Source organism: Paraglaciecola sp., from assembly GCF_039942875.1.
GTDB lineage: Bacteria > Pseudomonadota > Gammaproteobacteria > Enterobacterales > Alteromonadaceae > Paraglaciecola.
The window spans coordinates 173,015-403,700 of the sequence record NZ_JBDVBQ010000026.1 but is presented as its reverse complement, the minus strand read 5'-3'; the positions used below and the strand labels follow the sequence as shown (position 1 = coordinate 403,700).

The window sequence follows — 230,686 nt, the reverse complement described above, 5'->3', positions numbered from 1 at the left end:
CAGAGATTACAATTCTACAGATATATCTGAACACAGGTTGTGGAGCCTTTATTTACCGCCTTTTAAAGCTATGTTAGATGCAGGGGTGACCACCTTTATGACAGGTTTTAATGATTTAAATGGTACACCGGTTACGGGAAATCGCTACTTACTTAAAGATGTGCTGCGAGATAAATGGGGATTCAAAGGGTTTGTTGTGACTGACTACACCGCAGTTAATGAGTTAGTGGCCCACGGTTATGCCAAAGATGAAAAACATGCCGCTCAGCTTGCCTTTAATGGTGGGGCAGATATGGATATGGTGGGGCAAACCTACCTAAAATATCTGAAACCATTAATCGAAGAGAAAAAGGTTTCTGAGGCTAGGTTAAACGATGCGGTAAGACGAGTCCTTGAAATGAAGTGGCGTTTAGGTTTATTCGCAGATCCTTACCGTTACCATGATGACAAGCGCGCTGCTAAGCGCATTCTTACAAAAGAAAACCTCGCAGCAGCCACGGATATGGCAAGACGCTCGATGGTGTTATTAAAAAATCATAATCAACCCCTGCCTATTGATACAAAAAAAATTAACAGTATTGCACTTATCGGCCCGTTAGCTGATAACCGCTATGACATGATTGGCAATTGGGCAGGAGCGGGTGACCGCGGGGCCCAACCAGTAACTGTCAAAGAGGGGCTTGAAAGTATACTCGGTGATGACGTTACCATACGTTATGCCAAAGGAGCCACTCACTCATATTTGTTATCTCATACGGGTATGTCTTCACTCATGGGCATAGATGTACCTGTTTCAGGTCAAACCAAAGAAGATTTACAGAGTGATATAGATGAAGCGTTGCAAATCGCCAAAACGTCAGATGTAGTGGTGATGGTGCTAGGTGAAGACCAAAGAATGTCTGGAGAGGCTTCAAGCCGCACAGAGTTAACGTTACCGGGGAACCAACAAGCACTCATGGAAGCTCTGCGTAGCTTGAACAAGCCTCTTATTTTAGTGGTGATGAGTGGTCGGCCCAATGATTTAAGGTGGGCTGACAGTAATGTTGATGCCATTTTACAAGCTTGGTATCCGGGAACGATGGGAGGGCAAGCCGTTGCTGATGTTTTGATGGGAAAATACAACCCTGCGGGCAAGCTACCTATGACATTTCCAAGATCCGTAGGGCAAGTTCCGCTATTTTATAACCACAAAAACACTGGGCGGCCAATAGGCTCTGCTAATCCGTCTCATACGCCTGTGGAATATACTTCCCGTTATGATGACTCTCTCAATTCACCTCTATATGCTTTTGGTCACGGGTTAAGTTATACCCAATTTGAATACGGCCCTCCAACATTAAGTAGTGAAAAGTTAACGCTTAAAGGTGAACTGACTCTTACAGTAAAAGTAACAAATGTTGGTGATAGAAAGGGGGAGGAAGTCATTCAGCTGTATACACATCAAAAAGTGGGGTCAATTACTCGTCCAGTAAAAGAGCTCAAAGGTTTCCAGAAACTTGAGTTTGCACCTGGAGAAACCAAAAATGTTAAATTTACCCTCACCCCTGCCGATTTAGCGTTTTTCAGAGCTGATATGACGTGGGGGATAGAGCCCGGAGAGTTCGATGTTATGGTTGGAGGTGCGTCCAATCAAGTTCAGGCCCTAACTTTTACTCTAACAGATTGATGAGTTAATAAAATAAGTGCGGTTTTTGTTTGCTTTTAATAAGTGTAATTTAAATAAATAGGAATATAAAAATGAGTAGGTTGCTGCTTTTAAGTTTGGTTTTTTTGAATATGAGTTTTACGGCATCTGCGAGCGAAGGCCTAATACGGCATGAAAGCCCTTATTCAGTGGATGAAACTATGTCTCGATTTAAAAACATAGTACTTGGAAAAGGTTTTACTGTGTTTTCTGTCATAGATCATCAGCAAAATGCGGCTAAGGTTGGGTTAGAACTCGAGCCAACTCAAGTCATATTATTTGGTAACCCTAAAGTGGGTACGCGCTTGATGCAATGCGCTCAAAACACTGCCATTGATTTACCCCAAAAAGTGCTGATAACAGAACATGAAAATAAGGTGTGGTTGTCTTATAACGACCCTAGCTATTTGAAAAATCGTCACTTTATAAAAGGCTGTGACTCGGTTATTAAAAAAGTGTCTGGGGCGTTAGGTTCGTTTTCGAAAGCGGCAATTGCAAAGTAAAAAGTCTAGGTATTAACCGCTATTTGTAGTTAATTTGCACATTGTTTACTTAATTACGCCTGAAATTATTTTAACTTCAGATGTCTGACCTACTGTCATTAATACTATTTAGTAGGAGCCATTTTATGAGACATAGTAAAATAATTTGCTTTATATGTTGCTTAGCGCTCACATCTTGCGCCATTAGTCCTGGTGGACGTAGAGGTGGTTCGATACATGGTCACGTGAGAGCGGGTGGCTCAGGTGCGGCGCTTATTTTAGGGGCTGGGGTGTTAATAGGCACCATTATAACGTCATTGCCAAAAAGACATGTTGCCGTCAAAGATGACCTATATTTGTCTGGTGGGGTGTTTTATAAACCTACATCTACTGGATATGTAGCCGTTGCAGCCCCAATAGGAACATGGGTGGCTACTATCCCTAAACAGCACGATCTTGTACACATTAATAATTATGAGTACTTCAGAAGTCACTCAACTTGGTATCGATATGACTTCGATAAAGAACAATATCAAGTGGTTAGTAATCCCTTTGATAATTGATACTAAGGGACAAAGGGTCTGTAATTTAGTTTTGTGTAACGCATAAGGAGCTTAGTTATAGCCTAAGCTCCATTTACGATTACACTAACGCTTTAAATGTCACTGTATATTCAGCTAAATCTTGGTAAGAAATTGTGGTTTCAACGTCAAAGGGCATGTCTAATACACCTTTGAATGAACCGGTAATTATGACCTCTCCGGCCTCAAAGCTAACGCCCCGTTTGGTCATATAATTGATTAACCATACCAAGCCATCAATGGCTCGAGGATTAGGGTGCTTGCCGTCGAATGCTTGGGGCTCGCCATTTTGAGTAATATTGAGCTGCACTGTGCTTAAGTCTATGGCAATGTTTTTGTCTACTTCTGGGCCAATAAATACCCCTTGATTTACCATGCAGTCAGCCAGGCTATCTGCAAATTCTTTACCTGCATCGTCAGCATATCGGCTTTGTATTAGCTCTAAGGCCATATGAGCTGTTCCAATGGCATCCACTATTTCAGATTCAGTATAGTCGCTAGTTTTTACTGCCAATGGCTTTGCCAGTACAAAGCCAATCTCAGGCTCTACTCTGGCCACGCCATTATCTGCAAATAAAGCTACGGTAGGGGTATCTTGTTGCAGATCAAAAATGGGAGCCACAACAATTTTACCTTCAGCTGGTGGTAATAAGCACTTCCAACCTTTTACCTTATGTAGCTTTGCCATTTCACCTTGAATAGCTAGTGCCTCGTCATTGGTTTTGGGGCGAATGTCGTCATCTAAACAAGAATACTTGGCTTCTGCTTGACGGCGGCTAAGTAGTTGTTTGGCGGCTTCTTGAAAATTATTCATATACATTCCCTATGCTTGCAATGGGTTTATTTACATAATAAAAAAGGGCCATCTAGGCCCTTTTAAAACGATTTAGGTAAGGTGTTACTTTTTCTTTTTAACGGCTTTCGCGTTAGGTAAGTCAGTAATTGAACCTTCGAAAATTTCAGCGGCTAAACCAATTGATTCGTTGAGAGTAGGGTGAGCATGAATAGTTAAACCAACATCTTCAGCGTCTGCGCCCATTTCAACAGCTAAACATACTTCGCCTAGCATTTCACCAGCGTTGATCCCAACAATTGCACCACCTAATACACGGCCGGTTTCTTTGTCGAATATCATTTTAGTTTTACCTTCAGTACGTGCAGATGCGATTGCACGACCAGATGCAGCCCATGGGAAGTTAGCCACTTCAATTTTTAAACCTTGCTCTTTTGCTTCACGCTCTGTAACGCCAACCCAAGCCATTTCTGGGTCAGTGTAAGCGATTGAAGGGATACAACGAGGGTCGAACACGTGTTTCTTACCTGAGATAACTTCAGCTGCACAGTGTGCTTCGTGTACCGCTTTATGAGCAAGCATAGGTTGACCTACAACATCACCGATAGCAAAGATATGATTAACGTTAGTACGTAACTCGTTAGTTACATTGATGAAGCCACGCTCATCTACTGCAACGCCAGCTTTATCGGCATCAATAAGTTTACCGTTTGGCTTACGGCCAACAGCAACTAGAATTTTGTCGTAACGAACTTGTCCTTCAGGTGCATTTTTACCTTCAAAAGTAACGTATAAGCCGTCATCTTTAGCATCTACAGCCACAACTTTAGTAGACAACATAATGTTGAATTTTTTCTTGTTGTAGTTGGTATAAACTTTAACTATGTCTGCATCAGCTGCAGGCACCAATTGGTCTGCAAATTCAACAACAGAAACATTAGAGCCAAGAGCGTTATATACTGTACCCATTTCTAGGCCGATAATACCGCCACCTAGTACTAACATTTCTTCTGGAACATCTTTAAGTTCTAAAGCGCCAGTTGAGTCGATAACGCGAGGGTCGTCAGTTGGGATAAATGGTAAGTCAACAACAGATGAACCTGCCGCAATAATAGCGTTGTCAAAGGTAACTTTGGTTTCTTTACCGTCGTTACCTGCTACTACAATTGTTTTATCAGAGGTAAATTTACCTAATCCATAAACAGTTGTCACTTTACGGGCTTTTGCCATACCACCTAAACCGCCAGTTAACTGACCGATTACGCTTTCTTTCCAACCACGAATTTTATCTAGGTCGATTTCTGGCTTACCAAATGTCACACCATGAGAAGACATAGCTTCTGCATCGTCAATGACTTTAGCTACATGTAACAAAGCTTTAGATGGGATACAGCCAACATTTAGACAAACACCACCTAGTGTTTCACGGCTTTCTATTAATACTACATCTAAACCTAAATCTGCTGCACGGAACGCTGCTGAATAACCACCAGGGCCTGCACCTAATACCACTACTTGGGTTTTAATTTCGCTCATTTGAACCTCAAATTATCCTGTTATGACAGTATGTCTGGTTACATTTGTAAATTGTGTAAACCATACACTGTGAATAAATTTTTTTTAACCCCAATCTTTGGGTTAATTAAAAATCGATAACAATTTAATGCTATCGATTTATATTTTTTAACGCATCTACCTTAAAGTACTAGGCGGCGTAAGTCTGTTAGGTTGTTAGCAATCTCAGTTGAGAATGCAGCACCTTCAGCGCCATCAATTACTCTATGGTCGTAAGATAGACTTAATGGCACCATTAAGCGTGGAACAAACTCTTTACCGTTCCACTTAGGTTTAAAGTCTGACTTAGATACCCCTAGGATACCTACTTCTGGTGCATTTACGATTGGTGTAAATGCTGTACCACCAATGCCACCTAAACTGGAGATAGTGAATGTGCCACCTTGCATATCGGCTGCTTTAAGCTTGCCTTCACGGGCTTTACCAGAAATAACGATTAGCTCTCTAGATAGTTCTTCTATGCCTTTTTTGTTCACGTCTTTAATAACCGGAACAACTAAGCCGCCAGGTGTTGCTACTGCAATACCTATGTTGACGAATTTCTTAAGGATTAAACTTGCACCGTCATCAGACAATGTTGAGTTCATATTAGGGAACTTCTCTAACGCACGAGCTACTGCTTTCATAACGAACACAAGAGGCGTAATTTTTAAGCCAGTCTTTTTCTTCGCATGATATGCATTTTGTTCTTTACGGAAGTCTTCGATATCTGTGATATCAGCTTCATCGAACTGAGTAACGTGTGGGATAGTTGCCCAGTTACGGTGTAAGAATGGACCAGAAATTTTCTGAATACGACCAAGAGCCACTTCTTCAATCTCACCAAACTTACTATGATCCACAGGTTTAACAGGGACGATTTGTAATACATTGTCGCCTACTATGGCACTGCCACCAGTAGCCGCTTTAGGTGCAGCAAGGGCTGCTTTTACATAGGCTTGAACGTCTTCTTTTAAGATACGTCCTTTACGGCCTGTACCTTTAACTAAGCTTAAATCAACACCAAATTCACGACCTAAACGACGGATAGCTGGAGAAGTATAAACAGGACCTGATGACTTGAAGTCACTTGGTGCAGCTGCAACAGGTGCAGGTTTTGCTTGAGGTGCAGGAGCTGCCGCCGGAGCAGGTGCCGGAGCTGCAGGAGCGGCCGCAGGAGCTGGAGCCGCTGCACCGCCTTTAGTCTCAAGTTTAATTACAACTGAGCCTTGCTTAACTTTGTCACCGGTTTTGATGAATACTTCTTTCACTGTTCCTGCGTGAGTTGAAGGGACATCCATAGTTGCTTTATCAGTTTCTAAAGTGATTAAACCGTCTTCTTCTTCGATTTCATCGCCTACAGCAACGAGTACATCAATAACATCAACTTCACCGTCTTCGCCAATATCTGGTACAGCCACTTCAAGTGTTTCACTTGCAGTTGGAGCCGCTGCTGGCGCTGCAGCTGGTGCAGGAGCTGATTCAGCTGCCGGTGCTTCAGACGCTGAGCCTGCCGTTTCAAGTTTTATAACAAGTGTACCTTGTTTAACTTTATCGCCGTTTTTGATAAATACTTCTTTAACTGTACCTGCATGTGTAGATGGCACATCCATAGTGGCTTTGTCAGTTTCTAGTGTGATTAGGCCATCTTCTTCTTCAATGACATCACCAACCGCCACAAGTACGTCGATTACATCAACTTCACCGTCTTCGCCAATATCTGGTACGGCAACTTCGATGACTTCGCTAGCGCCTGATACTGCAGGTGCTGGAGCTTCTGCTGGTGCAGGTGCCGCTTCTGGAGCTGGAGCTTCAGCTACCGGTGCTGCTGGCTCTTCAGCTGCTGGAGCATCTGCTCCGGCGGCTTTGATTTCGCCAATTACGTCACCTTCTTTAATTTTGTCTCCAACGGCAACGGCTAGACTTGCTAATTCACCTACAAACGGTGCAGGGATATCCATTGACGCTTTATCAGTTTCAACGGTAACAATCCCTTCATCAGCTTCTAGTGCATCACCCACGGCAACACAAATTTCGATGATTTCAACTTCTTCGCCACCCACATCAGGGACTAGAATTTTTTGAATATCAGACATATATAAGATTCCTTATCTAGTCGCTATTAAGCGTAAAGTGGATTAAGTTTATCTGTGTTGATATCGAAACGTTTAATGGCTTCGGTTACAACACTCTTCTCTACTTCGCCACGTTTAGCCAACTCGTACAATGAAGCTACAACAACATAAGCTGCATTGACTTCAAAGTGAGTACGTAAGTTATCACGGCTGTCACTACGTCCGAAACCGTCAGTACCTAAACAGCGGTAGTCAGTTTCGATGAAAGCACGTACTTGATCTGAATAACCTTTGACATAATCAGTGGCTGCAATTGCAGGACCTGCATCTTTAGTAATAACCTGACCAATGTGAGCGGTAAGAGGTTCTGCTTCTGGGTTAAGCATATTCCAGCGCACAACGTCTTGGCCTTCACGGGCTAATTCATTGAAAGAGGTTACTGAGTAAACATCAGAAGACACATTGTAATCAGCACTTAAGATTTGAGCAGCTTTACGTACTTCATTTAAGATAGTACCTGAGCCCATTAGCTGAACGTTAGATTTAGCCTTTTTCGCTTCAACACGCTCTAACTTATAAATACCTTTGATGATATCTGCCGCAACATCTTCACCTTCAGGCATCGCAGGATGCTGATAGTTTTCGTTCATTAGGGTTAGGTAATAGAAAACATTTTCGTTTTCACCGTACATGCGGCGTAAACCGTCTTGAACGATAACGGCTACTTCGTAGCCATAAGTTGGGTCGTAAGTTACGCAGTTAGGAATTAAGTTAGCTTGAACATGTGAATGTCCATCTTGGTGTTGTAAGCCTTCACCATTTAGGGTTGTACGGCCAGCCGTTGCGCCTAATAAGAAACCACGTGCTTGGCTATCGCCAGCAGCCCATGCTAAATCACCCACACGTTGGAAACCAAACATTGAGTAGTAAATGTAGAATGGAATAGTCGTCGCATTACAGGTTGAGTAAGACGTACCAGAAGCAACCCATGACGCCATTGCGCCTAGTTCATTAATACCTTCTTGTAATACTTGGCCTTTTTTATCTTCACGATAATAAGCCACTTGGTCTGCATCTTGAGGAATATACTTTTGACCTTCGCTAGCGTAGATACCTACTTGACGGAACAAGCCTTCCATACCAAAGGTACGAGCTTCGTCAGGAATGATAGGAACAATGCGTTTACCAATTTTCTTATCTTTTAATAAGCTGTTTAGTACACGTACGAATGTCATAGTCGATGATACTTGACGGTCACCTGAGCCTTTAAGTATCGCATCAAAAATGGATAGCTCTGGCATCTCAAGTTGTTCTTCAGCTTGCATGCGACGTTGAGGTAAAGTGCCACCTAGTGCTTCACGGCGCTCTTTCATGTATTTATATTCAACGCTGTCTTCAGCAAACTTGAAGTAAGGTAAGTCAGGAATCGCTTCGTCAGCAACAGGAATGTTAAAGCGGTCACGGAATTGCTTAATCGAATCAACGTCCATTTTCTTAACGTTGTGAGCAATATTTAATGCTTCACCTGATGCACCTAAACCAAATCCTTTAACGGTTTTAGCAAGAATAACAGTAGGGCGACCTTTGGTATCCATGGCTTTTTGGTAAGCTGCAAATACTTTAACTGGATCATGTCCACCACGATTTAAACGGAAAATATCTTCATCAGACATATTGGCAACAAGCGCTGCAGTTTCTGGGTACTTGTTGAAGAAGTTTTCGCGAGTGTATTTACCGCCTTTAGCTTTACAGTTTTGGTATTCACCATCAACCGTTTCGCTCATAAGTTGTAAAAGTTTACCTGATTTATCACGGGCGATTAATGCATCCCAGTAACTCCCCCAGATAACTTTTACTACTTCCCAGCCTGCGCCACGGAATGTACCTTCAAGTTCTTGGATAATTTTACCGTTACCACGTACAGGACCATCTAAGCGCTGCAAGTTACAGTTAATCACAAACGTTAAGTTATCTAGGCCTTCGCGAGTCGCTAAACCAATGGCACCTAATGATTCTGGCTCATCACATTCACCGTCACCCATGTAGCAATATACACGTTGACCTGAACAGTCTTTGATACCACGGTCAGTCAAATACTTTAAGAAACGAGCAGTATAAATAGCCTGCAATGGACCAAGGCCCATAGATACAGTCGGGAATTGCCAGTAGTCTTTCATCAAGTGTGGGTGAGGATAAGACGACAAGCCTTCGCCATCACATTCTTGACGGAAGTTATTTAATTGCTCCTCGGTTAAGGCGCCTTCAACGAAAGAGCGTGCATAAATACCTGGAGAAATATGACCTTGTGAGAAGATAAAGTCGCCGCTATCTTTGTCGTTTGGCGCTTTAAAGAAGTGGTTAAAGCCCACATCGTACAACATTGCAGATGAAGCAAAACTACCTATATGTCCGCCTAGCTCTAAGTCTTTCTTAGAAGCGCGTAATACAATCATTAAGGCGTTCCAACGAATTGCAGCACGTATACGGGCTTCAATCGTTTGGTCACCAGGCATTTTTGGCTCTTGTGATGGTGGAATAGTATTTACGTAAGCTGTTTTCGCATCAAATGGTAAGTGAGTACCACTGCGGCGAGCTTGATCTATTAACTTCTCTAAAAGGAAGTGAGCGCGCTCTGGACCTTCATTTTCCAAAACGGCTTCCAATGATTCAAGCCATTCTTGCGTTTCAGCTGAATCTAAATCGATGTTAGGGAGCTCAGACATAGTATTTACTTAGTCTCCAATGTTGTAGGGTAAAAATAAATAAATGACTAAAAATATTAAAATTAGCCAAGGTGTATTTTACTAGTGCACAAGTTAATTACCTATGCGTATCGTTGCATACCACTTCTTGAACGCCTTATGGCACTCTGTTCTTGTGTCTGTAACAATAGTTCTTTTTCAACAAATGTTAAGTGGGTGTGACTTTCGTTCCACGCCTTTTGTGGCTTACCACTCAATATCGCTGCTAATAATTTTTTATGATAATTACGCATTCTTTCGAACATATCAGGACTTCTCGCAAGCATAGTGATATGTCGTTCTAAGTTATCAGTGATGAGGCTTGCCATACTTCTAACTAAGTGCAAAAAGATGCTGTTTTGTGATGCCACGCAAATTGCAATAAAAAAATCAAATACGGCCTCAGCCTCTAGGCGAGGGTCGTTTTCAATTTGTGCGAGCCCGATGGCTTCAAACTTGTTCTGTATTTTTTTTAAGTCACTTGGGGTGCCACGCATTGCAGCGTAGTATGCAGCCATACCTTCAACACCTAATCTGAATTCTAATAAATCAAATTGTGTACTTGGCGTCTTCGACATTAGGTCGAATAATGGATCAGCTAAACCCTTCAATTGGTTGTCACATACAAAAGTGCCGCCCCCTTGTTTACGAATAACCAGGCCTTTAGCTTCTAATTTTTGTATGGCTTCTCGTACTGATGGTCGAGACACTTCAAATTGTTCTGTTAATGTTCTTTCTGGTGGAAGTTTTTGACCCGCTGCTAATCTACCATCGAGCATCATGGATTCTAATTGTTCCATAATGTCATCTGATATTTTTCTTGATTGCACTCGACGCATTTATTTATTCCATCTAACCCAAGGTGTAAACCTTTGGTAAATTGGTAAGACCATTTGGTGTAATAGCTTATTAAACATTTGCGCTGGGGTAAATGTTAATTTTAATTTAACTAATAGCAAGATGCAGGAAAACCCCTTCATGCTATGTAAATTAAGGGGTAAGGGGTATTTGGTTTGTGGTCAGACCTGTTAGTTAATCCAACCGGAAATTGACAAAATTGCAATAACTACCAACAAAAACATCACATTTCGTTTAGCTAAGCGCACTAAAGTACAGGGCTCTTCGGTGCAATCCTCTTCGTCAGGTTCAATTTCTTCTGCCTTTTTAGATACATCTAGCAGTAAGGTTTTTGCAGATACAGTGGGGTCGGGTAGGTAACTGAGCCAAGTTGGTAAAGCACGTGAAAAATGCCCCACCACTAAAAAACCTAATGTGGTAATCCGTACTGGAATCCAATCCATAATGGTCAATAAACGTTTGGTTTGAGCGGCGGCAATCTGGTGTTCATCATCGGCTTCTAGTTTATTGGATAATTCGCGAATCAAGACATATAAAACTGCCCCTGCCGCCCCTAATGCCGCAAACCATAAAATAACGGCTGCGTAATGACGGTAATTCTGCCAGATCAAATTTTGGCCGATTGAAAGGTCATCAGTGGCATTACTTTTTATTTGTTGTTCGTACATGCTGCATGCTTGCATATCGCCTTTGCTTGCCGCTTGCAAAAAGCATTTATAGGTTGCACGAATTACAGGGCAACCCATACATACCATCAGAATGGCTGTACTTAATATTAGTTCTATTAACCCGCCGGAGAATTTTTGTACTATTAAATAGATACATAAAACAGGGAGCACCACCACTAAAGCTAATACCCAAGATTTTGATGAGGAATTTAACCAATCTTTTGATTTGATGACTTCTAGATATTTACTGGTATATAACTCGGCTTGCCAATATTTAGATAGAGTGGTTACTCTTTCAATTAATAAAACCAGTAATAAACTGATCAGTGTCATGTAAATAGCCTTTTCGAAATTATGGGAAGTGACACAAAAATTATATCACTCTCTATTTGCATATTAATAGCTGTCTGTATCTGGTCCAATCAAATGATATACCAGGGTCGGTTTTTCGTCCTGGGGCAATGTCGTTATGGCCAACAATGCGCCCTAGAGTTATTGCAGGGTAGGTTTGTTGTAATGCAAGACTGAGGTGTTGTAGGCTTTTATATTGCTCATCTGTATAAGGAAGATGATCGGCACCCTCAAGTTCAACACCAATACTATAGTCATTACACCTATTTTGACCTTGAAAGCTAGATATACCTGCGTGCCATGCTCTTTTACTAAAAGGAACAAATTGCACTATATGCCCATCTCTTTGTATTAGGCAGTGTGCAGATACGCGCATTTGGTAAATACTGGTAAAATAGGGGTGCAATTCAGGGTTAAGCTGACCAGTAAAAAAGTACTTTATATAGTCTCCTCCAAATTCATTTGGAGGTAATGAAATATTATGAATAACCAACAAGGAAATATCTGTATTTTCTGGCCTATCGTCACAGTGTGTACTTGGGTAATATTCAGCTTGTGTTAAAATTGCTTGCTTAATCAATGTATTGGCTATTTTGATTGTTCTGTTTTCATTATCATAACAAAGTGAAAGGCAGCTATCGCGTTATTTTATTTGCTATAAATGTAGCTATGCAGCCAATCAAAATTTAGAGGTCGTTATGCAACAAAGTAAAATGGGCAAAGGCATGTTGATTGTTGCTTGGGTAATAGGCCTAGGTTTGCTTACTTTAATGTTTGATGAGCAATTAGCCGAGCAATTTAATCCAAATGCTGATCCTATCTCCTCGACTCTTAGTAACGGTGTTGAGGTTAGACTAAAACAAAATAGAGCAGGGCACTATGTAACTGGGGGAGCTATTAATGGGCAGCCTGTGGTATTTTTATTGGATACCGGTGCTACGCAGGTTTCTGTGCCTATGCATCTAGCGCAGCAACTTGGGCTGCAACTGGGTAGAGCGGCTAGGGTACAAACTGCTAACGGTAGTGTTCAGGTAGCGCAAACCAGTATTAATCGTTTGTCTATTGGCGATATCCAGTTATTTGATGTGGCTGCCCACTTAAACCCAGCAGTTAAATCTGATGAAATTTTGCTTGGGATGAGCGCCCTTAAACAATTAGAATTCACACAAAAAGGTGAATGGCTTATTTTGAAGCATCTATAAGCCGTTTACATTTCCCACTTATATAGAGACGTTATGCAAAATATTGATATTCCATTAGCCGTTAAATTGGCGTTGTCAGAAGACCTAAATGGCCAAGGTGCAGACTTGGGCGATATCACAGCCAATTTAATTCCTGCTGAGCAACATATTACTGCAGAGATTATAACCCGTGAAGCATGTGTTTTAGCGGGGGCTGCTTGGGTAACAGAAACCTTTGCACAATTAAATGAAGGTATAAAGCTACAGTGGTGTGTAAATGACGGTGAGCAACTGTCTGCTAATCAAACTATTGTAAAGATAACAGGTAATGCAAGGCATATATTAACGGGCGAACGTACAGCTCTTAACTTTTTACAGACCCTGTCAGGTACGGCAACTACTGTGGCTGATTGTGTGGCAGAGCTGACTGGTACTAATACAAAGCTATTAGATACTCGCAAAACATTACCGGGGATGCGCCTTGCCCAAAAGTACGCAGTGCGCTGTGGCGGCGGCACTAATCATCGAATTGGGTTGTATGATGCATACCTAATAAAAGAAAATCACATTTTCGCCTGTGGATCGATAGAGAACGCAGTAAAACAAGCCCGTCAAGCTAATTCTCAGTTAAATGTAGAAGTAGAAGTAGAAAATATTGAAGAGTTAAATCAGGCTATTTTAGCTAAGGCTGATATTATAATGTTGGATAATTTTGACAACCAAATGATTCAACAAGCTGTCGCAATTAATGCTGGAAAGTGTAAGTTAGAGGTGTCTGGAAATATCACTAAATCTAGGCTGAAAGCCCTTTCACAGTTAGGGGTAGACTATATTTCGTCTGGTGCCCTAACTAAAGATGTTAAGGCAATTGACCTTTCATTACGTGTAATTTGATAAGTTAGATAAGGTGCAAGTTAAAAGTAAATAGCTAGAGTTATTTAGTAACCGTTTTAAAGCCAACACTTAAGTATGTTTTTGGATACTTGCTAGAAAGGGATCCCGATCTATACTGAACAGGAATTCAAAAACAACGCTGTAAAACTGAAACGCTAAACAACTTAATTTATTTTACTTTTATATTGGAGATACACCATGAACATGACTCAAACTAACACTATGAAAAAACAAAACGGCTTCACACTTATCGAATTGATGATTGTTGTTGCTATTATCGGTATTTTGGCTGCAATCGCATTGCCGGCTTATCAGTCTTATACAGAAAAAGCTCGTTTTACTGAAGTAACGAATGCGACTGCGCCTGCAAAGACAGCTGTAGAGATTTGCGTACAAATGGGAAATGCACTTGGCGATTGTAATTCAAGTACAACGACTGTTCCAACTGACATCCCTGAAGCTGTTACAGCGGCAGCTGGAATTCCTGGTTTAAGTGTTGCTTCTGGAGTTATAACTGCTACTAAGCCTTCAGACTCAAATATTAATGGTACAGGTGCTGCTTCTTATGTCTTGACGCCAACAGTTGCGACAAATGGTGGAATTACTTGGGCAGAAACCTGTACTCCATCAACACTTTGTTAAGTTATTCATTTTGAAATGAGCCCGGAATATCCGGGCTTTTTTGATTCTACAACCTAGAGTGTGAGTGTTATGGCATCTATTACCCCAACTACTTTTACCTATCAAGGCAATAATAAAAATGGCCAAGCTGTAAAAGGTGAAATTTCGGCTTTGAATGTTCTTGAAGCTAAAAACCAGCTTCGGCGACAAGGTATTGCTGCTAAACGAGTTAAAAAATTAGCTAAACCGTTATTTGGTAAAGGTGGCGAAAAAATAACTCCGGCAGATATCGCTATGTTATCTCGGCAAATTGCTACTATGTTAACCGCCGGGGTGAGCCTAATACAAACCTTAGAGATGATAGCTACAGGGCATGCCAATATGAGCATGCGTAAACTCTTGGTTGAAATTACAGCTGAAGTCAGTGCTGGTAATCCACTATCTGACACTTTACGTAAGCATCCTAAATATTTTGATGATTTATATTGCGACCTAGTTGAAACCGGTGAACAATCTGGTGCCCTAGAAACCATTTATGACCGAATCGCTTTATATAAAGAAAAAGCTGAGGCACTTAAGTCAAAAATTAAGAAAGCTATGTTTTACCCTATTGCGGTGGTGGTAGTTGCAGTCATTGTTACTGTGATTTTACTTATTTTTGTGGTGCCACAGTTTGAAGAGATATTTTCTAGTTTTGGTGCTGAGTTGCCCGCTTTTACCCAGTTTGTTTTAGGTATATCCAGGTTTCTGCAAGACTATGGTGTATTTGTTGGGGCTGGGGTTTTTGCTGCAGGGTTTTTGTTTAAAAAAGCCCATAGTAAATCCAGGAACTTGCGAGATTCCGTTGACAAAAAAGTCTTAAAGATCCCTGTGATAGGTGAAATACTTAAAAAAGCCTCTGTGGCTCGTTTTACCCGAACCTTGTCGACGACTTTTGCAGCTGGGGTACCTTTGATTGGTGCTTTAGATTCAGCCGCTGGTGCGGCCGGTAATGCAGTATTTAGAGATGCCATTTTGTTTGTAAAAAAAGAAGTGGCAGGCGGGATTCAAATGAATGCAGCTATGCGCTCTACTGGTACCTTTCCTGAAATGGTGGTGCAGATGATAGCCATAGGTGAAGAGTCGGGCTCAGTGGATGAAATGTTAGGTAAGGTCGCAAATATTTATGAGGCTGAAGTAGATGATATGGTTGACGGCCTTACCAGTTTACTAGAGCCCATGATTATGGCCGTATTAGGTGTAGTCATAGGTGGTTTGATTGTTGCCATGTATTTACCAATTTTCGAAATGGGTAACGTTGTTTAGATACCTCTGAGTATCATGACTGCCTATTTTATATGATTTCTCTGTTCTGATAGCTTGCTTATTTAATTTCTGGCAAGCTATCCTCTAACTCTACTTATTAAGTTTTTCTATGCACTCATCATTGCAACTTATGGCGGATTACCCTGCTGTTTTTATCTCTGTAGTTTTCGTTATTAGTTTATTAGTCGGAAGTTTTTTGAATGTGGTGATTTATCGCTTACCAGTCATGATGGAAAGGGGCTGGAAAGCTGAAGTTGACGAGTATCTTTTGTCTCAAAATAACACTCATCAAGTTAATGCCTCTCAGGCACCCGATGCTAACACCAGTACCCCAGAAACCTTTAACTTAGTAAAACCTGATTCAACCTGTCCTAAATGCCAACATAAAATCAGAGCGTGGGAGAATATTCCCGTTATTAGTTGGTTAGCCCTTGGAGGTAAATGTAGTCAATGTAAATCACCTATACCTATCCGTTACCCCTTAGTTGAATTAGCAACAGGTTTGTTATCTGCCCTTGTGGCTTGGCACTTTGGTTTTGGTTTAGCTGCGGTTGCTGCTGTTATTGCCACTTGGTTATTGGTTGCCATGACATTTATTGACTTAGATACCATGTTGTTGCCCGACCAACTGACCTTGTCTTTACTTTGGTTAGGGTTATTGCTGAGTATTAATGGGCCTTTTGTTTCGCCACAAGACGCCTTAATAGGGGCGGCCGTGGGGTACTTAAGTTTATGGTCAATCTATTGGGTATTTAAGTTACTAACCGGTAAAGAAGGCATGGGGTATGGTGATTTTAAGTTGCTTGCCGCTTTAGGTGCATGGGTAGGTTGGCAACATTTACCTGTTGTTATTTTATTGTCTTCTTTTGTTGGCGCTGTTGTGGGAGTTACCTTGCTTACTGTTCAAGGAAAGGACAAAAGCCAACCTATTCCCTTTGGGCCTTACTTAGCTGCCGCTGGTTGGTTAACACTTATGTATGGAGATTGGTTGGTAGCGCAATATTGGAATTGGCTATTGCCATGAGCTGCTATGTTGTTGGGGTAAGTGGCGGAATTGGTAGTGGGAAAACTACAGTTACTGATTGTTTTAAAACATTTAATATTGACGTGATTGATGCTGATATTGTCGCTAGGCAAGTAGTTGAGCCTGGAACGCCGGGGTTACAAGCTATTATTGGTAAATTTGGTGAGAGAATTTTAGACATTAACGGTGCACTTGATAGAAGCCAGTTGCGGCAGTTAGTGTTTAGTGAACCAGAAAATAAAGAGTGGCTGAATCAATTACTACACCCTGCAATTAGAACTGAGATGATGAAGCAGGTACAACAAGCCAAATCTAACTATTGTTTGTTGAGTGTGCCCCTACTGGTAGAAAATAAATTGTATGAGATGGTCGACCGAGTATTAATTGTAGATGTGAGTGAAACCAACCAATTGAAACGTACCTTACTTAGAGACAAAACTAATGCCCAACAAATTCAAGCGATTATGGACTCTCAAGCCAGTAGAGAACAGCGCTTAGCGGTTGCAGATGATGTGATTGACAATAATGATAGCCCTGAAAAGCTGTTGATTCAGGTAGAATTACTCCATCAGACCTATCTGCAGTTAGCCAAAAATAAAATTAGGTGATGATTTTAGCCTATTGATTTGACTAAAAATTCTTTACAATGGTAAGCATTACTCAAAGTCGTGATTTACCACGTAATAAATTATAAGGTCAAAATGTCTCAAGCTATTTACGAATTTCCACTCAATGAAAAGGTACGTACTTACCTTAGACTTGAGCAGTTATTTAAGCAGCTTGAACAAGGAAAAGCTGCAGTTGAAGATTGGGAATACATCAACTTTTTAGATTGTCTTTTTACTCTTCTTGATTTAACAGAGCGTATTGATTTACGTAATGATGTGCTTAAAGATATTGAGCTTCATGAAAAAAACTTAGTGATCTGGTCTAAACACCCCAATATTGATGAAGAAGCATTGCAGTTTGCTCTTAAAAAAATATTACGTCTCAGAGAGTCTTTAAGAACCAACAAAAAAGTCGGAGCAGAATTAAAAGAAGACCGACTCTTGTCTTCTATTAGGCAAAGGTTTTCTATTCCTGGTGGCACCTGTAGTTTTGATTTACCTAATTTACATTATTGGTTGCAACAACCGTTAGCATTTAAAAAGCAACAAGTTCAAGCATGGTTAGACGAGTTAATGCCTATTCAGCAATCGATGGAAGTGACTTTGTCTTTTTTGAGAGAAAGAGGACGGTTTACAGATGTGAATGCTGAAAAAGGCTTCTATCAAGGGATTGCCGAAGACAAAAATGAATTAATACGAGTATTAGCTGCTACTGATCAAGGCTATTACCCTATGCTATCCGGTAATAAATACCGTTATGCCATTCGCTTTACTTTGTTTGTAGCTAATATGAATGGTAGTTCTGCTGTAGATTCTACAGTTAGTTTTAAATTAGCGTGTTGTTAACGTTACCCATTAAGAGCAATATTAAAAATGACGACTGAAGTTAATTGTCCAAATTGTAAAGTGAAGGTTAAGTGGACAACACTTAGTAAATTTCGTCCTTTTTGTAGTAAACAATGTCAATTAATTGATTTAGGTGAATGGGCTGATGAAGGAAAGTCGATCCCTTGTGGCGGTGGTAAAGATGCTGAAATGACAGAGCTTCCTGATATTGAAGATATCGAAGCTATGTTAAGCCAACAAGACAGTGGCTTTTTCAAAGACTAAATAGGTAATGAGTAGTCTTTAATCTATTAAATTGATGATAACTATCTATTTTAATCATTTTTAATATGCACGTCATCTCGCTATTATAATTTCACTTTGAGGCAGTCGCCCCGATTCAAACTAAACATGTAAGGATAATATATTATGTCTAACCCAAATTTTGAAAATAAAGAAGGCCAAGCAATTCCTAGTTGTACTTTTCCAGCTCGTGTTAACGATGAGTGGGTAAACTTAACGACTGATGAATTGTTTAAAGGTAAAACTGTTGTAGTTTTCTCTTTGCCTGGAGCATTCACGCCAACATGCTCTTCTACGCATTTACCTCGTTACAATGAATTAGCGAATGTATTTAAAGCTAATGGCGTAGATGAAATTGTATGTATGTCTGTAAATGACACATTTGTAATGAACGCATGGGCTGAAGAGCAAGAATCAGATAACGTTACGCTAATCCCTGACGGTAACGGTCAGTTCACTGACGGCATGGGGTTACTAGTAGACAAAGCTGATCTTGGTTTTGGGAAGCGTAGCTGGCGCTATTCAATGCTGGTTAAAGATGGCGTAGTAGATAAAATGTTCATCGAACCAGATTTGCCTGGCGACCCATTTGAAGTATCAGACGCTGACACTATGCTTGAGTATATTGCACCAGAAGCAGTTAAGCCTGAACCAGTGGCTGTGTTAACTAAGCCTGGTTGCCCATTTTGTGCAAAAGCTAAAAACTTACTAGACGAAAAAGGTTTGGCTTACGAAGAATTTGTTATGGGACGTGAGATTTCTTTCACTGGCCTTAAAGCGCTATCTGGTAATGAGTCTTGGCCTCAAGTCTTTATCGGTGGCAAGTTGATTGGTGGCTCTGATGATTTAGAAGCTTACTTTTCGTAGTCTTAGTTAACGTAAAAAATGGCGCTTAAATAGCGCCATTTTTGTATCTGGAATTTATGGTAGTTAAGGGCTAAGTAACTACTCATTTTGGCTGGAAAATTAATATTACACCTTCACAACTAGTCAAAGGTCGAGAGTTCATTCCATTAACCGTTTTTGTATCCTCATGTCTGCGACCATTCATTAAGCACTTAGGAAAAAGCTAATTATATTCATAGGTTATGGTTGAATCTATGTAGTGACAAGGATTAGTATGAGCTCAATTTAAAATAAGAAACCCTTGCTATGAAACCCTATATTTTCGTACTTTTTTTGACAGCTACTTTCACTAACTTTGTGTTTGCTCAAGGTATTGAGCCGGTTTTTGATAAATTTGATGATATTTATCAAACCGAACTTGGGTCAACCCAAGGCTGTTTAATTCCTGAGATAAACGTGTTTAGAGTGTGCTCAAGTGCGTTAAGAAATGACAAAAATGCTCCTTATATTTTGCATCACGGCGCTAAAACTGAAAAAGTTATGGTGTTGTTCCATGGATTAAGTGACTCGCCTTTTTATTTCCGCTCCATCGCTCAATCTATCCATAAACAAGGCTTCAACGTGGTAGTCGCCTTGTTACCAGGTCATGGAAAAAAGGAGCCTGATGCTGATATGGAAGATTCTGCACTTGCAGATAGGTGGCGCTCACATATTGCTGAGGTGACCAATGTTTCTGAACAACTGGGTGAAAAAGTTTATATGGGAGGTTTCTCTACAGGGGGAGCGTTAGCTTCGGAATATATTTTACAAAATCCAGAAAAAATAAGTGGCTTAGTGCTATTTTCAGGAGCGTTAGCTTTAGACTCTAACGTTGAGTCTATGGCTAAAATTTGGGGTATACAGTTACTTGCAAAATTTTTAGATGGTGATTATCAATCCGAAAATGCCAATCCTTATAAATATCCCCATGTAGCTCGTTTCGCTGCGTTTGAGTTGGTTGAAGTTATTTTTTCGATAAGAGAATTAATAGAGCAGGGCGCAAAAGTCGACTTACCTATTTTTGCGGCTCACTCTGTTGCCGATAGAACAACGCCAATTGTTGGTGTTAAAAGTTTGATAGAGCAGAACCAAGCTAATAGTGTTTTGTATGAATTACCTAAAGAGCTAGATGTTTGTCATGCCGATGTGGTTATTAATTCACAACAGGTATCTGAAATTGGTGTTGATGGATCACTACTTGAAGAGGTTATGCCTTGTGATGTACCCAAAGCGAACCCTAAACATACTGAAATGCTGGATAGTTTGACGGCCTTTTTGGCAACGAATTAATGAGTCATTTTATCGTTTTGTTAAGAGGCATAAATGTGGGTGGCAACAATCTTTTGCCGATGAAGCAGTTATCTGAACTTTTAGTGTTGATGGGGTGTAGTGGTGTTAACACCTATATTCAAAGTGGCAATGTGTCTTTGTTTCACCCGAGCCAGTCTGCTGATAACGTGGCGTCAGATATTGCTACCAATATTATGTCAAAATTTGGCTTTACCATTAGGGTGATGGCTTTTAGGTTTGAAACCTTTCATCAGCTGGCTAATGCCATTCCTTTTAAATATGCTGAGCGTGAGCCAAAAACTCTGCATCTATACTTTTTAGAAGAAACTGCCCCTTCTCCAGATTTACAAAGTTTACAAGCTGTAAAAGCTGAAAGTGAGTCTTTCGCGTTACTTGGAACTGTGCTGTATTTACATGCCCCTGATGGAATTGGTCGCTCTAAGCTGACTGCTAAAATTGAACGCTGCCTTGGGGTGGCTACCACCGCTCGAAATTGGAATACAGTAAGCAAACTATTAAGTTTTGTAGAGAACCAATAACCTTCTGTTTTTAGAAGCACCTTTAGTCAGTAAGGTGATTTATTGTTATGTATTCGTAAAATAAATGGCGTTTGTTTGAAAGGTATTTAGGCTAAAGGCGGTTTAAGCAATCGTCTTTTTAGTAAAAGTTGAGCAAATATAATGTCTAATGAATACACCCTCTATGGTGCGCCTATGTCTTTATATACAGGCAAAGCCAGAGCATATCTAAATTATAAGCAGATACCTTATCAAGAGGTTTTTTCATCTTTAAAGGTCTATAAAAATGTCATTGTACCCAATACTGGGGTGCGTTTCGTTCCTGTATTAAAAACTCCCTCAGACGAATACTTGCAGGACACCGCATATATTATCGATACACTTGAAAAGGCGCATCCGAGCCGTTCTGTTATCCCTGCTACGGCCAGGCAAAAGCTTGTATCCTATTTGTTTGAAACTTGGGGAGATGAATGGTTAGTGATCCCAGCTATGCATTATCGATGGAATAAAGATAATTTCCCGTTTATTTATGAAGAGTTTGGAAAGGTGGTTCTACCTAATATGCCAGGCTTTATTCGCGCTTTTGTTGGTAAAAAAATAGGAGCAAAGTTTAAAGGTTTTGTACCTATGTTAGGAATTACGGATAAAACTATTCCTGCTATCGAAGATTGGTATGAAAATCATGTGCTGAAGCTGCTAAATGAACATTTTGCTGAGCATGAATATTTACTTGGGAGCAAGCCTTGTATTGGTGACTTTGCATTAATGGGACCTCTTTATGCGCATTTATTCCGCGACCCAGCTCCTGGTAAAATCATGAAAGCAATTGCGCCTAATGTTGCCAAATGGGTGCTGAGAATGAACCAAAAAGATGTTCCAGAAGGAGCGTACTTAAGCAATGATGAGATACCTACAAGTTTAACCCCCCTATTAGAAAGAATGTTTAAAGAGCAATGGCCCGTGTTACAAAGCACGATTGAACACCTTGAAAAGTGGGATCAGGCTAACCCTAAAAGTACGAGCATACCTAGGACCATTGGTGAGCATAGCTTTACTATAGGTAATGCCACCGATAAACGTGCGATTGCTTCCTTTCATCAGTGGAAAGTACAGCGGGTGTTGAAATGCTATTATCAATTTAATGGATCTGAAAAACCTTCAGTAGATGATTTTTTGAAAAATATGGGCGGTTTAGAGTGTATGCAATTACATATTAAAAATTGGATAATAAGGAAAAACAATCAACTCACTTTTTCTAACACAGATATTTCATCAATAGGATTATAAATGTATTTAGTATGCTCTCATTGTTTTGCTATTAATCGTATACCAGAAGATAAAGATCACACGTTAGCTAAGTGTGGAAAGTGCAAAAATTTAGCTGTACCCACTACGAGTGTTGAATTAACAGATCTTAATTTTTATCGTTACATCGAAAAGAATGACTTACCGGTTATTGTTGATTTTTGGGCAAGCTGGTGTGGACCCTGTAAAACTATGGCTCCCGTTTTTGAACGTGTGGCTAAACAGTCGGACTCAATTTTATTTGCTAAGGTTAACACTGAATTAGCTCAACAGGTTTCTGCTGCTGCCACCATTAGAAGTATTCCAACTTTAATATTTTTTCATCATGGGAAAGAGATTGATAGGCTCTCTGGTGGCTTGAGTGAACAGCAGTTAAAAGCATGGGTTATGCAATGTTTGAAGAAGCTACCCTAAAGAATAATAGCAATAACAACTCCCTAGAATGAAAGTGGGTGTTTGTTATTGCTTCAATTATTGTTCTGTTACTAAATGAAACACTAGATGTTTTTATTCGACCCCATGCTGCACAAAGGTCACATTAGATTCGAGTATTGCTTGATGTAGAGCTTCGCTTTCTAAGGGAGTGGTTACAAAGCCATTAGCATCATTGAAATTAGCAACCGTACTTGTTTCGGCTAATGTCGTGACATCCAAGTACTTGTCCATAAAGTATTGCAAGTTTTCATCTGTAGAGTTGCCCTGCATTAACCCTATTTCTATTCGAGAAGTCGCACTAGGCTGAATGTCTAACACACTGCTTTCTAACAAAGGTTGTTGTAACGATGGTGAGCCATAAATGGTTTGGTACACAGTGTTATTGCTTGCCCCTGATAGCAATCTTATATGGGTACGTTGAAAATTAAAGTCATCAGGATCAAAGCTAGCTCCTCTATCAATGCAATAGTCGGCAGAACCGGTATCTATGGAGCAGTTCTCTATTAGCTGCATGTTTTCAATAGAATTTAGTTCAGGAATATCCAGTTCTATATTGGTGGTGTTATTTGTGATGGTCTGAAAACTGTCAAATTGCCATTGAGTGGTATTTTCTGAACCTGAGAAAAAACCTGCCCAACTACTTATGTCATTATCATTAATAGCTAAGGTCACTTGGTCAGTATCGTTGTAAATATATTGCCATAGATAGGTGTTTTCATTGAAGATAATGGTAATGGCACTGCTTGAGTTTAGTGTTATATTGTCTGATGTTTGCCAATAAAATGGTGTTAAATCAGTATTCTGTAAATTAGAAGAAATTATTTCAGCTGCTAATTCGGTATCGTAAATGTAACTGGAGTCAACGAAAGTATAATATCCCAAATCTGTATATTGATTGTTCTCACTCTCATAGAAAGCCGTCACTAAGGTGTCTTTCTCTGCAGGGATAGGTGATAACACGGGAATATTTGATGAAATAGATTTTCCGCTCACTAACTCTTCAGAGTAGCTCGTTTGGTAAAAATTAATGTTGGCTTGTTCAAGTACACTTAAGGCAGCTGAGTCAGAGATTTCGGAATTTGCACGGTAATCTTCTCCGGTGTAACAGTCACTGCCGGTTTGTGGAAGGCGAACATTCACAACTAAATCTGATAACAGCGACTTTTCAACACTAAACATATAAACATTAGGGTTATCGCTTAAGCCGCTTTCTATTTCTTCTAATGTGATGTAGCCGTTATCTGGGAGTAATGAACTGTCTATACTGACTATTCCAGTGGATGCAACGTCCTCTGCGGCTATCGTATAGTCTTCTAATAATGAGCCATTAGAATCATGGAACAAAATGTTGTAGTTGGTATTAGCTACAGAAGCGGTAATAACTTTATCGGTGTCATTTTCTGAGGTGCCAAAAATAATGCAGCCTTCTTCTATATTTTCAGCTGATGTGGTTTCTAAATGAATTACTTGCCAATTATAAGTTTGGCCAGTAAAACCTCCTGATGAGCTGCTGCCACTTCCTCCTCCTCCACATCCACTTAAAAATGCCAAAACTAAAGGGGTGGTTATTGCTACTTTTTTCACACAAACTCCAAAGTACGACACTGTTTGATATTCGGAAGCACCTGTAGGGCAAGACGTAGACAAGTTCACTACTCACCATTGTTATTACACTGGCGTATCTCTTGCTGCAAAAAGTCCCGAAATATCAACAGCCTCGTGGTAACGTCAATATTTTGATATGTGAAAAACGTAAAGCAATTTCTTTGCCTAGTATTCATATTAATGGCATACATTTTTATTCTTTAAATATATGTCTATAAAATAAGCTTAATGTGGCTATTTTTGTGCTGCTATGACTGATATTTCTACCAATAGTTCAGGTCTTGCCATCGAGGCTTGTACACAGGCTCTAGCGGGGGCGTATCCTTCTGGAACCCAGTTATCCCAAACTTGATTCATGGCGGCGAAGTCCTGCATATCTTTAATGTAGAGTGTGGCACTTAGCATATGCTCTTTATCACTTCCTGCGTCTTCTAGTAATTGCTCTACTTTATCAAGCATGGTTTGGGTTTGCTGTTCGATATCTTGGGTTGCATCTGCACAAACTTGTCCACATAAGTAAACGGTACCTTGATGAATAACGATACGACTCATTCGTTGCTTAGTTTCTTTGCGAACTATAGTGTCATTATTTTTCTCTGAACTTGGTAATGGGTTTGGTGCTTGTATTAGAGTATTAACTGAAGTTTCTACTGGCCCACAGAATAAATGCGCATAACGAGATTCTCGTTTACCCGGCTCTCGTTCTAGTTTGGTAACCAGTTGTAAATCATTTAATGCTTGTAAGGTATTAAGGGAGGTTTCAACCTCATCTACATTAGCGAATTCTGCTAATCGATTGGTGCGAGTTCTTAATTCACCAGGAGTTTGTGGACCGCGTAATAGCATCACGCATATAATGGCGAGCTGCTGACGATTAAACTTAAGACCACTAAATTCGGTATTGCAAAATCTATGTTTGTACTTAGTCACTCTGCTGCCAGAGCTAGTGTGTTCAAAAATTAACTTCTTATCACGAAGTTCATCTAAGGTGTTTTGCACCTCAGACTCAGTTAATTGCATCACGGGGTCACGGTTACTTTTTTGGTTACAGCCTAACGTTAGGCCGTTCAAAGACAAAGGGTATTGATCCGGTGTGGTGATTTCTTTTTCGAGTAACACACCAATAATCCGCGCTTGAAGAGGCGTTAATTGCATAAGCATTGTGTAATTCCTTTGGTACGACTAATTGCCTGTATTATACGGGGTAAGTAGATTTAGATTACATACGCAGACTTAAATAAATTAATAGAAGTTTGAATTATAAATAGTGAAAAACATCTAACAAATCTAGATGTAATCAAAATGATTGCATTTGTTGGTGTGGTGATTTAATCTCTAGATATCGACTCATAATGAGTCTTAGTTTAAAGGGATGAGAAATGACCGAGAGTACTGCAACGAAACAAACTTTAGCTGAGCTGCCCCATGCACAGCGTGACCGTTTAGCTTTTATCGATTTTAGTTTACAGTTTTTTGGGCATGTTGCGCGTACCGATCTTATACAACGTTTTAAAACTGGGTTAGCAGCGAGTACACGAGACTTCAGTACCTATAAAGAATTAGCCCCAGATAATCTTGTGCTGCAACATCAGACTAAAAGTTATCATCGTACTGAAACGTTCCAAGCTATTTTTAATCATGATCCCGAAGTCATACTGTCATCCTTAAGTCGTGGTTTTGGTAATGGTATATCTACAGGAGTCCAGCCCACAGAACAGTGCTTTGATGCCGTGCGTTTGATCCACCCCAGTACTCAGATCATCAGTGGTTTAATGCGCGCTATACATAATAAGAAGGCAATAAAGTGTGGTTATGTATCGGTAAGTTCTGGAGAAACAATACGAGCAATTGTTCCTCATTCATTAATTAACAATGGGCATAGATGGCATGTTCGTGCCTATGATAGAAAAAATAATAAATTTAGAGATTTTGTTTGTACACGTTTTACCTTTGTTGACTTGATGGAGGGCTCGCTGCATGTTCATGAAGCTAGCCCTTATGATGAACAATGGAACCAACTAGTAGAGCTCATACTTATTCCACACCCCAACTTGAAACAATCTAGAGCAATTGAAATGGATTATGGTATGAGTGACGGGGTCTTAAAGGTTCAGCAACGTGCTGCGGTTGCGGCTTATGTCTTGCGTCAATGGCAGGTGGATTGTTCCCAAGGTTATGCGCTGTACGGTAGTGGCTGCCAATTGGCGCTGCAGAATTTGGATGCCCTCAAGTTACTTGAAAATGTATCCTTAGTCCCCAGCTAGTTTATAAATCTATATTCATAAACAGGGTAGTGACAAGCTAATTAGCATTCCTTTTTTAACGTTCTTGAAGCTAGTACCAACTGAAGAATATCTAATAAATAAATTGGTCTAACTAATCCCATCTTTTACCTTTCTATATGCTTAGGTTTCTGTTATTTTCTCATCCAAATAGACGTCCAGATGTCTTTAATTGCAATTCTTAAGTGGGAACCCTTATGAGTAAAGTGTCATTACCTAAAGAAAAAATTAAAATCCTGTTATTGGAAGGTTTACATCAGAGCGCGGTTGATACTCTGCATGCTAACGGCTACGAAAACATTGAGTACCTAAAAACGTCGCTTCCAGAAGATGAATTAATTGAAAAAATTAAAGATGTTCATTTTATTGGTATTCGCTCTCGCACTCAGTTAACCGAAGCGGTTATTAATGCCGCTAACAAGTTAGTGGCAGTAGGCTGTTTTTGTATTGGTACCAACCAAGTAGATTTAAATGCTACACAAAAGCGTGGTATTCCTGTTTTTAATGCTCCATTTTCAAATACTCGTTCTGTGGCTGAGTTGGCTTTAGGACAAATGATCCTTTTATTGCGAGATATCCCAGCAAAGAATGCTAAAGCCCATCGCGGCGTATGGGATAAGAGCGCCGTTGGTTCTTATGAAGCCAGAGGTAAAACTCTAGGTATTATTGGTTATGGTCACATTGGCACCCAGTTAAGCATTTTGGCTGAACATTTAGGCATGCGAGTTCAATTTTTTGATATTGAAAGTAAATTGGTTTTAGGTAATTCGACTCAAGTTAAAACCTTAGAAGATTTATTAAATACCTCAGATGTGGTGAGCCTGCATGTACCGGAAACTGTGCAAACTCAAAACATGTTTAGTGCCAAAGAGTTTGCCATGATGAAAGACGGCGCTATTTTGATGAATGCTGCTAGAGGCACAATCATAGATATTGGTGCTTTGGTAGATGCGCTTGAAAATGGTAAATTAGCGGGGGCGGCAATTGATGTGTTCCCAGTGGAGCCTAAGTCTAACAATGAAGTATTTGAATCGCCATTGACCAAGTTTGAAAATGTTATTTTGACCCCCCATGTTGGCGGAAGTACACAAGAAGCTCAACAAAATATAGGTATTGAAGTGGCGGGTAAGCTTGCGAAATATAGTGATAATGGTTCTACTTTATCAGCTGTTAATTTTCCGGAAGTTTCTTTACCTGAGCATACAAACCGGTCGCGCTTATTACATATTCATAAGAATGCACCGGGTGTTTTGACACAAATCAACCAAGCGTTTGCTGAAAAAGGCTTAAATATTGCCGCACAATATTTACAAACCAATGAAAACATTGGTTATGTAGTTATTGATGTTGAAGCGGATGATGCTGGTGAGGCGTTTGAGCAGTTATTAAAAATTGATGGCACGATCAAAACCAGAATGCTCCATTAATTTTGATTATTAATGATGACAGTTCAAAGGACTGTCATCATTTTAAGTATTTTCTAATGCACCTTGAGTATATATTCTTCTCAAATTTTTATAACTTTTTATAAATCCCCATGAATTGCCTGCAGTGCTGCAATTGATGCTACAGCAGCTGTTTCTGTGCGTAATACTCTGGGACCCAATTGGACAGTTTGAAATCCATTCTGTTCCGTTTGATATATTTCTTGATCAGTAAAACCTCCCTCTGGACCTATTAGCAGCCTAACCCCAGCGGGCGGCATAGATATGTGTCTGAAAGCCTGCTCAGCTCTAGGGTGCAATGTCAGTCTTAATTGGTTGGTTGACATAGTAACCCAATCAGAAAATAGAGTAGGGGGGTTAAGTTTTGGAAGTACATTTCTGCCACTTTGTTCACATGCACCAATGACTACTTTGAGCCATTGCTCATGTTTTTTGACCCAGCGTTCTTGATTGAGCTTAACGCCGCAGCGTTCAGTTATAAGGGGAGTCATTTCTTTTATGCCCAGCTCAACAGCTTTTTGAATAACCCATTCCATTCTGTCACCACGAGATATTCCTTGGGCTAAATGAATATCTAAAGGGGATTCAATACTGAGCGATAATTTTGAATCTATATTGACGACTACTTTGCGTTTGTTGACTTGGGCAAGATGAGCACTGTATTCGTTTCCATCACCGTTAAATAATACTACGGCTTGGCCTTCTCTGGCTCTAAGTACATTACTGACATGATTGGTTGCATCGTCCGTGAGTATAATTTGACTTTCTACTGACAGCTGGTGAGGATGATAAATTCTGATGATACGCATGGGGAACACTCAATTTTTTATAAATGTTATCAAGTAGTGGCAGCGTAAAGCAAAAAAGAGTAGTAAATATATGAAGCTAGACAGGTTTTTTAACCTGCCTAGTCGTTCGCTTTAGTTTATTTCAATCGCATATTGCCTAGTGAACGATTGTTTTGGTCCTTCTTTTGAGGTTATCACTGGTGTGTTTTTTCGGGCATATTTAGTGTGTTTACCCTTATCCCTAGAGAGTGAAAAAACTAGAAGTGACATCAAACATGTAGCTAATATATAAATTAATAACATTCTCAATTCCTTTAAAAATATTAAGTGTGCATAATAAAAATGCGGCAGCAGTATAACATTATTTTTTTTGAGTGTTCAAAAATCATTCAACTTTTAAAGGCAATCTTGAGAAATTTAATGGGTTTAAATTTCACTGAGTCATCTAATTATGTTTATAAAATTAGTATATTAGTATAATAAAGCACTATTTTTCTGGCTTTTACATTGCTGAATATTTATCCTTGCGGCAGTTTTTGAGCTTGGCTTTAAACAAGCTCTGATTATTATAAAGAATGGAGAAACACATGTTTGATTTTGATGCAGAAAAGATTTCCCAGATGGTTGATACCTATATCATTCCATGGGGTATTAATATTGTTTTTGCGCTTCTTATCTATGTCATAGGTAAAATGGTAGTGGGCGTTTTAATTGGCGTTTTCGGTAAGGTTATGGCCCGCTCTAAATATGATGACATGCTTATCGATTTTATTAAGGCCATCCTAAGAGCAATATTAATGTTGTTTGTAATTGTAGCCTCATTAGATCAATTAGGTGTAGATACAACCTCATTAGTGGCTATCTTAGGTGCAGCGGGTTTAGCTATTGGTCTTTCTCTACAAGGTTCACTACAGAACTTTGCTGCAGGGGTAATGTTGCTAGTTTTCAGACCTTTCAAAGCAGGTGATTTTATTGAAGCGGGTGGTGCTGTTGGTGTCGTTAAAAGTATCAGTATCTTCACTACCGTTATGACTACTGGTGATAACAAAGAAATTATCGTTCCAAATGGTTCAATCTATGGCGGTAACATCACTAACTACTCTGCGAAAGAAACCCGTCGAGTAGATATGGTTGTTGGGATCGGCTACGACAGTGATTTAAAGAAAGCTAAAGCTATTCTTAATGAAATGGTTGCTGCTGACGATCGTATATTAAAAGATCCTGCACCAACAGTTGCTGTGGCAGAATTAGCTGATAGTAGCGTTAACTTTGTGGTTCGTCCTTGGGTTGCGTCTGGTGACTTCTGGCCTGTTAAGTTTGACTTTACTGAAGCAGTTAAATTACGTTTTGATGAGGAAGGTATTTCTATCCCGTTCCCTCAAATGGATGTACATGTACACAAAGATGACTAATTATTAGTGTAATTAAAAAAGCCGCTGTTTTGAGCGGCTTTTTTGTATCTAAGCTTTACCTGACTATTTTAACTACAATTAGGTTTAGTTGTGGCGGCATTATAAAATAGCATTGCATTATCCATGTTGTTGCTGAGGTTACTAATACGTGTAGTGGGTAATGGATGGGTTGATAAGAGTTCTGGTTGCCTGTTATCACCACTTGCTTTTGCCATATTTTCCCAAAGCGTAATTGACTCTTTAGGATCAAACCCGGCTCTGGCCATAAGTTCTAACCCTATTAAATCTGCCTCTGTTTCGTGAGTTCTACCAAAAGGTAATTGCACCCCAACTTGTACACCAAGGCCTAAGCCTGCCATGATGACATTACTACTGGCAATTTTGTTTGTCTGCAATAACTGATTTGTAACTTCTAAGCCAACACCTATTAAGGCACTGCTAGACATTCTTTCATTACCATGCTCTGCGATAACATGACCGACTTCGTGCCCTATTACAGCGGCTAGCTGATCTTGGTTTGTTGCCACGCCCATTAAACCTGTATAAACCCCTATTTTTCCACCTGGTAAAGCAAAAGCATTGACTTGTGGCTCATCAAATACGACTAGCTCCCACTCTCCTGCAAACACTGAGTTTGGTACATGCTGCGTAATGGCGTCAGCAATACATTGAACATATTGGTTAGATACGACTTTGTTTGAAACGTTTTGCTCGGATTTCATACTGTCAAAAGCTTGTTCTCCCATCCCTGCTAATTGAGAGCTAGAATAAAGTTTCAACTGATTTCGGCCCGTTGGGGACTTAGCGCAGGCAGTGCTTAAAATTAAACAAGTTAAAATACAAAGTCTGTTATAGGTGCGTAACATGACAAGGTCGCTCCTTTGATGCTTTAGATGAATAAAATAAGATCATACATTGATTTTCACTGCATGTTAGCTGTCTATTTAAAATGCTAGTGAGTACGGGAAGTCAAAGAGGTTATTTTGCTATTACTGCCTGAGGCAAAATTCTTGTTTATGATGGTTTTGAGAAAGTAATTTAAAGCCCCCAGTAAAAGCTGAGGCAAATACGGAGGCTTTAATGAGTCGCTGATTAGATACTAGCTTTAAGTTTTTCAGCCAAATCTGTTTGTTCCCAAGGAAATTCATCTCGACCAAAATGACCATATGCAGCAGTCGCTTGGTAGATAGGGCGTTCTAGGTCTAACATTTGAATAAGACCATGGGGTCTTAATTCAAAATGCTCTCGCACTAATTTAACCAGAAGGGCGTCAGATACTTTGCCGGTTCCAAATGTCTCAATATCAATAGAAGTGGGTTCTGCTACACCTATTGCATAAGAAATTTGAATTTCACACTTATCAGCTAAACCTGCCGCCACTATGTTTTTTGCAACATATCGACCTGCATAAGCTGCAGACCTGTCTACTTTAGATGGATCTTTTCCTGAAAACGCGCCGCCACCGTGCCTTGCCATACCACCATAGGTATCCACAATTATTTTACGACCTGTTAAGCCACAATCACCCATTGGTCCGCCTATCACAAACCGACCTGTAGGATTGATAAAGAATTTAGTATCTTTAGATAGCCATTTTTCAGGTAGAACAGGTTTGATTATTTCTTCCATTACCGCTTCTCTAAGATCTGCAGTACTTATACTTTCATCATGTTGAGTGGACAACACCACGGCATCAATGCCAACCGGTTGATTATCTTCATATACGAAAGTCACTTGGCTTTTAGCATCAGGGCGTAACCAAGCCAAAGTGCCATTTTTACGTACTTCTGCTTGGCGTTTCACCAAGCGGTGAGAGTAAGTAATGGGTGCCGGCATAAGTACATCTGTTTCGTTGCTTGCATAGCCGAACATCAGACCTTGGTCACCCGCACCTTGTTCTTCAGGTGAAGTGCGGTCAACCCCTTGGTTGATATCTGGAGATTGTTTACCGATTGCATTGAGAATGGCACACGAATCGGCGTCAAAACCCATATCAGAGTGTACATATCCAATCTCTTTTACTGTGTTTCTTGTTATCTCTTCTATATCTACCCAAGCCGAAGTTGTCACTTCTCCGCCCACTAATACCATTCCGGTTTTTACGAAAGTTTCGCAGGCAACCCGCGCTTTTGGATCTTGCGTTAAAATGGCATCAAGTACCGCATCGGATATCTGATCAGCAATTTTATCTGGATGGCCTTCAGATACTGATTCTGAAGTGAAAAGATGTGATGTCATATAAATGCCTCGTTCTTGACAGCTTAAGCTTTTTATTAATAGACCTAGTTTAACAATTTATTTGAGAAATACCAGTCTTTACATCTAGACGTCCAAACGTCTATGAAATTAATTCTGCTAAGGTGTAAATAAATTTCATATGCAAATCAGAAATCATCTGTGATTTGCCGTTGCAGTTAGTCGCAGCCTAATACAAAATGGATTATTAAATTCGGAGTAACCTTTAGCTTTTTTAATTATTCCTCCCTACATAAAAACGTTAGTCAGGAGACAACATGTCAACACGCCAAAATCTTGCCAATGCCATCCGTGCTTTAAGTATGGACGCAGTACAACAAGCCAACTCGGGTCACCCTGGAGCACCTCTAGGAATGGCCGACATTGCAGAAGTACTTTGGGGGGATTACTTACAACATAATCCTAGTAACCCAGATTGGGCAAATCGAGACCGTTTTGTTTTATCAAATGGTCATGGTTCAATGTTGATCTATTCTTTGTTGCACCTATCTGGCTACGCGTTACCTATAGAAGAGCTTAAAAATTTCCGTCAATTACACTCTAAAACTCCCGGTCACCCTGAGTATGGTTATGCTCCAGGTGTAGAGACTACTACGGGCCCACTTGGGCAAGGGATCAGTAATGCGGTAGGAATGGCTATTGCTGAAAAAACTTTAGCTGCTCAATTTAATAAGCCTGATTTTGATATTGTTGACCATTTCACATATTGCTTCTTAGGTGATGGATGTTTAATGGAAGGTATTTCCCATGAAGCCTGTTCATTAGCGGGTACCCTTGGTTTAGGTAAACTAGTAGCATTTTGGGATGATAACGGCATCTCTATTGATGGACACGTTGAAGGTTGGTTTACCGATAATACTCCAGCTCGTTTTGAAGCATATGGCTGGCATGTTATTGCAGGTGTTGATGGTCATGATCCAGAAGCTATCGCCGCTGCAATTGATGCTGCAAAAGCAGAAACAGCTAAACCCACCCTAATTTGTTGTAAAACTATTATTGGTTTTGGCTCACCTAATAAATCAGGTAGTCACGATTGTCATGGTGCACCACTAGGTGATGATGAAATTAAGGCTGCTCGCGAATTCTTAAATTGGCCCCATGCGCCTTTTGAAATTCCTGCTGATGTTTATGAAGGTTGGGATGCAAAAGCCTCTGGTGCAGAAAAAGAACACGCGTGGAACGAAAGCTTCAGTGCCTATGAAAGCGCTCATCCTGAATTAGCAGCAGAGTTAACGCGCCGTTTAGCCGGTGATTTGCCAGCAGATTTCGCTGAAAAAGCGGATGCTTTTATTCAAGCTTCTCAAGATAAAGCTGAAAATATCGCAAGTCGAAAGGCCTCGCAAAACTCAATCGAAGCGTTTGCTACATTACTACCAGAAGTGTTAGGTGGTTCGGCTGATTTGGCAGGGTCTAACTTAACAATTTGGTCTGGTACTAAAGGTATTTCAGCTGACGATGCCAGCGGTAATTATTTGTACTACGGTGTCCGTGAATTTGGTATGACCGGGATCATGAATGGTATTGGTTTACATGGCGGTTTCAGACCGTTTGGGGCGACATTCTTAATGTTTATGGAATATGCCAGAAATGCGGTACGGATGGCATCTTTGATGGGAATTCCTAATATCTTCGTCTATACCCATGACTCAATTGGTCAGGGGGAAGATGGACCAACTCACCAACCAATCGAACAAGTTGCCAACTTACGTTTAACGCCAAATTTAAATACGTGGCGTCCTTGTGACGGAGCTGAAACTGCCGTTGCCTGGAAATCATCACTTGAGCGTAAAGATGGTCCTTCAGCTTTAATTTTTAGCCGCCAAGGTTTGCCTGCCCAATCCCGTGATGCAGCACAAGTAGCGAATATCGCTAAAGGTGGTTATGTATTAAAAGATTGTGAAGGTACACCAGAAGTTATTTTAATCGCTACTGGTTCTGAAGTTGGCATTACTGTTGAAGCTGCGTTGCAATTAACTGCTGCAGGTACTGCAGTACGTGTTGTATCTATGCCGTCAACTAGTGTATTTGACCAGCAAGATGCTGAGTACAAAGAGTCAGTTTTACCTCGTGCCGTGACTAAACGCGTTGCAGTAGAAGCAGCTCACGTTGATTTCTGGCATAAGTATGTTGGTTTTGATGGTGCTGTTGTAGGTATGTCAACTTTCGGTGAGTCAGCACCTGGCGCTGAATTATTAAAACTATTTGGAATCACAACAGACGCTGTAGTTAAAGCTGCGCAAGAGCTTTAATATAAACGCTTGTTTTATATGCCAAGTATTTAAACATTAAGGCGCATTTATGCGCCTTTGTCGTTAGTTTAAATGATGTTTTCAAGGGTGTTATGTTACGTATAGCAATTAATGGTTTTGGGCGTATAGGTCGTAATGTGTTACGGGCGCTCTATGAAACCGAGCGTAATCAAACTATTCAGGTTGTCGCTATTAATGAAATAGCGGAGCCAGAAGGTATTGCGCATTTACTTAAATATGATACATCTCATGGTCGGTTTGGTTTTCCCGTGAGTTTAGATAGTCAAACCTTACGTGTGGCAAATGATGAGATTCAGCTCTTACAGCATCAAGATATTAATGATTTACCCTGGGAGCAATTAGAGGTTGATTTAGTACTGGAGTGCTCTGGAGTCCATAGTGACCGTGCAGATGGACAGGCGCATATAAATCAAGGGGCTCAAAAAGTTCTTTTTTCTCAGCCATGTGGTCCTGATGTGGATGCAACGGTAATATTTGGAATTAATGATGGTGAGCTAACCGACGACGACATAATAGTGTCATGTGGGTCATGTACTACTAATTGTATCGTTCCAGTCATTAAAGTATTAGATGATGCTTTTGGTGTGCAAAGTGGCACAGTTACTACCATTCATTCATCAATGCATGATCAACAAGTTATAGACGCATACCATTCTGACTTACGTAGGACTCGCGCTGCAAGCCAGTCTATTATTCCGGTTGATACTAAATTAGCTGTGGGTATTGAGCGTATCTTGCCTAAGTTTGCAGGGAAATTTGAAGCTATAGCGGTGCGAGTACCTACTATCAACGTAACCGCAATGGATTTAAGTGTAACGGTTGAAAATTGTGTAACAGTGACTGATGTCAATCGCGCTTTGAAGGAAGCGAAAAGCGATTACTTAAGTGGTATTTTAGATTATACCGAGGAACCACTCGTATCTGTTGATTTCAATCACGACCCCCATTCTTGTATAGTAGATGGAAGTCAGACTAGAGTCAGCCATAAACAGTTAGTCAAAACCCTAGTTTGGTGTGATAACGAATGGGGATTTGCGAATAGAATGATAGACACAGCAGAGGCTATGTTCAAAAAAGCTTAGGGTTTATCAGTAGATTAATTCAATTTTGTAAAGTAAAGGTAAAGTATGTCCATATTAAAAATGTCTGAGCTAGATTTAGCTGGTAAAAGAGTTCTTATTCGTCAAGATTTAAATGTGCCCATCAAAGATGGTGTAGTTACCTCTGATGCACGTATCCGTGCGTCTTTACCTACGATAAAAGCTGCGGTTGCTGCTGGTGCAAAAGTCATGGTGATGTCTCATTTAGGGCGTCCAACAGAAGGCGAATACGCCGATGAGTTTTCTTTACTTCCTGTTGTGAATTATTTGCAAACCAAGACAGATCTAAACGTGAGTTTGCAAAAAGATTACCTAAACGGTGTAGAGCTTGATGCAGGTGAAGTCGTTGTTTTAGAAAATGTGCGTTTTAATTTAGGTGAAAAGAAAGACGATGAAGCTTTAGCAAAACAATATGCGGCACTTTGTGATGTATATGTGATGGATGCATTTGGAACCGCTCACCGAGCCCAAGCTTCTACTCATGGTGTTGGATTGTATGCGCCTGTAGCATGCGCTGGGCCACTGCTCGATGGCGAGTTAACGGCACTAGGAAAAGCCTTATATAACCCAGCTAGGCCTTTGGTTGCCATAGTAGGTGGTTCAAAAGTTTCTACAAAATTGACTGTGTTAGATGCGCTTTCTAAAATAGCAGATCAACTTGTTGTTGGTGGCGGGATTTCAAATACTTTTGTTGCTGCTAGAGGTAACAATGTAGGTATGTCACTATATGAAAAAGATCTAATTCCAGAAGCAAAACGCTTGATGGACTCTTTAGATATTCCAGAGACTGTAGATGTAAGAGTAGGTAAAAACTTCTCTGATACTGAGCCTGCAGTAGTGAAAGCCGTTGATGAGGTTCAAGATGATGAAGAGATCATGGATTATGGACCACAAACAGCCGCGAATGTTGCGGCTGTATTAGCTAATGCAAAAACTATACTATGGAATGGCCCTTGTGGTGTGTTTGAATTTGATAATTTTTCAAAAGGCACAGAAGTCGTTGCTAGAGCCATAGCAGATAGTAGTGCATTTTCTATTGCTGGTGGCGGAGATACGCTTGCTGCAATAGATAAATGGGATTTGAGCGACAAAATATCGTATATTTCTACTGGTGGTGGTGCTTTCCTAGAGTTTGTTGAAGGTAAAGTATTACCAGCCGTAGCTATGTTAGAATCAAGAGCCTCTTAATAGAGGTTCTTAAATAAAGAAAAATTAGAGAAGTTATAAAACTTTCAATTTTAGGGCAAGTACGCCCAATAATATAAACCCTACATACCGACTTTTTGTTGGTCAACAGTACGTAAAGGAGTGACGCAAATGGCATCACAAGTTCAATTAGACATGCTTGCAAAAATTGACGCACAGACTGGATTTATTGCAGCTCTGGATCAAAGTGGTGGTAGTACCCCAAAAGCCTTGGCTATATATGGTGTAGAAGCATCAGAATATGAAGGTGATGAAGAGATGTTTACTAAGGTGCACGAAATGCGCACTAGAATTATTACATCAAGTGTTTTCAATGGAGACAGAGTGTTAGGTGCTATTTTATTTGAAAATACACTTGATAGAGAAATTGAAGGCCAAAGTACTGCTAGTTATTTATGGAATGTCAAACAAGTTGTCCCTTTCTTGAAGGTGGATAAAGGATTGGAAGCAGAAGTTAATGGCACGCAACTTTTAAAAGCCATGCCTGATTTGGATGCTTTATTAGCTAAGGCAAATGCTCAAAACGTATTTGGTACTAAAATGCGTTCAGTTGTTAAATTAGCTAACGAAGCAGGTGTCGAAGCGGTTATTGAACAGCAATTTGCAGTTGCTAAGCAAATATTAGCTGCTGGCCTTATGCCGATTATTGAGCCAGAAATTGATATTCATAGTCCTGAAAAATCTGAAGCAGAAGCAATGTTGAAGGCTTCTATTTTAACTCATTTAGATAAGTTAGATGCTGATCAAAAAGTAATGTTGAAGTTAACTTTACCTGAAGAAGATAATTTTTATGAAGAACTTGTTAAGCACCCTAAAGTGCTTAAAGTTGTTGCATTGTCAGGTGGTTACGCTAGAGAAGAAGCAAATAGTAAGTTGACCAATAATATTGGAATGATCGCTAGTTTTTCTCGCGCGTTATCTGAAGGCTTAAGTGCGAAGCAAACTGACGCAGACTTTGATGCAACTATGGATGCCTCTATAGAGAGTATTTATCAGGCTTCTAAAAGCTAATATACTTTTATATTGTAATTAAAACTAACAAAAGGTCGGGCTTATCCCGACCTTTTTTGTAGCTATGTACGCAGTAATTTGATAAGTTTTTGAGTAATTAAAGGATCAAATCATATGACTCTAGAACTACCTCTACCTCTGTATAAAAAGCTTACTGTTACTTTTCGAGTTGAGCCGGGATGTTTGGGTCCTGATGGTGCAGACCATATAGAAAAATTTTGTAAGTTTGCCAAGAAAGAAGTCGCAGGATTAGATTCTGATTTCGTTCGTTGGGTGATCACCCCACGTTACGACAAATCTTTACCTGAGACCGAATACAAAACTAATAACAAGCTATTGGACCATGATAAAGCTGAAAAATATTTACATGTTTTTGGTAAAGAATTGGATGACTTTGAAGAACATCTACAAGAGAAGCTCTCTATTCTTATTGATGAATTCCATGGCAGGTGAGGGCTTTTGTTCTCATGGTTTTAAGCTGATATATCCTAGTAACCCTCCCAAGTTGTCATTATTGTGCAAATAATAAGGATTGTACGTTCTGAAGGTGACTTCAATAGACCTAAGAGATAGCCTGTTTCGTTAATTTACTATTTTTAATTTATCAAATGGAGTTGGCGTAGTTATATGCGTATCCAAAATAAGCTGTTTGCAATATTTTTTGTGACAAGTGTTGTCTTGGTCACTGCTCAAGTACTCGTTATGCAATGGAGTATCGGCAAGGGTATGATTGACTACGTTAATAAGAAAGAGTTAGATGCACTTGATAGTTTAGTTATATCACTTCAAGAGTTATACCAAGAAAAAGGTTCTTGGGAATTATTAAATAGTGATCATTTTTATTTTAAGAACCTTGTAGATAAACATATTCATAGCGATGACTCTGCTATTTTTGTTCCACCAAGGGGCGACAGACCTAGCTTTGGTGAAAGGAGGCCCCCAGGTATGAGACCTGGGGGGAGTCGGCCAAACTCTTTTTCTGAGAGATTTGATTTTGACAGGCCACCGCCCCATGCAGTTACTTACGCTTTACTTGATCCAAACAAAGAATTAGTAGCGGGCATATATCGTAAGCAGTCTGAATTTGGATATCTTGATATTGTTGTAAACGATAAAGTGGTTGGATATTTAGCTGTATCGAGACATAACGAGTTGACTGCTGGCTATGAGCTGAGTTTTGTAGAACAGCAGCAAATGTATGTATTACTTATCGCGCTGGGCTTAATAATTATCGCAATATTAGTGGCTCTGCCTCTAGCTAAACACTTTGTTGATCCAATCAAGATCCTCACAACGTCTATGAGTAAACTTACCTCAGGGCAATATGAGCAACGTATAAATTTAAAACGTAAAGATGAGTTTGCTCAACTTACCCGAGATTTTAATGAGTTGGCCGTCACTTTAGAGCAAAATGAGGAGGCTCGTAAACGTTGGTTGGCCGATATTTCCCATGAATTGCGTACACCAGTCGCGGTTCTAAAAGGTGAAATGGAGTCCATGATTGATGGTGTTAGGCCTTTGTCTATGGAGAGGATTCAATCTTCACTTGAAGAAATAAACCAATTAGAACAATTGCTAAATGACCTACATGAATTGACAAGAAGTGACTTAGGGACGATGCACTATCGCAAGAGTTGGGTAGAGTTACTACCTATAATTGAAGAAGTGTCGAATCAATTTGAAACTGTGTTGTCTGACAAGGGTATTAAAGTTGAGTTAATACCACAACACACAAGTATCCCTGTTTACGCTGATGTTACTCGATTGAAGCAACTTTTTAGCAACTTGTTAAGTAATGTGGCCAAATATGCTGTCGACGGCGATTTACTTAAAATTACTATGAAGCTTCTAGAAAATGGTGGTTCAAAAGAAGCACAAATATTTTTTGAAGATAATGGACAAGGTGTGGATGAGCATGATCTTCCACAACTATTCGAGCATTTATTTAGAGTGGAAAACTCTAGAAATAGAAAGACGGGTGGAAGTGGTTTAGGGTTATCGATATGTAAAAAAATTGTCGAAGCTCATCATGGAAAAATTACAGCTTTCTCTTCAGAAGTTGGCGGTTTAGGCATTAAAATTATCTTACCCTTGGAGTGAAATAGATATGGAAACACAACCTCATGTTCTTATTGTCGAAGATGAGAAAAAGTTAGCCTCACTTTTAGCTGATTATTTAAATTTATCGAATTTTGAAACCAGTTGTTTACATGACGGGCCTTCTGTTGAGCCATGGTTAGATGAAAACAAAGCCGATGTGATTTTATTAGATCTGATGTTGCCAGGTAAAAGTGGCCTAGATATTTGTAAGTCAATTCGTACAACAAGCCAAGTCCCTATTTTAATGGTTACAGCTAAAGTTGAAGAAGTTGACCGTTTGATAGGGCTAGAGATTGGCGCAGACGACTATATATGTAAACCATTTAGCCCCAAAGAGGTAGTTGCTAGAGTCAAAGCTGTCTTAAGGCGTGCTAATCCACAAACTAAAAGTTTACTCCCATTTGAGCTTGATACTCACCGTTTAGTTATGTCTATTGGTCAGCAATCTATTGCTCTAACTGCGGTTGAGTTTGAAATGATGGTATTGCTAAGCTCAGAGCCCGGTAGGATATTTTCTCGAGAGCAACTGATGACGACGTGTTATAGCGATCATCGTATTGTGAGCGATAGAACCATAGATAGCCATATTAAAAAGCTTAGAAAGAAAATAGCTGTAATTGGGAATCAAGATTGGATCCAATCTGTCTATGGGGTGGGGTACAAGTTAGATGTGGATGCGGTGTAAGTTAAAATCAAAGTGCATAACTAATCTCTAGAGCAATTCCCCCATACTCTGTCTGATTTCTGGAATTGCTTTTAGTGTTATCTCTAAAAATGCATCCACGGTAGCGCTGCTATTTTTATAATGCAGCTCAACAGGAATTTCAGTGGTTACCGACTCTAGCTCTAAAAAGTGGCAAGCTGAACTGTAAAGTTTACTCACACAATTTGGGGCAATGGCGACCCCTAATCCAGCTGCTACTTCGGTTACTAGGGTTTGCATATGTTTAGGCTGACTAACGATATTGGGCGAAAAACCAGCTGATTTACAAATCGAAATAGTCTCGTCAAATAAGCCTAACGCTTCATCTCGGTTAAATATAATAAAATCTTCGTTAATTAATTCCGACAATTTGATAGTCTCGTGAGCTGCTAGTGCGTGTGTGTCATTAACGATTGCCACCAGTTTATCAATGTATATAACATGATATATGAACTCGTCTTGTATTGAGTTTGGTAGTGGCCTAGAAAATCCAATATCGATACGTTGATTTTTAAATGCATCTATTTGTTCTGTGGCTGTCATTTCATATAAAACAACATGTACCTGAGGATAGTGTAACTTATATGTCCGAACTAGCTTGGCCATAAAGGTTAAGCAAGCAGAGCTTAAATGGGCGATTCTAAGGGTACCTAGTTGACCTTTATGGGTACGCTGAACTTGTATTTTAGCTTGCTCTGTTAAGGCGATGATTTCCTGAGCGTCTTTTAATAATTGCTGTCCTGCTGCTGTGATAGCCACGTCCCTAGAATTTCGCTTAAACAAGCTAACACCTAGCTCATTTTCTAATGCTGATATATGTCGGCTTATAGCGGGTTGTACTGTATGTAGCTCTTTTGCTGCTTCAGAAAAGCTTTTGTGTTTAGAAACGGCAATGAAGCTTGATAGTATTTTTATATCCATGGTTCACCATTGATGCAATTATTGTATGGAATCTATCAAATAATAGCATTTTTGTTATAGGTTGGTTGTCGATATGCTGGATGCAACTTAATTACCTTGAGAAACTCATGAAAATTCATGATGTGCACAACAACTTAACCCAGCCCTTGCTGTTACTCATGACAACAGCCATCGCGGTGACCGCTGCAAATCTATACTATGTACAGCCTATTTTGCCCTTAATTGCCAGAGAATTTGACCTAGATATGTCTGAGCTGGGTATTATCCCGGCTTTAAACCAGTTCGGTTACGCCATTGCTCTGTTGTTTATCTCGCCTTTAGGTGACTCTATAGCCAGGAGACAGCTTATTGCCGTGCTGTCATTGGTGCTAGTTGTGGCAAGTTCTCTAACCGCTTTTGCGCCAAATTTTGCTGCTATCGTCACTGCTATGTTTTTTATTGGATTGGGCGCCAATATTACACAGCAACTTATTCCATTTGCCGCTTCAATTGTTAAAGCTAAAGACAAGGCAGCTACCTTAGGTACCTTAATGATGGGCCTTACTTTAGGCATATTATTGTCGAGAACTGCCAGCGGATTTGTTGCTGAGCACTTTGGCTGGCGGGGTGTTTATATTATGTCAGGGTTAGTTGCAGTCTTATTTGGTCTGTTATTGTATGTATTTTTGCCTGTAAACAAACCTCAAAGTAACTTGCGTTATTGGCCCTTATTGCAAAGTACATTGAGCCTTTTTAAACGACATAAAGCATTACAACACTTTACCTTAGCGGGGGCATTCTGGTTTGCCGCTTTTAACGTACTTTGGGCAACTCTTGCAATCTACGTAAGTAATGACCCTTTTAATTACAACGCACAACAAGCTGGCCTTTTCGGCGTAATTGCATTGGCAGGCGTAATAGGCGCAAAAGTATCAGGTAGGTGGGTTAATGTTTTAGGTTCTAAAACTCTGATTATGTTATCCCTGTTATTAATTGCCATAGGTTTTATTGTGACGGGTATATTTGCTAGCAATTTAATGGCACTAATCATTGGGATTATTCTTATCGATTTTGGCGTGTTTAGTGCCCAAGTCTCTAACCAAGTGCGAGTCTTTAATATTGATGAAACGGCACAAAGTAGAGTTAATGGTATCTATATGCTGGGTTATTACATAGGTGGAGCGCTTGGTTCAATCGCAGGAGTAAAAGCTTTTGCGTTGTATCAGTGGCATGGCGTAATTGCTGTGTCATTGGTGTTTATTAGTATGAGTGCCATATTTAATTGCCGTGCTCAACAGGCTTAAAAACCTTACATACATAACAAAAATAAACTGGGTAATGAATGAACAAACTTTCTACTTTAGGCAGCGCCACCTTACTTTGCATTGCCTCTCTCACTATTATGGTGGGCTCTATCGTCGCCCCCGGCATGATAAGTATTTCAGTACAATTAGGCGTAGCTGATAATGCTATTTTACTGATAACACTGCCTGCTTTAGGGGCGGTTATTTTTTCCCCCATAGCTGGAAAATTAATTGATAAATACGGTGCTTACCCCTCAGTGATTATAGGTATGTTTTTGTATGGATTAGTTGGGGTTGGCGCTATATTTCTATAGGGGGCCTTTTGGGTATTCACAAATAGGTTATTGCTAGGTGGTTTAACTGCACTGGTAATGGCTAGTAGCACTGTACTTATTTCTCAGTGGTTTCAGGGGCAACAAAGACTGATTATGATAGCTAAACAGGGCATGGCTATTGAGTTTGGCGGAGTAATATTCTTGTTTTTCGGTGGGATGCTAGCAGCCAAATACAGGGCTTTACCATTTCTTTTATACCTAGCTGCTTGGTTGTTTTTAATAATGTTGCTGCTTTATGTTCCTAGGCATTCTCATACCTTATTGGATACAAAAGAGACTGAAAATAACGAGAAAGTTACTTCTGATGGTTTGTCTTTAAACAGTATCTATTTGCTTTCAGTTCTATCTACGGGCACGTTTTTTACTATCTTTGTGTTGCTTCCATTGACCATGCACACACTAGGTTATGATGAACGACAAGTTGGGATTTTGCTTTCTTCTATTTCTTTTGTAGCGGTAATTGCTGCGAGCTTTATGCCGAGGTTAAGTAAAGTGTTGGGTGAGTCTAAGCTTTTATCTACGGCCTTTATAGCCTATGGCAGTGCTTATTTGTGTTTTGTACAATCCGATTTAATTCTATTAATTGTTGGTGCTATCTTTAGCGGAATAGGATTCGGTTTTAGCATTCCTTTGCTAAACCATATGACGGTTGAGCGTAGCAGTTATAAAGTTCGTGGTAAAAATCTCTCGTATTTTACTATGGCTGTGTTTTCTGGGCAGTTTTTAACATCCTTTTTAGACGTTTTATCTGAAAACCCTACCCAGGTATTTGGATCCTTTGTAGGGTTTTGCTGCGTACTTTCCTTTGTATTATTCGTAACTTCAATTCGTAAAGCAGTTCAATCAAGTTAACCTTTTAAAGCTCTAAGGCCTGTTGTTTTTCACAAATTACAGGTTTCGCTTTTTACAAAAAAGATAATGTTTGATTTTTGATCATCCATATTCATTGACTTTTAATTATCAATTAAATATATTCTCAAAATTAATTTGTTGGTCGTCCAACTTTTATTTTTGAAGGTTATATGAGTCTAGTCACTAAACAGCAAAAAATCAGAAGAACTCAAGCAGAAATTAGAGTGTTTAGAGAAAAAGCACTCTTGAGGGCAGCTTTGGTAACGGTTGCTAAATTTGATATCGAAGGAGCTACAGTGGCGCGAATTTGCGCAGAAGCCGATGCTTCTCGAGGTTTGATTACACACTACTTTGATAATAAAGAAGACCTGTTGGTGGCGGCGTTAAGTAATTTATTTAACGAAGCACAAAGTTTTAAAGACGCTATTGCTAAAGATGACAACCTAAGTGCAATAACAAGAATACACGATATTGCTAATAGTAGTTTTCAGGCACCTGTATACACCTGGGAGATGGCTGCTGCGTGGCAAGCCTATAGCAATGCCAGTCGATTTAATAAGGCGTATCAAGAACCAATTAGGCTGTCTACACAAAAGTTTATCAATACCGTTGCTCCACTTTTTAAGCTATTAGCTGCAGAGCAGCCTTTACGTCTTCAGCCTGAAGAAGCTGCTCGTGGGCTATTTATTTTTATAAACGGTTTATGGAATAGCATGGCTTCTGAAGAAAACGACATACGAGCTGAAGAAGCCATAATGCAATGTGATGTGTATATAAATGGGTGCTTAAAATGAATATGTTTTTAGCATTACTCTATTAATTTAGCTTCAAATTAACTTAAGGTAATAAATATGGCGCAGTCATTATCTTGTAAAGAGATTATCGATCAATCTAACTATCCAATCGATGAAGTCGATAACCCTAAAAGACAAGGAGTAATAGAGCAGGTTCGGGCACAATTGGCTGTGGATGGCTGTGCGGTGGTGAGAAACTTTTTCAGTGAAGAAGGACTAAATGCCTTACTTGATGAAGCAAATCAGCGTAAACCAGATGCTTATTATTCGCCTAAAAAAGACTGTAATGTCTACTTAGGAAGCCCTGATGAGAGTCAATCTAAAGAGCATCCTAGAAATATTTTTATGCCGCGAACTAACGGTTTTGTTCGCGCCGACACTTTTGATGATGAGTCAGCTTCTAGGCGACTCTATTATTGGGAGCCATTGAAGCAGTTTTTAGCAGATTGTCTTGATAAGCCTGAATTGTTTATCTATGAAGACCCAATTTCAAACATGATTGTAAACGTGGGCAAAAAAGGCCAGCAGTTTAATTGGCACTTTGACACCAACGAATTCACCATAACTATGCTACTTAAACCTGCCGCTAAAGGCGGACATTTTGAATATGTTCCTGGGTTACGTACGCCTAATGATGAATGTTATGATGAGGTTAAAAAGGTACTAGACGGAGATCGATCCAGAGTCAAAAGACTAGAGCTAAACGCGGGTGACTTGCAGTTTTTCTTGGGACGTTTTTCGCTGCATCAAGTAACAGAAAACCTCGGAGATGAAGACCGTTTGTTACTTATTATGTCTTTTACTGAGCAACCTGGAGTCATAAGCAGTATGTATAGAGTCAAAGACCTATATGGTAAAGTAACTGCCGCCCATTTAGTTAATGAAGAAAGCCGTATACGTGCTGATGGACTGCTTGATTAACTCTATTTTATAGTTGTTTAGAATTTTGAAATGGTAGCCGAACCCATGTAAATATTAGGCTGCCATTACTAATTAGCTTCAGAAAAGTTATTCGCCATAAAACTTATAGCTTTCCTAGATTTATAGTTATTTAGTTGTATTCCAAAGTAAAATTTAACTCTTTTAGGTAATTACACTCTCGTTCAAGATCGGCACTGAATACAGGTTTGTTTTGCAACCAGTTTTCAGGAAGTCTCAGCGTTACGGTTTCACCTTTGGTGGTGATACTTAACTCAGGTAAAATATTATCTTGGCGCTTAATATTTAAGAGTACTCCTAGACGTAATAAGGTCATAAGTTTATGCACTTGCTCTTGGCCTAAAATAGTAAATTCTGGAATTTCATCCACTCTAATTTTTTTACGATGAAATCTCACCAAAGAGGCTAAAAGATTTTGTTGCTCTTGACCAAATCCTGGCAACTCAATATTTTGTAAAATGTAGGCTGAGTGTCGTTGAATACCTCGGGTGTTTATTTGTAAACCCACTTCATGTAAAAGTGCCGCCCACCCTAATAAATTTTTTAATTCTTTGTTGTCTATTTTCCAAGCTTTTTTGCATTCTTGGTAGAGAGCCATGGTGGTGTTGAATACACGCTTAGCGTGCTCTACATCAACATCATACCGTGTGGCAAGGCTCTGAGCGCTGCGTTCCCGAATGTCCAAGTGTTGAAGGTGATCTTCCATTTCATACAACACACCTTCTCGTAAGGCTGCCGGGGAGAACTCCATAGCTTCAATTTTTAGACTGTTGAAAACAGCAATTAAAATAGATAATCCAGCAGCTAATACGGGTTGCCTGTCTATTGATAGCCCTTCTAATTTTAAGTTTTCACTATTACCTGCATCACAACACAGGTCCATTAAGGCGTACAAATCACTTTTAGATACGGAATTCTCAGGAGTTGTACTGTCTAAATGAGACGCTAATTCAATGATTACTTTAATTGTGCCGGAGGTACCGATACAGGTTTTCCACCCTAATTGTCGATATTGTTTATCGATCATTTCTAATTCTTGCTGGGCACTTGTTATAGCCTTCAGAAAGTTTTTAGGCTTAAGCTCCCCATTTTTAAAAAAACGATTAGTGTAACTCACACACCCCATTTGCAAACTACGGAGAATTTTAGGCTCAAAGGCTTCGCCTATTATAAATTCTGTGGATCCTCCGCCTATGTCTACAATCAAGCGTTGGCCTTGTTGATGGTTGGTATGGGCGACACCTTGATAGATTAGTCGAGCTTCTTCAACCCCTGCGATTACTTCAATTGGAAACGGAAAGACAGCCTTGGCGGCCTTCAAAAAGTCTTTAGCATTTTTGGCTTTGCGTAGTGTATAGGTTGCCACAACGCGCACGTTTTCTGGTTCAAACCCTTGTAAACTTTCAGCAATCACTTCCAGTGTTTTTAAGCCCCGCTGTATTGCTTCCTCAGATAATACTCCGTCTTTACCTAGACCATCCGCCAAACGGACTTTTTGTTTGACGCGGTGTAATATCTGTACTGAACCCGCAACGATTCGAGCTACCACCAGATGAAAGCTGTTTGAGCCAATATCTAAGGCGGCTACTTTACTACTATCGCGAACTTCGACACTGTCGAAAGCTGAGTTTACATTAGGCATTGTCACCCTTTTCTATGGCTTTTAGGTATTTGTATGTTTCTATTTGTGAGCGTAATTTTTTGCGGTTACCTCGGGCAACGTAGGGGTTCGTTTGCTTTTCATTAATCACCCGCGCTTTTAACGTGTCTCTCAACTGCAGGTTAAGTATATCGATCACTTTCGCTTTTAAATCAGTATCATAAATTGGGCAACCCACTTCAATTCTAAAATCCATGTTGCGAGTCATCCAGTCAGCTGATGAAATAAACACTTTGGGCTCCCCAGCGTTTTCAAACACTAGCACTCTAGGGTGCTCTAAAAAACGGTCTACCACACTTATAATACTAATGTTTTCACTTACGCCTTTTACGCCCGGTACTAATGAACACATACCGCGAATAATGGCTTTAATTTTTACGCCAGCTTGGCTGGCTTTATATAAATCATCAATCAGTAATCTATCATCTAAATTATTAATTTTTAAGATGATCCCTGATTTTAATCCTTCGTTAGCATTTTGGATCTCTTGACGTACTAACAATTGAATTTTTGTCCTCGCGTTAAGGGGAGACACTTGTAAATGCTGGAATTTCTGTCTTCTGTAGGGCTGTTCAATAAAGGTGAATACCGCTCTGGCCTCATTAGCCAGTTCTTGGTTACGGGTAAACAGGCTGAAATCTGTATATATTTTAGCGGTTTTTTCGTTGAAGTTACCTGTACCAAAGTGAGCGTAGTTAACTAGCTCACCCTTTTCTTCTCGGGTCACCACACATAACTTACTATGAATTTTTAAAGAAGGCATGCCAAACGCAACTTTAACGCCGGCATCTGTGAGGGTTTTAGCCCATTCTATGTTGTTCTCTTCATCGAAACGCGCGCGCAGTTCAACCACTACAGTCACTTTCTTGCCGTTATCAACAGCATCAATTAAAGAACTAATCACCCGTGACTTACTCGCAACCCGATAAATATTTAAGCGTATGTGTTTAACACTTGGGTCAAAAGCTGCTTGCCTTAAAAACTCAGTAACATGTAAAAAGCGATGGTATGGATAATAAAGCAGAATGTCTTTGGCTGTGATGGCATCAAAAACAGTATCGTATTCTGAAAAGTCTTTCGAAGTTAGTGCGGGAAGTTTTTTGTTTTCGAGATAGTCGCGGCCGATATTTGGAAAACCAATAAAGTCTTTAAAGTTACGGTAAGCACCACTAGGAATTAAACTATCATAAGAGGAGATTTTAAGGCGCTTTTTTAAATCTTTAAGCATTTCTGTAGGCATTCTTGCATCATGCACTACTCGCACAGGCTCAGCTATTAGCCTTTGTTTCATACTGTCAGACATTTTATCAACGTAACTTTCGTCAATTTCGTCATTAATAGAGTACTCAGAATCTCGAGTCATTTTAAATGAATAGGCTTCTAAGTGGTCGAACTCAATAAACCCTTTAAATATACTTTCTAGGTTTAAACGAATGATATCGTCTAATAATATAATGTATTTCTTTTTACGGCTTTTCTCTGGAGGAATGACTACAAACCGAGACATGTTTTGACTAGGAACTTCGATAACCGAATACGCAATGGCTTTATCATTTTTATGGATGCTGACATACAGGTAGGTGGCTGAGTCATTCAAACGAGAAACTAACTTTACTTTTTTGTTCAATAGTACGGGAGCGATGTGCCGAAGAATTTTATTTTTAAAGTAATTGGTAAGCCACTCTGTGTGGTAATCATTTAAATCTTCTTCACCAAGTAAAAATATGTTGTATCTGGCCAATCCTTTAACAATATCTAAATGAACTCTATCAAAGTCTTCTGTCATCCCTAATACTTTTTCTTGGATCCCTTCCATCAACTCTTTGGTTTGCTCAGCTTGCTCTGTATCACCTTCATTCATGTGAATAAAAATTTTACGTTTTACGTCAGCTACCCTAACTCGGTAGAATTCATCCATATTGTTTGAATAAATACCAAGAAACCGAATACGCTCAATAATAGGGTTTGTTTTATCTGCTGCTTCTTGAAGGACTCGTTGATTGAAAGATAACCAACTTAATTCGCGAGGATAAAAAATACTTTTACTGTCAGCCATTGTAACTCTTATTGATTGATTATTTTTATTGTATTGATCGTCTAATGAGATTGTGACAACCAGATGACAATTACCTTTAAATTTTATTCAATCTCAATATCTACCATTAAATCGTTGGCAACCGCTTCTAAGGTTTCTCGTAAACTGTCTAAATCAAATTCTTCTGCAATTGTGATGGTTGCTTGTGCTTTAAATAACGAACCTCCCCAATTAGGGGCGCTTTCTAAATTCGAATCAAACTTAACAATATTTAAATTAAACTGACTCAGAACTTGTGTTAGCTCTTGAACAATCCCAGCTTTATCATTACCCATAATTTCAATTTTAGCTGACTTTTGCTGCGAGCTTGACTCAAGATCTCCAGCTAACAAATGAATCTTCAAGTCTGGGTGCTGCGAAAAACATTCAATTAAATCTAAATGTTTGTCTTGTGGTAAATTGACTTCAACAAAACCTGCAAAATGTCCGGCCATATGAGAAAAGTTACTTCCTAACCAGTTGCCACCCATATCAAAAACAGTTTTTGCTAAATCACTTATTAATCCGGGTTTATCTTGTCCAACTAAAGTAAATATCATCGGTTTCATAAAACTGTCACATCCACGTAATAGAGTCGCTATCATTGCGCTTTAGCCTAAACCATTATGCTTGGGTTTAATAATATTTAATTATTATTCGTTGATTTTTTAGACAAACCTTTAACTTTTTATTTACGAGAGCTAAATAGTTGCTACTCGTGGGTAATACTGTCCTAGTAAAATAGGTTAGGATAGCCATATATTCAAAATGACCCATTTGGGTTCTGATTTTTTTAAGTAAAAGAGAGCTTTTATGCCAATTAATTCATTTTTAGGGGTGTTTGCAAAATCACCACTAAAACCCTTGGAAGATCATATCAATCTTGTTTACAAATGTAGCCAAGGTTTATTGCCTTTTTTTAAAGCTGTTTATGCTCAAGACTGGAAAGTTGCTGCTGACACTCAACAAGTCATTTCTAAATTAGAAAAAGATGCCGATGTTATTAAACGTGAGTTACGGGTTAGCTTACCTACTGGTATTTTCATGCCTATCCAACGTCAAGATGTTTTAGATTTACTGACGCAGCAAGACAAAATTGCTAATAAAGCTAAAGATATTTCTGGTCGTATTCTTGGGCGCCAACTAGCGGTACCCGAAGAATTACAAGTGCCATTTATGGAATATCTAGAACGTTGTTTAGATGCAACTAACCAGGCCAAGAAAGTCATAAATGAACTAGACGACTTGCTAGAGACTGGTTTTAAAGGCCGTGAGTTACGCTTGGTTGAGGATATGATCGAACGATTAGATTTGATCGAAGATGATACTGACGCTTTACAGATTAGTTTACGTAGAAATTTACTGGCACTGGAAAAAGACTTAAATCCGGTGGATGTGATGTTTTTATATAGCATTATTGAATGGGTTGGCGAGTTGGCTGACATTTCCGAGAGAGTCGGTTCAAGACTTGAATTAATGTTGGCCAACTAAGAGATTTATTGATGGATATTTTACAAACTTACGGTTTTATTTTAATCGTAACTGCCGCTGTGGTTGGGTTTTTAATGGCTTGGGGTATTGGTGCGAACGATGTGGCCAATGCGATGGGAACATCGGTTGGCTCTAAAGCGATTACCATAAAACAAGCCATTTTCATTGCCATGGTATTTGAGTTTGCTGGAGCTTATTTAGCAGGCGGAGAGGTTACCTCTACTATACGTAAAGGTATTATTGATGCTGCTTATTTTGTCGACACACCCGAATTACTCGTCTACGGCATGATTTCGGCGTTGTTTGCTGCAGGGGTGTGGCTAGCTTTTGCTTCTTATTTAGGTTGGCCAGTATCTACTACCCACTCGATTATAGGCGCTATTGTAGGCTTTGCTGCTGTTGGCGTAAGTTCTGAGGCAGTGGAATGGGGTAAAGTTACTGGTATCGTAGGGAGTTGGGTGATTACTCCAGCAATATCGGGTTTTATTGCTTACCTAATTTTTCAAAGTGCTCAAAAATTAATTTTTGATACTGAACATCCTATAGACAACGCTAAGCGTTATGTACCTTTTTATATGGCGACCGCTGGTTTTATTATGTCTTTGGTTACTATCAAAAAAGGTTTATCGCACGTTGGTTTAGAAATAGAGAGTTCAACTGGTTATTTCATTGCATTCGGCATGGCTGTCTTAGTTGGTTTTGGCGGTAAAATAGTGATCAACAACCTAAAGTTCGATAAAAACGCCAATAAAACCACCCATTACGCCAATGTTGAAAAAATCTTTGCTGTGTTAATGGTAGTGAGTGCCTGTTGTATGGCCTTCGCCCATGGCTCAAATGATGTTGCTAATGCCATTGGACCTCTAGCCGCTGTCGTCAGCATAGTAAATAGTGGCGGTGAGATTGGCTCTAGTGCGTCATTAGTTTGGTGGATTTTACCCCTTGGTGGTATTGGAATTGTGCTTGGTTTGGCTTTATTTGGCCACAAAGTTATTAAAACAATCGGTAATGGTATTACCCACTTAACGCCTAGTCGAGGCTTTGCTGCAGAACTTGCAGCGGCAACCACTGTTGTTATTGCTTCAGGCACAGGTTTACCTATATCAACTACGCAAACATTGGTTGGAGCGGTTTTAGGTGTGGGTATGGCTCGGGGTATTGCTGCTATAAACCTAGGGGTAGTGCGTAATATTGTTATCTCTTGGATAGTTACACTACCTGCTGGTGCGGCGCTTTCTATTGTGTTCTTCTTTATGATAAAGGGGATATTTGCCCCCTAATCTAATATAGGAAAGGGTAAATAGAATACCTTTTTATCGATTTGACTATACAAAATTTAAAATTATAACCACTTGTTTTCAAGTGGTTTTTTTTTGCACTATATAAATTGACCCATCATTTTTCTGATTGATAAAGTTCATAAAATAAGCTTTTTCGATACCTAATATTAAAGTTTTGTGACAATTACTTGCTGTAACAAAACTGTCATGCTGCTTCGTTACTCTGCTCCCGTTTTTTAATTCTAATAAATTTACTCTCGTTTGGAGAACACAATGAAACTAAATAATACTTTTAAAGTTAGTGCACTTGTTTTAGCAATGGCTTTAGCTGGTTGTGGTGGCGGTGATATCGTTTTAGATGCTAGCGATAATAGTACTTACACAGATAATAGTGACAATAGTGTTACTGGTGAAACTGGTGGTGGCGATACTAATGTTTGTGCGTCTTATACAGATGAGTCAGGTGTACTTCAACAAGGTACAGAAGAAGATGATAACTGCCGTTATACTTCTCAGTTTGTTAGCTCTTCAAATCCAATTCTTACTAGCGTAACGTTTTCTGCATTAGAAAATGACGGCGCTCATATCTTCAACGAAAGCTTATACATAGGTCAAAGCTACGACAGTTTAAGTGACGCCGCTGCTGCAGGTATTACCGAAGGTGGCGATGGCCCCAGTTTATTTGTTGAAGCGGGTGCAACCTTAGCGTTTCAATCTGGTACGGCTGTGGTAATTAACCGTGGCTCTCAAATTCGAGCTGAAGGTACGTCTACTGCTCCTGTGACTTTTACTTCTGAAACTGACATAGATGGTAATATCACTCCAGAAGAAACCGGTGCTTGGGGCGGTATGGTAATAAACGGTTTCGGTTTTACCAACGGTTGTGAATACGAATCTGGTTGGGCATTCGAGCCAAACTCTGCATTAGATGAAGGCAGCGCCCTTGAGTTGGTTACTGACGCAGATTGTTCAATTGCTGTAGAGGGGTTAATCGGTAATGATGAAACAACTTACGGTGGCGAATTACCTGAAGATAACTCTGGTGAACTTAGCTACGTAGTTGTTAAGCATGCTGGCTCTGCACTTTCTCCTGGTAATGAATTAAACGGTATTACCTTTGGGGCTGTTGGTAGTGAAACAACTGTTTCTAACCTAGAAATTTATTCAAACATCGATGATGGTATTGAATTCTTCGGTGGCGGTGTAAACGTTGAAAACTATGTTGCTGTTTATGTGCAAGATGATTCAATCGATATCGATGATGGTTACTATGGCACTATCACTAACGCATTAGTCATTCAAGGTGGTGGTATTGATGCTGCTATCGGAACGCGTACTGGTGCTCATTGTGTAGAGTCTGATGGTGCGTCAACTCGTGACGAAGATTCAGTATTTGACGAAGATTATTTAAGTCGTGCCACTATCACTAACTTAACCTGTATTAGCTCAGCTAAAAATGAAGATACAGCGGGTAATGGTGACCCAGGTGCTGGTATTAACTTCGAAGAAGGTCACTTACTTACTGTCACTAACTCCATTATTACTACTGCTTATGCGGGTGATGATGAAGCTGAAAACAACAACTACTGTTTCCAAGCTGAAGATGACATTGATGCTATTCAAGTTGCTGCTGGGTTATTAACTTTTTCTGAAAATATCTTTGCTTGTCCTGACATGGTTGCTGACGACTTAGATCTTGGCACGGTTGATACATCAAGCGACCAGTATACTACCGCGGTATCACGTCGTGCAGACGGAGCAGCTGGTCCATTCTCTGGAACAGTTGACGCATTCTTAGATGACACTGGAAACCTTACTTCTGAAGTAACTGTACGTGCAGATGAAGGCGTAACAACAAATATCTTAAGTGGTTTTTACTCAGTTACTCAAGCTGACATGCTGGTCGACGGCACAGCTGTTAGCTTTGCAGCAGGTTCTACATTTACTGCTGATGACCTTAGTTGGACTTATGGCTTAATTGATGGTGCTCGCGGTCAAGCACTTTGGTTCGAAGACGGTCAAACTCCTGGCGATCGTTAATACCGAAGGCGCTGATTTATTGGCGTAGCCTATGTGATGGGGCGCTTCACGGCGCCCTTTCTCGTAAAGGGCATTGTAACGATTAATTAAGAGTGAACACCGATGACAATCAATAAAACTTTTTCGAAGGCAGGATTAGCGGCATTTCCGCTTTGCCTACTTTCAACAATAATATCTACTACCGTTTCAGCCCAGGACCAGCTCGGTGCTGAAATAAATCAGCAGATAGGGCAAGAGATAGAAAGAGTCCTAGTGCGAGGTAGGTTACAAACTGCTGCTGAATCTATTGTTACCGAACGTATAGAGTCAGATAAAGTAGTAGATATTCTTGGCATAGAACAAATATCGCGAGCTGGTGATTCTAATATCGCTGATGCTTTGCGTCGTGTGCCTGGTCTAACATTAGTCGATGGTAAATTTATTTATATCCGCGGCTTAGGTGAAAGATACCAAAACGTCACCCTTAATGGCGCGGCTGTGCCTTCGCCTGATTTGACCCGTAATGTTATCCCGTTGGATATTTTCCCAACTGCTATAGTGGCAGACATTGCTGTTCAGAAAGGTTACACGGCAGATAAAAGCGCTGTATTCGGTGGTGGTGCCATAGATATAAGAACCACTGCTATTCCTGATAGTTTTATGGCTTATATTGGCGCTAGCGGCGGTATTAATAGCTTGTCTGATAGCTATTTGGATTACCCCGGTGGCAACGATTTTGGTAAAGAAGATGGCACCCGTGCATTTCCTTCAATTGTAAGTTCTACCTTAGGCAGCACGTTCATTAACGATGGTGACTTAGATATAAGTCCATCGGCAATTCAAGATACAGCCAGTCGTAATGGCTCTGCTATTACCTTTGAGCAAGCTGAAGCGTTAAATAGAGAGTTAGCACTGGGGTTTAACCGTGATCTAGACATATCTGAAAAAGACAGTTCAGTTCAAGATATGGGCTTTGAGGTTGGTATCGGGGATACCTATGATATAGGTGGTGAGTTTACGTTAGGCGGACTAGTTACCCTTAACTATGATGAATCTATTCGCACACAAGATCGTATAAGCCGCAGACTAGAAGAGCCTGAAGAAGAGTTTACCGAAACCACTAAAAGTACCCAAAACACCAGTGTAACCGTTACCGCAGCGGTCGCCCTAAAGTGGGGATATGACCACTCTATTGAATCTAAGAATTTCTTTATTCGTAATACTGATGATGAAACTTTTGTGTCTAATGAGTATAACGACACCTCTGGATTTAGCAGTGGTGGTGGCTTCCGTAACTATGAAGGTATTTTTGAGCAAAGAGAGTTAGAAATTAATCAGTTTTCTGGTAGGCATATATTAGGTGAAGATACTCGTGACCTGATTGGTTTAGACAGTACCTTTTTGGATGATTTAGAGCTTACTTGGTTTTACTCTGATTCAAATGCGACCACTGAAATTCCTAACGCATTCACGTCTGTAGCTACGTTTAGTCGTGATACTACTACTAACGAGTTTAGCAATGTTAATATCTCTTTAGGGGGGATTGTTAGTAACGGTTTGCAATTCGATAACCTAGATCTTGACGATCAGTTAGAAAGTTCTGGTTTTGAAATGAAACTTCCACTTTATGCTGGTGATTGGGCCTTTGAGTTGTCGGGGGGGACACGTATTGATAAGCGTGGCCGTATTTCTGACCAGTTAACATTAACTATAGACGGTAGTTCAATTGTAAACTCCCTTGTCACAGACTCGATATCCACTCGTTTCTCTGATGAAGCCATTTCTAATGCAGATAATGGGTTTGAGTTGGCTCTTGAGTCATCTGAATTTAGTCCAAGTTTAGCAGCGACTAAGGTTGAAGCGGTGTTCGGTCAGGTAAATATAGATTGGAACGACGAACTGACACTTGTGTTAGGAAGTCGATTTGAAGACTATCGCCAAGTGAGTGCTATATTTAATCCATTGGCTGTGTCTAGTCCTATTTTACCTAACCTTGATTCAAACAGTTTCACTGAAGGTGAACTGCCTGAAGGTATTTTCCAAGATGATGGTATTTATCCTTCTGCTTCTGCAGTGTATAAGATTTATGATTTTTGGGCTGAGACCTTCAAGCTAAACTTGATGTGGAGTGAGAACGTTATTCGCCCAGATATGCGTGAAATCGTAGATACGTCGTTCCGAGATCCTGTAACTGATTTCATTATTTCTGGTAATTCTAGTGTGACACCATCAGATATTACTAATATTGACTTACGTGCAGAATGGTTCTTTGAATCTGGAAACAACTTTACAGTTAGTTTGTTTCATAAAGATATCGAAAATCCAATAGAGCTCTTTTCACAAACCGCCACAGGTAATGAATTGCGAGCTGAAGTACTCAACGCTGGCACTGCAGAAATTAGTGGTTTAGAAGTTGAATGGATGGTAAACCTTGAGTTTCTTGGTGATATTGGGTCCTTGTTCTTTGTTCAAGGTAATATTACTAGCTTGTTCAATAACGAAATTGATGCCACTGGTGTAGAAAGTGACGTCACAAATGCAGTACGTCCATTGACTCAAGCGTCTGATTTTGTGGCCAACATTATAGTAGGCTTTGATTCAGAAGATGGTAAGCACTCAGCTGCTCTAGCGTTTAATACTTTCTCAGAACGTCTATACGTTTCTGGCGCAAGTGGTTTCGCAGATTCTTATGAGCAACCGTTTGACTCGTTAGACTTCAACTACACTTATTACATTCAAGAAGACTTATCCGTTAAGTTTAAAGCAAAGAACTTGCTAGATGCTAAAAATGAGATCACTCAAGAAAATAATGATGGCGTAGATGTTACGCGTTTTGAACAGGAAGTTGGTCAAGGCTATAGTGTGAGCGTTAGCTATAAATTCTAATGTTCTACTCAATAAAAAACCTGCTTAATGCAGGTTTTTTTTGGTTCAATTTTTAATTATTGCTTATCTGCTAAGTGCAATAAGATCAGTAATTGAAGTATCCACATCAGATTTAAAATCATAATCATACTGTAACATCAGACCTTGAACGGCTACTGCCTGAGAATTTAACTCTATAGGTTGAAAGCGAGATTTCTTTAGGGCTTTCATTGATGTATGTACAAACTGCTTAGGGCCACTGTTTTCAACTACGGCGATATTAACTGGCTCACCTTGCTTGTTTAAATCATAGGTAAGGGTGACCTTACCAGAACGCTTGTTAAGTAACTGTGCATTTGGGTAGTTTGGTACTACTTGTTCTACGGCAACAATTTGAGTATCCGAAGCAGCTAAATCAGCAGCATTTAAGGTGATAGCATTGACGTTCCAAGTAACTGACAATATGGATACTAGTGTTAATAATTTTTTCATATTTCCTCCGGAATTGTTAGAAAATACCATGGAAAAATAATAATGTAGTGACAATGTATTTCCTAGGTATATCCAAAGTATATACATTGGGAGTTTGAAGTCAACTATATTTCATAATTGTCATAAATCTGTAATAAACGTCCGGTATAAGTGATTTCTTATGTATATACAATTAAGATACATTTAATAGCGAGTTGCTATCTAAACTCCCCTACCTAAAAGCAGTTTTTTCATGACTAAATCAATAGATAAAAAAGAATCAAATAAGAAAGACCAAGAAAACAAAAAGAATAGTCAGCTGATTATTCGAATAAAAAAAGAAGAACGTGATGCGTTTGTTGAATTATGTGACGAGCTAGATACAAGTGCGGCTAGAGAGATCCGTATGTTTATTCGAGATTTTTTACGTAAGCAAAATAATTAAAATATTTGCATACGTATAAGAGGAGCCTGAAAGTAATAAAACTATACTCTGCTTAGCACGTCCTTTTATTTATCTGCAAATTAATGGCTATCATAATTTAGTGGTTTATTGTGATAGTCAAACTAAACCTCAACATAATCACATATCGCTAGTTTATCTTCTTAGTAGGTTTAATTTGTGTGTCTACTAGCTACTAGTATGAAAAGTAAGCTGGCTAGGTGTAACCTTTGTTTAAAAGGTTATGACTCTTGGTCTGGACTTTATATTTAAATTAACGGATAGGGCTTACCAAGTCTAACAACTCAGCGTTGATAAATTGATCTGGATTGTACATATCTAAAACAGAACTACTGCTATCAACTTGCTTTACTTCTAGCTCGACATTTGGGTAAGACCTTAAAGTAGAGTGGCTTATTCCATTAACGCCAATAGGTAAACGCTTTTTGTATAGAGTAAACTTATCGCCTTTTTTAATGCCGTTTTCACTTCCCATATTAATTGTCAATTGCTGTTGTTCAGTATTGATTATTTGGGCAAAGCTTCGCTCACATTGTAGTAAATTAGACACGTCTGAAACCGCATTATTAATAGTGTTTAGCACAACACGGCCATAATCACTGCGCCAAAACAGACTGTTATTGGTATCCACACTGTAATCACTACTGTATTCCCAGTTAGCTTCACTGTGGTAGGTTTCTTTATAGATGATGTTGTGTCGATAAGCATCTAACAGATACACTTGTACCGTAAAGTTACGGCGCAATGCCACATCGTCTGATAACAGCTCTTCTGTGACTTGTTCAAACAAGCTAATGTCGCGAATGAATCCAAAAAGCACAAATTGTCGACCATATTCTCTGGTCATGAAAATTGCTTTTTCAGTGATCTCTTGCAGATCGATTTTGTCATAGGAGTGCACGTCGGTGAAGGCTTTGTCTATTAATAAAACCTTGGGGCTGCTGTGCTCAACGGAGAGCTGCCGCTCAAAACGTTTACTAATTTGTTTGCCTAAATCAAAGATACCACCGTATTTAGCTTGCTGTGGTTTTAAAACTTGAAATTGCGCTACCAACATAGAGCGGTTATAACCATCATGGGCGCAATCGAACAAAGGAGTGAAATTTACTTTTACGGAGACTGTTAAAGTGTTATCGGTGACTGTTTCACTGACCACTTCAACTCGTTGAATTTGGCCTTGAGTAGTAATCACAGACTTGCTACTAACGAGTAGACCATCTAACACCACGTCTTCAGCAGCTATAAAGCTACCATTTTTAAAAGAGGCGTCGGCTACTGCATTTTTAATGGCTTGCACACGAACATCGGTTAAGTCGGCACCTTCAATGGCAACACTGGCTTCGCCTTGCTGCCAATTAGCTAAGGTAGTTTTGGAGATAGATAGAAATAGAAGGGCTATTAGCGCCCTTGATAGTGTGGAGTGCATCTTAAGCGGCCCCTTATTTGAATACAGTGAATAGTTTGTCTAACACCGAGTCCTCTTGATTCTTATGTAGTTTTCCTTTGCCACTGTATTCTATGCGTGCATTACCTACCTTGGACGAGATGATAGTGTTTGATGCATCAATATCAGTGGTTCGGACTTCTCCAGAAAAGCGCACATATTCTTCACCTGAGTTTAGGGTAATCCACTTTTCACCACCTACTATGAGGTTACGATTAGGGAGTATTTCCATAACATACACGGTAATATCGCCATTTAATGAATTTGACTGCTTTGATTCAGATGAAGAATCAAAGTCACTATCTTGGCTATGCTCGATGGCAACATCGCCTTCGTCGATGCTAATTGGGCCAGCATTAACACTTAGCGGCCCTAAATCAAAATTACTGCTTTTGTCAGATGAGTAATCAAGTGATTTTTTTGACGTTGTAGACTCAGTAAGCTGCACTAATATCATATCGCCTACGCGATAGTTTTTATGAAGTTTGTACAAACTTGAAGCGTTTTCGGCATGAAATAAAGAGCCGTTGGGCACATGAATCGAATCAACTTGTTCGGTTCGTACCGGTCGAAAACCGGGTTCATTTGGTTTGACTTCATTATCTGAGTTACTGATAGCTCTTTGGCTAACTTCTGGGTTGGTATGGATTTCTTCTACTACTTGTTGTTCAACTGATGGTGTTTGTGTGCAAGCACAAATAGCAATCATCATAAACGGCAGAACAATTTGGTTTCTCATATGGCAATTTTATCCCAAGGCTATCTTTCGATAACTACATACTTTAATTTTAGAATTGCCTCTCACAACCAAATTCTTGGGGCCAAATTACTGAAGATTTTTTTACATTACAAGTGGATTTGAGCTATCCACATTTCTTCCATATTTCTTCCATATTTCTTCCTTATTTCTTCCTTATTTCAAATGATAACTTGGTCCAAATTTCGCTTGGTAGGCTTAAACTTCGATCCTGCAATATCGACAGGTGAAATATGAGGCCTATTTGCTATGACTATTATTGATACCTTCCAAAACCTGTGGGGCACAGATACTTCTCGCCAAACAACGGAAACTGACACCTCTGAAATAAATGAAAATGACAATTTAAATCAAGGGTTTAGTGGACTTTTTACAATGTTTCAAGGAGACGGTGATAATAGTGAATCCAGTAATGCACTGCTGGATGCTGAGTCGACTATTGATAGTATTCAACAAAGCTTGATGTCAGCCATGGGACTTTCAAACGTGCTAGGAGACGGTGTATCACAACTCTCGTCATTATCTTCAATTGCCGATATGCAATCATCTTTATTGAGCAGTCTACAAGCAAGTTTATTCAGTAGCGCTACTGAGAGTGCTTCATCGCTAGTTAGCGAAGCCACCAACATAGTTGAAGGAGCTGAAGAACTTGATTCCCTTAGTCATACTTGGGGGTCTATTGATGATGTATCGAATTATTTAACCGGTGAAGATGGGCTTGCCTTTGCAGATGTATTTGATTCGGTCAATATATTGAATCATGTGCCCCTTGTTTCAGATGTTTATCAAAGCGAAGTTGAGCACGATATATCACCTTTATCAGAATTGGTGGGTGGTTACGCTTTTGGCGGGCCTATAGGTCTTGCATATTCAGCAGTCGATTTGGCCATTGAGTCATTCTCTGGAAAGTCTATTTATGAGAACATTAGTGGCTTTTTGTTTAGTGATGCAGAGCAAGAAACCATTGAAAATACAGTAACCCAAGTGACTGATACTATAGTTCAATCCAACCAAGCTTATAGCTTTGTGCAACGAGAATTTTAAAGTACCAGAGAGGCAAATTCATGCCGTATACTCAGTTTTGCGGCCAAAGTGTGTATTAAAAACCTTAGTCATAAATTAGGCTCTTTAATTGTGGGGTTTTTAATCATAGCCATTTCATTATAAAGTGATACATACTAATCGCTTTTATTGATGAAAAATGAAATGAAATGGCCCAACCTTAAACATCTCCACTATTTAGTCACGTTATATCAAGAGCAACATTTTAATCGAGCGGCAAAGCACTGCAATGTGAGCCAGTCTACCCTTAGTACTGCTATTCAAAATTTGGAAGAGCAGTTTGGCTCCCAACTTTTAGAGCGTGAGCATAAAACCTTCGTCTTTACACCTTTCGGCCTAGAGCTGGTGGGGAGAGCTAAAGTGTTATTGGCAGATGTGCACGAATTGGTGGACTTTGCGCAAAGTGCTGGTAATTGGCAGGCAGGTAATCTTAAGTTGGGTGTCATCCCCACTATAGCGCCATTTACGTTTGAAGGCATTATCGATAGTGTTAAAGAACATTTACCAGACATTAATTTACAACTCCAAGAAGACACCACCGCAAATTTATTGACACAACTTAATGAAGGGGCCTTAGATCTATTAATACTGGCTTTGCCTATGGAAACACCTGGCTGCAAACAACTTGTTTTAGGACATGACCCATTCCATTTAATTGCTCATCAAGATTTAGTTGGGTCTTTGCCAACCCCACTTGACGTTTCTAAACTCCCCAAAGAAAGCGTGTTTTTACTGCAGCAAGAACATTGTATGACAGGCCATGCAGTAAGTGCCTGTGGGTTGCAACACAAAGAGCAAGTGAGTTCATTAACTGCAAGTAGTTTGTATACCTTAGCTCAGCTTGCTAAAAGTAAGTTGGGTTTTACCTTTATGCCAGAGTTGGCCATTCAAAATAATATTTTGAACGGTTCTCCTTTAGTCTCTATGCCATCGGAAGATAAGGCTTACAGAGAAATTGGCTTAGTATGGCGAAAGGGCACTACTCGTGTCAGATTATTTAGGCATTTAGCTGGCTTAATTGCTCCTCTTACACCTGTTCCAACGTTAACGCGATAGCCGTTCTACTGTCAGATTAAGTTGACTGCAATATAGATTCAAACCTCCACTGTTTTGAATGTTTCTTTGTAAGCAATTTCTAACTTAACGGATTATTTCTTAAAAATATAAACTTTTATTCGGGTCATCTCGACTTAGTTTATGAATAGGGAATACCCCTTCACTTTAGGAACTAAAAATAGTGTTTGAAAAGAGCGACGAACAGTTAATAGCAAGGGCTTTGCAGGGTAATAAAAAAGCTTGGTTAACTTTGTTGAAGCGTTATGAAAAACAAATTTATCACTATGGTATGCGTATGACGGGTAAAAATGAAGATGCCTTGGACTTAATGCAAGAGGTGTTTGTTTCTGTATTTCGAAATTTATCAAATTATCGAAATGAAGGGAGCTTCAAGAGTTGGTTATATCGTATTGCCCATTTCAGATGTATTGAGTTTTATCGACGTAAAAAGCCAATGCAAGGCCTAGATGATGTACCAGAAGTGGAGAGTGAAGAAATCAGTGCGGCTGATGCAATACATTGTCATCAAGAAAATAGACAGCTCATTAATGCAATGCAGCAATTACCTTTGGCGCAAAAGGCTGTTGTAGAGTTGAAGTTTTTTGGACAATTTACCTTTGATGAAATTGCTGAGCAAACTGGGATTTCAGCAAATACCGCTAAGTCTCGTTTGTATGGGGCTTTGGGGAAACTAAAACAAATTATGGAGGTTGATTATGCATAAACAACACTCTGGGTTGAGTAAAGATGATTTATTTTCGCTGTGGTTAGAAGGAGACTTATCTGGCCAACAGGTACTCGACTTTGAAGCACTATGCCTGAATGATGATGAATTTTCAGAGAGAGTTTCAGGAGCTAATTCATTTATTATGGCGTCTGAACATTACCAATCTACTGAGGTTCCTAATTGGGATAGGGATTCAACCTTTGAGGAAATTCAAACCACAAAATGGTGGCAATGGCAGGGCTTGGCTAGCTTGTCTTTTGTCACCTCATGTTGCGCAATAGTTATGGTGTTAACTGGCTTACAGATACGTCTAGATGAAGGTGCTGTAACCATTAGCTTTGCAGCTAAACCCAGTAGTCAAGAAGTTGAAACTTTAGTCAACGAAAAAATGTTTGAATTTCAAAAAACTCAGCAGCTGGCATTAAATCAATACACTAAAAACTTACAGCAACAACAACTCGATGCCAGTACTCAGCTAACCCAATATTTATTAAGTGCAAGTCGTAAGGAGCGTCGAGAAGACTTTGTGGACTTGATAAAACATGTAAATGAACAAAGAGGTGACGATCAGTTGTTTTATGCCCGTCAGCTGAACAAGTTACAGCAAGATATTTATGCCATACCGATGAAGTCGGATATTGGTGAGATTAATGAGTGAGGATACGAAAATGACTTTATCTATTAAAAATACACTAGTGGCAATGGCGTTAAGTGTAGTGACTACTATGCCATTGCAGGCAGTGGGAGCATCTGGTGATAGCGCTAAGAAGCAGCTTCGCAACGAAGTAGGCATTATGTTGAATATTTTGCGGGCTTCTTTGAAACAACAAAGTAGCAATAACAACATCCGTTTTCATGCAGATTCGGTATTTTATTTGGCCGAACAAGGTGCGGTATTTGAAATTGATGGAGGCAGACACGGTGGCAACTTTTTCGGTTTCGATTTACAGGGACTAATTGATAATATCCCTATGGCACCATTAGCTCCGGGTAGTTCAGCTGAAAATCACTTTATTGATACAAGTGAGATAGAGGCCATGGTTGAAAAATTTATACAGCATGATGATGATTATGACCATGATATGCGTGATAACTTACGAGACCTGAGTGAAGAAAAACGAGAGCTTGCCTGGGAGAAAAGAGAGTACGAGCGTAACATGCGTGACCTAGAGTTTGAAAAACGTAATGCAGATGGTGAACGCAAAAAAGAGTTAGAAAAAGAGTTAGCGAAATTGGATAAAGTGTTTATCAAAGTTCAACAGAAAGCCCAAGAGTTAGAAGCCTACCGCAGTGAACTAGAAGCTGAGCATAAAAAGGAAATGGCCATTCGTAGTGCAGCTAAGAAAAAATTATATACTGAGGCCTTGGCTGTTTTTGAAGATACAATAGGTGATATGTTATGCAGTTATGGTGCAGGGCTCAAATCTTTGCCTCTTGACGAAAACATCTCATTTTTATTAACTGACTTTATACAAGCTGAAGATGATAGTGTGATTAGTGCTCACGATAAAGTGTATGTTTTCAAGCACAAAGACGTTAGGTCTTGTGTTAAAGGCAGCATAAACAAGGAACAGCTATTAACATCTGTGAATACTTACTTATTTTAACAGGTATAAATTCAGCTAGGGTAAAGTCATGACATTTAGGTAACAAACCGCTAAGCTAACAGGATCTTAGCCAACACTGGCTTGTATTGTTTTTTTGTTAGGATCTTGCATGACATCTTCAGTAGTAATTAGTGGTTCTGGTTTATGGAAACCTGCTCATAGTATTTCAAACGAAGAACTGGTTTCGGCATATAACGCCTATGCAACTCAGTTCAACGAACAAAACCAAGAAGCGATTGAAAAGGGTGAAATCACCGCAAAACCCTTTTCAAGCGCAGAATTTATCGAAAAGGCATCTGGTATTCGTAGTCGTTATGTTTATGTAAAGGATGGCGTATTAGATATAAACCGAATGCGACCTAATATTCCTGAAAGAGCTGACGAGGAACTTTCTGATCAAGCTGAAATTGCCATTTATGCCGCTAAAGATGCCTTAAAATCTGCTAATAAAAAACCTGAAGATATTGATGCCGTAATCGTTTCTTGTGCCTACACCCAACGCTCTTACCCAGCCGTTGCCATTGAAGTACAAGAAGCTTTAGGTATTAAAGGGTTTGGGTTTGATATGTTAGTCGCGTGCTCAGCAGCGACATTTGCATTACACCGTGCCTACGAAATGATTGCTGCAGGTACCGCTAAATCAGTGCTGTTGATAAACCCTGAAATGATATCGCCACAAATTAACTATTGCGACCGTGACAGCCACTTTATTTTCGGAGACGTAGCGACAGCTATGGTGGTAGAAAGTGCTGATACCGCAACTTCAGACCATGTTTATGAAATTCTAAGCACTAAAGCCGTGACTCAGTTTTCTAATAATATTCGCTCTAACTTCGGCTATATTAGTAGAGTAAATGATGCAGACCCTTTTGCGGCAGATAAGCTATTTCACCAAGAAGGGCGTAAAGTGTTCAAAGACGTCTGCCCAATGGCGGTTGAGCATATTTCTGAGCATTTACAGCGACATGACTTAAGTTCGACTCAAGTGTCAAGATGGTGGTTGCATCAGGCTAATATTAATATGAATACCTTCATAACCCGAAAATTATTAGACAGACAGCCTTCTCCAGAAGAAGCTCCAATTGTTTTGGATACCTTTGCCAACGCGGCTTCCGCCGGGTCAATAATCGCATTTCATTTACACCACCAAGACCTTCAATCTGGAGATGTGGGTTTGTTATGTTCTTTTGGGGCAGGTTATTCCATTGGTAGTCTAGTATTGCGAAAAAAGTGATGAGACAAGCTAGGGTGTTAGTGTCAGAGTTTACATAGAGTAGCTGAAAAAGAGTGAGAATTTAGATGGTAGCAACAATTGGATACGCGCTAAGTAGTGCAGGTTACGCGTTTTTATTATTGTTGTTATTAACTGTAAGAAAGTCGGGGTTGGCTAAATATTTATTGATTTTAGCGACGTTAACCACTTTTTTGTGGTCCGTAACGCCTTTTGTTATCTCCCCTATGTCTCTGGAAAGCCTTTTATTTTTTGATAACATAAAAAATATTATATGGCTGTTGTTTTTAGCTTCATGTTTAAAAGATAACTTTACCAATATAGGCGACGTTTTAGCTCGTAAAGAAACCTGGTTTATCTTAATCCTTCCTATACTCGCCTTATTCCTTCCTTATATCGGGTTAGAAAAAGCGACCTGGCAGTTTTTATTACAAACCATGATCCCTTTACAATTTTTAATATTGTTAGAGGTGATTTTTCGGCAATCTGGTGATAATGGTTGGGCGATTAAGCCATTGATATTGTATTTAGCGGTTATAAGCGTGTTTGACTTTGTTACCTTTGCTAATGCCCTTATGGTGGACCAAATACATATCAACTATATTGCTGCTCGAGGTTACATACATGTGGCTTTGATTCCATTTTTGATCTTAGCTATAAGGCGGGTTAAAAACTGGGGGGTTGAAATTTATATATCCCGTGAAGTGGTAATGCATAGTACCTTATTAATGGTTGCTGGTGGCTACCTGTTTGTAATGGCTATGATTGGTTACGTAGTTAAATATATGGGAGTTGAGTGGGGCTCTACCATACAAATAATTCTTATCGCTTTATCACTTGGATTATTAGCGACATTATTTTTATCCCTTAGATTTAAAACACGTATTAAAGTGTTTATCACCAAGCATTTTTTCGCCAATCAATTCGATTATCGACAAGAATGGTTAGAATTGACCCACTCTCTTAGCGGAGAAAGTGCCGATGGCAATATCCATGCAACGGCACTTAAAGGGTTAATTGAGGCGATCGATTATCAAAGTGGCTGTTTTATTCAAGTAAAACACGGCAATTTGAAATTACTTGCGAATATCAAGCATCCTAGTTTGACCACAGAAGAAGAGCAAGTCTTAGATATATTTTGCACGTTTTTTAAATCTAAAAATTGGATAGTAGATATAGAGGAATTAAGAACTAAACCTTTTGTATATGAAGGTCTTAGAATTAATCATGCTTTATTGAATAATGTATCTTTCCAGCTTGTAATCCCTATTTATAATGGAGATGAGTTATGGGGAATGGCGACGCTTTTAGGTTCTCAGAGCACAGCAATAAAACTCAACTGGGAGCTCAGGGACTATTTGAAAGCTGTGACCGCGCAAGTTTCAAATTACTTGTTTCATCACCAAGCGGCGGAAGAGCTGGCTGAAAATGCCCAATTTGCAGCCTTTAGCCGAATGTCGGCATTTGTCGTTCACGATTTAAAAAATGTGTTAGCGCAGATTGATTTGATTTTATGTAATGCAGAACAGCATAAAGATAACCCAGAGTTTATTGATGACACCTTTGAAACCTTGCACCATACCAAAGCCAGAATGGATAAAATGTTAAGGCAACTGACTGAGAAAAATACCCCCAAAGAAAGCGGTGAGAGTTTAATCTTTTTGTCAGAATCTATAGGTGATGTAATTGAAAAAAAATGTGCAGCCTATTTACCTACACCTTGCATAAAGGTCGATAATGAAAAACCTGTAGTGTTAGATAACGACAAATTTAGTAATGTAATGTATCACTTAATCAGTAATGCTCAGCAAGCTACCGACGATAATGGTACCGTAGAGGTGGTGATTGAAATCTCGGCAGATGAGCGCTACATGTTGATTAAAATTATTGATACTGGTTCAGGGATGAGCGAGAATTTTATTAGAACTAGGTTGTTTAAACCATTTGATACAACCAAAGGAAATGCAGGGATGGGCATTGGAGCGTTTGACGCCAAAGCTTACCTGGATAAATTAGGCGGGCAGTTACTCGTAGACAGTGAGCTAAATGTAGGCACGACATTTACGCTACGTATTCCAACGAATTAAGACAAAAAAGGGTAAGACACATGGATAAGATACTTGTGGTAGATGACGACTTAGGTATCCAAAAGCAGCTAAAATGGAGCTTTTCAGGCTATGATGTGGTGTTTGCTGAAGACCGAACCTCAGCCATTGCGCAATTAAGACGTTTTGAACCTAAGGTTGTCACATTAGATTTGGGCTTACCCCCAGACCCGAGTAATGCCAGTGAAGGATTAGCCACACTAGAAGAAATTTTAGCTTTAGCGCCGTATACAAAAGTCATCGTGGTTACCGGAAATAACGACAAAAAAAATGCCTTAAAAGCGATTAGTTTAGGGGCCTACGACTTCTATCAAAAGCCTATTGATTCTGACACGATTCAAATATTAGTAGGCCGTGCTCTAAATTTGTTTAACCTTGAAATGGAAAACAAGCACCTTGCCCAAGTCGCCCCCGCTATGGATAGAATCATAGGACAAAGTGAAGGAATTTTAGCCGCTAGCAAAAAAGCAGAACGTATTGCACAAACAGATATTAGTACCCTGTTACTGGGTGAAAGTGGTACAGGTAAAGAAGTGTTTGCTCGCAGTATTCATGAGCACAGCTTACGTAAAGATAAGCCTTTTATTGCCATTAACTGTGCCTCGATACCTGAAAACTTGCTAGAAAGTGAATTGTTTGGTTATGAAAAAGGGGCTTTTACCGGGGCAAATAAAACTACGCCTGGTAAAATTGAGTCAGCGCAAAATGGCACCTTATTTTTAGACGAAATAGGTGACATGCCCATTGGTTTGCAAGCTAAAATGTTACGTTTTTTGCAAGAGCGTGTCATTGAGCGAGTTGGTGGAAGATCAGAAATTCCAGTGAATATTCGGGTTATTTGTGCCACTCATAGAGATGTACAAACTATGGTAGCTGAAGAGACCTTTCGAGAAGATCTGTTTTACAGAATAGGTGAAATTAGCATACTTATTCCACCACTTAGAGAACGGGATAATGACGTGATCTTGTTGGCTAAAACCTTTTTAACTCAATATAACGAAGAGTTTAAAACTAAGTTGAAAGGATTCAGTGATTCAGCTATCAAAGCCATGAAACAACATAAGTGGCCAGGCAATATTCGCGAGTTACAAAATAAATTAAAGTCGTCGGTAATTATGGCTGAAGGTACGCATATTCAAGCTGATGATCTAAGTTTATTTGTTAAAGATGAAGAACCGACTATCGACTCCTTAAATTTACGAGAAGTCAGAGAGCACGCCGAAAGCCGCGCCATTAGAAATGCTTATCAAGTTGCTGAGCATAATATGTCAAAAACGGCAGAGTTGTTGGGGGTGACCCGTCCAACCTTGTATTCCCTGATTGACAAATATCATATGGAAGATATTAAAACTTCAGCTAAATAGTAAATTTGATTTTTACTGGTTGATTAAATTTGAGGGAGTGGCAGTGTTGAAGTTAACATTATCTTGTGTAGCCCTTTTATTGTCTTGGTTAGTGGGATATGGCCTAAGTTTAATTATTGCATTGCCTCCAGCATTATTAGGTTTGTTGGTGTTATTTGCTGTACTGACATTTTTAGGTCATGTACCTGAAGCTTTATTTGATTTATGTCAATTTTTACTTCGCCATTTTTCTTTGTTTTTTATCCCTCCAATTATTGCTGCTTGGGTGTATGTTAAAACCTTACAACAAGAGTTGTGGCTATTTCTTTTGGCGATTTTGCTTAGTACATTTTTAAGTATGGTAATTACGTCTTGGTTAGGTAGACGGCTTTTACCTAAAGATAAATCCCTAGATAAAGCGAATACAGATTCAGATAACAATGCTTGATAGTCAAAGTTGGCCATATTTAGAGTCTGGGATGTGGGTTTTCATCACATTCATAGCTTATATGTGTGCTTTATATATTTTTAGGTTTTCTAAAAATAACTTAATGTTTCATCCTATTGTCATCGCAGCTTTAATGGTGGCTGGGTTATGCATTGCTAGCAATACAAGCTTTGCCGACTACGCCTTGTACTCTAGCCCTATGGGGTGGCTATTAGGTCCTATTACAGTGGCATTAGCCGTCCCTGTTTATCAACAATTGCAGTACTTAATCGCAGCAGGATGGCGTGGTTTTTGGGTGGTGTTGTGTGGTGGTATATTGGCACCAGTTTTTACGATATTAATTATGAGTCTTGGAGAGTTCTCCACTGATATCAAACTTTCTAGTCTTACCAAGTCGATAACTACGCCACTAGCGATTGATACTGCTAACCTTATTGGCGGTGTACCAGAATTGGCGGCTGCCATAGTGATTATTACTGGTTTAATGGGCGTGTTGCTGAGTAGGCTGATCTTTAAACTTACTGATAACAATGACCAAAGAGCCCAAGGATTAGTACTTGGCACTATTGCCCATGCAATAGGTACCTCCCATGCTTTACAGTTAAGCCAAAAAGCTGGGGTGTATTCAAGTCTAGCTTTGTGTATAAATGGTTTAGTAACGGCAATTGTTTTACCCTTATTTTTTTACTTCTTCGGTGCTTAGTATAGGCATTTTTGAGTATCATTGGGGCTGGTATATATAGTGCATACGCAATGTTTATGAATATTTTTAGATTAATAAATGCCCCTATGAAGTCTGTTCGAAATTTTATTGTTTTGTTTTTTGGAATCGCTATTTTTCAGGGGTGTTCTGGTGGCTCAGGTGGGAGTAATTCGGCTATTGGTAGCGTCTTAGTTAACGCTGGTGCCGACCAGTCTGTAAGTGAGCAAACCGAGGTTACATTAACGGGACAAGGTTCAGGAGAAACTGACGCGCTAACATTTTCTTGGAGTGTAGCGCCTAGTTTAGATATCACACATGCTGATACTACGGTTGCAACCGCTATATTTACCGCTCCAATAACCACTGAAGTTGTTAGCTATACCTTCACATTAACTGTTACTGATGGCGAAGGTAACAGTGGCTCAGACACAGTGGAGTATCTTATAAATCCAGTTAATGTTTTACCAACTGCATATATAGAAGTGGTAACAATTGACGATTTCAACTCAAATGTATTTCCTGCGGGTTACAACATAGTGTTAGATGGGTCAGAAAGTGATGACCCAGATACAGCGGATGAATCGAACCCTATCGCGGCATACTCATGGCAACAAACTGCCGGAGAGTCTGTGCTTGATAACATAAGTACATTAGGGGATACCTTAACTTTTAACACCCCTATTTTAGCGGACGCAAATACAATTACATTTGCTTTAACTGTGACCGATGATGAAGGGGCTGAAGATACTGAAACCATTACATTAAATATTCAAAGTATACAGCAAACCCTGCCCACTGCAGATGCGGGGCTTGATCACGAGGTGTTTTCTGGAGAGTCCATTGTATTAAATGGCTTAGCAAATACCACAGTCGATTCGTCTACCCCCCTTGTTATAAATTGGGTTAGCGATACCTTAGATAGTGTGTACATAGATAGTGCAAGTAGCATACAAACGTTTGCTATTGCGCCATTAGTTACCGAAAAGCTCACCTTAACTTTTACTCTGGAAGTAGAAGATGCAGTTGCTAATTTCGTTAAAGATAGTATTACCGTAAACATCTTACCGCTGCCTATCCAGCCCCTGAACGATACGGGGGTGATTTTACAGGCGACAAGTACCACAGTCGCTACAGGACACCAAGCAGATTATCCTGGGCAAGATGGCCAAAGAGGTCAAGATATCATTAATAGTAACGATATCTCAACGAAGGCGGGGCGAGGTCAACAGGGGTTTGATTTTACAGCGTTAGATGAAATTGGTGATGAAGTAGATGATATAAGTCTAGGTTGGCGCTGTGTTAGAGATAATATCACTGGGTTAATTTGGGAAGTTAAAACTGCCGTTACCGAAACAGACTTACACAGTAGTAATCACAGTTATAACTGGTATCAAATTGAAGATGATGGCGATTATTCAGGAGAAGAATCAGTTGATGAGACCAGTTGCTCTAGTACTAATTGTAATACTACTGAATATGTAGAAGAGGTTAATGAAGCCGGCCTTTGTAATTTTAGGGATTGGCGATTACCTACCCACGATGAATTGTTATCCATCGTTCACTACGGTAAAGATGATGGACAAATGGTAGATACTGAGTATTTCCCTAACACTACAGAGTCATTAGGCACAGAGGTCTGGTATTGGACCACAGAATCGAGTGCTGATGGTATGTCTGGTACCGAAGCTCATGCCTCATGGGCTATAGATTTTGCTTCTGGAAATGATAACTTTTTACTTAAATCTACAGCTGCTCGTATTCGCCTTGTAAGAGCGGGGAGGTAAGATGAAAACCCTACTAGTATTAGTATTTCTATTCCCTTGTTTGGCTACCGCGCAAACTTGCTTAAGTGATTTTGATAGTACGGCTCAAGAGACTGAATTTACCGATAACGGTGACGGCACAGCAACAGATGAAGATTTAGGATTGATTTGGATGCGCTGCAGTATTGGACAAACCTGGGAAAACGAAACGTGCACAGGTGATGGCTTAGAGCTCACTTGGCAAGAAGCCTTATTAACAGCGCATGGATATGAATTTGCCGATACCTTAGGGTGGCGTTTACCCAATATGAAAGAGTTAGCGAGTTTGACTGAACGAAGTTGTGTACGCCCAGCCATTAATGAATTGTTTTTTCCCAATACCTATTCTGATGATTATTGGACCTCAACCCCTTCTGTGGTTGATCCTCAACGGGCTTGGGTTATTGCCTTTTTTAATAGCAGCAATGCCTTAAAAGATAAAAATTTAACTGTATTTACGCGTCTAGTACGAACTGCAGATTAACCTACGTTTTATCTGTCTTATCTTATCCTGTATTGCATTTTATTTTTTAGAAGGCAAACTGACCACGTAGTCATTTTTATTGGAATAGAATGCGTTTTCTTGTTTTTACATTACTGCTTTTTTTAAGTGTTAACTCACATGCTGGTGATAGTTGCGAGGTGTCTCTCAACTATGGAGTAGTGGTGACCGACACACAAATAAGAGTACTGGGTGAACATGGTAGAGTCATGTATCAGGTAAATGAGCCGGCACAACTTTTTGTGCGTGGTAACTGGATTGAACTCACATCTGAGCAAGAGGAAGATCTAGGCAAGCTTTCTCGTGGTATTCACAAGGTCGTACCTAAGATGATTTTGCTCGCAAATGAAGGGGTAGAGTTAGCTATAGATACCATAGAGCAAGTTTACGGTGGCTTAGTAAAAGATGATAAAAGCCAGAAAAAATTACAAAAATCTTTAGAACGTGTGCAAGTCAGCGTTAAAGAAAAGTTTATCCGCTCTAATGATACGTTTTACATGGGGCCAGGAAAGCTAGAGCAAGTAAACGATTTGGTTGATAGAGAGTTAGAAGAGCAAATAGAAAATGCCATTAGTACCTCAGTAGGGGGGATTTTATCCGCCATTGGTGGTTTGGTTGCCAGCGGTCAAACCTCTGAAGAAAAAATTGAAGAGATTGTACGCAACCTTGAAGGAATGGGGGAAGACATAGAGCAAACGGTTGGCCCTAAAGTTGAGACGTTAAAACTCAAAGCTAAATGGTTTTGTCATAAATTCAAAAAGCTAGATTACTTGGAAGATAGCTTACGGGCATCTATTCCTGAGTTACAACCCTATGATGTGTTGATTACTGGGGATGGGATTTACGACAAGTAATGGAGGTTTTTTGTAGGTACTGCATTTATAGAGCATAAGCTTCACTCACTCATATGTTTGTACTCATCGCATCTTTTCACATCAGGCATGTATTTCGTGCTCTTAGTCTATTAATTTCGTACACCACAACTTATAGCATGTTTTATAAAGAGTACTGCGTCACACGCTACGTTTTATATTAAATACGTTCATATATTTAACCCTGCTGGTCGATATTAAATTTAGGTTTGTGCATCTACTTGAAATAAAAACAACAGTAAGACTTTCTACTACAGATTCACCATTTCACTTCTCTTCAATACTGGAAATATAATATGAATTTTATCAATCGCTTGTCTGTCACAGGCAGGTTAACTGTCGGGTTTGGTTTGGTGCTATTAATGATAGTGCTGCTTACCATTATTGGTGTATTTAAAGTGCATTACATTGATACAGCTCTCGCTTCCATCAAAAATGTAGATTCTTTGAAACAGCGTTATGCCATTAATTTTAGAGGAAGTGTTCATGATAGAGCGATAGCTATCCGTGATCTTGTGCAAAGCCGAAACCAAGCTGAGTTATCAACATTTCTTAATGAAATACGTCAATTAGAATCTTTTTATCTAGAGTCAGATAAAAGTATGCAAGCTATGCTTGCTGAAGGTGTTTATTTTGGCCCTCAAGAAGAAAGTATTTTAGCTAATATTAAGCAAGCTCAAACTAAAGCAAAATATATTGTACAAGAGATTATTAATAAAAAAGGAAGTCCTCAAGAGTCTGAATTACGTGATTTAGTCTTAGATGATGCAAGGTTAGCTTTTATTGATTGGCTCGGGGCAATTAATCAGTTTATAGATTACCAAGAGACTCAAATTCAAGCTGCGACGATTATTGCTAGTGATCATGCTGATGGCTTTCAAGCGATTATGCTGGTACTGAGTGCGGTAGCAATTGTTATCGGCTTGATTGTAGGACTTGCTATCAAAAATAGCTTGTATTGTTCTCTGGGAGGAGAGCCAACTTATGCAGCTCAGGCTTTAAATACTATATCAGAGGGTGAGTTAACTAAAGCTATAGCAACATCTCACAGCACGAGTATGCTGTCGTCTATGGCTCGAATGCAGGGTAAATTAAAGACTATTGTCACAAATATAATCCAAGCGTCTGACGATCTGCATCAGCAAGCAAATTCTGTAGCGACAGGTTCAGAGCAAATATTCGAAGCTGCAAAACGACAGCAAATTTTGACTTCACGAACCACTGAAAACTTGACTGAAATGAAGTCTAATGTAGCGCAAGTGTCTGTTAGAGCAACACAAAACAAAGAGAACGCTGAAGGTATGCTTGATAGAGCGGTTAATGGTTTAGACGCAATCAACCAAAGTGCTAAAACTATGGAGAAAGTAACGATTGAGGTCAGTAAAACGGTAAAACAGATAAGTAACTTAGAAGAGTTGGCGAATCAAATTGGTGGGATCACTAGTGTGATTAATGGCGTATCCGATCAAACCAATTTACTAGCACTAAATGCTGCTATTGAAGCGGCTAGGGCAGGAGAGTCTGGTAGAGGTTTTGCAGTTGTTGCTGATGAAGTTAGACAGCTAGCACTTAGAACCAGTGAAGCCACGGCTGAAATTGCGAGTACAGTTGACCAAGTTCAAAAAGAAACGGCCCAAGCGGTTGTATCTATGCAAGATACTTTACCCCATGTAGAAGAAGGAAAAAACCGAACATTAAAAGCGATGGATTTACTCCAAGAGATTGAACAACATGCTACCCAATTACTATCCAATGCTGGTGTTAATGCCGCATCTGCAATGGAGCAAGCTGAACGAATAGTGGTTGTTGCCGATGTTGTGAGAGAGTTAGACGGAATGTCTCAAGAATCGTTGCAGTCGTTAGATAATAACAAACATGCGTTATCTTCCCTCAATGCTTTGGCAGAACAACTAAATAATAATGTTGGTTTTTTCAAAATAAACTAGTAGATACAAATGCTCTTATTTTTCTGTTTGATTACCGGTACTTGTGTCAACTCTATAACTTTAACACCTGACTTGATTATGAACATTGATGCATAGAATAAGCTCAGTCTGGCTTTAAGTCGGGATATTTACTACAGAGTTTTTTTGTTATTTTTAAAAACGCTTCAATGTCCTCAATGCTATGGCAGTGAATAGGGGATACTCTGACAGAGCCCTTTAAGCCAAACGACTCAAGCATTCTCGATGAATAAGGGCTTGATAGTAGGCGCTCAAAGGTAATAACCCCAGCGGCTTCATACATTTCTACCGCTTGTTTATCGTCTAGATTGTCAAAGCCAATGGCCATTATAAAATCTTTTTGGGTGAGGTCTTTACAGTCTAAATAGGCATGAACACCTTCCATATGCCTAATTCCTTGTACATTCGATGTTCCTTCAAGCATTGCGTGCATTAGTGCTCTTTCATGCAACTTAATTCTATTCATACCCTCAACAAAAACTGTCCTATTGTCGGTTGATGAGATGTATTGCTTACCAATCCAACAAACATAATTAAACACTTCTGTAATAGCGGCAAAATGCCCCGGGGCAGGACTGCCTAGTTGCCAGTAATCATAAGGTTTAGCAATTAACTTATCGTGTGATACTTTGGACAATCTCTCAGATACATAGCCAACGCCAAAGCCTCTGGGACCAAAAAATTTATAAGGTGCGAAGTTGATGCCGTCGACAGGTACCTTACTGACATCAATAATCCCATGGGGAGCATGCTGAACAGCATCTGCTACTATGTAGAGACTTGGCTTTATTTTTCGAGCTTGAGCAACAATTTGTTCCGCATCCAACAACGCGCCTGAGATATTAGACGCATACATAAAAGTCAGTAAACAAGTATCTTGGTCAATTAGCTTTACTATTTCGTCTACATCAACCCCCCCAGTTAACGGGTTTGTTTTAGCTACTCTTAATTCTTTACCTGTTTTCTGAGCATACGAAACCATAGCATCATAAGCTGATGGGTGTTCTAGCATAGTGGTAACCACGTTGCCCCCTGGAATGTTTTCCATGACAGCTCTAACCATATCAAACATAACCATTGACGCAGTAAGTGATGTGACGATGCTTCCTGAGTGGCTGTTCAGAATAGTTTCGATGGATTTATATCCCTCTTTTTGTTTATCCATTAGCCATTTAGCAGTACCGTTGTTGTGTTCAGGGCAATCGGGTAAGTCGTCTAATTTTTTAAAACTATGGCTCGCTGCTTTTAACCTAAAAGCGCCACCTGAATTATCGAAAAACAGCCTTCTTTTGTTGCTAATAGGGTCTATGTCCACATGATAAAATTTATCTTTGATTTCTTTTATCATGAGGTCACTAAAAAGTTCACCATGCTCTATCTTGTTGTTCATTACTCACGTCCTTACAACTGACTTTCATCTGAAAGTCAGTCTATGTATTCTTATATGATTAAATTTCTAAAGTGACATCAATACCACGGCTAAGCTGATTTACTTGGGCTTCATTGCGTTATTGGCTGTACCCTCCTCGAAAAGGTTTTCTAAGCGGGCGATACATAGTGTTGAAACCATGTCTCCTGTTACATTCAGAGTAGAGTGGCCCATATCTATAATTCTGTAGATGGCAGCAATCAAACCAATAATGTGAGCGGGTAATCCCATAGTATTGAGTAGCATAACCATCATAACGATGCCACCACCAGGAATACCTGGGGATCCAATTGAAATTAGCGTAGCCATTATGATGGTCATAAATTGTTCAAATAGTGTCATTTCAACACCATAAATTTGAGCGACAAAAATGATACCAACAGCAAAATACACTGCTGCGCCATTCATGTTGATTGTTGCACCTAAAGGAAGAGAAAAACCCGCCAATTCACTTTTAACACCAAATTTATCTTCTGCTACTTTCATGGTGACTGGCAGAGAGCCTGAGCTGCTGGTGGTACTTGCTGTGACAGCCCACACTTCTGGTATATGTTTGAAGAACTTTTTTAAGCTGACCTTGGCGATGAACTTCAACATAAAGACGTATAAAAATAAAACAACACATATCATGCCCACATAATCAGCCAAAATAAACTTCGCTAATGGTCCAAATATCTCTAAGCCATACTCTCCTACTGATGCGGCTATTAATGCGGCAACACCATAAGGGGAAAACGTCATGATAACGCCTGTGACTTTAAGCATTATCTCAGTAAGGTTATCCGCTAACTTTTTCGTTGGTTCGCTTTTTTTACCCATTAATGTCATACCCACACCAAAAAAAGCTGAAAATACAATAATCTGCATTAAGTTACCCTCAGCAAGAGCTTGTATAGGATTAACAGGTACCATGTTAAGAATTGTTTCTGAGAAGCTCGCCATTTCTTTTATTTCGACAGATTCCGTTGAAATATGGCTCATTTCAAATCCATTTCCAGGCGCTAGTAAATGTGCAACTGCTAGCCCAATCATTCCAGATAAAGCAGTGGTGACGATATAAAACAGTAATGTTTTACTACCGACTCGTTTTAACTTGCCAATATCTCCCATGTTGGAGATTCCGCTAGCGATAGAAAATGCCACTAATGGGACGACTATCATTTTAATAAGGTTTAAAAATAAGTCGCCAATGGGTTTTATAAGCATGGCTTGTTCTTTGAAAAATACGCCCGCCAAAATGCCGATGGCAAAACCAATAAAGACCTTTGTACTTAATTGCATTTTTTTCTTTATCATAGTTACACTTCTTATTAAATAATCATGCTGCCGATTTAATTCTGCTTTAGAGGCTCACCTCTCAGCTGACTTATCAATATGTATGAGTTTTAATTTATCACCATTGTTAATATATAAATAATGAATTAACCTGACCTTATATATGAATATTTTTAATATATTGGGTGGCTTAACATTATGGTGAATTTATGACTGTTGAGCAGATTGAAACCTTTTTGATGATCACTCAAACGAAGAGCCTCTCAGCTGCCGCTCAAAACCTTTGCATTTCTCAGTCTGCCGTTAGCCACAGAGTGAGAAATTTAGAAGAGAAGCTTGGCTGCGAGCTATTGATTAGAGCGCGAGGTGAGAAGTTTGTCAGCCTGACATTAAAAGGTGAGGAGTTTATTGAAATAGCGACTCGCTGGAAGGCGTTATGGAATGAAACCAAACTCTGGACCAAACAAGAGTCTAAAGTAAATTTAACACTAGCCAGTGTTGATAGCTTAAACACTTGCGTTTTTTCAGGGTTATATAAGGACCTTATCAATAGTGATAATGTCATATCGCTCAATGTTAGCTCACACTGGACCAAAACAGTGTATGACTTAATTGAACGTTATGAGGCTGATATAGGGTTCACTATGAGTTCATTAAAATCCCCCAATGCCATTGCCAAACTGCTATTTAAGTCAAGGGGGGTAGTAATATCTTCAATATCATCAAAATACCCAACGGAAGTGCATCCCCATGTTTTAAAAACCTCTGATGAAATACTATTTTCTTACATACCTGATTACGATGTTTGGCATAATAGCTGGTGGGGAAACGATCAAAACGAACACTCCAGTGTGGATACAGTATCTTTACTATTTACCATGTTTGATTTAACAGAAAAATGGGCAATAGTACCAATTTGGATTGCGCGGATATTCGAAAAACAGCACTCAGTTAAAATTTCGGAACTTTCGGTGCCAGCTCCCGAGTATGCTTGTTACCTAGTGTCAAATAGATACCCAAAATCAAGTAAGATAAAAACAATTGAAACCTTTTCGTTAGCATTGGATGCATATATGAATACAGAAATATTCTTAAGCCGTATTAGGTAACAACACTAATGACGTTCATTCATATTTTGCTATTTTTCGTTGGGATTGATTATCTTGCTTACTTAAAACTGAACGAGTAACCATTTTTAGAAAAATTTTATAAGTGATAGGTCTCCAAAAGAAGTATCGATATGCCTACCTTTTTGTTGCCATGCTCTCAGTACGAGTAATAACTTTTTATCATTTGATGTCCAAGAGATCCCAGCACCTAGTGCTTCTGTTTTTTCATCGCCCGAGTCTTTTAACCCAAGTCGTGGGTCTTCGTTGCGAATATGTCCTTTTCCTATTTTGTATTCAACAAAGCTGTGGATGTTATGTGGTAAATGAAAAGAAACCAAGGGGCCTATATTTACGCCGATAGAATTAGATTTTAGCTTTGTGGCTTTAGGTGCAGGCGATCTTAAAAACTCGGCTTGAAAAACGATGCTCTCTTCATTTTCAAGGGTTAAATGCTTAAACGACCAGCCCCCTACTAAACTTAATGACCAATCAAATTGATTACTAAGCTGAGGCTTATTTAGAAAAAAGTGTTGGAACAAGGAAGTTTTATTTTCAAAGGTATACAAGTTGTGCTGCCCAAACAGTTCGATTTTTGTGGATTTAGTTAATGAGCTAAAAAGTCCATCTGTATGGTTACCATTGAGTTCATTAGCTGTTTTTTGTAATCCTTCAAGAGTTTGATAGTTTAAGGTAATTTTTGAATGTTTAAATTTTCGATATGAAAATAATAAATCTTGTGTTTTTGTTTCAGTTGATTGGTCGAACGCATCGACTGCATAGCCAATTTCAATGCCATTAATATCAAAATACACCCCTATTCGTTCATTATGCAAAGGGGACAATGTAAAAAGGGTTTTCTGATCGTTGGTTAATAGGTCATCAAATATAAGAGAGTGACTGGTTTTAGGAATGGATAATGTGGTGCGTACCGATTTGAGGTCAAGCTCTATTCCTTTTGATGCTGAGGAGTAAACTAAAATAGTAAAAAAGATAGGTAAAATAGCACTGCATTTGAAACTCATTTAATCACACTCTACTAACTGTAATAGATGTCAGATTAACGGTTTTTATGCGTAAAAAAATCACAAATGTCTAACAATTAAGGTGTGATTTATCAAACTATGATTAAGCCGCGTTCAAAAGTCGAACACTCCAGTTATAGTAAGCCTTAAACCATAGTTTCGAGCAGGGTATTGAGATAACGCCTACCTAAAGTAGTGACCTGCCAGTGTTCTGGCGTATCTGTAAGTAACCCACTATCTATTGCTTTTTGTAGGTTATTTGCTGTTACTTTATCTAAGTTTTGCCCTGTAAAGTCTATAAAGTCTTGTTTAGGGCATGGCTCTATTAAGCGAAATCGGTTCATAAAAAATTCAAAAGGTAAGTCTTCTTTTGTGACCTCGCTCGATTCGTAGGTGTAGCTGCGGGTCAAGTCCATATAGCCTTTCGGATGTTTGACTTTTACAGTACGGATGATGTGATTGTTCTCAAGCTGAGTTATTTTACCATGAGCACCACAGCCAATACCTAGGTAATCACCAAAGCGCCAATAGTTAAGGTTGTGCTGGCATTGTTGACCAGCTTGGCTATAGGCGGATATTTCATATTGTTGAAACCCTGCTGCTTGTAACAGCGCATCCCCTTTTTCTTGAATATCCCATAGTAGCTCATCTTCCGGCAGCTTAGGGGGCTTGGAATGAAACTGAGTGTTGGGTTCAATGGTGAGTTGGTACCATGAAAGGTGTGGTGGCTTTTGTTCAATGGCGGTGCTTAGGTCGAATAAGGCGTCATCTAGAGATTGCTTGGGTAAGCCGTGCATTAAGTCTAAATTAAAGCTATTAAGCCCTACCTGTTTTGCTATTACTGCAGCATTTTGCGCTTGTTTTTCATCGTGAATTCGCCCGAGCGCTTTGAGCTTACTTGGTTGAAAGCTCTGTATACCAATGGAGATACGATTTATACCTGCAGAAACATAATCTGCAAATCGCTGGGCTTCGATGGTGCCGGGGTTGGCTTCCATTGTGACTTCAGCATCAGGGAGCAGGTTAACTCTCTCTTTCACGCCTTTGAGTAATATGCCTATTCCCTTTGCAGAAAATAAACTTGGGGTACCGCCACCGATAAAAATACTATGAATCGGACGTTCACCCACTAATACTGCATCTTCGGCTAAATCATCCAGTAAATGACTGATGTATTCAGTTTCTGGCAATACTTGCCCTTTTTGTCCATGTGAATTGAAGTCACAATAAGGGCATTTTTGCACGCACCAAGGAATATGAATATATAAAGAAAGTGGGGGGTATTTTAATACCGGTATCGAACTCAATACTCTAGCCTATTTTTTGCTGTAGCTGGGCCAATAACTGTTTTAGTGCTTTGCCTCTATGGCTAAGTGCATTTTTTTGTTCTGGGGTAAGCTGTGCAGAGGTACAGTTTTGCTCTTGTACCCAAAAAATAGGGTCATAACCAAAGCCGTTTTTACCACCTTGCTCGGTGGTGATGTGACCGCTCCATTCTCCTTGGCAAATAATCGGAGTTGGGTCATCTGCATGGCGCATAAAAACGAGTACACATAAAAATTTAGCTTGGCGTTTGTTTGCTGGCATATCAGCCATAGCTTCAAGCAATTTCAATATATTACTTTGATCTGTGGCATTGTCGCCAGAGTAACGAGCTGAATATACACCTGGTGCGCCGCCAAGTGCGTCTACCGCTAAACCAGAGTCATCTGCTATTGCAGGTAAGCCTGTTACTTTGGCTGCATGGCGCGCTTTAATTATGGCGTTTTCTACAAAAGTCGTGCCGGTTTCGGCCACGTCACCAACCGCAAATTCACTTTGAGGCAACACCTTAATATTCAAGCCAGACAACATCTTGGCTAGCTCTTTGACTTTGCCTTGGTTGCCTGTGGCAAGTACTACGTTTTCAATATCTTGATAGGCCATAATGTTAACTTTTTGGCCCTCTGCCCTTTGATTTTCTCTTTTTTCCTTTCGCTGCTCGTTTAGCTTTAAGCACAGCTTTTTTGGTTTTTGTACTCACTTTTTTCTTAGTGGGTGGTCTGGCTTCTTTATTTTGCGGTCTTAGTTCTGCAATGACTCTGCGCTTTAACTTTTGTTCTGTATAGCGCTCAATTTTAGGCACTATGGCTATATCATGTGCTTCTACTAAAGATATGGCTGTGCCTTTATTTCCGGCGCGGCCAGTACGGCCAATTCTGTGTACGTAAACATCTGCGGTACGTGGCATATCGTAATTTATGACATGGCTGATGTTGTCTACGTCTATACCTCGGGCGGCTACATCTGTGGCAACCAAAATTTTAACTTCGCCACTTCTAAATCTTTCCATGGCGGCGTTACGTTTGTCTTGTGGCATTTCACCTTGTAACCAGCAACAATCAATATCTACAGATTGCAGTTGCCCTACAAGTGTGGCTAAACGCTCTCTAGTTTTTACAAAAACAATGGCTGTTTCGACTTGATTACTTAATATGTGTGTCAGTAATGCTAATTTATGATGAGCGTTATCAGCTAGGTGGATCCATTGATGGATCACGCCTTTTTCTTTGCGGCTAGAATCGGCTTCTAATTCAACTGGGTCGTCTAGTAAATCCCCTGCAAAGCGAGCAATACCAGCGCCTTCTAACGTTGCTGAAAACAACATACTTTGTTTACGCCAGCGTGCTTCTGCAGCTATTTGATTGACGACTGCTGAGAACCCCATGTCTAACATGCGGTCAGCTTCATCTAAAATTAGGCATTCGATATCACGACAATCAAAGCTTTCTTTTTCGATGTGTTCGAATAAACGCCCTGGTGTGGCAACCAGAATATCTAAGTTCTTTTCTAATAAGTCACGGTCGGTACCATAGTTAATACCGCCGGTAATTACGCCACAGTTTATATGGGGTAGATATTTACAAATGGCTTTAGCTTGTTCAAATATTTGTAATGCCAGCTCACGGGTTGGCGTTAATATAAGAATACGGGTAGAGCCAGGATTTCGTCTCGGATAGTCTAGTAAAAATTGACAGGCAGGTAATAAAAACGCTGCAGTTTTACCTGTACCTGTTGGCGCCGATGCTAATATATCTTTGCCATTCATGGCCTCGGGTATAACTAACTTTTGGATGCTAGTGGGTTCTTTATACCCTAAATCTACCACTGCGTGGATGAGGTCATCGTCTAATTCTAATTGTTCAAACATGTATGCTTAAGCCTTGTTTTTCCGTGGGCTTGGGAATTGCTGCAGATTATAAAGGACTAGTGACATAAATGCTTATGCATTTTAAGTTTAAGATGATTAATCGTAGGGGACGTTTTGTTTTGTTGCCCTTAAAATTTATTAGATGTCATAATTGACGTTCTTGATATTTGTTTAATCTTATTACAGAGCAGGTTGTAGATATGCCCGATGAAACCCTTGAATTAGCCGCACTAATAGGAAAAACACTTTTAGACAGAGGATGGCAGATAACATGCGCTGAATCTTGTACTGGCGGGGGAGTAGGGTATGCCATCACCAGTACCCCTGGTAGCTCTGCCTGGTTCAGCAAAGGCTTCATTACCTATTCAAATGACGCTAAGCAAGAGATGTTAAATGTAAGCTCAAAAACGTTAACTGCATATGGAGCCGTGTCTGCTGAGACTGTAAAAGAAATGGCATTAGGTGCTGCAATCGCAGCTAATGCAGAGCTGGCTATAAGTGTGAGTGGTATAGCTGGGCCAGACGGAGGTTCGCCTGAAAAGCCAGTTGGTACCGTGTGGTTTGGTTTTGCTGTGTGTGGTGAGGTGGTAACCCACAAGCTAAAATTCAGTGGTGATAGGCAAACTGTTAGAATGAAAGCCGTTGAGTTTGCTTTATCTACTATTTTAAAGATGGTGACAAAATAAACAATTCTATGAGTGCTTAAAAATAAATTGTTATTTTTACTTGTAACTGTATAACCATACAGTATACTTTGCCCATAACTACTGTATAACAAATTACATTGTGAATGACTCATTGTTAAGTCATACCAATGCTGACAATTACGAAGGACATTCTGATGGATGACAATAAAAACAGAGCGTTAAGTGCTGCTCTTGGCCAGATTGAAAAACAATTTGGTAAGGGCTCTATCATGAAACTAGGTGATAACAAAACCATGGACGTTGAAACTATCTCAACGGGCTCATTAGGTTTAGATGTTGCTTTGGGTGCTGGTGGTTTACCGCTAGGTCGAATTGTTGAAATATATGGTCCGGAGTCTAGTGGTAAAACAACCTTAACACTAGAAGTCATAGCTGAAGCGCAACGTAACGGTAAGGTTTGTGCCTTTATAGATGCCGAGCATGCACTTGATCCTATTTATGCTGAAAAGCTGGGTGTAGATGTTAACGAACTTTTAGTCTCTCAGCCTGATACCGGTGAGCAAGCCTTGGAAATTTGTGACATGTTGACACGTTCTGGCGCGGTTGATGTGATTGTTGTGGATTCTGTAGCAGCCCTTACGCCTAAAGCTGAAATCGAAGGTGATATTGGTGATTCGCATATGGGGTTGGCCGCTCGAATGATGAGTCAAGCCATGCGTAAGCTAACGGGTAATCTTAAGCAGTCCAATACTATGCTGATTTTCATTAACCAAATTCGTATGAAAATTGGTGTGATGTTTGGGTCACCAGAAACCACCACTGGCGGTAACGCTTTAAAATTCTATGCATCTGTACGTTTAGATATTCGTCGTACAGGGGCTGTTAAAGTAGGTGATGAAATTGTAGGTAACGAAACGCGTGTTAAAGTCGTTAAAAACAAAATTTCTCCTCCTTTCAAACAAGCTGAATTCCAAATTACCTATGGTGAAGGGATCAACAGCCATGGTGAGCTAATCGACCTTGGTGTGGCCCATAAAATGGTTGAAAAAGCCGGTGCTTGGTATAGCTACAACGGTGAGCGTATCGGACAAGGTAAGGCTAATTCTATTACTTACTTGAAAGAGCATCCAGAAATGGCAAAAGACATAGACACTCGTTTACGTGCTTTGTTGTTATCTAAGCCTGTTCCTGCAGAAGAAGCTGAAAGCTAGTCGTATTCTTTAGCTTTTCGTAAATGTTTTTATTAAGCCCTATTTAGTAGGGCTTTTTTGTATTTGAATCACCAAAAATTGTTATACCTTTTTAGAGACCTTACCGTGCGATTTGGCCCAGCTATCAGGGAACTTACCTTGTAGAACATATGAGAATGCAATGAGTTCAGCTATGACATGATATAGTTGGTCAGGAATTTCTTGACCTAAATCTAAGGTGCCTAAAAAGTCACTAAGGTATGGATCTTCATGAACTAGCACGCCATTGTCTCGCGCTAGAGCGATTATTTCATCTGCTAAGTCTCCAAACCCTTTAGCAACCACTGTAGGTGTAGATTTAGCATTCTCTTGGTTGTATTTTAGCCCAACTGCACTTTTTTGTTTTTTGTTAGATGTAGAGGTGTCTTTCATCTTTACTACTCCATTAGGCTTGGGTTTGAAATACGTGATATGGGCGCTGCGCCAAGGTGTCAGGGATTTTTCCTAGCTGGCATTCAGATTTATTGACTTTAATCCCTAAAGAATCAAGCTTACGTTTAAGTAAAGGTAGGTAATTCATAACTTGAATTTTTACTTCGTCATTTGAAACGTAAAAATTTAAATCTATATTGTCAGGTCGTAATTTAGCTTTGGTTAGCAACTCGCCCATTTCACCTACTGATAACTTCATTGTAAGTTGCCAAGTTTTATTCTCGCTTTGTTCTTTTTCATTACCTTCTTGTTGCTCACTCTCTCTTTTAATTAATAACTCTACATCTTTCATGGTGCCTCCCATAATTGAAGGAAGGTTATAATAAAAGGTTTCTTGGCCTTGTATTGATTGTTCTGCGCTAGATAGTTTATTGGCTTGATGTACTGACATTAACCGGCCGATATCACGTATTAATTGGTGTTTTTGTTCAAGTTGAGAAAACTCTTGTAACCCTTTAGGGGTAGTAGAACCGGCTTTTCCGGAAGCGCGTATTACTTTGTTTAATGTTTCAGCTACAAATTCAGAGCGTTGGGCTTGGCCTCTCGCTAATCTAGCGCTTAAAGATATTTGTAGCATAGTAACCAAACCGCTAAACAACCCTTGGCTAGCAGCAGGGTTTGTTAATTGTGTGCTTGATAAATTTAATATTGGGGCGGTTAGTAGTTGTTTTATCTTCTGATGGTCTAGTTCTTTACCTTGGGGTAGGGCCTGCTTTACTTGGTTAAGTAGTTGTTCAAGAACTTGTTTAGTTGATGTTTCTGTTGGAGCTTTTAAGAACTCGGTATCTACCAGAGCTTTGTCTAATCCTTGTAAACTGGCTGCGGGCGCGTCAGCTTTAGCTTGTACTATTCGCAGTAAGCTTTGCAATAAATTAGCCTGTTGTGGCTTGTTGTTTAATAATTGCGGTGTAATAACACTGCTGGCAACGGGCTTTTCTTGCACTTCTTTTGCAAGGTTTAGTGCCGCATCTTTTAAAGATACCTTAATTTCTGGATTCGATTCAGTTTTGTTGGTATTGCTCACCACAGGTTTTGAATCAATCGGTTTAGTAACAACTACAGCTTCCATGTTTGTCTTGGCAATAGATGGTTCTTTATTTAATTTGGTTGGGCTAGCTGTTTCACCGCTAGTTACAATAGATTGGCTCACAGTTTTTAAGGTTGCTTCTTGTCCGGGAATTTTAAGGGGCATTATGCTTTTGGCTATTTCAGGGCTAACAGGAATAGTCACTACGGGCTTTTGGCTTTGTATGCTGAGCTTTGCATCTCCTGATGGAGTCAATTGTAAGTTTATATTTAGGATAGGTGATGTTTTAATTTTTTGAATAATCGCGAGGCTTTCAGGCTGATTAGATTTAACTAATTGCTGCAATACCTGTTTTATAGGCAAACTGACTTCAACAAGTTTGTTAGTAGTGTTGAGACTGTGTTGTTGCAAGGCTTGCTTAATGATGTCCTGTGCTTTTGATGCTGGGATAATGGTTTGTTGATTGGTTTGCTCAAGTTTAGGGGATGCTTGTAACGGTTGAGACAAATGCTGGTTTGCTGGTTGTTTTTCTAAATGCTTTAGACTTAATTGAACAGAATCATTCACACCATTACTTGTCAATTTTGCTAGGGTCACCTGCCAGTTATTCCCTTTGGGGGTAAGGGTAATCGTGACTTTTTCACCACTTTGAAATGGATTCGTTTGTTTTAGCGATAACGATATTTCGCTTTGAGTACCGTGACTACTAATTCGCAAAGGTAAAATGTTTGCTTGTTTGTTATTCGCTGTTGTTGCCACTGATCCGTTTTCAGCTGTGTTTGCCGTTTGCTGAGTATGCTTAAGTGCATCATTTAACTGCCCCTGGTTTTTAGTGGATAACACAGTGGCTTGTAATTGTAGAGAGCTAACAGCGTTTTCTATTTTATGTAAATTAAGTCCCGAGAGAAGTTGTTTTGCAGGTAACTTAAGTAAATTATTGATTTGTTGTTCAGTTAGTAAAAAACTACTTTTTGATACTTCTGGAGATGTTTTTGATTGGGTCGTATTCGCTGAGTAAAACTCAAGGGCTAAAGGGGATTTAGAAGATAATCTTAATTGGTATTTTTGCCCGTCAGCTAAAGCTGTTTTAACGTTATCGGCGGTTAGGGTGACGGTTTTGCTAAAAAAGTTGGTGTCTTTGTTGAGTGATACTAGGTTATCACCTAAATGCTTTACAAGAACCTCAACACCTTGTTTGGCTATGTCAGAACTAGCTGATAGCTGACTAAGCTGCATTAATGCTTGTGAAGCGGCCACTTGAGAGGGGAGAGGGATATCTGACATATTTACTTTATCGGCACCTAGCGTAAAGGTTTAATAAAAATGAGTTTACCGCAAATTTAGGTTTTACTAATGGTTCGTTACGTAGTTTTACAAATATTAAGACGATTGCTGCAATTTTAACGACTATTTTCTGTCGTAGTTGATATCCGCTATGATATTATTCCCAACTATTTTGTGATCTAAATGGGATAGCTTTGTCAGTACTTTCAGTTAATAATTTGTCGATAGTTAAAAGAGATAGGTTATTATTTTCTAAGGTGAAATTTAACGTTGTTGCTGGCAGTTTGACGTATTTGAGAGGCGTTAACGGTGCCGGTAAAACAAGCATGCTTAGGGTATTGGCTGGTTTAGTTGAGCCTGAGTCTGGTGAGGTTTTGTTTCAAGGTGAAAAAATTCAAGATTGTCGCAATGACTATGCTTTAAGCTTGGTCTACTTTGGGCATAAATTAGGTGTTAACCAAACCCTAACTGCCGTAGAAAATATATTGTTTTGGTGTGTTCTTCATCAGGTTATTACTACTACTGAACAGGTTTATAAGATTTTGGCACAATTAAACTTGGTTGGATTAGAAGATATCCCTGTTGCTAATTTATCCGCAGGGCAGCAGCGAAGAGTGGCGCTTGCAAGGTTTTGGTTTAAAAAAAATGCCAAACTATGGATTTTGGATGAGCCTTTTACTGCATTAGATGTACAAGGAATCGCATTACTCAATCAACAGATTATAAGTTTTTTGGAAAAAGGTGGCGCAGTTGTGATGACCTCTCATCAGTCTTTACAAATAGAATACCCTACTACTGAAGTCACTTTGGAATACAATATTTAATGCAGGCACTGGTTTCCCTTTTAAAAAGAGATTTGTCTTTAGCCTATCGGCAAAGGGCCGAATTGATGCAGCCATTATTGTTTTTTGTATTGGTTATCAGCTTGTTTCCATTAGGTGTAGGGCCAGAGCCTAAAACTCTGCAGTTAATAGGGCCTGGTGTTATTTGGGTTGCTGCAATTTTGTCATCTTTATTAGGCTTAGAAAGAATGTTTAGAGATGATTTTAGTGACGGCTCCCTAGAGCAATTGATATTGTCGGGGGCTTCTTTATCCGGTGCTGCGCTGGTAAAAGTGTTTGCCCATTGGATAACGAGTATTTTTCCACTTATTATTTTATCCCCTCTCTTGGCATTGTTTTTACATTTGACTGAACCTATGTATTGGGCATTGCTCAAAACTTTGCTGTTAGGTACTCCTCTATTGAGCCTTATTGGTGCTATTGCCGTAGGATTAACTGTAGGGCTAAATAAAGGTGGAATGTTACTTGCCCTTTTATTATTACCGGTATTTGTACCCTTGTTAATTTTTGCAACTTCTGCAGTTGAAGCAGCATCAATGGGGTTACAGTACAACGCGCAACTGGCCATTATAGGTGCCATGTTACTTTTTTCTCTTGCTTTGGCACCCTTTGCCATTGCTTACGCACTTAGAGTGAGCCAAAACTGATGTGGAAATGGTTACATCCTTACGCTAAGACCGAACGCACCTACCAACTTTGCCAACTCTTGTTGCCTTGGTTTTCTGTATTTGGCTTATTTATTATAACCTTGGCTGCAGTGTGGGGCTTAGCTTTTGCGCCAACTGATTACCAGCAGAGTGATGCTTACAGAATTATTTACGTACATGTACCAACTGCTGTCCTCTCAAAGAGTTTGTATATTGCTATGGCTGTCGCGGCTTTTGTAGGCTTGGTGTGGCAGGTGAAAACTTCTTTTATGGCTATGATGGCATTCGCGCCAGTTGGTGCTACCGTCACTTTTGTCTCGTTAGTGACAGGTGCTGCTTGGGGGAAACCTATGTGGGGTACTTGGTGGGAGTGGGATGCAAGATTGACGTCGCAGCTTATTCTGCTGTTTTTGTTTCTTGGTGTGATTTCTTTATACAAAGCCTTCGATGATAAACAACAAGCAGGCAAGGCGGCAGGGGTAATGGCTGTGGTAGGTATTATTAACTTGCCAATAATTCATTACTCCGTTGAGTGGTGGAATACCCTACATCAAGGCGCAACTATCATGAAATTAGATAAGCCTTCTATGCCTCCTGAAATGCTATGGCCTTTATTGTTAAGTATTTTAGGGTGGATATTGGTTTGTGGTGCGATATCTATTCAGCGCTTACAAAATGAAATTTTACAAAGAGATTTGAAGCGCCCTTGGGTGGTGAAATTGGCTCTGAATGAGCATGTTTGGGGTGATAAAAAATAATGTATTTTGATGATTTTCAGAGTTTTTGGGATATGGGCGGGTATGGCCTATATGTATGGTTGTCTTTTGGAGTGAGCTTTTTAAGCCTAGCTTGGTTATGGCTGGATTCTTTTTTTAGCAAAAGAGCCTTGTTTAAAAATGTACATGCAGAACAAGCTCGGTTAGCAAGAATTAAAGTCGCTTCTGAAAACTCAGAAAATAATGGGGTACAAGTATGAATCCAAGACGCCAAAAACGTTTGATGGTGGTAGCTGCCATTGTATTAGTCATTGCTGCTGCAGTTGGCTTGATGCTATATGCTCTCAATCAAAATATTGATTTGTTTTATACACCATCTGAATTGATTCAGGGAAAAGAAGGAAACATTCCAGGAGTCGGTCAACGTTTAAGAATAGGTGGCATGGTAGTCGAAGGTTCAGTGAAGCGTGATCAAGAAACCTTAGCAGTAAGTTTTGACCTGATGGATACCGGACCAATTGTGACTGTTAGTTATCAAGGTATTTTACCCGACTTATTTAGAGAGGGACAGGGCATAGTCGCTACTGGAATTTTAACCAGCCCAAATCATATTGACGCTCATGAGGTGTTAGCTAAACACGATGAAGAATATATGCCTCCTGAGCTTGCTGAAAAAATGAAAGGCATTAAGCATGTTAAACCTTCTGAAAGTACTGATTACGAAAGTGGGGCCTACTAAATATTATGCTGGCTGAACTAGGTAATTTCTCATTAATTATGGCTCTTATGGTAGCCATATTATTGTCTGTTTATCCCATGTGGGGGGCCTATAAAGGTCATCAAAAAATGATGGCCATGGCAAAGCCTCTCGCCATTGGTATGTTCTTATTTACTGCATTCTCTTATTTTTGTTTAACTTATGCGTTTGTACATGATGACTTTAGTGTGGCTTATGTTGCTAATACGTCTAATAGCACCTTGCCAATTCATTATAAATACACTGCTGTATGGGGAGGTCATGAAGGCTCTTTTTTACTATGGACTTTGATCCTTTGTGTATGGACTTTAGCCGTTGCGCTTTTTAGTAAAGCAATTCCGGTAAAAGTATTGGCGAGGGTATTAGCTATTTTAGGAATGGTTGGCATTGGTTTTTACCTGTTTATGTTACTCACTTCTAACCCCTTTGATCGCCTGCTACCATTTTACCCAATCGACGGTAAAGACTTAAACCCTTTACTGCAAGACTTTGGGATGATCATTCATCCGCCCATGTTGTACATGGGGTATGTGGGGTTTTCTGTCGCGTTTGCATTTGCTATTGCGGCTCTTATTTCTGGGCAACTCGACTCAACATGGGCTCGCTGGTCTCGCCCTTGGACATTAGCTGCCTGGTCATTTTTAACTGTTGGTGTGGCATTGGGAAGTTGGTGGGCCTACTACGAGCTTGGTTGGGGCGGGTGGTGGTTCTGGGACCCTTCAGAAAATGCTGCTTTTATGCCTTGGATCATTGGTACTGCTTTAGTGCACAGCCTTGCCGTAACTGAAAAACGCAAGGTATTTAAGTCTTGGACGGTGTTTTTAGCCATTGCTGCTTTTTCGTTAAGCTTGTTAGGGACCTTTTTAATTCGTTCTGGGGTCTTGGTATCTGTGCATTCATTTGCAAGCGACCCTAGTAGAGGCTTATTTATTCTTGGTTTATTGGTAGTGATTATTGGTGGGTCTTTGTTCTTGTATGCTCTTAGGGCATCACAAATCAAAAGTAATGGCCGTTATGGCTTAGTGTCGAGAGAAGTATTCCTAATGGGAAATAATATCTTTTTGACAGCCGCAACCTTGGTTGTCTTGCTAGGGACATTATTGCCATTGGTTCACAAAGAATTGGGGATGGGTTCTATCTCTATTGGGGCGCCATTTTTTGACCAGATGTTTACCTATTTGATTGTACCTTTTGTTTTATTACTGGGGGTTGGTCCTTTATCTAGGTGGAAAAATCAGTCTTTACAAGCTCTTTCAAAACAAATAATGATAGCTCTTGGTTTAAGTCTTTCTGCCGGCTTACTAGTTAACGCTGGTTTTGAGCAATCCACTTATATGGCAGACCTTGGATTGGTAATGAGTTTTTGGGTCATAATTACTACTGTTATGGAGGTGCGGCAGCGTATTGAGCCCCAAGTCACAGCGGGTAAATATTCCACATGGCAAAGTTTACAAAAGCTAACGGCAAGTCATTGGGGCATGGTATTAGGTCACCTAGGTTTTGCTGTAACATTAATTGGTATTACATTGGTGAGTGCTTATAACACTGAGCGTAACGTTAGAATGGCAGAAGGTGATAGCGTTAATTTGCAGGGTTATGAATTTGTGTTTAAAGGCATATCTCAATTACAGGGCCCTAATTATTCAGCTGACGTTGCTCACGTTGATGTGTACCAAAATTCACAATTGGTAAGTACGCTGAAAGCTGAAAAACGTTTTTACCCTGTGCAAAGAAATGTGATGACAGAAGCTGGAATTGATTCAGGTTTCAGTCGGGATTTGTTCGTTGCATTAGGGGAGCAGCTTAAAAATGGCGACTGGTCATTACGGATTTATGTGAAACCTTTTATTAATTGGATATGGGCTGGCGCATTTATTATGGCGATAGGTGGGGCATTCTCGATTTCTGACAAACGTTATCGAATGGGAAATCTTGCACGTACTGCTGGCTCTGCTAAAGAAAATCCTAAGAACTTGATGGAGCAAACATCATGAAAAAATTTATGATCTTTCTTTTACCTTTAGTTGTGTTTTTGGGGTTGCTGGCATTTTTATACCAGGGGTTATTTTCAGATCCTAGAGAGCACGAATCAACTTTGCTTGAACAATCAATGCCAGAGTTTGTGTTGCCTGATTTAATGGAGACACAGAAATCGTATAGTCAGGCAATTTTCGAGGGTAAGGTCACGCTTTTAAATGTTTGGGGAGTTTGGTGCGTAACTTGCGCCGTTGAATTACCTTATCTACAACAGCTAAAGCAGGATGGAAAACATATTATTGGTTTGTATTACGACCAAGATATTGATCCTGATTTTGGTATTAAAACCGTTGCAAGAGTGCAACAAGAAGTAAAAGACAAACTTGCTCAGTTGGGGAATCCCTATGCGTTTAATATTTTTGATGTAAAGCGGGATTTGTCACTTGATTTAGGGGTGACCGGAGCGCCAGAGACGTTCTTAATTGACCAGACAGGGAAGATTAGGCTACACCACATTGGGGATATCAACCCAAGGGTCTGGAATACTAAGTTTGCCCCTATTTACAACAAGTTGGTGGCTAACTAATGAAAGGTTTTAGCTTTTTACTTTTTAGTTTTTTATTTGGGCTGAGTTTGTCGGTATTTGCCACTGAAGATAAATTTTACTTTGAAGCTCCCGAACAACAAGCGTTATTTTTTGAATTAACTAAAGAGTTACGCTGTCCTAAATGTCAAAACCAAAATATTGCTGATTCGGATGCTATGATCGCTATCGATTTAAAGCGAAAGGTTTACCAGTTATTGCAGCAGGGCCAAACTAAAGAAGAAGTCATTGATTTTATGAAGCAGCGTTACGGTGACTTTGTTTATTATCAGCCCCCTGTCAACTCAATGACAATTTGGTTATGGTTATTACCGCTATTTTTTATATGTATCGCTATTGCAGGTATTGTATTGGGCCGTAAAAGACAAGTGTCTCATTTAGATGATGAAAAATTGAAGAAAGCGAAAGCCCTACTGGAGTCTGACGAGTGAGTATTTTTTATATATGGGGAGCATGTTTTATTTTCTTTGCTGCAGTGCTGTGTTGCCTTCCATGGATCAGAGAACAAAAGCCTAAAGCCAATGTCATTAATAACAAGGTATTGATTAAACAAAGATTAAACGAGCTTGATAGTGAACAAGAGCAAGGGTTGTTGGATAGTACAGATACCCAGAAGTCTAAAGAAGAGCTTACCCTTGCTATGCTTGATGAGGTATCGGCTCAGTCTCAGCCATCACCAAAAGTAACATCTATTATTTTGCTAGGTGCATTATTAAGTATTGGCGTTGGTGTGGCTGTTTATTGGCAGGCTAATCAGATTGCACAAATTGAACACTGGCAAAATGTAAAACAAAAAACAAGCGAGCTTGGGCAAAGAATGATCCAAGGGGATGCTAGTTTGCAGTTAGATGATTTGAAAGACTTTTCGTTAGGCTTGCGTACTAAGTTAATTGATAACCCCGGAGATCCAGTTGGTTGGATGTTATTAGGACGTGTTTATGGAGCTATGAACAGTATAGATAATGCTATTCAATCATTTGAACAGTCGCTAGAGCTTGACGCTACGAATACCAGCACTATGGCAAGTTACGCGCAGGCGTTGTTGATGACTGGACAAGAAGGGCAAGTGTTAAGGTCCAAACAGGTTTTATTGCATTTGTTGTCTATAGAGCCCGAGAATACTAACGCCATGGGGGTACTGGCTGTTGTGGCGACACAACTTAACGATAAACAGCTAGCTCTAGAAAACTGGCAAAGCTTGTTAGCTTTTATTCCAAATACAGATTCGAATTATAAGTTAATTGAGCAACGTATTAATCAATTGAAGTTTGAGTTGTCAGCAGTTGATGATACTCAGTCTGAGCAATTAATCCCGAGTGTGGCGATTACTGTAAACCTAAATAGTGATTTACGGTTACCAGAAAAAGGGTTTTTGTTTGTGTTTGCTCAGGAAAATAATGGTGCTATGAAAATGCCAGCAGCCGTTGTAAAAATGCCATTGGGGGATTTTCCTGTGGTAATTGAGTTATCAAATAAAAATGCTATGTTGCCTAATTACACTTTGTCACAGCTAAATGACGTAAAAATAGTGGCCCGTATATCGCCAGATGAAGACGTTACCCAGTCAACAGGGGACCTTCAGGGAGAGCGCCTTATTACCCTAAGTAGTGAAAAACAAACCAACGAAACTATTTTAATAGATAGAATTTTATGACAAACAAAAAAGTGATATTCAGTTTTTTAAGCCTTCTCTTCTTGTTAGGTGGTTGTACGTCTACTCGAGTAGTAGACGGGCAGGTTCAAGAATACAATGACCCCAAAGATCCTATTGAGCCTTTTAACCGCGTTATGTGGGACTTCAACTACGATGTATTAGATGCTTATCTTTTACGACCAGCAGCTGTTGCTTACGTTGGGGTTATGCCACAGTTTGCTCGTACTGGGCTGTTAAATATGGCAGAGAATTTGGAAGAACCTTCCAACTCACTCAATAATTTATTGCAAGGTAAGTTAGAAGGATCCTTTATAAGTTTAGGGCGCTTTTTACTCAACTCTACGGTGGGACTGCTTGGCCTAATTGATGTTGCAAGTGAACTAGGTATAGAGGCTAAAGAAGAGGAGTTTGGTGAAGTGCTTGGTAAATGGGGTGTGGGTACGGGTCCGTATCTTATGATCCCAGCATGGGGGCCCACAGATATTCGTTCGGGAGTGGGTGACGTTGTGGACTCTTCTTATTCACCATTAGATAGTCTGAATTTTTATTTTTCGTTTTTTAGAACGGGAATAAAGGTACTGGAAAGCAGAGCCGCGGTTATCTCACAAGAGCAACAACTAAACTCTTCTGCAGATCCTTATAGCTTTGTTAAAAGTGCCTATTTTCAAAACCTAGAGTACAAGGTACTAGACGGAAAAGTTTTAGTATCAGAAGAGGAAGAGGCCCTGGATGATGATATTGATGCGTTTTTGGATGACTTATAAGCGTCAATTTTGTTAAAGAGAAGCCCCGCTTATTAATAGTAAGCGGGGCTTTTTTGTTAAGGTTTTTACTCCTTACTAGTAACCTTCTGGGTTATCTGCCTGCCATTTCCATGAATCTCTGCACATATCTGCTAAACCTCTCGTTGCTTCCCAACCTAATGCGTCAAATGCGGTTTTAGGATCGGCATAGCAAGAAGCGACATCGCCACTGCGCCTCGGTACAAATTGATAAGGGATATTTTGACCGCTTTGTTTTTCAAACTCTTTAACCATGTCTAGAACGCTATACCCTTGGCCCGTTCCTAAATTATAAGTCACTATTCCTACATTAGTTTGTAGCTTTTCTAAGGCTTTTAGATGGCCTGCAGCTAAATCTTCTACATGTATATAGTCTCTTACACCTGTGCCGTCTGGTGTATCGTAGTCATTGCCATAGATAGATAATTGTTCCCGCTTGCCGGTTGCCACTTGCGCTATAAATGGCATTAGGTTGTTAGGGATCCCATTTGGATCTTCGCCAATACGTCCTGATGGGTGAGCTCCAGCTGGGTTAAAATACCGTAGCAGGGCAATATTCCAGTCGTTATCTGATTGATATAAATCTTTTAATACCAGCTCAACCATAAGCTTAGACATGCCGTAAGGGTTTGTTGGTTGACCTGTTGGCATATCTTCTCTTAGAGGTAGTTCAACTGGATCACCATAAACCGTAGCTGATGAACTAAATACTAAGCTTTTAACACCAAATTTTTTCATGGCTTCGCATAAGGTTAAGGTACCGTATACATTGTTATTATAGTAATTAAGAGGTTTTTCGACAGACTCGCCAACAGCTTTTAAGCCTGCAAAATGGATGACAGCATTAATTTTATGCTTAGAAAAAAGTAACTCTAAAATAGTATGGTCACGGATATCACCCTGAACAAATATCGTTTTTTTGCCTGTTAACTCTTCAACTCGTTTGAGTGACTCTTCTGAAGAGTTACATAAATTATCCAGCACAATAACTTGGTTTCCAGCTTCTAATAGCTGTAAGACAGTATGGCTACCAATATAACCGGCTCCACCGGTTACTAAAATTGTTTGCATTTTATTCTCCTAGAAATTTATGTGATGGAATATATTTAGCGACTAAACCATAATGAAATGGTTTTATAAATAATGGATAAAGTAAAGTTACGAGTAAAGCCCAGATTATAGCCACCCAGTTTGTTGCGGTTTGTAATATGAGAACAAATACAGGGATGACTACCAATAACTTTAAAATATTAAGTAGCAGTTTTTCAGGGCCAACTAACTTTTTCTGAGCAACTTGTACTGCCTCTAAACGCTTAGTTAAAGGCAAGTGCTGTAGCTGCGGAATGCTCTTGGTAGAGAAATATAATTTCAATTTAATACCTCTGCATGGTCTCTAATTAATAAACAATATTATCACTATAAATAGGATGAGATGAAAAATATAAACAAAAACGCCTCTAAAATACTGCAAGTTTAGAGGCGTTTATGATTAGTTTCTAAATTAGTTATTTACAAAGGTTTTAATCTTTATTGAAAGACGCTTTTTCGGCGAGCTTTTCCCACTTCCCTGATTTTATTGACAATAACCCCGCCACCAAGGCAGCAGCAATAGTAATTTGGCAAATTCCCATAAATAGGTTGGGCATATCGCTTAAGTTGTCAGGATCCAGTCCTCCAGCTAATAAACCGGCTGTAACGTTTCCAATTGAATAGGTTAAAACAAAAACCCCCATCATTTGGCCAGCAAAGCGTTTGGGAGATAACTTACTTACTGCAGCTAATGCTACAGGGCTTAAGCACAATTCACCTACAGTGTGTAAAAAGTAAGTGGCTACTAAGAAGTAGGGGGCAGCTTTTAAACCGCTAGCTGCAATTTGTGCAGCAAAAAACATAACAATAAAACCTGAGGCCATGATAACTAAGCCAATTGCGCATTTGATTCCGTAAGACGGGGTAATCATACGTTTGCCTAAGTTAACCCATAATGCGGCGAAAAAAGGAGATAGTGTAATGATGAAAAATGAGTTTGCAGATTGAAACCATGCCGGAGGTATTTCAAAGGTTCCTATCATACGTTCAGTATAATCACGGCCAAATAGGTTTAAGGAAGAGCCAGCTTGTTCGAACCCTGACCAGAAAAAGATCGACGCGAGACAAACAACGAATAACGCCCCTAGCGCTCGTTTTTCGTCAGCAGAGAGATTGCCGAAAAGGTAAACACCAGCGTAGTAGGCTAAAAATACTAGTGTAATAGCAATCGCGACATATTGAGCTAGTGTGACTGGATTTATGGTAAGTAGCCCAGTCATCATACTAAACGTAATTGCAGCTAGCCCTAGTAAAAAGGCAACTATAACTCCCCAACTTTTTTTCTGACCTGATTCTGATAGTTTTAATAATGGAACCGCTCCTACACCATTGAGCTTATGAATTGTGGCGCGATATTGAAATAAACCAATTGCCATACCTATTGCAGCGGCGCCGAATGCATAATGGTAACCCGCATTGACTTGTAGCCACCCACAAATGGTATATCCGATGAGAGAACCAATATTGATTCCCATGTAATAAATGGTATAGCCTGCATCACGGCGCTGGTCATCTGCAGCATAAAGCTGGCCCACTAGAATGCCTACATTGGGTTTAAGCAAACCAGTTCCTAAAACCACTAAGATTAACCCAATATAAAAACTCCATGATGCCGGAATCGCTAAAACAATATGGCCACACATTATGACAATGCCGCCATACCATACTGCTTTTTGACTACCAATTAAGCGGTCGGCAATCCATCCACCAGGTAAACCCATGAAATACACAGCACCAGTATATAAACCATATATAGCTGTTGCTGAAGCTACGGTAATAGCTAGTCCTTCTTCTTGGATACTTGCAGTCATAAAAAGTACTAGCAAAGCACGCATCCCGTAATAACTCATACGCTCCCACATCTCTGTGAAGAAAAGAGTCATTAAACCTTTTGGATGTCCGAAAAAGCTAGTATCTAATTGGGTACTATTAGGTTGTTCTGTCGCCATCTATTTTGCCTTTTTTGTATTTATTTGATGATTAAGTTTAGATACGCCTATTATTTATAATCTTATTGAATTCTGGCTATATCTAAACAATTCCCTGTAAATATTTTAAATGTTCAACATGGTTATACTAGAGCGCCACGTTGAAAACAATATAATCACAATGAACTTATATAAAATAACTGAATGAATACTAGAGTGGAGTTATCATGATGCACTCTAGTGGTGCTTTGAGCTTAAACAAAAGCAACGTAGAATTTAAAGAATTAAAAGTAAGTATGAAATAATTATTAGATAATAAATAAAGTTAATTCAATTACTTACAATTAAAAAAAAGCTGCCTTTACTTGTTATCATTCTGTTTACATTATGGTGTTTATTTTTAACATGATATTGCTGGTATTGCAGCAACCTAATTTGTTACTATGCACCGCAATGAGTCGTTAGCCTTCTGTATATTTTTCTTTTTGTACACTTTAAGTATATTTCAAATTACCTAGTATGGTATTTGAGTAGATTTTAAATGAGATACAAGCTAACGCTATTTTTACTTTAGGATTTAATGCAAAGAGGCTTAATTATTGCTTTGCGTTTAGATATAAAAAATAAAGGAAATTATTAATGCTGAATCACCTGGAGTTTGCGCCTTTGTTTACTGCGTTTATGGTAGCAACTATTTTGTTGGTGATTATGACACCATTAGCACATCAATTAGGCTTAGTTGATTCACCTGATGATAGAAAAACGCATATTGGCATGATACCTCTGACTGGAGGTGTATGTATATTTGGAGCGGTGTTTTTTGCCTGTTTCGCTACCGATGTGTGGTTTAAAAACGGTACCTTATTCTTTACTGCTTCAGCGTTTATCGTTCTTTTAGGTATGTTAGATGATAAATTCGATTTAAGTGCAAAAGGCCGTCTTGTTTGTCAATTTGGTGTGGCAGCCATTATGGCTTACAGCGCACAAAACTATCTCACATCGCTTGGTGACATATTTGGATTTGGAGTTGTTGATTTCGGTTTCTTTGGTTATTTCTTTACACTTATTTGTGTTGTCGGTGTTATCAATGCTTTTAATATGATTGACGGCATTGATGGGCTAGCTGGTGGCATGAGTCTAATTGTTTTAGGCAGCTTCGTTTTACTGTTGTTAATTGCTCAAAATGGTGAAGCCGCCATGGGGCCTTTAGTTGTTATCGCTGCAATTGTTCCATTTTTAGCTTTTAATCTGAGTGTTAAGGGATTTAAAGGTAATAAAATATTCATGGGCGATAGCGGCAGTATGTTTGTTGGCCTTACTATAGTCTGGTTGCTAGTTGAATATTCTCAAGGTGGTGAAGCTGCTATGAGACCGATAACCGCTGTTTGGTTAATTGGATTACCTTTGATGGATATGGCTGCAATTATGTATAGAAGAGCTAGGAAAGGTAAGTCAATGTTACAACCTGATAGACAGCATCTTCATAATATATTTATGCGTGCAGGACTATCATCAAGAAGGGCATTAGTGGCTATTTTGTTGCTTGGAAGTTCTTATGCTGCTGTTGGAGTTGTAGGTGAAGTTTTGTTGATACCAGAATATATTATGTTTTGGGCTTTTATTGTACTGTTAATTATCTATAGCTTAGTGATTCAGCATGTTTGGCGAATTCTAACTATTTTTAGAGCTGAATCTGATCCTAAGAATTAACTCAGGGTTATTTCGTTAGTAACCTTTGAATGTGTCTCATCTCGCGTTATTATTCTTTTCAATATTCCAGACCGTATAATTTATGAAAATACTGAGTAGCCTTCTTTTACTGGGCACCCTTTTCCAAGGGTGCAGTTCAATTGATCAACCTATCGCGAGCCGTGCTCTCGTTGAACATGAGTTTGGTCCCGATATCGTGCTTTTATCTTCTGAACAACAACTTGTACTTTCCAAAGATAGAAATACTCGCAAAGCACAAATAAACGGTAAGCAAGCCGAGCTAGGACAGGTATTTTTTGCTGCAAGTGGGAAAATCTGCCGTAAGGTTCAGTTTTTGGTCGATGGTCAACGGGTATATTGTAAAACCGATAAGGGGAGTTGGTATGCTGTTAGCCCTATTTTAGCCAGTTACAATGAAGCTGATGCAGGAGGCAATCAATAATGTCATTCAATTATCGTTTCTTTTCTCTTATGGTATTGAAGTTAATCATTTTTAGTACTAGCTCTTTATTGATAGTGCCATCTTATTCTCAACAAACCCCGACTGAAGAACAGTTACAACAAGCTCAGCAGGCTAGTCAAAGTCAGCAAGTTGATTTATCCCAATATATTCAATCAGGCGGCAACAGTACTGGGCGAGGGGGGAGCATTAACTTACCTTCAGAGTCAGGACCTATGCCTGCAGGTGAAGAAGGGTTGCCACCACCTTACGGCGCAAACTTGTTCAAAGGTGGGTTTGAAACTGAACGCAGTGATGGCTTGAACTCAGCTTATTTAGTTGCGCCTGGCGATAAAATTGCCATCCAAATGTGGGGGACAGTAAATAGCTCTGAGGTCGTAACTGTAGATAATCAAGGTAATATTTTCATTCCTGATGTGGGGCCAATTAAAGTTCAAGATGTTCCTGCTAGTCGCGTGAATTCGGTGGTAACACAAGGGATTAAATCCATATACACCAACAACGTGAGTGTGTATGTTAATCTTCTTACTGCCACACCTGTGAGTGTATTTGTGGCGGGGCCAGTATTGAGACCTGGACAATACGCTGGCTTGGCTTCAGACTCAGTATTGTTTTATCTCAAGCGTGCCGGTGGCATCGACCCTCATCGCGGTAGTTATCGAACCATCACAATTAAACGTCAAGGTGAAACCGTCTTAAGTTACGATTTATATGATTTTCTTAAGTTGGGTAAATTACCTGCATTCTCGTTTAAAGATGAGGACGTAATTTTTGTGGGTGAGCAGGGCGCTATGGTTAACGTAGAAGGCTCTGCGCGATATCCTTTCAGATTTGAACTTGAACCTTCAAAACGCTCTGGTACGGCATTAATGACTTACGCGCGACCTCTATCGAAAACTAGTCATGTAGCAATTACCGGCAGCCGTGCCTCTGGCCCAATTTCGGTCTACTTACCAGTAAAGGAATTTGATCAGTTCTCCATGGCCGATGGCGACACGGTATTATTTAACGATGACATTCGCCCTCAAGTTATTAGTGTGCAGATATCAGGTAGCTATGAAGGACCATCTTTTTATGCTGTTGAAAAAGATACTCGGTTGTTAGACTTGTTGAGCTACATAGAAGTTGACCCAGAACAAGCCAATTATGGTTCAATTTACATTAAGCGCGAAAGCGTCATGGATCAGCAAAAGTTGTTGATCAATGAGTCATTAGATCGCTTAGAGCGTAGTTTATTCACTGCGCCAGCTTCATCTAGTGGTGAAGCCTCGATTCGAGCTCAAGAAGCTGAATTAGTATCCCAATTTATTGCTCGTGCCAGAAGAATCGAACCTCTAGGTAAAGTGATTGTGTCTGAAAATAGCAAAGTTGCGAATATTCGTCTCGAGCAAGGAGATGAAATTGTCATCCCTGCCCAAACTGACTTGATTCAAATAGGCGGCGAAGTGTTAATGCCTCAAGCTATTGTTTATAACCCTAAAGCTACCGTATCAGATTACATCGCGTGGGCTGGTGGGTTCAGTGAACGAGCTGATGATGATCGTATCGCCATTGTTCATGCAAACGGTATAACTAGCTTTGTTTCTTCTGGTTCAAAAGACCAACAAAACGCAAAGTTAAAAGCTGGGGATCAAATTTTGATACTCCCTAAAGTAGACGCCAAAGTTATGCAATCTATCAAAGATGTCACGCAAATCATCTATCAAATTGCTATAGCCGCCAATGTCGCAACTTAATCTAATTGTACAATAGCAGTTTATGACGACAGTTATTAAACGTAACAAATGGGAGATTTGGCGCGATGTCATCTTTGCCTTATTTGCCCGGGAAATACGTACTGGGTTTAATGATAAGTTTGGTCTGAGCTGGGCGGTGGTGAACCCTGTAGTGTTTATTTTTGTGTTGTCTTTTCTACGGGGCAGATTAGCAGGAGGGGATACCCATACCATTCCTACTTTTACCTTCATGGCCATTGGAATTCTATTTATTCAAAGCTTTTTACAAACATTAGGTAGTGCAGCAAGGTCAATTAAAAAAAACAAGGCATTATTTGCGTTTCGACAAGTGCAGCCAATTAGTGCTGTATTTGCAAGTGCCTTATTTGAAGTTTTAATAAAAATATTTGTGATAATTGGTATCGTTATCATTATGTTTTTCATGAACATGGAGTTACAAATATCCGATCCACTTCTATTTATGGTGTGCTTCTTTCTTTTGTGGATACTCGCTGTTTCTTTGGGGCTGTTATTTGGTATCGCTGAGCTTTTTATTGCCGAAATTGGTAAATTAAGAGATTTACTGACCCGTCCGTTATTTTTTGTATCAGGGGTGTTTTTTTCACTACAGGATTTTCCAAAAGAGTATTGGCATTTTTTAAATTGGAATCCAATTCTACACGCAATCGAATTAACTAGATATTCAGTGCATTCTACTTATGGTCACGAAGGAGTGAGTTTAGGGTTTTTGGCCAGCATTGTGTTGATTTTTGTATTCATATCTTTAGCGGTATATCACATCTCCTGGAAGAAGGCGATAAGTCGATGATTCGCTTAGAAAATGTTACTAAATTTTATCCCTCTAGACTTGGCAATCAATATATTTTTAGAAATTTATCTTTTGAAATTCCTAGTGGACATAATATTGGTATTTTAGGCTCTAATGGTGCTGGTAAATCTACGCTCTTCAGGCTACTTGCCGGCAGTGAATACCCCAATAAAGGTCAAATCATTACTGATTTAAGTTTGTCTTGGCCTGTCGCCCTCACTACTGGTATTCATCAACAAATGACCGGGCGGGAAAATACACGATTTATTGGTAAAGTGAATGGTATTGCTGATTTAGATAAATACGAACAACGGGTAAGAGCGTTTGCTGAATTAGGTAAAAAGTTTGATTTACCCGTGCGAAGTTATTCTAGCGGTATGAAACCCAGATTAGCGTTTGCCTGCTCAATTGCTATCGATTTTGACGTTTATCTTATTGATGAAGTCACCTCGGTAGGAGATGCTAAATTTAGACGAAAAGCAAAAAAGGCGTTATTAGAGCGTAGTGAAAAAGCGAACGTCATTATGGTTAGCCATGAAATGGATGAAATAAGACAGTTCTGCGACAGTGCAATAGTGCTGCATAAGGGTGAGTTAACGTTTTATAACGATCTCGAGCAAGGGATCGAACAATATCAGGCTTTATAATCATGACTAAACAAGCACAATTAGAATTAGAACAGCGCTTTGCCGATCTTAAAGCTTCGTTATCTCATGAACAGTGGGCTGATGCTGACTTTTTAACTAGCAGAGTAGATTCGCTAGAATTAATCGACATTACCTTAGCATTTCGGCTAATGCAGCGAGTTAAAAATCTATCGCCAACGCAAGCCAACCAATTAAAATTGAAAGAATTACGAGTTAAGGCTTTAGAGCAAGAGCCTGAGCTGGCTACTTTATCTTCAAACGAGGCAACTAGTCGGAAAACAATGTTAAAAAATAATGCTGTAAGTTTAAAAGATAAAATGGTTGTTTTATCAGCTAATCCTAAATTGAAAAAATTTAAACGTCCTTTTGCACTGTGCGTCATCTTACCTTTTTTGTTATTTACTTTTTATCAAGTGATATGGGCAAGCCCAAGATACGAAAGCCAAGCGCAATTGATTGTTAAAGAGCCCGATGGAATGGCAACGTTAGATCCGGCTATGGCCATTATGTCTGGATTTGGGGTTGGCTCGGGTAGTTTAGATACAGAATTGGTAAAAGCCTTTGTGTATTCTAATGACATGTTGTCGTATTTAGAAAACACATTAGAATTTTCAACACATTACAGTAATACCAAATACGATTTTTTTAGTCGCCTAAGTGGTGAAGCAAGCAGAGAAACTGTCTTAAAGTATTATTTGGACCGGGTTTTAGTGGAGTTGGATGAGAAGTCCCAAGTTATTAGTGTTTTTGTTCAAGGTTTTGATCCTGAGTTTGCGCACTTGATGAGCAAGACTATTGTTGATAGGGCAGAGTGGTATATCAATGAAATTGGTCATAATCTAGCGAAAAAACAACTAGAGTTTGTAACCTTAGAGCACCAGTTGGTTGAGAAGAGACTACAAGAAGCCAAAACCGAATTGTTGGCTTTTCAACGTCGTCATAATTTGCTGGATCCACAAGCAGAAGGTATGGCGTTACAACAAATTACTTATCAAATAGAAGGGCAAATTGCTACGAAAAGAACGGAGCTTAACGCCCTCAGAAACAGTATGAGTGAAAATGCGCCACAAGTATTACAAGCTAAATCTCAATTGGAAAGTATGGTTCAGCAACTCCTAAATGAAAGGGCTAGACTTACAACCGATAAAACAGCTGACAGCTCTTTACCTGACGATGAAAAGAATCTGAGTGTTTCACAAGTCATGGCCAAATTTAGCGATTATAAAATTAATATGGAGCTAGCGTTGCAGGCGTATACGTCTTCACAAGTCTCTTTAGAGAAGTCGAGGATTGAAGCTTATCGCCAACTAAAATATTTGGTTACGGTGGAGTCTCCTACATTACCTCAAGACGCTAAATATCCCGAAGTCTTTTATAATCTGAGCTTGTTTTTAGCTATCACAATAATGTTATTCGGAATTGGTCGAATTGTCATTGCGACTGTGGCTGAATTAAGATAAACGGCAATGGCACTTTACTGTTAGGTTGTTAAATCAAATTAACCACTTTACAATTTTGAAGCTTAAAATTTAAAAAGGTAATGAATGTGAGAAAAGGAATAGTTTTAGCTGGAGGGTCAGGGACGCGCCTTCATCCACTAACATCAGTCATCAGTAAACAATTGATGCCGGTGTATGATAAACCCATGATTTACTATCCTATTTCCACATTAATGTTAGCTGGTATTAAAGATATTTTAATAATTTCTACCCCAGAAGAGTTACCTCGCTTTGAGTCTCTTTTAGGGACAGGGGAAGCATGGGGAGTCAACTTTAGTTATGTTGCACAGCCTTCGCCCGATGGTTTGGCACAAGCGTTCTTGTTAGGTGAAGAGTTCATTGGCGACGACCATTGTGCACTGGTACTAGGGGATAATTTGTATTATGGACATGACTTACAATTGTCTTTAACTAATGCGAATAAACAAACCTCTGGTGCCACCGTATTTGGTTATCATGTTACAGATCCTGAGAGATATGGCGTAGTGGATTTTGATGATGATTGGAAAGCATTGTCTATTGAAGAGAAACCCACTAATCCTAAATCCAATTATGCAGTTACGGGCTTGTATTTTTATGATAACCAAGTGGTTGAGTTGGCAAAGCAGGTAAAGCCATCCCATCGAGGTGAACTGGAAATTACCGATCTCAATAATCTTTATTTAGAGCAAGGTAACTTAAGAGTAGAACTAATGGGAAGGGGATCTGCTTGGTTAGACACAGGTACGATTGACAGCTTACTCGACGCATCCAATTTCATTGCCGCAATTGAAAAACGCCAGGGTTTAAAAATATGTTGCCCTGAAGAAATTGCTTACCGTAAAGGCTTTATTGATGACGAGCAGCTTAAAAAATTAGCCCAACCTCTAATAAAAAGTGGCTACGGCAAATACCTATCCAAACTGTTAACTGAGAAAGTGAAGTAGAAGTATGAAATTAGTAGAAACTAGTATTCAAGACGTGAAAATTATTGAACCTAGAGTGTTTGGTGATGAGCGTGGCTTTTTTATGGAAACATATAGAGATGACTGGTTTAAACAGCATGTAGCAAACGTAGAGTTTGTGCAAGATAATCACAGTAAATCCAAACATGGTATTTTACGTGGGATGCATTACCAATTAGAGCATACGCAAGGCAAGCTCGTACGAGTCACCAGTGGTGAAGTCTATGATGTGGCGGTAGATATGCGTAAATCGTCGCCAACATTCGGCAAATTTGTCGGTGTGCTATTATCGGCTGAAAATAAACGTCAATTATGGGTGCCTGCGGGATTTGCCCATGGTTTTTACGTCACATCAGAGTTTGCCGAATTTTGCTATCGCTGCACTGACTATTATCACCCTGAGTCGGAAGTGTCTATACGTTATGATGATCCTACAATCGGTATCGATTGGCCGTTGGTGAATGATGCAGCACCTAGCTTATCTGCAAAAGATGCAGAAGGGTTAGATTTTAAATCAGCACCTAGCTTTGATTAGTTATCGTAGAATATCGAGTAACAGATAAATGACGATTATAGTTATTGGAAAAAGTGGTCAGTTAGCACAAGAGTTAAAACTATTAGATGATAGTTTGCTTTGTTTAGGCCGCGACGATATTGATATAACCAGTGCTGAAAGTGTTAATTCAATACTGAGTAACAATAATGTCACTGGTATTATCAACGCTTCAGCGTACACCGCTGTGGATAAAGCTGAATCAGAAGAGCAACAAGCGTTTGAAATCAATGGTACGGCTGTAAAGAATCTGGCCAAGCGCGCAAATCAAAATTCAGTACCATTAGTACATGTTTCAACGGATTATGTGTTCTGTGGTGATAAAGGCTCTCCTTATCAGGTTGACGACAAACTTGAGCCTATTGGTGTATATGGCGCGAGTAAAGCGGAAGGGGAAAGAGCGCTTTTGCAATACGCCCCCAAGTACAGTTGCATTATTAGAACCAGTTGGGTTTACTCTCAATTTGGCAATAACTTTGTGAAAACCATGCTGCGGTTGATGGCCGAGAAACCCGAGCTTGGTATTATTGATGACCAAATTGGTTCACCCACATCAGCCAGTGCTTTAGCCAAAGCTTGTTTTTATGCGGTTAATCATAATGTGAATGGAGTGCATCACTTTACCGATTCAGGTGTGTGCAGTTGGTACGATTTTGCATTAGCGATCCAAGAACTAGGCGTCAAAAATGGAATATTAGATAAATCTATTCCGGTTAAGCCTATTTCAACATCAGCGTATCCTACTCCAGCAAAAAGACCGAGCTATAGTGTATTAGATAAAAGTTCACTGAAGTTGGCTTTTGACGGACTAGAACCCAAACATTGGCGAGTAGAGTTGAGTGAAGTTATTCACCAGCTAACCTCAACAAAATAAATAAAAGATATTTGAAATGACCAAAAATAAAGTGTTACTTGTTACTGGCGGTGCCGGATTTATCGGTGCTAACTTCGTATTATATTGGATTCAGAATAATCCAGAAGATACAGTCATTGTGCTCGACGCCCTTACATATGCAGGGAATCGAGAAAACTTAGCGTCTGTAGAGTCTTATGAAAAATTTGTGTTCGTAAAAGGCGATATTTGCGACACGCCATTAGTGGAATCACTATTAGCTGAATACCAAGTAGATACTATTGTGCATTTTGCCGCAGAGTCTCATGTTGACCGCTCAATTACCGGCCCAGATGCCTTTATTGAAACCAATATTATTGGTACTTATAGCCTGCTTAAAGCAGCAAAAAAAGTGTGGATTGACCTTCCTAAAGCTGAAGGGAAGGAACTTTTGCAACACCGCTTCCATCACGTCAGTACCGATGAAGTTTATGGCACACTGGAGCCAAATGATCCGGCTTTTACCGAAGACACGCCTTATGCCCCTAATTCACCTTATTCAGCCAGTAAGGCGGCCAGTGATCACCTAGTAAGAGCTTACCATCACACCTATGGCTTAGAGGTAACCACCAGTAATTGTTCAAACAATTATGGTCCTTACCATTTCCCAGAAAAGTTAATTCCGCTCATTATCACTAATATTTTGCATAATAAACCCTTACCTGTTTATGGCGATGGCCAGCAAATTCGTGATTGGCTTTATGTTGAAGACCATGCTCGCGGAATTGAGTTGGTTCTTAAAAAAGGCCGCATAGGTGAAAATTATAATATTGGTGGTCACAACGAATGGGCTAATATTGATATAGTAAAACTGGTTTGTGAAAAAATGAATCAAGCGTTTGCTACTAGCACTGAATTACAAGAAAAGTATCCAGATGCAGCGAAGGCAATTAAAGGCCGCGCAGAAAACCTGATTACTTACGTTACCGACAGAGCAGGCCATGACAGACGTTATGCTATAGATGCCACTAAAACTAATAATGAATTACAATATAAACCTGAAGAAACGTTTGAAAGCGGCATTACAAAAACTATTGATTGGTATTTAGTCAATGATAGTTGGTGGAAACCACTTTCAAATTAGAAGAATTAATCAAAGTTTACTCATCACCTAAAAATGGTCTTGAAAAATTATAAATACTAGCAAGTGGGAACTTCTATGTTAGAAAAAACAAGTGTACTGAACCAAATTCAAAAAGAGCTACAAAATCTAACTAGTAGTGAAGATAGAACAAACTATTTATTGGAAAAGTTAGCAACAATAATGGTGAGCGCAAAGCAAACTGATAAGGAGCTAAGTCAATTGAAGAGTTTGATAAATAAGTCTGAACTATTCTTTAGCCTTCCTGAAGTAACATTATTAACAAGAAGCAAGCTCCCTCATGTCTTGATCAGCGCTGGAGATGCAGTTCCTATAGGTGATAACTTTTACGAACCCGAAGCAATTGGAACGGGAAAACATATTAGATGGACAGGGCCAGATCGAATTAACACTTTTCATGTTCCTATCGATAGAACAGAAGAAAAGACCTTGCGTTTAACTTTACATGCCGCGATAAAACCAGAGATTTTTTCGTCAATTAAATTATATATAGATGGAAAGCTGGCGAAACCATCCATTGAACAAAGAGAAACAGGGGTTGAATTAATCATCAGTCTAAATAGTAGCGATAGAGTACAAGATACTGTAATTAGTATGTTTATTCCGCATTTGTACTCTCCAAAAGATATTGACCCAGCTTCTAGTGATGGAAGGAAACTGGGAGTAGCATTCAATCAGTTGGAGATCGTGTAATGACAAAAGTTGCTGCTGTAATTTGTACTTATAATCGCTACGATGTACTGAAAAAAGCGGTCGAAAGTTTGTTAATTCAAACATTACCCAAAACTGAATATGAAATTTGGATTATAGATAACACCCCTAATGCTGAAAAGGAAGAAGGAAAAGAGTTTTCAGATTTATATAAAGATATAGATAATCTTCACTATGTTTTTGAAAAAACACCAGGATTATCTAATGCCAGAAATGTTGCAATTAGAAGCACTAGTACACCCTATATTTCATACTTGGATGACGACGCAATAGCTGAGCCTCAATGGCTCGAAGAAGTAATTAAAGGTTTCGAATCATTCGAAAATGTTGGAGTCGTTGGAGGACGGATAGCTCCGATTTGGGAAATTCCTCGACCAACTTGGCTAGGGGATGAGCTTGTTGGTAATGTCTCCGTTGTTGATTGGGGGGGGGCATTAAGAGTTGCAGAAGAAGGAGAGTGGTTTGCTGGAGCCAATATCTCTTTTAGAAGAGAAGTGCTTGTTGAAAGTGGTGGGTTTTCAGTAAACCTTGGTCGAAAAGGAGGGGGGCAAATACTTCTTTCTAATGAAGAAAATGAAGTTTTAGCGTTTGTAAAAGAATCAAAATATTTGGAAATATACAATCCACTTGCCAGCGTTGATCATCTTGTTGAATCTAAAAGGTTACGTAGGGCTTGGTTTAGAAGAAGGGCTGCATGGCAAGCAGCATCAGACTTCATGTTGAAGCCAGAAGAAATGGAAACTCAATTAACTGATATGATCCAGAACTTACGAGATTACTTGAGTAGCTTGCCACCAATTCATAGGAACATACAAGGTTTATTCTATGAAACAGATGATCCAGGTATATTTCAATGGCAACTATCCGCTATTTATAGCAATACAACCTTAAACCTCGCTGGTTTTGATGGTGTTGAAAATGTCTAAAAACATATTAAGAGCATTGATTGTTGCTCCTACACCAACTTGGCCACTCAATTATGGGAACCGTAAACGAATTTATTCTGTTTGCAAATCCCTTAAAGACAGAGGCTACGAAATTCACTACATACATTATGCTAGTGAAGGAGATTGGAGGGATTATGCACCTGTAGAAAGCCGAGTTGAAATGCAAAAGCAATGGGAAATTGTAGACCATGTGTGGCCTTCAATGCCTCTTCATGATTGGCCCAAACATGGAGACGACCACCAAATCGATGAGTGGTGGGATCCTGCTTTAGAAAATCACTTGCAAAAAACTCTTGCATCTCGAACTTATGACGCTGTTATTGTCAATTATACTTGGTTAAGTAAAGCGTTGGATTTTGTGCCTAAAGGCGCATTAAAAGTGCTTGATACACATGATAAATTCAGTGGCCGCAGAGAGTTATTGGAATTAAATGGATTAGAAAAAGAATTTTTTCACACAACACATTCTGAAGAGCTTAAAGGTCTAAATCGAGCAGATTTAGTTTGGGCGATTAAAGATGAAGAAAAAGTTCTATTCGAAAAAATGAACACTACTGCCAAAGTAAATACTTTGCTGCATATAGACGATTGTAGAGAAAATTTAACTACAGTTGGTTTAGACTCAGGAGTGACGTTTGGGTTTATCGGTGCAAATAATAATGTAAATAAAACAAATCTTTTAGAATTCTTTAATGTGGCGGAGCCTATTTTTAATAAATATTGTCCTCCGTTAACTGTAAAAATAGCGGGTTCTATCTGTAAAGAACTTAAAGATTTAGGTTCAAATTATTTTGAAAGTGTGGGGTATGTTGATTCCATTGATGAATTTTATGATCAAATTCACGTTGCCATTACACCAATGGAGTTTTCAACTGGGTTAAAGATTAAAGTGGCCGAAGCATTGTCTCAAAAGAAGGCCGTTATGTCTCATGAACATGCTTTTGAAGGCTTTCCCGCGACTCATGAATTTCACCTATGTAAGAGCTTTAAAGAATTAGCGCTTAAAATGTGCGAACTAGCGTATGAACCTATTCAACTTGATGAAATCTCAAAGGCATCTTTAAAAAGTTATGCTCTCATCAAGAGTGATATAGGCATCACACTGGATAATTTCCATAAACAAGTTATTGCAAAAAAGGCCTTACTCATAATCCTTCCTAAAGAATATGGTAATGAGAAAAAAATCGCTCATTGGTTAGCAAAGGCGAGAGTTGACTTGATGTCTTGGAACGTTGAAAGCTTAACTTTAGTTAAACTCGAACAACCGGAGCCAGCACAGTCACATGATAAAGATATAAGGTTCTTATGTGAAACTGAATTAAATACCTTAATAAGAACATGCTCTTTTGATATTATCCTTAATTTATATGATGGGTTAAACGAAAATATTAATCTTCAAGCAGGCTCTATCGTTTCTGAAGTGAATCTCCCATTTATTAAAGATGAATTAGTTATTTATACTCATTACCTGCCACGAGTGAGCGAAGAGAATTGCTTACCTGCATTAGGTCATATTTTACCACCATTTTTAGATCCTTCGCTTGAAAAATTAGGGGAGTTTGCATGGGTAGTAGGAGATAATGAAACATTACTGTTATCTTCTTTTACTAATTTGTTAGTAAATACACTTGAATCAGAGATTCTAGATGTGAGTAACTTTGATGACTTAGATGTACTGTTCAAAAAATATTTAGTTTTGCCTAAAAAGCTGATAGTTATCAAGAAAGTTAAATTCCTGAACCTAGCCGAGCAAGTTCTAATAGAGATATGTACTAGGTATGACGTGAGCATCTTGTTCTCTGAAGATTTTACCTGTTTAGACTTCGAGGAAAAAGGCGTCGGTAAACAATATGAAACCAACTTTTTTAGGTATTGGGAATCTTTCGTACATAGTCTGTCAACATTGCAAAGTCGCTCGCTAATCTGATAAGGAAACGTTATGGCAAAACCTGATTTTCTAGTAATAGGTGCTCAGAAGGCAGGAACTACTTGGCTAGATAAGATGTTTAAAAGTCATCCAAATATATGGACGCCAGTTGTAAAAGAGTTACAGTTTTTTAATACTTATTATATGCCAGAAGCTTTTAAGTGGAATAAAGCGCACCGCGAGTCTCACGCTTTAAAAGCTATCAGTTATGCGATTAATGAAGAAAATCGCAATAAAATAGATTGGAACAAGATAAAGCAGGCCACACTTATCGGAGAAAAAGATAACGTTGATTACTCTTGGTATCAAAGTGTTTTCGATTATGCACCTGTTGAGGCTATCAAAGGTGAAATGACTCCTGAATACTCTCTACTAAATGAGGAGCATGTAAAAGACGTTGTTGGACATTACCCAGAAATAAAAATTATATTAGTGATGCGGGATCCATTACAAAGAGCTTTATCAGGAATAAAGATGAGATTACTTCAGCAGGGATATACAAACGAAACAAATCAGGAAGAAGTTGATAATTTCGTAATTTCTTGTGCTTCTGATTGGGACGTCATTGAGAGGGGAAATTATGAGCGAATAATGAATACATGGCTAAAGTTTATAGATAAGAAACAATTTCTACCATTATTATCTGAATCACTAAAAAAAGACGGTAAACAACAGCTTGCTAAGGTTAGTAGATTTTTGGCCTTGCCCGAATCAGAATTTATAGCTAACGCAAATGTGCTAGTTCATGTTGGCAAGAGTTACAATATTTCTCAGCACGCCATTGATGAAGTAGCTACACATCAAGAAAAAAATACAATTTGGTTTAGCGAATATATAAAAAATGTATAACGACACTAAAAACTTAAATATCCAGAATGCAGCATACTATTCGCTAACATATCTTAAGAATAATGAGAGCAGCAAAGAAAAAATAGTTGAAACACTTCTACTTTCTGGACTGTGGGAATATGCATTTTCGATTGCAATCAAAAGTAATGGCCTAGAATCGAAACAAGATATTTTTAAAGAACATAATCAATTTAATAATATTGATAGTACTACTATTACTTCTCTTCTTAGCCCTAAATGTCTCGATGGAGATATAGAAAAGTTAATTCAAATAGCGAATCCGGTGATATCAAATCGAATCTTATATTTATGTCTCAGAAATAGAAAACTCAGGCATTATTTACCTAAAATTGAACATAAGTTGAGAATTCCTTTTTATTTACCATTAATTCTTCGTAAAAACGGATATTTAAAAGCTATTTTAAAAGAAAACTTTTCGGCATCTTTTATTCGATCATGTGAACTATTTGATTCTTTTCCTTTTAAAAGTTTTAAGAAAAATAAAAAGTTAAAAGTAGCTGTTTGCCTATCAGGACAAATGCGAAACTACAAAAATGCAATGAAACGGTTAAAAAGTGCATTAGCAGACTATGAAGTTACATATTTCATTCATACTTGGGAAAAAACTGGCGGTAAGAAAGCTGGTGCAATGGATGTGCATCAGTTATCTAGAATGACTGGTAAAAATATAGCAAATAAAATTATTAATAATTCTGAAGGAAATTTGGATTTACACACACGGTTTCCTCGGTTTTTTGACGAATTATCTAAGCAAATAGATAGCAAACCTAATATAACTTATGCTGAATTAGGTGCAGAATATCCAAATTCTATATGTGTTATTGAAGATGATAGTGACTTTAAAGCTCCAAAAATCGATCTTCCTGTCAATGTAAATACATATAAAATGTTATACAAAATATATATGTGCGATAAGCTGAGAAGAGAGTATGAAAATGAACATGGAATTGATTTTGACGCTGTAATAAGGATAAGACCCGATTTGGTTGTTAGTGATAAACTTGATTTGCCATCAATCATAGCAGAGCGTACTGTAGCTACTGGGTTTATTGTAAACAGATTTATAGATGATCAAATTTATATCACTACACCTAAGACAATGACTGTACTTTGCGATTTGTGGGTCGAATTAAACCAATATGAAAATTTAGTAGGACGAGAACCGTTGATATCTACAAAGTCCCCACACAATTTAATTTGGAGTCACTTTCATATAAAAAACTTAAACTATACCATTATTCCGGTATTGTGCTGGTTAGCAACAGAAGTATTGAACCTCGAAGAGTTAGATAGAGCGCTGCAAGAGGATATTGATAGTGAGTAATTTCATAAAAGTTATAAACAAGGGATTACCAAATACTGTAGTTGTTTTTTCGAGCGTTAACGTTCCTGAAGGGAAGTTTTCAGCTATTCACGCACTAGGAAGTCTCGATGCAAATTTGATCTTTATAAATTGCCCGAATAATAATTGGTACATTAAGGAAATTCCAGGTTTAGGATTAAATATTGATGAGATTGCATTTAGTCTCATAAAACATCTTAAAAATTTAGGGAATGAAAAAGTAATTTTCTACGGGGGGTCTATGGGTGCCTATGGAGCATTACTTTATGCTGCAAAGTGCCATGCTAATTATTCACTTGTTACTGGTGTAGAGGCCAAATTAGGAAGTCCTAGAGGATATTACAATAATTTGTGTAATGACAAAGTTCCGCCAGAAGACTTCCCTAATCTGATTGAAACTATCAGTAAAAGCAACGTACAAAGTGATATTTTAGTTGGAGAAGCATGCTTTTCAGATCATGGTCTGGTGAAAGGTCTAACTAATTTAAAGAATATCACTGTTAGGACAATTAAGAATGGAGGTCATAGAATTCCTCCTTACATTGAGCAAAAAATTGGATTAGCTAAACTTCTGTCTCAGTCGATAACATCAAATGATATAAATGAAAACTTTAGTTTCACCACCAAGTTATTAACCGAGTGTGATGTCTACGACTTAATTGAAAAGTGCGTATTAAAAATGCCGTTAAGTGATGATAAATACACAGAGCTATTTAACTATGCGAATGATGAAGCTAATAGTGCGCATTATAGGAGTTACGCTTACTATGCTATATCTTTGCAGGTTAAAAATCAGTGTGACGTAGCTAAAAATCTTGAAAAAGCTATTGAATTGAACCCCGATAATTATTTATTTCATGACTCAATTACTACATGCTTATCAAATAAAAATTTGTATCAACAAGCAATTAAGTATGCACAAAAAACCTGTGAAATTATAAAGTACAGTGGTTTTGAAAGTTTTGAATATTATGCATTAAAGCTTGTAAACCTATACATTAAAGAAAAAAATATCGAAGCAGCTATGCTACTTTTATTAGAAATTAAAAAAACTATACCTGCTAAAGGGAAAATGAGAGATGAATTTAATATTTTAGAACAAAAATACCTCTTAAATTAAAATTTCAGTAATCGAGGTTTACGCTTTCATACTGGCTAACTACAAAGTAAGCATGGTGCAATGCTTACTTTGATAAGTTTGATTATATGTACTAGCTCAAATTAGGTTTGAGCTAAATTTTTATCCGCCCAAACCGGTTTCCTATCGAATAATGTTTCCATTGGCGTTTTGCCCAGCATATTTACGTATGTGAGATCGTTTATTGTTCTAGGTTTCGATCCACGCTAATAGATTTTTTTGAAGCTTCTCCATAGTCGTGTAGAGCTTAGCAAACGCGATTTTACTGAAGGTCTCCACGAACGTCTGCTGGTAGATCCTGCCTACGCCTTTAATGTTGACAACATAGAATGTAACTTGCGAACCAAAGTAGCCTAGATGCTCAGTTTCATTCTCACCATAAGCGTCGTTATCCTGCTTTTTCTTTTCAAGTACAGCGACTTGAGCGTCAATCAGAATGATCCCTTCATTGGCGACTTTTTAAGGCGTTTTTTTGTAGTTTTCGAGATTATGTCTTAACCAAATTGAACGAGTACCACTACCTGAAACAATCACGCCAACTTTATGCAATTCATTGTTGCTTCGATGCTTTCCGTAAACTTGGAATTCAATGGCAGACTCCAAAACCGCTTTTTCAGTTTGTTCGACTACACGGTTCTTTAGATTTGCAGTTCTGCGACTATGATTGTGAGTGAATCAATACCACTTTCTTCAACAAGCTCTTGATAGCGATAGAAAGTATCATGAGGTGCGCTATTACTTTACACCCTTTTGATACGTTTCCGATCTTCTCAGCTATATTAAGTAAACCCGCTTTGTGTTTAAAGATTAGATTGCTAGTATGCAACATGATAGTTACCTTGTTGTTTTGATTAAAAGATTCGACACCTTTATCAAAACGGGTAACTCTCAATTTTTCAAGAATAAATGTCAGATTAAGTCGAGATTAATTCAAAAGCGCATTCAATTATCAACATGAGTTGCAACGGAGAAAATGAAATGATGTCTGTGGATCACAAACCTGAAGCCAATACGCATGACTCACAAACAGTTTAACAATTGGTTGTTATGCTTATTACGATAAAATTCTTTTTGCTAATCACATTAGTAAAATTCAATGCTGTTCCAATCAAAACTCTCTTTTTTTTGGGGGAAACTCAGTCAAATTAAACGGTGTTTTGTTCTTAATTCAACTTTCCATTTTTGCCATAAATAATCTAAAAGCCCCATTCTTTTTTCATTATTTTGAATAGCAAACTTTAAAAAAGTATTTAAACTTTTCTACGTTGTTTTTAATTTCTTTGGAATATTTTATTGAGCAGATACTCAGTATTTCAGAGTTGATTTTTTTACTATTGTCTTCTAGTAACGTAATAGCATCAATCCAACTATTAGTATTTCCTACTTTACATGGTAATAACTAACTGTAATGTTCGACAAGTTCGCTTTCAAAATCAGATACTTTAAAATCATCGCTGGTGAATTCACTTACGAGCTTTTTCAACCCATAAACATCATTAACAATATAAATTGATGGGTGACCAGAATAAGGTAGTGAAATTAAGTTTACGCTAGTTCGTTTCTCAATAAACGTAGCATGAATGCAATCAAGAGGATGTAAGTTATCGTAAATTACAATTCTACGTCTTAATATCGTCACCTACCGTCTTTAATTTTTTTCATGAACTTGTCTTTAACCATATATTGAGATGAAATTGCAATTACAAAATCTATATTCATCAAAGATGAGAGTTTGAACGCTCCATAAGCGCCCATAGAAATTCCATAAGCAATAAATTTTTTTGGCCTGAAAGTTCAGTAGATAATGTATTGATGCTTATATTATCTAGATTTTTATACCAACAGTTGGATGTTGGGACTATGTAGACTAGATTTGCTTCTATTTTGCCTATCAGTGCATTTCCCATTCGTCTATTTACATCTTCGTCAGAGTTTGAAGCTAATTCTGCTTGCCAATTGGAAAGGCAAACTAAAGTAGTTGAGAACCCTAAATCATTGTGCTCAATATAATGGTCTTTGAAGTTAAAAGTAATCATAGATCTTTGAAATATTCAGCTTTTAGTTGTTGCCATTCATTTTCAAGTTCGTCTATTAAATCACTACTTAATGCAATTTCCGAATAGTCTGAGTTTGAAACATGTACAGGCGTAAACAAATCACTTTCTTCACATGTAATTTCAATATCTAAGAACTTTTCGAGATACTCCTTAACTTTTTGTGGTTTTTTTTCAAGCTTTTCAAATGGTAATAATAATATTTGTTCTTGAGGAAATACCGAGTACCAATTTTTAAGAATATTTAGGTATTTAGATCTGTTTTTAACACTTTCCTCAAAGGCAATTGCACCTAATAATTCTTCCGTAACTATAGGAACTCTTGATTTTAGCATACGCAATTGAGACTGAATTCGATCGACTGGATGCCGTAGCATAAAAATTATTTTTATTTTAGGGTTTAGACTATGAATTGCTTGAATTACGTTAATGGGCAACATGGCATACTCAGGAGTGATCTCGCCACAGAGCTTATTTTTTGGTGCGCGAGAGAATATATCTAGATACCATTCTAAATCGATTTGTTCTTGGCATAAATGAAACAAGAAAGATAACCAATCTCCATTTATGCTTGGGTTGTTTTTAGTTGCTAAGTGGAGTCTATTTAATGCTGAAGCTCGACGCCAACAACCTGAATATGCGCTGTTCTTTTCAAATGCTAAATTATTGAAAAAATTTAACTCTTTCAGAGGGGGGAGCCATAAATTAGATTGTTTTCTAAGTATTTTGTCTAACCATGTAGTGCCGGATTTTTGTATTCCCACACAAAGAAAATCAGGGCTTCTTGTATCAATATTCTCTACGAACTGTGTTAACTCAGTGAGGTTGTTTGTTTTGTACTGAACGGGACTAATCGCGTCCTGAATTACCGCATCTTTTTTCTGGTTGTTAAATTTGATTAATTCATCAATTGTATTGATCTTTTGCTCATCAATTGCGGTGTAACTGTATTCACTTCCATAAGTTTGAACTTTTTCTACTATACCTTTATTAAAACTTGCCCAATACAGTTTATCTTGATCTAAGTTGAAGTGGCGTTGCGTTTTTTCGCGATGTACAGCAGTCAAATATTGCAAAGGGTGAATAACGCTTAATGGTTTTTTAAGGGAATAGTTAGCACTGATTAAATCTATTTTCGTTTGCTCAACAAAAACTATTATGTTTTGACGGTACCACCAACAAACTTTTTCATTATCCCATAGCTTTAATCGTAAAAAATCTACTGCGATATATCCTTTTTTATTAAATAATCTTTCCCAATATTCTGGCCAATTTTCATTGATATGCCCGTGACCTCCTTGGTATGGTATGGCTGCAGAAAATAGTACTATAGGAGCGGTGTTTGTCACCTTTGATACAAAAGGTTCTGCTTGCTTTTCAGGTAGATGCTCCGCTACTTCAAGCGATATTGCTAAATCTGAGGTCGATACAGGAAGAACTATAGAGTTAGGTGAAGAAAGATCGTTTGGGTAAAACTCATTTTTACTTATCATCAATCTATTTCTAGGTACGTAATCACCGTCAGTTCCAACAACACTTTCTACTCCTAATTGCTTAGCGGCGGACAGCCAACTCCCGACACCACAACCAAAATCTACGATGCTTTTTATCCTAAAAGTAAGTGAGCGTTGCAGTTCAGAAATTACTTCTATGGCACTTTCGAAACTTTCTTGACTTTGCAGGTCGTAAAACTTTGTATTATATAATTCAGTCATTGCATCCCTAATAAATACTAGTTGTTTAATTTTTTTCGCAGATTAGCACAAGAAGAACTGCTTTTTTAATAAATTTACTTTAAGGGTGATTACATATTTACTCTACTTCAATCATATTCTTGTTAAATTAATATAATTAGAAAATGCAACGATTGCTGGACGTTTTTATAAAGTGCTTCGAATCCATTAAGTTTTGTAATTTACTACTGAAATCGTTGAATGTATTACATTATTACAAAACTCGACTATGTTAGGTGTTGATAGTAATATTATGTGTCAATAATTTAGTTTCATATTATTAAGAGATTGGATCAAAAAACTAACGCTTCAATAAGTCTTTATTCTCCGTATGCTTTACCCGTTTAGAGTAGAATAATTTGGCTAGAGGGAGGATGGTTTTAGGCTTTCAATCATAAAGTAAATTTTATGAAGAATTTTTAATTTAACTTTAATGTAAGTATCTGTTCATACTATTTAAAATCACCTTTGTATAAATAGATAAATCAATGTGGTACATCTATTTATCAATCTATTGAAACTGAAAAGCGGTTTAAAGTTTCTGAACGAGATAAGATATATAGAATGTCTAACATGCATAAAAGAACCTAGATATTCACTTTCACCTATAAACTAGGCAATTAACGTAATGAAAAAATTAGTAGTTGATCTTGACGGAACATTGACAATAGATTCAGACGCACCTTATTCAGATAAACCTGTAAACGAAAAGGTTTTAGAAAAATTAAGAACATACAAAGATAAGGGGTTTGAAATAATTATTTCCACTAGCAGAAATATGAGAACATATAGTAATAGTATTGGTAAGATAAATATTCATACCTTACCGGGAATTATTGAATGGTTGGATAAACATAATGTTCCGTATGATGAGATACATGTTGCTAAACCATGGTGTGGATTCGACGGTTTTTATATTGATGATAAATCAATTAGGCCATCAGAATTTGCAAGCCTTGATCATGAAGAAATAGTTGAGCTTCTAGCGAAAGAAAACCCGTTTAAGGATGGTGGAAACGCGTGATATTAATTACTTCGGCAGCATATATTACGGATGAATTTGCATCGGAAATTGGTTTAATCCCCCCATCATTCTTACCTATAGGGAATAAGCGATTATTTGAACATCAAATAGAACTACTTAAACAGCTCAAAGGTAAGATTTATTTGTCTCTACCGAAAGGATATCGGGTAGAGTCTGGAGATCGGCATATTCTTCAATATTTGAATGTTGAGCTTATTTTCGTTCCTGAAAATTTAAGCTTGGGTGAGTCGATCTTATATTGTTGGAACGCTACAGGGTACCCGCATGACACATTGAGTATTTTACACGGCGACACATTGTTTACTGATATCAATTTAGAGTCTCAGGATCATATCAGCGTGCACAAAAATAAAGGCTTTTACCAACGAGCAAGCATATCTATAGATTCATTACATTCTGAACATTTTTCTAACAAATGGGCAGGAGAAGACGAAACCGTTGTCTCAGGCTATTTTTCGTTTACAAAACCAGCAAAACTAATGAAAGGTATCGTTGAAAATAATGGAGATTTTGTTAAAGCTTTGGAGCAATATGCAACTGAAGTTAAACTTAAAGAAATTAGTTCTGGGCATTGGTTTGATTTGGGGCATTTGAATAGCTTTTTTAGATCCCGTTCTGAAATTACAACTCAGCGTGCTTTTAATGAAATGAAAATTACAACTAGAGTAGTTCAAAAAGCTAGTTCTAACGACAATAAAATGCTTGCAGAGTCCAATTGGTTTGATTCATTGCCAAACTCTTTGAGAATTCATATTCCTCAACTAATCGAACCGTTTGCAAACAACAGTGAAAGTAAAGGTAGTTATAAACTAGAATACCTTTATTTACTGCCGTTAAGTGATTTGTTTGTATATGGGGCTTTGAGTCTTGGAGCTTGGAATAGAATATGTGATTCTGTGGCTTTAGTTATGAGAGAGTTTAGCCAGTTCGAAACTAAAGACTTCGACTTAAAAGAAACTGATAAGCTTTATCTACCCAAAACGCTAGATCGATTAAGAAATTTCCAAAAGCAAAGTTCTTTTGATATCAATAAAAAACTTACCTGGAAAAAAAACTCATTGATATCAATGTCATTAACTGAAATGGCTAATTTTTCGAGCCAGTATATTAACAAAGCTAAACTAGATGATATTGCCATTGTTCACGGTGATATGTGTTTTAGTAATATTTTATTTGATTCACGAATTCAGGCGGTAAAATTAATAGACCCTAGAGGACTGAGTGCTAATGGTAATGTAACTATCTGGGGAGATAAAAGATATGATCTTGCCAAGTTCTACCATTCAGCACTAGGCCTATATGATCTCATTATTGCAAATAGATTTAAAATAGATGTTGCAAACGATATTTACAATATCGAGTTCTCGTCTGGAATCAATCAACTTGACCTAAGTAATGTAATAAAGAAATCTATTTTTGAAAAGTCTAAATACGAAGAGAGCGAAATCATCGCAATTAATGTTCAACTTTTTTTATCCATGTTACCTCTGCACTACGATAGACCTGATAGACAGCAAGCGATGATTGCTAATGCTCTAAGGTTAACATCGAAATTAGTAAAATTGGAGACCTTAAACAAATGTTTATAATACCTATGGCTGGCCTATCAAAAAGATTCACTTTAGCCGGTTATGATCAACCGAAATATATGTTAGATGCACATAACAAATCTTTATTTGAGCATGCAATGCTGAGTTTCAAGAAGTATTTTGAATCTGAATCTTTTCTTTTTATTTGTTTAGACGTGAAAGAAACGAAAAAATTCATAGAGTCTAAATGTATTACTTTAGGGATTAAAAATTTCGATGTGATTGTTTTGGAAGAGCCAACACTGGGCCAAGCAGAGACAGTTTACTTAGGCCTGATAAAGGCAAATGTGCCTGGCTCAACTCCAATCACAATATTTAATATAGATACTTTCAGACCAGGTTTTGAATTTGCAACCAACTTTGACTGGTCAAAAACTGACGGATACTTAGAGACGTTCATTGGAGAAGGAGATAATTGGAGTAATATTGTTCCAAAAAGTAAAGGTGACTTTACTGTGGAGTTAACTGCAGAAAAAAAACAGGTATCCAAATACTGCTGTACAGGTTTATATCATTGGGAAAGAGCTGAAGATTTTATCGAAATTTTTATAAACTATAGAAAGAAAGATATAAAAGATGTAGATGGCTCTGAGTACTATATAGCACCAATGTATAATGACTTGATAAGTATGGGAAAGACTGTCAATTATTCTATAGTACCAAGGACAGAAGTTATCTTTTGTGGGGTTCCACAAGAATATATCGAGTTTTTAGATAATAAAATCTAGTAGTGTGAACCTTAAATAGGAATATTGGTTTTTTGTGTATGATGTCATAGATAACCTTTAGCTTGTTTGATTCATAGAGATCGTTCCATTCTTGCGATCTCTAGATCTAGTTTGTACTTGATGTTTTGCTTTTCTGGGCGCCTCTATGTGGTCAGCTCCAATTGTACTAGTATCGCTATTCAGCGAATTGCACATCTAAGTCTTCATATTCGATATTTATAGTTGCGTAAAATATAGTTTTATCGGTTTTCTAAAAGCGCTTTATCTTACTATTTAGATGAGGTGACGTTAGTTTGTTAGGCCGGAATTTAATGCCCGAAGACCTCATTTTTTCTGAACCTTTTCAACAAAAAACTCCATTCCACGATCCGTTTGAAATCTCTGGATTGGAAACGGTATTTCTTCAATAACAGTGTCAAAGAAGCCTAATGTATTTGCAGCTTTGAGATGCTTGTAGAGCATTAAAACGCTATATCTAGTGAGTCGTCAATTGAAGTGTACTGATAAAGCCCAGGCCCTATTTTACACCTAACCATTTGTACTCTATCGCTAGGCAAAGGCCGTTCATATCGAATGTAATCTACTTTTGGTCTGAATTTTTGAACGGGGTTAACTTGATGCTCCTTTAAAACTTTATAAATTGTAGCGAGAACTAACGACGTATTATAAAGTCTGAATAATTCGCCTTGAAGCCTTTTAGCACTAGGATTTCTTGTTGCGCGTAATTCTAAAATCAGTCTCTCAACTTTTTCTGTGGTTTTAAGTTTTGGGGACGAATGAGGACGTTTACTTTGGCTTACTAAACCATCCTTGCCTAGCTCTTGATATCGTCGCCACCATTAACGAAGAGTTGACCTAGTGATTCCACATTTGAGGTAATCAACCCCCCGCATCACCTGTAGATTCATGTAGCTTTATGCAGACTAATCTTTGGAGAGTTTCATTGTTGATAACATCCAAGTATAGTGAAAGGATGTCTATGAATCACACTAATTCATATCAAATCGATTGTTGGAGTTGCAAAAATTTAATAATACTTTCTCTACTTTCAGTTTTAAAAATATCCTTAAGGCTAAACTCAAGCGCTTTTTCTAAAGACTTTTCACTTATAAAGTAACTCGTGTCAAATGACTGTTTAACTTTATTAAGAGTCTTAACTTGTAAGTTCATTTCAGACAAGTAATCAGTTAATCGTTGGTGAGGTTTTGATAGCGAATGAGTTTGTACTCTAGGTTTCGACGGTTGATCCCAGAAATTCCACAAGTTGCAATATAATTTTATAGTTTCAACTTTTCCAAATGCAAATTGGTCCCCCGACATTGGTAGAGCTCCATGGTAATCTATGAATAAGTCACAGTTTTGACTTTCAATATCATCTATCCATGAGGCAATTTTTTCTTCCGTTAAATTTAGTACTATATCTGGTCGGGTTTTCAATATATATTCAAAACTGTTATTTTTAGATGATGTTTGAAATTGTTCAAAGTTTTTAAAGTTGAGATAAACCATTTTAGCCATATTACTTGGGGAGGCGTGTGACATGCTTTCACTGTTGAGTTTACAGAGTAAATCGATCTTCTCTCTGTTTTCTAAAAGAAACTCGTTTTCATCCCAAACTCTAATGTTACCAGTTTTGTAGGCTTCAGTTAATTCGCCTTTTACAACATCTTTAAATATAAATTGTTTAAAACTAGGCGATTCTTCAGTTATGCTGGTGATATTAAGTTTAGCTTTATGCATGTTTGCAATAGTTTCACCCTTAAAAGATCGAGATAAATGGGCAAATGAGGCTGGTAACAAGGTTGGTAATCTTATACCTTTCTTATTCCAAACATCTAAAAAAATATCAAAATCAATATGCTTAGACATCTTTTCCAATTTCTCAGAGACTAATTCAACACCTCTAATTTGTCCGGACATCAATATCGCTATTCTGCTTTTTGATTTTAGTTGTTTTTGTAACTTTATAGGCACTTTAAAAAAGACTCCAAAACGTTTTTTTTGAAGCTTTAACCGGTGATTCGCATTTCCATTATTTTCTAAAGCTGAAACGTATAAATAAAAAGATTCATAAATATGATTTATTAGTTTAGTTGGTTCAAAGCAATTCGGCTTATCTGAAAAGTGGACCAGCACATCTAATGCTAGGTTTGCCATACATTCTAAGTAATTATTCTTTTCAAGATGACAATCAATGAATAACGATGATCTTCTTAAGGTCTCTGCGCAACTCCAATACTGCGAATCGTCAAAATATGTTTTTGCTAATAAGTGATATGGCCAAGAAGTATCTAAATGCTCAAGCAGATAACCTTCTAGCTTACTAATAGCTTTAGTTTGATCTTTCTCGCCTATAAGCTTTTCACACTCTTTAATAAGTGAATGCCAATTCATGACCTAATTTAACCTTTTATATTTATCTTATGCAAAAGTCTTTCTAGTCGGCTAATATCAGCGCTCGAAGTTAAGCTATTATAAGCAGGCAAAAGGTAGGACTTCGGTTTATAAACAAATTCATTTTGGTTATTGCAAACACTCCCTGCATATTTTTCATTAAATATATTGTTGCTTGAGCTGAAAATATATGAATTGTCTATTTGAAAAGAAACTTTTCTCTTATTAATTTTTTTAGATAAATATTGTAAATCCTCACAATCGGAATTACTTTTTACGTATTTAAGAAAACTATCTCTGATGTCCGCAGAGTTTTTATTTCCCAGATCACTTGCTAGCTCGTTGAGATAGCGAATAATCTCAATATGACTATAATTGATAGAAATATTTATTTTGTCACTTGAATGAATGAACGTTTTAAGAGGTAAATTTAGTAGGTTACAAAAAGTAGTAAAGATCGACACATTGTCGGCTTTGCATTTGTCGTAATCAATGATTGAAATGTTTTCCTTTCCGAACACTTCAGAAAACCTGTCTAATATAATTGTATGGTTAAGTATTTCACTAATAAATGGTCTAGTTACATGATTTAAGAAAAAATTTTCCCATGGTATTGATGAGCCATGCTTAATTTCTTCTTGCCAAGTAGAAACTAAAAGATCATCACATCTTCTTTTCACATAAATAATGTGAATTTCATAGTCATTTAAAACTCGCTTTAATAGTAAAATTTGCTTTGAATTTAAACGATCAAAGTTCTCTGAAGAAAGAACCAAATTATATTCACGGTTTATTGAACCAATTGTTTTTTCTAATTCTTTTTCTTTCTCATTTTTTGCAAATTCTGCAAGTTGATGGTGCCCCCATTGAATATTTATTCCTTCGTCTGGATATATAAAACCAGCCTGTTTTAAACTGTCTTTGTTATCGAACAATTGCTTTTGTATATAAGTAGATGCTGTTTTATGAGGTCCAATATGAATAAAGGCCTTTTTCATTTCAAATATCCTTAATTTTCGTATTCGCCAGGTTTGATTTTTTGCTACTGCAAGCTTTAAAAATTATTGCAAGGCTTTCTTTTGAAGGGAATAGCTTTTGATTTAAATATCTCTCAAATCGCTCGTATAAACCCCAACACTGGAAAATATCTCTGAAAATTTCTTCAATCCATTTTCTTGAGAATATTGCTCTTTAACTATTTGCTTTTCCCCTTGTGAGAAATCATTCCAAATTTTAGGATTATCATATAAGTCTATAATATTTTTGTTCCATTCTTCTGGTGTGTTCGCTATGTAACAGGATATGCCATTGCTCAAGCCTGTTCCTTCAGCGGCAACATCGGTTAAGACACAGGGAACTTGGTAAGCCATAGCTTCTAAAACTTTCCCTTTAATTCCTGAACCTGATAATAAAGGAGCCACAAAAACTCTGTGCTTATGGAAAACATCGTCTAAATTTTCAGCAAACCCGACCATTTCAATATTTTCACACTCATAGTCGCTGAAAGACTTCGGCATTTTACTGCCATAAACATAAAGTTTTATATCTGGGCGGCTGGATTGCAGTAAAGGCATGATTTTATCAACCAAATATTCAACCGCTTCTACATTTGGCTGGTGACCATAACCTCCAAGAAAGGCGATTCCTTCACGCTCGTCAAAACTAGGGCCGGTTTTTTTGCTTTCGAGTACCCAAGGAGTTATGTGAAAGTTACGTTGTTCCAATATATGCGATGTGATTACTGCATGTTCGGTGCTGTTGTAACATAAAATTGCATCTACTTTTTTGCAGATATCCAATTCATCTCCACGGGTTTTGAGTGCTTTTGTTAATTCTTCATCAGATTTAGCTGCTCGCAATTCTCGTAAAAAATGCAGGTCTGCATTATTGAATAATATTGGAATTGAGGGTTGAAGACTCTTGATTCTATCAACAAAACTCTGTGCTACGTAATAACGAGTGATATAGACTGCGTCCATTTCTTTTAGGCGCTTCGATAACATATAGTCGATAGAAATATAGAAGGGAGCGTATAAAACTTCCACGCCCATTTTCTGTAGTTTAATAGTTAGATCACCTAAATGAGCAAGATTATCTGTTGCAAACGTGACTTTAAAGCCCAGAGATTGCATTAATTTTATTTCTTGAATTGCAGCATAAGAACCTGCATCTCTGTTGGGATCTGGAGCTGTATAATCCAACACCAAAATACGCTTTTGAATCTTACGATCTTTTTCAATCTGTAAATTCTCTATACCTTGTTGCCCATTGTATCTTACTGTCGATGACCAACGTTGAGCAAACTTCTTGAAATTAACGACTTGGTTTTTCTTCACTCCACTATTGAGGTCTCTACCATTAGTCATACCTTCGAAATGAAATACCTCAGAGCTTGGTACATAAAGGGTTGAATATCCTGCTTCGCGCACTTTGAATGCAATATCAGTGTCTTCAAAGTATGCGGGTGCTAAATAATCGCTAAAACCTTCAACTTGCTCCCAAATATCTTTGCGAATACAAAGGGACGCGCCACTTAAATAATCGGCATGTCGAACATAGTTATATTCAGGTTTATTTGGGTTCTCGCCATTTCCTACATTCCAAGGGGTGCACGAAGCCCAAACTATACCGCCAGCTTCTTGTAGTGAACCGTCTTCGTTAAGAAGCTTACTTCCTACTAGGCCACAATTGTCATTTGAAGATATAATATCGATCAATTCATCTAGCCAACACGATGTGACTTCGGTGTCATTATTTAGGAATAGAAGATATTCTCCTTGGCAAATCTCTGCTGCTTTATTACAGTTACGAAGAAACATTAGGTTTTTTTTATTTCGTGAGACTACTAAATTTTCTATGTAGTTCTCTGCTTCTTCTGTTTCATCAGTTGAACAGTCATCTGCTAAAATCACTTCGAAAGGTGTTTTATTAAAAGCGAGTATTAATGAGGCAATACAATGGTAGGTCAACTCAAACTTGTTATAAGCCGGAATAATGATACTTACTATTGGTTTATCAAATTTAGGTAAAGTTATTTTTGGATATTCATTTCTATCACTCCAGCCTTCACATAAAACATTGTGAGCTTTGTGGATATTATTAAGTGTTGGCAAATCTAAATTTTCATCGAACCACAATTTTAAAGATTCGTATCGAAAAGAAGACTGGGCACAGTCACTTATTAATCGAGAAGTCTTGTGAGGATTTTTAAGATGCTCTCTTGGCGTAAGTATCGGGGAAAATTTAGCATGACCTTGCCACAGTGCATTAGAACTGCCTTCCAATCCAATGGTATATAGTCGCTCGATACCATCTAGTAATTCTGTAGGAATTGAAACTGAAACCTGGCTATTCCCCTCGGAGATACTAAAGGGTTGAAAGTAAACAATTTCATTTCCTGCATTAAGCTGTATACGAAGGTTCGAATATGCTTGGTCTGCATAGGTATTAAAAATTAAATTAAACGAATCTGTGAATTTTAAATCCATTTCAAATACAGGTTTTAGTCTTTCAAACACGAAACTATTACCCGCTATTTTGTCACCTGTGTCTGAACACAACCTAATCGACAACTCACCATATTGGGTGATTTTATCATCAATGAACACTCGAAATGCATGACATCCATCGGTGAAACCTGCTTCTTTTAGGTCCTGCCTGAATAAATTCGCTTCACCAGTGCCTATAACTTTGCCATTGATTTCAATTTGAAAAGAAGACGACTCAGAAGACTTGGTGTTATTGAAATACCAACCAGAGAGAAATCCCGCCGTAAAGTCTTCAATCACAAATTGTGCTGTTTCAGACATCCTTTACCTACTTAATTAATGATTTAAAAACCGACGTAATGTATCATTTCTTGAATTCATTCAGAAGAACTATCAGAGAAATTTCTTTTACTGTAATACCGTAATGTTTATCCGAAGAACCTTTTAAAATTTATAAGATTAAATAGTGGGTTAAGAGGTTTAATTAGTAACTGAAATTCAATTTTAAAAAATAGAATCGGCATGATAGTTACAGGCGGGGTTATCTACTATGTTGTACCAAGGAGTATATTAGTTTGCTAAATAGGCTTAAAAATTCGTTAAAAAGGAAGTTGTCTAAGGATGCATTGCTACATGTGGATTTTATTATAAGTCAAGGAAATATGGTTTTAATACTAGGATGGGCAGCACATAAAACTGCAGCTCTGAATGCCAATATGATAGAAGCCCATTGTGATGCTCAAAAGTTAGAACTTGATTTATTTACTTACCCTAGAAACGATGTGGTTCAACGATTCCAACTCCCCGGTGACAATAGTTGTCTTGGATTTTTAGCTGTGATCTCTGGAGTATCTGGTGATTTAGATCATATATCCATAAGCCATTCGCAAACTCTGTTTAGTATGTCAAAGTTGAACTTCAAACAAGCAAATAATGTTGCTGAGGTATTAAGCCATGTTCCCATTCGCCAAGAAGAAGCGAAAAAGTTCGTTGAAAATTACGGGATATCTCTAGCTGGATCTAATTCATCCAGTAGTCTAATTATTAGAAACCGAGACAAAGATGTTGAGAAAATAAAAAGGATTTTACAAGGTGTTGATATTGCTAAAGTGGGGGCTTTAGAGACCCTACATGCAGAGGCGCTACCTGAAATTCACCGTATCTGGAAAGCCAAACAATCTAAAAATAACAACCGTGAATTAAAAGTGTTTGGTGAGGTTATTGAAGTGCCAAAAGTGAGTGTTATTATTCCGCTTTATGGGCGCTACGACTTTATGCAGCACCAGTTAGCTAACTTCGCGGCTGATCCTTTTATGGCAGCTGTGGAAGTCATTTACGTATTAGATGACCCGGCGTTACAACGAGAAGTATTGATTACTGCCCATGGTTTATTCAAAACCTTTAGATACCCATTCAAGTTGATTTTATCTGAGCGCAATAGGGGCTTTGCGGGTGCCAATAACTTAGGTGTGGAGTTCGCCACATCAGAGCATTTATTGTTACTTAATTCCGATATTTTACCTAAACAAAATGCTTGGCTTGAAGTTTATCTAGAGCAGTTTGCATCGTTAGAAGATGCTGGGATCATGGGTGCAACGCTTATCTATGAAGATGAAACCGTTCAACATGCCGGAATGGAGTTTAGAGAGGACTCCCACTATCCAGGAATTTGGATGAATCACCATCCATTTAAGGGAGTGCCTGTGGGCTTAGTGCCATTAGATGATGTCTATCAAACGCCCATCACAACGGGCGCATGCATGCTAATGACTACAAAATTATACAGAGAGTTAGAGGGTTTTGATTCTATGTATGTGTTGGGGGACTTTGAGGATTCAGATCTTTGCTTAAAAGTCATCGACAGAGGCTATAAAGTGTATGTGTCCGGAAAAATAAAGCTCTATCATCTAGAACGTTTATCCCAAGATTTAGTTGATAGTGGAGATTGGAAGTTTAAATTGACCTTAGCTAATGGGGCATATCAGGCAAATAAGTGGCGTAATTTGATTCAGGAGTTGTCAGCATGAGTAGTTTACAAGGGAAGCGCCTATTAATTGTCTCTCATGGTCACCCGGACTTGAATAAAGGGGGGGCTGAAATGGCCGCCTACAATATGTTCAAGGAAAACTTGAATCAAGGCGTTGACGCTTATTTTCTGGCTCGGACTGACCAAACACCTCATGGTGGCGCGGCTTTTTCACAACGAAATGGCGCTCGTGAAATCTTATTTCACACTACCATGGATGATGGCTTTTTATTTTCAAACATCAAAACTCGGCATATGTGGCAAGAGTTTAGAGATCTACTATTACTTATTAAACCCGACGTAGTGCATTTACATCACTACTTTTTATTGGGTATTGAGATACTCGAAGAGATTAAACAGTCATTACCTAATGCTAAAATTATTCTAACATTGCATGAATATTTAGCCATTTGCCACAACAAAGGGTTGATGGTTAAAACCAATGGTAAACTTTGTTATAAAGCCACGTCGCGGGATTGTCATAGTTGTTTCCCTGAGAAGCAGCCTGGAGACTTCTTTTTACGTGAGCAATATATTAAACGTATTTTTCAAAACGTTGATCATTTTGTATCCCCATCTGCGTTTTTAGCCAATCGATATATAGAGTGGGGGATAAATGAAAATACGATTTCTGTCATTGAAAACGGTCAAAACAACTTTACCCCAAATACCTCACCTATAGAGGTCGGCAATGAGTTTAGACCGGTAAAATTTGCATTCTTTGGTCAAATTAACCCCTACAAGGGAATTGATGTGTTGATAGGTGCCCTAGCTGGGTTAAGCAAACATGTTAAGAAACAAGTGATGATAGAAATACATGGGGCTAATTTAGAGCATCAAACAGGAAGTTATCAACAAAAGGTGCGTAGCCTTATGGAAAAGTATGGGGCTAGAGTGCATTTTCACGGCGCCTACGAACCTCAGGAAATGCCTACAATTCTAGCCACAGTAGATTGGGCTGTTGTCCCCTCTGTTTGGTGGGAAAACTCTCCCATGGTGATTCAAGAAGCGTTTAATTGTGGTGTACCTCTTATTGTTAGCGATATTGGTGGCATGCAAGAAAAAGTTAAAAACGGCATCGATGGATTACATTTCCGGCATGGCAGCGCGTGTGATTTGGCTGATAAAATTAGTTTGTGTGTAAGTGATAGAAGTTTGCGTAACAAACTTGCAGCTAATATTACGACACCATTGAGTACTGTAGAGTGTGTTAAGAAGCATTTATTTTTATATACAAATAATGTCAATAATTAATTGTGATGACCTGTTAATTGAAATTTGTAAAAATGGTAGATTGAAAACTGTTTATAAAAAAGTATGAATAAAAGAATTTTAATCCATGTTGGACCACCAAAGAGTGGTACTTCTGCTATTCAATTAGCGCTGTTGCAACACCGAGACACCCTTAGTCAAATGGGTATTAACTATCCTACTCATGGTCTTGGGGCAAATGGCATTAGCTCTGGTAATTTAGAAGCTATTTTGTCGCTTGACTGCAATAATAAGTGGCAGGTATGTGAAGATAAAATTAGCTCATTAATAGCGGAGTTTAACAATTCTACTCAACATACATTACTATTAAGTTCAGAGTATTTTTTTTATCTAGCTAAAGAAATTGCTGTTTTAATACCTCAAGCGAAGTTTATTGCTTACGTCCGTTGCCCTATAGATACTTATGAATCTAGTTATAATCAATCTATTAAAAGACACATGAACTGCGGACCAGCTGAGTTTAGTAAAAATCTGCATACAACAACACTTAATATATTATCGGAAGCTGTTGAAGTTATTGGAAGTAAAAAGTTTATATTAAGAGCTTACCTCCCATTTTCTGAAGATGGTTTTGATATATTAAAAGATTTTTGTACTGTTTTAGATATTTCTAATTTACAAGTAACTAAGTATTCAACAAATAGTTCCTATGCATTTGAAGCGTTAGAGTTTAAACGATGGATTAATCAATTTTCTTTGTTGAATTTGGATACGTTACTAGATGAGGTTTTACAAGAGTATAGTCGTGGAAAAGAACATTTTTCATTACTTCCGCCAACACTATTTGAAAACTATCAAAAGCAAGCCTTAACATCTATTAGAGACTTTGTGAACTCTAACAGGGTTTATAATGCTAAGGAGCTAATCGCTTATATCCAAAAACGTACAAGTTTACCTCATAAGAGTCAATTGATAAGTGATACCGAATTCGAGAAAATTTGTGAATTTTTGAAAAACAGCCATCCAGTAATATTTAAGGAAATAGGTATTGCATTAAACAAAGTGCAAAACACATGTTCGTTACAAGCTCCTCATAGAATCAAAATATTTTTAACTAAATATCAACTTAAAAGAGGTTTTATTTCGAAGTTAGGGACTGCTCTAAATAGTATTAAAAGGTAAGTTTTTATACCTGACTGTTTTCAAGTGTTGCCATGTAGAGAATTAAAATTAGGCATAAGTATAATTACTTGACCAGCATAATAGCTCTCCAGTAGAATGCTTCGTGAAAATTTTGAGTTGATTTTTCGCGTTTATAAAAAATTACATCCCTTTTTATTTAATTTTCCAATCCAGTCATCGACCCGATGAAATTTAAAAAAGTTGTACAGAAATGAATTCTAAAAAAATAGCCTTTATAGGACGTCCCGGTTTTATTGACAACAGTTATCGAAAAACAGTAGATGAGTTGTTTAAAGAAGTTGGTTTAAACACTGGCAATTTGGCTTTTTGGTATGCCATGAATCAACAGCTGACAAATCATAAAGATTACTTTGGTTGGACATTTGATCCTGTATACGTACGTGAAAATTATGATGTTATTGTATTTCCTGCGGCAAACCAACTTAATCCTGATTGGGATATGGGGGGGTTGGCTGATTTAATTGATAAGGCAGATTTACCTTTATTAATATGCGGGCTAGGCGCGCAAGCTCCCGATACAAGTAAAAAGTTAAATTTTAATGCAGGCACGAAGCGTTTCTTAAAAGTAATTTCAGAAAGAGCTATTAGCATAGGTGTGAGAGGGAACTTTACCGCTCAAGTGCTCGCAGAAAATAATGTAAACAACGTTCAAGTTTTGGGATGCCCATCAAATTTTATAAATTCGTCTAAAGATTTGGGGCAGCGTTTGCAGCAACGTTTTTCCAATATAGACAATGTGGATAATCTTTCTCTTAACATTGATATTACAGAAAAGTTAGCCGAGAAAGTACGTGTGATGTTTCATTGGACATATGGAAGAAACGTTGAAATTGTCAATCAAGCACCACTTGATTTGGTTAAGGTGTCCCATCACGAATTCAATAAATTGGATTCAAACTTAATTAAACGAGTACACAATTTATTTGCTCCATCAGTATCGTTACCTTACTTTAAGAAAATGCTAAAGGCTAACTTTAAATCTTACTATAATGTAAACGAATGGATGCACCAGCTACAGCAATATGATTTATCTTTGGGCACAAGACTTCACGGTAATATGCTTGCACTTCAGTCTGGTACACCAAGTATATTCATGGCACATGATTCACGAACTCAAGAGTTAGCTGATGTCATGGCTTTGCCTACTTTCCCACTAGCTAAAATAAATAGAGCTACAACACTCGAGGATGTGGTTGGCGGTGTTGAATTCGATGGTATTAAATTTGATAAATCTAGGCAGAATTTGTGTAGTAAGTATCTCAAACTTATAAATGACACAGGTTTATCGGCCAGTGAAGGCATTGTTGAATTAAGTAAAGAGTTTGAGAAGAACTGGCTTAGTTCACTAAGAGGGTGAAAAATCGGGTTTACTTTTTAAGTAGTTGATAAGTATAGTAAAGATTTAGTCTTTTTTTTAAATAGTTATTGCTTAAGTGAGAAATGGTATAAATACAATCTTTAAGTTTGAGAGTGAAATTTCTAGAGCTATTGAATTAAGATAAATATTATAGTTACTGGTAGTGATTGAATTTACATCGGAAATTAATTAATTTAGTGGGTCGTACGTGGAAGTTAGCAATAAAGAAATTTATATTCATTTAGGTCCAGCTAAAACTGGCACATCAGCCGTCCAAAAGTGGCTCAGCAGCAATATATCTTTTCTTAATGAACAAGGTGTTTATTATCCTCCGCATAGTGTAGATATAAATGGAGTTAGTTCGGGCAACGTAAGATTGATATATGATCTTGATGCGGACAAGCAACTTTGTTTGAATGAAGACCGACTAAGTAAAATGTTAAATGATTTTTATAAAAGTGAGTATTCTACTTTATTGCTATCCTCGGAGTTTTTTTTCAAGCGCATGACAGAATTAAAAACTCATATTCCTGATGCTAAGTTTATTGGATATATTCGAAACCCATTAGAAATAAGAGAGTCTAGTTATAATCAATCAGTTAAACGCCATTTTCAAACGGAAAAAATAAATACGGGGAGAACAAAACGACTGCCATATATGGATAGTTTTGTTGAGTTTATTAAGCAGTTCAATGTCGATGACCTGCATTTAAGGGTCTATGGTGAGAAATATTTTAAAGATGGTAATATTGTTTCAGATTTGCTGTCGATATTAGGAATTAATACTCAAGCTAGCTTACCTATGGTGAATAGTTCTTACCAGTTTGAGGCTTTAGAGTTTAAACGATGGTTTAACCAGTTTCAATTGCACGAATTCCAAGCAAAGGTAGATAGGGCTCTACAGGGTTATCAAGAAGGAACTAGTGACTACTCCTTAATTCCAACTAAACAGTATATCGAAGATAGTGTCTACTATTCTTCTATTATTGAAAATAGTGCTAGAGAACTAAGCGCTAGTTGTTTAAATGTATTGATTTCTGATATGAAGTTTGCGAATCCAAAGACCTTTATTAAGCAGGAACTAAAGGTGAATGACTTTTTATCCGTTTGTCATTTTTTACAAAAAGAACTAAAGGCTGATTATTACTTATTAACAAAAGAAATACAAAATTCAGCATCTTCAGATAGTACTCACTTTCATAAAATATTTATCGACTCATGTGATTTAAAATACAAATATATGCACAAGGCTTTTAAATTGCGCCTTCAAGTCAAACGGCTTCTAAGTGCCATTAAATCAGTATTAAAATAAAGAATTGATAGCGGTTAATTTTGAAAATTGAAAAGGAGCGTAATTGAACATAATTCCGTCAAAGCAGATGATGCAAGCAGTGAAGTTTGTCGTAGGGTTATTTCCTTCAAAATTTAGAAAAAACATGCGGAGTCGGTTATGGTTATTCAATTTATACAGCAAAAGTTTACAAAAGTCAGGGTTGTTTTATGGTTTTCCGTCTCCCCAGAAATTACAAAAACTATATGTGAAGACGATCAAAAAGCAAAATGCAGACATAGCTAATAAACTCAAACATTATAGTGTTCAGAGACGAGTTAATGGTTTAGTAATGCTCACTGGAAAGTCTAAGTTTGACAAAAATAGCATTGAAGCATTGTTGGACAATCCAAGTATTTGTAAGGTTTTTGTTTCAGGGCAAACGAAGACCGTTGATTTGATGTTAGATGAGTTAAATCTGACTTCGGACAAACCGGTTTACGACCTTAGGCAGATAGAAAAAGAAGAGCTTTCAGTTCCTCTTTTTATAATAGCTGGTGGAGATTTTATCCATTCACAAGCCTTGGCTCTTATGCATACTTACCTTACTAACCCTGATGAAAGTAAAGTTCTTTATTGTGATGTTGATCATTTTGATAAGTCACAAGTGCGTTATCGTGCAGAGCTTTACCCAGACTGGAACCCTGATTTACAATTAGCTACTGGATATGTGAATACGGGGGTAATGCTCTGTGGTGCCGAAATAATTGAGCACTTTTGCCAATTTGCTGACCAAACTATTTCTTCGTCCGTAATGGCAATTTGGCTGGTGGACATTTATCTGAAAAATAACTCGGTACCTATAGTTCATATTCCTTTTAGTTTAGTGCATAAAAGTTTGAAAAATCCTGTTAACTGGGAAAGTGAACTATTAAGTTTAGATTACCCTAAATTTATTTCAAACAATCGTAAGAATAGTGAGGTTGCACAAGTTAAGTGGGATACTTCAACTACACCTATGGTTTCCCTTGTCATCCCTACTAAAAATGCCAAGGAATTAGTAAAAAACTGTATTGAGTCGATAATTTCTAAAACAAAGTATGACAATTACGAAATATTGTTAGTGGATAACAATTCAGATGATGCTGATGCATTAGCTTATTTTGAGCAACTAAATCAGAATGAAGCTAAAGTGCGAGTGTTAGCATACCCCTATGACTTTAATTACTCCGCGATTAATAACTTTGCAGTGAAACATGCTCAGGGAAGTGTAGTTGGGTTAGTGAATAATGATATTGAGGTTATCTCTGCCGACTGGCTTGATTTTATGGTTGGCCATGTTTTACGGGAAGATATTGGTTGTGTAGGGGCTAAATTGCTTTATCCCGATAATCGTATTCAGCACGCTGGCGTTGTGATGGGGTATGGAGGAGGTGCAGGCCATGCGCATAAATATTTTCCTCGTTATCACCCAGGATATTTAAATCGTTTAATTGCCTCTCATAATTTCAGTGCGGTAACCGCGGCTTGTTTATTAGTTAAAAAATCCGACTATTTAGCTGTAGGCGGACTAAATGAAATTGATTTAACCGTTGCCTTCAATGACGTTGATTTTTGTTTGCGAGTTTTGGAGTTGGGACGTAGAAATCTTTATTGTGCTGAAGCTGTCCTTTATCACCATGAATCAATATCTCGAGGACTTGATGATACCGTAGAAAAAAGAGCTCGATTTGAAAGTGAATTGGTTTATTTACAAGAGACTTGGCATGTCTACATAGAGCATGATCCCGCTTACAACCCAAATTTAACCCTCAAACGTGAAAATTTTTCACTTAAAGAGTAGGTGAAAAAGCTAAATTGAAAAAACAGAAGATATTGCCAGCACAACTCTCGCCCTCAGCAAGGCTTTGTGTATTAGAAAATGCTCAAATTGTCCCTATGGCTCCAGATAGTACTCCTGGGAAAGTAAATGGCGGTATCGTACACACAAATAAACCTGCTTTTTCAGAGCAATTTAGAGGGAAGACTATCTTTCAAAATAGCTCAGAACTTGATCTTGCAACAAACCAAGATTTTCTAGAAACATACGAAGGTAAAAGCCGTAAAAGTACGGGGCAATCTCTTTATTTAGGACCAGTATTTAACAACTTTGGACACTTCTTAGCTGAGAGTATTCATCGAGCTTGGGGGTATGAGTATGTCACTCAAGGGCTCGGGGAGTCTATCAAGCAAGTGATTTTACTTCCCCAGACTCCTGCTCAGTTTCCTTGGTTGCGTCAATTTAAATATAAATTACCGTCTATTTTTTTACAGGCCTTGGATTACTTGGGGATCCCAGAGAAAAAAATTAAATACCTGTTTACTCCCTCTATTGTTGACAAAATAGTGGTACCTGAACAGGCCAGTTTTTTCCGTTCTCAGCAATCCGTTGGTAGTGATTATCTGGCGTTTCTAAAGCGTTGTGAGCTGCGTAATAATATTCAGGGCAAGAGGACAGAATTTAAAAAAATCTACGTGAGTAGGATCCACTTTAAATTACGTGGTGCCTATGCGGCAGAGAGCTATTTAGAAAACTACTTTGCTAGCCAAGGTTACCAGATTTTTTATCCTCAGGAACATTCACTACTTGAACAGCTAGATATATACAAGAGTGCGACGGACATTGTATTCGCTGAAGGCGGAGGGTTACATATATTGGAGTTGTTAGGTGAGTTAAATGCAAACATTTATATAATTGGCCGTCGTCCAATGTGTGAGGGAGTGTATACATGCATCTTGCAACCGCGGGTAAAATCCTCTCACTTTTTTACTCAAGTTACGACATTACCTTCGCTATTTATTCCGAAAAAAAGTAACCGAGTAGCCCATGGTTCCGCTGTAAGCATGTTAGATCCTGAACACTTAGTTGAGTTTTTAGGAAATAAGGTCGGTCTCGATACCTCATCATTTAAACTGGAAAAATTTATTGAAATTGCAAAGCATGATATCGAAGAGTATCGCAATCATTACCAGAATCAGCAGACAGTAAATGAACAAGTAAAGTTAAACGCGCTAGCGTCTTTCAGTAAACACCTCAAAAAATTATTTACTGAATAGGTTTTTTAGTCTGATTGTTTATTTGTGCATCGGTTAGCACAATCACTAATGTAATGCTCAGTTTTTTTGATATACTGACGGGTTAACGATATATCCAATTATTAATATCACATGAACAGGTTGTAACCTCATTTGAATAATCAATTTACCCCTATATTCGGAATTAATTTGCTCGAGAAAATTGATTCTGTAGTAGGTATGGGCGTTTACATTGAGGATCAGCTCGATTGGGTGACGCAATCGGTAGAAAGTGTCCTTTCTCAAAGTTACCAAAATTTTCAGTTGGTATTGGTGCTAGATGGAGAGGTGAAAGAAGAAGTGTTTAATTTTCTTTCACAGCTAAGTACTGAGCGAGATAACGTGCAGTTGATTAAATCTGCAGTCAATGTGGGGTTGAGTGCCTGCATGAATTTTGTGATTGATTGGACGATTAAAAACCTACCTACTGTAGAATATTTTTTCAGAATGGATGCAGATGATATTTCCCATTCGGAGCGCTTTGAAAAACAAATTAACTTTCTAAAGACACATAAGAATACTCAGGTACTAGGCACATCTTTAATTGAAATCAATGAACATGGTAGAAAAGTAGGTAAACGTAAATTACCTAAAAATCATGGTGATATATTCCGTATTTTACCTAAACGCTGTGCCATCAATCACCCTACTGTAGTGGTTAGAATGGAGGTGTTTAAAGCTGGACATAGATACAACGACGCGTTACAAAATACCCAAGATTATTTTTTGTGGGTAGAACTGTGTGCTGCTGGATACAAATTTGCCAATTTGCCTGAGCCACTGCTGGAATTTAGACGTGTTAACGATTTTTATAAACGTCGAGGGTTAAGTAAGTCTTTAAATGAATTTAAAGCTCGGTTCTATACAATGAAGGTATTAAAACGATACAGTCTTGGGAATATCTTTTATGCTTGTGCCGTGCTCTTTTTGAGGTTAATGCCTTCGAAAGTTGTTAAGCTGGCATACAAGGTAGATAGATATTTTTTAAATAAGTCGGTAAATAACGAGTGATTGGCGCAACTATAATTTTATACAAACCAGAGTTAGAAATGGTCAAGGCCTTACTTAAGGCAACAACTGAACAAGTTGATATCGTCAGTATTATTGATAATTCTCCGAAGCCTACCGATATTTCTTTTGATAAGAAAGCATTTCATTATCATCACTTTCCTAACAACATCGGAGTAGCAGCTGCTCATAATATTGGGTTGAAAGACCTGAAGGCTGCAGGTTGTATTTACGGTTTATTATTAGATCAAGACAGTCGCTTCGATGATGATTTTGCGTTTCGATTATCCAGTCTAATGGTGGCATCCAAAGTTGAAAATCGCCCATTGGTTGCAATAGGCCCCCGTATTATTTGCTCATTCTCTGAGAAAACTGTAAAACCAAGAGTACAACGTGAAGTCGCTGTATACGACGAGCTAGTATGTGTAACTCAAATAATATCTTCTGGTATGATGATTGATCTATCGCAATTAGATAAAATTGGCTTTAAAGACGAGTCTTTATACATAGATGGCGTGGATCATGAATGGTGTTGGCGGGCTAAACAGCATAACTTATTAGTTGCAGTGGCAGATAAAGTTGAAATGGTGCATCGCTTGGGTGATTCAAGAAGTAAGTTTGCAGGCATAACGTATAAAGTAGGGTCACCTGTTAGGTTGTATTATCAATTTCGCAATATCTTTATTCTAGCTAGAAGAGGTTATGTTCCTTGGTATTGGAAGTTTAGAAATTTGGGGGTGTTGCCTATTCGTTTTTTTGCTAATGCATTGCTTCAAAAAAATAGAGTGCAGCGAGTAAAATTTATGATTTGTGGTCTTTGGGATGGCATTTGGAAGCGACAAGGTGCATTTTCTGATAATTGGTGATAAATAAACATAATTAAGGTTTATTTCAGAAATTCGTAAAATCTTAATAAAACAATAGTATTTTAAATTTGATATCTGTTTAGGGAATAAATAACAATGAAAGTAACAGTGTTTGGTATTGGGTACGTAGGTTTAGTGCAAGCTGCTGTGATGGCGGAAGTTGGACATGATGTTATGTGTATCGATGTAGACCAAAAAAAGGTAGATCGTTTAAAAGAAGGCCACATTCCTATTTATGAGCCAGGCTTAACTCCTTTGGTGACCTCAAACTATGAAGCTGGTAGGGTTGACTTTAGTACAGATGCAGCAAAGGGAATAGAGCACGGAGAAGTTATATTTATTGCAGTTGGTACGCCCCCTGATGAAGATGGCTCTGCGGATCTAAAATATGTGCTTGCTGTGGCAGAGACTATAGCAGAACATATGTCATCTCCTAAAATAGTGATTAACAAATCTACTGTTCCAGTAGGCACTGCTGATAAAGTTAGTGCTAAGATCTCTAATACTTTGGAAAAATTGTCTAAGTCAGTGACTTACGATGTTGTATCGAATCCAGAATTTTTAAAAGAAGGAGCTGCCGTAAATGATTGTATGCGACCTGACCGTATCATTTTGGGTACAAATAGTGAAACTGCAGAGAAAAAGTTGAGAGAGTTATATTCTCCCTTCAACCGTAACCATGACAAAATTATTGTGATGGATATTCGAAGTGCGGAGTTAACTAAATATGCAGCAAATTGTATGTTGGCAACTAAGATTAGCTTTATGAATGAGATGTCTAATCTTGCTGAAGTATTTGGTGCTGATATAGAAAATGTTAGACGTGGTATAGGTTCAGATCCTAGAATTGGCTATCAATTTATTTATCCTGGTTGTGGTTATGGTGGCTCTTGTTTCCCAAAAGATGTGCAAGCGCTTGCTCGTAGTGCAACAGCTGCTGGATATACTGCTAGAGTTTTAGAAGCAGTTGAAGAAGTAAACTATGCTCAAAAAGAAAAGTTATTTGAATATATCTCTCGTCACTTTTCTGGAGATTTAAAAGGTAAAACGGTCGCATTGTGGGGCTTATCTTTTAAACCAAATACTGATGATATGCGCGAAGCATCTAGCCGTGTGTTAATGGAAAATTTATGGGCAGCTGGAGCTAAAGTGAAAGCCTTTGATCCGGAAGCAATGGAAGAAACACAGCGTATTTACGGAATTAGGGAAGACCTATCGCTAATGGGAACAAAAGAAGCGGCCCTAGAAGGTTCAGACTTTTTGGTGATTTGTACCGAGTGGCAAGAATTTAGGGCTCCAGATTTTGATTTGATTAAGCAAAATCTGTCAATCCCACTACTATTCGATGGACGTAATCTCTTCGAGCCAACTCGAATGATGGAATATGGTTTGCATTATTACGCGATTGGTCGTGGTTTATCAGTAAAGGAACTTTAAAAAATGAGTCAAGTTAAAAAAGCAGTAATACCAGTAGCTGGATTGGGTACCAGAATGTTACCCGCTACTAAAGCTATTCCGAAAGAAATGTTACCAGTGGTAGATAAACCCCTTATCCAGTATGTGGTTTCTGAGTGTGTCGCTGCTGGAATTAAAGAAATAATTTTAGTGACTCACGCAAGTAAAAATAGTATCGAAAATCACTTTGATACTAGTTTCGAACTTGAAGCAACTTTAGAAAAAAGGGTGAAACGTCAGCTTTTGGAAGCAGTACAAGCAATCTGTCCAAAAGACGTAACTATTATGCATGTACGTCAAGGGGTCGCTAAAGGGTTAGGGCATGCAGTATTGTGTGCCAGACCTATGGTCGGAGATGCTCCATTTGCAGTGGTATTGCCTGATGTAATTATTGATGAGTATACAAGTAATTTGAAAAAAGATAATTTGGCAGATATGGTGGCCAAATTTAACACTAATCGTGTTAGCCAAATTATGGTTGAGCAAGTCCCCCAAGAAGAAGTTAGCAAGTACGGTGTTGTCGATTTAGAAGGGCTTGAATTAACTCAAGGTGAATCTGGAAAAATTTATGATATGGTTGAAAAGCCTGCATTAGAAGATGCGCCTTCTGATTTAGCTGTGGTAGGGCGTTATGTTCTGTCAGGAAAAATTTGGGGTTTATTAGAATTCACTCCGCCAGGAGCCGGAGATGAAGTGCAATTAACCGACGCTATTTCTTCTTTGATGGAAACTGAGCAAGTGGATGCTTATTACATGAAAGGCAGAAGCCATGATTGTGGCAGTAAACTTGGATATATGACGGCAAATGTTGAATATGCATTACGTCATCCTGAGTTGGGTGGTGAGTTTAAAGACTTCTTAACTACTCTTAAGTATTAATGGTTTGCCGCTCATTCATTTGGATGGGCGGCATTGCTAACATCTACTGGTTAATTTAGTTTTATTCTGCCTTCTAGTTTTTGTAACATTTTACTCCCAATACCTTTTACTTCTGTTAATTCATTTAACGATTTGAACTTTCCATTTTTTGTCCGATACTCAATAATAGATTGCGCCTTCTTCGCACCTATACCTGGTAACAATATTAATTCCTCTAGGTGAGCTGTGTTTATATTTACTTTTACTGTTTTTACCTGACTAGCCTCGTTCTTTACAGGTGCTGCGTGAAGAAAGCTAGGTAGAAAGAGTAGGCTTGACAAACTAAAGAGAAAAGCTACTGTGTATTTATTCATCATTAAATTCCTTGTAATTGATTAAATAGTTGGTGTGTATACATCGTTTTAACCATAGTCGAGGCTTTTAATATGGTAAAGTTTTTACCTTATATTTCCATTAATTAAAGTTTGCTAATATATAGCACGTACTTTTTCTTTTACGCTAAGGCTTCAGGCTGGCTGGGGCAGATAAATGACAGTTAATTTGCTATTTTTATACTAATTTGAGCGATAATTTCATTGGTTCTGAGTATTCTTTCTTTGCTTTTTACTAAGTCTTGCTCTGTTATTTTTAATATCCTACAGGCTTTTTTTCGATAGGCAGTTGTTGCTTCATCGGAGGCTTTGTTCAACATATATAATTCTCGGGCCAGAATTAAGCTCAAACCTAAAAGATGAGAAATTTTATTGGTTTGAATTTGATTAGAGGTACTGAGTTTAACAGCCCACATTTGCAAACAATGTATAGATTGACTGGGTTGTTGCCAGGATTTTGCGAGCAAAATAGCATCTTCATGTAGTTTTTGGTTTCCTTTCTGACAAATTAAGCTGGCTAGCTTAAAAGCTTTGTTATGCTCTATTTTCCATTGAGTCAACAATCTGAATGAGGGCATAGTATATAACCTCGATAGTGCGAAATAGACAAGTGATTTTACCATCTCAGGTGACTCTAACTTTGCTAAGACAGCTAGCTCATTTGCAATGTTTGCCATTAATTGACTGAAGTTTAAAAAGCTTTGCTGTAAAGGGAAATACTGTTGATTCAAACGAGTCATTAATGAATATTGCAGCAGTAGTTGACCACTATTTTCCAAGCCTAACATAGCAAGTGCATGTTTAATTGAGTGTACTTTTTGTTTTTGTCTGTTATTTGCTTTAGCTGATTTCAATATTTGATGAGAATAAATAATGTCATTTTCTAATGCTTTTTCGATAACGGATATATTACTATCTTTATAAGTTAACTGGTCTTGTAGTACCAACAAAGATGCAGGTGCGTGCTGGATTGGTAAAATTGTAGGGAATGCTGCAATTGTGTTTTCAGTTCTTTGGGTTTTTATCCACGTATTAAGATCATCATTCCACCATTCATTTAGTTTGTTAAAATTTGAAAGTTGTTGACTGGTATATGTATGGTTAATATCCTCAAATTTAATTTTTTCTAATTTATTTATTTGTTCGTTTGTAGGCTTTATAAGGCGAGCTATTAACGAGTCGTCAGTTATTGCCATAACAAGGCTTATGTCACCGCTTTTTTGTTTTATGTAGCAGCCAGGGGGATATAGGCTTGGGTATGTCAAAAGTGGAGCGACTAATGTATACCAAGACATAGGTATTGTTGAAACTAAGTGTTTTAACGTAGTGCCGAATGTTAGATGCTTATATCGAGTATTTGGGGTGGTATGGATCGCAATTCTATTTGCTAGATAGGTTGCTGTAATTATTAAGTTTACATTAGTTAACTTTGATGACTTTTGGCTATGGATCACTTCAGATAATTCGTAAGCACTTAACCAAGGAGCAAGGTTAACCTGCTGCAACAGAGCCTTAAACTGTGGGTTTATCTGGCCAGTGATTTCTTCTGGAGTTTTTAATAAACTGTCAGTAGTTTGGTAAAAATCATTTAGCTTGTTTTGATTTAATGCATAGAAACTAATGGAAGCGCACATTAGCTGTATTGTAAGAGTAGAGTCGAACTTATTACGGACACCTATTAAACAGGTGTAAATACACGCGTTAAATGTGATATTAACTATGTAAGGAAGTTTTTTCTTATATAAATTAGGCTGTGCAAACACCTCGTCAGACTGCACCTGAGCTAGCCCGTACAAGTTACTACAGAATACATGGGTCTTTTGTAGTAAATGTTTATCAATTGGTTTTTTTGAGTAATGGTTTAGAAGGCTAATTAAATCAATATATTGCTGTTTTATATCATTATTAGCCATATCAGTTTAAGAGCGATGCTTTATCCATCAATAAATGACTGGTAGGCATTATCACCCCATGCAATCAATTCATTATTTTCAAATAAAAGTGGAGTACATTCGTCTTCAGTTGTGATCCCATCAGCTTGCATGTGTTGAGTCCTGTAAAACATGACTTGGAACTCTTTGTCATTATTTCGCTTAGCTTCAGTAATATCTGGGCTGCCTAGTAGTTCCAATATGCTTGTTTTGTGCAAGCCTAGTTCAAGCTTGGATATCTGGACTTTGTTATATGCTTCTCTATCCTGCCAGTCCATATCCTCTGGTTTATCAGGGTAAAGATTTATTACCGCAACTACAAAAATACCATATAAAAATACACCCATTACAATTCTATTTACGATTTTTTTATTCATATTTTTCTTTCTAGTTTGTATATTTACAGAATGATATAAAATTCAGGCATCGCTTACAGCGAGTTAAACGCAAATTCTAGTTAATTTGGCCGAATAATAATACTGGTATTATTTATTTATTACATAACATGGAATATATTTGGTACCAGGGAGTTTCATTCGTTGTTGTTCCACAAATGAAGTTAGTAGTTCATCCATCATACTCATTAACTTGTTGTCGCCATTTAATTTAAATGGACCATGCTCTCGTATTAACTGTACCCCATCTGATTTTACATTTCCTGATACTATACCTGAAAATACTTTTCGTAATGCGGCTGCTAACTCTGCTTTGGGTTGCTTAAAATATAGTTTTAATGTCGACATAGTTTCATGATCGGGTATGAACGGAAGTTGAAAGTCCGATGAAATTTTCAATGACCAGTTAAAGTCGTAAGAATCACCTGTTGTTTTTCTATATTCTCTTACGCTACTTTGTTTTTGCTTCACCATAGAAGCCACTTTAGCTGCGTCGCCAACTATAATTGTGTATAGACTCTGTGCTTCACTCCCTAATGTTTTGCCTATAAAATGATCTATCGCTTCAAAGTACGCTTTGCTTTCTTCGGGGCCAGTTAAAATAATTGGGAGTATCTGTTTTGAGTTTTGAGGATCTAGCAATACGCCAATAATATAGAGTAGCTCCTCTGCAGTCCCAGCTCCCCCTGGGAAAATAACAATTGCGTGAGATAAACGTAAAAATGCCTCCAGTCTTTTTTCAATGTCAGGCATGATAACTAATTCATTTACAATAGCATTTGGTGGTTCAGCCGCAATAATTCCCGGCTCAGTTAATCCTAAATATCTTCCATTTTTATATCGTTGTTTTGCGTGAGCAATAGTTGCCCCTTTCATTGGTCCTTTCATGGCTCCAGGGCCGCACCCTGTGCAAATATTCAACTCTCTAAGCCCTAATTGATAACCTACTTCTTTGGTATATTGATATTCTACATTACCAATTGAATGGCCTCCCCAACATACAACTAAGTTTAGCTCTCCAGTGTTTTTAATCGCTTGTGCGTGGCGTAACATATCAAATACGCTATGGGTTATGAAACTCGAATCAAGGTTTTCTTTAAAGGAGTCGGCTGAATATTTTGTACCCATATGCAGCAAATCCCTAAGCACCGCAAAAATATGCTCATGTACGCCTTTAATCAATTGGCCATCAACAAAAGCGTGAGGGGGAGGGTTAACTAATTCGACTTTTACTCCACGCTCGCGAATGATCAAGTTAACGTCGAAGTCATGATGGGGTGAAAAAATATCGTCACTATTGTCAATTTCTGCACCGCTATACAAAACCGCTAAACAACAATCACGAAAAAGTTGGTAGAGCTCACTATCAGCTGATTGATTGAGCATATCTACTTCTAATTGGGACAGCTGGCTCATTGCGCCTACAGGATTCAATTGAATGCTTTTCATACACACCTTTGTATTTAATTGTTTTGAGTTATCATATTGATAATTGTTATTGCCTTGCGTTTCTTTGTTCAGGGGAAATATTCTCAAAATTACTTCTAAATGGGTTGATATCTAAACCTCCTCTTCTAGTATAGCGCGCATATACCGTGAGTTTCGATGGCTTACATTGACACATAATATCCCAGAAAATACGTTCTACACATTGTTCGTGAAATTCATTGTGCTGTCTAAATGAAACTAAATATTTTAATAGCCCTTCATGGTTAATTTGTGGCCCCATGTAATGAATATAAACACTTCCCCAATCAGGTTGATTTGTAATAAGACAATTAGATTTTAAAAGGTTACTGCAGAGCTTTTCTTCTATTACGCCACCACCGGCATATAGGGTAGAGCTGTCCATTCTATAGTTGTCAATTTCAATATCTAAGTCATCTATATTCAGTGCAGAAAAATTAGATATTGTAAGGTTAGTGAACAACTCAAGTGGCAGAACTTTAACTGTTACATCATCGCCAGCACAATTCGATAAATCTTTTTGTATTGCATCCTGCACTGATTCAAGTGATGAAAATATGCTTTGATTAAAGCTGTTGAGATACAGTTTGAAGGATTTTGATTCAATTAAGTTAGGGGTGGTAGCAGGTACTTCGCATTGTAATATAGCAACTTGTGGCTTACCTTTTGGATTCAACCAAGATAATTCATAGCCATTCCATCTATCACAGCCATGGAATGGCAAAGTACTGGGTAGGTTTAAATCATCACGATTCATGCTACGTGGGACTGATTGGAGTAAACTGGGGGTATAGGTTTCTAGGTATTCAGTCTTTTTACCTAAGCCTAGTGAAGCTAGCGTCGCTTCTTTATCAACAGATATATTCACGATTGTTCTTACTTTGGATAACTATGCTATGAAGTTTACCTTATGATACATAGCTCCTAAACCTCAATGTGTTTTTTATTCTTTAAGATGTTAAATTGTTGCTTATTTAGTAAGACCTAGGTTTATTATGAGTGGCTCTGTATCAGTAGCATTAAGTCAGTTTGTAGAAAAATATCTTAGAAAAGCATCCGTATCTTCAGAATCATTAACTATCGAATATGATCCTCAGTGGCCATCCTTGTGTTACGTATCAAAAGCTGAGGTAGGTGAGCCAGTATCATGGCAGCCTGTTAAGCGCAAATGTAAAGGTGATTTTAGTGATATTGAGAGCGCGCTAAATGTATCTATTCATACCGATTTAATTGAGTTTTACAATGAATATTGGAGTGACAACCTAAATGCTATAGCGAGTAAAGGTAGTCTACAACTTTTACAAGCTTGGAATGAGGATGACTTTGTTCGGTTACAACAGAACTTAGTGGGGCACGTTTTAATGAAGCAAAGGCTAAAACAGCCCATAACATTATTTTTTGGATTAACCGAAGATGATGATTTTATCATTACATTAGATAATCAATCTGGTGAAGTAATGCTAGAGCAAGTCGGTCTGCTCCCCAAAGAAGTTCTTGCACCGAATTTAGCTTCTTTTCTTCATAGTTTAGAGCCTAATTTTGCTCTTTAGCTCAGTCATTTCCTTAATAGTTTGTGCCAGTTGTTGCTCTAACTGACTAACCCTTTGTTCTAATGACTGAGAAGTTGGTATTTTCTGTTGGGATATTATTTTTGCAGCACTGGGTCGAGATTCAGGGTTAGCCTTCCAATATTTTATTGCTTTAATAACGTCGGGAATAGGTAAAGGCATTGAAGCAGAACTCCGAACTAATGCTACTGAAGGTGTTTTACCTTGTTGCTGCAAATCATGGCAAAGGTTAATAATATAATCAGTATTACTCATAGAGTTGGTCAAATTTCCTAATTTTTTACTTTAATCACTAAGTTAACCCTATCTAATTATCTTAATCTTATCAATATTTATATAAAAAACAAATGGTTACATATGTGGCTTTGTTTTTGAATGGCACTGTCGAATTATCGTTTTATACAAATTTAATAATTAAGGAATCGAAAATGAAAAAATTGCTACTTGCTACAACTTTGTGTACTTCACTTTTTTTGAGTGGTTGTGTTATTTCAGTGGATGGAGATGGAGATTATGGTAAATCTTCATCTTGGCACGATAGCGCAAAGATGAACCGTAAGCATTTGTCTCGGTTACAGCCTGATACCACTTATGAAAAAGTGTTGAGTACTATGGGAGTCGCTGACTTTAATGAGTTCTATAAAACAAACGGAGATCAATATCAGGTTTTATATTATCGAACCCAAAGAGTCGAGGGTGATGGGGTAACTAAGAAAGACGAGTGCACTCCTTTGGTTTTTAAAAATGGTGCCCTCGCAGGTTGGGGAGACAGCGCTTATAAAATGATAAATAATTAGAAATAGATATATGTAGTAAAATTATGTTTAAGAGTTTTAATATTTATTTGCGAATAACATTTAGTTAACAATTGACTGGCCATGATGTAGAGTGATAGAAAACGTAAATGGTTATAAATATGCGCAAGTCAATAGACAATAAAATAGAAGACGTTAGCAATATAAAGGCTATCTATTTAGCAGCCGAAGATTTAAAAATTGCAGCCTCCATTCTTTATCTTGCTTATCATGATGATCCCCTCTTTGTTGATATTTTTCAATACAACAAAGAGGGGTATGAGTCTCGTTTACGTTCTGCAATCAGAGAGGAGTTACATGCATTTTGGGTGGCTAAACAGCCTATGATAGGCCTATTCGAAGATAGTAGACTTATAGCTGTGGCTTGCTTAGTTAGTCCAAAAAATCAATTAGCACCAAGTAGATTTTGGCATTGGCGTTTGAAAATGTTACTAACTGCAGGTTACTTTGGTACTAAGCAAATGGTAGAAAAAGAGTCGCTTGTGAGGGAGCGTATTCCAGCAAATCATTTCCATATGTTGTCTTTAATTGGAGTACATCCTGATCAACAACACTTAGGTTTAGGGCATGTCTTAATGAGTGCTGTAGAAGGAATCATGTTAGATGACAAAGCTAGCGAAGGCATAGGAATGTATGTGACTTTGCCCAAATGCTTGTCTTTTTTTGAAGATGGAAACTACTCAATGATTGAAGAATTAGAGTTTGGAAATATTAAAGGGCATTTAATGTTTCGCCATAGAAAGTCCTGATCTACCCTGTAAGATTTTTGCCCACTCCTTGTAAGACATTTCGTACAAAGCTGTAAGATAAGTCGTCAATACTCCCATGTCTTTAACTTACACATTAATTAACTCATTGTTTTTTATGATAAATAAAAATACATAAATGAGTTGGGTCACTTTTTTCTCACTTTATTTGCAAATCCTTTGTAGTCAATTCTTAGGAATCCTCTATCTTTAACTGGTCACAAGGAAACACGACGAGTCAGGATGACATAAGGATAGACAGGATAACTTAAGGAATTAAGCAGATATTACACGGTAGTAATATTAAAGGATGGGAACTTAGGATGAGGGCTTTAAATGGAAATAAAGCTAAAGGAATGGAATACAGTGATGTAGATTTGCTTTGGATGGCAAGTTAAAGGAGATGGACACGCTAGGATAGCGCCCCTGAAGGAAAAAGGGATAGAAGGGACAAAGGACACACTCAGGAGGAGTGGCTCATTGGGATAAATGAGATGTAATGGAAAGGGTAAAAAAAGGATTTTTTAGGACAATATTGCTAAGGATAGCTGAGAAGGAACTTCAAAATTCTACCAAAAGGCATTTCTTGATTTTCAAGTTATGCCTTTTTCAATTTTAAACACCCAATAAAGCTACAATTAATCAATTTTATATGCGGGTGTCTCTACTTTTACCGAGCGTAGTCCAATCATTAATATTCTTCCTTGATAACTATCTTCACCATTGCCTGAAAACTCAAAATAAAACTCTGTGTGAAAGTCAAGTTTTCCTCGATAGCTTTTAATGCGAGTACTGACCCTAGCAACACTAATAAGTTGGATATTGTGTGTCTCACAGTACTGTTCCAATGATACTTTTACCTGTTCGGATATAGCTCTGAATCGCCAAAACATTGCAATAAAACATAGTATTAAAATAAGTACAATTAAGTCATACAAATTCATTAGCTATTATTGTCCAAATACTTTGCCTATTGCCTGTGTAAGGCTAGGGCTTTTATTGGTCCAACGTAACACGGCTAACATTGAAGGACGTGTTTCTGGTATCTGAACCAAGTCAGAGTACAGCCCAACAAAAGAAGCAGCATCATTTTGTGCCAAGTTTTCTATATATAATTTTAAAACTTCTGCATCCGCCAGTTGCTTCCAATGTCTGGCTGCAATCAGCATTAAAATGGTGTTATCTCTCCCCAAATGACATTTCAGTACAGAAAAAATATAATCCTTAACTTGGCTCCTAGCTTGGCTTTGGCTTAATGCTCTAATTACAGATAGAGTTGTCTCTAGATTTTTTGGCTCTTGCAAACCCCAATCAATCAATAGTTGACTAAGCTTTGAATTAAGTTGATGGTTCTCTAAAGATGCACACAAAGCTCTCTGGATTTGCGGTGCTAGATTCTCAAAACTGGTTAGCAATAAGTTCTCAAAATGCAATGTTTCAAGGGAGGCACAGAAGTCTGCAATACCTTGTAGTGAAATATTTCTCCAATCTTCATTTTGTGAGTGCTGGATGTATTTAACAGTACTTTCTAGGTGTTCAGAAAAAGGTAGTCCTAGTCTTGTTTTACATAAACTATTAAAGTCGGCCAGTTGCTGCTGTCCTGGAATAAACGTGAAAGGGTTCTCTGGAAGTTGATTGTTTGGGTTCTTCTCATTGTTAAGAGTTTCTCCCAGTGCTTCAATGACAATATGCAAAAATTGTTGTCTACCAGCTTCAATCACTAAGCCTTTTTCATCAAGTGGTAACTTTATAAACCAAATGTAATGTTCAGAACTTGCTAATTTATTAAAGAAGATAATTCCGAACCATGCATGCTGCTGCCTTGGCCTGGGCGCTGGCTTTTGTGCGCTTTCTATTTCTAGAAAGTCTTGCGAATTTACACTTATTATTCCTCTTGCCATATCAAACACGTGGCACTCAGTGCCTGCGTGTAGTAAAAATTCACTGATTGTATTAATGTGACTCATGGTATTCTTACAACTGAAATTAGAATTAGATTGTAAAGCCTTCAAGAGTTTAGTCTCTATTCAGCTTAAGCAAATATTTAAGTTATTGATCATGCCATGTAGATACAAAGAAGTCGAAGTTCTACTTAAAAAATTAGAGAAGCAGATGACTTTAGCGCTATTATGGTCGGATGCTCATCCATCTGATGTCGACTTAAATAGTCAGGCTCCTTTTGCTTGCGATAAAATACCCTTTGAGCATTGGTTACAATTTATTTTTATTCCTAAAATGACTATGGTCGTAAATTCAAGAAATAGCTTACCCTAAAATTTAGTACTGATGCCTATGGCTGAACAGAGTTTTCTGGGGAGGTCACATTTGTCGAAAGTATTGTTGGTTATTGCTGAGATTGATAGATGGTTTGAATGTTTTTCAAGAGAGTCGAGAGTATGAAGTGCAATTAGATATTATTTATCAAGATGAGTTTTTAGTAGCTATAAATAAACCGTCTGGCCTATTAGTACATCGAAGTTTAATTGATAAACATGAAACTCAGTTTGCCATGCAGTTGTTAAGAGATCAGATAGGACAACATGTATTTCCTGTGCATCGTCTTGATAGACCTACTTCTGGCGTGTTGGTGTTTGCTTTATCTTCAGAAGTGGCTAGAAAGTTAGGGGAGCAATTTTTTCAACAGAAAATAGCCAAAACATATTTGGCCATAGTTCGTGGGCACGTAGCGGATGAGGGAGAGATTGATTATGCACTTAAAGAAAAGTTAGACAAAATAGCTGATAAAATGTCGAAACAAGATAAGCCGGCTCAAGCTGCGGTAACTTTTTTTAGTAAACTGCATGCGTTTGAGTTGAGCTTTGCTGTTGGCCGATACCCAACGGCACGTTATTCATTAGTCAAGCTAACACCAAAGACAGGGCGAAAACATCAACTAAGACGTCATTTAGCTCATATCAATCATCCTATCCTAGGCGACACTACCCATGGCGATGGTAAACATAATCGTTTTGTCCGTGAGCAATACGGATTGCAGCAATTGGCTTTAACATGCAAGTCTATGCATTTTCAGCACCCAGTTAGTCTGGAGAGTTTGTCACTTCACTGCCCATTGAGTAAAGGCTTTTCTAACTTACTAGAAGCATGGCAAGTGAGCCAAGATCAATTGACTGAATTATCCAAACTATAAAATAAACTTAAAGGTTACTTTATGAAAGATGTAGGAATTTTTGTTGGATCTGTATACGGAAACTCCCAACATGTAGCTGAAGAAGTGAGTGCGGTATTAACATCAAATGGTTATGTAGCAAAAGTGTTCTTAGATCCAAATATTGCTACTTTTTCAAAAGTATCTAATGTGCTTTTTATTACATCAACCACAGGGAACGGTGATATACCGCCCAATCTTGAGTTTTTTATACATGACTTAGAAGTTCAAAAAATTGAGATGGAGCATAAGCCTTTTGCAGTAGTTGCTTTAGGTGATAGCAGTTACGGTGATAGCTTTTGTGCTGCTGGAAAGAAAATATTTAGCCTATTAACTGAGTTAAAAGGTGATGCCATTGCTGAAATATTAGAGATTGATGCTTGTGAAACACTAGAGCCGGAAATAGAAGTGGTGTCTTGGGTAAAATCCATAATGGCTAAGTTTCCATAAACACTTGAATGTATTAACTGATTCTACTGTTGACCTGTATTTTAGGCACAAAAAAAGCGCCTAAGGCGCTTAATTTAATATACGTACAAATTTCTAGCTTAACGCTTTGATTTGTGCCGCCAGACGACTCTTATGACGAGCAGCCTTGTTTTTGTGGATCAATCCTTTAGTTGCCATACGGTCAAGCAAAGGTGTTGCTGCGTTAAAAGCAGCTTGTGCTACTTCTTTATCACCAGAGGCGATAGCAGCGATTACTTTTTTCAAAGATGTACGTGTCATTGAGCGACGGCTAGCGTTGTGTTGGCGACGCTTTTCGGCCTGTATTGCACGTTTCTTAGCAGACTTGATGTTAGCCAAGTTGGAACTCCCAAAAAATTCTAGTCAAAATTCAAGGGTGCGGATTATGGAGAACAAGCTATCTAATGTCAATCATTTTTGAGCTATTTATATACAAATAGTAATGAATACTCTTTGTGGTAATTCTGGCTATTAATTTTAAGCATTATTATAGATTTTCCATGTTGATGCTTTTCGATCTAACTCTTTGTTGTAAATAATAAAAATTTTGAATGCATATATTTGAATACTGTAAATTATGGCGTTAACTTGACAGGGCGAGAATCACTATAGATTGGTTCTGTCAATTCCCGCATAATAGAACTTTTGTATATTGGAATTAAGTGATTGTCACGTAAGTTATTAAAATCTGGTGTTATTGTCAGCTTTATGACATTTATTTCGCGAATTCTAGGCTTGGTTAGGGACGCGGTTATCGCTAACTTAATGGGAGCTGGCGCGAACGCTGATGTTTTCCTATTTGCAAATAAAATACCTAACTTTTTAAGACGACTTTTTGCAGAGGGGGCTTTTGCTCAAGCTTTTATTCCAGTTTTGACTGATGTCAAAAATGAGGGCGATGAGAATCACTTAAGAGAGTTTATCGCTAAAGTGAGTGGCTCCCTTGGTGTAGTTGTAACCATAGTTACCATTATTGGGGTTGTCGCTTCACCTGTATTGGCTGCGTTATTCGGTACAGGATGGTTTATCGAGTATTGGCAGGGTGGTCCTCAAGGCGCTAAGTTTGAATTAGCATCGATGATGTTAAAAATAACCTTTCCGTATCTATTATTTGTTTCTATGACGGGCTTAGCTGGAGCCATTCTCAATACATTGAATAAATTTGCAATGGCAGCATTTACCCCTGTCTTGTTAAATGTGGCGATTATTAGTTGCGCAATATATTTGTCTCCCCATTTTGCAGAGCCTGCATTCGCCCTAGCATGGGGGGTGTTTATAGGCGGATTATTGCAGCTTATTTTTCTGATCCCTTTTTTAATAAAAGCAAACGTATTAGTAAAACCAAAGTGGGGTTGGAACGATCCTGATTTGATTAAAGTACGGACGTTAATGATCCCTGCATTATTTGGTGTATCTGTCGGGCAAATAAACCTGTTGCTAGATACCATGATTGCAAGTTTCTTAGGTACGGGAGCGATTTCATGGCTTTATTATTCAGATAGATTATTAGAATTCCCTTTAGGTCTGTTTGGTATTGCCATCGCAACGGTTATTTTACCGACACTGTCTCGAAATCATGTAAAGAAAGACAGCAAATCTTTTAATAACAATATTGACTGGGCAGTTAAGATGGTTTGCTTTTTAGGTATTCCGGCTGCTACGGGGTTGTTTATGTTGGCAGAGCCTATGTTGCTAACTATCTTTCAGCGAGGTGAGTTTACCCCTCTTGATGCAACCTATGCTTCACATAGCCTAAAGGCTTACTCATTTGGTTTGCTGAGTTTTATGTTAGTTAAAGTACTTGCCCCGGGGTTCTATTCTAGGCAAGACACTAAAACGCCTGTTAAGTTTGGTATTTGGTGTATGGCAGCCAATATGCTGTTTAATTTAGTATTAGTGTGGCCCTTTGGGTTTGTAGGTTTAGCTATGGCAACTTCACTGTCTGCTTGTATGAATGCATTATTGCTCTATGTGACATTACATAAGCAGGGGGTATACCAAGCCTCATCAAAAACTATCTGGTTATTGATAAAAATATTGGCTTCGAGTGGCCTAATGGCGCTTGTAATATTTAAAGTTAATCCTGAAATTACGACTTGGCTAGAGTTCTCATTGTTAATGAAGGTCATCGAATTAACTAAATTGGTGGTGACTGGTGGTAGTGTATTTATGATTTCATTATTGCTATTAGGTGTAAGAAAAAGAAGTTTTATCGCAGTATAAAAATTCGCTTTTTACCAATATCAGACGATGATTTTATATTCTTGGTAGGTTTATTTGATTAGTATTGCTCAAAAAACTTGATTCATGCTCCTTATCACTTTCAATCATGGCTTAGTCGGTTATAATCCGCGCTTTTAATATTTTCCCTGTAGTCATTATGGTTGACTACATTTAAATTAGAGACGTTAATTGGAACTAATCCGCGGTATTCATAACATACGTGATAAACACAAAGCTTGTGTGTTAACAATCGGCAAGTTCGATGGTGTTCACCTTGGCCATCAAGCAGTGTTAAGCCAAGTGATCATTAAAGCTCGAAGCCTTGGTTTACCAGCAACAGTTATGGTGTTTGAGCCACAACCAGAAGAGTTGTTTACACCAGAGCAAGCTCCTGCAAGGTTAAGCTTGTTGCGTGATAAATATATTCAACTTAAACGTTTGGGAGTTGATCGTTTACTGTGTGTGAATTTTAACTGTGCATTTGCTAACCTCAGCGCCCACCATTTTGTTGAAGAGCTATTAGTCAATAAGCTCAATGTGCAATATCTTGTTGTGGGGGATGACTTTCGCTTTGGTAAAGACCGAACTGGTGATTTTGCACTATTAAAACAAGAAGGTGAGCAATATCAATTTGATGTGGTCAGTACTCAAAGCTTTAAAGTTGAAGATGATCGGATTAGCTCCACAGCGATTAGAGAAGCGTTAAACCATGATGATTTTGATTTAGCCCAACAAATGTTAGCTAGGCCTTTTAGTATTGCTGGTAAAGTTTTACATGGTGATAAAAAAGGACGCACAATTGGTTTCCCTACCGCAAATGTTTTATTAAAGCGTTGTAAAGCACCTGTCAATGGTGTGTTCGCAGTTAAAGTTCAAATTGCTGATAAGTTTTATATGGGAGTCGCTAATATCGGCCATAGACCAACTGTCAATGGACAACGTTCGCAACTAGAAGTACATCTATTTGGTTTTAGTGGAAACCTATACGGAAAATTTATTTCTGTTGCTTTGGTGCACAAAATTAGACAAGAAATGAAGTTTGATTCTTTTGAGTTACTTCACAAACAGATACAAAAAGACGCATTAGAAGCCAAAGTAATACTAGGTGTTTCTTAAAAGCTTAAATTTTTAACTACATTGACCAATTTGGATTTAACCAACAATGAGTGATTACAAACATACCCTAAATTTGCCTGAAACAGACTTTCCAATGCGTGGAGGGTTAGCTCAGCGTGAGCCAAAAATGCTCAAGCAATGGACAGAAAAAAAGTTATATCAGCAAATTCGAGAAGCCAAAAAAGGAAATACTCCCTTTATATTGCATGATGGCCCTCCATACGCAAATGGTGATATTCATATTGGTCATGCGGTAAATAAAATATTGAAAGACATTATTGTCAAGTCTAAGACTTTATCTGATTTTGACGCACCTTATGTGCCTGGTTGGGATTGTCATGGTTTGCCTATTGAGTTAATGGTTGAGAAAAAAGTAGGTAAGCCAGGTAAAAAAGTGACGGCAGCCGAATTTCGACAAAAATGTCGTGACTATGCCGAAAAGCAAATAGCAGGTCAGAAAGCTGACTTCATTCGCCTTGGTGTATTGGGCGAATGGGATAAACCCTATAAAACCATGGACTTCACATCTGAAGCTAACATTATCCGTGAGCTGGGGCTTATCGTGCGTTCAGGTCATTTAGAGAAAGGCTTTAAACCTGTGCATTGGTGTACAGATTGCGGTTCAGCGCTAGCCGAAGCCGAAGTGGAGTATCAAGATAAGAACTCTCCTTCTATAGATGTAAAGTTTAAAGCAGTAGATTCAAAAGCAATAAGTGGTCTGTTTGGAAATTCAAATGGCGAAGGAAGCGTATCTCTTGTTATTTGGACAACTACTCCTTGGACTATGCCAGCTAACAGAGCAGTGTGTGTTCACCCTGAGCTAGAATATAGCTTGATTCAAGTGGTTGCTGAGAAAGGCCCTGAGCAATTAATTGTAGCTACTGATTTGGTCGCTGACTGTATGCAGCGCTTTGGTTTTGAAAAATATGAGACGCTGGGTTTATGTCAAGGAAAGGCTTTAGAGCTTCAGCAGCTTAATCATGCATTTTACGACTTTACCGTACCTGTGATTTTAGGTGACCACGTCACTACTGAATCTGGTACTGGCTGTGTCCACACCGCACCAGGCCATGGTGTTGATGACTTCAATGTTGGTAAAAATTATGACTTAGAAGTCGCTAACCCTGTTGGAGCGAACGGTGTATACCTAGAGGGGACCGAGTTGTTTGCTGGAGAGCATGTATTTAAAGCTAATGATCATGTAGTCAAAGTGTTGAAAGAGCACGGCGCGTTATTACATCATCAAGTCTACAATCATAGCTATCCTCATTGCTGGCGTCATAAAACCCCTATTATTTTCCGTGCGACCCCACAATGGTTTGTGAGCATGGATAAAAATGGCTTACGTGAAGAGTCTATTAAAGAAATACATAACACTCAGTGGATCCCTGAATGGGGAGAAAGCCGTATTGAAACTATGGTAGCTGGACGTCCTGATTGGTGTATCTCTCGTCAACGTACTTGGGGCGTACCCATTGCATTGTTTGTGCATAAAGATACTGGTGACTTACATCCTCGTACAGATGAACTAATTGAACATGTTGCAAAGTTAGTTGAGAAAAAGGGTATACAAGCTTGGTGGGATATAGACACTGAAGAGCTACTTGGAGAAGACGCTGAAACTTTCGTTAAAGTACCCGATACTCTAGATGTATGGTTTGACTCAGGTGTAACACACTACTTTGTTGTTGATGCCAGAGACGACATCCCTGCATCTGCAGATTTGTATTTAGAGGGCTCAGACCAACATAGAGGTTGGTTTATGTCTTCATTGATGACATCTGTTGCCACAAAAGGTAAGGCCCCCTATAAACAAGTGTTAACACATGGTTTTACCGTTGATGGTGACGGTAAAAAAATGTCTAAATCTCTTGGTAATACTATTGCTCCACAGCATGTTACTGGAAAATTAGGGGCTGATATTTTACGTTTGTGGGTAGCTTCGACTGATTATCGTAGTGAGATTGCTGTCTCTGATGAAATTTTGAATCGTTCTGCAGATGCTTATCGCCGTATCCGCAATACCGCTCGCTTTTTATTAGCCAACTTAAACGGCTTTGACCCTAAGAAAGATCTGGTTGCCATTGAAGATATGGTTGAGTTAGATAAGTGGGTTATGGGTAGAGTGCACGATATTCAACAAGATATTATTGGCGCTTACGAAAAGTATGACATGCTAGTCGTTACACAAAAATTAATGCAATTTTGTTCAATAGAGTTAGGTAGCTTCTATTTAGATATCATTAAAGATAGACAGTATACAGCTAAGAGTGATAGCCATGCTCGTCGTTCATGTCAGAGCGCCTTGTATCATATTATTGAAGCCCTAGTTCGCTGGATGGCTCCGATTACTAGTTTTACTGCTCAAGAGTTATGGCAAGAAATGCCTTGGCAACAGGATGAGTTTGTATTTACTGGCAAATGGTATGAAGGCTTACAACAAGTTAAGCTCGACAGTGAGTTTGATAACGCTTTTTGGCAGCAAGTCTTAATAGTTAAAAATGAAGTTAACCGTTGTATTGAGGCCACGCGTAAAGAAGGTAATATTAAAGGGTCGTTACAGGCAGAAGTTACTTTATATGTTACCAGCGATTTATTTGCTGCTCTTAGTAAGTTAGAAGATGAATTACGTTTTGTCTTAATTACCTCTGGTGCTAGTGTAGTTGAAGTGAGTGAGGCTCCTAAAGGGATAGCTGAGACTGAGTTACAAGGTCTATGGGTGAATGTAGCTGTATCTAGTGCTGAAAAGTGCAGTCGCTGTTGGCATCACAGAGAAGATGTGGGTCAAAATGCAGGCCACCCTGAGCTTTGTCTTCGTTGTGTAGATAATGTAGAAGGGGATGGTGAAAAACGCTCATATGCTTAATTTGTTTACACAAACAGGCTGGCGATTTTTATGGATTTCAGTTTTGGTAATTGGCTTAGACCAATTCACCAAAGCATTAGTATTAAAAAATATTGAGTTATATCAGGCGATTCAGATTTCCCCTTTTTTTAACTTAACTCACGTCTATAACTATGGTGCTGCTTTTAGCTTTTTGCATGATGCAAATGGCTGGCAGCGCTGGTTTTTTACAGTGATAGCTTTCACGGTCAGTGGCTTTGTTCTTTGGTGGCTAAAACAAACCACTAAGCCACACGTATTGGTACCCGTAGCTTTTAGTTTAATTATAGGTGGTGCTTTAGGGAATGCCTACGACCGTTTAGTACTGGGGTATGTGGTGGATTTTCTAGTGCTGTATTATCAGCAATGGCAGTGGCCAGCATTTAATATAGCGGATAGTGCGATATGCCTTGGAGCACTTTTATTGCTTATCGATATGTTCAAGAATAAAGAGGTAAAACATGACTGATCTAGGCAACAGTAGCATTACTCAAGGTAGCGAAGTCGTGCTACATTTTGATTTGAAGTTAGCTGATGGTTCCGCAGCAGATAGCACTAGGGTTAATGATAAACCTGCAAAGTTAGTGATGGGAGATGGGAGTTTAACAGCCAATTTTGAAGCTTGTTTGTTGGGGCTGAATACTGGCGATAAAAAATCTTTTACTTTAGAAGCAAACGACGCTTTTGGTCAGCCGAACCCAGATAATATTCATCATTTAGAGCGCAGTAAATTTAGTGCTGATACGCCTGCTGAAGAGGGAATGATTATCGCTTTTACCCAACCAGATGGAAGTGAATTGCCTGGTATTGTTAGGGAAGTAACTGGAGACTCAGTGACAGTTGATTTTAATCACCCATTAGCAGGACAAGTCATCACTTTTGATGTGGAAATATTGTCGGTTAGTTAAACGTTTTTGAGTTGATACTCACTTTTTTGATTATTTATTGAGGAATACAAATGCACATTCATTTGGCAAATCCAAGAGGATTTTGCGCTGGTGTTGATAGAGCGATAACTATAGTTGAGCGCGCCTTAGAAATGTTTCCTGCTCCTATTTTTGTGCGGCACGAAGTAGTCCACAATAAATTTGTAGTTGATGGTTTAAAAGAGCGCGGGGCCGTATTTGTTGATGAATTGTCAGAAGTGCCAGATGATTGTATTGTTATTTTTTCTGCTCATGGTGTATCTCAAGCAGTTAGGGTTGAAGCTGACTCTAGAGGCTTAAAAGTATTTGATGCAACTTGCCCTCTAGTAACAAAAGTACATATGGAAGTGATGCGAGCTAGCCAGAAAGGTATTGAATGTATCTTAATTGGTCATCACGGTCACCCAGAAGTAGAGGGTACTATGGGGCAATATGCTAATGCTGAAGGCGGGATTTACTTAGTCGAGTCTGCCGTTGATGTGGCTGATTTAACCGTTAAAAATGAGGCCGAGTTGTATTACTGTAGCCAAACCACTTTGTCTGTAGACGATACAGCTGATGTGATTGATGCTTTACGAGCGAAATTCCCAGCTATTAAGGGACCCCGTAAAGATGATATCTGTTATGCGACTCAAAATCGTCAAGATTCAGTTCGAGAGTTAGCGTCTGATTGTGATTTATTATTGGTGGTGGGCGCTCAAAATAGTTCAAATTCAAATCGCTTAAGAGAGTTAGCCGAAAAAATTGGTGCAAAAGCGCATTTGATCGCAGACGCTAACTGTATTCAGAAAGAATGGCTAGAAAATTCAATTAATATAGGTATCACTGCGGGCGCGTCAGCACCTGAAGTTTTAGTGCAAGGTGTAGTTGACAGATTAAAAGAGTGGGGAGCTACAAGTGCAACTGAAAGAGCTGGTAGAGAAGAAAATATTGAATTCGCTGTGCCAAAAGAGTTAAGAGTAAAACAAATAATTTAAAAATATAAGCGTTCTGCTAAAAGCATTCATTGGGTGTTTTTAGCATTGATTGGTCAATACTAAAATTTATACATTGGGTATCTTCAACTTGGCCGTTTATAGCTGTTGCGGTCAGTGTGTATTCTGTAGCAGATTCATTACTAACACTAAACTTGTAATACTCACTGACAGGCAAGACTAGCTCTGCTGTCGATGCGTAGCTAATATTTTCCAATCTGAATGCTTCTTGTTGAATCTTTAATTGCAACAACTGTGTAATGCCTACATCTCTCCTAGATACTAGTATTTGAGTGTTAAAAGAGGGGTAAGCTAATGTTGTTATTATGCCAATAATAACAACGACAAACATCAATTCTAATAAAGTCATCCCCTTTATTGAGCACTGTGAGGCATTTGTATTGGCCGAATTTGTTCTTAGGTAAGGTGACATTTCCGTTCCTTCGTTATGTCTTTTTCAAAAATTGCACTATTGTTGAATTAATGGAATGAATAAATTATAGGCTTATTTTTTATAAGCGCTAAGTATGGACGCTTGTTATGTACAAATATCAAGGTTTAACACTTCTCGAACTTCTAGTGACAATTTCAATACTTGCCTTATTAGTGACACTTGGGGTACCAAGTATTAATAGTGCTCAAAAGACATTGCAGTTAAAAGGTGCTGCTGAAACCTCCTATTTTGCTTTTCAGAAAGCTCGCTCGTTTGCCATTGCTAAAGGTGTAGATATCTCCATTTCATTTAGAGAAGGGGATGATTGGTGTGTCGCATTGAGTACCGCCGGAGAGTGTGATTGCCTGATCACTAAGCAGTGTATGGTTGATGATATCGACTATTCAGTCAATGCTAGTGATTATGGGTTTATTTCAATGCAGCAACTTAAGTTTGGAACATTGCAACTCACTACCTTTGATGCTGCCAGAGGCCTTTCAATGGGGCATGCGGGGTCTCTGGTTTTTTCAGATGGTCTCAATGAACTAAAACTTATCTTAAGCAATATGGGCAGAGTACGAATATGTTCTGTCAATAATGCTTGGGAAGGGTATGCCAAATGTTAAGTCAAAACTGTAAACAAAATGGTAATAGCTTAGTTGAATTAATGATCTCTATTGTTTTAGGGTTTGCATCAATGACAGCAATGTCATCTCTTGTTGGGCATGGAATTGCGTTAAATAGTCAATTAATGACCAAGTCTAGGTTGAATGCAGAAATAAATGCAGTATTGGCAGTGATAAGCCAAGATTTGGGAAGGGCTGGTTATCACGCTTTTACTAAAGAATTATTAGATGATCCAACCACATTTATTAACCCTTTCTACCAGTCAGTGGCTTTGTCTGAGTACAATAATGAGTCAGTTAATAGTTGTATTATCTTTGCCTATGACAGAAATAAAAATGGGAAATTAGATGTTGTAAATACAAACGAAAACTATGGTTACCGACTAAGAGATAATGCTATAGAAATGAGAATTGATGGCCTAGGGTGTGATAAAGGTGGCTGGCAAGATCTCACCGATTCTACACTTATTAAGGTCAATGCACTGAGTTTCGAAACAACTAAAATTGATGATAAATATATTGAACAAACTAGGGTAACCATCCAATTGGAGGCTGAGTTACTTAGTGATCCAGATCTCTCTCGTACCGCTGCAGTAAGTATCAGTATTAAAAATTATGATTAGTTGCTCAACTTCAAAAGCCTTATGTGGCTTAAGGTTGCAGCGCGGAGCAATTGTGTTATTAACCGTTACCTTGTTACTGGTCATTGTAAGCCTAGTAACACTCTATACGGGCAAGATTCAAAATTTTGAACATAAAATTCTTGTTAATGAACAAAGTCAAATATTAGCAAAAGCAAAGTCAGAGGAAGGCCTACAAAGAGTCATAGCTCTGTTCAATGCAGATAAAGGTCTTATTAAAAAAATATCAAATTCAGCAATAATTTCAGATGGGTTTATAGCTGTTTATGGAGCAGTAGAAACAATATCTAATAATAGAATATTGGTTAGTTTAACCTCCTATGGTACTTCTCCAGATGGCTTAGCTTCAGCACAAACGCAACAGCAAATTTTGATTTATCCATTAATGTTCAATGGTCTTATTTCACCACTTCTAGTGCAGGGAGGGGTAGTAAATGAAGGTGAAATTGAGATTGTAGCTAATCCGGACGGTTTAGGAGTAGGCCAGCCTCTGAGTATCTGGTCTGATCTTCCCATTGACTTTAAGTCCAGCGACCATCATTCCTGCTTAAAAAATGAATTCGATCAAGGGATATGTAGTACGTCAACTCTTTCAGATTACCTAATGCAAAATAATGATCTGGTAGAGTCTTCGATGACTTTTCCAGCTAGTTTGTCAGAGTATCTTTTTAATATCGAAACAACAGACTTGTCTGAACTAAAATCAGAAGCGAAATTTGTTTTTTCTGGGTGTGAGCAGCTTACAAATATAAGCTACGGCTTTATATGGATAGAGGGGGATTGTGAAGTAGATTTCAATATCAAAGTAGGTAGCCCTTCAGAACCTGTTGTATTGGTTGTAATGGATGGCGATATTAATTTATTGGATGATGCAATTGTATATGGCCTAGTGTGCTCTTTTCGTTCAAATTACTCAGCTCTGAGTTTATCGGTGAATATGCATTCAGGGGCATTTATAAGTGGAGGACTTGCATCTAACCATGCTCTGGGACTCCATAATACTACTATTCGTGTTGTTTATGATGATCAGGTTGCAAATACACTAGTCACTTTAGATAGTTTGCAAATGTTAGCTAAAGTCCCAGGTAGTTGGAGCAATTTTTAGAGTATCTATTATGTTCAATCAAAAGGGATTTTCTTTGGTAGAAGTACTGGTTGCGTCACTTGTGATTGTTATTGGGGTGACAGGCTATGTTACGTTACAAAGTCAATATGTGGTTGCCAACTCCAATTTAAGTTTACGAAGTATAGCGATTCGGCTAGCAGCAGATAAACTTTCTGATCTTCAATTTTTTGAGCAACTAGATGGCTCAAGTTTCAGTTATGCGATTATAGGTGACAATACCGGTGGTACCATCCCGTTTGGAGACAGAGATATTTTTTTATCAGCTAATGTGGCACAGACTCATTCCTTTACTATTAGCTGGCAGGTAAGTGAATACTTTTATATTGATAGTGACTTTGACGGCCTGTGCGATATGTGGGTGAAAAGTGGTGAACTGGGCTACCCAGATCCTGAGCCTCAGTATTCAGACATGAAATCTATCAATGTAACTATAGAGTGGACGGACTTGGGTGGGTCACAAAAAATATTCTTACTGTCTGGAGCGGTGATCCCTATTGCAATGGGAAATAGCTTTCAAGTTTTATACAGAGCTTCTAGTTCGACTTCAGTCCCATAGCTCATTAATTGAGAAAATCCCCCCTTCTTTGCTATGTTTATTACTTAGGATAAATTTTGGTTAAATCAAATTTTATACCTTTAGACGACACCTCATAACTTAAATTTAAAAATATTAGATAACATAGTTTAAGTGAGACAGGGTATGCATGCCTTTTATTTTAATTTGAGAGTGGACTGTGAAAAACAAACAAGCGACATATTCAAAACATGCTCAATATGGGCTTGGTATGATCGAAGTGCTAGTGACTTTGTTCATACTATCTGTTGGCTTGTTAGGTGTCGCATACTTGCAATTTGTTGGCTCTTTTACTAATTCAGAAGCGTTGAGCCGCTCCCAGTCTGTTTTGGTTGCACAACAATTGACAGAGAGATTGCGGGCTAATGCTACGTTTTCTGCGGTAGGAAATGGGTTGATTGTTGACAACACCTATTTCGATGAAGATATCTACAACTTTTCGACCTTGAGTTGTACCTCTGGGCTTCCCCATGAGTGTTACTGTTTAGAGCGGCCATCAGCTATTCCAAACTGCAATGATAACACTTGTTCAGAAGCTGAAGTAGCTGAGTTTGATGGCTATGAAGTTTCATGCTCTGCTGTAGCGGCTAATCCAGATTTAGAGATATCTTTAAGCTGTGAAGATAATAATAATGGTGATGCGGTCGCATGTAGTGTGGGTTCTAAACATATAGTGAAATTAACTTGGCCTGTTGAAAACTGGCAAAACATTGAACGCACGGTTAATAGTGACTGTAATGCTAACAAAAGTACCCCGCATGATTGTGTCTTGATAGAGGTGACATTGTGATGGGGAGACGAAAGCAATCGGGTTTTACTTTAATTGAGTTAATGATTGCTCTTGTTCTCGGCTTAATTATATCTTCATCTATTATTCAAGTAATGGTAAGCAACAATATGACAGAGCGTTTAAATAGGGCTATAGGCTCTGCTCAAGAGAATGGTCGTTTTATTATTTCTAGGATGCGAAATGAGTTATTGATGACGGGGCGTTATGACACGTTACAACCCAACCTCAACACTGACGTAGATACGATAGTCGAATCTGCTTTTGTGCTAAATAATCCCGTGCCTGTGGTTGGAGATTTTACAAATGCAGCAACAAAAGGTTCGATTGAAGGAGCAAATGGATCCAATGACATTCTAATGGTTGGCTTTCAAGGGTTGGAAGACTGTCATGGAAATAAGCATAGTTATCTAGCTGACGAAGAATTTTATGTTGTTAACGAATATTTTGTTGAGGACGCTACTTTAAAATGCCGGGGATACGACGGCAGAGTTTTAAGAGGCCTGAAAGGGGCTGTATCGACAAATGATCCCTATGCTATTTTAGATGACGTATACAGCTTTCAAGTACAATATGGCATCACAGATACTTTAGCCTCACAAGATAATTCAGCACGGCCTGTTAAATTTATTGACGCTGACACATTAGCAGCGGAAAAAGCCGCAGGCGCGCAAGTTGTTGCTATTCGCTTAGCCATTTTGTTGAAAGCCGACTCAGAAGTGTTAATTGACCCCGTTCCTTTCTTCAAATTATTTAATGAAGATTCAATACAACCTTCAGAGCAGAGGCTTTATAAACAATTTGAAACCACTATCACCTTGCGTAATAGCAAAAACTTTATTCGAAGTAGAAATATATGAATTATTTATCCCTTAAAAAACAGTCTGGCATGGTCATGGTTTTTGCTCTTTTAATACTAATGAGTATGACCATTTTGGGCGTTTCTTCAGTTTCAAGCAGTTTAATGCAGAGTAAAATGGCTTCATCTATGCAAAGTCGCTCTCTAGCCTTTGATGCAGCAGAATCGGCTATCGCTGGCGTTATGTTTGAGTCAGAAGATGAAGTTATTCTCAGTGATGATGATTTAAATGATCCTCTCTCAGAGGCTCGGTCTGGGGTACCTCTTGATTTAGACGTTCAAGAATTGAGTTGCTTTGAAGATGCCACATGGACTAATAGAAGCCTCACAAAAGATGGCCTAACTCAAGGTCAACAACATGTTGCTCAAGGTAATTACTCTGATTCTCCTAATGTAAATAGTTGGTCTAGGGCTGCCTTTGTAAGGGAGCAACCTTGTGTTGGCTCTAGCAATGTCATAGGTGGCAGTAACATTAGTTGCCATGTATTTATAGTCAAAGGATGCGGGCAGCTAGAAGACAGTAATTATGCAGTGGCAAATTCTGTAAACGCATCTGTTTTTGCTCCGGCAACTAACTAAGTGGAAAACAATATGACCTTTAATAAAATATTCAGAGTTGTGTTGTTAACATGCTCATTATGCTCTTTTATAACCCTAGCGGATGACTTAGAAATTTATTTAGGTACCGCCGGAAGTGAGGTTACTTACGACCCAAATGTTTTGTTTATAATGGATACGTCGGGCAGTATGACTGGTAAAGATGGAACCACCGAAACTAGGATGTTGCGGGTTCAGAATGCCCTCAAAGAAACCCTTAACTCAGTGACGAATATTAATGCTGGTTTAATGCGTTTTTCAGATTACGGCGGACCGGTTTTATATCCGGTTAGACCTATTGATGATCCTGTATCTCCAGAAATAATTACGTCAATCATACAAGGCACTGATGATGCTTATGAGTTATCTTCATATGTTGATACAAGCAATGACACCTTAAAAATGTCTGAAGGCTTAAACAAAGTTACTTTGGGTTTAAGATTTCAAGCTCTTAATATCCCTACTGGTGCAACCATTACCAATACATATATTCGATTCAACTCTGAGAATTTTGATAGTAGTGCCACTAATCTAACATTCAGTGGAGAACTGACGGGAGATTCAACGACCTTTACTACAGCAAACAATGATATCTCTGATCGTACAAAAACCAGTAGCTCAGTTTTATGGGAAAATGACAATGATTGGCCCGTTTCGGGTGAAACCATTTCAAGTCCAGACTTGAGCAGTGTGATACAGGAAATTGTAAATCAGTCTGATTGGTGCGGAGGTAACTCTTTAAATATTATTGTGGAAGGGGAGGGGCTTACTTCAAGTAGTGCAAGATTATCAACTGCTTTTGAAGAAGGAAATGGTCTAGGACCTCAGTTAGTGGTGGTCTACGACGACGACACGGCAACAGGTTGTGTAAAAGGTAGCTTAAGCTATCAAGTCGCTTCACAAGATAATAACGCTGAAGAGCGTAATGACGGTTATGAGTCAACAGGAACCGAGCTTACATTTAAATCAAGTTCCAACGCATATGCTGCAGTTCGCTTTAATAATGTAGCTCTGCCACAAGGAGCGACTATTTCGAATGCCTACCTCGAGTTTACGGCTTATCAAACTAGCTCTTCAACTACTGCAAGTTTCAATATATCCGGTGCAGATGAGGACGACCCTAGTAGCTTTAATAGCTACTCTAGGTACCTATTAAAAAATAAAAGTAAAACGGCACCGGTAGCTTGGACAAATATTTCCAAGTGGACAAAAAATTATAGTTATCAGAGCCCTTCTGTATCCTCAATTGTCGAAACTATTGTAAGTCGTTCAGGCTGGGAGTCTGGCAATGACATGGTATTTATTTTTTCTGACTTCGTTGGAACGCGAGGTGGGTATACCTACAATGGTAAACCTTCTGGCACAGTTCGTTTAATTATAGAATATGAAGGAGCTGCTACACCAGGAAGTACCTCCACTGTGCGAGAATATCTAATTAGTCAGGTAGACTCACTTGCCGCCAGTGGTTTCACTCCAATCGTCGATACCTTATATGAGGCGGCTAGTTATTACGGTGGCTTAGATGTTTATTATGGTTTAACCAGAGGCCAAAGTAGTGTTTCTACAACCGTGAGGAAAAATACTAGGGTAAGCCACCGTCTTTCATACACTGGTAGTGATTCAGTTTTACCTAATGGATGTAGTGAAGATAACCTCAGTAGTAGTGATTGTGTAAATGAATATATTCCTAGTGGCGCTCAATACATCAGCCCAGTAGTTGATAAAGTATGTCAAACTAATAATCACATTGTATTGCTGTCAGACGGTGTCGCTAACTACAATCATAGTGTGGGTGAAATTGAGTCCTTATTAGGACAGTCATGCTCTGGTAGTGGCGGTGAAGAGTGTGGAGTCGACCTTGTAAAAAACATTGGTGACGGCGATGACTCTAAAATTGAAACAAGAGTGTTCACCCATACCATTGGTTTTGCTGCTAGTAACACGGCAAATGACTTTTTGAGTGACCTAGCACTGTATGGCAATGGGGATTTTTATACAGCTGATAACACTGAAGATTTGGTCACTGTTTTTCAATCCATTTTAAAGACTGTAAAAGATGTTAATGCTACCTTCGTTTCGCCAGGTGTAGCTGTAAACCAATTAAATAGGCTAACTCATAATGACGAATTGTATTTTGCTTTGTTTAAACCGGCAGAAGGATCTTTATGGCCAGGTAATGTAAAACGTTATCGCTTAGATGGCTCAGATATACTCGATAAAAATGGCTTGAATGCTGTTGATAGTGTCACAGGCTTTTTCAACGATAGTGCACATAGTTATTGGTCACTATTGGAAGATGGTAATGATGTACGTGAAGGTGGTACGGCTGCACAAATGGACCTACCAAGAAATGTATATACCTTTGAAGATACCGGTACCATAGTTAAAACTACCAATGTGCTAGATGAAGACAATAGTGATATTACTATTGATGATTTGGCCGTAGCAACAACGGCAGATCCAGAGGAAACCCGTGAAGTATTATTGAAGTGGGCTAGGGGAGTTGATGTCAAAGACGATGACAATGACGGTAGCGCTACTGACGCTCGTCTATCTATGGGCGACCCTATTCATTCTCAGCCTGTAATTGTCAACTACTCGACTACGGATAGTGCAGTGTTAGTAGCGACTAATCATGGTTTTTTGCACTCATTTGACCCTGATACAGGCGAAGAAAATTTTGCTGTTATCCCCAAAGAACTATTAATAAATTTGTATGATCTATACCAAGACTCATCAACGTTTAGTCATATATATGGCTTAGATGGCGACATGGTATTACGTACAGAAGGTTCAAATATATATTTGTATGTTGGAATGCGTCGTGGTGGTGACAATTACTATGCGTTCGATATCACAAACAAAACCTCACCAAAGCTACTATTCAAAATTGATGGTGGGGTCGGCGACTTTGCTAATTTAGGTCAAACCTGGTCTAAACCTACAGTGACTCAAATTAAAGTTGGATCGGCCACAAAGAATGTTCTGATATTTGGTGGTGGCTACGACGAAGACCAAGACAGCAAAGCGGTCCGAAGTGCTGATTCAGTAGGTAATTCTGTATTTATAGTCGATGCTGATAGCGGTGATTTGATTTGGTCAGCAGGCAAGCAAGACGCCGACTTAATCTTAGATGATATGCAGTATAGTATCCCTGCTAGAATTTCTGTTATTGATAGAAACAACGATGGATTGGCTGATCATATGTATGTGGTCGATACCGGTGGACAGTTATTTAGACTGGATATTATGAACGGAGAGTCCGCAAGTGACTTAGTTAGTGGTAGCTTACTCGCTGACTTTGGTGGCGATACTGAAGAAGACAATAGGCGCTTCTATTATGGTCCCGATGTAGCTGAAATTAATATTAGCTCTGATTTATATTACGCGGTTACCCTAGGGTCTGGTTACCGGGCTCACCCATTGGATGATGTTATTAATGACCATTTTTACATGGTAAAAGACACAGGGATTTTTAATTTTGATGAAGATGGATATTATACTTATCCAAATGCAGCATTTGGATTAAGTGATTTATATGATGCAACAGACCACTTGCTTACCTCCTCCGACTCAGCTGCACAGCAATTGGCTACAGATGAGTTTGCGGAATTAGATGGTTGGTATATACGATTGGATACGGGGGGAGAGAAAGTACTAGCGTCTCCATTGATACTCGATTACCAAGTAATATTTACCACTTATTTACCCGCTACCGCTAGTGAAAGTTCATGTGCACCACCAACAGGTAACAGCAGAGCCTACTTGGTTGAGCTCATTAATGGTAACGCTGTAGTCGACCTCAATGATGATACGTATACAGAACATGAAGATAGGTATGCACTACTGAAGCAAACAGGTATCGCTCCAGAAACAAAAATATTAATAGAAGATATTATCAATCCCGTTATTTGTTTAGGCACTGAGTGTGCATCCACTGTGATTGAGCTAGACGAAGATGGCAATCAAGTTGAGTGTGGTTCAGATTTCGAGTGCCTAGCAGAAAATATATATAGCAACTTTGAAAGAGTGCAACAAAGCAGCTGGAAAACAGAGACAGAAAGAGAGTGATTAATAAAATGAGATTAAATAACAAACAAAAGCACAAAGGTTTTACCTTAGTAGAGCTGATGATTACAGTCGCAATTGTTGGGATCATTACCGCCATTGCGTTTCCAAGTTATCAAGGCTTTATTAAAAGTACCAACCGAGGTGCAGCGCAAGCTGATTTAATGAGTTTAGCATCAGCTCTTGAAAGGCATAAAGCAGCATCATTTACCTACAAAGCGGCGGCAGAGTCATCTGCTGATACAGGTAAGCCAGAGATTTTTCATCAACATTCACCATCTAATGAACCTTACGATGACCGTCAGTATGACTTATATATCAGTGAAGCAAGTGGCAGTGCATATGTTATTGAAGCTCGGCCTGTTACAGGTAGCCTTCAAGCATCAGATGGCAAGCTTGCGTTTTATAGTGATGGCAGGAGAGCGTGGGACGAAAACAATAATGGTAGTATTGGTAGTGATGAATATTGTTGGAATTGTTAACTGACAAAAGTACTAATTTTTAGCTGTGGATAGCTTTAACGCGACCCACAGCACCATCTTCAAGTTTGACTTTTATTCCATGGGGGTGTTGTGGTGAATTTGTTAATATTCTTGCTACATAACCTTCTGTTAACTTGCCACTGCTTTGATCTTGTTTCATAACAATAGAAACCATATCACCTATTTTTATATTTGCACGTTTATTACCTTCCATTTATATACCCCTTTAATCGTCGCTTGTTTTATCTTTAAATTCGCACAGATCTTCTATGATACAACTACCACAGCGCGGTTTACGAGCAACGCAGGCATAGCGACCGTGCAGTATAAGCCAATGGTGTACATCCACTTTAAATTCTGTAGGAACAACCTTAAGCAGTTTCTGTTCTATTAAATCTACGTTTTTGCCCATGGCGAACTTGGTTCGATTAGATATGCGATAAATATGCGTATCTACCGTAATAGTAGGCCAGCCAAAAGAAAAGAAAGATAGCTGGAAAATGGACTACCTATTGGTAATATTTAGCGATTTTCTTCAATGTTTCCAGTTTATTAACATAGTTGAATCATTCAGAGTAAACCGTGGGAATGAAATTATTTTATTCGACACTCAAGACTTGTTGTTATTTCTTTCTATTGTTTGGCTCCATTGCTTTGGAGCTTGACCGTACATTCTTTTAAAATCTCGACTAAATTGCGATGAACTAACATAGCCGACTTCCATGGCTGCGACATTAACATTTCTCCCTTCAGCAATTTTCATGGCGGCGTTGTTAAGTCTCATAGATTTAACAAATTGGATAGGTGACATATTCGTAGCTTGTTTGAATTTACGATGGAACACCGCGCGACTCATACCGACCTGGTGCGCTAGGTTTTCGATTGTTACAGACTCGTTTAGGTTAGAAGACAGCAATTCAATCGAACGAGCAATTTCGTTTCCTACTCCAAATGAGCGTCTGACCGCGTAGCCTGAATCTCCTTTTAATATTGCATAGTAAAGCTCTCGTATACGGCTACTACCAAGTATTGCTATATCTGTAGGACTTTTTTCTAACATTATTAGCCGATATAGAGCGTCAGTGAACGCCTCATCCCAATTAGCTGTGGATATGCCCTGCGGATGCACAGACTCTTTGACTTTGTATGTCACGCCAGTAGCACTTTCCAATTCAATGGTTAACTCAGTCATCACTCTAGCATTTAAAGATATGTACACACCCATAAGAGGGTTATCAGGAGAAGCTTCTGGGGTACCAGCTTCTATCGGCATAGACATAGTGCAGCAAATATATCTATTTTTATCATAGTAATGTTTATTGCCATTCCAAATGGCTTCTTTTCCACCACTGACTATTGCCGTAATAGATGGTTCGTATAGTGCGGGAGCACAGCGAATTGGCTCCGTTATTTTAAACAATTGCACGCCACTAATTCGGGTTTCTATCATGCCACTTTGGCCTACTTTTGTGTCAATGAGCTGTTTAATTAACTCTTTACTCATGTGAATTGCCTGCACTCCTATGAAATTATCTTCAAATTAACCAGATGAGCATCAAAAATCAACATGATGATACAAATAGGCAATTTTTAGAGATTATTCCGCCTATTTAGTCCTAAGCAAAGAGATTATATTAGCTTCATAAAATAATTTGAATTTTGAACCAGCAGGTGCTTTAGCTATTACTGGTTTAACTAATACTGAAGGTGATTTATGACTACTACGAATCAATTTGGTCCGAATGGTTGGACCCCAGAGCGTATCGACTCACTTACCGGCAAGACCTTTGTGATCACTGGTGCAAATACTGGAGCAGGTTTTCAAGCCACACGTATCTTGTTGTCTAAGGGCGCTATTGTGGTGATGTTAAACCGCAACCCAAGTAAATCAGAAGCTGCAATCGCAGAGCTTAAAAAGGAATTTGGTGATGCTGCCGCAGTCAGTTATATACGAATGGATTTAGCAGAGCTAGCCTCTATTAGACAAGCGTCAGAGCAAGTAATAGCGCAAGTCCCTAAAATTGATGCGCTTATGTGTAACGGCGCTATCGCACAGATCTCTACCCAGCAATTAACGGTAGATGGATTTGAAAGCCAACTAGGGGTAAATCATTACGGCCATTTCTTATTGTGCGGTTTACTTTTTGATCGCATCGAAGCATCACAGGGCAGAATTGTGGTGGTGTCGAGTGAAGGCCATAAAATGGGGATAAGAGGCATTCAGTTTGACGATATGAATTGGGATAAAAATTATCATCCAAATAAAGTGTATAGCCAAAGTAAACTTGCCCAAATGATGTTTGCTTATGAATTACAAGATAAGGTCAAAGCTGCAGGTAAAAATGTCAAAGTTTACGTTTGTCACCCTGGGGCATCTAACACCTCCCTGATCAGAGAAAGCGCCAGCTTTATGACCAGAATATCTTGGTCATTCATGGTTAAGATAGGCATTGCGCAATCTGCAGAAAAAGGCGCTTACCCAGAAGTGATGTGTGCAACCGAAGATAGCTTAAAGGAGCGTGCTTATTACGGCCCAACTGGGTTTATGAATTTCGGAGGCCCAGTAGGAGAAGGCAAACTTGAGTCATTTGTATTAAACAAAGAGCTATTAACCAAGTTATGGGCGCTATCTGAAAAAGAAACATCTATTTATTGGCCCTTCTAATTCAATCTATTATGTTTGGCAAAAATTATGAAAACATTAATCTTTATTTTGGGGATAGGTATGTTAACTCCTATAACGTCATCAGCTAATGACGAAAATAACCTTAAGAGTAGCGCACAAGACGTTAGTCAAAACGCTAACCAAAAAACAGTTCAAGATATTGACGGTAACACTTATCGCACAGTGAAAATTGGCGAGCAAATCTGGTTAGCTGAAAACTTAAGAGTCACTAAATATCAAGATGGAACTAAGATTAATACTGGTTTTATTCCCAATGATAAAGAAGAAAATCTATTAAAACATGGCCGACTCTACGGTTGGCACGATGTTGTGGATGAGCGAAACATTTGCCCAGTTGGCTGGCGAATAGCATCAGATGATGATTGGAAAGCCTTGGAAAGAAGTATTGGTATATCTGAGTCTGAACTAAATACACACGGCTGGAGAGGTGAAAATGATATTGCCATTACACTTAAAGCAGAGCAACCAGCCACAATTTTTAAACGTTTTGATCAGTCACAGGTAAACAAATATCAATTCTCAGCTAGCCCAGCGGGTGTCAAAATTGGCAATTGGTATCTGACACAAGGTATGTATACAGAATTTTGGACCGGCAGCTCTGCCACTGAAAAACAAGCCTACGCTAGAACCCTTGCTTATTCCTGCTGGAATACACACAAGGGAGAAATTCGCCGGGAAAAGCTAAACAAGAATTACATGTTTTCTGTAAGATGCGTGAAAAATTAGAGCCAATAATGAGAAAGAGCATAGTTACCAGCATTCTATTTTTTCTAAGCCTGCAATTAGCTGGCTGTGCCAGCTCTGCTGCAAGCTTACCTACCTACAAACCAGATGATGAGCTTGTAGTGCTAGCGCATGGGCTAGGGAGAAGCGACTGGGCAATGTGGCGTTTTGCACAACGATTAAAAGATGCTGGCTATAAAGTCTGTAGCTTGGATTATCAGAGTATCGGTGTAAGTGTTGCTGAGGTATTGACAGAAACAAGCACCCAAATCGACGCATGTATTTTAAACGCCCCAAAGGTGCATTTTGTGGGGCACTCCCTTGGCGGTTTGGTTATTAGAGCTTACCTACAAAATAAAACTCACAAGTTACAAAAAGCTAAAATTGGCGAAGTTGTACTCATTGGTACCCCCAATAAAGGCAGTGAGTTGGCAGATCATTTAAACGACTCATGGTTAATGGAAATTGGGGGCGGCATAAGTCGCGCATTGGTTACTGGGACTCGCAGCTTAGGCAACAACTTGAATGCCTTAGATGTGAATATCGGAGTAATTGCTGGAACAAAATCATTTGCCCTAACCAATGCAAACTTTACAGGCCCAAATGATGGATTAGTTTCGGTGGCGTCAACCAAGCTAGATACCATGAGTGATTTCATTACCATTGAAGTGAGTCATTCTATGATGCGTTATAACCAAGAAGTTGCCCAGCAAACCATTTACTTTTTGCAAAAAGGAATGTTTAAGCATTAATGAGTGATTTAATAATATTTCAGATCGGATTAGTTACATTTGTTTAGGTAAAACAACTTACTTAATATTAGAGATATTTTATCGCTTACTCTGTTTTATCTTTTAATTCACACAAGTCTTCAATAACACATGCGCCACAGCGCGGTTGACGGGCCATACAAATGTATCTGTCATCTAGTATCAACCAATCATGCACGTCCACTTTAAATTCAGCCGGTACCACTTTAAGCTGTTTCTGTTCAGCTAAATCGACGTTTTTGCCCATGGCGATCTTAATGCGGTTGGAAACACTGAATATATGTGTATCTACCACAATGGTAGGCCAGCAAAGCACAAGGAAGGTAGAGGTTATTTCTAAGCGTTTAATATGATTACATTTGAGTATTTGCAAACAATATTTTGAATGGGTTCATTCTGATACGTAGTGATATGTACTAGTTTCAAAGCTTGAGTTCTGAGAAGGCATTCCAAATTTCAGTCGCTACTGGACCAAGCATTTTTGATTTATTTTTTATCAAATAAAATGGAAATGTACTTGAACATTTTTTATCTGCGACCCTAATTTTCTGTAAGGCTCCCGAAGCTAATTGATTAGAAATGAAGTGTTCAGGCAACATTCCCCAACCTAGACTATGGGATATGAGTTTATGCTTCGCTTCAAAGCTGTGAAATTGATAATCTTGAGAGAAAATGATGAAAAAAATATTACTTTGGGTGCCGCTGGTACTACTTGGATTGGTAATGATTTTGGCTGGTGGAGCCAAATTAGCTGGTTTACCGGAGGTACACGCTAGTTTTGCAAAAATGGGGTTGCCACAGTGGTTTGGATATTTTATTGGGCTGGCTGAGTTACTCGCTGGTATTGCAATGTTTGTCCGCAAGTGGACCACACTGGCCGCGACTGGAGTCATTCCAGTAATGATTGGTGCTGTTTACTATCATATTGCTTATGAAGAACCTTCAGCAATTCCTGCTCTGATATTTATCGCTTTGGCAGTTTAGCCCTTTAAAAGCAAACGATTAACTAATCTACTTTATCTTTAAATTCACACAAATCTTCGATAATGCAAGAACCACAGCGTGGTTTACGGGCAACGCATGTATAACGCCCATGAAGAATAAGCCAATGATGAACGTCAACTTTAAACTCAGTAGGCACCACTTTCAGTAGCTTTTGTTCTACTAAATCGACGTTTTTACCCATAGCGAATTTAGTGCGGTTAGATACTCTGAATATGTGAGTGTCTACGGCAATTGTAGGCCAACCGAATGCAGTATTGAGTACTACGTTTGCAGTTTTGCGACCAACCCCAGGTAGTGCTTCCAGGGCTTCTCTATTTTCGGGTACTTCACCACCATGTAAGTCTACTAACATTTGGCAGGTTTTCATGGTGTTGACGGCTTTAGTATTAAACAAGCCTATAGTTTTGATATAGCTTTTTAGCCCTTCTAAGCCTAAATCTAATATGGCTTGTGGCGTATTGGCAACGGGATAAAGTTTGTCAGTCGCTTTATTCACCCCAACGTCCGTTGCTTGGGCTGATAACAAGACTGCTATTAGTAATTCAAAGGGGGATGAAAAGTTTAACTCTGTAGTGGGGTGAGGGTTAGCATTCCTTAATCGAGTCAAAATCTCTAAGCGTTTTTCTTTATTCATTATGTTTGGTCTTATGTTCTTTGGGCTGGTGATTTAACTTTCTGTTGTTACTCTAGCCCGCTCGACTACTTTAGTTTCTTTATTAGCTGCAAAGAGGTTTTCCATATGGCTATCAAGTACATTTTTTAAGGCGATTAACAAACCCATACCTAGGAACGCCCCTGGTGGCAAAATAGCTAATAAAAATGGACTATCTGTTTCAAACACGGTGACTTTTAAGCTGGTGGCCCAATTCCCTAAAAGTAAGTTTGCACCATCAAACAATGTACCGTAACCCAATAGTTCACGAAATCCGCCTAATAGAACTAAAACTAAGGTAAATCCCATCCCCATCATGAAACCATCAAAAGCTGATTTGCCTATGGTATTTTTAGATGCATAGGCTTCCGCTCGTCCGATAATGGCGCAGTTCGTAACGATAAGTGGGATAAATATGCCTAAAGCTTGATATAATTTAAAAGTGTATGCGTTCATTAAGAGTTGCACTATGGTTACAAATGCAGCAATTATCATCACAAAAATAGGGATCCGAATTTCGTTAGGGACCCAGTTTCGTATAATGGATACACAAGTATTTGAGCCAATTAACACTAAGGTCGTCGCAAGCCCTAAACCCAAACCATTGGTTAGCGTTGCTGTAACCGCTAGTAACGGACATAGGCCAAGTAATTGCACCAAGGCGGGGTTGTTTTTCCAAAGACCTTGCCAAGTTAACTCTTTAAGCTCATTCATCGTTAGAAACCTTTTGACTTCTCTGCTGGGTAATTGAGCAGCCATTTATTTCGCTTGAAATATCTACTTGATTAGCGAGGTAATATTCGACGCTCTTTTTAACTGCATTAACAACTGCTCTTGGGGAGATAGTTGCTCCTGTAAATTGATCAAATTGCCCACCGTCTTTTTTAACAGCCCAATTAGACAGTAAGGCGTCTGAATAGATCTTGTCATTAAAAGATAATACCCAGTCATTTATTCGTAAATCTATTTTATCACCTAAACCTGGCGTTTCTTTGTGCTTGATTACGCGAACGCCAGTTACCAAAGCTTCACCTGGGACTGATGCTGTTTTTACGCCGACCAATAACTCTATTTTTCCGCTATATCCATCAGGCGCAGTAGTCTCAATGGCTACTGCGGTAGGCTCACCTTTTAGTGTTGCTCGATAGATGTGCTTTGGTAACTTATCACCGAGTAAAGGTGCTGAACTTACAATAACGCAATCAAACTGTATCTGGTTATCATAAGAGCCTTTGTCTATTACTGCATTTAGCGTATCTAATAATTTCTTTTGTTTTTGAGCCGCTATTTGTTCTACTGTCCCAAAATAAGTAATTGATATTAATGCCGTGGTAACAAGGGCGAAGACGGCTAAAATAATGCCATTTTTCCCCATAGAATCCTTGATAGAGGTGGGTGTTTCTGGCTGTTGCTCTACTTGTTCGCTTTCATGCTCACTCATCGTTTATTCTCTGTTTATTCGTCTTAGTAGGGCTGTGACCATAGGTACGAGGTCGGGTGTAATAGTCAATAAGTGGCACAGCCATATTCATTATCAATACGGCAAAAGCGATAGCATCTGGGTATCCGCCCCAAGTGCGAATAACGTAAACCCAAAAGCCAATTGCGGCCCCAAATACCAATCTACCTTTATTGGTAGTGCAGGCTGATACCGGGTCTGTGGCAATAAAAAATGCACCAATAATGATACTGCCATTTAAAATGTGAAATATGCCAGAAGGGTAAATATCAGCATCAAAAATTGACATAATAACGGCACAAATTAAAGTTGCGGCCAACATACCCCCGGGTATATGCCAGTTAATAACTTTTTGCTTGATAAGATATAAACCGCCTAATAAATACCCTAGACTTATCCAACTAGACGCCACACCTAAACCAGGAATTAAGCTATCAAAAATTGGCAACTCTATACTTTCTGAGTAGGTTAGGTTCTGTGCTATGGCTGTTTTTGCTGTATCTAATGGCGTTGCCATGGTGACACCATCATAATTAGTTTTCAATTGCGCAATGCTAAACCCATCCACACTAAAGCCTGTAAAAATAACATATAAGGCATCATGAAAATTGTGACCATACTGTGCTAGCCCTGTAGGTGGCAGCCACTGAGTCATTTGTACAGGAAAAGAAATAAGCAACATTACGTAGCCAGCCATCGCGGGATTAAATACATTAAACCCTAAGCCTCCATATAGCTGTTTTACTATGGCAATAGCAAAAAAGCTGCCTAATACTACTACCCACCAAGGTGCAAAAGGGGGGATACTAATCGCCAACAGCACAGCTGTTAATATTGCACTATAGTCTTTAATCGCACTTTCAAAATCTTTCTTACGTAACTCCAAAATGGCTGCTTCTGTCACCACTACGGTAATAATGGCTAACATTACTTGAACTAGGGTGCCCCATCCAAAGAACCACGTTTGTAATAATACTCCGGGTAATAAGGCTAAGATAACCATTCGCATTACCTGCCCGGTGTTTCTGCGGACATGTTGGTGCGGAGAGCTGGTTAATTTAAAATTCATGATTTATCGTCTTCTGTATTCTGTGAAGCATCTTTTGCGGCCTTTTTTGCTTTTGCTTTTGCCACAGCTGCTGCAATTCTTTGCTTTTTCTGATCTAGCTCTTGTGACTCATTATTGTCTTTGTCTAAGGACTGAGGTGTATCTTGTATAGTAGTTACGTCATCCGCTAATACTTGGCTTGAATTTGCGGCAAGTTTTTTAGCTTTGGCTTTAGCCACAGCGGCGGCTACACGCTGTTTTTTCAGTGCTAAATTTTCAGCTTGGCTATTGTCTGATTGTGTCTCTTTTTCCACAGCACCATTAGCGTTATCAGAGTACTCAATGCTAGTCTGGGCTTCTTTTTCTGCTTGTTGTTGAGCTATCTTTTTAGCTTTGGCTTTAGCGATAGCAGCGGCTACCTTGGCTTTTTTATCTATTGCCGGTTTTTCTGTATTGTCTAAGGTATCGGCTACATCTGCATCTTGACGCGTTACTTTATTGTCAGCTGAATCAGTATCACTGATTTCAGCTGGTTTTAAGTTGGCGGTTGCTGACTCAGTTTGCTGTAGCGCTTTTTGTGCCGCTTCTTTTTTAGCCTTGGCTCTGGCAATGGCTGCTTGGACTCTCTCGTTAGAACTAGCTTTGGTTCCATTATTCTCGTTGGTTTGGGGGTGTTTTGCAGGCTCGTCAGCATTACTCATATCTTTAGCTGTCGCTTCTTTTTTGGCTTTGGCCCTTGCTAAAGCAGCTGCAATTTTATCTTTTGCGGTATTACCACTATCAGACATTGCTTGTTTTCGGGCTTCAGCCGCTAAGCGATGTTTTTCATCTCTCGCTTCTTGTTCTGCTATTAATCTAGCTGCTCGTTTTTCAAAGCGCTCTCTTGCTTTGTCTGCTTTGACCTTTTCGTCTTGCTCTAACTTAATCTCAGATTTAGCTACTCGATAATAATGAACAAGAGGAATATCACTTGGGCAAACATAGGCACATGCACCACATTCAATACAATCAAATAAATTGTAATCTTGAGCTTTGTCTAACTCTTTTCCTTTAGCATGCCAAAATAACTGTTGAGGGAGTAAATTTGCAGGGCAAACATCAGCGCAAGCGCCACATCTTATACAGGCTTGCTCTTTTCGTGTTTGGCTTTCTTTGGTGTCGGGTAACAGAATACAGTTTGTGGTTTTAACTACAGGTACACTTTCATTCGTGATGCTAAAACCCATCATAGGGCCACCCATGATGGCTTGAGGTTGTTTTTGAGCTTTACTATTGTAATTTGCTTCATTAAACAAATGTGAAACAGGGGTGCCAATCGGGACCCAAAAGTTTCCAGGTGTTTCGACTGCTCCACCAGTTACTGTTACCACTCTTTGCACTGAGGGCTTTCCTGAAAATATCGCATCAGAAACCGCAAAACACGTACCTACATTATGCATGATCACGCCAACATCAATAGGTAAACCCTTAGCCGGTACTTCTCTGTTGGTTAATACTTGGATCAGTTGTTTTTCGCCACCTGCAGGATATTTTGTTGGAATAGCAATTACTTGGTAGTTTGAGTTTTCCTTGCAGGCCACTTCCATGGCTTCTATCGCTTCGGGCTTATTTTTTTCAATCGCGATAACAACACACTTTGGATTTAGCAAGTGACATAATACGTCTATGCCCTGTCTAATCTGCCACGCATGTTCACGCATTATTCTATCATCAGACGTAATGTAAGGTTCGCACTCAACGCCGTTAATAATTAAAAATTCTACCTGCTTTGTTGTGCCTATTTTTATATGGGTTGGAAATCCTGCTCCTCCCATGCCGCTGATCCCCGCATTACAAATAGCACCTATTACGTCCATCTTGGACTGTTTTTGATAATCAACCATGGGAGTGAGGGGGAGCCATCTATCTTGTTGATCAGTTTCTATTTTAATCGTTAGTTCTGGTAAGCCAGAAGGGTGGGCTGAAACATGCTCGCCTATCGATAGTATTTTTCCTGAGCTCGGGGCGTGTATTGGCACCGCAAAAGGGTTGCTACTTTGAGTAAGTGGCTCGCCTTTTAATACAGCTTGTCCCTCAGAAACAATCACCTGGCCTTCTACACCTATATGTTGTTTTACCGGTACATACAAATATTGCGATAAGGGTAACTGTGCAATTAGATTTTGATTTGATAATGTTTTTTGCTCAGCAGGAAATACTCCACCGTGGAAATCCCACAGTTCGTTGTTCTTTAGCTTCTTAACAATGTCATCAAAGTTATTATCCATACTTGTGCTTACTTCACCTGTTTTATGGGTATGCTTTTATCTATATCCCAGCGCCAACTCGCAGTGCTTTGTGGTACGGGAAACATATCAATACAGTCAACAGGGCAGGGCGCCACACATAAATCGCAGCCAGTACACTCATCAGCTATGACTGTATGCATTTGTTTAGCTGCACCTAAAATAGCGTCCACAGGGCAAGCTTGAATACATTTAGTACACCCAATACATTCAGCTTCACGAATAAAGGCTACTTTTTTGACATCTTCTGTACCATGGGCCGCATCTAAGGATTTAGCTTCCACTCCCATCAAATCAGCGAGTTTTTTTATAGTTGCTTCGCCACCTGGAGGACATTTGTTAATGTCATCACCATTTGCGATAGCTTCTGCATAAGGTTTGCATCCGGGGTAACCACATTGCCCACATTGGGTTTGTGGTAGAATTTCATCTATTTGTTCAACTAAAGGGTCGCCTTGGACTTTGAATTTTACAGCGGCAAAACCCAATACCAAACCAAATATTAGGGCTAAGACCCCAATGGCGCATAATGCGGTAAATATTGCGAAACTTAATGACATTAAAATTTCACCAAGCCAGTAAAGCCCATAAATGCCAATGACATTAAACCAGCTGTAATCATACCAATAGATGCGCCTTTAAAGGGTTTTGGAACGTCAGCTATCGCTAATCTTTCACGCATAGCTGAGAATAAAATGAGAACCAGAGAAAAACCTACTGCTGCACCAAAACCATAAATAATAGATTCTACAAAGTTGTGGTCGTGATTGATATTAAGTAAGGCTACTCCGAGCACTGCGCAATTTGTAGTTATTAACGGCAAAAATATTCCAAGTAGACGATACAAGGTGGGACTGGTTTTATGAACTACCATTTCTGTAAATTGTACCACTACAGCAATAACAAGAATAAAACTTAAGGTGCGTAAATAACCTAAACCCAAAGGCAATAGAATATAATGCTCGACTAAATAGCTAGATAAAGAAGCAAGGGTGAGAACAAATGTTGTCGCCATGGACATACCAATAGCCGTTTCTAGCTTTCCTGAGACTCCCATAAATGGGCATAAACCAAGAAACTGTACTAACACAAAGTTATTGACTAAAACGGTGCCGATTAAAAGTAGTAAAAATTCACTCATCTTAAATGGTATGTGCCTGAGGTTGTTATAGGGTACTCATTATCTTTATTTCAGAGCCTATTAACAACTTGATATTCAATTGTTTACTGGGAAAAGTTGAATAGTGGAAGAAAAACGTAAAATAAAGAAGGTTGTGATTACATAATAGAAGCTTGAATTGGCTCCCCCTCCCCGACTCGAACGGGGGACCTGCGGATTAACAGTCCGTCGCTCTAACCAGCTGAGCTAAGGGGGAATTCAATTTGCGTTGAATATAAATTATAACATTCATTTTCTGTAGCGATATTGGCTCCCCCTCCCCGACTCGAACGGGGGACCTGCGGATTAACAGTCCGTCGCTCTAACCAGCTGAGCTAAGGGGGAACATCTATCGTCACTTCAAAACAGAAGATTTAGTTAATCAAGCTGCTTTTCAACGGTGGCGAATCTTAATGAGCATCCTGCTCTCTGTCAATACTCGTCGGCAAGTATTTTAATGTTTTTAATGAATTAATTTTTTATGGCAAAATCATTGTTTTATTTTTGTGCAAATCGTTCAAATTCTATGTGTTTTTACTTAAAGATCGTTTTTATGGTTTGTTATAGCTTTTTGTTATTAATAATGTGTTGGGCACTGTTTTTAATTACAGTGTTTAACGAAACTGTAACCTTTGAAGGCCTTGCAAAAGGTTAGTGGTTACCAACGTAAAGTCTGTGGGGATCTATCTTCACCCAGCGTAATATAAAGCGCCTAGGCAGTTATCCACTTAACCTGTGGATAAGGTTGTGAATTAAATTGTAACTTAATAAAATTTGAACGCGGTTTCTTTGTCAATAGGTCAAATTAAAAAGATCGGAAATATTTTAAAATTACTTTAATATCAATTGCTTATGGTTTTTTTGGTCGGTGACGTAAATAAAAAATAAATTTTATATTTTTATTTACAATTTCTTGTGTGTTGTTTTTAAAGAAAAAAATAAAAGTAGCCTCAATTTTGTTTTTTTAAATTTTAAATTAAGGGTTTATTTTCTTTATGCTTTGTACTAGACCGCTGTCACACAAATGTAATAACGGAAAAGCGTCAAAATTTAGACTAAAGTATGTCTTTTATTTGATACACTTCTAAATATTATTTTTGTTAACAATATAGCAACATTTTTAACTTGGAAAATAGCCAAAAACTCAATCAAAATCGCGTATTATTGAGCTGAATTATTATAATGCCCTGTCTTTAGACAGGTTTGAAATTTAACTAGCCATTTTTTTGTCATATGTTTGACCCAATCTTTAGTTCTATTTCCACGCAAAACTTAATCAAATATAGTGAGTATTTTTAGTCTTGAAAACAAAAGCTAAGCAGTCCCCAGATTTGTTGAATAACAATATTGCAGTGACAATTCGAAAAATGACGACTCCAATGATCATCGGTATGGTTGTTATGATGACGTTTGGTTTAGTTGATACGTTTTTTATCGGTATGCTGGGCACTCAGGAACTCGCTGCTATTAGTTTTACATTTCCGGTCACCTTTACCGTCATTAGCTTAAATATTGGGTTAGGGATTGGCACTTCTGCCGTTATTGCAAAATTATTAGGAGCAAGAAAACAAACCCAAGCAAAAGAAACGGCTACAGGTGCTTTGATGTTAACTATGTTGATGGCAGTTGTGCTCGCCGTCCTTGGTGTATTCACAATCGACCCAATTTTCAAATTGATGGGGGCAGATGAAGCATTACTGATATTTATTCGTGAGTATATGGTGATTTGGTATGGTGCTGGTGTCTTTTTGTCTATGCCTATGGTGGGTAACAGTGTATTGCGGGCTGCTGGAGATACCAAAACACCCAGCATTGTTATGGCCACAAGTGGTGTCATTAACGTTATTTTAGATCCCCTTTTAATTTTTGGCTTGGGTCCAATATCAGGGATGGGAATTCAAGGAGCCGCTCTGGCGACACTAATCGCTTGGGGACTTGCGGTTATTTACATATTCTATATTTTGGCGATACAGCGGCAGTTAATAGAGCCTAGGTTGCTTAATTGGCAAGAGTTAAAACGTAGCTCAGGTGGTATCTTAAAAATAGGTTTGCCAGCGGCTGGTGCAAATATGCTAACACCGATTTCAACGGGAATAGTTACGGCTATTATTGCAGGTTACGGGCCTTCTGCGGTGGCTGCTTGGGGAGTAGGTGGTCGGTTAGAGTCAATAGCATCCATAGTGGTGTTGTCTTTATCTATGTCATTACCTCCTTTTATTAGTCAAAACTTAGGGGCAAATAAGTTAGAGAGAGTGAGCGAAGCTTTTTCGGTTTGTGCTAAATTTGTTTTGGTTTGGCAGGGCCTTATTTTTATTATTGTTGCGTTATTGTCTAAGTTCATCGCTGGTATTTTTACGGATGAGCCTGATGTAGTAAAAATCATTGTGTTATTTTTAGTTATTGTACCAATCGGATATGGTTTCCAAGGGCTCACTATTTTAGCGAATTCATCTTTTAACGCTATGCATATGCCAATGGCAGCTTTATCTCTAAATATTATAAGGCTTTTTGTTTTTATTGTGCCTTTTGCATTTATTGGTAGTCACTACTTTGAGTTAGTGGGGCTGTTCTGGGGGGCGGTTGCAGCAAATGTAATTGTTGGATGTATTGCATTTATTTGGTTTAAAAAAGTGTTAAAAACACATTTGGCAGTTGAAAATATGAAGAAAGAGTTGGTATGAGCAGAGCATTTGAAATTTCGTCAGAGTATTCACCAGCAGGGGATCAACCCTCCGCAATAAAAGCATTAGTTGAAGGCTTAGAAGATGGACTTGCTAGGCAAATTTTACTAGGGGTAACAGGCTCTGGTAAAACGTTCACTATGGCTAATGTCATCTCTAAAGTGCAACGGCCTACTTTAATCTTGGCTCACAATAAAACCTTAGCTGCGCAATTATACGGTGAGATGAAAGAGTTTTTTCCAAACAATGCGGTGGAATACTTCGTATCTTATTACGATTACTATCAACCAGAAGCTTACGTTCCTTCTAGTGATACTTTTATAGAAAAAGATGCATCTATTAATGAACATATTGAACAAATGCGTTTGTCTGCCACAAAGTCTTTAATGGAAAGGCGAGACGTTATTATTGTATCTAGTGTATCGGCTATTTATGGTTTGGGTGATCCTGAGTCTTATATGAAAATGTTAGTGCATTTTCGTCAAGGGGATATCATGAATCAAAGGGATATTTTGAGGCGTCTGGCTGAAATCCAATATACCCGCAATGATGTGGCTTTTGAGCGTGGTACTTTTCGAGTACGAGGTGATGTGATTGATGTATTTCCAGCCGATTCTGAGCGCCATGGTATCCGCGTAGAGTTATTTGATGAAGAAATTGAACGGATCAGTATCTTTGATCCATTAACCGGGGCCGTGGAGAAAACCGTTACACGTGCCACCGTTTTCCCTAAAACCCATTACGTCACACCCAGAGAAAAGATTTTAGATGCCATTAAACATATTAAAGTTGAGCTGAAAGAGCGCCAAGAACAGTTGAAGTCAGTCAATAAGTTAGTAGAAGAACAAAGGGTTTCACAGCGTTGTCAATTTGATATAGAAATGATGCAAGAGTTAGGTTATTGCTCTGGAATTGAAAACTACTCGCGGTATTTGTCTGGTCGTAACCCCGGTGATCCGCCTCCAACATTAATCGACTATTTTCCTGCTGATGGTTTGATGTTTATTGATGAGTCTCACGTAACGGTTTCTCAAATTGGGGCTATGTATAAAGGTGATCGTTCCCGTAAAGAAACATTAGTAGAATATGGGTTTCGATTGCCATCCGCTTTAGATAACCGTCCATTAAAATTTGAAGAATTTGAACAGATTACCCCGCAAACCATTTATGTTTCAGCTACCCCTGGGAAGTTTGAGTTAGCAGCAGCTCCCGATGACATAGTAGAGCAAGTGGTTCGTCCTACAGGCTTAATTGATCCTGAAATAGAAATCCGTCCGGTTGCCACCCAAGTTGATGACTTGTTATCTGAAATTCATATCTGTGTTGCAAAGAATGAGCGTGTCTTGGTTACAACCTTAACTAAGCGTATGGCCGAAGACCTCAGTGATTACCTTGATGAACATGGCGTTAAAGTGCGTTATCTACACTCAGATATCGACACTGTTGAGCGAATTGAAATTATAAGAGACTTGCGGATTGGTAAGTTTGATGTGCTAGTGGGTATTAACTTACTTCGAGAAGGTTTAGATATGCCGGAAGTATCTTTAGTTGCCATACTTGACGCAGATAAAGAGGGTTTTTTACGGTCAGATAAATCTCTTATTCAAACAATGGGACGGGCGGCAAGGCATATAAATGGTCGAGCCATTTTATATGGTGATAGGATAACCGGCTCTATGCAACGGGCCATTGATGTCACAGATGCAAGGCGTGAAAAACAAATTGCCCATAACGTGGCAAATGGTATTACCCCCAAACAATTAAATAAACCTATTACTGACATTATGGATTTAGGGGATGGTACATCTGATAATAAAGTGAAACTTAGGCTGGTGGCCGAAAGCGCTAAGAAGTATCAAGCTCTCAGTACGCCTCAGATTTTGCAGAAAATTACTGAATTAGAAAAAGTGATGTTTAAGGCCGCAAAAGAGTTAGAATTCGAAAAAGCGGCGAATTTAAGGGATGAAATTGAAGCATATCGGGCTCAGATTGTAAAAAATTCTTAATTTTTTAAAATCTCCCCGAGCTAAGCAATTCGTGGGCTGAGTAAGATTTTGGGCGCTTAAAAATTGGTGTGATTAGATATTATGCTAAAATTTACGTTGTAATCCTCTCAGGCCTTTTTTAATATGGTTATTAGTATCAATAAACATACCTATATATGGATGCGCCATGTTAAACCGTCTTCAAGAATCGGATATCAAATTACTACGAGTTTTTTATGCTGTAGCTTCATGCAATGGCTTTACTGCAGCAGAACCAGTGCTTCGTATGCAGCGCCCTAATATTAGTGCTGCAATTAAAAAGTTAGAAGAGCGTTTAGATTTAGTTTTGTGTCACCGCGGCCGTGGTGGCTTTCAAATGACAAAAGAAGGCGAAGTCGTTTTCCAAGAAACTAAACGTATCTTCAACTCTTTTGATAACTTTGTGTTTAACTTAAAAAGTCTACATGATGATTATTCTGGTCATATTACTTTAGTGATGATGGCTGGGTTACCCTTGTCGTATCATTTAGCCGTCAGTAAGTCTGTTAAAAGCACCATGAAAAAATTTAATGATATTCATGTCAATATACAGACCCGGTTATATAACGAAGTAGAACATGTTGCCCTATCTGGTGAGTGCCACCTTGTATTATCAACTTACGATATGGTTAAACCTGAGTCTGTCACTTTCCATCCTATAGAGTTAGCATGTAAAGGACGTTTATATTGTGCGCCATCTCATCCTCTAGCCAAATACAAAGACGGTTTACCAGCTAGCATTAATATTAGCGATTATCCTGCTATAGGTATTTCTGGCTTGTCATCAGCCAATTATATTAGTGATGATATACGCATGGGCATTCAAACATTCTCTGATTCTTTTGATGCGTGTTTATCAGCCATAATGACAGGTGAGTATGTCGGCTTGTTGCCGGACTATATGTTAACTAACCAAGCGGCTGGTTTAGGACTAGTACCAGTGGGTGGTAGCATGTTTGAGTTCAGTCATGATTTGTTTGTGATGAACGGTAAAAACACCCGTTTGAATCCAGTTCTCAGGCATTTGATTAAAGAAATCTCCTACTTTATTCAACAAGTCTAATTCATTTTTACCTTTGTAAATTCAGTAGAATATCCAAGAGCATTGGTGTTCTACTGTTAATCCCTTATTAAATAATTCTATTCTTAGTTATTTTAAGCATCAAATATAAATAACTGATGTGAATCTTGACTATTTTAAGCACTACATTCCCATAATTTTCAGTATACTCATTGACTTACCTCATAACACTAAGGAACCACTGTGCGAATTAAGTCGCCTGATAATATCTTGTCGCTAGATAATATTTTACCTGAAGAACCACTACTTATGATGGGGGCGGGACCTGTGCCTATTCCTGCCAGAGTTGCGGCGGCTAATGGGATTGTTATCAATCATCTAGGCGATACTATGGCGCAAATTATCGAGCAAGTTAAATTGATGTCTCGATATGTGTTTCAAACAGAAACTGGGCATATTTTAGGGGTAGCAGGCCCAGGCTCTGCAGCAATGGAAATGGCTGTGGCTAACTTAGTGGTACCGGGTAGTAAAGTATTAAGCGTGTGTAATGGCTTTTTTAGCGGTCGTTTAGCTGAAATGGCTGAGCGTGTAGAAGCAGATGTTGTACGTTTAGTGGTAGAAGAGGGACAAAGTGCAGATCCTCAAGTCGTTGCTGAGTATATTGAAAAGCACCAGCCTCAAGTATTGACCATAGTCCAAGGTGAAACCTCGAGCACAGTATGTAATTCTCAGTTGGCAGCAATAGCCGCTACAGCAAAAGAGCACAATTGCTTAGTGATTGTTGATGCCGTGTGTACCTTAAGTACCATGGAGTTCGATATGGACGCTTGGGGAATAGACGCGGTTATTACTGGAGGGCAAAAAGGTTTGTCGTGCATACCTGGGGTGTCACTTATTGGGTTTTCAAATAAAGCGTGGGAGCATATCCAATCTCGTTCAGATCAATTACGTCATTGGTGTTTAGATGCTAAGTTGGCTGACCAGTTTTGGTACAAAAAGTCTTATCACTATACCGCACCCGTATCTGGTATTTTGGCCATTCATGAAGCGTTGCGTTTAGTTTGCACTGAGACTCTAAAAAGTAGATTTGATAGACATCAACGTAGTTCTTTAGCCCTGCAGGTGGGTATAGAAACAATGGGATTAGATTTATATGTTAAACCCGCTGCCAGACTCAACTCAGTGGTAGGGATCACTGTACCAAATGGAATAGATGCAAAACAGCTATTAAGTACTATGTCTAACCGATACAAGGTTGAAATATCAGGTTCTTTTGGTGCAAATATAGTGCGTATAGGGCAAATGGGAGAGCAGTGTAGGGCCCATAACCTGTTTCGAACCCTACACGCTTTTGGTACGAGTTTTAATGCCCTTGGTCACAAACTCGATGTGCCTGCTGGCATGGCGGCTTTAGAAAGCTCATTAGATAAAAGTGGCTTTGTGGATCACATCTGATTGTTGAGGTAGGCCACTAATTTCTGGCCTGCCTGACTAATATGTTGTTTCAGAATTTGTTGGGCTTGACCTAGTTGCTTTTTCTGTAAGGCACTTAATAATTGATAGTGTTCTTTTTGACTGTTTTTTTGATAGTTTAATTCCATATTTTGAAAGCCGATATATCTAGAACATAATTGATGTAAGTTGTTTATATTATTAAAAAGTGTGGGCCTGTTTGCAGCCTGATACAAGACCCCATGAAACTGCCAATTCAATTCGCCATGGGTTTGTATTGTGAGCCCAGGTTCTTCTAATTGCTCTAAAATGTCGGTTGCTTTGCCCATTATTTGATGATTGAGATGGGTCATTGCGTAGCCCAAAATAAGAGGCTCTAAGTGGCTGCGTATTAGATATAGGTCTTCAGCTTCAGTGGCGTTTAGTGGATTAACCATGGCCCCTCGTTTACCACTCGTAATAAGCCAACCTTCATTTTTTAATCGTTGTAATACATCCCGTATAGGAATTCGACTTACCCCATATTGATTTGATAATTGCTCTTGTTTTAGGGCAGTTCCAAGGGGCAGTTTATTGTCTCTAATATCTTGCTTCATCTGTATGTAGAGAGTCTCTGCAGGTTGTTTAGATATCATCTGACTATCCTTTTTTACTCAATGCCAAGGCGGCCAAGCCGATTAATATTCCCCAGAATGCCGATGCAACATCAAAAAAAGATACCCCAGAGGCAGTCACCAAAAATGTTATGAGTGCCGCATCTCGATATTCGGGCGCTTGAAACGTCCCATGCAAACTGGCACTGATTGTACTAAGTAATGCTAAACCGGCTAATGCAGAAATCATGGCTGCCGGAAACGCCGCAAATAGACTAACAACAGTGACACCGAAAACACCAAACAAAATATTAAATAGGCCAGCAAATACCCCAGCAATATAACGTTTTTCTGGATTGGGATGGGATTCAGAACTGGCACAAATGGCGGCCGTTATCGCCGCTAGGTTTAAAGAAAAAGCGCCAAAAGGTGCAAATACTATATTAAGTAAGCCCGTCCAACTAAGGATCGGTGATATGGGCGTTTGCTCATAATTAGCAGAGCGCAAGATAGCAACACCGGGCATATTTTGTGATGTCATAGTGACAATAAATAAAGGGATCCCAACACCTATGAGTAAGCTTAAATTGAAACTAGGCGTGGTCCAAATAGGAGTAGATAGCCCCCATTTTACTTGATTCAAATCGACTAAATTAAAAAAGTAGGCACATATAAAGCCACTGAGAAGCACCGCTAGAATCGCATATCTAGGTAACCACCTTTTAGCAATGAATAAGGTGAAGATCATTATCCCTACCATAAGCGGTTCGGCTTGCAAGGATACAAATGTATTTAGGCCAAATTGCACTAAAATACCCGCTAGCATTGCTGAAGCAAGTGGCATAGGGACACGTTTAGTCAGCGCGTCAAACCAACCAGATAGGCCAGTCAACAAGGTTAAAGCGCCAACAAAAACAAAAATACCCAATGATTCGGAGATAGTTGTTCCCGTTAAACTGCTCGCTAATAATGCCGCTCCCGGAGTAGACCACGCAATAATAATAGGGCGTTTGTAATATAAAGATAGCCCTAAGCAGGCTAGGCCCATACTGATACCCAAAGCCCATATCCAAGAATTTATCATTGCTTGGCTTGCACCGGCGGCAACCGCAGCTGTATATACAATAACCCAAGCACTTGCGTAGCCTACTAACACAGCGACAAAACCAGCAGTAATAGCTGATAAACTTATATCTGAGGTGAATTGCTTAACGTTCAATTTTTGTATTCTTTTTATAAAATGTATACAAAATTTATCATGTTTTTCATCATGCTTATAGTGAAAAAATAAGAGTTAGGGTTTTATGCAAAGTTTTGTGAAGTTATCAAGTGTTGCAACTAAAGACTTCAATCAAGGTCTTAGTGAATTGAAAAATACAACTTAGTTGTTACGCCTTGAAGCGGATTGTTGCGGCCAGTTTTATGTAGGAAAATAAAGTTATGAGAATATTAAAGACTAATACGCTAGTTAACTTGGCCTCGGCCATGATGGTATTAGGTACGCCTCTGTCAGTATGGGCCCATGCTGATGCTACTAGTATCAGTAAGGATGCATTAGTAAGCGAACCACAAATTGTAAGTTGTGAACTTGAAAATGGAGACACCAGTACCTGTACTAAGTATGTCGTTAAGTATTTACCAGACAATTTAAGCATAGGACCATTTTGCCCCAAAACGACCGAAGAAAAAGGAGGGGTGTGGCATTGGGATGGAGATGAAACCGGCCTGTACCGTATTGATGAAGCTTTCTTGAATATGCTGAGTGAGCAAGGTTATACCTTTTTTGATGAAAAAGGAGAGGTCTTCATCACTGATGTGCGTACCGAACAACCTGCTAGTGACAATACCTGTCTACAAGCCTCTTTAGATACATCAGTCGAAATGACAGTCTTGTTACCTAGAGTACCTATAAAAAGCGAAAAAGTTACCGAGCTTGGAACCGTTGCTAAAGTAGGGCTTGCCTTAGGTGGTGTGCCCATTTTTGCTGATGCTCCATCTGTTTTAGATACTGGACACATGCCTGCATTAGATACCTGTGGTGGTCATATAGACCCAGGCGGCTGGTACCATTGGCATGCAACCTCTACAGATATTAATAGTGTATTTAAACGTGATGCTGTAGATGCCGAGTGTTCCCTAGAGCAAAATGCAAGTGCCAAGTTTGCTTATGCTTTTGATGGTTTTCCTATTTATGGAAGCATTGATTACGATGGTAAAACTCCGGTGGACCTAGATACCTGCAATGGTCATCTTGGCCCAACACCAGATAGTGCTGAGCCCATTTATCACTACCATGCTTCAACCACTTTTCCTAACCTGCCAACTTGCTTGAGTGGCGTAGTAGCTAAAAATAACTTCTCAACTAATGCGGCTCAAGGTATTGGTGCAGAGGGAGGAAGAGGTCCTAGACATGGTGGCCCTAGACATAAAGGGGGAACACCTCCAGGTTTTGAACAAGCTGCAAAAAAACTGGGTATAACCGCAAATGAACTTTTTAAAGTGGTTGAGAAAAACGGGGGCAGAAAACTTAATATAAGCGCTGCGGCTAAATAGTTAGGTATCAGCGAAGCTGCATTAAAAGCGGCACTACCTCAACCACCTCGATCTCGATAAGGTTATGTACTGCTAGGTATCCAATATAGTTTGGGATTTAGCAAATAAACAAGTTTAAATACCCTTTAAATCGTGGCTAAAATAGTTATCTCAATACAAGGTAAAAAGATAAATTTAATGGCAATTCATATTTTATTTCGAGGTCCACAAGACCGTAATGACTGTTGGCGAGCAATGTTCGCAGATGCTTTACCTAATTTAGTATGGCAACACTGGCCTAAGGTAACAGACAAGGCCGCTATCGAATTGATGATTGCTTGGAAATTGCCAAGAGATTACCAACAAGATTACCCCAATCTAAAAGTCATATTTTCAGTAGGGGCAGGGGTTGACCAACTCGATTTGGCCACGGTACCTGAGCATATTCAGGTGGTGCGTATGCTTGACCCAGGGATAGCAAAAGGTATGTCTGAGTTTATTGCACTACATGTGCTCAATATTCATCGGGGAACGTTCCAATACATCAAAGCAAACTCAACTGCGACTTGGGAGCAATTGCCTACATTAGCTAATTCACAAAGGCGAATAGGGATAATGGGGTTAGGGAATTTAGGACAAGCTGCAGCTAATACCTTACACAATCTTGGCTTTAGTATTAATGGCTGGAGTCGCAGTGCTAAGCAGCTAGACGGAGTAAGGTGTTTTAGTGGCATGGAGCAACTTGAAGATTTTTTATCGCAAACTGACGTACTGGTTAGTTTGTTGCCCTTAACTAAACAAACTCAAGGTTTGCTAAATACATCCACACTTAGCCTTTTACCTAAAGGGGCAAGTGTTATTAATGTGGGGCGAGGTGAACAACTGGTATCAGAAGACCTACTTACATTACTTGACGAAGAGCATTTGAGCTTTGCGGTATTAGATGTGTTTGATACCGAGCCTTTACCTGATTCAAATAGATTGTGGCAACATCCTAATGTATTAGTTACCCCGCATATTGCTGCCATTACCCAAAATGAAACCGCAGGAAAAGCATTAGTAGATAACGTTCATCGCTACCTTACACATCAGCCTTTAATTGGTTTGGTTGATAGAAGCTTAGGCTATTAGCCTAATATTATTCGAGGCGGTGATGTATCGCCTCTATTGGCTCTGGCAGTGTTTTCTCACCTAAAATATCTAGTAAATTAATTTCTATGGTACGAGATATTGAATGCAGTGGAAGATCATTCGCTGACACCCCAAACGGTTCTGAGAGTTCTTCACTTAGGGCATCAAGACCAAAAAAGGTGTAGGCGATGATGGCGCTGAATAATGGGGTAACTAATCCCTGAGATGCAACAATCCCAAATGGCAAAATAAAACAGTATAGATAGGCGGTGCGCTGCACCAACAACATATAAGCAAAAGGTAAAGGGGTGTTTTGAATACGCTCACAAGACGCTTGTACATTTGCCATAGAGGTTACATGGTTGGTTAGGCTGGCTAAAATAATATCGGATATCAAGTTTTCACGGTGGCAATCAGCAAGCTTTTTTCCGATTAGCATCAACAAGGCGTCAGCAAGACTATGGGATTGTTTTAAAAATACTTGGTCGTCTTTTGCTATGTATTTTTCAATTTCGGGCCAAGGATCAGAATTGCGTAATTGGTGACGCAGTGCATGGCTAAAGGCGATGATCAGTTTAATGACATATGACTGTGCTTTTGCACCTAATGATGAGTTTCCATCAATGTAAGACATTACCTGTCGCGAAAGACTGCGAGATGCCACAATTAAGTGACCCCATTCTTTGCGTGCTTCCCACCATCTGTCGTAGCTGGCGTTGTTTCTAAAACCTAGAAATAGCGATAAAGCGACACCAAATAACGCTATTGGTGCAGGGGTAAAATTTGGAAATACATTAGGGTAATAATATTGTGCGGTAGCAACACCGGCCCCCAAAAAAGTAATGAGGAGTATTTTTCCATAAATAAGGGGGAGCACCGACCCCTTTAAGATAAAAAATAAACGCAAAGAGTGAGGGGTATCGCGAACAATCATAAAAAACCTCGCAGCAGAAAAAAGATCCATAACTATTATAAAGATAAAGCTCAGGTACTTCAGCAAACTTACCTATGATCATCACTGTGAAAAATTCTACTATGGATAATTTCTAGGTACACTGTAGTTACATTTTACTTTAGTCGTTATTGGTTTAAGGAGAGTTATATGTTTAGCCATGTCATGTTAGGTGCTAATGATATTCAAGAGTCTAAAAAGTTTTACGACGCAATTCTGGGTACATTAGGTTACGAAGAGGGAACAATAGATCCTAAAGGTCGTTGTTTTTATTTTACTAAAACTGGAGTGTTTGGGTTAAGCGTACCCATTAATGGTGAGCCAGCTTGTCACGGTAATGGCAGTACCCTAGGGTTTGCAATTGAAAATGAAGAGCAGGGGTTGGCATGGCACCAAGCGGGTCTAGCAAACGGTGGCACGGCCTGTGAAGATCCTCCAGGTGTTAGAGAAGGAGGCGATTTAAAATTGTATTTAGCTTACCTAAGAGACCCTGCAGGTAATAAAATTTGTGTGATGAAAAAAGTGGATTAGTCTGCTTTAAGCACAACAAAAGTAAGTTAAAGAAAGGGCCAATGGAGGCCCTTTTCGTTATAAAAATAAACGTGCTGTTTAGTGCAAATTAACAGTAGGGCATTTAATTTAATATCCGGTCTTTGAACATATTAGCGACAATTTTTACAATCTGTTTTCGAGAAAATAAACGAGGTACTAAAGAATTGAGGTAATTAGCTAACCCAGACACTTTATATATTTTCCCTTTGGAAAAGGCTGTTAATCCATCTTCGACTACTTTACTCGCCGGTGAAAATTTCATGGTCGATGTGTCGGCATTAGCCGTCGACATAGAATTAGACTCAGTGATACCTGGGCATAGTGCCATCACTTTTACTTGCGACCCTAGTAACTCACCCGTTAAAGCCTCAGAAAAATTTAAAACGAAAGCCTTAGAAGCGCCATATACCGCTTGGTAAGGTAAAGGCTGAAATGACCCTATTGAAGCTACATTGATGATGCCACCGCTATTGGTTTGTTTCATCGTGGGGAAAAACAGGTAACACAACTCCGTTAGAGCATGAATATTCAGTGTGAGCATGTTTTGATAAGTGTTAAAGCTTGCCTCTTCAAAGTGACAAAATTTACCAAAGCCCGCATTATTTATTAGGTAGTCCACAGACAGTCCCATGTCTTGTATTGCTGCGAAAAGTATTTTGGGGCTATCGGGTAAAAGTAAATCCTGAGGGGGGACTTTCACCTAAATATTATTATGACGTGTGGTAAACTGTTGCGACAGTGCGTTAAGCTCGTGCTCTGATCGTGCGGTAATGATTAAGTTTGTCCCGTTACTTGCAAATTGTGTGGCAAACTCTTTACCGACACCTGAAGAAGCACCTGTTATCAATATTGTTTTATTTGTAAAGTTCATTGTTACTCTCTCATAATGAAAGAGCGTACTGTAAACCTTGCCCCTAAGGGCAGAGTCAAGGCAAACTTTTGGGTAATTCTATTTTGAATTTTTCGAGTTGTTTAGCTTGCGCTATTAATTCCATGGCTTGGGTATTTAGAACAGAGACTTTGCTATCGATTAGTGAATTAATAAGGTCAAAGGGTAGGGTCTTATCTGCTATTTTTTGGGACACCACTTCTTTTAACTCAGCTAAACTAAACCCTAAGGTTTGTGCTTTGCGGATCATCGCAATGACTGTTACGTCATGTTCATCATAGATTCGATAACTACCACTTCGTTTAGGCGCCTTGATTAACCCAATAGATTCATAATGGAGAATGGCTTTTCTGCTGGCTCCCGTTAATTCTGATACTCGACCAATAAACATATACTCACGATTTAACCTTTAATGTTGTTCTGTGGGCCAGTATATGTAATTAACTCATTTTAGCCAGCATACTTAGAGGGGCAATTTTTGCTAAATATCTAAATAATGCCCACGGCCATGTGGGTACAAAGCTATTAGCGACCTCTTTTTCAATGTCTTTTACCATTGCTTGGCAACCTGTCTCTAAGTCGACGATAAAGGGGACTTTTTTAACTTTCTCGTTAATTTCAGTGCGAATAAAACCGGGGTGAATAGTGGTTACTTTGATAGGGGTATTCAATACATCTATGCGGATCCCTTCTGTTAAGGCACTTAGCCCCGCTTTAGTTGCGGCGTAAACGGTAATGGCACGGCGAGCCCCTCGAATTGCACTCATAGATGAGATAGTCACTAGATGCCCTGCATTTTGTTTACGAAGCACTTCCATCGCAGCCTCACACTGGGCCAGTGCTGACACAAAATTAGTTTCTGCGGTTTGTTTATTGGCATAAAAATACCCAGTACCGACTGGTGCTCCTTTTCCAATGCCTGCATTGATAATAATTCTATCGATAGATCCCATATCTTCAGCAAACCCGTGGATCACCTCAAAAACTTGCTCGTGATTATCTACGTCTAGTTGGCGTATAAATACGTTAATATCGGGGTTAATGTTTAAAAGTTCTTGTTTTAGGTTTTCTAAGTTTTCAAGACGACGGGCGCACAAGGCTAGGTTTCGGCCTTTTTTAGCGAACTCAATCGCCATGCCCTTTCCTAAACCTGAACTGGCCCCTGTGATTAAAATATTCTGTCTGGTCATGGTGTGATCACTTTTTTATCAATGTGGTTAAATGATGGTGCGCTTCATGTTACATGAAGCGCTTTTAAAGGGAGGTGTGACTTATTGGTATTTTTTAAGTTCTAACCGAGCAACCATTCCTTTATGTACTTCGTCTGGGCCGTCAGCTAAGCGTAATGCTCTTGCTCCTGCGGCAAAGCGCGCCAGTGGGAAATCATTACACATGCCAGCACCACCATGAATTTGTATGGCCATGTCTATAACCTCTTCAAGCATTTTAGGTACCGCTACCTTAATTGCAGAAATATCTACCATGGCGTTTTTTACACCTAGATTGTCTATTTTCCATGCGGCTTCAAGGGTTAATAACCGAGCTTGATTGATAGCAATGCGAGCTTCGGCGACCCGCTCTCGGTTGCCCCCTAACATCATTAACGGTTTACCAAATGCAGTACGCGACATACCTCGTTGCATGGCTAATTCTAATGCCTTTTCAGCGCCACCAATTGAACGCATACAGTGATGAATTCTGCCTGGCCCAAGGCGGCCTTGAGCAATAGCAAATCCTTTCCCCATGCCCACTAAGAGATTTTCTTTAGGGACTCGTACATTATTAAAATGCATTTCGCCATGCCCAAAAGGTGCATCATAATCCCCAAAGGCTTGTAACATACGCTTGATCTCAATACCTGGTGTATCTAAAGGTACGATAACTTGGCTATGCTGATTGTGTTTGTCATTTTCAGGATTAGATAGGGCCATAAAAATAGCGACTTTAGCGTTGGGGTGACCGAGGCCAGTAGTCCACCATTTTTTACCGTTGAGGACTAATTCATCGCCATCTACCTCAACTGTCGCTTGCATATTGGTTGCGTCAGATGAAGCAACATCAGGCTCTGTCATACCAAATACTGAGCGTATCTCTCCGGCAAGTAGCGGCTTGAGCCATGTATCTTGTTGAGCTTTATTTCCAAAGTGATAAAGCACCTCCATATTTCCTGTGTCGGGAGCACTGCAATTAAATATTTCTGAGGCAAATAACACTCGGCCCATTTCTTCAGCCAAAGGAGCATACTCTAAAGTGGTTAAGCCTTGACCTAACTCTGCATCCGGTAAGAACAAATTCCACAGACCTGCAGCTTGCGCTTTTTTCTTTAATGGCTCGATAAGCGGGTGAACTTGCCAGTTTTTCCAGTCACCGCCAGGGTTGAGAGTGTGAGTTTCTGAGTAAATTTGTTCTTCAACGGGGTAAACGTGCTCTTGCATAAAAGCTCGCACTCTATTGATGTAGTCTTGTGTTTTTTCACTATGAGAAAAATTCATTCTGGCACTCCGAATATTAGTAATTGAGTGAAGAATAGTGCCTTTATTTGGTTGAATGAAATGAAAAATGCTATATGGTTACTATGAATTTAATTCATTGGTGGTGAGTGTGGCTGATTATAATAAGATCCAGCAGTTAGATCTTAACTTATTAAAGATATTTGAAAGTATCTACCAAGAACAAAATATGTCTCGAAGCGCTGAAGTGTTACACATTACCCCTTCAGCCGTTAGCCATGCATTAAAGCGGTTAAGAGAGTGTTTAGGAGATCCTTTATTTCAACGCAGTAATAATAGGATGTTGCCCACACCCGCATGTCAGCGTATGGCGCCGCAGATTATTGATACCTTGAGCAGGCTGCGGCAAATTTTACAGCATTGGGGGGATTTTCAGCCTAAAAGTAGTCGACATCATTTTAAGTTGGGAATTCACTATGCATTAGAACCGTCTATTTTACCGAAATTAGTAAAGCGTTTAGCAGAATTAGCACCAAACACCACATTCGCAAGCATAAAGGTAAATAGAGAGAATCTGACCCGTGAATTAGGAGCGGGTCACATAGATATGGCCTTTGATGTAGCATTGCCCATTAAACCTCCTGTATTTCACACTAAAGTCATTGATGACTCTTTTAGTGTGTTGATGCGTCAAGGCCATCAACTGCAAGAAAGTTTAAGTCAAACTACCTATTTAGATTCAAAGCATGTGGGGGTCTCAAATCGCCCAAGTGGTGCAGCGGTTGAGGACTTATTGTTTCAACAGCAGGGATTGTCTCGACATATCAGTATACGTTGCCAAAATTACTATGCGGCTAAGGCTATGGTTGCTGAGTCTGACTTTTTGTTAACATTACCCACCCAGTTAGGGAGAGAGTTATTAGGCGGGGCAAATCAAACTCATGATTTAATCTTATTAACTATGCCAATAGCGCTAAGTAATATTGAAACCCACCTTTATTGGCATCAAAATACCGAGCAAGATGAAGCTTTAAGTTGGTTTCGGGAAGTGTTGGTTTCATTGGGTTAATGCTATTAATTCATATGTTTAACTAGCCTGACTATTTAAGGTTTAAGCCGCGACATGAGTAATAAGTTGACATATTTCCCATTCTTGAAGGAGGCACCGCGTTTCTCGCCTTCTATTTCAAAACCTAATTTTTTATATAACTTACAAGCCTTTTGATTATCTGTGTATACCTCAAGTTCGATGCGTAATAAGTTTAACCAGTTGTCTGCTTGATTAATGGCGGCTTCGATTAACTTTTTGCCGATACCTTTACCGTGAAAGTCAGGGTGCACCGCAATGGCTAGGCTAGCTGAGTGTTTTTCTCTTTGCTTGGTATTTAAAATTAATGTCACATGACCCAGAACTTTGCCCTCTGCTTCTGCCACTAAAATAAAGTGATTATCAGGTTTAAAAAAACTTTTGATAGTTTCAGAGTCTAAGTATAAAAGTTGTGAGGTGTGTTGGGTAACAGCTGGGTAGCGGTATATCTCAACTAAGTCATTATGGTCAGTTATTTCGGCGTGTCTGATGATAGTTTTCATTTGCTTATTGCTTTGGGCTGATAAAAGTTTGTTTATTGGTTGTTTAAAATAAGGTCCTTGATTTTTTGCGCTTTTTCAAAATGATCTAACTTGTGGGTCTGTATCCACCACGTCGCTGCTTCCATGAGTTGCTCAGGATCGTTGTTTTTATTAGCGAAAAAGGCGTAGAAAGATAAGCCTACATTGTTGCCTTTGGCGGCTATTTTCTTATCACAAACGTCTATTATTTTAGTTCTTAATTGCTCACGCATAGTTTTGTTTTGCCTTTTGGGGTGAAGGTGGCAGAGATGCAGGCTCTAACTAACACGTTAAAACGTTATCAATAAAGTTATCAAGGGTGACTTTATGATCTGCTAATTTGAAATCACTAGGGCAACTTAAATAAAGCATTTCTTTGTAGTGCATGCCTAAATATTTAGCTGTTAATTCAAATGGTTGCCAAAGACAATCTGGCGCATTGCTATCGTAACCTGTAGATATCAAAGAGCACTGCTTACCTCTAAGTTGGCGGCCTAAAGGTTTATCGATGGTGAGCAAATCCGATAACCTGTCTATAAACACTTTCATTTGAGCGCACATCGAGTACCAATACATAGGAGTCGCAAATATAATATGCTCAAACTTAACAAGCTTGGCCATTAAAGGTAAAAAGTCATCTGCGTTATTTTGATGCTCATAGTCGTAAAAAGAAATATTATGCTCTGATAGGTTAAACATTTGAATTGCGCTGTTATCAGATAAATATTTAACTATGTGAAAGGTGTCACCTGCCGCTCTAGATGAGCTAAAAAGTATAGCTGTGGTCATAGTCATTTGTCTTAGGTTGTACTAATAGTTTATACACCTGTCTATTTAACAGGTGTGTAAACTATTACTTAGCTACACGAGTATTTAAAAAATACAGTGCGCAGCGAAATCTTTACCTTCTGCTGCCGTCCAGTCTCCTTTAGGCTTTTCTTTCATATCAGCGCACCATTCTTCGCTTCCAATTTCAGGGGCACAAGCCGTTAAAGTAAGGCTAACAATAAACAGTGCCAGTATTTTTTTCATAACGTTTTATCCTTAAGTTGTGTAAATCTACTTTTAATCGGTAAACTTATCATCAAATGCTTTTGGGGTGTTAGTATTCAAAAATGTTTAACCAATAAATTAGGCTTTTATTTTCCTGACTAACAATCGGGGAATGTAACCTTTTAATGTGCAATATGTGAAGAGTGTTTCTTGCTAACTATTATTATTCCAACCCTAAATGAATCTAAGTCTGGTTATCTGCAAAAGTTATTAGATACTTATAGGCCAACGGCCGAGATAGAGATTGTGTGCGTTGATGGAGGAAGCCTTGATAATACCCTTGAGCTAATAAAAGAAGCTGGGGTCCGTTTAATCGAGACGGGTTTGGCGTCCCGCGCAGCTCGCTTAAATGTAGGTATTCAAGAAGCCAAGTATGAAATGGTACTGCTCAATCATCCAAGAAGCCTAGTAGAAATAGAAGGTATCAAGGCATTAATCACGGCCAATATGCACTTAAGTTGGGGAGCGTTTACCCATAAGTTTGATAATTCTCACCCGCTACTTCGGTTTACCTCTTGGTACTCAAATTATATGCGGGGAGATAAGCGAGGCATATATTATTTAGACCACTGTATTTTTGCTAACAAACAACTTTTACTTGAAGTTGGCTTATTACCCGATATTGATATTTTTGAAGACACTGCACTGTGTTTACGCTTGAACAAAAAAGCCAAGGGCATACGTTTGCCTTATATCAGTGAAACCTCTGCAATTCGTTTCGAAACGACAGGAGTCTATTCACAAGCCATTAAAAATCAATACCTTAAGTGGCTTTATTATTTTAACCGTTCAGATAAAAAAATGAACAGCATGTATGAAAAAGGACTAGAGCTAAATACTGAATATAAGGCAAACAAAAAACAAAAATAGGTTTGGTTTTTAAGGCTGCTGAATTGATACAAATAACATTATGTAGCTTTATATTCTTGATAGCTCAAAAGAAATATAAGCCAGTGTGGTTAATTAGTGTGTCTAATAGAAAATAGTTTGTGCGGGTTATACCGCATCTTCACCTTCTTCACCGGTTCGAATACGTATGGCTCTTTCCATGTCGTAAACAAATATTTTACCATCACCTATTTTACCACTTTGTGCTTTTTCGATGATGACTTCTATACAGCGGTCGACCTCTTTGTCGGTGATAACAATTTCAAGTTTAACTTTTGGTATAAAGTCGACTTTATATTCAGCGCCTCGATAAGTATCGATATGGCCCCTCTGTCTTCCGTATCCTTTCACTTCGGTAACGGTAAGGCCTGAAATTCCTGCTTCCAATAACGCTTCTCTTACTTCGTCTAGCTTAAATGGCTTAATTATCGCTTCAATCTTTTTCATGGGTTACTCTACTTCTCATTATTTTCAGGTAATACAAGAGCTTGTGATCTTTCTTGGCTATCTCTATTGATCCTATAGAATTGATTTATAGCATTAAATTTACAATGTGTTAACAAAACTTTTGAGAATTAAATGCATTACTAGATAGACCAAAGAGTGAATAACATGAAATAATTGTTCATTGTTCCTTAAATATCCCCAAAGAAAAGTAATCCACTATGAGTATGATAAAACGTCTGATCCTGCTAATAACTATCACCTTTGTTAGTGTTGGTATTGATCAAGGCACTAAATTGTTTGCTGCTGAAAATTTACCTAAATATGAAATGACGAGTTATCTTGCTGATACTTTGCGTATTGGTTACGTTGAGAATACGGGCGCTTTTTTAGGTTTAGGTAGTGATTTACCTGATAATGTCAGATTTTGGATATTTGTTTTTGCTGTCGGTGTCATTTTACTGGCTTTGTTAATTTATATCATCAGAACAAACACACAAACCGCTTATGCTTTGGGGTCTTTGTCACTTATTTTCTCTGGTGGGATCAGTAATTTTTACGATAGAGCTATGAATAACGGTGCAGTGATTGATTTTTTAAATATAGGGGTAGGGTCTTTAAGAACGGGAATATTTAACGTAGCTGATATGGCCATTATGTTAGGCGTTTTTTTATTATTGTTTGCTAAAGAAAAGCAGGATACACCCCCTAAAGGCGCATAATTTTGTCTGTTAAAAAAAGCGTCAAAAAGGGTGTTTATCAATCGCCCTTAAGCAAGCTCTACGCTAAGCAACAACCTAAGGTGAAAGCCAAAAAGGGCATGGCTAGACTATTGTTGATCTATGCTGAAAATGATCCTAAACGCATTGCTGCCTTGATTCAAAAATGGATGAGAGAGTGAAATGAATATCTTAAGTGATGATATCAGGTCTTGAGAGTAAGCATTTAATGCAGTTAGAGATAGGTACAGAGAATGAATGTAAACAGTGATTTTATTTTACATCCAAATAGCGAATTTGAGCGAAAAAATGAGTTACAAACATTGTTTTTAAATGATGTTAAATTATCTGCTGAAGATCAGAACGTGCTCAAAGCGTGTACAACAGAGGATCATGAATCAGTTGGTTTAATAGGCTGTTTATTAAATGATGGTACGTATGTCAATAAAGCAAGGCTCATTATCGCTAGCAACAATCAATACAATGATGAGTTAGCATATAGGGCAACCGAGCTTTTATCTTGTACAGAAAGCGAACTTCAGGCACTTATTGAGGTTTTATCTGATATTTACATTATGAAGTTTGAACAGATAAGCGTATACGAAAATAAAGTCTATGGAATACTTTTTGACGTACTAAACTAATACCCTAGCTCACATAGGGCTGGAATTTCACTAGCTGTAGCATTGTTGTCACGATAGGCTTCACACAATGCTACCTATAAAATCTGGTTAGGTTTAATATTCAATTGAGTAGAAGGTGAAAATGAATCGCTACCTTATGGCTGTAATGGTTTTAATTATGTTTGGTTTGCAATCAGCTTGCAGTACGTCAGTATCACAAGGCCCCAAGTCTACAAAAAACACAAATAGTCTTATTGTTATTGCTTGCAATGAGTTCGAATGGAACGATGTTGCAAACCTAGTTGCTCCATACCAAAGTGACATCTTACAGGTGGCTTTGTTACATCAGGCGCAATCCAGTGGTTATCGTTTATCAGCCGCTGCAGAACAAGCTTTGGCTGATGGCGAGCACATGCCCAGTATGGTTAAAGTGTTGCTACAATCTATAGTAGATGCAAAGTGTTAGTATCAAATAACTGACGCTCTAAACCTTACTTACTAGGCTAGTGGGTTTAATATTTACAGGCCACCGAGTGAGCACAACTAGATTGCAAATTTTACCTAGTCATCACACTTTTTTTTCGATTAGCTAAACGCTTTCCCAAGCCCTGCTAAGTTATCAGTTTTCTTTTCAATTTTTGCAGCTTCTTCTTCAACCATTTCTGCCTGTTTCAAATTATTTTCAGAAATATTATTTACGTTATCAATATTATTACTTATGGTTTCAGATACACCTCGTTGCTCTTCTGCAGCGACTGAAATTTGCGTAGCCAAGTCAGAAATCTCTGAAACAACGTGATAGACCTGATTAATGACATCTTTTGTTGCTGCGGTATCAGCTACACATTCGTCAGCTGCGTGTTTTCCTTCTAAAAGCTTACTTGACCAGGTTGTTAAAGTGGATTGAATCTCACCAACTGAAGATTGAATGTTTTTTGTTGCTGCATGGGTTCTGCTCGATAAAGCTCTAACTTCATCAGCCACCACAGAAAAACCTCTACCGTGCTCGCCAGCTCTTGCGGCTTCTATGGCTGCATTTAATGCTAATAAATTGGTTTGATCTGCAATACCTTGGATTTCAACCATAATACTGTCAATTTTTTCTGCTTCGGCCGCTAAGTTACTGGCGGTATTTGCTGAATCAGATACATCTTTAGCTAGGTAGGCGACTTTATCCATGGTTTGTGTCATAGCGCTTGTTGCGCGCTCACACTCTAGATGAACCTCATCGACTTTTGATGAGGTTAACGATGTATTGGTGGCAACCTCTGCATTGGTAACGACCATAGCATCTATGGATTTTGATAACTGATGTAGTTCATTGGCTTCTTGCTCAACACCCAATTTAGTTTGCTTGGATATTTGCTTGAGTAAAGTCACCCCCTCTTGCACCGCGTTGCTACTATCAATAACGCGGCCAATCACTGTTTTTAAGCGACCTTCTTGCATTTTTTTCATGAAATCCACAATACTTTTTTGGCCTGCACCAGAAAATATCACTCTTGAAACGCTGTCATAGTTGTCACGCTCTTGGCTAATATATTGCCTTAGTGAAAGTAGCTCACTTCTAAACGCTAAATAAGGTAAAGGGATCATTAATAAAGCTAAAAATGGATAATAAAACGCGCTACAAGCTAAGGCTAATGCCGCAATGATAAATACCATGTCAGAGTATCTAGGCTTTTTAAAAGTAGACGTTTGAGATTTTCCTGCATTTAGTTGCTGGTACAAGGACTGGGCTCTGCTTCTGTACTCTGGCTTCAGCTGAGTTCTAACGGATTGAAAACCTGTTAGTTTACCTTGTTCATATAAAGGAGTAACAAATGCATCAACCCAATAATATTTACCATTTTTACAAAGATTTTTTACAGCCCCTCGCCATGCTTGTTCAGATTTTAACTTCCCCCACATGTCTGCAAATGCTGCTTTAGGCATATCTGGATGTCTAACTATATTGTGGTTTTGACCAATGAGTTCTTTACGAGAAAACCCTGCCACTTTACAAAAAGGCTCATTAGCGTACTGAATAACCCCCTGTGTGTCCGTTACTGACACTAGTTCTTCATGTTCCGAGAAAAACTCTTCTTCATTTATTAAATTTGGGGAGTTTTGAATCATATCCATTCCTTTTAAAGTAGTTCAGAGTAAATGCAGAGAGATTAATTTACCCTATGATACCCTATGCAAATTCATTTTCTAAGTAGCAGAATATGGCCTTTTTTTAGATTTATTTTTGTTGTAAGGGGGCATTATCAAACGTTACTTTAGTCCATCCTGTCTTTATAAAGTTCCTTATGTTGCCATGATCACTACCATCTGGGTTTTGCAGTACATCATCACGATAGTAGCTACCAAATAACGCTAGTGTCTCAGGCTCTGTTAAGTTTTGTATTTTGGCAAAATAAAATATTTTGCAAGAGCCTTCGTTAGTACCAGCTAAATTAGTACTATCACCATTGGTAAATTGGCTAGGTGTGTAATCGTAATAGTGAGTAATAACATCCATTACTTGGGTAAACTCGATTGTTTCTGGAGAGGTTTTTATTTGGCTTAATAGGCTTTCTTTGGTCATGTATATTCCTGAGTGGGTATTTCATCACACGTCTCAATAGTGATAGTGCAATCAATGTGTTTTAGCAGTTTATTAACAAAATTAGGTATTTGGACAGAGTGATTATCGATAGAAAGGTCTACTTTAACCAGAATATCACATTGCTCTAGAGTGATTTTTTGGCGTACGAAGAAGACATTGAGATCGTCTAAATTGTCTAATGATTCAGTGATTAAGACTTCACCAATAAAATGATTGGTATTAGGTATTGGGGCATAGCTTGCCCCATTTATTTCTCGGCTTAGGGTTACCCCTTGAAATTTGTCTAATTTCAATAAGCGGAAAAATACCTCGGTTTCAATTTTATTTTTTTCGGCCACTGAATTTTTAATCCTCAGCTTTCGTACGCTAAAGGATCAGATACACCATTTTCAGCGAAGGCTTCTAATCTTTCTTGGCAAGCTCCACATTTTCCGCAGGCTTTTTCACGGCCGTTATAACATGTCCATGTTTGGTTGTAGTCTAAGTTCATTTCTAACCCAGCTGTTAAAATTGCGGTTTTACTGACGTCTAGGTAAGGCGTGACAATTTCAACTGCTTCGTAGTTTGCTATGGCACATACGTCATTCATTTTATGGACAAATTCAGGGCGACAATCAGGGTAGATAGCATGATCACCAGAATGGGCACCATAAAATACCTTGTTGGCGTTAATGGATACGGCATATCCAACAGCCATAGATAACAAAATCATGTTACGGTTGGGCACTACTGTGGTTTTCATACTGTCTTCTTCGTAGTGACCTTCTGCTACCTCTATATCAGAGGTCAGTGATGAACCTCCAATTAGTTGATTTATAGCCGAAATATCAACAATTTTGTGGTGTACACCTAAATTTGAGCAGGCTCTTGCTGCATACTCTAGTTCTTTTTTATGTCTTTGACCGTAGTCAAATGATAAGGCAAACACCTCAAAACCTTGTTTAACCGCTAGGTTTAGGACAGTAAAAGAGTCCATTCCCCCAGAAAAAATAACCACTACCTTTTGTGACATGGGCTTTGCTTCTTTATAATCTAACAATGAGTTCTATTTTAAGTGATCTGACGGTGAATTCCCACAGCGGGAGCCTGCTAGATCCAAAGGAAAGTGATTGAGTTTGTATAAAATTAATGAAGTGTTTGAGTCTTTACAAGGGGAGGGAAGTTATACAGGCCTCCCCTCAATTTTTGTGCGCCTACAAGGGTGCCCTGTTGGGTGCCCCTGGTGTGATACCAAACACACATGGGAAGTCGACCCTGACTCTATAGCCACTAGCACTAAGGTCATGGCTGAAACCAGCGAGTCAAATAGTTGGTTTGAACAAACTGCGCAACAATTGATTGAGCTTTTTGAGGGCTATGGTTACGTGGCCAAGCATGTGGTTATTACGGGCGGTGAGCCATGTATGTATGATTTAACGGAGTTAACATCTTATTTAATTGGCCTTGGATACTCAGTTCAGATTGAAACCAGTGGTACCTATGAAATACAGTGTCATAAAGATACTTGGGTAACGGTTTCGCCTAAGGTGAATATGCCAGGTGGTAGGCCCGTACTTAAAAGCGCCATGTTAAGAGCCAATGAAATTAAGCACCCAATTGCCATGCAAAAACATATTGATGAGTTGGACCAAGTATTAAGTTTATTAGAGGATGGGTCTTCGCCACAAATTTACCTGCAACCGATTAGTCAGCAGAAGAGAGCCACAGAGCTTGCAATTAAAACCTGTATCGCCCGCAATTGGCGCTTGTCTTTACAAACACATAAGTTTATTGGCATTGAGTAATTAAATATTGCAAAGTGTTAAGTCCGCCATGTGGCATGGGTTACCTATTTATGATGGTAATTATTAATTGAAGTTTATCTTTGGACTTGTTATATGAGTTTTTTTAATAAAATCAGTACGTTACAAATGTTTGCGCTTATATTGGGGCTCAGTTGCAGTGATACCAAAGGTGCATCTTGGAAAATCACTTATCCAAGTCCAGATGTCGATTCAGATATTATGACGACTTACCCTGTAGAGCTGTTAACCCTAGCACTGGATCAGACTGGTGTGAATTATGAGTTAAACCCTTCTAGTAACCAGTTAACTAAGATAAAAGCATTAAACCGTCTTGAGGATAACCGTGAAGTTAATTTAGTGTGGGGTATGACTAGTATTCAACGGGAGGAGAATTTACATCCCATACGCATTCCTCTATTCAAAGGATTAATTGGATGGCGGCTATTACTAATACGTGACGATATGTCTGAGCGTTTTAAATATATTCAAAGCCTAGAGCATTTGATTAAATTATCACCTGTCCAAGGAAGAGATTGGCCAGATACAAAAATACTAAGGTCTAACGGATTCGACGTAATAGTTAACCAAGGGCAGGGTAATCTTTTAAATATGTTAGCTACAGCGCAAGGAGATTTTTACCCCCGTTCATTAGCTGAAATTTGGCATGAACTCGAATCCCTTGAAGGAACTAAAGGGTTATCTGTTCAACCAACATTGGGGATACGTTATCCTGCCGCTGTTTATTTTTTTGTGAACAAAAATAATAGCCCTCTAGCACATTTGATTGAAGTAGGTTTAGAGAAAGCCATTAAAAATGGTAATTTTGAAGAATTGTTTTTGAAAACCTTTCAGGGTTACATTGAAAGAGCAGATTTGAAAAATAGAAATTTTTATTACTTAGAGAATACTTTTTTACCTAAAGACACACCTTTGCAGCGTGAAGAGTTGTGGTTTCAACAGGAGCACAAATGAATACTTTATTAAAACAAATGCTAAAGTTAACGTCATGCTTAATGGTGTGCTCTATAACCAGTAGTTGTACGGTATTAGGTTTTGCCGCTGATATTGGGCTGGCTAATGTGTTAGAGCCGGTTCGAGATGCGAATACCAGTGCAGCTTCAAATCAAAAGGTCGTGAACCGTTCTCGTAACCAGTTTCCACTTGTTTTCACCGTTGAGGGAATGAAACAAGACGCAAAAATTATTAGTGGTTTTTTGGGCAGCTATAAAGCAGGCGCTTCGGATACTCAAGAGAGTGAATCACAACCACAAAAAGTCACTGGCTGTAACCATGTGATTGAAGGCAAACAGCAGTGTTACCCCAGTAGTTATTATCAAGATATGTATATTAAAACTAGTAGCGGCGAGAAAGAGTTTTAGCGGTACCGCGAACCTTTTCTAGGTTCAAGGCGAGATATTAAACAATCAATTGAGTTAAGGTGGGATGAAAACATCCCAAGCGGCAGCTGCCACTTGGGAGTTATCGGTACTATTTCTTTTTAATCACTTTTACGTTCATTTCTTCGACTTTCTTATCTGATAACAGAGAAGGCGCGTTAAACAGTAAGTCTTCACTGGTCCCTGTTTTCGGGAACACCATAACTTCACGGATTGAGTTTTTCTTACCTAACAACATCATTAGACGGTCGATACCCCAAGCAATGCCGCCATGTGGTGGCGCGCCATAATGGAAGGCTTTATACAAAGTGCCGACACTTTTCAGCATGTCGTCTTTGTTGTACCCCATGTTTTTATAGGTCGCTTCTAATATTTCAGGTTTATGGGCACGGACTGAACCGCCGCCAATTTCGTAACCATTTAGCACTAAGTCGTATTGTTGGGCAATAATAGTCCCAATTTCGTCTTCTTTACCGTTCATGTGTTTTTCGATGTCGGCAATCGCTGGCATTGAGAATGGGTTGTGGGTAAAGGTCCATCTGTCAGCATCTGTTTTCTCAAACATAGGGAAATCGACTACCCAAGCTGGTCGTAGCTCTTTGGGGTCGATTAATTTGAGCATCTTACCAAGCTCTTGACGCACCACATCCAATGCCTTGTTTGCCACGGCATAACTGGCCGCCGAGAAAAATACCACATCGCCAACTTGTGCTCCGCTTGCGGCAATTATTTTTGCTGCAATGTCTTCGCCTAAAAACTTAATAATGGGCGATTGCAGGTCGTTTTCGTTGACAAATATATAGGCAAGCCCACCCAGTCCATTTTGCTGAGCAAGGGCCGTAAGGTTCTCGATTTGTCCTTTGGATAAACGCTTACCACCTTGCTCCTCGGCAGACACCTTAATGCATTTAACAATGCCACCTTGTTCAATAGGCTTACTGAATACTTGGAAGCTGGTATCTTTAACAATGTCAGTGATGTCTTGCATTTGCAGACCAAAACGTAAATCTGGACGGTCGCAACCGTACTTGTCCATGGCATCTTTGTAAGTGATGACCGCAAAGTCATGTAACTTCCATTTTTTGCCATAAATTTTTCTCACCACTGTATTAAACATTTTAGTGTTTAAGTCGATGATGTCTTGCATGCTGGCATAGGCCATTTCAATGTCTAACTGAGTAAACTCTGGCTGGCGGTCACCCCTTGAGTCTTCGTCTCTGAAACAACGGGCGACTTGGAAATACTTTTCGTAACCACTGACCATGATCATTTGTTTAAACTGCTGAGGGGCTTGTGGTAGCGTGTAAAATGCACCCGCTTCTTTACGGCTTGGTACGATAAACTCACGGGCACCTTCATCGGTTCCAGCACTTAATATAGGCGTTTCCATTTCTAAGAAGCCTTCCTCATCAAGCATATCTCTAATGAGTTTGATCACTTTATGGCGGTCGATAATGACTTTGCGGACTTCTTTGTTTCTGTGATCTAAATACTTGTGCTGAAAGCGAATGTTTTCGTTGGTTTTTGTAGCTCTGGCGATTTCAAAAGGCAAGCTTCTCGCTAGGTTTAAAATCTCTAGCTTAGAGGTTTCAAGCTCAATAGTGCCGGTTCTCAACCCTGGGTTGTAATCGTCTTCTCGGCGCTGAACCACAATACCAGTCGCAGCTATGACCGATTCTGCTTTCAAGGTAACTAGTTCATCAAAGTTAGGGAAGCTCTCGCGACTCAAGCGTACTTGGAATATTTGGTAGCTAGAGTCTCGTAAATCGATGAACATTAAATCACCGTGATCTCGGACACTGGCGACCCAACCCGACAGGGTGACTTCCTCAGAGAGCGACTGCTCGGATAACTCCGAAATCTTATGGGTGCGATAGTGATCTTTTACAATAAGTGGGGTTTCAGGCAGCACTTCTTCTGCTTGTTTCACGCTTTGCTTGTCGCTGCCTTTTACTGTGTTTTGCACATTGTCGCTAGATGCCGAGGCATCACTGCTGGCAGAGGTATTCACAGCGTTTAAAATACCTTCTCGAATGACTTTACCCGACGCGCCTTTACCAATAATGGCAATGACTTTACCTACTAAAATTCCGGCTTTACCTTGGTTACCGGCTTTTATGTCGCTGGCAATGGCGGCATTATTCTCGATAACAGTATCAATCGCGTCAGCTATTTGCTGTTCTGAAATACTGTTTTCTTGGAAGTACTTTTTATAATCAAAACTTGCGTCTTTTAAATATTCGCTAACGGCTTTTTGTACCAATACTGAGTTAACTTTGCCGTCTTTAAATTGGCTGAAAATATCCGTAAGTACTGCCGTGTCTTGGATGTTTCTGTAGTCGTCAGCTGGGATCACATTTACTAAGGTACGGGCGATAAATAACGGGTCTTTTAGGACATGGTTGATATCCATAAAGGTTTTGGCACGCACTGCTTCAGCCGTAAAAAACTTAGCATCTTGGGGCACTACGCCGCCTTCGATCAAGATAGACTCAATGGCAAAAGGTAAGGTCTCTAAATCCACTTCAATTGCGCTGACTACCTGTGAAATATCCACAAAGGGTAAGTCTGGCTCAGAGATAAAACGGTAATCCGCTTCAAACTCTTTTTTACGCATGACTTTAGTTTGTTTTAGTTCTTCATCCCATAGCACTGTGGTTTGGTCAGGGCGAAATACTTCGTGCTCAATATAATAGTTAAGCTGTTTTTCAACTTCTTCTTTTAACGATTCGACCATAAACTTAAATGAGTTTAAGTTTTTGATTTCAGTTCGCGGGTTGAGGTCGTTGGTATGTCTTTTACGCAAAGACACAGACACATCTGACTTAAACTCACCTTTTTCAAGGTTAGCCTCAGAGATACCAATACCTTGCACTATACGCTGAATATACTGAGCGTAGGTAGACGCATCTTCGATGTTGCGCATACAAGGATCGGTCACAATTTCGATAAGGGGCACACCGGCTTTATTGAAATCAACCAAAGAGATGTCTCGCTCGTGCATTAGCTTAGCGGCATCTTCTTCGATATGGACCTGAGTTAAACTTACGGTAAACTGAGAGCCATCTTTGCGGAAACACGACACTTCACCATCTGGAATAACCGGATTATGAAATTGGGTGATTTGAATATTTTTGGGATTGTCAGGATACTCGTAGTGCTTACGATCCCACGAAATCACCGGATTGCTAAAAGTAGACTTAACTGCTTTGCCGAAATAAATGGCTTTAGTAATGGCTTCTTTGTTGATGGCAGGTAGTACACCCATTTGCCCGGTACACACAGCACAGATATTGTGATTAGGCGTATCAGACTCTTCATTTGGACACGCACAAAATAACTTAGTTTTAGTGTTTAAGCGCACATGAGTTTCAAGACCAATAACCAGTTCTAGGTCGTGTTTTTCGAGTAAATCGTTTAAATAATCCAGTTCCATTATAGTGTTTCTTCTAGCAAGTGAGCGAACTGTAAAACACGCTCATCGTCGGTTTTAGCTGCTGTAATTTGAATACCTGTAGCGGTACCATGGGGGACGGTTAACGTGGGTAATTGACCTAAACTAAATCCAACCGTGAAGGCATCGGATAAATACATCGCCATTGGGTCTTTCAAACCGTCTCCGACTTTGGGTGGTAAGCCTGGCGTCACCGGTGATAACACAATATCCACATCATTAAAAAAGCCTTCGAAGTCTGCAGAAAGCTTGTCTCGAACCGCCAAACTTTTAAGATAAATGGCGTCTGAAAAACCTTGAGATAACACTTGGTTACCGCCGACTATTCTGCGTTTACTTTCTTCGGAAAAATTCTCAGAGCGGGTCACTGCATAACTTTCAATTAAGTTTTCTGCCTCAATACGATTACCGTAATTGGTGCCATCGAGTCGTGACAGGTTAGATGCGGTTTCTGCCATGGCTAAAATGTAATAGGTTGAAATTAACGCCTCTGCATCTACGAAATCGAGAGGTTTAACTTCAATTCCTTTGGCTTTTAATTTTTCAAGGGTCGCCATAAAGTCAGCTTTAATAGATGCGTCCATCGCATCGTTTTCAAGCAGGTTTTTAAAGTAACCGACTGTCTTAACACTGCCAGTATCCGCTAACCCAGCTTCACCTATTGGCGCTGACTCATAGGTCGTTTGGTCTTTAACATCTTTGCCACTTATGGTGTTAAGCACAATGCGGATATCTTCTACGCTTTTTGCTAACGGGCCCACGCAATCGGTTGAGGAGGCATAAGCCATTAAACCATAGCGAGAAATACGACCATAAGTTGGCTTTAAACCATATACCCCATTGTAACCAGCGGGTTGGCGCACTGAACCACCCGTGTCGCCACCGATTGAAAATGCCGTATAGTCCTTAGCGACATTCACCGCTGAACCACCACTTGAACCGCCTGCCACTAATGACGGATCTTTGGCATTGTTAACTGGGCCAAAAATACTATTTTCGTTAGATGAACCATGACCAAAGCTGTCACAGTTTTCTTTTACGATTGGGATTGCCCCCGCATCGATAAGCTTTTGTATCGCACTTGCGGTATAGGCTGATTTGTATTGTTTTAGAAAATCAGAACTGGCAGTGGTAAACGTGCCTTGTAGCATAAAGACATCTTTGACCCCAAAAGGTATGCCTTCCAGTAGTCCTATGTTTTCTCCATTAGCAATTTTTGTATCCACTGCTTGGGCTTGTTTTAGTGCGTTTGCATCAAGCAAAGCATTAACACTGCCGTGGGAGTTTTGTTTTAGCAAATCGAGTCGTTGCTGAACTAAATCAACACAGCTAATTTGCTTGCTGATTAATTGTTGGTGAATGTGTTTTATTTGAGATTGCATAGGTTAGGCTTCTATTACTTTTGCCACGACTAAATAGCCGTTTTTTTCTTGAGGAAAGTTTTCTACTATGAGCTGCTTTTCTAGTGCACTTGCGTGAACAACTGTATCTTCTCTGAGTTGTTCAATGGACACTGCGTTCTGATTGTTATTACCCGATGAGCCAGCGGTCGATAAATCAGAATTTTTAATCACTTCAAATAACTTGTTAATTGTCTCTGAAGGCTTTGCGCCTTTAATACTCGACAAAACATCGACAGTCATAGTTTTATTCATTGTTATTTCATTACCTTGTGGCATTTTCGTGCAATGAGCACATCTAACTAACCAAAAAAAACCTTCCGATTTGGAAGGTTTTTTGTTTTAAATATTGAGAAACCTTCCGAACCTAATAGTTAAGATTATTACCATTCCAATTATTATTTTGCGCGTTGTTTAACATGGAATTTTGCTCTATTAGTCTAGATTGGTTGAATTGCGTTCGAGTATACACTAGTTCCTACACCAAATTTACCATTTTTAATGGCTGTTTGGAGCATACCTTATGCACTTTTTATGAGGTGTTCGCTTTGTTTATTTACGCGCTGGGCGCACTGAGGATGCTCTGCGAGCACTAAGCATGTGCTGCGCATACCCGGAATCCATTGCGGGTTTCAAACCTCATCCCTGAGGCTCGACAGACTTTTTACCAACAGCCGCAAAAAGTATGCAAAAAGGGCCGCGCTCCAATAAAGCTCTTCATCCAATTTTGTACTGAATTAAGCAGGCCGCTTTTAGCCGTTCCCGATGGCCAAAAGCTCAATTGACTATCCATGCCTATTGACCTAGTTAACTGTATCTGGATAGCGATTTTAATGAGGTTAAATTACGTTGAGTGCCTAGATAATTCGAAGAAGTTCAATCGAAAAGGGATGAAAATATGAATGTAGTAGAGTCGTTGACACCAGCTGAATTGGCTGTTTTATGGCCTGCAAGTAGCACTAACGATAGTAACAACGAATCAGAAAGTTCGATTCTATTAGCATCAAGTTCGACAACTACTTTAATGATTCTCTTAGCGAATGGGATTGCTAGCAACTCACAGAGACAGCCTTAATAAAAATGGCAGAATTGTTTAACTTATACTCTAATCGGTAGTGCAATACACTATGACGATTTAAGATCGCACTTAAGTTTAAGTATCAACACACCTAATAAACTGAATGTAAAAAGTGCATATAATAAAAAGCCAGCAAAAAATGCTGGCTTAGGAACTGTCAACTTATTCTAGGACGAGACAAGTCATTACTTCTAAAAATTTCAAGTGTTAAGAGTAAGTACACTTGTCTTACTAATACGATGACGATAAATTTCTCGAAGATATTTAATCGCATTCTTCACATGATTGACATCTAAACGAATATCGTTAATTGATACAAAGTTTTGCGGGCTTTCGATCAACTCACGATATTTTTTCTCGTACATTGGTTTAATAGCATACCAATTTGTATCAAGAATTTTTGCTGGGTTTTCATAAGCCGTAAAATACTTGTCAATAATAGAATCATCAAATTCATCTTCTTGAATCATATTGATAATGGCTTGATCGATTTCGTTTGTATACCGATACTCATCACGAGCAAAACAACGCTTCATATAGGCTACCATGAGGGTTAAAAAGTCATCACTTAAGCAGGGACTCTTAGCAATAAGTGTCGTCAAAGACAAGTTTGCCGATGCGCCTATTACCAATGCATAACGCTTCAAGGTTGTATTAGGAAACAGTTTATTCAAATGCATTTTTAGTCGATTTAATGCTGTGAACGACAACTTATAGTCTCGCGGTAAAGAGATAATCGATACAATAGACGAACAGTTTTTAAAGAAGTGCAAATGATTTAGTGTACTTGCATCAAACCCACTTTTTCGATATTCCTTAATGGCGTCACGGTACTTTTCTGATTCCACAGGCAGGACACTCACCCCTTCAATCGCAGAGGTGGCAGAGTTAAAATGCGGTAACTCTATAGAGCGGCAGAACAAATCATCTATATCTACGCTATCTTGGCGAACATCCTGATTCACTACACTTTCAGCATAAGCAATAGCGACAGGGCCAGCTAAGCTCATAAATAAGTCATTGGCATCAAGACGGATTGTTTCAGAGATATCAATACCCGCTCGACGGAAATAATCCTCATCATAATCAGTTGTGACAGCTTGTGCGGTAAGAATGTTAAAAATTTGCTGAGAAATGTATTGGTTTGCATATTTCTCCATTAAATTAACATCTATGCTATCAGCGTTACCGCCATTTTCTTCTTCTGCATAACGCATTATATCGTTAGATATCAACATCATAGAGTTCCAAGGACGAATGCGCCCCATTACATCGGCTGGTAACTCGTCATTATTTCGCTCTTCATTGTAAGAAAAATTCCATTCTTCAGAGATATATTTTGTTAGAAGACGGCCTGCATTGATGTGAAGGGCTTCAGATATATCTACATTTTTTCCTGATATATTCGGTAATATACAAATACCAGACGTAAAAATAGGTTCAAATACAAAACTATGACGCTTGTCGGCAAGTTGATTTTGACCCGAATGATAATCAAATGTTTTACTGAGATAAGAAAACTGCTGTGCCAAACCAAATTCAGATGCCATACCCGAACCAGTCCCTCCGCCGGCACTAAATATATAGAAGTAAAGGCGAGATTGATTCGCTTTGATACCACACGAATCAACAAGATAAGAATGAAGTTGTCTCCATTCTTCATTTATAAAGGTTGTCGCATCTTTATTCAGAATAATTTTAGCTAAATACTGACCTAATATAGGTGCATTACCTGCACCACCAGCATGAACTTCAGAAAGGTCCATGAACTGCAACTTTTTATATTCCTCTAAAAACTGGACGCGACCTTCATCGTTAGAAAATCGAATTCGGCCTTCTATGTCTTTATCTAAGTCGCCTAATAAAACGATTGGCTCAATGAGGAAAACAGGCTTAAATCCATCTTTATTCTCCATTGGTAAGTGCTTACGAATCCAGCGTAATGGACGAAATTCTTGCTCGTTATCTGTAAGATCTTCGTTTTCCACTTCTTTCATATAATTCGCCCTTGCTTCATATACTAAAGAAGCAAGGTCTAACGCAATATTAGAACCACAGCGCCCTAAACCAATAAGACAAACAGAAGGAAAAAAACGATCTGTGACGTCTTCTTCATCTGTTATAGGAGGATGAATTTTGTTTCGGACGGCATCTAAGTTTCCTAAAATTTTTTCTAGATTTGTCTCTGTAAAATACAGGTGTTCTATTGGCGTTTTTTCTTGACTCATGCGGCATCCTTATTCAAAGCAGTTTTTAAAAGAAGCTGTGTGTATTAGTAAATTAATAACAACTAAATATGTAGGCTAAGAAGTAACCGGATATCTAATTTTATTTCTACAAACATTATCATCCTTGTATGAAAATGACACTAATATGCTCAGTTGGAATATAAAATAAATACAAATTTTGTACAATTGAGGTTGACCAGTACATCCTGCGAAAGAATAAATAGTTATCATGGGGGCCCACCAAATTTATGCAATATGCCAATAATTTGATGGGGAAATTGTAGCTGCAGTAGGTTAAAAGCATCGGCTTCGTCATTGATTAATCAAGAGTGTGAGGCAGCTAAACTGAGGTTGTAGTCGAGTGTTTGATTTGTGAGGCTCTCCCAGGCTGCGAGCCTATTGATTGAAAAGCCAAATGCAGCCTATATTTAGAGAACGCCTGATTGAAACGATTTTTATGAATATTTCTAAAACTTAGATTTAAAATAAATGGATAAATTTCTGACTTTATTACTAATAGAAAGATTATCAGTTTGATAATCAATGTTTATGATTTTGTACTCTAATCCGAACGCATCATTATCATTGTGATCATAATCTAGACTCAATGCATAATACACATTGTTATCATCTAATTGATTATTTTCATTGGACAGTGCTGTGGTATCTTTTTTTATATTCATCCTCCATGAAGAGACTCCTAAGTGGCCATATAAGGTAAAATTCTTCAGTAAATTTACCCCATACTTGATACCTATATCGAATGACTTTGTTGTTAAGTGGCTATCTTGTTCTATCGATTCTTCATCAATGTAACTACCGACAGACTCCTTGTAGTCATTTAAGGATAGTTCTAACTTTAAGTTTTCAATTAACCTATATTCAGCTCTTATCCCTAGTGAAAAATCATCTCCTTTTACTGAATCATTACCATTAAAGCTTGTACGTTGATGTGACTGGCCTAGTGATATATCTAATGAAAGATCTTTAGAGGCAAGGGCGGAAAAAGATAAAGTTGTAAAAACAACACCTAAAAATAATATTTTCATACAGTTCCATTTAGAAAAAATAATATGCAATTGTGTACTAGAAGCCTGTCAGTTTATGGCTAAATATTTTGCCACAAACCATTGGTTTAGTGAAGTATTTCAACTACATCGGGAGTCTCTTCTAAGTAGCCAAAATATAATTCCACTTTATTTGGCAAGTCGTGCAGGTATTAAAATTTGGTCGGAGCGAAACTTTTCTAGTTTTTGAAAAAAAAGAGCTTCGCCCAGCAGGCATGCTGGGCGAAAAGTCACAACGGATTACGCTGAACGAAGTGAATAATTACTTTTGTCTTTGAAACTCACTGGTTTCAGCCCAATTTGGCCAGTCATCAGAAGATAAAAGGTCATAACCGACTTCAAATAGCAACTGTGCATCTTCCTCTATACCTGATAAATCCCAGCTTTCACGGAATTGATCGCAGACTTGGTGATAACAGCCTCTAACGATGACATTGGTTCGTTTACGATATTGAGCGGTTGCTTCGTCAACAGGCACTTCACCGCCTTTCGCGTAAAGTGCAGGCACGCCTTGTTTAGCGAAGCTGAAGTGATCAGAACGATAATAGTATCCTGCTTCTGGGTGACCTTCCTCAACAAGATAACGGTTTTGGCGTTTTGCAGCTTTTGCCAGGTAGGTTTCTAGCTCAGATTTACCCATACCAATAACGGCGACATCTTTGGTTTTACCCAGCACGCTCATGGCATCCATATTGATATTTGCCACTGTTTTGTCTAGTGGAATAATAGGGTGTTCAGAGTAGTACTTTGAACCTAGTAGACCTTGCTCTTCAGCGGTTACAATCAAAAATGTGGTTGAGCGTTGCGGTTTAATATTTAAGTTTGCATAGGCTTTAGCCATGACTAAGGCAGCAGCAACGCCTGTGGCGTTGTCATGGGCGCCATTATATATTTGGTCGCCTTCTTTGGTTTCGTCTTTACCTAGGTGATCCCAATGTGCGGTAAATATTACGTGTTCATCTGGGCTATCTGCCCCAGGTAATGATGCAATAACGTTGTAACTTTCAGATGTTTTGAAACTATTTTTAACGGTTACTGAGGCTTTTAAGTTTAATGCTTTGTTGTAAGGGCCTGCTTTAGCAAGTTCTTTTTCAGCCGTAAAATCTAACCCTGCATCAGCAAATACTTTTTGTGCAGACTCTAAGGTTAACCAACCTTCAACTGCTACTCTATCGGCATTGCCATTTTTGCTGACTAACCCATACTGTGCTCCGCTCCAGCTATTGGCTACCACTGACCAACCATAAGAGGCAGGTTTGGTTTCGTGAACAATAATAGCGGCTTCTGCTCCTTGACGACTGGCTTCTTCGTATTTGTAGCTCCAGCGCCCATAATAGGTCATGGTTTTGCCTTGAAACTTACCACTTTCTGGGTTTTCAAAGCCTGGATCATTAACTAATATCACTACAGTTTTACCTTTTACATCAAGGCCTTCGTAGTCATTCCAGTTATATTCTGGGGCATTTACGCCGTAGCCAACAAAAACTAAGTCTGATTCTTTAAGTTCAACTAAGCTCTGTTCCCGTTTAGTAGAAGCAATCATGCCTTCTTTATAAACGAAGTTGTTGTCGCCGATAGTAAGGGTCATATCTGGATCTGCAGTCATTTCTATTAATTCAACGGGCTGCAAGTAACTATCACCATTACCCGGTTGGTAGCCAAGGGCTTTAAATTCAGACACTAGATAATCAAGGGTTTTTTGCTCACCAATGGTGGTGGGTAGGCGGCCTTCATATTCATCAGACGCTAAGGTTTTAATGTGCGTCTTTAAGTCTTGGGTATTAATTTGCTTGTACACTTCATCAAAATTGTCGGCTTGGGATGTTTCTGTGGTTTGACTATTTTGACAAGCAGATAATGTAAAAATTATGATTAGGCTGAATGCCCACATCATGTGGCAAGTTTTCATGAAATTGCTCTTGTAGTTTCAAAGTTAAGTGATTATAAAGCGTCTTTTATACCCATGCTATTTTATTTGTTAGGTGACATTACCCTCTATGTTTTGGTTAGATGACTTTATAAAACAACTCCCTATGTTGCCTCTGCAACAGCTTGAAGATAACTTTGAGTTGAATCAGTTTTCTGACTGGCCAAATGCAGCCGGCTTAAATCTGTTAAAAAAATATATTCCCTTTCCTTTTGCTGATATACCAGAGTTTGTATGTCAGTCTGAGCTTGTTGCTACAGACAAGTACTATGAACAAATTATTTACGAGCAAGGTGTCATTCCTACTAGGCCCAATGGCTGGCATGACTTGTTCAATGGTCTTATTTGGCTGGAGTTTCCTAAAACTAAGAAGTTACTCAATGAGCTGCATATAGCGGATATTAATCAGTATGGAGTATCGCCTAGAACCTTGAGGCGCAATAATTTAACGCACTTTGATGAATGTGGTGTGATAGTGACTTATCAAGCTAACGCTATAAATGAAGAGTTGATCGCAGCTTTGAAATCACACCAATGGCATCAGGTGTTCGTAGAAAATAGAAAAAAATGGGGGGAGGAGTTACATTGCTTTATGTTTGGCCATGCCAACTTGGAGATGCTTTTACAGCCCTTTATTGGCTTAACAGGGAAGTGGTTAGCGCTTGAAGTGGAAGCGGGGTTTCAGTTACAGCCCTACCAACAACAGCTGTTAGAAGTGGATAAAAAATTAGTTTCAATCATTGAAAACCAAAATCTATTTTCTCAAAAGAAGCCTTTGTCACCGCTACCCTTATTAGGCATCCCTAACGTATGGGATGCCAACGTAGAACCGTGTTTCTACGAAAATACAGATTACTTCAGGCCTAAGCCTAAAACGTTAAAGTAGTACCATTAGAGCCCAAGCTCCCCAGATTACTAAGTAGGGTGCGGTGGCAATAATGTAGGTTTTTTTGATGGGCAGTTGTGTCCATTGACTTAAGCCCACTGCAATCAAATACATCACCCATATAGACTCTAAGCGAACAGATTGTGCTAATGAAAACCAAGGAGAGTTCATTTCTAATCCAAAAATAAAAGCTAGTGATGTAGGCCCTAAACTGATGGGAGATAATTGAGGGTCTTGTGAAAAGCTTAAGATAATTAATGCAATTACGCTGGTGAAAATAGATGGAATACTAGTCCACCATGTAAAACCGTACCAATCGGTATACCCTTGCACACACTCTTCATCAGATTTAGTGGTGATATTTAGATATAAAGCCAAGATTGCATTGGCGATGATATTTGCAACCACCGCTCCAATTACACTGGCCCACAAAAGTTGCGGTTGGTTCATGGCTTTTGCCATATTTTCTTGTTCAAGGGGGCTTAAATCGCCAGCTGTTGATTGGATTACTAAGTCCCTATACCAATCAAAATCAATAAAGTTAAAGTATAGATAAATGGGAATGGCAGTTATTAGTGAGATAACGATAAAGGGTATCCAAGACCAATTATGTGTTTCTTTAATAGTAGCAAATACTTGATTTGGCTTAATAAAAACATCTTTCATAGCCTGAAATGGATTACTGACTGGTTGCATATAACTCCCCAAATAATGATATTGTGAAACATTTTTTATTTATCTCTTATTGTTACATAATTTTTTTACTGAACGCATGTAATAATTTTTTGATTTAGGTGACTATACGTCATGTCAGTTTTGAAATAGGAATATGGAATGATAGAAATTAAGCAGTTGGCAAAGAAGTTTGCCGTTGAAAACCCCAAAAAGTTAAGTGAACAGGAAAAAAAAGATCCTAGGTTAAAGGGGCGCTTTTTTCATTCAGTACAAGATGTCTCTTTTAGTTGCCAAAAGGGAGAGGTTTTGGGTTTGCTAGGTCCTAATGGTGCAGGGAAAACAACAACGTTACGCATGCTATCTACGGCTTTAAAACCTGATGCAGGGAGTGTAGAAATAGCAGGAGAAAACGTCTTAACTCATCCTGTTATCGCCCGTAAAAAAATAGGATTTTTATCGGGTACTACAGGACTTTATGGCCGTTTGACTGGCCGTGAAAATATTCATTACTTTGGACAACTCCATGGCATGTCAGAAGAACGTATTGCCCTTAGAATTGAAGAATTAGCTGATTTATTGGATATGCATACTTTTCTAGATAGGCGCTCTGAAAATTTCTCAACGGGTATGAAACAAAAAATAGCGATAGCTCGGGCGGTTGTACACTCTCCTGAATTAGTGATTTTAGATGAGCCTACCACTGGGTTAGATATTATGGCCACGCAAACTGTTCTTAATTTTATCAGAAGGCTGAAGGCACAGGGTACGCCCGTTATTTTCTCAACACATCACTTAGATGAAGTAGAGGAGTTGTGTGAAAAAGTCATAGTTATTGATCAAGGTAAGACCATGTTTGATGGTGATATTGATACTTTTAAAGGTTTAGCCGATGGTTCGTTGCATCAGTCATTTATGGCTGCTATCCAAACAGCAGCTAGCGAATAGGGAGACAGGAATATGTGGTTAGTTTTTTTTAAAGAGCTCAAAGAGCTACTCAGAGATCGTAAAACCTTATTTTTTATGATTGCACTACCGTTACTTATTTTCCCTGTTATTTTTGGTATTGCGGGTTTTGTTGGCAAACAAGCAATAGATAAGGCAGAAACCAAAATCCTCAACTATGGCATTGTTGGTGCCCAATACGCCCCTGATATTGTGGAAGAGCTACAGCAACCTGATAAATTTAACTTGATAAATATTGCTGCAGACGATGATTACAAAACCATTATTCGTAATGAAACTGTGGATTTTGTATTGGTGATCCCAGAGAACTATTCAAATGATGTACTTCAAAATGGACAAGCAACCATTAAATTGTACTTTAATGACGCGGGGTTAAACCTAGTTTACCGCCGCGTTAATGAAATTGTAGAGAGCCAGTCAGAGCTGTTTCAGCAAAGTGCTTTTGCTACTTTAGGGTTAGATGTAAACCAGCAAGACGCCTTAATTAAGCCTATCGAGTTAGAAAAAGTAAATACTGCGGATACCCGTGAAAATTGGGGCGAGAAGATAGGGGGCATGTTGCCTTATCTACTGTTTATTTTGTGCTTGCAGGGCGCTATGTTCCCAGCTACAGATATTGGCGCGGGTGAAAAAGAAAGAGGTACCTTAGAGACCTTGCTGATTTCACCAATCGATAGAAACAAGATAGTACTAGGAAAGTTTTTAACTATAAGTTTTGCTGGAACTATGACTGCTTTGATTACTGTGGCAAGCATGGCTATTTGGGGATTGGTGCTGAGTCAAGGCATGGCTATTCAAATTGTCGCTGATTTTATGGCGCAAATAGGTGTACTAGATTTTGTATTAATATTTTTAATGTTAGTACCTGTTGTGGCGATATTTGCCGCTGTATTACTCAGTATCTCTATTTATGCTAAAAGCTTTAAAGAAGCACAAAGCTACATAGGACCTATGATGATATTTGTCATTGTTCCTATCATGCTGTCTATTTTACCTGGAGTAGAATTAAAAGGTGGCTGGGCTTGGGTTCCCATAACTAATGTGTCATTAGCGATGAAAGAATTGGTTAAAGGCACTATGGATTATTATCAGTTGTTTGCTATTTTTGGCTCAACTGTTGTCATTGCTGGTGGCTTATTTGCATTTTGTGTCTATTGGTTTAACAAAGAAAAGGTACTATTTAGATAAATTATACAGATAGACTTGAAAGCCATGCTAAATAGCATGGCTTTTTGCCATAGAATAACTACTTATGGCAAATTTTTGCCGCAACAACACAGTTTTTACCTGCGTGTTTGGCCTTATATAAAGCTTCGTCTGCTCGCGAAAAAATACCAATTTGTGAGTCATTTTCTCGATAGGTTGCAGTGCCTATGCTGCTTGAAATTTCATGTGTTGCTAAAAATGGTTCCTCAGAAATAGCCTTCCTTATTCGTTCTGCGATTAAAGCATTTACACTTTCGTCGGCATCAGACAGCAAACAGCAAAACTCGTCGCCACCAAACCTAAAGGCAAAATCTGACTCTCTTAAACTAGATAATATAGTTTTAGCGCAAGTGACTAGTACCTTGTCACCTTCATGGTGACCATGAGTGTCGTTTACTTGTTTAAAGTTATCCATATCCATCACTAGCAGCCCGAAAGGCTCATGACGCCTGTCTGCCTGATTGGCTAGCCTAGCAATAGTCTCATTGTAGTTTGCACGGTTTCCCAACGAGGTTAAGAAATCCTTCATGGCAAACTGCTTCATTTTATGGTGTTCTAATGCGTTCTTGAATGGGTAGCTAAAATTCATATGCATTTGCTGTAAAATTTGCCAAGCGCGAATGGAAACTGGCTGGCTAAAAGTGTACTGCATAGTGGCGATGTTTATACCTAAGCGGGCACAGTTTAGCGATTTGATATAAGGTTTTTGAGGTGGCTTGCCAAAGCATACTTGATTGTCTTCAAACTGGATTTTTAACTCTGACAATTGTAGTGTGGTACTCAATTGTTCAAAGTAGAGTTCGCTAAGCTCAGTCAAATCAATGGTTGTGAGTAATGTCTGTATAAATTGGTTGAGCTGATTATGATCGAGTTTATGCCTTGACTCCTGGCCAGATGGCTCAAGGTTAAAGAATGAATCTTTAAGACTAGAGTCATATACTTGATTAAGTTGCTCCAACATATTCTCCTGCCAAAATTTTGGCGACTTGCTTGACTAAATTTATTACTTGTTGGGCATTGAGCAAATATTGTGCCTACTGCAAAGTTTTGATGTTTTCGTTTCTTTTTTAATCATGTTAGATAGGGAAAAATATCGTAATGCACGGAAATCTAGGTAATGTTCTTATTTTAATGTCAGTGGCTGTAGTGGCTGTCTGGTTATTTAAACGAATCAACCTGCCACCTATTTTGGCTTACCTTTTTTGCGGCATCTTAGCCGGGCCTGATCTACTTTCTTTGTTTGAACATCCTGAAGATATGCAAAATTTTGCTGAGCTGGGGATAGTATTTTTACTCTTTTCATTAGGGTTAGAGTTTTCGTTGCCGAAAATGTTAGCCATGCGGCATTTGGTGTTTGGTGTGGGGTTAGGGCAGATGTTACTGACCACACTTGTATTCATGGCGATCGCTTATTTAATTGGGTTTGATATAAAAGCATCTTTGGTCATTGGTGGTGTAGTGGCGCTTTCATCAACAGCTATTGTAATAAAGCAAACCAGTGACTTGGGCATTTTAAATACCCCAAGAGCGCAAATTGCGGTGAGTATTTTGTTGTTACAAGATTTGGCTGTGGTTCCGCTATTGATACTCGTGCCGTTGCTCGCTGCTGACTCTGAACAAAGCTTAAGTATTGCTATATCTATGGCGTTTCTGAAAGGAGTATTGGTAGTAGGGATTTTATTATCCATCGGAAAGTGGGTATTGCCTAAAGTATTTAGTGAGGTAGCACGAACCCGTACCGATGAGTTGTTTGTACTTACTACAATTATGGTGGCACTAATGGCTGCGGGGCTAGCCTTCTCATTTGGTTTATCTATGGCTCTTGGGGCATTTCTTGCTGGAATGATGTTAGGAGAGAGTCAATATAAACACCAGCTAGAAGCCGATATTCGGCCATTTCGCGATATATTAATGGGCTTGTTCTTTATCACCATAGGGATGCGTTTAGAGTTACATAATATACCAGGTCAAATACACTGGGCACTTACGGGTTTAGTAAGCATTGTAATATTAAAAGTATTACTTATTAGAGTGTCTGCTTGGATCTTTAAATTAGGAAGCCAAGATGCATGGGCTGCCGGGATTAAGCTTTGCCAAATGGGGGAGTTTAGTTTTGTCATTGCTGCACTTGCAGTAGATCATAATTTATTAACTTCAGAGCAAGGCTCTTTATTGTTAACTATAGGTGTTATCAGTATGGCTTTTACACCTTGGTTAGTGGATAAAAGCCCAGTTTTAGCCAAAGCGCTTAGTCCAGAACCATTGCCTGATTGCAAAGGCGCAGAGCAGCTTTCTTCTCATGATAAAGAATTAACTGATCATGTGCTCATATTTGGTTTTGGGCGAGTAGGGCAGTCAGTAAGTCGACTCTTAAAAATAGAGGCGATACCTTATATGGTGGTTGATGCCGATCCAACTCGAGTACAAGAAAGTCAAAGTGCGGGTGAGCCAGTCTATTTTGGCGATGTTAAGCAAAAAGATATCCTACGAGCGGTTGGTATAGAGCGAGCTAAACTGGTATTGATCACCTTTGATCAGCATGACAAGGCTATGGCAGTCATTCAGTTAATCTCAAGCTTATATCCTGATTTACCCGTTGTAGTGAGAACCCGTAAAGACTACCGCATGGATGAGCTCTTAAATGCTGGCGCCACTCAAGTGGTACCCGAAATTATAGAGGGTAGCTTAATGTTGGTCACCCAAGTGTTACAGATGTCTGGTGTACCCATGTCACGAATTTTGAAGCGAGTTCGTAAAGAGCGAAAAGGCCATTATGGCAATATGCACGG

At 38.8% G+C, this 230,686-nt stretch carries 217 protein-coding genes, 2 tRNA genes and 6 pseudogenes (2 of these 225 cut by a window edge); 139 read left to right on the top strand and 86 right to left on the bottom strand.

Annotated elements, in window-relative coordinates; translation table 11 throughout:
- From bglX to ABJE44_RS10195, 3 genes are all read left to right on the top strand, one after another.
- Nucleotides 1–1,666, top strand: partial view of a beta-glucosidase BglX gene (gene bglX / locus ABJE44_RS10205; protein ID WP_348111939.1) — the 3' portion only. It extends 719 nt beyond the left edge of the window; 1,666 of the gene's 2,385 nt are visible here — the last part of the coding sequence; its start codon lies beyond the left edge, outside the window; the stop codon is at nucleotides 1,664–1,666.
- A 110-nt stretch (nucleotides 1,667–1,776) separates the two neighbouring features.
- On the top strand, nucleotides 1,777–2,187 hold the full coding sequence (locus ABJE44_RS10200; RefSeq protein WP_348111938.1) for a DUF302 domain-containing protein: 411 nt from the start codon (nucleotides 1,777–1,779) through the stop codon (nucleotides 2,185–2,187).
- Nucleotides 2,188–2,312: 125 nt separating this feature from the next.
- Complete coding sequence (locus ABJE44_RS10195; RefSeq protein ID WP_348111937.1) at nucleotides 2,313–2,729, top strand: DUF6515 family protein; 417 nt, start codon at nucleotides 2,313–2,315, stop codon at nucleotides 2,727–2,729.
- Between the two features lie 79 nt (nucleotides 2,730–2,808).
- Here ABJE44_RS10195 and ABJE44_RS10190 read toward each other — a convergent pair whose 3' ends face one another.
- From ABJE44_RS10190 to ampD, 7 genes are all read right to left on the bottom strand, one after another.
- Nucleotides 2,809–3,561 carry a hydratase gene (locus tag ABJE44_RS10190; protein WP_348111936.1) on the bottom strand — a complete coding sequence of 251 codons (753 nt, stop codon included), beginning with the start codon at nucleotides 3,559–3,561 and terminating at the stop codon, nucleotides 2,809–2,811.
- Between the two features lie 84 nt (nucleotides 3,562–3,645).
- Nucleotides 3,646–5,076 carry a dihydrolipoyl dehydrogenase gene (lpdA, locus tag ABJE44_RS10185; protein ID WP_348111934.1) on the bottom strand — a complete coding sequence of 477 codons (1,431 nt, stop codon included), beginning with the start codon at nucleotides 5,074–5,076 and terminating at the stop codon, nucleotides 3,646–3,648.
- A gap of 161 nt (nucleotides 5,077–5,237) precedes the next feature.
- Nucleotides 5,238–7,190 (bottom strand): pyruvate dehydrogenase complex dihydrolipoyllysine-residue acetyltransferase, encoded by a 1,953-nt coding sequence (gene aceF / locus ABJE44_RS10180; protein WP_348111933.1) that lies wholly within the window; start codon nucleotides 7,188–7,190, stop codon nucleotides 5,238–5,240.
- Between the two features lie 26 nt (nucleotides 7,191–7,216).
- Nucleotides 7,217–9,892 (bottom strand): pyruvate dehydrogenase (acetyl-transferring), homodimeric type, encoded by a 2,676-nt coding sequence (gene aceE / locus ABJE44_RS10175; RefSeq protein WP_348111932.1) that lies wholly within the window; start codon nucleotides 9,890–9,892, stop codon nucleotides 7,217–7,219.
- 101 nt (nucleotides 9,893–9,993) lie between these two features.
- A complete protein-coding gene (locus tag ABJE44_RS10170; protein WP_348111931.1) occupies nucleotides 9,994–10,749 on the bottom strand; it encodes a GntR family transcriptional regulator in 756 nt (251 codons plus the stop codon).
- Between the two features lie 189 nt (nucleotides 10,750–10,938).
- A complete protein-coding gene (gene ampE / locus ABJE44_RS10165) occupies nucleotides 10,939–11,769 on the bottom strand; it encodes a beta-lactamase regulator AmpE (RefSeq protein ID WP_348111930.1) in 831 nt (276 codons plus the stop codon).
- Nucleotides 11,770–11,821: 52 nt separating this feature from the next.
- Nucleotides 11,822–12,367, bottom strand: coding sequence for a 1,6-anhydro-N-acetylmuramyl-L-alanine amidase AmpD (gene ampD / locus ABJE44_RS10160; protein ID WP_348111929.1), 546 nt, complete (start codon nucleotides 12,365–12,367; stop codon nucleotides 11,822–11,824).
- Nucleotides 12,368–12,485: 118 nt separating this feature from the next.
- Between ampD and ABJE44_RS10155 the strand changes: the two genes are divergently transcribed.
- From ABJE44_RS10155 to trxC, 13 genes are all read left to right on the top strand, one after another.
- Nucleotides 12,486–12,989 (top strand): TIGR02281 family clan AA aspartic protease, encoded by a 504-nt coding sequence (locus tag ABJE44_RS10155; protein ID WP_348111927.1) that lies wholly within the window; start codon nucleotides 12,486–12,488, stop codon nucleotides 12,987–12,989.
- 33 nt (nucleotides 12,990–13,022) lie between these two features.
- On the top strand, nucleotides 13,023–13,862 hold the full coding sequence (gene nadC / locus ABJE44_RS10150; protein WP_348111926.1) for a carboxylating nicotinate-nucleotide diphosphorylase: 840 nt from the start codon (nucleotides 13,023–13,025) through the stop codon (nucleotides 13,860–13,862).
- 198 nt (nucleotides 13,863–14,060) lie between these two features.
- Nucleotides 14,061–14,504 (top strand): prepilin-type N-terminal cleavage/methylation domain-containing protein, encoded by a 444-nt coding sequence (locus tag ABJE44_RS10145; protein ID WP_348111925.1) that lies wholly within the window; start codon nucleotides 14,061–14,063, stop codon nucleotides 14,502–14,504.
- 69 nt (nucleotides 14,505–14,573) lie between these two features.
- The gene (locus ABJE44_RS10140; RefSeq protein ID WP_348111924.1) at nucleotides 14,574–15,788 is read left to right on the top strand and encodes a type II secretion system F family protein; all 1,215 of its coding nucleotides are present in this window, start codon (nucleotides 14,574–14,576) and stop codon (nucleotides 15,786–15,788) included.
- Between the two features lie 109 nt (nucleotides 15,789–15,897).
- On the top strand, nucleotides 15,898–16,812 hold the full coding sequence (locus ABJE44_RS10135; protein WP_348111923.1) for an A24 family peptidase: 915 nt from the start codon (nucleotides 15,898–15,900) through the stop codon (nucleotides 16,810–16,812).
- Nucleotides 16,809–17,420 carry a dephospho-CoA kinase gene (coaE, locus tag ABJE44_RS10130; RefSeq protein WP_348111922.1) on the top strand — a complete coding sequence of 204 codons (612 nt, stop codon included), beginning with the start codon at nucleotides 16,809–16,811 and terminating at the stop codon, nucleotides 17,418–17,420. Before ABJE44_RS10135 ends, coaE begins: the two co-directional genes overlap by 4 nt.
- Nucleotides 17,421–17,513: 93 nt before the next feature.
- Nucleotides 17,514–18,266, top strand: coding sequence for a cell division protein ZapD (gene zapD / locus ABJE44_RS10125; protein WP_348111921.1), 753 nt, complete (start codon nucleotides 17,514–17,516; stop codon nucleotides 18,264–18,266).
- A 27-nt stretch (nucleotides 18,267–18,293) separates the two neighbouring features.
- Entirely contained in the window at nucleotides 18,294–18,530 is a 237-nt protein-coding gene (gene yacG, locus ABJE44_RS10120) for a DNA gyrase inhibitor YacG (protein WP_348111920.1), read from the top strand.
- Between the two features lie 144 nt (nucleotides 18,531–18,674).
- Nucleotides 18,675–19,415, top strand: a complete 741-nt coding sequence (locus ABJE44_RS10115; RefSeq protein ID WP_348111919.1) for a glutathione peroxidase — start codon at nucleotides 18,675–18,677, stop codon at nucleotides 19,413–19,415.
- 285 nt (nucleotides 19,416–19,700) lie between these two features.
- The gene (locus ABJE44_RS10110; protein ID WP_348111918.1) at nucleotides 19,701–20,723 is read left to right on the top strand and encodes an alpha/beta fold hydrolase; all 1,023 of its coding nucleotides are present in this window, start codon (nucleotides 19,701–19,703) and stop codon (nucleotides 20,721–20,723) included.
- A complete protein-coding gene (locus ABJE44_RS10105; RefSeq protein ID WP_348111917.1) occupies nucleotides 20,723–21,262 on the top strand; it encodes a DUF1697 domain-containing protein in 540 nt (179 codons plus the stop codon). The genes ABJE44_RS10110 and ABJE44_RS10105 overlap by 1 nt, the downstream gene beginning before the upstream one ends.
- Before the next feature lie 141 nt (nucleotides 21,263–21,403).
- Nucleotides 21,404–22,528 carry a glutathione S-transferase gene (locus ABJE44_RS10100; RefSeq protein ID WP_348111916.1) on the top strand — a complete coding sequence of 375 codons (1,125 nt, stop codon included), beginning with the start codon at nucleotides 21,404–21,406 and terminating at the stop codon, nucleotides 22,526–22,528.
- Entirely contained in the window at nucleotides 22,529–22,960 is a 432-nt protein-coding gene (gene trxC, locus ABJE44_RS10095) for a thioredoxin TrxC (RefSeq protein WP_348111915.1), read from the top strand.
- Nucleotides 22,961–23,053: 93 nt separating this feature from the next.
- On the opposite strand, the gene ABJE44_RS10090 is transcribed toward trxC, so the two are convergent.
- The 3 genes and pseudogenes from ABJE44_RS10090 to ABJE44_RS10080 form a co-directional block, all read right to left on the bottom strand.
- Nucleotides 23,054–24,565: a hypothetical protein gene (locus ABJE44_RS10090; protein WP_348111914.1), complete on the bottom strand. Its 1,512-nt coding sequence runs from the start codon at nucleotides 24,563–24,565 to the stop codon at nucleotides 23,054–23,056.
- A 255-nt stretch (nucleotides 24,566–24,820) separates the two neighbouring features.
- On the bottom strand, nucleotides 24,821–25,138 hold the full coding sequence (locus ABJE44_RS10085) for a RidA family protein (RefSeq protein WP_348111967.1): 318 nt from the start codon (nucleotides 25,136–25,138) through the stop codon (nucleotides 24,821–24,823).
- A 108-nt stretch (nucleotides 25,139–25,246) separates the two neighbouring features.
- Nucleotides 25,247–25,741 (bottom strand): annotated as a pseudogene (locus tag ABJE44_RS10080) (YceH family protein); the annotation flags it as partial.
- Nucleotides 25,742–25,965: 224 nt separating this feature from the next.
- Here ABJE44_RS10080 and ABJE44_RS10075 point away from each other — a divergent pair.
- Nucleotides 25,966–26,850, top strand: coding sequence for a WYL domain-containing protein (locus ABJE44_RS10075; RefSeq protein ID WP_348111913.1), 885 nt, complete (start codon nucleotides 25,966–25,968; stop codon nucleotides 26,848–26,850).
- A 215-nt stretch (nucleotides 26,851–27,065) separates the two neighbouring features.
- The gene (serA, locus tag ABJE44_RS10070; protein ID WP_348111912.1) at nucleotides 27,066–28,295 is read left to right on the top strand and encodes a phosphoglycerate dehydrogenase; all 1,230 of its coding nucleotides are present in this window, start codon (nucleotides 27,066–27,068) and stop codon (nucleotides 28,293–28,295) included.
- 98 nt (nucleotides 28,296–28,393) lie between these two features.
- Here serA and ABJE44_RS10065 read toward each other — a convergent pair whose 3' ends face one another.
- Nucleotides 28,394–29,122 (bottom strand): 16S rRNA (uracil(1498)-N(3))-methyltransferase, encoded by a 729-nt coding sequence (locus ABJE44_RS10065; RefSeq protein WP_348111911.1) that lies wholly within the window; start codon nucleotides 29,120–29,122, stop codon nucleotides 28,394–28,396.
- 566 nt (nucleotides 29,123–29,688) lie between these two features.
- On the opposite strand from ABJE44_RS10065, the gene ABJE44_RS10060 reads away from it, so the two are divergent.
- Entirely contained in the window at nucleotides 29,689–30,513 is an 825-nt protein-coding gene (locus ABJE44_RS10060) for a mechanosensitive ion channel domain-containing protein (protein ID WP_133468341.1), read from the top strand.
- A 68-nt stretch (nucleotides 30,514–30,581) separates the two neighbouring features.
- Here the strand turns inward: ABJE44_RS10060 and ABJE44_RS10055 are convergent, their stop codons facing one another.
- Nucleotides 30,582–31,379: a M48 family metallopeptidase gene (locus tag ABJE44_RS10055; RefSeq protein ID WP_348111910.1), complete on the bottom strand. Its 798-nt coding sequence runs from the start codon at nucleotides 31,377–31,379 to the stop codon at nucleotides 30,582–30,584.
- Between the two features lie 226 nt (nucleotides 31,380–31,605).
- Nucleotides 31,606–32,751, bottom strand: a complete 1,146-nt coding sequence (metK, locus tag ABJE44_RS10050) for a methionine adenosyltransferase (protein ID WP_348111909.1) — start codon at nucleotides 32,749–32,751, stop codon at nucleotides 31,606–31,608.
- 275 nt (nucleotides 32,752–33,026) lie between these two features.
- On the opposite strand from metK, the gene tkt reads away from it, so the two are divergent.
- From tkt to ABJE44_RS10015, 7 genes are all read left to right on the top strand, one after another.
- On the top strand, nucleotides 33,027–35,018 hold the full coding sequence (gene tkt, locus ABJE44_RS10045) for a transketolase (protein WP_348111908.1): 1,992 nt from the start codon (nucleotides 33,027–33,029) through the stop codon (nucleotides 35,016–35,018).
- A gap of 92 nt (nucleotides 35,019–35,110) precedes the next feature.
- Complete coding sequence (gene epd, locus ABJE44_RS10040) at nucleotides 35,111–36,121, top strand: erythrose-4-phosphate dehydrogenase (RefSeq protein ID WP_348111907.1); 1,011 nt, start codon at nucleotides 35,111–35,113, stop codon at nucleotides 36,119–36,121.
- A 45-nt stretch (nucleotides 36,122–36,166) separates the two neighbouring features.
- Nucleotides 36,167–37,327, top strand: a complete 1,161-nt coding sequence (locus ABJE44_RS10035) for a phosphoglycerate kinase (RefSeq protein WP_348111906.1) — start codon at nucleotides 36,167–36,169, stop codon at nucleotides 37,325–37,327.
- Nucleotides 37,328–37,456: 129 nt separating this feature from the next.
- Nucleotides 37,457–38,356 (top strand): fructose bisphosphate aldolase, encoded by a 900-nt coding sequence (locus tag ABJE44_RS10030; protein ID WP_348111905.1) that lies wholly within the window; start codon nucleotides 37,457–37,459, stop codon nucleotides 38,354–38,356.
- Between the two features lie 114 nt (nucleotides 38,357–38,470).
- Nucleotides 38,471–38,809 (top strand): hypothetical protein, encoded by a 339-nt coding sequence (locus tag ABJE44_RS10025; protein ID WP_348111904.1) that lies wholly within the window; start codon nucleotides 38,471–38,473, stop codon nucleotides 38,807–38,809.
- A gap of 174 nt (nucleotides 38,810–38,983) precedes the next feature.
- On the top strand, nucleotides 38,984–40,456 hold the full coding sequence (locus tag ABJE44_RS10020) for an ATP-binding protein (protein WP_348111903.1): 1,473 nt from the start codon (nucleotides 38,984–38,986) through the stop codon (nucleotides 40,454–40,456).
- A gap of 7 nt (nucleotides 40,457–40,463) precedes the next feature.
- Nucleotides 40,464–41,141, top strand: coding sequence for a response regulator (locus tag ABJE44_RS10015; protein WP_348111902.1), 678 nt, complete (start codon nucleotides 40,464–40,466; stop codon nucleotides 41,139–41,141).
- A gap of 27 nt (nucleotides 41,142–41,168) precedes the next feature.
- Here ABJE44_RS10015 and ABJE44_RS10010 read toward each other — a convergent pair whose 3' ends face one another.
- Nucleotides 41,169–42,080 (bottom strand): LysR family transcriptional regulator, encoded by a 912-nt coding sequence (locus ABJE44_RS10010; RefSeq protein ID WP_348111901.1) that lies wholly within the window; start codon nucleotides 42,078–42,080, stop codon nucleotides 41,169–41,171.
- A 107-nt stretch (nucleotides 42,081–42,187) separates the two neighbouring features.
- On the opposite strand from ABJE44_RS10010, the gene ABJE44_RS10005 reads away from it, so the two are divergent.
- From ABJE44_RS10005 to ABJE44_RS09985, 5 genes are all read left to right on the top strand, one after another.
- Nucleotides 42,188–43,363 (top strand): MFS transporter, encoded by a 1,176-nt coding sequence (locus ABJE44_RS10005; RefSeq protein WP_348111900.1) that lies wholly within the window; start codon nucleotides 42,188–42,190, stop codon nucleotides 43,361–43,363.
- Nucleotides 43,364–43,401: 38 nt separating this feature from the next.
- Nucleotides 43,402–43,677: a hypothetical protein gene (locus tag ABJE44_RS10000; protein ID WP_348111899.1), complete on the top strand. Its 276-nt coding sequence runs from the start codon at nucleotides 43,402–43,404 to the stop codon at nucleotides 43,675–43,677.
- Between the two features lie 57 nt (nucleotides 43,678–43,734).
- Nucleotides 43,735–44,550: an MFS transporter gene (locus tag ABJE44_RS09995; RefSeq protein WP_348111898.1), complete on the top strand. Its 816-nt coding sequence runs from the start codon at nucleotides 43,735–43,737 to the stop codon at nucleotides 44,548–44,550.
- Nucleotides 44,551–44,720: 170 nt separating this feature from the next.
- Nucleotides 44,721–45,344: a TetR family transcriptional regulator gene (locus ABJE44_RS09990; RefSeq protein WP_348111897.1), complete on the top strand. Its 624-nt coding sequence runs from the start codon at nucleotides 44,721–44,723 to the stop codon at nucleotides 45,342–45,344.
- Between the two features lie 57 nt (nucleotides 45,345–45,401).
- The gene (locus ABJE44_RS09985; RefSeq protein WP_348111896.1) at nucleotides 45,402–46,265 is read left to right on the top strand and encodes a hypothetical protein; all 864 of its coding nucleotides are present in this window, start codon (nucleotides 45,402–45,404) and stop codon (nucleotides 46,263–46,265) included.
- A 130-nt stretch (nucleotides 46,266–46,395) separates the two neighbouring features.
- On the opposite strand, the gene ppx is transcribed toward ABJE44_RS09985, so the two are convergent.
- From ppx to ABJE44_RS09970, 3 genes are all read right to left on the bottom strand, one after another.
- The gene (gene ppx, locus ABJE44_RS09980) at nucleotides 46,396–47,925 is read right to left on the bottom strand and encodes an exopolyphosphatase (protein ID WP_348111895.1); all 1,530 of its coding nucleotides are present in this window, start codon (nucleotides 47,923–47,925) and stop codon (nucleotides 46,396–46,398) included.
- A complete protein-coding gene (gene ppk1 / locus ABJE44_RS09975; protein WP_348111894.1) occupies nucleotides 47,918–49,999 on the bottom strand; it encodes a polyphosphate kinase 1 in 2,082 nt (693 codons plus the stop codon). Before ppk1 ends, ppx begins: the two co-directional genes overlap by 8 nt.
- Before the next feature lie 83 nt (nucleotides 50,000–50,082).
- Nucleotides 50,083–50,586: an ACT domain-containing protein gene (locus ABJE44_RS09970; RefSeq protein ID WP_348111893.1), complete on the bottom strand. Its 504-nt coding sequence runs from the start codon at nucleotides 50,584–50,586 to the stop codon at nucleotides 50,083–50,085.
- A 244-nt stretch (nucleotides 50,587–50,830) separates the two neighbouring features.
- Here ABJE44_RS09970 and ABJE44_RS09965 point away from each other — a divergent pair, with 244 nt between their 5' ends.
- The 4 genes from ABJE44_RS09965 to ABJE44_RS09950 all read left to right on the top strand — a co-directional run bounded on the left by ABJE44_RS09965 (nucleotide 50,831) and on the right by ABJE44_RS09950 (nucleotide 57,693).
- The gene (locus tag ABJE44_RS09965) at nucleotides 50,831–51,508 is read left to right on the top strand and encodes a TIGR00153 family protein (protein ID WP_348111892.1); all 678 of its coding nucleotides are present in this window, start codon (nucleotides 50,831–50,833) and stop codon (nucleotides 51,506–51,508) included.
- Between the two features lie 11 nt (nucleotides 51,509–51,519).
- Nucleotides 51,520–52,788, top strand: coding sequence for an inorganic phosphate transporter (locus tag ABJE44_RS09960; protein WP_348111891.1), 1,269 nt, complete (start codon nucleotides 51,520–51,522; stop codon nucleotides 52,786–52,788).
- 273 nt (nucleotides 52,789–53,061) lie between these two features.
- Nucleotides 53,062–54,828: a hypothetical protein gene (locus ABJE44_RS09955; RefSeq protein ID WP_348111890.1), complete on the top strand. Its 1,767-nt coding sequence runs from the start codon at nucleotides 53,062–53,064 to the stop codon at nucleotides 54,826–54,828.
- Between the two features lie 102 nt (nucleotides 54,829–54,930).
- A complete protein-coding gene (locus tag ABJE44_RS09950) occupies nucleotides 54,931–57,693 on the top strand; it encodes a TonB-dependent receptor (protein ID WP_348111889.1) in 2,763 nt (920 codons plus the stop codon).
- A 63-nt stretch (nucleotides 57,694–57,756) separates the two neighbouring features.
- Here ABJE44_RS09950 and ABJE44_RS09945 read toward each other — a convergent pair whose 3' ends face one another.
- Complete coding sequence (locus ABJE44_RS09945; RefSeq protein ID WP_348111888.1) at nucleotides 57,757–58,164, bottom strand: energy transducer TonB; 408 nt, start codon at nucleotides 58,162–58,164, stop codon at nucleotides 57,757–57,759.
- A gap of 232 nt (nucleotides 58,165–58,396) precedes the next feature.
- On the opposite strand from ABJE44_RS09945, the gene ABJE44_RS09940 reads away from it, so the two are divergent.
- A complete protein-coding gene (locus ABJE44_RS09940; RefSeq protein ID WP_348111887.1) occupies nucleotides 58,397–58,588 on the top strand; it encodes a hypothetical protein in 192 nt (63 codons plus the stop codon).
- Between the two features lie 271 nt (nucleotides 58,589–58,859).
- Here the strand turns inward: ABJE44_RS09940 and ABJE44_RS09935 are convergent, their stop codons facing one another.
- Nucleotides 58,860–60,032 (bottom strand): flagellar assembly protein T N-terminal domain-containing protein, encoded by a 1,173-nt coding sequence (locus ABJE44_RS09935; RefSeq protein ID WP_348111886.1) that lies wholly within the window; start codon nucleotides 60,030–60,032, stop codon nucleotides 58,860–58,862.
- A 13-nt stretch (nucleotides 60,033–60,045) separates the two neighbouring features.
- Nucleotides 60,046–60,789 (bottom strand): flagellar basal body L-ring protein FlgH, encoded by a 744-nt coding sequence (locus tag ABJE44_RS09930; RefSeq protein WP_348111885.1) that lies wholly within the window; start codon nucleotides 60,787–60,789, stop codon nucleotides 60,046–60,048.
- 267 nt (nucleotides 60,790–61,056) lie between these two features.
- Between ABJE44_RS09930 and ABJE44_RS09925 the strand changes: the two genes are divergently transcribed.
- From ABJE44_RS09925 to ABJE44_RS09860, 14 genes are all read left to right on the top strand, one after another.
- The gene (locus ABJE44_RS09925; RefSeq protein WP_348111884.1) at nucleotides 61,057–61,851 is read left to right on the top strand and encodes a hypothetical protein; all 795 of its coding nucleotides are present in this window, start codon (nucleotides 61,057–61,059) and stop codon (nucleotides 61,849–61,851) included.
- A gap of 162 nt (nucleotides 61,852–62,013) precedes the next feature.
- Nucleotides 62,014–62,925 carry a hydrogen peroxide-inducible genes activator gene (locus ABJE44_RS09920; protein WP_348111883.1) on the top strand — a complete coding sequence of 304 codons (912 nt, stop codon included), beginning with the start codon at nucleotides 62,014–62,016 and terminating at the stop codon, nucleotides 62,923–62,925.
- A gap of 181 nt (nucleotides 62,926–63,106) precedes the next feature.
- Nucleotides 63,107–63,649 carry a sigma-70 family RNA polymerase sigma factor gene (locus ABJE44_RS09915; protein WP_133468367.1) on the top strand — a complete coding sequence of 181 codons (543 nt, stop codon included), beginning with the start codon at nucleotides 63,107–63,109 and terminating at the stop codon, nucleotides 63,647–63,649.
- Nucleotides 63,642–64,310 carry a hypothetical protein gene (locus tag ABJE44_RS09910; protein WP_348111882.1) on the top strand — a complete coding sequence of 223 codons (669 nt, stop codon included), beginning with the start codon at nucleotides 63,642–63,644 and terminating at the stop codon, nucleotides 64,308–64,310. The genes ABJE44_RS09915 and ABJE44_RS09910 overlap by 8 nt, the downstream gene beginning before the upstream one ends.
- Nucleotides 64,303–65,259 carry a hypothetical protein gene (locus tag ABJE44_RS09905; RefSeq protein ID WP_348111881.1) on the top strand — a complete coding sequence of 319 codons (957 nt, stop codon included), beginning with the start codon at nucleotides 64,303–64,305 and terminating at the stop codon, nucleotides 65,257–65,259. The genes ABJE44_RS09910 and ABJE44_RS09905 overlap by 8 nt, the downstream gene beginning before the upstream one ends.
- Nucleotides 65,260–65,368: 109 nt before the next feature.
- Nucleotides 65,369–66,493, top strand: a complete 1,125-nt coding sequence (locus ABJE44_RS09900; protein ID WP_348111879.1) for a beta-ketoacyl-ACP synthase III — start codon at nucleotides 65,369–65,371, stop codon at nucleotides 66,491–66,493.
- Nucleotides 66,494–66,558: 65 nt separating this feature from the next.
- Nucleotides 66,559–68,577: an XrtA/PEP-CTERM system histidine kinase PrsK gene (gene prsK / locus ABJE44_RS09895; protein WP_348111878.1), complete on the top strand. Its 2,019-nt coding sequence runs from the start codon at nucleotides 66,559–66,561 to the stop codon at nucleotides 68,575–68,577.
- A 20-nt stretch (nucleotides 68,578–68,597) separates the two neighbouring features.
- On the top strand, nucleotides 68,598–69,959 hold the full coding sequence (gene prsR / locus ABJE44_RS09890; RefSeq protein ID WP_348111877.1) for a PEP-CTERM-box response regulator transcription factor: 1,362 nt from the start codon (nucleotides 68,598–68,600) through the stop codon (nucleotides 69,957–69,959).
- 43 nt (nucleotides 69,960–70,002) lie between these two features.
- Complete coding sequence (locus ABJE44_RS09885; protein ID WP_348111876.1) at nucleotides 70,003–70,386, top strand: CidA/LrgA family protein; 384 nt, start codon at nucleotides 70,003–70,005, stop codon at nucleotides 70,384–70,386.
- Nucleotides 70,379–71,089, top strand: a complete 711-nt coding sequence (locus ABJE44_RS09880) for an LrgB family protein (RefSeq protein ID WP_348111875.1) — start codon at nucleotides 70,379–70,381, stop codon at nucleotides 71,087–71,089. Before ABJE44_RS09885 ends, ABJE44_RS09880 begins: the two co-directional genes overlap by 8 nt.
- A 56-nt stretch (nucleotides 71,090–71,145) precedes the next feature.
- Nucleotides 71,146–72,873, top strand: coding sequence for a DUF1566 domain-containing protein (locus ABJE44_RS09875; protein WP_348111874.1), 1,728 nt, complete (start codon nucleotides 71,146–71,148; stop codon nucleotides 72,871–72,873).
- Nucleotide 72,874: 1 nt separating this feature from the next.
- Nucleotides 72,875–73,375, top strand: a complete 501-nt coding sequence (locus ABJE44_RS09870) for a DUF1566 domain-containing protein (protein ID WP_348111873.1) — start codon at nucleotides 72,875–72,877, stop codon at nucleotides 73,373–73,375.
- A gap of 89 nt (nucleotides 73,376–73,464) precedes the next feature.
- Nucleotides 73,465–74,247, top strand: a complete 783-nt coding sequence (locus ABJE44_RS09865) for a YggN family protein (protein WP_348111872.1) — start codon at nucleotides 73,465–73,467, stop codon at nucleotides 74,245–74,247.
- Nucleotides 74,248–74,561: 314 nt separating this feature from the next.
- Nucleotides 74,562–76,211, top strand: coding sequence for a methyl-accepting chemotaxis protein (locus ABJE44_RS09860; protein ID WP_348111871.1), 1,650 nt, complete (start codon nucleotides 74,562–74,564; stop codon nucleotides 76,209–76,211).
- A gap of 103 nt (nucleotides 76,212–76,314) precedes the next feature.
- Here the strand turns inward: ABJE44_RS09860 and ABJE44_RS09855 are convergent, their stop codons facing one another.
- Nucleotides 76,315–77,619: an aminotransferase class V-fold PLP-dependent enzyme gene (locus ABJE44_RS09855; RefSeq protein ID WP_348111870.1), complete on the bottom strand. Its 1,305-nt coding sequence runs from the start codon at nucleotides 77,617–77,619 to the stop codon at nucleotides 76,315–76,317.
- Nucleotides 77,620–77,718: 99 nt separating this feature from the next.
- Entirely contained in the window at nucleotides 77,719–78,939 is a 1,221-nt protein-coding gene (locus ABJE44_RS09850) for a dicarboxylate/amino acid:cation symporter (RefSeq protein ID WP_348111869.1), read from the bottom strand.
- 203 nt (nucleotides 78,940–79,142) lie between these two features.
- Here ABJE44_RS09850 and ABJE44_RS09845 point away from each other — a divergent pair, with 203 nt between their 5' ends.
- Nucleotides 79,143–80,042 (top strand): LysR family transcriptional regulator, encoded by a 900-nt coding sequence (locus ABJE44_RS09845; RefSeq protein ID WP_348111868.1) that lies wholly within the window; start codon nucleotides 79,143–79,145, stop codon nucleotides 80,040–80,042.
- A gap of 86 nt (nucleotides 80,043–80,128) precedes the next feature.
- On the opposite strand, the gene ABJE44_RS09840 is transcribed toward ABJE44_RS09845, so the two are convergent.
- From ABJE44_RS09840 to srmB, 4 genes are all read right to left on the bottom strand, one after another.
- Nucleotides 80,129–81,064 (bottom strand): hypothetical protein, encoded by a 936-nt coding sequence (locus ABJE44_RS09840; RefSeq protein WP_348111867.1) that lies wholly within the window; start codon nucleotides 81,062–81,064, stop codon nucleotides 80,129–80,131.
- A 146-nt stretch (nucleotides 81,065–81,210) separates the two neighbouring features.
- Nucleotides 81,211–82,371 (bottom strand): radical SAM family heme chaperone HemW, encoded by a 1,161-nt coding sequence (gene hemW, locus ABJE44_RS09835; protein WP_348111866.1) that lies wholly within the window; start codon nucleotides 82,369–82,371, stop codon nucleotides 81,211–81,213.
- Nucleotides 82,372–82,375: 4 nt separating this feature from the next.
- Nucleotides 82,376–82,990, bottom strand: coding sequence for an XTP/dITP diphosphatase (locus tag ABJE44_RS09830; RefSeq protein ID WP_348111865.1), 615 nt, complete (start codon nucleotides 82,988–82,990; stop codon nucleotides 82,376–82,378).
- Between the two features lie 4 nt (nucleotides 82,991–82,994).
- On the bottom strand, nucleotides 82,995–84,254 hold the full coding sequence (gene srmB / locus ABJE44_RS09825) for an ATP-dependent RNA helicase SrmB (RefSeq protein ID WP_348111864.1): 1,260 nt from the start codon (nucleotides 84,252–84,254) through the stop codon (nucleotides 82,995–82,997).
- Between the two features lie 200 nt (nucleotides 84,255–84,454).
- Between srmB and pncC the strand changes: the two genes are divergently transcribed.
- Together pncC and recA are read left to right on the top strand one after the other, a co-directional pair.
- Nucleotides 84,455–84,940, top strand: coding sequence for a nicotinamide-nucleotide amidase (gene pncC, locus ABJE44_RS09820; protein ID WP_348111863.1), 486 nt, complete (start codon nucleotides 84,455–84,457; stop codon nucleotides 84,938–84,940).
- Nucleotides 84,941–85,089: 149 nt separating this feature from the next.
- Complete coding sequence (gene recA, locus ABJE44_RS09815; RefSeq protein ID WP_205964483.1) at nucleotides 85,090–86,112, top strand: recombinase RecA; 1,023 nt, start codon at nucleotides 85,090–85,092, stop codon at nucleotides 86,110–86,112.
- A gap of 81 nt (nucleotides 86,113–86,193) precedes the next feature.
- Here recA and ABJE44_RS09810 read toward each other — a convergent pair whose 3' ends face one another.
- The gene (locus tag ABJE44_RS09810; RefSeq protein WP_348111862.1) at nucleotides 86,194–86,523 is read right to left on the bottom strand and encodes an EscU/YscU/HrcU family type III secretion system export apparatus switch protein; all 330 of its coding nucleotides are present in this window, start codon (nucleotides 86,521–86,523) and stop codon (nucleotides 86,194–86,196) included.
- A 13-nt stretch (nucleotides 86,524–86,536) separates the two neighbouring features.
- Nucleotides 86,537–88,894 carry a flagellar hook-length control protein FliK gene (locus ABJE44_RS09805; RefSeq protein ID WP_348111861.1) on the bottom strand — a complete coding sequence of 786 codons (2,358 nt, stop codon included), beginning with the start codon at nucleotides 88,892–88,894 and terminating at the stop codon, nucleotides 86,537–86,539.
- Between the two features lie 194 nt (nucleotides 88,895–89,088).
- Here ABJE44_RS09805 and ccmA point away from each other — a divergent pair, with 194 nt between their 5' ends.
- From ccmA to ABJE44_RS09755, 10 genes are read left to right on the top strand one after another with little or no spacing between them, the layout of a single operon-like run.
- The gene (gene ccmA / locus ABJE44_RS09800) at nucleotides 89,089–89,718 is read left to right on the top strand and encodes a cytochrome c biogenesis heme-transporting ATPase CcmA (protein WP_348111860.1); all 630 of its coding nucleotides are present in this window, start codon (nucleotides 89,089–89,091) and stop codon (nucleotides 89,716–89,718) included.
- Nucleotides 89,718–90,383, top strand: coding sequence for a heme exporter protein CcmB (gene ccmB / locus ABJE44_RS09795; RefSeq protein ID WP_348111859.1), 666 nt, complete (start codon nucleotides 89,718–89,720; stop codon nucleotides 90,381–90,383). Before ccmA ends, ccmB begins: the two co-directional genes overlap by 1 nt.
- Nucleotides 90,383–91,141, top strand: coding sequence for a heme ABC transporter permease (locus ABJE44_RS09790; protein WP_348111858.1), 759 nt, complete (start codon nucleotides 90,383–90,385; stop codon nucleotides 91,139–91,141). The genes ccmB and ABJE44_RS09790 overlap by 1 nt, the downstream gene beginning before the upstream one ends.
- A complete protein-coding gene (gene ccmD / locus ABJE44_RS09785) occupies nucleotides 91,141–91,359 on the top strand; it encodes a heme exporter protein CcmD (protein WP_348111856.1) in 219 nt (72 codons plus the stop codon). Before ABJE44_RS09790 ends, ccmD begins: the two co-directional genes overlap by 1 nt.
- On the top strand, nucleotides 91,356–91,838 hold the full coding sequence (ccmE, locus tag ABJE44_RS09780) for a cytochrome c maturation protein CcmE (RefSeq protein WP_348111855.1): 483 nt from the start codon (nucleotides 91,356–91,358) through the stop codon (nucleotides 91,836–91,838). The genes ccmD and ccmE overlap by 4 nt, the downstream gene beginning before the upstream one ends.
- Before the next feature lie 5 nt (nucleotides 91,839–91,843).
- On the top strand, nucleotides 91,844–93,850 hold the full coding sequence (locus tag ABJE44_RS09775; protein ID WP_348111854.1) for a heme lyase CcmF/NrfE family subunit: 2,007 nt from the start codon (nucleotides 91,844–91,846) through the stop codon (nucleotides 93,848–93,850).
- Nucleotides 93,847–94,419 carry a DsbE family thiol:disulfide interchange protein gene (locus ABJE44_RS09770; RefSeq protein ID WP_348111853.1) on the top strand — a complete coding sequence of 191 codons (573 nt, stop codon included), beginning with the start codon at nucleotides 93,847–93,849 and terminating at the stop codon, nucleotides 94,417–94,419. Before ABJE44_RS09775 ends, ABJE44_RS09770 begins: the two co-directional genes overlap by 4 nt.
- The gene (locus ABJE44_RS09765; protein WP_348111852.1) at nucleotides 94,419–94,868 is read left to right on the top strand and encodes a cytochrome c-type biogenesis protein; all 450 of its coding nucleotides are present in this window, start codon (nucleotides 94,419–94,421) and stop codon (nucleotides 94,866–94,868) included. The genes ABJE44_RS09770 and ABJE44_RS09765 overlap by 1 nt, the downstream gene beginning before the upstream one ends.
- Entirely contained in the window at nucleotides 94,865–96,091 is a 1,227-nt protein-coding gene (gene ccmI / locus ABJE44_RS09760) for a c-type cytochrome biogenesis protein CcmI (RefSeq protein WP_348111851.1), read from the top strand. Before ABJE44_RS09765 ends, ccmI begins: the two co-directional genes overlap by 4 nt.
- Nucleotides 96,088–96,855, top strand: coding sequence for a VacJ family lipoprotein (locus tag ABJE44_RS09755; RefSeq protein WP_348111850.1), 768 nt, complete (start codon nucleotides 96,088–96,090; stop codon nucleotides 96,853–96,855). The genes ccmI and ABJE44_RS09755 overlap by 4 nt, the downstream gene beginning before the upstream one ends.
- Before the next feature lie 75 nt (nucleotides 96,856–96,930).
- Here ABJE44_RS09755 and galE read toward each other — a convergent pair whose 3' ends face one another.
- From galE to ABJE44_RS09740, 3 genes are all read right to left on the bottom strand, one after another.
- Entirely contained in the window at nucleotides 96,931–97,944 is a 1,014-nt protein-coding gene (galE, locus tag ABJE44_RS09750) for a UDP-glucose 4-epimerase GalE (RefSeq protein WP_348111849.1), read from the bottom strand.
- Nucleotide 97,945: 1 nt separating this feature from the next.
- Nucleotides 97,946–98,245, bottom strand: a complete 300-nt coding sequence (locus ABJE44_RS09745; RefSeq protein WP_348111848.1) for a DUF6170 family protein — start codon at nucleotides 98,243–98,245, stop codon at nucleotides 97,946–97,948.
- A 148-nt stretch (nucleotides 98,246–98,393) separates the two neighbouring features.
- Nucleotides 98,394–99,911: a peptide MFS transporter gene (locus ABJE44_RS09740; RefSeq protein WP_348111847.1), complete on the bottom strand. Its 1,518-nt coding sequence runs from the start codon at nucleotides 99,909–99,911 to the stop codon at nucleotides 98,394–98,396.
- A gap of 618 nt (nucleotides 99,912–100,529) precedes the next feature.
- Here ABJE44_RS09740 and wecA point away from each other — a divergent pair.
- The 16 genes from wecA (at nucleotide 100,530) to ABJE44_RS09660 (ending at nucleotide 117,158) form a co-directional block, all read left to right on the top strand.
- A complete protein-coding gene (wecA, locus tag ABJE44_RS09735) occupies nucleotides 100,530–101,600 on the top strand; it encodes a UDP-N-acetylglucosamine--undecaprenyl-phosphate N-acetylglucosaminephosphotransferase (RefSeq protein WP_348111846.1) in 1,071 nt (356 codons plus the stop codon).
- Between the two features lie 82 nt (nucleotides 101,601–101,682).
- Nucleotides 101,683–102,042: a hypothetical protein gene (locus ABJE44_RS09730; RefSeq protein WP_348111845.1), complete on the top strand. Its 360-nt coding sequence runs from the start codon at nucleotides 101,683–101,685 to the stop codon at nucleotides 102,040–102,042.
- Nucleotides 102,042–103,796 (top strand): polysaccharide biosynthesis/export family protein, encoded by a 1,755-nt coding sequence (locus tag ABJE44_RS09725; RefSeq protein WP_348111844.1) that lies wholly within the window; start codon nucleotides 102,042–102,044, stop codon nucleotides 103,794–103,796. The genes ABJE44_RS09730 and ABJE44_RS09725 overlap by 1 nt, the downstream gene beginning before the upstream one ends.
- A 22-nt stretch (nucleotides 103,797–103,818) precedes the next feature.
- Nucleotides 103,819–104,604 (top strand): ABC transporter permease, encoded by a 786-nt coding sequence (locus tag ABJE44_RS09720; protein WP_348111843.1) that lies wholly within the window; start codon nucleotides 103,819–103,821, stop codon nucleotides 104,602–104,604.
- A complete protein-coding gene (locus ABJE44_RS09715; protein WP_348111841.1) occupies nucleotides 104,601–105,251 on the top strand; it encodes an ABC transporter ATP-binding protein in 651 nt (216 codons plus the stop codon). Before ABJE44_RS09720 ends, ABJE44_RS09715 begins: the two co-directional genes overlap by 4 nt.
- A 2-nt stretch (nucleotides 105,252–105,253) precedes the next feature.
- Nucleotides 105,254–106,711, top strand: a complete 1,458-nt coding sequence (locus tag ABJE44_RS09710; RefSeq protein ID WP_348111840.1) for a lipopolysaccharide biosynthesis protein — start codon at nucleotides 105,254–105,256, stop codon at nucleotides 106,709–106,711.
- A gap of 80 nt (nucleotides 106,712–106,791) precedes the next feature.
- Nucleotides 106,792–107,676 carry a glucose-1-phosphate thymidylyltransferase RfbA gene (gene rfbA / locus ABJE44_RS09705; protein ID WP_348111839.1) on the top strand — a complete coding sequence of 295 codons (885 nt, stop codon included), beginning with the start codon at nucleotides 106,792–106,794 and terminating at the stop codon, nucleotides 107,674–107,676.
- A gap of 4 nt (nucleotides 107,677–107,680) precedes the next feature.
- Nucleotides 107,681–108,229, top strand: coding sequence for a dTDP-4-dehydrorhamnose 3,5-epimerase (gene rfbC / locus ABJE44_RS09700; RefSeq protein WP_348111838.1), 549 nt, complete (start codon nucleotides 107,681–107,683; stop codon nucleotides 108,227–108,229).
- A gap of 28 nt (nucleotides 108,230–108,257) precedes the next feature.
- The gene (gene rfbD / locus ABJE44_RS09695) at nucleotides 108,258–109,121 is read left to right on the top strand and encodes a dTDP-4-dehydrorhamnose reductase (protein WP_348111837.1); all 864 of its coding nucleotides are present in this window, start codon (nucleotides 108,258–108,260) and stop codon (nucleotides 109,119–109,121) included.
- Between the two features lie 16 nt (nucleotides 109,122–109,137).
- Nucleotides 109,138–110,223, top strand: coding sequence for a dTDP-glucose 4,6-dehydratase (gene rfbB / locus ABJE44_RS09690; RefSeq protein WP_348111836.1), 1,086 nt, complete (start codon nucleotides 109,138–109,140; stop codon nucleotides 110,221–110,223).
- A gap of 75 nt (nucleotides 110,224–110,298) precedes the next feature.
- Entirely contained in the window at nucleotides 110,299–110,934 is a 636-nt protein-coding gene (locus ABJE44_RS09685; RefSeq protein ID WP_348111835.1) for a hypothetical protein, read from the top strand.
- A complete protein-coding gene (locus ABJE44_RS09680; RefSeq protein WP_348111834.1) occupies nucleotides 110,934–111,878 on the top strand; it encodes a glycosyltransferase family A protein in 945 nt (314 codons plus the stop codon). The genes ABJE44_RS09685 and ABJE44_RS09680 overlap by 1 nt, the downstream gene beginning before the upstream one ends.
- On the top strand, nucleotides 111,871–113,826 hold the full coding sequence (locus ABJE44_RS09675; RefSeq protein WP_348111833.1) for a glycosyltransferase: 1,956 nt from the start codon (nucleotides 111,871–111,873) through the stop codon (nucleotides 113,824–113,826). Before ABJE44_RS09680 ends, ABJE44_RS09675 begins: the two co-directional genes overlap by 8 nt.
- A gap of 12 nt (nucleotides 113,827–113,838) precedes the next feature.
- Nucleotides 113,839–114,675 carry a sulfotransferase gene (locus tag ABJE44_RS09670; RefSeq protein ID WP_348111832.1) on the top strand — a complete coding sequence of 279 codons (837 nt, stop codon included), beginning with the start codon at nucleotides 113,839–113,841 and terminating at the stop codon, nucleotides 114,673–114,675.
- Nucleotides 114,668–116,020: a hypothetical protein gene (locus ABJE44_RS09665; protein ID WP_348111831.1), complete on the top strand. Its 1,353-nt coding sequence runs from the start codon at nucleotides 114,668–114,670 to the stop codon at nucleotides 116,018–116,020. Before ABJE44_RS09670 ends, ABJE44_RS09665 begins: the two co-directional genes overlap by 8 nt.
- Complete coding sequence (locus tag ABJE44_RS09660; protein WP_348111829.1) at nucleotides 116,013–117,158, top strand: hypothetical protein; 1,146 nt, start codon at nucleotides 116,013–116,015, stop codon at nucleotides 117,156–117,158. The genes ABJE44_RS09665 and ABJE44_RS09660 overlap by 8 nt, the downstream gene beginning before the upstream one ends.
- A gap of 101 nt (nucleotides 117,159–117,259) precedes the next feature.
- Here the strand turns inward: ABJE44_RS09660 and ABJE44_RS09655 are convergent.
- From ABJE44_RS09655 to ABJE44_RS09640, 4 genes and pseudogenes are all read right to left on the bottom strand, one after another.
- A pseudogene (locus ABJE44_RS09655) lies at nucleotides 117,260–118,005 on the bottom strand (helix-turn-helix domain-containing protein).
- Nucleotides 118,006–118,575: 570 nt separating this feature from the next.
- Nucleotides 118,576–118,815 carry a hypothetical protein gene (locus tag ABJE44_RS09650; RefSeq protein WP_348111828.1) on the bottom strand — a complete coding sequence of 80 codons (240 nt, stop codon included), beginning with the start codon at nucleotides 118,813–118,815 and terminating at the stop codon, nucleotides 118,576–118,578.
- 79 nt (nucleotides 118,816–118,894) lie between these two features.
- Entirely contained in the window at nucleotides 118,895–119,212 is a 318-nt protein-coding gene (locus ABJE44_RS09645) for a hypothetical protein (protein WP_348111827.1), read from the bottom strand.
- On the bottom strand, nucleotides 119,209–120,945 hold the full coding sequence (locus ABJE44_RS09640) for a sulfotransferase (RefSeq protein ID WP_348111826.1): 1,737 nt from the start codon (nucleotides 120,943–120,945) through the stop codon (nucleotides 119,209–119,211). The genes ABJE44_RS09645 and ABJE44_RS09640 overlap by 4 nt, the downstream gene beginning before the upstream one ends.
- 646 nt (nucleotides 120,946–121,591) lie before the next feature.
- Between ABJE44_RS09640 and ABJE44_RS09635 the strand changes: the two genes are divergently transcribed.
- From ABJE44_RS09635 to ABJE44_RS09625, 3 genes are read left to right on the top strand one after another with little or no spacing between them, the layout of a single operon-like run.
- Complete coding sequence (locus ABJE44_RS09635; RefSeq protein ID WP_348111824.1) at nucleotides 121,592–121,987, top strand: HAD-IIIC family phosphatase; 396 nt, start codon at nucleotides 121,592–121,594, stop codon at nucleotides 121,985–121,987.
- On the top strand, nucleotides 121,984–123,597 hold the full coding sequence (locus ABJE44_RS09630; protein ID WP_348120737.1) for a hypothetical protein: 1,614 nt from the start codon (nucleotides 121,984–121,986) through the stop codon (nucleotides 123,595–123,597). The genes ABJE44_RS09635 and ABJE44_RS09630 overlap by 4 nt, the downstream gene beginning before the upstream one ends.
- Nucleotides 123,588–124,325: a capsular biosynthesis protein gene (locus tag ABJE44_RS09625; protein ID WP_348111821.1), complete on the top strand. Its 738-nt coding sequence runs from the start codon at nucleotides 123,588–123,590 to the stop codon at nucleotides 124,323–124,325. The genes ABJE44_RS09630 and ABJE44_RS09625 overlap by 10 nt, the downstream gene beginning before the upstream one ends.
- 461 nt (nucleotides 124,326–124,786) lie before the next feature.
- Here ABJE44_RS09625 and ABJE44_RS09620 read toward each other — a convergent pair.
- The 4 genes and pseudogenes from ABJE44_RS09620 to ABJE44_RS09605 all read right to left on the bottom strand — a co-directional run.
- Nucleotides 124,787–125,108 (bottom strand): annotated as a pseudogene (locus ABJE44_RS09620) (IS481 family transposase); the annotation flags it as partial.
- Nucleotides 125,109–125,324: 216 nt separating this feature from the next.
- Nucleotides 125,325–126,719: a hypothetical protein gene (locus tag ABJE44_RS09615; protein WP_348111820.1), complete on the bottom strand. Its 1,395-nt coding sequence runs from the start codon at nucleotides 126,717–126,719 to the stop codon at nucleotides 125,325–125,327.
- An 8-nt stretch (nucleotides 126,720–126,727) separates the two neighbouring features.
- A complete protein-coding gene (locus ABJE44_RS09610; RefSeq protein ID WP_348111819.1) occupies nucleotides 126,728–127,717 on the bottom strand; it encodes a hypothetical protein in 990 nt (329 codons plus the stop codon).
- A 102-nt stretch (nucleotides 127,718–127,819) separates the two neighbouring features.
- Entirely contained in the window at nucleotides 127,820–130,528 is a 2,709-nt protein-coding gene (locus tag ABJE44_RS09605) for a glycosyltransferase (protein WP_348111818.1), read from the bottom strand.
- A gap of 314 nt (nucleotides 130,529–130,842) precedes the next feature.
- On the opposite strand from ABJE44_RS09605, the gene ABJE44_RS09600 reads away from it, so the two are divergent.
- The 11 genes from ABJE44_RS09600 (at nucleotide 130,843) to galU (ending at nucleotide 144,597) form a co-directional block, all read left to right on the top strand.
- Nucleotides 130,843–132,234, top strand: coding sequence for a glycosyltransferase (locus ABJE44_RS09600; protein ID WP_348111817.1), 1,392 nt, complete (start codon nucleotides 130,843–130,845; stop codon nucleotides 132,232–132,234).
- Nucleotides 132,231–133,487: a glycosyltransferase family 4 protein gene (locus ABJE44_RS09595; RefSeq protein WP_348111816.1), complete on the top strand. Its 1,257-nt coding sequence runs from the start codon at nucleotides 132,231–132,233 to the stop codon at nucleotides 133,485–133,487. The genes ABJE44_RS09600 and ABJE44_RS09595 overlap by 4 nt, the downstream gene beginning before the upstream one ends.
- Before the next feature lie 63 nt (nucleotides 133,488–133,550).
- A complete protein-coding gene (locus ABJE44_RS09590) occupies nucleotides 133,551–134,627 on the top strand; it encodes a hypothetical protein (protein ID WP_348111815.1) in 1,077 nt (358 codons plus the stop codon).
- 211 nt (nucleotides 134,628–134,838) lie between these two features.
- Nucleotides 134,839–136,005, top strand: coding sequence for a polysaccharide pyruvyl transferase family protein (locus ABJE44_RS09585; protein WP_348111814.1), 1,167 nt, complete (start codon nucleotides 134,839–134,841; stop codon nucleotides 136,003–136,005).
- A 208-nt stretch (nucleotides 136,006–136,213) separates the two neighbouring features.
- Nucleotides 136,214–137,317, top strand: a complete 1,104-nt coding sequence (locus tag ABJE44_RS09580; RefSeq protein ID WP_348111813.1) for a hypothetical protein — start codon at nucleotides 136,214–136,216, stop codon at nucleotides 137,315–137,317.
- A 43-nt stretch (nucleotides 137,318–137,360) separates the two neighbouring features.
- Complete coding sequence (locus tag ABJE44_RS09575) at nucleotides 137,361–139,118, top strand: glycosyltransferase family 2 protein (RefSeq protein WP_348111812.1); 1,758 nt, start codon at nucleotides 137,361–137,363, stop codon at nucleotides 139,116–139,118.
- Nucleotides 139,119–139,132: 14 nt separating this feature from the next.
- Nucleotides 139,133–140,371, top strand: a complete 1,239-nt coding sequence (locus tag ABJE44_RS09570) for a glycosyltransferase 61 family protein (protein ID WP_348111811.1) — start codon at nucleotides 139,133–139,135, stop codon at nucleotides 140,369–140,371.
- A gap of 132 nt (nucleotides 140,372–140,503) precedes the next feature.
- Nucleotides 140,504–141,400, top strand: coding sequence for a glycosyltransferase (locus ABJE44_RS09565; RefSeq protein WP_348111810.1), 897 nt, complete (start codon nucleotides 140,504–140,506; stop codon nucleotides 141,398–141,400).
- Between the two features lie 38 nt (nucleotides 141,401–141,438).
- Nucleotides 141,439–142,263, top strand: coding sequence for a glycosyltransferase family 2 protein (locus tag ABJE44_RS09560; protein ID WP_348111809.1), 825 nt, complete (start codon nucleotides 141,439–141,441; stop codon nucleotides 142,261–142,263).
- A 96-nt stretch (nucleotides 142,264–142,359) separates the two neighbouring features.
- Nucleotides 142,360–143,700, top strand: coding sequence for a UDP-glucose/GDP-mannose dehydrogenase family protein (locus ABJE44_RS09555; protein WP_348111808.1), 1,341 nt, complete (start codon nucleotides 142,360–142,362; stop codon nucleotides 143,698–143,700).
- A gap of 3 nt (nucleotides 143,701–143,703) precedes the next feature.
- Nucleotides 143,704–144,597, top strand: coding sequence for a UTP--glucose-1-phosphate uridylyltransferase GalU (galU, locus tag ABJE44_RS09550; protein WP_348111807.1), 894 nt, complete (start codon nucleotides 143,704–143,706; stop codon nucleotides 144,595–144,597).
- A gap of 50 nt (nucleotides 144,598–144,647) precedes the next feature.
- Here the strand turns inward: galU and ABJE44_RS09545 are convergent, their stop codons facing one another.
- From ABJE44_RS09545 to queF, 5 genes are all read right to left on the bottom strand, one after another.
- Nucleotides 144,648–144,953, bottom strand: coding sequence for a helix-hairpin-helix domain-containing protein (locus tag ABJE44_RS09545; RefSeq protein ID WP_348111806.1), 306 nt, complete (start codon nucleotides 144,951–144,953; stop codon nucleotides 144,648–144,650).
- Nucleotides 144,954–145,132: 179 nt separating this feature from the next.
- Complete coding sequence (locus ABJE44_RS09540) at nucleotides 145,133–146,881, bottom strand: HDOD domain-containing protein (RefSeq protein ID WP_348111805.1); 1,749 nt, start codon at nucleotides 146,879–146,881, stop codon at nucleotides 145,133–145,135.
- Nucleotides 146,882–146,901: 20 nt separating this feature from the next.
- A complete protein-coding gene (locus ABJE44_RS09535) occupies nucleotides 146,902–147,276 on the bottom strand; it encodes a DUF3192 domain-containing protein (protein ID WP_348111804.1) in 375 nt (124 codons plus the stop codon).
- A 108-nt stretch (nucleotides 147,277–147,384) separates the two neighbouring features.
- On the bottom strand, nucleotides 147,385–148,743 hold the full coding sequence (ppnN, locus tag ABJE44_RS09530) for a nucleotide 5'-monophosphate nucleosidase PpnN (RefSeq protein ID WP_348111803.1): 1,359 nt from the start codon (nucleotides 148,741–148,743) through the stop codon (nucleotides 147,385–147,387).
- A gap of 46 nt (nucleotides 148,744–148,789) precedes the next feature.
- Nucleotides 148,790–149,629 carry an NADPH-dependent 7-cyano-7-deazaguanine reductase QueF gene (queF, locus tag ABJE44_RS09525; RefSeq protein ID WP_348111802.1) on the bottom strand — a complete coding sequence of 280 codons (840 nt, stop codon included), beginning with the start codon at nucleotides 149,627–149,629 and terminating at the stop codon, nucleotides 148,790–148,792.
- Nucleotides 149,630–149,756: 127 nt separating this feature from the next.
- Between queF and syd the strand changes: the two genes are divergently transcribed.
- Complete coding sequence (gene syd, locus ABJE44_RS09520; protein ID WP_348111801.1) at nucleotides 149,757–150,311, top strand: SecY-interacting protein; 555 nt, start codon at nucleotides 149,757–149,759, stop codon at nucleotides 150,309–150,311.
- On the opposite strand, the gene ABJE44_RS09515 is transcribed toward syd, so the two are convergent.
- On the bottom strand, nucleotides 150,288–150,584 hold the full coding sequence (locus ABJE44_RS09515; protein ID WP_348111800.1) for a hypothetical protein: 297 nt from the start codon (nucleotides 150,582–150,584) through the stop codon (nucleotides 150,288–150,290). The genes syd and ABJE44_RS09515 overlap by 24 nt on opposite strands.
- A gap of 173 nt (nucleotides 150,585–150,757) precedes the next feature.
- Between ABJE44_RS09515 and ABJE44_RS09510 the strand changes: the two genes are divergently transcribed.
- Both ABJE44_RS09510 and ABJE44_RS09505 read left to right on the top strand, forming a co-directional pair.
- Nucleotides 150,758–151,126, top strand: a complete 369-nt coding sequence (locus tag ABJE44_RS09510) for a DUF3192 domain-containing protein (protein WP_348111799.1) — start codon at nucleotides 150,758–150,760, stop codon at nucleotides 151,124–151,126.
- Between the two features lie 119 nt (nucleotides 151,127–151,245).
- Nucleotides 151,246–151,893, top strand: a complete 648-nt coding sequence (locus ABJE44_RS09505; protein ID WP_348111798.1) for a GNAT family N-acetyltransferase — start codon at nucleotides 151,246–151,248, stop codon at nucleotides 151,891–151,893.
- Between the two features lie 635 nt (nucleotides 151,894–152,528).
- Here ABJE44_RS09505 and ABJE44_RS09500 read toward each other — a convergent pair.
- Nucleotides 152,529–152,834, bottom strand: coding sequence for a DUF3301 domain-containing protein (locus ABJE44_RS09500; RefSeq protein ID WP_348111797.1), 306 nt, complete (start codon nucleotides 152,832–152,834; stop codon nucleotides 152,529–152,531).
- A gap of 6 nt (nucleotides 152,835–152,840) precedes the next feature.
- Nucleotides 152,841–153,857 carry a DUF3549 family protein gene (locus ABJE44_RS09495; protein WP_348111796.1) on the bottom strand — a complete coding sequence of 339 codons (1,017 nt, stop codon included), beginning with the start codon at nucleotides 153,855–153,857 and terminating at the stop codon, nucleotides 152,841–152,843.
- Between ABJE44_RS09495 and ABJE44_RS09490 the strand changes: the two genes are divergently transcribed.
- The 3 genes from ABJE44_RS09490 (at nucleotide 153,856) to ABJE44_RS09480 (ending at nucleotide 155,506) form a co-directional block, all read left to right on the top strand.
- Entirely contained in the window at nucleotides 153,856–154,164 is a 309-nt protein-coding gene (locus tag ABJE44_RS09490) for a YqcC family protein (RefSeq protein ID WP_348111795.1), read from the top strand. The genes ABJE44_RS09495 and ABJE44_RS09490 overlap by 2 nt on opposite strands.
- A gap of 127 nt (nucleotides 154,165–154,291) precedes the next feature.
- Complete coding sequence (gene truC / locus ABJE44_RS09485; protein ID WP_348111966.1) at nucleotides 154,292–155,038, top strand: tRNA pseudouridine(65) synthase TruC; 747 nt, start codon at nucleotides 154,292–154,294, stop codon at nucleotides 155,036–155,038.
- Between the two features lie 21 nt (nucleotides 155,039–155,059).
- The gene (locus tag ABJE44_RS09480; RefSeq protein ID WP_348111794.1) at nucleotides 155,060–155,506 is read left to right on the top strand and encodes a flavodoxin domain-containing protein; all 447 of its coding nucleotides are present in this window, start codon (nucleotides 155,060–155,062) and stop codon (nucleotides 155,504–155,506) included.
- Nucleotides 155,507–155,599: 93 nt separating this feature from the next.
- Here the strand turns inward: ABJE44_RS09480 and rpsT are convergent, their stop codons facing one another.
- The gene (gene rpsT / locus ABJE44_RS09475) at nucleotides 155,600–155,863 is read right to left on the bottom strand and encodes a 30S ribosomal protein S20 (RefSeq protein WP_348111793.1); all 264 of its coding nucleotides are present in this window, start codon (nucleotides 155,861–155,863) and stop codon (nucleotides 155,600–155,602) included.
- Nucleotides 155,864–156,190: 327 nt separating this feature from the next.
- Between rpsT and murJ the strand changes: the two genes are divergently transcribed.
- The 6 genes from murJ to ispH all read left to right on the top strand — a co-directional run bounded on the left by murJ (nucleotide 156,191) and on the right by ispH (nucleotide 163,650).
- Nucleotides 156,191–157,747, top strand: a complete 1,557-nt coding sequence (gene murJ / locus ABJE44_RS09470) for a murein biosynthesis integral membrane protein MurJ (protein ID WP_348111792.1) — start codon at nucleotides 156,191–156,193, stop codon at nucleotides 157,745–157,747.
- Nucleotides 157,748–157,936: 189 nt separating this feature from the next.
- Nucleotides 157,937–158,863 (top strand): bifunctional riboflavin kinase/FAD synthetase, encoded by a 927-nt coding sequence (gene ribF / locus ABJE44_RS09465; RefSeq protein WP_348111791.1) that lies wholly within the window; start codon nucleotides 157,937–157,939, stop codon nucleotides 158,861–158,863.
- A 46-nt stretch (nucleotides 158,864–158,909) separates the two neighbouring features.
- The gene (gene ileS / locus ABJE44_RS09460) at nucleotides 158,910–161,729 is read left to right on the top strand and encodes an isoleucine--tRNA ligase (RefSeq protein ID WP_348111790.1); all 2,820 of its coding nucleotides are present in this window, start codon (nucleotides 158,910–158,912) and stop codon (nucleotides 161,727–161,729) included.
- On the top strand, nucleotides 161,722–162,216 hold the full coding sequence (gene lspA, locus ABJE44_RS09455; RefSeq protein WP_348111789.1) for a signal peptidase II: 495 nt from the start codon (nucleotides 161,722–161,724) through the stop codon (nucleotides 162,214–162,216). The genes ileS and lspA (ABJE44_RS09455) overlap by 8 nt, the downstream gene beginning before the upstream one ends.
- A complete protein-coding gene (fkpB, locus tag ABJE44_RS09450) occupies nucleotides 162,209–162,655 on the top strand; it encodes an FKBP-type peptidyl-prolyl cis-trans isomerase (protein WP_348111788.1) in 447 nt (148 codons plus the stop codon). Before lspA (ABJE44_RS09455) ends, fkpB begins: the two co-directional genes overlap by 8 nt.
- Before the next feature lie 50 nt (nucleotides 162,656–162,705).
- Nucleotides 162,706–163,650 (top strand): 4-hydroxy-3-methylbut-2-enyl diphosphate reductase, encoded by a 945-nt coding sequence (gene ispH / locus ABJE44_RS09445; protein ID WP_348111787.1) that lies wholly within the window; start codon nucleotides 162,706–162,708, stop codon nucleotides 163,648–163,650.
- A gap of 16 nt (nucleotides 163,651–163,666) precedes the next feature.
- On the opposite strand, the gene ABJE44_RS09440 is transcribed toward ispH, so the two are convergent.
- Nucleotides 163,667–164,080, bottom strand: a complete 414-nt coding sequence (locus tag ABJE44_RS09440; RefSeq protein WP_348111786.1) for a type IV pilin protein — start codon at nucleotides 164,078–164,080, stop codon at nucleotides 163,667–163,669.
- Between the two features lie 107 nt (nucleotides 164,081–164,187).
- On the opposite strand from ABJE44_RS09440, the gene ABJE44_RS09435 reads away from it, so the two are divergent.
- The 9 genes from ABJE44_RS09435 to ABJE44_RS09395 all read left to right on the top strand — a co-directional run bounded on the left by ABJE44_RS09435 (nucleotide 164,188) and on the right by ABJE44_RS09395 (nucleotide 173,840).
- Entirely contained in the window at nucleotides 164,188–164,706 is a 519-nt protein-coding gene (locus tag ABJE44_RS09435) for a prepilin-type N-terminal cleavage/methylation domain-containing protein (RefSeq protein WP_348111785.1), read from the top strand.
- The gene (locus ABJE44_RS09430) at nucleotides 164,700–165,329 is read left to right on the top strand and encodes a prepilin peptidase dependent protein B (RefSeq protein ID WP_348111784.1); all 630 of its coding nucleotides are present in this window, start codon (nucleotides 164,700–164,702) and stop codon (nucleotides 165,327–165,329) included. Before ABJE44_RS09435 ends, ABJE44_RS09430 begins: the two co-directional genes overlap by 7 nt.
- A gap of 52 nt (nucleotides 165,330–165,381) precedes the next feature.
- Nucleotides 165,382–166,452 carry a hypothetical protein gene (locus tag ABJE44_RS09425; RefSeq protein WP_348120734.1) on the top strand — a complete coding sequence of 357 codons (1,071 nt, stop codon included), beginning with the start codon at nucleotides 165,382–165,384 and terminating at the stop codon, nucleotides 166,450–166,452.
- 10 nt (nucleotides 166,453–166,462) lie between these two features.
- Nucleotides 166,463–167,029: a prepilin-type N-terminal cleavage/methylation domain-containing protein gene (locus ABJE44_RS09420; RefSeq protein WP_348111782.1), complete on the top strand. Its 567-nt coding sequence runs from the start codon at nucleotides 166,463–166,465 to the stop codon at nucleotides 167,027–167,029.
- A gap of 178 nt (nucleotides 167,030–167,207) precedes the next feature.
- Nucleotides 167,208–167,837: a prepilin-type N-terminal cleavage/methylation domain-containing protein gene (locus ABJE44_RS09415; RefSeq protein ID WP_348111781.1), complete on the top strand. Its 630-nt coding sequence runs from the start codon at nucleotides 167,208–167,210 to the stop codon at nucleotides 167,835–167,837.
- Entirely contained in the window at nucleotides 167,837–168,694 is an 858-nt protein-coding gene (locus ABJE44_RS09410) for a PilW family protein (RefSeq protein WP_348111780.1), read from the top strand. The genes ABJE44_RS09415 and ABJE44_RS09410 overlap by 1 nt, the downstream gene beginning before the upstream one ends.
- Entirely contained in the window at nucleotides 168,691–169,272 is a 582-nt protein-coding gene (locus ABJE44_RS09405) for a PilX N-terminal domain-containing pilus assembly protein (RefSeq protein ID WP_348111779.1), read from the top strand. The genes ABJE44_RS09410 and ABJE44_RS09405 overlap by 4 nt, the downstream gene beginning before the upstream one ends.
- Before the next feature lie 12 nt (nucleotides 169,273–169,284).
- Nucleotides 169,285–173,361 (top strand): PilC/PilY family type IV pilus protein, encoded by a 4,077-nt coding sequence (locus tag ABJE44_RS09400; RefSeq protein ID WP_348111778.1) that lies wholly within the window; start codon nucleotides 169,285–169,287, stop codon nucleotides 173,359–173,361.
- A gap of 8 nt (nucleotides 173,362–173,369) precedes the next feature.
- Nucleotides 173,370–173,840, top strand: coding sequence for a type IV pilin protein (locus ABJE44_RS09395; RefSeq protein ID WP_348111777.1), 471 nt, complete (start codon nucleotides 173,370–173,372; stop codon nucleotides 173,838–173,840).
- A gap of 19 nt (nucleotides 173,841–173,859) precedes the next feature.
- Here the strand turns inward: ABJE44_RS09395 and ABJE44_RS09390 are convergent, their stop codons facing one another.
- The 3 genes and pseudogenes from ABJE44_RS09390 to ABJE44_RS09380 form a co-directional block, all read right to left on the bottom strand.
- Nucleotides 173,860–174,054 (bottom strand): YwbE family protein, encoded by a 195-nt coding sequence (locus ABJE44_RS09390; protein ID WP_348111776.1) that lies wholly within the window; start codon nucleotides 174,052–174,054, stop codon nucleotides 173,860–173,862.
- A gap of 12 nt (nucleotides 174,055–174,066) precedes the next feature.
- Nucleotides 174,067–174,321, bottom strand: a pseudogene (locus tag ABJE44_RS09385) (endonuclease III); the annotation flags it as partial.
- Between the two features lie 129 nt (nucleotides 174,322–174,450).
- Nucleotides 174,451–175,344 (bottom strand): AraC family transcriptional regulator, encoded by an 894-nt coding sequence (locus ABJE44_RS09380; RefSeq protein WP_348111775.1) that lies wholly within the window; start codon nucleotides 175,342–175,344, stop codon nucleotides 174,451–174,453.
- Between the two features lie 210 nt (nucleotides 175,345–175,554).
- Between ABJE44_RS09380 and ABJE44_RS09375 the strand changes: the two genes are divergently transcribed.
- Genes ABJE44_RS09375 through ABJE44_RS09365 form a run of 3 tightly spaced genes read left to right on the top strand, consistent with a single transcriptional unit; the run spans nucleotide 175,555 to nucleotide 178,001 of the window.
- A complete protein-coding gene (locus ABJE44_RS09375; RefSeq protein ID WP_348111774.1) occupies nucleotides 175,555–176,505 on the top strand; it encodes an SDR family oxidoreductase in 951 nt (316 codons plus the stop codon).
- A 27-nt stretch (nucleotides 176,506–176,532) separates the two neighbouring features.
- Nucleotides 176,533–177,252, top strand: coding sequence for a fibrobacter succinogenes major paralogous domain-containing protein (locus ABJE44_RS09370; RefSeq protein ID WP_348111773.1), 720 nt, complete (start codon nucleotides 176,533–176,535; stop codon nucleotides 177,250–177,252).
- Nucleotides 177,237–178,001: an alpha/beta fold hydrolase gene (locus ABJE44_RS09365; protein WP_348111772.1), complete on the top strand. Its 765-nt coding sequence runs from the start codon at nucleotides 177,237–177,239 to the stop codon at nucleotides 177,999–178,001. Before ABJE44_RS09370 ends, ABJE44_RS09365 begins: the two co-directional genes overlap by 16 nt.
- Nucleotides 178,002–178,086: 85 nt before the next feature.
- On the opposite strand, the pseudogene ABJE44_RS09360 reads toward ABJE44_RS09365, so the two are convergent.
- Nucleotides 178,087–178,326: pseudogene (locus tag ABJE44_RS09360) on the bottom strand ((Fe-S)-binding protein); the annotation flags it as partial.
- 365 nt (nucleotides 178,327–178,691) lie between these two features.
- On the opposite strand from ABJE44_RS09360, the gene ABJE44_RS09355 reads away from it, so the two are divergent.
- Nucleotides 178,692–179,003 carry a DoxX family protein gene (locus ABJE44_RS09355; RefSeq protein WP_348111771.1) on the top strand — a complete coding sequence of 104 codons (312 nt, stop codon included), beginning with the start codon at nucleotides 178,692–178,694 and terminating at the stop codon, nucleotides 179,001–179,003.
- A gap of 22 nt (nucleotides 179,004–179,025) precedes the next feature.
- Here the strand turns inward: ABJE44_RS09355 and nth are convergent, their stop codons facing one another.
- From nth to ABJE44_RS09310, 9 genes are all read right to left on the bottom strand, one after another.
- Nucleotides 179,026–179,658 carry an endonuclease III gene (gene nth / locus ABJE44_RS09350; protein ID WP_348111770.1) on the bottom strand — a complete coding sequence of 211 codons (633 nt, stop codon included), beginning with the start codon at nucleotides 179,656–179,658 and terminating at the stop codon, nucleotides 179,026–179,028.
- Between the two features lie 33 nt (nucleotides 179,659–179,691).
- Nucleotides 179,692–180,390, bottom strand: a complete 699-nt coding sequence (locus ABJE44_RS09345) for an electron transport complex subunit E (RefSeq protein WP_348111769.1) — start codon at nucleotides 180,388–180,390, stop codon at nucleotides 179,692–179,694.
- Nucleotides 180,383–181,063: an electron transport complex subunit RsxG gene (gene rsxG / locus ABJE44_RS09340; protein ID WP_348111965.1), complete on the bottom strand. Its 681-nt coding sequence runs from the start codon at nucleotides 181,061–181,063 to the stop codon at nucleotides 180,383–180,385. The genes ABJE44_RS09345 and rsxG overlap by 8 nt, the downstream gene beginning before the upstream one ends.
- A gap of 46 nt (nucleotides 181,064–181,109) precedes the next feature.
- On the bottom strand, nucleotides 181,110–182,204 hold the full coding sequence (gene rsxD, locus ABJE44_RS09335; protein WP_348111768.1) for an electron transport complex subunit RsxD: 1,095 nt from the start codon (nucleotides 182,202–182,204) through the stop codon (nucleotides 181,110–181,112).
- Nucleotides 182,201–184,450 carry an electron transport complex subunit RsxC gene (gene rsxC, locus ABJE44_RS09330; RefSeq protein ID WP_348111767.1) on the bottom strand — a complete coding sequence of 750 codons (2,250 nt, stop codon included), beginning with the start codon at nucleotides 184,448–184,450 and terminating at the stop codon, nucleotides 182,201–182,203. Before rsxC ends, rsxD begins: the two co-directional genes overlap by 4 nt.
- Before the next feature lie 8 nt (nucleotides 184,451–184,458).
- Nucleotides 184,459–185,028 (bottom strand): electron transport complex subunit RsxB, encoded by a 570-nt coding sequence (gene rsxB, locus ABJE44_RS09325; RefSeq protein ID WP_348111766.1) that lies wholly within the window; start codon nucleotides 185,026–185,028, stop codon nucleotides 184,459–184,461.
- Nucleotides 185,028–185,609: an electron transport complex subunit RsxA gene (gene rsxA, locus ABJE44_RS09320; RefSeq protein WP_348111765.1), complete on the bottom strand. Its 582-nt coding sequence runs from the start codon at nucleotides 185,607–185,609 to the stop codon at nucleotides 185,028–185,030. The genes rsxB and rsxA overlap by 1 nt, the downstream gene beginning before the upstream one ends.
- A gap of 158 nt (nucleotides 185,610–185,767) precedes the next feature.
- Nucleotides 185,768–185,844, bottom strand: a tRNA-Asn gene (locus ABJE44_RS09315).
- Between the two features lie 51 nt (nucleotides 185,845–185,895).
- Nucleotides 185,896–185,972, bottom strand: a tRNA-Asn gene (locus ABJE44_RS09310).
- 1,022 nt (nucleotides 185,973–186,994) lie between these two features.
- Between ABJE44_RS09310 and ABJE44_RS09305 the strand changes: the two genes are divergently transcribed.
- From ABJE44_RS09305 to ABJE44_RS09290, 4 genes are all read left to right on the top strand, one after another.
- The gene (locus tag ABJE44_RS09305) at nucleotides 186,995–188,308 is read left to right on the top strand and encodes an MATE family efflux transporter (RefSeq protein ID WP_348111964.1); all 1,314 of its coding nucleotides are present in this window, start codon (nucleotides 186,995–186,997) and stop codon (nucleotides 188,306–188,308) included.
- On the top strand, nucleotides 188,305–190,314 hold the full coding sequence (uvrB, locus tag ABJE44_RS09300) for an excinuclease ABC subunit UvrB (RefSeq protein ID WP_348111763.1): 2,010 nt from the start codon (nucleotides 188,305–188,307) through the stop codon (nucleotides 190,312–190,314). The genes ABJE44_RS09305 and uvrB overlap by 4 nt, the downstream gene beginning before the upstream one ends.
- A 166-nt stretch (nucleotides 190,315–190,480) precedes the next feature.
- Nucleotides 190,481–191,395, top strand: a complete 915-nt coding sequence (locus ABJE44_RS09295; protein ID WP_348111762.1) for a LysR family transcriptional regulator — start codon at nucleotides 190,481–190,483, stop codon at nucleotides 191,393–191,395.
- Nucleotides 191,396–191,596: 201 nt separating this feature from the next.
- Entirely contained in the window at nucleotides 191,597–192,808 is a 1,212-nt protein-coding gene (locus tag ABJE44_RS09290) for an aminotransferase class V-fold PLP-dependent enzyme (protein WP_348111761.1), read from the top strand.
- Here ABJE44_RS09290 and ABJE44_RS09285 read toward each other — a convergent pair.
- Together ABJE44_RS09285 and ABJE44_RS09280 are read right to left on the bottom strand one after the other, a co-directional pair.
- Entirely contained in the window at nucleotides 192,799–193,440 is a 642-nt protein-coding gene (locus ABJE44_RS09285) for a GntR family transcriptional regulator (RefSeq protein ID WP_348111760.1), read from the bottom strand. The genes ABJE44_RS09290 and ABJE44_RS09285 overlap by 10 nt on opposite strands.
- 4 nt (nucleotides 193,441–193,444) lie before the next feature.
- Nucleotides 193,445–194,617, bottom strand: coding sequence for a benzoate/H(+) symporter BenE family transporter (locus ABJE44_RS09280; protein ID WP_348111759.1), 1,173 nt, complete (start codon nucleotides 194,615–194,617; stop codon nucleotides 193,445–193,447).
- A gap of 221 nt (nucleotides 194,618–194,838) precedes the next feature.
- On the opposite strand from ABJE44_RS09280, the gene ABJE44_RS09275 reads away from it, so the two are divergent.
- The gene (locus tag ABJE44_RS09275; RefSeq protein WP_348111758.1) at nucleotides 194,839–195,951 is read left to right on the top strand and encodes a YHYH protein; all 1,113 of its coding nucleotides are present in this window, start codon (nucleotides 194,839–194,841) and stop codon (nucleotides 195,949–195,951) included.
- Nucleotides 195,952–196,128: 177 nt separating this feature from the next.
- Nucleotides 196,129–197,061, top strand: a complete 933-nt coding sequence (locus ABJE44_RS09270; RefSeq protein WP_348111757.1) for a glyoxylate/hydroxypyruvate reductase A — start codon at nucleotides 196,129–196,131, stop codon at nucleotides 197,059–197,061.
- A 7-nt stretch (nucleotides 197,062–197,068) separates the two neighbouring features.
- On the opposite strand, the gene ABJE44_RS09265 is transcribed toward ABJE44_RS09270, so the two are convergent.
- Nucleotides 197,069–197,995 carry a bestrophin family ion channel gene (locus ABJE44_RS09265; protein ID WP_348111756.1) on the bottom strand — a complete coding sequence of 309 codons (927 nt, stop codon included), beginning with the start codon at nucleotides 197,993–197,995 and terminating at the stop codon, nucleotides 197,069–197,071.
- Nucleotides 197,996–198,163: 168 nt separating this feature from the next.
- On the opposite strand from ABJE44_RS09265, the gene ABJE44_RS09260 reads away from it, so the two are divergent.
- The gene (locus tag ABJE44_RS09260; RefSeq protein WP_348111755.1) at nucleotides 198,164–198,544 is read left to right on the top strand and encodes a VOC family protein; all 381 of its coding nucleotides are present in this window, start codon (nucleotides 198,164–198,166) and stop codon (nucleotides 198,542–198,544) included.
- Between the two features lie 103 nt (nucleotides 198,545–198,647).
- Here the strand turns inward: ABJE44_RS09260 and ABJE44_RS09255 are convergent.
- The 4 genes and pseudogenes from ABJE44_RS09255 to ABJE44_RS09240 all read right to left on the bottom strand — a co-directional run bounded on the left by ABJE44_RS09255 (nucleotide 198,648) and on the right by ABJE44_RS09240 (nucleotide 201,946).
- Nucleotides 198,648–199,436, bottom strand: a pseudogene (locus tag ABJE44_RS09255) (SDR family oxidoreductase).
- 55 nt (nucleotides 199,437–199,491) lie between these two features.
- Nucleotides 199,492–199,845, bottom strand: a complete 354-nt coding sequence (locus ABJE44_RS09250) for a MerR family transcriptional regulator (RefSeq protein ID WP_348111754.1) — start codon at nucleotides 199,843–199,845, stop codon at nucleotides 199,492–199,494.
- 49 nt (nucleotides 199,846–199,894) lie between these two features.
- Entirely contained in the window at nucleotides 199,895–200,644 is a 750-nt protein-coding gene (locus tag ABJE44_RS09245) for an SDR family oxidoreductase (protein WP_348111753.1), read from the bottom strand.
- Nucleotides 200,645–200,725: 81 nt separating this feature from the next.
- Nucleotides 200,726–201,946, bottom strand: coding sequence for an acyl-CoA dehydrogenase family protein (locus tag ABJE44_RS09240; protein ID WP_348111752.1), 1,221 nt, complete (start codon nucleotides 201,944–201,946; stop codon nucleotides 200,726–200,728).
- Between the two features lie 109 nt (nucleotides 201,947–202,055).
- Here ABJE44_RS09240 and ABJE44_RS09235 point away from each other — a divergent pair, with 109 nt between their 5' ends.
- Complete coding sequence (locus tag ABJE44_RS09235; protein ID WP_348111751.1) at nucleotides 202,056–202,973, top strand: LysR family transcriptional regulator; 918 nt, start codon at nucleotides 202,056–202,058, stop codon at nucleotides 202,971–202,973.
- A 35-nt stretch (nucleotides 202,974–203,008) separates the two neighbouring features.
- Here the strand turns inward: ABJE44_RS09235 and ABJE44_RS09230 are convergent, their stop codons facing one another.
- The 4 genes from ABJE44_RS09230 to ABJE44_RS09215 all read right to left on the bottom strand — a co-directional run bounded on the left by ABJE44_RS09230 (nucleotide 203,009) and on the right by ABJE44_RS09215 (nucleotide 204,544).
- Complete coding sequence (locus ABJE44_RS09230) at nucleotides 203,009–203,494, bottom strand: GNAT family N-acetyltransferase (RefSeq protein ID WP_348111750.1); 486 nt, start codon at nucleotides 203,492–203,494, stop codon at nucleotides 203,009–203,011.
- Nucleotides 203,495–203,526: 32 nt separating this feature from the next.
- A complete protein-coding gene (locus tag ABJE44_RS09225) occupies nucleotides 203,527–203,745 on the bottom strand; it encodes a DUF6500 family protein (protein ID WP_348111749.1) in 219 nt (72 codons plus the stop codon).
- 49 nt (nucleotides 203,746–203,794) lie between these two features.
- Nucleotides 203,795–204,301, bottom strand: a complete 507-nt coding sequence (locus ABJE44_RS09220; protein WP_348111748.1) for an NAD(P)H-dependent oxidoreductase — start codon at nucleotides 204,299–204,301, stop codon at nucleotides 203,795–203,797.
- Between the two features lie 84 nt (nucleotides 204,302–204,385).
- Complete coding sequence (locus ABJE44_RS09215) at nucleotides 204,386–204,544, bottom strand: DUF3012 domain-containing protein (protein ID WP_133471969.1); 159 nt, start codon at nucleotides 204,542–204,544, stop codon at nucleotides 204,386–204,388.
- A gap of 171 nt (nucleotides 204,545–204,715) precedes the next feature.
- Here ABJE44_RS09215 and ABJE44_RS09210 point away from each other — a divergent pair, with 171 nt between their 5' ends.
- A complete protein-coding gene (locus ABJE44_RS09210; protein ID WP_348111747.1) occupies nucleotides 204,716–205,435 on the top strand; it encodes a glycosyltransferase in 720 nt (239 codons plus the stop codon).
- Nucleotides 205,436–205,561: 126 nt separating this feature from the next.
- Here the strand turns inward: ABJE44_RS09210 and ABJE44_RS09205 are convergent, their stop codons facing one another.
- Nucleotides 205,562–205,900, bottom strand: coding sequence for a P-II family nitrogen regulator (locus ABJE44_RS09205; protein ID WP_348111746.1), 339 nt, complete (start codon nucleotides 205,898–205,900; stop codon nucleotides 205,562–205,564).
- A gap of 218 nt (nucleotides 205,901–206,118) precedes the next feature.
- Between ABJE44_RS09205 and lspA (ABJE44_RS09200) the strand changes: the two genes are divergently transcribed.
- From lspA (ABJE44_RS09200) to ABJE44_RS09185, 4 genes are all read left to right on the top strand, one after another.
- On the top strand, nucleotides 206,119–206,619 hold the full coding sequence (gene lspA / locus ABJE44_RS09200) for a signal peptidase II (protein ID WP_348111745.1): 501 nt from the start codon (nucleotides 206,119–206,121) through the stop codon (nucleotides 206,617–206,619).
- A gap of 2 nt (nucleotides 206,620–206,621) precedes the next feature.
- The gene (locus ABJE44_RS09195) at nucleotides 206,622–206,798 is read left to right on the top strand and encodes a hypothetical protein (protein ID WP_348111744.1); all 177 of its coding nucleotides are present in this window, start codon (nucleotides 206,622–206,624) and stop codon (nucleotides 206,796–206,798) included.
- Nucleotides 206,799–206,870: 72 nt separating this feature from the next.
- Nucleotides 206,871–207,260: a hypothetical protein gene (locus ABJE44_RS09190; protein WP_348111743.1), complete on the top strand. Its 390-nt coding sequence runs from the start codon at nucleotides 206,871–206,873 to the stop codon at nucleotides 207,258–207,260.
- Nucleotides 207,261–207,381: 121 nt separating this feature from the next.
- Nucleotides 207,382–207,705, top strand: a complete 324-nt coding sequence (locus ABJE44_RS09185; protein WP_348111742.1) for a hypothetical protein — start codon at nucleotides 207,382–207,384, stop codon at nucleotides 207,703–207,705.
- 119 nt (nucleotides 207,706–207,824) lie between these two features.
- Here the strand turns inward: ABJE44_RS09185 and ABJE44_RS09180 are convergent, their stop codons facing one another.
- The 4 genes from ABJE44_RS09180 to queC all read right to left on the bottom strand — a co-directional run bounded on the left by ABJE44_RS09180 (nucleotide 207,825) and on the right by queC (nucleotide 210,844).
- The gene (locus ABJE44_RS09180; RefSeq protein ID WP_348111741.1) at nucleotides 207,825–209,357 is read right to left on the bottom strand and encodes a methyl-accepting chemotaxis protein; all 1,533 of its coding nucleotides are present in this window, start codon (nucleotides 209,355–209,357) and stop codon (nucleotides 207,825–207,827) included.
- 109 nt (nucleotides 209,358–209,466) lie between these two features.
- Entirely contained in the window at nucleotides 209,467–209,811 is a 345-nt protein-coding gene (locus ABJE44_RS09175) for a HopJ type III effector protein (protein WP_348111740.1), read from the bottom strand.
- Entirely contained in the window at nucleotides 209,808–210,170 is a 363-nt protein-coding gene (locus ABJE44_RS09170) for a hypothetical protein (protein WP_348111739.1), read from the bottom strand. Before ABJE44_RS09170 ends, ABJE44_RS09175 begins: the two co-directional genes overlap by 4 nt.
- A 14-nt stretch (nucleotides 210,171–210,184) precedes the next feature.
- A complete protein-coding gene (gene queC, locus ABJE44_RS09165) occupies nucleotides 210,185–210,844 on the bottom strand; it encodes a 7-cyano-7-deazaguanine synthase QueC (protein WP_348111738.1) in 660 nt (219 codons plus the stop codon).
- 97 nt (nucleotides 210,845–210,941) lie between these two features.
- Between queC and queE the strand changes: the two genes are divergently transcribed.
- The 3 genes from queE to ABJE44_RS09150 all read left to right on the top strand — a co-directional run bounded on the left by queE (nucleotide 210,942) and on the right by ABJE44_RS09150 (nucleotide 212,995).
- Nucleotides 210,942–211,616, top strand: coding sequence for a 7-carboxy-7-deazaguanine synthase QueE (gene queE, locus ABJE44_RS09160; RefSeq protein WP_348111737.1), 675 nt, complete (start codon nucleotides 210,942–210,944; stop codon nucleotides 211,614–211,616).
- Between the two features lie 93 nt (nucleotides 211,617–211,709).
- Complete coding sequence (locus tag ABJE44_RS09155) at nucleotides 211,710–212,588, top strand: amino acid ABC transporter substrate-binding protein (protein WP_348111736.1); 879 nt, start codon at nucleotides 211,710–211,712, stop codon at nucleotides 212,586–212,588.
- The gene (locus ABJE44_RS09150) at nucleotides 212,585–212,995 is read left to right on the top strand and encodes a hypothetical protein (RefSeq protein WP_348111735.1); all 411 of its coding nucleotides are present in this window, start codon (nucleotides 212,585–212,587) and stop codon (nucleotides 212,993–212,995) included. Before ABJE44_RS09155 ends, ABJE44_RS09150 begins: the two co-directional genes overlap by 4 nt.
- A 109-nt stretch (nucleotides 212,996–213,104) precedes the next feature.
- Here ABJE44_RS09150 and gatB/aspS read toward each other — a convergent pair whose 3' ends face one another.
- From gatB/aspS to ABJE44_RS09135, 3 genes are read right to left on the bottom strand one after another with little or no spacing between them, the layout of a single operon-like run.
- Nucleotides 213,105–216,449, bottom strand: a complete 3,345-nt coding sequence (gene gatB/aspS, locus ABJE44_RS09145; protein ID WP_348111734.1) for a bifunctional amidotransferase subunit GatB/aspartate--tRNA ligase AspS — start codon at nucleotides 216,447–216,449, stop codon at nucleotides 213,105–213,107.
- Nucleotides 216,449–217,849 carry an amidase family protein gene (locus ABJE44_RS09140; RefSeq protein ID WP_348111733.1) on the bottom strand — a complete coding sequence of 467 codons (1,401 nt, stop codon included), beginning with the start codon at nucleotides 217,847–217,849 and terminating at the stop codon, nucleotides 216,449–216,451. The genes gatB/aspS and ABJE44_RS09140 overlap by 1 nt, the downstream gene beginning before the upstream one ends.
- A 3-nt stretch (nucleotides 217,850–217,852) precedes the next feature.
- Nucleotides 217,853–218,122 (bottom strand): hypothetical protein, encoded by a 270-nt coding sequence (locus ABJE44_RS09135; RefSeq protein ID WP_348111732.1) that lies wholly within the window; start codon nucleotides 218,120–218,122, stop codon nucleotides 217,853–217,855.
- Nucleotides 218,123–218,765: 643 nt separating this feature from the next.
- Here ABJE44_RS09135 and ABJE44_RS09130 point away from each other — a divergent pair.
- Nucleotides 218,766–218,942 (top strand): hypothetical protein, encoded by a 177-nt coding sequence (locus tag ABJE44_RS09130; protein ID WP_348111731.1) that lies wholly within the window; start codon nucleotides 218,766–218,768, stop codon nucleotides 218,940–218,942.
- A 203-nt stretch (nucleotides 218,943–219,145) separates the two neighbouring features.
- Here the strand turns inward: ABJE44_RS09130 and ABJE44_RS09125 are convergent, their stop codons facing one another.
- The 3 genes from ABJE44_RS09125 to ABJE44_RS09115 all read right to left on the bottom strand — a co-directional run bounded on the left by ABJE44_RS09125 (nucleotide 219,146) and on the right by ABJE44_RS09115 (nucleotide 224,149).
- Nucleotides 219,146–220,942 (bottom strand): hypothetical protein, encoded by a 1,797-nt coding sequence (locus ABJE44_RS09125; protein ID WP_348111730.1) that lies wholly within the window; start codon nucleotides 220,940–220,942, stop codon nucleotides 219,146–219,148.
- A gap of 698 nt (nucleotides 220,943–221,640) precedes the next feature.
- The gene (locus ABJE44_RS09120; protein ID WP_133469056.1) at nucleotides 221,641–222,222 is read right to left on the bottom strand and encodes an outer membrane beta-barrel protein; all 582 of its coding nucleotides are present in this window, start codon (nucleotides 222,220–222,222) and stop codon (nucleotides 221,641–221,643) included.
- A gap of 280 nt (nucleotides 222,223–222,502) precedes the next feature.
- Complete coding sequence (locus tag ABJE44_RS09115; RefSeq protein WP_348111729.1) at nucleotides 222,503–224,149, bottom strand: M28 family metallopeptidase; 1,647 nt, start codon at nucleotides 224,147–224,149, stop codon at nucleotides 222,503–222,505.
- Between the two features lie 88 nt (nucleotides 224,150–224,237).
- On the opposite strand from ABJE44_RS09115, the gene ABJE44_RS09110 reads away from it, so the two are divergent.
- Complete coding sequence (locus ABJE44_RS09110) at nucleotides 224,238–225,053, top strand: DUF3025 domain-containing protein (RefSeq protein ID WP_348111728.1); 816 nt, start codon at nucleotides 224,238–224,240, stop codon at nucleotides 225,051–225,053.
- Here ABJE44_RS09110 and ABJE44_RS09105 read toward each other — a convergent pair.
- Nucleotides 225,045–225,749 carry a Yip1 family protein gene (locus ABJE44_RS09105; RefSeq protein ID WP_348111727.1) on the bottom strand — a complete coding sequence of 235 codons (705 nt, stop codon included), beginning with the start codon at nucleotides 225,747–225,749 and terminating at the stop codon, nucleotides 225,045–225,047. The two genes, ABJE44_RS09110 and ABJE44_RS09105, sit on opposite strands and share 9 nt — an antisense overlap.
- 138 nt (nucleotides 225,750–225,887) lie before the next feature.
- On the opposite strand from ABJE44_RS09105, the gene ABJE44_RS09100 reads away from it, so the two are divergent.
- Together ABJE44_RS09100 and ABJE44_RS09095 are read left to right on the top strand one after the other, a co-directional pair.
- Complete coding sequence (locus ABJE44_RS09100; protein WP_348111726.1) at nucleotides 225,888–226,673, top strand: ATP-binding cassette domain-containing protein; 786 nt, start codon at nucleotides 225,888–225,890, stop codon at nucleotides 226,671–226,673.
- Nucleotides 226,674–226,685: 12 nt separating this feature from the next.
- Nucleotides 226,686–227,879, top strand: coding sequence for an ABC transporter permease (locus tag ABJE44_RS09095; protein ID WP_348111725.1), 1,194 nt, complete (start codon nucleotides 226,686–226,688; stop codon nucleotides 227,877–227,879).
- A gap of 58 nt (nucleotides 227,880–227,937) precedes the next feature.
- On the opposite strand, the gene ABJE44_RS09090 is transcribed toward ABJE44_RS09095, so the two are convergent.
- Nucleotides 227,938–228,858 (bottom strand): GGDEF domain-containing protein, encoded by a 921-nt coding sequence (locus ABJE44_RS09090; RefSeq protein WP_348111724.1) that lies wholly within the window; start codon nucleotides 228,856–228,858, stop codon nucleotides 227,938–227,940.
- A 137-nt stretch (nucleotides 228,859–228,995) separates the two neighbouring features.
- On the opposite strand from ABJE44_RS09090, the gene ABJE44_RS09085 reads away from it, so the two are divergent.
- Nucleotides 228,996–230,686 carry the 5' portion of a cation:proton antiporter gene (locus tag ABJE44_RS09085; RefSeq protein WP_348111723.1) on the top strand. Its footprint extends 283 nt past the window's final position, so the window shows 1,691 of its 1,974 coding nt (coding positions 1–1,691); it begins with the start codon at nucleotides 228,996–228,998; its stop codon lies off the right edge, out of view.

Bases quoted from the DNA above. Each gene is read 5' to 3' on its own strand.
- ABJE44_RS10200 (WP_348111938.1), top strand. From the start codon at position 1,777: ATGAGTTTTACGGCATCTGCGAGCGAAGGCCTAATACGGCATGAAAGC.
- ABJE44_RS10195 (WP_348111937.1), top strand. From the start codon at position 2,313: ATGAGACATAGTAAAATAATTTGCTTTATATGTTGCTTAGCGCTCACA.
- ABJE44_RS10190 (WP_348111936.1), bottom strand. From the start codon at position 3,561: ATGAATAATTTTCAAGAAGCCGCCAAACAACTACTTAGCCGCCGTCAA.
- lpdA (WP_348111934.1), bottom strand. From the start codon at position 5,076: ATGAGCGAAATTAAAACCCAAGTAGTGGTATTAGGTGCAGGCCCTGGT.
- aceF (WP_348111933.1), bottom strand. From the start codon at position 7,190: ATGTCTGATATTCAAAAAATTCTAGTCCCTGATGTGGGTGGCGAAGAA.
- aceE (WP_348111932.1), bottom strand. From the start codon at position 9,892: ATGTCTGAGCTCCCTAACATCGATTTAGATTCAGCTGAAACGCAAGAA.
- ABJE44_RS10170 (WP_348111931.1), bottom strand. From the start codon at position 10,749: ATGCGTCGAGTGCAATCAAGAAAAATATCAGATGACATTATGGAACAA.
- ampE (WP_348111930.1), bottom strand. From the start codon at position 11,769: ATGACACTGATCAGTTTATTACTGGTTTTATTAATTGAAAGAGTAACC.
- ABJE44_RS10155 (WP_348111927.1), top strand. From the start codon at position 12,486: ATGCAACAAAGTAAAATGGGCAAAGGCATGTTGATTGTTGCTTGGGTA.
- nadC (WP_348111926.1), top strand. From the start codon at position 13,023: ATGCAAAATATTGATATTCCATTAGCCGTTAAATTGGCGTTGTCAGAA.
- ABJE44_RS10145 (WP_348111925.1), top strand. From the start codon at position 14,061: ATGAACATGACTCAAACTAACACTATGAAAAAACAAAACGGCTTCACA.
- ABJE44_RS10140 (WP_348111924.1), top strand. From the start codon at position 14,574: ATGGCATCTATTACCCCAACTACTTTTACCTATCAAGGCAATAATAAA.
- ABJE44_RS10135 (WP_348111923.1), top strand. From the start codon at position 15,898: ATGCACTCATCATTGCAACTTATGGCGGATTACCCTGCTGTTTTTATC.
- coaE (WP_348111922.1), top strand. From the start codon at position 16,809: ATGAGCTGCTATGTTGTTGGGGTAAGTGGCGGAATTGGTAGTGGGAAA.
- zapD (WP_348111921.1), top strand. From the start codon at position 17,514: ATGTCTCAAGCTATTTACGAATTTCCACTCAATGAAAAGGTACGTACT.
- yacG (WP_348111920.1), top strand. From the start codon at position 18,294: ATGACGACTGAAGTTAATTGTCCAAATTGTAAAGTGAAGGTTAAGTGG.
- ABJE44_RS10115 (WP_348111919.1), top strand. From the start codon at position 18,675: ATGTCTAACCCAAATTTTGAAAATAAAGAAGGCCAAGCAATTCCTAGT.
- ABJE44_RS10110 (WP_348111918.1), top strand. From the start codon at position 19,701: ATGAAACCCTATATTTTCGTACTTTTTTTGACAGCTACTTTCACTAAC.
- ABJE44_RS10105 (WP_348111917.1), top strand. From the start codon at position 20,723: ATGAGTCATTTTATCGTTTTGTTAAGAGGCATAAATGTGGGTGGCAAC.
- ABJE44_RS10100 (WP_348111916.1), top strand. From the start codon at position 21,404: ATGTCTAATGAATACACCCTCTATGGTGCGCCTATGTCTTTATATACA.
- trxC (WP_348111915.1), top strand. From the start codon at position 22,529: ATGTATTTAGTATGCTCTCATTGTTTTGCTATTAATCGTATACCAGAA.
- ABJE44_RS10085 (WP_348111967.1), bottom strand. From the start codon at position 25,138: ATGAGTCGTATCGTTATTCATCAAGGTACCGTTTACTTATGTGGACAA.
- ABJE44_RS10075 (WP_348111913.1), top strand. From the start codon at position 25,966: ATGACCGAGAGTACTGCAACGAAACAAACTTTAGCTGAGCTGCCCCAT.
- serA (WP_348111912.1), top strand. From the start codon at position 27,066: ATGAGTAAAGTGTCATTACCTAAAGAAAAAATTAAAATCCTGTTATTG.
- ABJE44_RS10065 (WP_348111911.1), bottom strand. From the start codon at position 29,122: ATGCGTATCATCAGAATTTATCATCCTCACCAGCTGTCAGTAGAAAGT.
- ABJE44_RS10060 (WP_133468341.1), top strand. From the start codon at position 29,689: ATGTTTGATTTTGATGCAGAAAAGATTTCCCAGATGGTTGATACCTAT.
- ABJE44_RS10055 (WP_348111910.1), bottom strand. From the start codon at position 31,379: ATGTTACGCACCTATAACAGACTTTGTATTTTAACTTGTTTAATTTTA.
- metK (WP_348111909.1), bottom strand. From the start codon at position 32,751: ATGACATCACATCTTTTCACTTCAGAATCAGTATCTGAAGGCCATCCA.
- tkt (WP_348111908.1), top strand. From the start codon at position 33,027: ATGTCAACACGCCAAAATCTTGCCAATGCCATCCGTGCTTTAAGTATG.
- epd (WP_348111907.1), top strand. From the start codon at position 35,111: ATGTTACGTATAGCAATTAATGGTTTTGGGCGTATAGGTCGTAATGTG.
- ABJE44_RS10035 (WP_348111906.1), top strand. From the start codon at position 36,167: ATGTCCATATTAAAAATGTCTGAGCTAGATTTAGCTGGTAAAAGAGTT.
- ABJE44_RS10030 (WP_348111905.1), top strand. From the start codon at position 37,457: ATGGCATCACAAGTTCAATTAGACATGCTTGCAAAAATTGACGCACAG.
- ABJE44_RS10025 (WP_348111904.1), top strand. From the start codon at position 38,471: ATGACTCTAGAACTACCTCTACCTCTGTATAAAAAGCTTACTGTTACT.
- ABJE44_RS10020 (WP_348111903.1), top strand. From the start codon at position 38,984: ATGCGTATCCAAAATAAGCTGTTTGCAATATTTTTTGTGACAAGTGTT.
- ABJE44_RS10015 (WP_348111902.1), top strand. From the start codon at position 40,464: ATGGAAACACAACCTCATGTTCTTATTGTCGAAGATGAGAAAAAGTTA.
- ABJE44_RS10010 (WP_348111901.1), bottom strand. From the start codon at position 42,080: ATGGATATAAAAATACTATCAAGCTTCATTGCCGTTTCTAAACACAAA.
- ABJE44_RS10005 (WP_348111900.1), top strand. From the start codon at position 42,188: ATGAAAATTCATGATGTGCACAACAACTTAACCCAGCCCTTGCTGTTA.
- ABJE44_RS10000 (WP_348111899.1), top strand. From the start codon at position 43,402: ATGAACAAACTTTCTACTTTAGGCAGCGCCACCTTACTTTGCATTGCC.
- ABJE44_RS09995 (WP_348111898.1), top strand. From the start codon at position 43,735: ATGGCTAGTAGCACTGTACTTATTTCTCAGTGGTTTCAGGGGCAACAA.
- ABJE44_RS09990 (WP_348111897.1), top strand. From the start codon at position 44,721: ATGAGTCTAGTCACTAAACAGCAAAAAATCAGAAGAACTCAAGCAGAA.
- ABJE44_RS09985 (WP_348111896.1), top strand. From the start codon at position 45,402: ATGGCGCAGTCATTATCTTGTAAAGAGATTATCGATCAATCTAACTAT.
- ppx (WP_348111895.1), bottom strand. From the start codon at position 47,925: ATGCCTAATGTAAACTCAGCTTTCGACAGTGTCGAAGTTCGCGATAGT.
- ppk1 (WP_348111894.1), bottom strand. From the start codon at position 49,999: ATGGCTGACAGTAAAAGTATTTTTTATCCTCGCGAATTAAGTTGGTTA.
- ABJE44_RS09970 (WP_348111893.1), bottom strand. From the start codon at position 50,586: ATGAAACCGATGATATTTACTTTAGTTGGACAAGATAAACCCGGATTA.
- ABJE44_RS09965 (WP_348111892.1), top strand. From the start codon at position 50,831: ATGCCAATTAATTCATTTTTAGGGGTGTTTGCAAAATCACCACTAAAA.
- ABJE44_RS09960 (WP_348111891.1), top strand. From the start codon at position 51,520: ATGGATATTTTACAAACTTACGGTTTTATTTTAATCGTAACTGCCGCT.
- ABJE44_RS09955 (WP_348111890.1), top strand. From the start codon at position 53,062: ATGAAACTAAATAATACTTTTAAAGTTAGTGCACTTGTTTTAGCAATG.
- ABJE44_RS09950 (WP_348111889.1), top strand. From the start codon at position 54,931: ATGACAATCAATAAAACTTTTTCGAAGGCAGGATTAGCGGCATTTCCG.
- ABJE44_RS09945 (WP_348111888.1), bottom strand. From the start codon at position 58,164: ATGAAAAAATTATTAACACTAGTATCCATATTGTCAGTTACTTGGAAC.
- ABJE44_RS09940 (WP_348111887.1), top strand. From the start codon at position 58,397: ATGACTAAATCAATAGATAAAAAAGAATCAAATAAGAAAGACCAAGAA.
- ABJE44_RS09935 (WP_348111886.1), bottom strand. From the start codon at position 60,032: ATGCACTCCACACTATCAAGGGCGCTAATAGCCCTTCTATTTCTATCT.
- ABJE44_RS09930 (WP_348111885.1), bottom strand. From the start codon at position 60,789: ATGAGAAACCAAATTGTTCTGCCGTTTATGATGATTGCTATTTGTGCT.
- ABJE44_RS09925 (WP_348111884.1), top strand. From the start codon at position 61,057: ATGACTATTATTGATACCTTCCAAAACCTGTGGGGCACAGATACTTCT.
- ABJE44_RS09920 (WP_348111883.1), top strand. From the start codon at position 62,014: ATGAAATGGCCCAACCTTAAACATCTCCACTATTTAGTCACGTTATAT.
- ABJE44_RS09910 (WP_348111882.1), top strand. From the start codon at position 63,642: ATGCATAAACAACACTCTGGGTTGAGTAAAGATGATTTATTTTCGCTG.
- ABJE44_RS09905 (WP_348111881.1), top strand. From the start codon at position 64,303: ATGAGTGAGGATACGAAAATGACTTTATCTATTAAAAATACACTAGTG.
- ABJE44_RS09900 (WP_348111879.1), top strand. From the start codon at position 65,369: ATGACATCTTCAGTAGTAATTAGTGGTTCTGGTTTATGGAAACCTGCT.
- prsK (WP_348111878.1), top strand. From the start codon at position 66,559: ATGGTAGCAACAATTGGATACGCGCTAAGTAGTGCAGGTTACGCGTTT.
- prsR (WP_348111877.1), top strand. From the start codon at position 68,598: ATGGATAAGATACTTGTGGTAGATGACGACTTAGGTATCCAAAAGCAG.
- ABJE44_RS09880 (WP_348111875.1), top strand. From the start codon at position 70,379: ATGCTTGATAGTCAAAGTTGGCCATATTTAGAGTCTGGGATGTGGGTT.
- ABJE44_RS09875 (WP_348111874.1), top strand. From the start codon at position 71,146: ATGAATATTTTTAGATTAATAAATGCCCCTATGAAGTCTGTTCGAAAT.
- ABJE44_RS09870 (WP_348111873.1), top strand. From the start codon at position 72,875: ATGAAAACCCTACTAGTATTAGTATTTCTATTCCCTTGTTTGGCTACC.
- ABJE44_RS09865 (WP_348111872.1), top strand. From the start codon at position 73,465: ATGCGTTTTCTTGTTTTTACATTACTGCTTTTTTTAAGTGTTAACTCA.
- ABJE44_RS09860 (WP_348111871.1), top strand. From the start codon at position 74,562: ATGAATTTTATCAATCGCTTGTCTGTCACAGGCAGGTTAACTGTCGGG.
- ABJE44_RS09855 (WP_348111870.1), bottom strand. From the start codon at position 77,619: ATGAACAACAAGATAGAGCATGGTGAACTTTTTAGTGACCTCATGATA.
- ABJE44_RS09850 (WP_348111869.1), bottom strand. From the start codon at position 78,939: ATGCAATTAAGTACAAAGGTCTTTATTGGTTTTGCCATCGGCATTTTG.
- ABJE44_RS09845 (WP_348111868.1), top strand. From the start codon at position 79,143: ATGACTGTTGAGCAGATTGAAACCTTTTTGATGATCACTCAAACGAAG.
- ABJE44_RS09840 (WP_348111867.1), bottom strand. From the start codon at position 81,064: ATGAGTTTCAAATGCAGTGCTATTTTACCTATCTTTTTTACTATTTTA.
- ABJE44_RS09830 (WP_348111865.1), bottom strand. From the start codon at position 82,990: ATGGCCTATCAAGATATTGAAAACGTAGTACTTGCCACAGGCAACCAA.
- srmB (WP_348111864.1), bottom strand. From the start codon at position 84,254: ATGTTTGAACAATTAGAATTAGACGATGACCTCATCCACGCAGTGGTA.
- pncC (WP_348111863.1), top strand. From the start codon at position 84,455: ATGCCCGATGAAACCCTTGAATTAGCCGCACTAATAGGAAAAACACTT.
- ABJE44_RS09810 (WP_348111862.1), bottom strand. From the start codon at position 86,523: ATGAAAGACACCTCTACATCTAACAAAAAACAAAAAAGTGCAGTTGGG.
- ABJE44_RS09805 (WP_348111861.1), bottom strand. From the start codon at position 88,894: ATGTCAGATATCCCTCTCCCCTCTCAAGTGGCCGCTTCACAAGCATTA.
- ccmB (WP_348111859.1), top strand. From the start codon at position 89,718: ATGCAGGCACTGGTTTCCCTTTTAAAAAGAGATTTGTCTTTAGCCTAT.
- ABJE44_RS09790 (WP_348111858.1), top strand. From the start codon at position 90,383: ATGTGGAAATGGTTACATCCTTACGCTAAGACCGAACGCACCTACCAA.
- ccmD (WP_348111856.1), top strand. From the start codon at position 91,141: ATGTATTTTGATGATTTTCAGAGTTTTTGGGATATGGGCGGGTATGGC.
- ccmE (WP_348111855.1), top strand. From the start codon at position 91,356: ATGAATCCAAGACGCCAAAAACGTTTGATGGTGGTAGCTGCCATTGTA.
- ABJE44_RS09775 (WP_348111854.1), top strand. From the start codon at position 91,844: ATGCTGGCTGAACTAGGTAATTTCTCATTAATTATGGCTCTTATGGTA.
- ABJE44_RS09770 (WP_348111853.1), top strand. From the start codon at position 93,847: ATGAAAAAATTTATGATCTTTCTTTTACCTTTAGTTGTGTTTTTGGGG.
- ABJE44_RS09765 (WP_348111852.1), top strand. From the start codon at position 94,419: ATGAAAGGTTTTAGCTTTTTACTTTTTAGTTTTTTATTTGGGCTGAGT.
- ABJE44_RS09755 (WP_348111850.1), top strand. From the start codon at position 96,088: ATGACAAACAAAAAAGTGATATTCAGTTTTTTAAGCCTTCTCTTCTTG.
- galE (WP_348111849.1), bottom strand. From the start codon at position 97,944: ATGCAAACAATTTTAGTAACCGGTGGAGCCGGTTATATTGGTAGCCAT.
- ABJE44_RS09740 (WP_348111847.1), bottom strand. From the start codon at position 99,911: ATGGCGACAGAACAACCTAATAGTACCCAATTAGATACTAGCTTTTTC.
- wecA (WP_348111846.1), top strand. From the start codon at position 100,530: ATGCTGAATCACCTGGAGTTTGCGCCTTTGTTTACTGCGTTTATGGTA.
- ABJE44_RS09730 (WP_348111845.1), top strand. From the start codon at position 101,683: ATGAAAATACTGAGTAGCCTTCTTTTACTGGGCACCCTTTTCCAAGGG.
- ABJE44_RS09725 (WP_348111844.1), top strand. From the start codon at position 102,042: ATGTCATTCAATTATCGTTTCTTTTCTCTTATGGTATTGAAGTTAATC.
- ABJE44_RS09720 (WP_348111843.1), top strand. From the start codon at position 103,819: ATGACGACAGTTATTAAACGTAACAAATGGGAGATTTGGCGCGATGTC.
- ABJE44_RS09715 (WP_348111841.1), top strand. From the start codon at position 104,601: ATGATTCGCTTAGAAAATGTTACTAAATTTTATCCCTCTAGACTTGGC.
- ABJE44_RS09710 (WP_348111840.1), top strand. From the start codon at position 105,254: ATGACTAAACAAGCACAATTAGAATTAGAACAGCGCTTTGCCGATCTT.
- rfbA (WP_348111839.1), top strand. From the start codon at position 106,792: ATGAATGTGAGAAAAGGAATAGTTTTAGCTGGAGGGTCAGGGACGCGC.
- rfbC (WP_348111838.1), top strand. From the start codon at position 107,681: ATGAAATTAGTAGAAACTAGTATTCAAGACGTGAAAATTATTGAACCT.
- rfbD (WP_348111837.1), top strand. From the start codon at position 108,258: ATGACGATTATAGTTATTGGAAAAAGTGGTCAGTTAGCACAAGAGTTA.
- rfbB (WP_348111836.1), top strand. From the start codon at position 109,138: ATGACCAAAAATAAAGTGTTACTTGTTACTGGCGGTGCCGGATTTATC.
- ABJE44_RS09685 (WP_348111835.1), top strand. From the start codon at position 110,299: ATGTTAGAAAAAACAAGTGTACTGAACCAAATTCAAAAAGAGCTACAA.
- ABJE44_RS09680 (WP_348111834.1), top strand. From the start codon at position 110,934: ATGACAAAAGTTGCTGCTGTAATTTGTACTTATAATCGCTACGATGTA.
- ABJE44_RS09675 (WP_348111833.1), top strand. From the start codon at position 111,871: ATGTCTAAAAACATATTAAGAGCATTGATTGTTGCTCCTACACCAACT.
- ABJE44_RS09670 (WP_348111832.1), top strand. From the start codon at position 113,839: ATGGCAAAACCTGATTTTCTAGTAATAGGTGCTCAGAAGGCAGGAACT.
- ABJE44_RS09665 (WP_348111831.1), top strand. From the start codon at position 114,668: ATGTATAACGACACTAAAAACTTAAATATCCAGAATGCAGCATACTAT.
- ABJE44_RS09645 (WP_348111827.1), bottom strand. From the start codon at position 119,212: ATGATTACTTTTAACTTCAAAGACCATTATATTGAGCACAATGATTTA.
- ABJE44_RS09640 (WP_348111826.1), bottom strand. From the start codon at position 120,945: ATGACTGAATTATATAATACAAAGTTTTACGACCTGCAAAGTCAAGAA.
- ABJE44_RS09635 (WP_348111824.1), top strand. From the start codon at position 121,592: ATGAAAAAATTAGTAGTTGATCTTGACGGAACATTGACAATAGATTCA.
- ABJE44_RS09625 (WP_348111821.1), top strand. From the start codon at position 123,588: ATGTTTATAATACCTATGGCTGGCCTATCAAAAAGATTCACTTTAGCC.
- ABJE44_RS09615 (WP_348111820.1), bottom strand. From the start codon at position 126,719: ATGAATTGGCATTCACTTATTAAAGAGTGTGAAAAGCTTATAGGCGAG.
- ABJE44_RS09610 (WP_348111819.1), bottom strand. From the start codon at position 127,717: ATGAAAAAGGCCTTTATTCATATTGGACCTCATAAAACAGCATCTACT.
- ABJE44_RS09605 (WP_348111818.1), bottom strand. From the start codon at position 130,528: ATGTCTGAAACAGCACAATTTGTGATTGAAGACTTTACGGCGGGATTT.
- ABJE44_RS09595 (WP_348111816.1), top strand. From the start codon at position 132,231: ATGAGTAGTTTACAAGGGAAGCGCCTATTAATTGTCTCTCATGGTCAC.
- ABJE44_RS09590 (WP_348111815.1), top strand. From the start codon at position 133,551: ATGAATAAAAGAATTTTAATCCATGTTGGACCACCAAAGAGTGGTACT.
- ABJE44_RS09585 (WP_348111814.1), top strand. From the start codon at position 134,839: ATGAATTCTAAAAAAATAGCCTTTATAGGACGTCCCGGTTTTATTGAC.
- ABJE44_RS09560 (WP_348111809.1), top strand. From the start codon at position 141,439: ATGGTCAAGGCCTTACTTAAGGCAACAACTGAACAAGTTGATATCGTC.
- ABJE44_RS09555 (WP_348111808.1), top strand. From the start codon at position 142,360: ATGAAAGTAACAGTGTTTGGTATTGGGTACGTAGGTTTAGTGCAAGCT.
- galU (WP_348111807.1), top strand. From the start codon at position 143,704: ATGAGTCAAGTTAAAAAAGCAGTAATACCAGTAGCTGGATTGGGTACC.
- ABJE44_RS09545 (WP_348111806.1), bottom strand. From the start codon at position 144,953: ATGATGAATAAATACACAGTAGCTTTTCTCTTTAGTTTGTCAAGCCTA.
- ABJE44_RS09540 (WP_348111805.1), bottom strand. From the start codon at position 146,881: ATGGCTAATAATGATATAAAACAGCAATATATTGATTTAATTAGCCTT.
- ABJE44_RS09535 (WP_348111804.1), bottom strand. From the start codon at position 147,276: ATGAATAAAAAAATCGTAAATAGAATTGTAATGGGTGTATTTTTATAT.
- ppnN (WP_348111803.1), bottom strand. From the start codon at position 148,743: ATGAAAAGCATTCAATTGAATCCTGTAGGCGCAATGAGCCAGCTGTCC.
- syd (WP_348111801.1), top strand. From the start codon at position 149,757: ATGAGTGGCTCTGTATCAGTAGCATTAAGTCAGTTTGTAGAAAAATAT.
- ABJE44_RS09515 (WP_348111800.1), bottom strand. From the start codon at position 150,584: ATGAGTAATACTGATTATATTATTAACCTTTGCCATGATTTGCAGCAA.
- ABJE44_RS09510 (WP_348111799.1), top strand. From the start codon at position 150,758: ATGAAAAAATTGCTACTTGCTACAACTTTGTGTACTTCACTTTTTTTG.
- ABJE44_RS09505 (WP_348111798.1), top strand. From the start codon at position 151,246: ATGCGCAAGTCAATAGACAATAAAATAGAAGACGTTAGCAATATAAAG.
- ABJE44_RS09500 (WP_348111797.1), bottom strand. From the start codon at position 152,834: ATGAATTTGTATGACTTAATTGTACTTATTTTAATACTATGTTTTATT.
- ABJE44_RS09490 (WP_348111795.1), top strand. From the start codon at position 153,856: ATGGTATTCTTACAACTGAAATTAGAATTAGATTGTAAAGCCTTCAAG.
- ABJE44_RS09495 (WP_348111796.1), bottom strand. From the start codon at position 153,857: ATGAGTCACATTAATACAATCAGTGAATTTTTACTACACGCAGGCACT.
- ABJE44_RS09480 (WP_348111794.1), top strand. From the start codon at position 155,060: ATGAAAGATGTAGGAATTTTTGTTGGATCTGTATACGGAAACTCCCAA.
- ileS (WP_348111790.1), top strand. From the start codon at position 158,910: ATGAGTGATTACAAACATACCCTAAATTTGCCTGAAACAGACTTTCCA.
- lspA (WP_348111789.1), top strand. From the start codon at position 161,722: ATGCTTAATTTGTTTACACAAACAGGCTGGCGATTTTTATGGATTTCA.
- fkpB (WP_348111788.1), top strand. From the start codon at position 162,209: ATGACTGATCTAGGCAACAGTAGCATTACTCAAGGTAGCGAAGTCGTG.
- ispH (WP_348111787.1), top strand. From the start codon at position 162,706: ATGCACATTCATTTGGCAAATCCAAGAGGATTTTGCGCTGGTGTTGAT.
- ABJE44_RS09440 (WP_348111786.1), bottom strand. From the start codon at position 164,080: ATGTCACCTTACCTAAGAACAAATTCGGCCAATACAAATGCCTCACAG.
- ABJE44_RS09435 (WP_348111785.1), top strand. From the start codon at position 164,188: ATGTACAAATATCAAGGTTTAACACTTCTCGAACTTCTAGTGACAATT.
- ABJE44_RS09430 (WP_348111784.1), top strand. From the start codon at position 164,700: ATGTTAAGTCAAAACTGTAAACAAAATGGTAATAGCTTAGTTGAATTA.
- ABJE44_RS09420 (WP_348111782.1), top strand. From the start codon at position 166,463: ATGTTCAATCAAAAGGGATTTTCTTTGGTAGAAGTACTGGTTGCGTCA.
- ABJE44_RS09410 (WP_348111780.1), top strand. From the start codon at position 167,837: ATGGGGAGACGAAAGCAATCGGGTTTTACTTTAATTGAGTTAATGATT.
- ABJE44_RS09405 (WP_348111779.1), top strand. From the start codon at position 168,691: ATGAATTATTTATCCCTTAAAAAACAGTCTGGCATGGTCATGGTTTTT.
- ABJE44_RS09400 (WP_348111778.1), top strand. From the start codon at position 169,285: ATGACCTTTAATAAAATATTCAGAGTTGTGTTGTTAACATGCTCATTA.
- ABJE44_RS09395 (WP_348111777.1), top strand. From the start codon at position 173,370: ATGAGATTAAATAACAAACAAAAGCACAAAGGTTTTACCTTAGTAGAG.
- ABJE44_RS09390 (WP_348111776.1), bottom strand. From the start codon at position 174,054: ATGGAAGGTAATAAACGTGCAAATATAAAAATAGGTGATATGGTTTCT.
- ABJE44_RS09380 (WP_348111775.1), bottom strand. From the start codon at position 175,344: ATGAGTAAAGAGTTAATTAAACAGCTCATTGACACAAAAGTAGGCCAA.
- ABJE44_RS09375 (WP_348111774.1), top strand. From the start codon at position 175,555: ATGACTACTACGAATCAATTTGGTCCGAATGGTTGGACCCCAGAGCGT.
- ABJE44_RS09370 (WP_348111773.1), top strand. From the start codon at position 176,533: ATGAAAACATTAATCTTTATTTTGGGGATAGGTATGTTAACTCCTATA.
- ABJE44_RS09365 (WP_348111772.1), top strand. From the start codon at position 177,237: ATGCGTGAAAAATTAGAGCCAATAATGAGAAAGAGCATAGTTACCAGC.
- ABJE44_RS09355 (WP_348111771.1), top strand. From the start codon at position 178,692: ATGATGAAAAAAATATTACTTTGGGTGCCGCTGGTACTACTTGGATTG.
- nth (WP_348111770.1), bottom strand. From the start codon at position 179,658: ATGAATAAAGAAAAACGCTTAGAGATTTTGACTCGATTAAGGAATGCT.
- ABJE44_RS09345 (WP_348111769.1), bottom strand. From the start codon at position 180,390: ATGAATGAGCTTAAAGAGTTAACTTGGCAAGGTCTTTGGAAAAACAAC.
- rsxD (WP_348111768.1), bottom strand. From the start codon at position 182,204: ATGAATTTTAAATTAACCAGCTCTCCGCACCAACATGTCCGCAGAAAC.
- rsxC (WP_348111767.1), bottom strand. From the start codon at position 184,450: ATGGATAATAACTTTGATGACATTGTTAAGAAGCTAAAGAACAACGAA.
- rsxB (WP_348111766.1), bottom strand. From the start codon at position 185,028: ATGTCATTAAGTTTCGCAATATTTACCGCATTATGCGCCATTGGGGTC.
- rsxA (WP_348111765.1), bottom strand. From the start codon at position 185,609: ATGAGTGAATTTTTACTACTTTTAATCGGCACCGTTTTAGTCAATAAC.
- ABJE44_RS09305 (WP_348111964.1), top strand. From the start codon at position 186,995: ATGACGACTCCAATGATCATCGGTATGGTTGTTATGATGACGTTTGGT.
- uvrB (WP_348111763.1), top strand. From the start codon at position 188,305: ATGAGCAGAGCATTTGAAATTTCGTCAGAGTATTCACCAGCAGGGGAT.
- ABJE44_RS09295 (WP_348111762.1), top strand. From the start codon at position 190,481: ATGTTAAACCGTCTTCAAGAATCGGATATCAAATTACTACGAGTTTTT.
- ABJE44_RS09285 (WP_348111760.1), bottom strand. From the start codon at position 193,440: ATGATATCTAAACAACCTGCAGAGACTCTCTACATACAGATGAAGCAA.
- ABJE44_RS09275 (WP_348111758.1), top strand. From the start codon at position 194,839: ATGAGAATATTAAAGACTAATACGCTAGTTAACTTGGCCTCGGCCATG.
- ABJE44_RS09270 (WP_348111757.1), top strand. From the start codon at position 196,129: ATGGCAATTCATATTTTATTTCGAGGTCCACAAGACCGTAATGACTGT.
- ABJE44_RS09265 (WP_348111756.1), bottom strand. From the start codon at position 197,995: ATGATTGTTCGCGATACCCCTCACTCTTTGCGTTTATTTTTTATCTTA.
- ABJE44_RS09260 (WP_348111755.1), top strand. From the start codon at position 198,164: ATGTTTAGCCATGTCATGTTAGGTGCTAATGATATTCAAGAGTCTAAA.
- ABJE44_RS09250 (WP_348111754.1), bottom strand. From the start codon at position 199,845: ATGTTTATTGGTCGAGTATCAGAATTAACGGGAGCCAGCAGAAAAGCC.
- ABJE44_RS09245 (WP_348111753.1), bottom strand. From the start codon at position 200,644: ATGACCAGACAGAATATTTTAATCACAGGGGCCAGTTCAGGTTTAGGA.
- ABJE44_RS09240 (WP_348111752.1), bottom strand. From the start codon at position 201,946: ATGAATTTTTCTCATAGTGAAAAAACACAAGACTACATCAATAGAGTG.
- ABJE44_RS09230 (WP_348111750.1), bottom strand. From the start codon at position 203,494: ATGAAAACTATCATCAGACACGCCGAAATAACTGACCATAATGACTTA.
- ABJE44_RS09225 (WP_348111749.1), bottom strand. From the start codon at position 203,745: ATGCGTGAGCAATTAAGAACTAAAATAATAGACGTTTGTGATAAGAAA.
- ABJE44_RS09220 (WP_348111748.1), bottom strand. From the start codon at position 204,301: ATGACCACAGCTATACTTTTTAGCTCATCTAGAGCGGCAGGTGACACC.
- ABJE44_RS09215 (WP_133471969.1), bottom strand. From the start codon at position 204,544: ATGAAAAAAATACTGGCACTGTTTATTGTTAGCCTTACTTTAACGGCT.
- ABJE44_RS09205 (WP_348111746.1), bottom strand. From the start codon at position 205,900: ATGAAAAAGATTGAAGCGATAATTAAGCCATTTAAGCTAGACGAAGTA.
- lspA (WP_348111745.1), top strand. From the start codon at position 206,119: ATGAGTATGATAAAACGTCTGATCCTGCTAATAACTATCACCTTTGTT.
- ABJE44_RS09190 (WP_348111743.1), top strand. From the start codon at position 206,871: ATGAATGTAAACAGTGATTTTATTTTACATCCAAATAGCGAATTTGAG.
- ABJE44_RS09185 (WP_348111742.1), top strand. From the start codon at position 207,382: ATGAATCGCTACCTTATGGCTGTAATGGTTTTAATTATGTTTGGTTTG.
- ABJE44_RS09180 (WP_348111741.1), bottom strand. From the start codon at position 209,357: ATGATTCAAAACTCCCCAAATTTAATAAATGAAGAAGAGTTTTTCTCG.
- ABJE44_RS09175 (WP_348111740.1), bottom strand. From the start codon at position 209,811: ATGACCAAAGAAAGCCTATTAAGCCAAATAAAAACCTCTCCAGAAACA.
- queC (WP_348111738.1), bottom strand. From the start codon at position 210,844: ATGTCACAAAAGGTAGTGGTTATTTTTTCTGGGGGAATGGACTCTTTT.
- ABJE44_RS09155 (WP_348111736.1), top strand. From the start codon at position 211,710: ATGAGTTTTTTTAATAAAATCAGTACGTTACAAATGTTTGCGCTTATA.
- ABJE44_RS09150 (WP_348111735.1), top strand. From the start codon at position 212,585: ATGAATACTTTATTAAAACAAATGCTAAAGTTAACGTCATGCTTAATG.
- gatB/aspS (WP_348111734.1), bottom strand. From the start codon at position 216,449: ATGGAACTGGATTATTTAAACGATTTACTCGAAAAACACGACCTAGAA.
- ABJE44_RS09140 (WP_348111733.1), bottom strand. From the start codon at position 217,849: ATGCAATCTCAAATAAAACACATTCACCAACAATTAATCAGCAAGCAA.
- ABJE44_RS09135 (WP_348111732.1), bottom strand. From the start codon at position 218,122: ATGAATAAAACTATGACTGTCGATGTTTTGTCGAGTATTAAAGGCGCA.
- ABJE44_RS09130 (WP_348111731.1), top strand. From the start codon at position 218,766: ATGAATGTAGTAGAGTCGTTGACACCAGCTGAATTGGCTGTTTTATGG.
- ABJE44_RS09125 (WP_348111730.1), bottom strand. From the start codon at position 220,942: ATGAAAGAAGTGGAAAACGAAGATCTTACAGATAACGAGCAAGAATTT.
- ABJE44_RS09120 (WP_133469056.1), bottom strand. From the start codon at position 222,222: ATGAAAATATTATTTTTAGGTGTTGTTTTTACAACTTTATCTTTTTCC.
- ABJE44_RS09115 (WP_348111729.1), bottom strand. From the start codon at position 224,149: ATGAAAACTTGCCACATGATGTGGGCATTCAGCCTAATCATAATTTTT.
- ABJE44_RS09110 (WP_348111728.1), top strand. From the start codon at position 224,238: ATGTTTTGGTTAGATGACTTTATAAAACAACTCCCTATGTTGCCTCTG.
- ABJE44_RS09105 (WP_348111727.1), bottom strand. From the start codon at position 225,749: ATGCAACCAGTCAGTAATCCATTTCAGGCTATGAAAGATGTTTTTATT.
- ABJE44_RS09100 (WP_348111726.1), top strand. From the start codon at position 225,888: ATGATAGAAATTAAGCAGTTGGCAAAGAAGTTTGCCGTTGAAAACCCC.
- ABJE44_RS09095 (WP_348111725.1), top strand. From the start codon at position 226,686: ATGTGGTTAGTTTTTTTTAAAGAGCTCAAAGAGCTACTCAGAGATCGT.
- ABJE44_RS09090 (WP_348111724.1), bottom strand. From the start codon at position 228,858: ATGTTGGAGCAACTTAATCAAGTATATGACTCTAGTCTTAAAGATTCA.